This is a genomic window from Chryseobacterium sp. Marseille-Q3244 (assembly GCF_940807095.1).
In the GTDB taxonomy this organism is placed as follows: Bacteria; Bacteroidota; Bacteroidia; order Flavobacteriales; family Weeksellaceae; genus Chryseobacterium.
The window spans coordinates 57672-227235 of record NZ_CALNWX010000008.1 but is presented as its reverse complement, the minus strand read 5'-3'; the positions used below and the strand labels follow the sequence as shown (position 1 = coordinate 227235).

Genomic DNA, 169564 nt, shown 5'->3' with positions numbered 1-169564 from the left:
GAACAAATATTGATTCCAAATATAAACGTATGCAAGATACAATTAAAAACTTCAAATCAAAGCTTTTTTTTATCTCTTTCTCACATTCATTTGAATTTAGTTTATACATTTACCCAAAAACAATAATTAAATTACTGAATGTCAAATAATTAAACAAAAAATAGCATGAAAAGTTAAAGTTAGTTAACATAATAAAATTTTCTTTTAATCATTGTGAAAAGGAAATAATTACTCCGAATAACTGAAACTATCTGCAAGGTTAATAGCTTCTCAACAGATGATATTTTAGAATACTTAGAATAATAGTATATTTATAGATTACCTTTACCCTCCTATTTACAAAGTTATTAATTGGATTTTAAGATGAAACAACACACCACCAATTACCTCAATACTTTCATAGAAGTTGCTGAAGACTGCCCTGTTTCCCGGGCACAGATTCCACCTGAAAAAAAAGAAAAGACATTAGCTAATCTTCAATATGAGAAAATCAGTAAGAATCCTTACCAATATTCTTCCGATGATATTATTTTTGAATGCTATGCTTTTAAGAATGATATTCCAGACAATGAAAAACAGGCGGAAAGAGACAAATTCTTTTCCAAAGGTCAGGCGTGTCTCCGCTCTTCCCCTCTAGCCAAAAGATATGGATTCGGGTTTCATCATAATAAGAAAGGGAAAGTAGCCTTATATCCTATAGAAAGTGAAGAATATCACAACCTATTAAATGATCCCGACATCGTGAAAACAAAAGCAATGCGCTCCAAAAGAAAATGATTGAGAAAATGAATAATTCTCTTCAGATCAATAAATACGATTCTTTTGATAACCCCAGCTTTTAACACTAAATTTGTACTGCAAATTATTAAGAACATGAACTACCATACAAGAAAATGGGTAAAACCCGAAGATTTAAATCCTAACCACTCTCTTTTCGGAGGAAGACTTTTACAATGGATCGATGAAGAAGCAGCATTATATGCTATCATCCAGCTTGAAAATACGAAAGTAGTGACTAAATTTATATCCGAGATCAATTTTGTAAGCTCCGCAAAACAGGGAGACATTATAGAAATTGGTATTGAAGCCACTCATTTTGGCTCTTCTTCTATTACTTTAAGATGTGATGTCCGCAATAAAATGACCCATCAGACGATTATCACTGTTGATAAAATCGTAATGGTTAATCTGGACAGCAATGGAAATCCTGCACCTCATGGTAAGACCCAGATTGAGTTTGTAAAAGACAGGTTAAACAGTGGAATATGAAAATTTTCATCAAGAATATGGTTTGCAACAGATGCATTGCTGCAGTAGAAACCATTTTTAATAATGCAAATATAAAGACCAATTCTATTATTCTGGGAGAAGTGGAAACGGAATCAGATGTCTCCACAACCATCATGCAATCTATTGAAGAAAAATTGCTTGCAACCGGCTTTGAAAGAATCATGGACTCTTCATATCAGCTTATTGAGAAAATTAAAAATCTCATTATTGTAAAAGTTAGTGAACTTGACATTGATGAAGATTTTCTTCTTTCTGAATTTTTAAGCTCAAAGCTTCATAAGGATTACAGCACCCTTTCAAAAACCTTCTCACAAAATGAAAACATAACTCTTGAACAGTTTTTTATTCTTCAGAAAATAGAAAAAGTAAAGGAACTCCTTTTATATAATGAATTCAACCTTACAGAAATTGCAGGAAAACTAGGCTACAAAAGTGTTCAGCATCTTTCTAGCCAATTCCGTAATGTTACCGGATTCACCCCTACAGAGTTTAAGAAATTAAAAGATCATCACAGGAAGTCTCTTGACAGCCTTTAATTGAGTTTGAGAGGTGGAGAGTATTAGAGTTTGAGGGTTGGAGAGTCTGGGAGCGTTAGAGTCAGAGAGTTTAATGTTATAATAAACAATCACCCCATAACCTCCACTCTAATATCCTAACACTCTCAAACCCTAATACTCTCAAACCCAAATTCTATAACTATTATCCTTAAATTTATAACAGCCTTAGATTTTCATTTTGGAAATTTGCAGTATAAATTTAAGAATCATGGAACAACAGTATAAAATACTCGGAATGACCTGTTCCGGTTGCCAGAAAAAGATATCCAATCAACTGAACAGTATTGAAGGAGTTACAGCCGATGTAAATCTGGAAAACAATACTGCTACTATTGTCTCTGAGCACGCGGTTGCTCTTTCCGTTTTAAATGATTCCTTAGCAGAAATAGGAAAGTACAGACTTGAAGATCCTAATAATCCTGAAAAAGCTTTTATAAAACCTCAGGATCGAGTATCACCATCTTCTGTATACTATTGTCCTATGGAGTGCGAAGGTGACAAAGTATATTTCAAACAGGGCGAAAGATGTCCGGTTTGTAAAATGTATTTAGTTCCAATCGAAGAAAAACTGGCAAAAGATCCTAATCACAAACCGACTTATTCAGCAACGAATCTTCCGGAAAACTTTAAAGACAGTGTTGGAAAATACTATTGTCCAATGTTCTGTGAAGGAGATAAAGTATATGATGAAAAAGGAGACTGTCCTGTATGCCACATGCACCTGGAAGAGATCTCTGAAGATATGGCTAAAAATGCAGTTTCACACCATGCCCATTCTCACAATCACAATCACAACCATAATCATAATCATAATCATAATCACAGCCACCACCATGAAGCGCCAAAGGTTACAGATGAAATGGCAGGAAAGTATTACTGCCCGATGTATTGTGAAGGAGATAAAACCTATGATTCCAATGTAGGATGTCCGGTTTGTGGAATGGATCTGGTGAAATATCCGGAAAAGAAAACGGCAAAATACACTTGCCCTATGCACCCTGAAATCATTAGTGATGAACCGGGAAGCTGCCCGATCTGTGGAATGGATCTGGTAAGAATGCCTGACAGTGGAGACGATGAAGAAGATGAAACCTACAACATTCTGAAAAGAAAATTTCTGATCTCACTGGCATTTACCATTCCTGTTTTTATTCTATCCATGGGTGGAATGTTTATAGATTTTCCTTTCTCACATCAGATTCAAGGGTTCATTGAGCTGGCATTAACGCTTCCGGTTATGTTTTATTCCGGCTGGTTTCTGTTAAAAAGAGGCTGGGTTTCATTCAAAACATGGAATCTTAATATGTTCAGTTTAATTGCACTGGGAGTAGCTGCTGCATTTATTTTCAGTATTATCGCATTAGCTTTCCCGGATATTATTCCTCATGAAATCCGTGGACATAATCATGAAATCCCATTGTATTTTGAAGCGGTCTGTGTTATTCTGACCCTTGTTATTCTGGGCCAGCTGATGGAGGCTGCAGCTCATAAAAAAACGGGTAATGCTATTAAAGAACTCATGAACCTTTCACCGGATGAAGCCAATCTCATGGTCAATGGTGAAGAAAAACGGGTATTGCTTTCTCAGGTGAAAATCGGGGATCTTTTAAAGGTAAAACCAGGTGAAAAAATTCCGGTTGATGGAAAGATCATAGAAGGAAACTCTATCGTGGATGAAAGTATGATTACTGGTGAACCCGTGCCTGTTGAAAAAACAGTTGATGATAAAGTATCTTCAGGAACCATCAACGGAAACCAGGTATTCATCATGAAGGCTGAAAAAATAGGCGATGAAACCTTACTTTCACAAATTATTAAAATGGTGAATGAAGCCAGCCGAAGCCGTGCACCTATCCAAAAGCTGACGGATAAGGTATCAAAAGTATTTGTACCCGTTGTCATTCTTATTGCCGTTCTTACTTTTATTCTGTGGCAATTCTTTGGTCCGGAAGGGAAAAGAAGTTTATTTGCTTTTGTGAATGCTGTAGCCGTTTTAATTGTAGCATGTCCCTGTGCTTTAGGCCTTGCCACCCCAATGTCCTTAATGGTAGGAATTGGAAAAGGAGCTAAAAACGGAATTCTGATCAAAAATGCAGAAGCCCTTGAGCAAATGAATAAAGTAAATGTTCTGATTACTGATAAAACAGGTACCTTAACAGAAGGAAAGCCTTCTGTAGAGCATATTGAAACAGCAAACGATGAAGATAAAAGCCAGATTCTAAAACTGGCATTCTCACTGAATCAAAACTCTGAACACCCACTTTCCAATGCAGTTATTAAAAGGGCAAAGGATGAAAATATCTCTGCTGAAAAAGTAGAACAATTTGAAAACGTTTCAGGAAAAGGGGTGAAAGGAAATATCAACGGAAAAACAGCTTACCTTGGAAATGAGAGCCTGTTAACCGCCCATCAGATCCAGATTCCCAATGCATTAAAGCAGAAAGCAATAGAAGTACAATCTAAAGCCCATACCATTTCTTATATTGCACAGGGTCAGGATGTATTAGGGTTTATTAGCTTTACAGATAAAATTAAAGCAAGCTCTAAAAAAGCAGTAGACCAATTAATGAGTGAAGGAGTTGATATCATCATGATGACCGGAGACAACGAACACACCGCAAAAGCTGTTGCAGAAGAATTAGGCATCAAACATTTTAAAGCGAATTGTCTTCCTGAGGATAAGCTCAATGAGGTAAAAAAACTACAACAACAAGGTAAAATTGTTGCCATGACCGGAGACGGAATTAATGACTCTCCTGCCCTAGCCCAAGCCAATATAGGCATCGCTATGGGAACCGGTACCGATGTAGCTATTGAAAGCGCAGAGATCACCTTATTAAAAGGAGATATTTTAGGAGTAGCAAAAGCAAAATTACTAAGTGAAAAGCTTCTTAAAAACATTAAAGAAAACCTGTTTTTTGCCTTTATTTATAATGTTTTAGGAATTCCTGTTGCGGCAGGATTATTGTATCCATTCTTTGGAATTCTGTTATCACCGATGATTGCCGCCGCTGCAATGAGCGTGAGTTCATTATCTGTGATTCTGAATTCGTTGAGATTAAACTCAGTGAATCTGGATATAAAATAATAGTATGAAAAAAGAAAATCTTTACATCGGATGTTCGGGATTTTATAATAATGACTGGAAAGGGTCATTATATCCTAAAAATGCCCCAAGTAAAGATTTTCTTTCTTTATATGCAAAAGTGTTCAATGCAGTAGAAATCAATTCCACATTTTATAGAATTCCAACCGCTAAAACACTTTTGAAATGGTATGATGAAACTCCGGAAGCATTCAAATTTTTTATCAAAATTCCAAAAGCCATCACCCATCAAAAACGTTTGGCAGACGCAAAAGAAGAGGTTATAAAATTCTGCCAACATATCTCTAGTCACCTTCAACAAAAACTTTCCGGATTCTTGTATCAATTTCCACCATCTTTTAAAAATACTCCGGAAAATATAGATCTGATCATGAACAATATGGACAATCATTTTTTAAATGTCATTGAGTTCCGTCACGAATCCTGGTGGAAAAATGAAATTTTTGATCTTTTGAAAAGCAATAATATTGTTTTCTCAGGAGTCAGTTTCCCCGGAAACCTTTCTGAAAACGTCATCATCAATCATCCTGATATCATATACTACAGACTTCACGGAAAACCGATACTGTATAAATCCGAATACAGCGAAAACTTCCTTAATAACCTTGCAGAAAATCTTGCCAATACCCGGCAGACTGCATTTATATTCTTTAATAATACCTGGGGAACTGCTGCTATTATCAATGCAACCTACCTGAAAAGTCTTTTAAAATAAGCACAATATTACCCTAACTTACATTGACGACCTATACTGCATGGTAATCTGTTAAAATAGAATAATTCCCACGCAAAGGAAGAATATAGTTATCTCAATAAAAATAGAGAAAGACTATCGCTTTAACATTTATAAATGTTAAGATTTATGGAAAACCAAATCATAAATTAACAATCAGTATTTTAATCAAAAAACACCTTAAAATAAAGTTCTTAAAATAATCTTAAAAAGAGAAAATACAACGAAATATGGCATATAATTTGTTAACATTCAATTGTTATTTTTAACAATTTTTAACAACACAATTTCAATTACCTTTATGAGAAAAATTTTTGCGGGAAAGTCAACAAATAAGACTTTTCTCGGGATGTTTGCATTGATGAGTGCAACTTCAGTACTATTAAACAGCTGTAATTTTAAAAATGATGTGAACGAAATGCTCAGTTCACAGGAACATCCTACCGCAAAAACCGCCCCTAAAATGGACGATGAAAGTGTAGATCCAGATAAAAGAGTGATCTATCTTACTTTTGATGATGGTCCTAACCAGGGAACCGAAAATCTTTTAAAAATTCTAGACAAAAGAAATGTGTGTGCCACCGCTTTTTTGGTTGGAAGACATGCTTATGGAAGCACAAAACAAAAAAATGACTTCAAGCTTCTAAAAGAAAATCCTCTAATTGAACTGGCCAACCACAGCTTCACCCATGCTCACAACAAATACTCTGATTTTTACAAAACTGCAGATGCTGTTGTTCGCGATTTTGATATCGCTAAAGATAGTCTGAAGCTGCACGATAAAATAGCAAGAACTCCCGGAAGAAATATCTGGAGACTTAACAATATTAATGTAACGGATATCAAAAGCTCCACTGCCGCTGCAGATGGCCTTAAAAGAGCTGGATACAAAGTCATTGGCTGGGATCTGGAATGGCGACCTACTCACAAGATGACATTGAAAGGAAGCCATGAAGCCATGCTGAAAAAAGTAGACAGCATCTTCCTTAATGATCTTGAAAAAACTTCAAGACACCTTGTTTTCCTTACCCATGACCAATACCTGAGAGATACAGATTCTATTAACGAATTGGATTTATTTATTGAAAAACTACAAAAAAGCAACAAGTTTGTTTTCAGAAAGATTTCTCAGTATCCGAAAATCAATGAAATATTGAACTAGTTCAGAAATTTAAAGAATAGATTGAAACAGGTTCTTCACAAGAAAAACCTGTTTTCTATCATTTTAAGCTTTGAACCTTACGCTAAATTTCAGAAATTTGCATTTATGAGTATTAAGGAAAATTATAAAGCGATACAAGATCAGCTTACGTCAGATGTTCAACTGGTTGCCGTTTCAAAAACGCATCCGGTTTCTGCTATTCAGGAAGTCTATGATCTTGGACAAAGAGTCTTTGGAGAAAACAAAGTCCAGGAACTGATGGAAAAAGCTCCTCTCCTGTCTCAGGATATTCAATGGCACCTGATCGGACACCTGCAGACTAATAAAGTGAAGTATATCGCTCCGTTCATCGATACCATCCAAAGTGTGGATTCAGAAAAACTGTTGGCTGAAATCAACAAAGAGGCAGGTAAAAACAATAGATCTATTAAAACCTTGCTTCAGGTAAAAATTGCGGCGGAAGAAAGTAAGTTCGGGCTTGAAATTCCAGAAGCAAAAGCCCTTTTTCAACAATACATCGATGGGAATTTCCCTCACATTGAAATTACAGGATTGATGGGAATGGCCACTTTTACAGATAATGAAGCACAAATCAGAAAAGAATTTTTAACTTTAAAGACGCTTTTTGATGAATTAAATCAACTAAAACCTTTAAAAACCTTATCAATGGGAATGAGTGATGATTTCCCTGTAGCTATTGAATGTGGTGCCAACTCTGTGAGAGTGGGATCTGCAATTTTCGGAAGAAGAGACTATTCCCAATAGAATATTTAGGTACGGTTTTTGCTAATAATTGAAACAAAAAATTTAAATTTGCGACTATGCAAAAAATCCTTATAGTAGAAGACGAAAAAGCAATCTCAGGAGTACTTCACAGTATTCTTTCTGACGAACTCACAGATTATGAATTTGTTATCGCCGAAGACGGCCTTGAAGGTTACAAACAGGTAGAAAAAGAAGATTTCGCGTTGGTGATCTCTGATATCAAGATGCCTAAACTTTTAGGAACCGAGCTTTTAAAGCAGAGTATGGTATTAAAACCTGAAACTACATTTATTATGATTTCAGGTCATGCTGATATTGATTCTGCCGTTTCCTGCCTGAAAGAGGGTGCATACGACTTTATTTCCAAGCCTATTGACATCAACAGGCTTATTACCAGTGTAAAGAATGCTTTAGCAAAAGAATCTTTGAAGAAAGAAAACAAAAGCCTTCAGACGGAAAATAAAACGTTAAAGAGAAAAGTCAATAAAAAATACCAGATGATCGGGAACTCTCCTGCCCTGCAGAAGATCCAGGATATGATCGAAAAGGTAGCGGTTTCTGATGCCAGAGTTTTGATTACAGGACCCAACGGTGCCGGAAAGGAATTGGTAGCTCATGCCATTCACAATCAAAGTGAGCGTGCAAGAGGACCAATGGTAGAGGTAAACTGTGCTGCTATCCCGTCTGAGCTTATTGAATCTGAACTTTTCGGACACGTGAAAGGTTCTTTCACAGGTGCTATTAAAGACAAGCAGGGGAAATTTGAACAGGCTAACGGAGGAACGATTTTCCTTGATGAGATTGGAGATATGAGCCTTATTGCTCAGGCTAAAGTATTGAGAGCCCTTCAGGAAAGTAAAGTATCTCCTGTCGGAAGCGACAAAGAGATAAAAGTTGATGTGAGAGTCATTGCAGCAACAAATAAAAATATGCAGAAAGAGATTGAGGAGGGGAAATTCAGAGAAGACCTTTACCACAGACTTTCTGTGATTGAAATTTATGTTCCGCCATTGGATGACAGAAAAGACGATATCAAATTATTGGTTGAACATTTCTCCGGTATGATTGCTGATGAGCATGGTACTGCTATGAAAAAGTTTGATGATAAAGCTATTGATGCTTTAAAAGCTCTTTCGTGGACTGGAAATATCAGGGAGCTAAGGAATGTTGTGGAAAGATTGATTATTCTTGGTGGAAATACTGTTTCTGAAAGTGACGTTGCAAGTTTTGTAAGGAAATAATACAACTATTATTACAATATTATAAAAATTTGCAGTACCACTACTGCAAATTTTTTTTTGGACTATTTTGAATGATAAACGATATGAATCTTAAAATACTATGAAATTTTTAAACAAAAACTACACAAAAGAATGCCTGACTTTGGCTCTACCTGTAATGCTTACCCAGGTAGGGCAAGTTTCAGTGAATTTATTCGACAATATTATTGTCGGGAAACTTTTAGGCGCTGATGCTTTGGCGTCTGTTTCATTAGGTAATGCCGTGTTCTTCTCCATATTTGTATTGGCCCTTGGATTTTCATTTGCCATACCACCATTGGTTTCAGAAGCACATTCAAAGCATGATCATGATACGATTAACTCAGTGTTCAGTCATGGTTTTGTAATTAATATGACGGTGGGAATATTGCTTATGGTTATTCTTTTATTGGGAATGCCTCTGCTCTACCACTCAGGACAGCCAGCAAAGATTATTCCTGATACGGTAGACTTCTTAAGCATTATGGTCATCAGTATGATTCCATTTATGGCCTTTCAGACCCTTCGTGAGGTTTCTGAAGGTCTTTCGTACACTATTGGAGTAACTAAGGCGACCATTATTGCTAACATTATCAATATTGTCTTAAACTATGTATTCATCAAAGGACTTTGGGGATTTCCTCCAATGGGTGTAAAAGGATCTGCATTAGCAACCTTAATATCTAGAATTTTCATGGTTGTCTTCCTTTATTTTGTATTGCTGAAGGAAAAGAGAACAAGACGTTATATCAAGGATTTTTCGCTAAAAATTCAAAGCTTCTCAAAAGCAATGTTTAATAAAATGGTACGACTTGGATTACCTACCGCATTGCAGATGTTCTTTGAGGTAACTGCTTTTGCCGGTGCAGCATTCATCTGCGGATTAATTTCTGCACATGATATTGCCTCTCACCAGATTGCTTTGAGTATGGCTTCGTTCACCTTCAACCTTTGCGTTGGATTTAGTGTGGCTTCTACGGTAATGATTGGAAGAAAACTGGGTGAACAAAACTTTGTTGAGCTAAGAAAAGTCGGGATTAATAACCTAAAGATTGCTTTTATCTTTATGTGTATCTGTGGATTGGTTTTTATCCTGGGACGAAACATACTGCCCACATTCTTCACGAAAAAAGAAGAGGTTGAAGTAATCACCCTGGCTTCCAAATTGATGATTATTGCGGCTTTATTCCAGCTTTCAGATGGTATCCAGGTAACAGCTTTAGGAATGCTGAGAGGGTTACAGGATGTGAAGATCCCGTCAATCTATACTTTTATTGCCTATTGGGTGATTACGATTCCTTTAGGCTATTTCTTCTGTGTAACATTGGAAATGGGAGCTTTCGGGATGTGGATCGCTCTTGGATTAGGATTAACGGTTTCTGCCGTCTTCCTCGTTAAACGATTCCTGAATATGTCTGCTAAGCGAATTAAGCAGAATACATAATATTTAAGAGGCTGTTTCAGTAGAAACAGCCTTTTTTATTTTTCTCGCAGATCTCGGAGATTACGAAGATTATTTATTTTGAACGGGCTAAAGCCCATTTCTATTGAATTTTAATACAGTAATAAGAAAAAAGGTTATCTCAAGCGGATAACCTTTTATATTTTATTGAATTCTTTTTCCTAAAATCTTCAGACTTCGTTCAATACCATCCAAAATGGCTACATCCGGAAGAGTTCCCCAATCTTCAAATCCAAAGTATCGGAATAGCTTCAGACTTGGCTCATTATGAAGAAAAATAAGCGCTACCAGGTTATTCACTCCGAACTTTCCTGCATTGTCAATACAATACTGAAGAATCGTTTTACCATAGCCTTTTCCTCTACAGCTTACATCCAGATAAATACTTACTTCCACCGTTCCACTGTAAGCTGCTCTTTCATGAAATGAACTAAAACTTACCCAACCTACAATCTGGCTATCTGTATCTTCTACGATCCAAAGCGGTCTGGTCTCCTCATTATGCTCTTTGAACCATTGTACTTTACTCTCTACAGAAACTTCTTCCACGTCTGCAGTCACCATTCTTGAGGCAATGGTTGAGTTATAAATCGCTACAATTGTATTTAAATCGGCTAATTCGGCATTTCTGAACTTTAGTAATTCCATTGGTATTGCATTCAACTTTTATAATACAAAAATAATAATTTTTCCAAATGCCCCATTTATTTTAATCAATTAAATATTTTTAATTAAAAAAAACAAAATCACCCCTTATAAAAATGACATACAAAGATAAAACAATCATTTTTTTTACAATACGCAAAGAGTAATAAGATATGAAGATTGGATATTTTTTAGTTGCAAAGATTTTATTTACGATAAAATTGAAAGCGGCTTGTAATGCCACGAATGCACGAATAATCTATCAGCGTAAAAAACCTATGTGGCTATGGGTTAAAAAGAATAATTTTTACCACATAGATATATAGAATATTGTGAATAAAAGTTAGTTTAAAAGTGTTATTTTTCCTTGCTAAGGATCTTTGATTCTCTTGTGCCTTAACAACAGTTAGCACTATATTTCTTTGTGCATTTGCGTTTACCAACACAATTAATTCAAATCTTTCAAGATTCTGTTCAGGCTTCTCACTGTGATTCCTAAATACGCAGCCATATCTTCTTTGGAAATCAGGATATTTTGTTTAGACTGCATTTTAAGTAGCTGTGCCAAAGTATGCTCTACTGTATAAAGCTGTTGATAAGAAGCTCTGCTAGTGGTATTAATAATACGTTCCGCAAAAGAATTTAGTAACAAGTTATTCAGGATAAGATCTGTCTGCATCAATTTATTGAAATAAGGCAGCCTTATGGTGTACACCACAACTTCCGTTAATGCTTCAATCCCGCACAGACAAGGAATATTTTTGATCAGTTCCACTTCTCCTAAGATCTCGCCGCTTCCCAGAAATTCAACGATATATTCTTTTCCGTTCTCTTCTTCAAAGTAGCATTTTGTAATTCCTTCTTTAATTAACATGACCTTAGAAACGGAATGATCCTGAATCAATAATTTCTGCCCTTTGGAGAATGATTCCAGGATAATATTCCCCACCCTTTGTTTTTGGTAAAGTGCTTCAAGATGGCTTAAAAATGACTGATTCGTTCGTAACATATATTTTCGGGACAATTGTCCTTTGCCGGTTTAATTTTTATTCTGAATTTTGCGAACAGAAATTTACAAAACAAAAATGAATAATCATACTACAACAATAGCCTTTGACGCAGATGACACTCTTTGGATCAATGAACCTTACTTTCAGGAAGCAGAAAAGGAGTTTTGTATATTACTTGAAGATTATCTTCCTCAGCATTCTGTCTCTCAGGAACTCTTTGCAACAGAGATGAAAAACCTTCATCTATATGGATATGGAGTAAAAGGATTTATGCTTTGTATGGTTGAGACTATTGGAAGAGTATCAAATAATACAGCATCCTTACAATTGGTTAATAAAGCCATTGAATTAGGTCAGGAACTTCTCCAAAAACCGATTGAATTATTAGATGGAGTCACAGAAACGCTTGAAAGTCTGAAAGGAAAATACAGGCTCGTTGTGGCTACAAAAGGAGATTTACTAGATCAGGAACGTAAGTTGAAAAATTCAGGATTACAGAACTATTTCCATCATATTGAAATCATGAGTGATAAAAAGGAACATGATTATAAAAAACTGCTAAAGCATCTTGATTGTCAGCCGGAAAACTTCCTTATGCTTGGAAATTCTATCAAGTCGGATATCTTACCTGTACTGGAAATCGGCGGATCAGCAGCTCATATTCCTTATCATGTTACCTGGGACCATGAGCAGCATGACGTGAATCTTGATCATGAAAACTTTATGGAATTGAAAAGTATTAATGAGATCTTACAATTTATTTAAGCTTAGAGGTTGATTACGCTTTTAAGAATATTGAGTAAGGCTTCACCGTGCTCTAAATTTTCTTATTGTTCTAAGATATAAAAAAGGCTATTCATTCCTGAATAGCCTTTTTCTATTATTTTTTCAGACATTTTTCAAGGAACTGATCCTGTTCCCATAAAACGTGGAATATATTCTCTTTGGCCTGGTATCCGTGTGACTCTTTTGGAAGAAGAACCATTCTTACCGGTGCTCCAAGGTTTTTCAAAGCCTGGAAATATCTTTCCGTCTGCAAGGTAAAGGTTCCCGGGTTGTTATCTGCATCACCGTGAATCAGAAGCAAAGGGGTTTTCATTTTGTTTGCATTCATAAACGGAGACATGGTGTTGTAGATCTCCGGAACATCCCAGTAATTTCTTTGCTCACTCTGAAATCCAAATGGTGTTAACGTTCTGTTATAAGCACCACTTCGTGCAATACCACAAGCAAAAAGATTAGAATGTGTTAATAAGTTAGCTGTCATAAATGCTCCATAAGAGTGACCTCCAACAGCAACTTTCTTTTTATCAATATACCCCAATTGATCTACAGCATTAATTGCCGCATCAGCATCGGCTACCAGTTGTGTAATAAAGGTATCATTGGGTTCTGTTTTTCCTTCTCCGATAATCGGGAATGCAGCATTATCTAAAACAGCATATCCTTTAGTCACCCAATACACGAAAGAGCCGTAATATGGGAAAGTAAAGTCGTTATCATTCTGAGTACTCTGTCCCGCTGTATTCTTATCTTTAAATTCTCTTGGATAAGCCCAGATCAGTAAAGGTAATTTTTCTTTCTTTGCCTTTCTGTCATAGTTTGCCGGCAAATAAAGAGTTCCCGTCAATGTAACACCATCATTTCTTTTATAAGTAATAACTTCTTTATAGACATCTTTAATGCTTTCAAAAGGATTGGCAAAGTGAGTTACTGCTTCAGCTTTATTAGACTTAATATTCTTTTTATAGAAGTTCGGATATAGACTGGATGATTCTTGTGTTGTTAAGATCTCTCCTTTTGAAGGATTTAAAATATCCACAATCTTTTCTTTAGCCCCTTTAAGGTTAGAAGAATACAGTCTTTTTTTCTTCAATGACTTGATATCCATTTCATCAATAAACGGATGCTGCCCATCTTTTGTAAACCCATCCCCGATCAGATATGCTTTTCCGCCTTTCATATCGATAACGGATCTACCGTATTGGTTTTTCACAGTGTTGAAATTTCCCGGATCACTATATACATCCTGAGAGTTTCTATCATCTATAACCTTTGATTCTCCATTGTTAAGATCAACCAGGAAAGTTTTGGTATTTCTGGTATCATACCATTCTTCAGATACTAACGCATAGTGGTCATTCGTCCAATCTATATCCTCAAATCTCTGTTTGATTTTGAAGAATGATTTAGGAGCTGCTGCAAACGGTGCATCCCAGGTAAAGATTTCATCTCTGTATTCTGCAGTTTTATATTGATCTCCACCGTCAAGGGCTTCTGTAAAAACTAAAGTCGCCGGAGCATCACTTCTCCAAGTCATTTCTCTTTTTCCTGTTCTTACAGATGAAAATCCTTTAGGCATAATTTCATTCAAAGGAATTTCATTCACAACTTTTACAGTATTTCCTTTCGTATCATATACCGTTGTAGTCATAGGAAACCTGTTTAACGGGACGATATAAGAAAATGGCTTTTTAATGACTGAAGACAGCAGGTAATTTCCATCCGGGGAAAAACTTAATCCTGTGTACAAATCCTGGTTCATTACCTTTTTAAGAGTACCATTAAGATCTACGTTGAAGACTTCAGAGGTTACTAATGTTTCAAAGTTCTTTTCATCCTGAGGATTCTTTAAAAGATCCTGGTATGTTCTATTTTGGGAGACTTTTCCGTCTGCTGTAGAAACAATGGGTCCTGTAGGCAGGTCTTTTCCTGAGTCAATTAGAGCAGGTCTGTTTTGAGGTAGCGTTCTAATAAGAAGACTTTTGGAATCATTATACCAAAGATATGGGTTTCCTAAATTGGCATTCAGGATATCTCCTGTAATCTTTTTGGCTGTAGCAGTTTCCAGGTCTACAAGCCATAATTCTACTCCTTTGTTGGTGGTATTGGTAAAAGTCAGTTTCTTTTCGTCCGGTGAAAACTGAACATAAGCAATTTTAGCTCCTGCAGGCAGATTCTTTACCTGAACTTCATTTTTATCACTGAACTTTCTTATTTTAAGATTGTTAAAATAGGTTACCGTACTGGCAATATTCGTAACCGGATTGATTCTTAATCCACCCAGTTTCATTTCCTGTTGATTAAGATCATCCAACGTCTTATATGTTGAACGATAGGTAAAAACTACCCAGTCTTTTTTGTTATTCATTAAGACAGATGGCGGTCTTTCATAATCTGCAAGTTTCACGATTTCAGCAGAAGGTTTTTGATAAGTAATATTCTCCTGTGCATCATAAAAATTGAGAAATGCCAGCAGGCAAATTGTCAGTTTTATCTTCATATAGATTTATTTTCTACGAATGTAGTGATTTTTAAGATAAATTTACTATAAAAATCCATCTATAATCCCCAATAATAAAGACATTTATAAAAATAACTCCAATAAAAAAGAGCACCCGAGGATGCTCTTTTTATATATATAATAAGGTTTTTACCAATCTGAAGCTCTTTTTCTTCTTTCAATCATATGATCTACAGAAACTTTTCCGGCTCCGATAATCATCAGAAGAAGATATACAGAAAGATAGATAAGACTCATCTCTCTTTTTTCAAAAGGATCTGCTCCATGAACTACAAATCCGGCAATGACCATTGTAAAGATCAAGAAACCTAAGGCAACTCTCGTAAAAAGCCCTAATATCAGCAGAATTGAACAAACAAACTCAGCAAGTACTGTAAGGATCAGGGTAATTTGCGGTCCCATTCCCAGGAAGTCAAAAAATTCAATTTTTCCACCCGCCAACAGCATCTGAAGTTTTGGATATCCATGAGAAAGCATTGCAAAACCAACAAATACTCTTACTGCTAATAAAATAATATCTTTAGGTATTGAGCTCGAATTTGAATTATTGTAGTTCATTTACTAAAAAATTTAGACTAAGGTAATAAAAATCTTTTAATACAACGGGTTTTACAGCATTTTTAGTCTATCTGTAACCAAAATTCTTAAGATCTCTGTCATTCTTTCTCCAGTCTTTTTTCACCTTAACAAATAAATTTAAGTGAATTTTCTTAGAAAAGAACTTCTCCAGGTCTAATCTTGCTTCTGTACCTACTTTTTTGATAGCCTCTCCTTTATGTCCGATAATAATTCCCTTTTGGGTATCTCTTTCCACATAAATGATAGAATCAATGAAGATAATACCTTCTTTTTCTTTGAACTGCTCAGTTACTACTTCCACAGAATATGGAATTTCTTTATCATAATTCAAAAGAATTTTCTCACGAATGGCCTCGTTTACAAAGAATCTTTCTGGTTTATCTGTATACTGATCCTTATCATAATAAGGTGGGTTCTCAGGCAATAAAGATTTTAGCTTAGGTAAAATAACCTCAGTATTAAAGGCATTAAGAGCAGAAATAGGAAGAATTTCCGCTTTTGGAATCTTATTGTGCCAATCTTCTACTAATTTTTCAAGTCCTGCCTGATCAGTCTGATCTACTTTATTTAATAACAAAAGGACAGGAACAGGGATTTTATTTAATTTATCAATTAAGAACTCGGAAGGTTCAGCTTTGTCCGTTACATCAACAATAAACAGGAATACATCAGCATCCTGAAGGGAATCCTTTACAAAATCCATCATTTTTTCCTGCAATCCATATTTAGGATCCAATACTCCCGGAGTATCGGAAAATACGATCTGAAGGTCCTCTTCATTATAAATACCAAAAATTCTGTGACGGGTTGTCTGGGCTTTCTGCGTTACAATCGCCAATTTCTCTCCCATTAATTGGTTTAGAAGTGTTGATTTTCCCGCATTGGGCTTTCCAACTATGTTTACAAATCCAGCTTTGTGCATAAAAATAATATTACGAACTGCAAAGTTAGTAAAACAAAATTGGTCTTTACCGTTAATCTCAATATTTAAAAGAAAAAAGCGAGTTATTTGTCTTTGGAGTACATTTCAAAAAGATTTTTTTTAAAAATTATAACACTAGTTTTTTGAACCTATACATTTTACCACAAAGTCTCAAAAGTTCTTAAACACTTAAGCTTACTTTAGAAAATTTTAAATGATGCTGCAAGAAGAACACACAAGTTTTTTTGAAAATCTAAGATTTTCATGGATATGCAACAGAATATCAAAAATTTAATATTCTCCTCCTTTAATGGAGTTACAGATTGATAGGTACTTTCTTTCTACTTTTCTCACAAAAAACTACAAAATAATCTTGTATTGCATTACCTAAAACTGATATTTTTGAATATTAGAATTCATCTTTTATGAATATAGACCAGATTCTTGACCAGATTTATACACTCCCTGAAGACTCGAAAAATAGTTTAAAAACCTATATCTCTGAAGTTTCCCATCCCAAAGGATACTGTTTGATGGAAGCAGATAAGGTTATCCCTTACGTTTATTTTATCCGTAAAGGAATTGCCCGTGCCTACTCTTCTACTTCAGATAATGATATTACGTTCTGGTTCGGCAGTGAAGGTCAGTGCGTCCTTTCTATGAAAAGTTATGTGGAAGATAAACCAGGTTATGAAAGCATTGAACTACTGGAAGACTGTGATCTGTACAGACTTGAGACCGAAAATCTCAAAAAACTGTTTAATGAGGATATTCATATTGCCAATTGGGGTAGAAAGCTGGCGGAATTGGAAATGATAAAATCTGAAGAGCTGATTATCTCAAGACAATTTAAAACCTCACTGGAACGGTATAAAGATATTATCCAGTATCAACCGGAGTTACTCAAAAGAGTTCAGCTTGGATATATTGCCTCCTACCTCGGAATTACACAGGTGAGTCTAAGCAGAATCCGTGCGGAGATTAAGTAAAAATTATGTTTAAGGATAGAAGCGTTTTAAGTTTTGGCTAAAGCCAGAGGAACGCTAATTTATATTGAAAGCAGACTAAAGTCCGCTCCTATTGATATTATGGTGTATGTGATATCAATATTGATGATTATTTATTGAAATAAAAACAAGCAGCTAGCAGCTTTTATCTAAAAAGCCCTCATGAATTAAGCAACAGAACATCATCCATTCTAACTACTATAACACCCCTATTCCAGTTCCCAACCTCCGGCCTACTTCTTAACAAAAACTCATTTTTTAACAATTGTAAAATTTTTTCTCCATTCAATTTCTGAAATTTGTAACAGAAAAATTTAAAAAAATGAATTGGATAATATTAGTTATCGCAGGATTATTTGAGGTTGCCTTTGCCTCTTGTTTAGGAAAGGCAAAAGAGACATCAGGGACGGAAATGTATCTTTGGTACACCGGTTTTCTGATAACGATGACTATCAGTATGCTTCTTCTGATCAAAGCTACACAAACATTACCTATTGGTACTGCTTATGCGGTATGGACAGGAATTGGAGCGGTAGGAACAGCTTTAATGGGAATTATCTTCTTTAAAGACCCTGTAAGTTTCTGGAGAGTATTTTTTATTGTAACACTTATTGGATCAGTTGTAGGTTTAAAAGCTGTTTCTTCATCACATTAAGATAAAAATATAAACTTCTATCTATATTTAAAAATGAAACCGCCTTCGTTATGAAGACGGTTTTGTTTTGATTATATTTCAGAATGCTCTGCTTCTTACTTTATATTTCTTATTATTTTTTGAAGACTAAGGGTAAGATTTCATTGCTTCTTAACCCATATTTCTTTATTTCTTCTTCTGAAAATTTCTGCGAATAGAAATTGATATCTGTTTCAAATCCTGCATTTCTTAAACGGTCAAAATAATCCATTCCGTACCAGCGTACATGATCGTATTGACCAAAATGCTTCTGGCGTTCTTTCGGATCTTTGATGGTAAAATCTTCATAGGTTACTGCCAGTGAATTTTTCATCGGAACCTGAAGAATTCCCCATCCTCCGGGTTTCATTACCCTGTACAATTCGCTCATTGCTTTTGCATCGTCTTCAATGTGTTCCAGAACATGGTTACAGAAAACAATATCAAAGCTGTCGTTCTCGAAAGGTAAATCAAGAATATCAGCCTTCACATCTACAATAGGAGAATATAAGTCTGCCGAAATATAATTCAGATTACTCATTCTCTTGAATTTTCTCAAAAATTCCTGTTCGGGAGCAATATGCAGTACTTTATAATTTTTAATGAAAAAATCGGTTTCGTTCTGAAGATACAGCCACATCTGGCGATGTCTCTCCAGACTCAAGGTTCCCGGAGAAAGAGCATTCTCTCTTTGTTTCCCATAGCCATAAGGCAAAAACTTTCGATATGACCTTCCATCAATGGGATCATAAAACTCATCTCCTTTGAAAAACTGATAAATAAGCGGTCTTGCCCAAATGCTCATTTTAATAAGCATGGGACGTGGAATTTTATTCAGTAAAAGCTTAGTTATCTTCTTCATTAAAAATCCAGTTGGAAAGGCTTCTCTTCGTCACTTACGATCCCTAACGCTTCGTATACATAATCAAATGTAGAAAGCAATACCGGCTTACCATTGATTACCGCTACATCGTGCTCAAAATGTGCAGATGGCAGGTTATCTAAAGTAGTTACCGTCCAGCCATCATTATGGAATTTTACTTTTTCAGTTCCAAGGTTAATCATCGGTTCAATAGCAATGGCTAAACCGTCTTTAATCACCTTTCCACTTCCTTGTTTTCCATAGTTAGGAACCTGTGGATCTTCGTGCATCTGTCTTCCTAAACCATGTCCTACAAGCTCTCTTACGACACCATATCCTTCTTTTTCACAATGTGCCTGGATAGCATGAGAGATATCTCCGATTCTTTTTCCTCTGATACATTGCTCAATCCCTTTATAAAGAGATTCTTTCGCAACTTTCAACAACTTTTTAACTTCCGGCTTTACTTCCCCGATTTCAAAAGTATAGGCATGATCTCCCACAAATCCGTTAAGGATCACTCCACAGTCTACGGAAAGAACATCTCCTTCTTTTACCACTTCATTATTCGGAAAACCGTGAACTACCTGCTCATTAGGAGAAATACAAAGAGAGTTCGGGAAACCTCCGTATCCTAAAAATGCAGGTTGTGCACCATGATCTTTAATAAAATCGTGTGCTAACTTATCCAAATATAAAGTTGTAATTCCCGGTTTAATTTCTTTTGCCAACATTCCCAATGTTTTAGAAACCAATCGGGCGCTCTCCTTCATCAGACGCAGTTCGTCTATTGTTTTTAATTGAATCATTGTATTAATTTACCAATGTATTAATGTATCAGTGTATCCATATTGATCGATAAATTGGTACACTGTTAAATTGTTATATTTTTATTTTACCAGAAAAGTCCTTTTTTCTTTTCTTTTTTAAGTTTTGAATAAGCCAAGACTTCTCCTCCTTCTACACGGAATTCTATTCTTTCCTGAATAATATTGTAGATTTCACCCCATCCCGGGAACCCACCAATATTTCTGTCATCAATGAACCAGTCTGCATCTAATTTTCTCGATTGATTTGCGGAATCAAAAACCTCTCCTTCGAAGCTTGAATTCACTGCATAAAATTCCAATCCGTTCTTTTTGCAGAATTCTACTGCTTCATCTAACGTTTTTCCGTGTCTGTATGTCCAAAGAATAAGCCTAAACCCTTCTGCCTGTAATCTTTTCAAGGTCTCGAAAGCGAAGATCTTTGCCTTTCCAATTCCTGGGTATGCATCATCAACAATAGTTCCGTCAAAGTCAACAGCAATCTTTTTATTATTTAACATTTTGTTCTTTTTTTAGCTTTGCAAAGATAAGAAATAAAAAAGAGTGCCAAATAGAAAGGCACTCAATACTTTTATAATTTAAAATAATAATATGGGCTACTAGCTCTTAACCCAGTTAAACTGGAACTGAAGATCCGGAGTAGAAACTCTGTCTGTAATCTTCTGTAGTCTTGAAGGAAGCTTCATCAGGTATTCCTGAGCTTTTTCTGCTTTTTCTGTAAGACCTTTTACGTGCTCAATCTTCCATTCATCCAACAGATCTTTCATAATGTTGATATAATCCTGACCGGTATATACCATACATCTTTGTGCTGCATCTGAGAAGTGTCCCCAAAGTTCACCTGCCTTCTGTCCTGATTGTCTCATCAGGTGAGCAGGCATTACAATCTTCTTGCGCATCATATCTTCGAAGGCAAGAATCATTTCTGATGGATCTATTTCAAGGATTTTAGCTACGAAATGCTTGTAAGCTTTTGCGTGTCTCGCTTCGTCTGCTGCAATTACACCGCACATTTTAGCTAATTTTCCGTTTCCGGATTGTTTTGCTAATGTTCCTACTCTTCTGTGAGAGATATTGGTTGCTGTTTCCTGGAAACTTGTATAAATGAAATTTCTGTATGGGTCCATGCTTGTTCCCAAGTCGAATCCATCATTAATAAGATATTGAGTGGTAATTTCTACCTCCCTCATATTTACTCTACCACACAGGTAAAGGTATTTGTTTAATAAATCTCCGTGTCTGTTCTCTTCTGCAGTCCAAGCTCTTACCCAGTTTGCCCAGCCTACTTTTTCTTCCTGATTAATTCCGTCAACCCCCATTAACCAAGACTCATAAGAAGGAAGAGCTTCTTCTGTGATACAGTCTCCAATCAAGGTTACAAAAAGGTCGTAAGGCATTTCACGGGCAAAAGTCTGAATTTCTTCAAGATCATGTTTAAATTCATCGCTTGAAGGATCTGGTAAATAATCAGAAGGCTGCCAAATTTTTTCAATTGGCGTTAAAAATTTATCAAGAAAAGAACCTACTTCCTTTTCCAATAATCCCATTACTTCTTTCCTAACAAGCTTTTGATACATTTTTATATTCAGTTTTTAATTAGCAAAGATATGATTTATTTATTATTTAACGCATAATAAAGTATGCAACTCATACCTTATCTGACATAAATCATAAAAAAATGCCGATATACAAGTATAACGGCATTTTTTTAACAATATTATTGAATTTTAGCTAACTAAAATATCTCCTGTCATTGCATTTGGTATTTCAACCCCCATTACATTAAGGATTGTAGGGGCTACATCACCCAGTTTTCCTGGTTTTAAGTTCCATGTACGGTCTTTATCCATGACAATGAAAGGGACCAGATTAGTTGAGTGTTGAGTATTAGGAGTTCCATCAGGATTCAGCATAACATCTGAATTTCCGTGGTCAGCCAGAATAAATACGGCATATCCGTTTTCATAGGCTGCTGTAGCTACTTTTTCAATACATGCATCTACTGTTTCTGCAGCTTTTACAGCGGCTTCAAATACTCCTGTATGGCCTACCATATCTGTATTCGCAAAATTCAGACATACAAAATCTGCAGTTCCTTGCTCAAGTTCCGGAACAATCGCATTGGTGATGTCGTAAGCGGACATTTCAGGTTTTAAATCATATGTAGGAACGTCTTTTGGACTTGGACATAACAGTCTTTTTTCTCCATTGAATTCTTCTTCTCTTCCTCCTGAGAAGAAGAAAGTAACGTGAGGATATTTTTCTGTTTCAGCAATTCTGATCTGGGTTTTCCCGTTATTCTCCAAAACTTCCCCCATTGTTTCTGTTAATACATTTTCGTCAAATACCACCTGAACATTCTGGAATGTTTTATCATAGTTGGTCAACGTAATATAATTAAGGTTAAGTTTCTTCATTGAGTATTCAGGAAAGTCTTTCTGTGAAAGTACTTCTGTAATTTCTCTTCCTCTGTCTGTACGGAAGTTGAAGCAGATTACCACATCATTATCGATAATTTTTGCTACCGGAACAACGTTTCCTGTAGCGGTTGTATTGACTAAAATGATAGGTTTAAGGAATTCATCTGTCACATTATTGTCATATGAATCTTTGATCGCTGCTAATGCATCGGTTGTTTCGAATCCAATTCCTTCCACAAGTGCATCATAAGCCAATTTCACACGTTCCCATCTCTTATCTCTGTCCATTGCGTAGTATCTTCCTACAACAGTAGCCAGTTTTCCGGTAGTTGCTTCCATATGGTTCTGAAGTTCTTCAATGAAGGCTAATCCGGAATGCGGATCGCAGTCTCTTCCGTCTGTAAATGCATGTACAAAAACATTTTCATTCAACCCAAATTCTTTGGCTGCAGTCAATAATCCTTTCAGGTGATTGATATGTGAGTGTACTCCTCCATTGGAAACCAGTCCTATAAAGTGTACTTTTTTGTTTTCTTTTTTAGCATAATCAAAAGCATCCTGAATCACTTTTTCCTGTCCCAGGGTTCCGTTTTCAACAGCCATATTCAGTTTTACCAGATTTTGGTAAACGACTCTTCCGGCTCCAAGGTTCATATGGCCTACTTCAGAATTTCCCATCTGTCCTGCAGGAAGACCAACCGCTAAACCGCTTGCTTCAAGAGTAGTGTGTGGAAATTTTTGGTAGCAGCTATCTATAAATGGTGTGTTTGCTTTGTCTATGGCAGAAACTTCAGGGTTTGTTCCTAGTCCCCATCCGTCAAGGATTGCTAATATTGCTTTTTTTGACATTTTGTAAAACTTTAGTACACAAATTTATTGAATTTCCGATGAATAGACGAATTTGAAACCTCCAATTTTATACCACTCTCATAGTCAAGACCCTACCCTTGAAACAAGGCCGGGGTTTGTAATTTGGTAATATCTGGCAGATCTTACATATATCATTATCTTGATTTAATTTTCCAATACGATTATTCTTTAAAAAAGTCTTCGAATTTCATATTGTTTTTCTTAGTGTATTCTTTGATATAGGAATCCAGGAAACCACTTTCTTTTAAGAACTTTAAAGGATCTGTAATATGTAAAATATCCTGAACCGCTTTATGTTTATCTAGCTGTTTATTGAAATAGGCCTCACTAATCTTATATCCCATCCAATATCCTAGGTCATTGGGACGGTCGTCCTTTTTAGTAGTTCCGTAAAGCCAATCCATAGGACTGCTTGTTTTTAATACGGTTACGAATTCTCTGTATAATGCATCAGAATGAGCCTCACCATATTGATAAAATGGGCTGTTATTCGTCTCTCCTGAAACCAGTTCACTGATAAAATCTGCACTTCCTTCCATAAGGCAGTATTTCAGTAAATTATCTTTCCCTTTAATGTCTTGCTGAAAATGAACCAATTCATGAGAAATAAGACCAACAATTCCATCCAGGTTTCTAAGGTTTTCTGTTCCAATCATCACTCCGTCTTTAGTAAAAGTCCCACCAGTGTTGAATCTTCCGTATACAAAATAGATTGGTGGAAATTTAGCTTGAGGATACCAATATTTCATTCCACTGTAAATAGATCTGATTCTTTTTTCTTTTTGCTTTAATCCTGACAATACATTACGGCTTTCCAGATAATCTGCTTTTCTCTTTTTTACCATCGTATATAAGGAATCAGCATTGATGATTCGGTTTTCCGTAAAACCCTTCACTCCAGGAGAACCATTTTTCATATAGTCTATAAAAGGATTTTGTTTTGAGGTATCCATTTTATCAAATGCTTTCCAGAAGTTTTCGGTATCTTTTGTTTCAAAAACAGCACCCAAAGGATCTGTAGAAAAACCGGTTTGAGCGTTTGTCATCCCGAAGGTCAAAAGTAAGGCAGCAAGGATATGATGAGTCTTCATATTAGTTTTTAAAATTAACGATCAAAAATATGAAAAATTGTATTGAGCCTACATAAAAAAAACGATAATAATTGAGCTTCACAGCAAAACTACCTCATCACAAAAATCTTACATTTGTTGTAACAATGAATAAAACAAGAATATGAATGTACAGACAGACAACATATTAGAAACCATAGGCTATTCGGGGATATTCCTTTCCTGTTTTTCTGAACATGGTGTACATTGTGTACATTCTAAGCCGGAACATGTTCTGGTTTACCTTTACTCAGGTGAACAGATCATTGAAGACCGGAATAAGAAAATAAAACTACAAGCTGGTGATTGTGCTTTTATCCGACGGGATCATCGCTTGAAAATGTATAAGAACAGCAAAGGTACAGATCTGTATAAGGGTATTTCATTGGTATTTCAGCGCAGTGTATTGCGTGATTTTTACAGTAAGACCAACAAATCAAAAATTCCAGAGGGTATCAAAGTTTCTGATAAGAAAGTTTTTAAATTAGAACCTACTCCGGCTATTAAAAGTTTGTTCCAATCTCTTACTCCTTACTTTGACAGCAATGTACTGCCAACAGAAAGTGTGGTACATCTCAAATTGCTGGAAGGAATTTATGCCCTGCTCAACAACAACGAGCTACTCTATCCCATTCTTTTTGATTTTGCAGAACCATGGAAAATTGATCTTTTGGAGTTTCTTAATCATAATTATATGGATGATCTTAACATGGAGCAGATTGCAGCATTGACTGGACGAAGCCTTGCTACCTTTAAAAGAGATTTCAAGAAGATCAGCAATCTGCCACCACAGAAATGGTTGATACAAAAGCGTCTTGAAATGGCTTATATTAAGCTAAAAGAAGATAATAAAAAGGTTCAGGATGTCTATATAGAGGTTGGGTTTAAAAATTTCTCCCACTTCTCTACTGCTTTTAAGAAACAGTATGGTGTGCCACCAACAGAAATATAAGACTTATTCTAAGAATGAGCTTCAGAGAAAAACAATCTGAGCCTCACAGCAAAACAGCCATGAGGCTTTATCTTTAATTTTGCAGTGTTAATAAATCAATAACAATGCAAACACAAGATATTTTTGAAAGGTTACGAAACGGTGAAACTATTCCAGCCAATGATCCTGAAGGCTATAAAATGCTTGAAGAATCTTTTTTAACAAAAAAGCTGCTTATTCAGATGAACAATACTTCTGAGCCTGATGAAGTGAGAAGCTTCTTGGCTCAAATAACAGGTTCTGAGATTGATAAAAGCACCAATATATTTACACCTCTCCATATCAACTATGGAAAAAATACCAGAATTGGTAAAAATGTATTTATCAATTTTGACTGCACTTTTCTAGATCTAGGTGGTATTACGATTGAGGACAATGTACTGATTGCACCTAAGGTCAGCTTATTATCTGAAGGACATCCTGTTTCCCCGGAAGAAAGACATTCTTTACTGGTTGGAGCTATCCACATTAAGAAAAATGCGTGGATTGGAGCAAATGCTACCATTTTGCCGGGAGTAACCATTGGTGAAAACTCAATAGTAGCTGCTGGTGCAGTAGTTTCAAAGGATGTTCCTGATTATACTATTGTTGGAGGTATCCCTGCAAAAATGATTAAAAAGATCTAAGAAGGTATATCATGAAAAAAGTAATAAGCCTGTGCATTGTATTTCTCACTACAGGACACCTATTTACACAAAATAAGAAATTAGATTTTCAAAAAATGAACACAACAAAACATTATACTTTTATAATAAGTAATAAAGTAATACGCCAAAAAGTAAGTTTTAAAAACCGTTATGGAATAACTCTTACAGGTGACCTATACATTCCAAAGGATCATAGCTCTCAGGTATTATCTGCTATTGCCATCTGCGGACCATTTGGAGCTGTAAAGGAACAATCTTCGGGATTATACGCTAATCAGATGGCAGAACGTGGCTTTGTAACATTCGCATTTGACCCATCCTATACTGGTGAAAGCGATGGTAAGCCCCGTAACGTGGCATCCCCAGACATCAATACCGAAGATTTTAGCGCTGCAATAGATTTCCTGGGAATACAGAAAAATATTAACCGGAGCAGGATCGGAATCATAGGAATCTGTGGTTTTGGAGGTTTTGCTCTCAATGCCGCTGCTATAGATAAGCGTGTAAAAGCTGTTGCCGTCACCAGCATGTATGACATGTCCAGAGTAATGTCAAAGGGATATTATGATACTATGACACAAGAACAACGAAACAAAGCTTTGGAACAGTTGGGGGAACAGCGGTGGAAAGATGCCGAAACAGGAGTTTTTCATGCCGGCCCTATATTAAATGCTAAAAAATTGAAAGGTGATGAACAACAATTTGTAAAAGATTATCATGACTATTATAGGACTTCAAGAGGGTTTCACAGTCGTTCTTTAAACTCTACTGGGGCATGGAATGCTACAAACCCGTTATCTTTCATGAATATGCCGCTCCTAACTTATATTAAAGAAATAGCGCCAAGACCTCTTTTGATTATTGCCGGAGAAAAAGCTCATTCCCGTTATTTCAGTGAAGATGTATTTAAAATGGCTACTGAACCTAAAGAGCTAATGATTATTCCCAATGCTGTACATGTAGATCTGTATGATAAAATGAATGTTATTCCTTTTGATAAACTGGAAACTTTCTTCAGGGAAAATTTAAAATAGTTATGAAACCATAATTTTTAATGATATTGATTTGAAGATCAATAGTACTGTATAATAACACCATATCCTATATTTATTAAAAATGGCAATAATTCTAAAAATATATCTCCAATGACAGGTGATACTTCATATAACTATATAAAACTAAGCTCTGTAAATAATGCAGTCAATTTAGCTACAGCATTAGGTTCCAAAAATCTATCTATTACTTTTGGGGCAGAATAAAGTAAGCTAACCACAAGCTTACAATTTTCATAAGGATTGCATGGAATAATCCATAATTCTTTTTAATTTTGCGGTATGGACTTACGTGATCAATTGAAGAATCTTTTTCCTGAACATGAAGAGCAGGATTTTGAAATGCCTGAAGAAGAATTCAAGCAGAAAGAACCTTTAGTGTGTAAATTTGAGAAGAAGGGAAGAAATGGTAAGCCTGTAACCATTGTTGAAGGCTGGGAAGGGAGTGAGGAGGACCTTAAAAAAATCTCAAAGAAAATAAAAACCACCTTAGGAATAGGCGGTTCTGAAAAGGACGGAACGATTATCATCCAGGGAGATAACCGTGATAAAATAATGGCTATCCTTAAAGATATGGGTTATAAAACCAAACGTGTTGGCGGATAGGTTTAGAAATAAACCTGGGTTTCCGGCAGTAACGTTTTTAATTTTTCAATTTTAGATTTTTCTATAGGATTTCCTGTAAGAATCAAAGTTTTCAGGTTTTTAAGCTGGCTGATTTCTACAGGAATATCTTTCAGTTTATTGTTGGCCAGATTCATACTGACAATCTTCTTTAATCCTTTTATTCTGGATGAAATTTGTGTGATATTATTGTCACTTATGTTCAGAAATTCAAGTTCTTCAGCTTTAAACAAGTTCTCCGACAGTGTGACAATGGCATTCTGCTGCAATTCAAGATATTTAATTTTTTTGGGAAACGAGAGACTTCCTATGTCATTGATCTGGTTATTAGCCAGGTTTAAAAACTTTAGATTTTTAATCTGATACAACCGGTCAGCGATAAAACTAATCTGATTTCCCTGTAAATTTATTTCTTCTAAAGTGGAAATTTCCATCAATGCCTCAGGAAATGTATTAAGGTTATTGGCATCAAAATGAACAACTTTAAGATTTTGCAGCTTTGCAATATTGGGATTGATACTGGTTAGACTGTTCAGATTCATAGAAAATGTAGTCAACTTTTTAAGCTGGCTAATTTCATCCGGAATATACTTGATGCTGTTTTCATTTACATTCAAAAATTCCAGTTCTTTCAGTGTAAAAAGCTCCTTATCCATTCTTTCAAACTTATTTGCCATCATATTTAGAAAGAATAATGAATCCAGTTTTACAATCTGAGGAGGAAGATTAAACAATCCTTTTTCTCTGAAACTCATGCTGTAAACAGCTTTTTTACTATTCAGAGCATCTTCAATATTGGTAAAAGTAGGATATTTAACAGGATCAATCTGAGCGCTGACCTGAGAAAGTGATAAAATGGAAATGAGTAAAAAAAACTTTTTCATACGAAGACGTTTATAATTTTTTAAAAGCCATATTGAATTGCATCATCTTAATCTGTACTTGTCTTTGCAAATCACAGCGATTTCATCAACAGAAAATGCCTGCCAGTCACTTTCGTTACCAGCAGGCAGAATGATTAATAATTTTACTTCTTTAAAAGTTTTACCGTTTTCTGGAATCCTCCTTCTGCTTCAATATTCAGAATTAAAACACGAGATCCTTCCAATTGTGAGGTAAAGTCAAGGTCTAATGCCTTGTTCACTCCATTAAATTTCTTAGTATAAACAATTTTACCATCTATACTATAAGCGGTTACCGAAATATCTTTTAAGCCTTTTGGCGAATTGATCTTCACCATTCCTGAAGTAGGATTCGGAGCTACCGTTACTGTATTTTCAGCGGTTATATTTTCAATAGTTCCCAGTGTTCCTTGGGTTCCTAAGTTATCTTTAAGAGCAATGACAACCGTTGCTGATTTCCCTCTGTAATCAATAGTATTTCCTGTAGCATCAACATCTGTAGAAATGGTAGAATTCGGATGCTGAACAGAGAAGAAACCAAATTTATGATCCGGAGTGAACGTTAATCCTGTAGGTTCAGATCCTGCCGGCATAGAAGCAAATAGTTTTACTTTTGGATTGGCCTGTGTATGATCCGGAGCAATGACCCAGATATAGTTTTTACCCCCATCCTGAAGTACCCAAAGGTTTCCAAGTTCATCAAAAGTAAGGTTGTCATTTCCATCTCCCCACGATTCAGATTTTGTTCCCTGTGCGGTTTCAAAAGAGTATACAGAATTAGCACCTCCTACGAATGTTTCCACCTGAGAACCTGTAGTTCCGTCATCCTTTAAACGATATACCCTGTCTAATCCTTTTGCCGTAAAATAAATTTTACCATCCAATGGGCTTATATCTACATCTTCTACTCCATTAAATCTTGTTCCTCCTAATGATTGAGCAAGGTTTGCTGTGTTATTTTGGTCTGCTTTTGTTTTATTAGGCACTGGAATCCATGTTGCTGTAGTTCCCGCCGGATCTCCTGCTGCTGTTAATCCCTGATCTAATTTTAATACATAAAGATTCCCGGAAGAAAGGTTATTTGGAGTATCCATTACATATTTATACACCATGTGAGTTCCTCCATCTTCTCCATAATATGCAGTAGTTCCAGCACTATTAATCACCACATTTTCATGGTTCATGATTCCCATTTGCCAAAGTTTACCTTTAGAACCGTCAGCATTTTTAGAAATAACCTGTGCTGTTGCAGGATCAATTTCTACAAGCCATCCATAGTCTTTATATCCGTCTCCATTTGCATCATTAGAGGTTACAGATTCTTCTGCTGTTATGACAGTTCCCCAGGGAGTAATTCCTCCTGAACAGTTTCTGATCGTCTGCACCAAGCTAGGATCTGAGAAACTTACGGCTCTTGATCTTGTTAATTGCCAAAGTTTTGTACCAGCATTATAATTAACCTCAGCCATGGTAACACCACCAGGGTTTGTTTCGTGGTTTACTGAAAGATATCCATTTGTACTACTTCCTGATTTGGCTACGTAAGCTGTAAAGTCGTTCTGGCCTCCTACCAAACCGCCACCTTCAGTATAATTATCACCTTCCTTCAGGATAAGCTGGTATTTATGTTCTGCAGGAATGATAAGTTTACCAGTCTGTGCAGTAGGTACAATAGAAGTAAAACAGCTGATATGTGATCCGTTGCACACTACAGGTGTAGGTGTGCTGGTAGATGTTGTTTTCAGATAAGCATCAATTCTAAGATCTGAACTGGTTATACTTCTATTATGCAGTTCAACAGAAATTCTGTTAACTCCGTTTATGAATTTTGATTTTGGAATAGAAAAAATATTATATACATTCTCTGCAGCCCCATCAATGGTTGTACTGGACAAAGTATTGAATGTAATGACTCCGGCAGGCATATTATCTCTTACTACTTCCACCCCGTTAAGATACACTACAATACCGTCGTCTCTCATTACTCCAAGCTCCATATTATCGGAAAGTGTGGATAAGTTTACATTAAAATCTTTTGCAAAATACGCTGTAACCAATCCGGTAGCCCCTCCATGAATGGTAGTAGTAACAGGATCACCATATCCTAATGGTGCATTACCAACAGGCCATGAAGAGATGTCATAGTTTTGAGTTTTCCATGCATCCGGTTGTGCCTGATCCAGATCTTTGTAGCTCCAGGACGTTCCTTTATCAAAAATAATGGTCTGTGCCTGAATAGTTGACCCGGCAAGCAGAGCTAAAGCTCCAATTGTTAGTAGTTTTTTCTTCATTTTAATTTGATTTATTAGACCTTGCAAAACTATTTTTTAAAGATGATCTTCCTGTTAATAGGATTTTAAATATCGACAGAAGAATATTAACTAATTTAAAACCTAATGTTAAGGGGATTAAGTTTCTGTTAAATTGCGGAATGTCTTCTTTATGATGCATGAATTGTTATGGTGAATATTCTTATTCCGTACACAAGAAAACCTAACAGGTTTTAGAAACCTGTTAGGTTTAAATTAGATAGCCAAGAAAAAGCTATAGCTCAACTTCTGTATCCCGAAACTCTTCTACTTTGCTTTACTCACATCTGTAAGTGCATTCAGAAAGGCAATTATTTGGTTCATTTCCGTTTGGGTAAGATTTAATTTATCCGGAGCCAGTGTTTGGTTTTTCATCTTGAGCCCCAATCCTTCTCCTCCGCCTTCATTATAGAAATCAAGAACTTCTTCTAAAGTATTGAATGCTCCATTATGAAAATAAGGTTTTGTAAGGGCAATATTTCTTACAGTAACGGTTTTGAAAGAGTAATCATAAATCCATGATTTTTCTTTTTTCACAGGGCTGTTTCCTCTTCCCAAATCCTGATCCAGTTCTATAGGAAGTTTTTTAATAGGTTGAGTAGTCACACCCAGCACTTCAGATTCGTTTTCATTAAAAAATGGTGGTACCAACCCCGAAAAATGAGGTGCAAAATGGCAGGTTGCACAATTCGCTTTTCCCATAAACAGGTTGAATCCTTTTTTCACCTCTTCCGAAACTTCTTTTTCATTTCTCATGAAACGGTCAAAATCACTATCAAAAGAATATAAGGATGCAACGTAGGAGCTTACAGCTTTTGAAAAATTTTCTTTATTGATTTTCCCGTCTTTAAAAGCAGTACGGAATGCTTTTTTATATTCAGGTTTTGTTTTTAACTTTTGAATGATACTTTCGTAGCTTGTATTAAACTCATCTGCGTTATAAATCACATGTTCAGCCTGCTGTTCAAGATAAAAAGCACGCAGGTCATAAAAAAATCTTTTGGCAAAAACGGCATTGTATAAAGACGGTGAATTCCTCAATACTGTTTTACCCTCCACGTTACTTGCCGACTTAGCTTTAAGGTCTGTAAAAGCATTTTCCTGAAGATGGCATGTTGCACAGCTCATTTTCTCATTACCACTTAAATTCTGGTCATAGAAAATCGATTTTCCAAGATTACGGAGATCCTGATTATCTTCTGAAGATTTCAGTAATGTATAAAAATAAGGATCTAAAAAATCACTGCTAAAAAGGTTTTTATTATTGACATTCCAGCCTGAGAATTCTTTCAGATCATCAGGTCTGCCATCCCACCTTCCTAATTCTTCATACAAAGGCTGAATATATTTTTTATAAAACTCAATTCTATCAAAGGTTTCAAAATCTCTACTTTTTGAAAGATAACGGATAGCCTCTGTTAAGGTCTGATTTGCTTTTTGGGTATTATAATTTTTGAAATAAGCATCATCATTGATATATTTTTGCATTCCTGAAAGGGCATGACTGGCTTCTTCGGAAATATTCAATGAACCCGGAGTGTCAAAACCTGTTACTCCCAGAGAATAGATCCTGATCAATTCTATACGCAATGGCAACGTTTTGTTGTTTCCTTTACTCATTCCGTTTTTCATCGCACTCAGATAAAAGCCTGAATAACTGTTGTATAAAAAATCGGTAATTGTTTTAATCTTTTCTTTCTCATCTCCTGCTTCTTCAGAAAATATCAATTCATCTAAAACCTGTAGTCCTTCCGGCGGAAGTGTATAAGCTGATGTGCCCGCAGCTTCAATATGAAACAAAGGAGCTGCATTGAGGTGAGACTTGGTGAATTCGGGATAATGATAGGCAATATAAAATTCTATTTCCTTAAATGAATTTCTTGTATTCCTTAATGATTCCTGCAGCTCTTCAAGGGAAATACGATCTTCAGAGAAATTATGGACATCTGACTTCAGCTGTTCAAGCTTCCCTTTAAAATCAGATAATCCTTTATTAATAACTGTATTCTCACTTACTTTTCCTTTGTAAACAGGATTAAAAGACATTACTGCAAATCCTATCAAAAGGATGACAACAAGCAGTGGATAAGATCTCATGAATTTTTAGCGGCAAAACTATTAATCTGATATTATCTCAATTTTAATAGCAGATTAAATAATGTTTATATTTTTGATATAATATTTTTCACTAATTTTAAACCCCGAAAATCAGATTCATTATTCTTTAAGGAACGGTTTATTCTAAATACCGGTAAAATAATGGCGAGAGGTTATTGGGAGAGGATTTTTTTAATTAAATTCAACACATCAAAACTAAAATAGAAGTATGAAAACAAAACTATTGTTTGCTGTTGCAGCAAGTTTCCTTTCGCTTACTGCATTTTCACAAAAGAAAAAGCAGGCAGAAAAATCTGCAAAACAACAGGAAATGGCTATATACGCTGAGAAAAAAGGAAATGACTATTATCTGATCCGTCTGGAACAGGATAAAGCAGTACCCAATGTGTATGTATATTCTAACGGAATCACCAAACCTTATAAAAACTATGGAGAACTTAAAGACGTTGTTATGGAATTTCCAGGAATGATGTCTTCTAATAATTCAACCAAAGAAGAATTGGTTTCTGTTCTTAAAAAAGATAATCATTTTTATGAAATTACTTCGCAGAGAAAGGATCCGAAAAACTTTGAAAAGACTGTTGTTACAGTATATGAGATAATGGACGGTCAAAAAAGGATTGTTGAAGAATATGATTCTATTTACCAACTTATGGCTTCCCCTTATAAAGAAGCAATTTTCATTAATTAAAAACAAAAAAATATAAATTATGCTAAACAAACTTGCTGCTTCAGAACTTATTCTGAATGAAGACGGAAGTGTATACCACTTGAATCTTTTACCTGAAGATATTGCTGATAAAATTATTCTTGTAGGTGACCCGGACAGAGTAGCAAAGGTTTCAAAATACTTTGACACCGTAGAAATCAAAAAAAATAAAAGAGAATTTTACACGCATACAGGAACGCTTCGTGGGGAAAGAATCACAGTAATGTCTACGGGTATCGGAACAGAAAACATCGATATCGTAATGAACGAACTGGATGCCTTAGTAAACATCGATCTTAAAAATAAGGAATTCAAAACAGAGCACAAAGCCCTTGAATTATTCCGTATGGGTACCTGTGGAAGTGTAAATCCTGATGTACAGGTTGATAATATGCTGGTTACCCAAAACGTAGTAGGATTAGATGGGTTAATGCATTTCTATCAGGACTATAGCTTTGAAAACGAGTTTTCAAAAAGTTTCATGGAGAGATTTCCTTACGAAAAAATCAAACCTATGTTGTACTTCTCAGACTGGGCAGAAGAAATGGGTGAATATTACAAAGATGCTAAATACCACGGAAATACAGCTACATTCCCGGGATTCTATGCTCCACAGGGAAGACAGCTTCGTCTAAAGGCGGTAGATGACCAATTCCTTGAAACACTGAACGACCTTGGAGTTACAAACTTTGAAATGGAGACTTCCGCGATCTATGCATTTTCAAAACTATTAGGACACAAAGCTATTACTGTAAATAACGTAGTGGCTAACAGAAGACGTGGAGAGTTCTCTACAGACCACCACAATTCTGAGAAAAACCTTATTACCTGGGTTCTTGACAGAATTATTAAATAAATATTTATGGGACAGGACATCACTTGCTTGATTACCGATCAACCTCTTGAATTGGATAAAGACATTGTTCATTTTAAGATCAGAGATGTCCTGTTTGTTCCTTTCGACATTATGGGCTCTTCTATTTCCTGGTTGATTGAAGATGCTTACCAATATGAAACAGCGCAAGATCTATTTAGCTATTTCAAGCAATATCAACCTGATGATCTGATCTTATGGGATACAGATGAAAAACACACCGTTTTAGATATCATAAAACTCATTGAAGATCATGATATCAGGAATTTCATCATTGAACACACTGCAGATTTTGCCAGCATGCCAATGGATGATTATTTTCTGGCCATATTGGATGGTAAAATCATAAAAGATTCCATTGTTTTTGATGAAAATGATTTTTCTAAAAAGAACTACGCTAATATTGAAAAATACCGCGAAAAAATTGGACTTAATTTCAACTGGATAGGAATGGATAAATTTCATGCCTATAGTTTTGCGGAAAAGGAATATTTTAGATAAACAATGGAATAGTGTATGCTGATTCTATTAAATAAAATCCTCCGGAGATTATCCCGGAGGATTTTTTATACGTCAATATTTAAAAAAAACATTTGGCTAATCATATTTATCATACCTAATAATTAAAAAGAAAAGACCTCCAAAACCGGAGGTCTTTAACACCATATCAACTATAATAAAAATTTATTATCAAATTTAAAACTCATTAATCATCACATAAAAATGACTTGAGTAGAGACTGTTTGCACTTCCTGAAATATTGGTAAGATTAATTACAATACTTGAAGTTGAAGTCATTCTTGGATTAGAAATCGAAAACGTTGAATTCCCCGCAAAATCTCCGGCAGGTGAAACCACTACAACGGCTCTTGTTGAACCTGGCTGAAACCCTGATGGAACAGCAATTTCCAGTGTAGCAGATTTTCCCGGAGGCATATTATTAATGGAAACACCGGGCCATACTTCAAAACTGATCTGGTTTTTCTGTACACTCCCTTTTTCTCCAAGTTTATACTGTCCGTTCACATCTAATCTTGCAGAAGTATTCGGAGCCCCCGTGCCAATGCCTACATTTGCATTATTATTCCCCAACACTATAGCATTGGCCTGTGAGGTAGTTGCTCCATATCCTATCGCAGTTGAAAATTGTCCCAGAGCATTTGCTTCTGATCCTACTGCTGTAGAGTTTTCTTTATTGGTAACTGTGTTATATCCTAAAGCGGTTTCACTGTTTGTATTTGTTTTTGCATTATATCCCACTGCAATAGATTGGAAACCTCCTGCCGAGGCATTATTACCAATCGCTGTGGATTCATTTTTACTGGTTTGTGCATTGTACCCAATAGCTGTTGACTTAAAAGCTCCTGCTGTTGATTTATTTCCTATAGCCAAGGCATCATTCGCAGTAACTGCTGCTGCACTACCAATGGAAATTCCCTGAAATGCAGAGCTTGAACTTCCAATGGCAATTCCGTTCTGACCAGCGTTCGCTCCCAATCCGAAACTTACAGAGTTATCTACTCCTAATCTTCCCGCTGTGGCAGCATTGACTTTAAAGATCAGGTCATCCATAGTTTTTGTACCTAAAGATAAAGTAGTATTGGCTCCACTGTATGTTCCGGCATTCTCTCCTATTGTGTTCCATCCGGTGCCATCATTACCTTTATTAGTGCTGGCAGACGTTGAAAGTTTATTCCATTTGGAAGCAAACCAATAATAAAATCCAGCTTCTGTTAATCCAGCTTTACCGTTATTCCATACAATAAGGCCATCTGCGGGAGAAGGAACTGTAGCAACATCCGTATCTGAGGTCAAAGCAATACTTGGAAGAAGTACTCCTTTATCTTTAGCACTTACATGAAGCATAGCAGAGGTATCAGGACTTGGAGTACCAATACCAACCTGAGCATATATAAAAAGTGAAAAGAGTAAAAAGAGAAGACTAAATCTTAATTTATAATTTCCTTGCATCACCTATGTTTTTGGAGGTGCAAATATACAAACTTTTTAATAAAACAATACTTTTATTATAAATTTAATAATTTAAAACACTCTGATGTGACTAAAACAATTCATACTCACACAAAGATGAAAAATACTACCTTACAATACCTTACATATCTATTTATCCATTCATGTTTTGGCAATCAAAAGGATACCTCAATGAAAACCAGATATTACACTTTCAATAAAAAACATCACAAAAAATTGAATAAAATACAATTTATCACCTTCTAAGGAAACAAGTTTCTATATGGTCATTCACCATACCTGTTGCCTGCATATGGGCATAAATAACTGTTGAGCCAACGAATTTAAATCCTCTTTTCTTCAGATCTTTGGAAATTATATCCGAAACTTCTGTGGTTGCGGGGATATCCGCTAAAGTTTTTGGGGTATTATCAATGGGAATTCCCCCAATAAATCCCCAGATATATTTTGAAAAGCTTCCAAATTCTTTCTGAACCTCTATAAATTTTTGAGCATTGGTTATTGTAGCTAATATTTTAAGTCTGTTTCTAATAATTCCTGAATTATTCATCAACTCTTCTATTTTCTTTTCAGAATAATCAGCGATTTTATGATAATCAAAATGATCAAATGCTTTTCTGAAATTTTCTCTTTTAGAAAGGATGGTATACCAGCTCAAACCTGCCTGAAAACTTTCGAGAATAAGGAATTCAAAAATAGTTTCATCATCGTAAACGGGCTTTCCCCACTCTTCATCATGGTATTTCCTGTAAAGATCATCTTTTTCACACCACCCGCAACGCATTTTTTCCATAATTATCAAATTTTGTAGGATAAAGGTAAGGTTGATTTATAAAAATATAACAAAAGATTATGAAAAGTTTAACAAAGCCATCTGATTTTAGGAATGGTTATTGTTTATTCAATACTACCAAACCAAATTTATACTATTATGAACAATTCAGATTATAACAAAGCGGAAAATGCAGTAAACAATGTAGAAAATTCTTTACAGAATGCATCGGACAAAGCCAAATGGAAAATCAATGAATTGGCAGACAGAGCCAAAGACTATATTAATGAAAAAAGAAATAATGACGAAGAAGCCAAACAGGAAGACTGGTTGGACAGGGTAAAAGCTAATGTATCCGATGCATGGGAAGATATTAAGGATAAAGCGGATGAAGCGTGGGAAAAAACAAAAGATGCAGCAGAGGATGTGAAGGCAGAATGGAATAAGAAAACGAATTAAAATTTCAGTCATATAAATATTTTCAAGAAAATGGGGTCTTATAATTGATAAGGCTCCATTTTTATTATGTCATAACCACAATTATTGCTACATTTGTATTTCAATAAACATTAAAAAATTATGTCATACGGTTTACTTAAAGGCAAAAAGGGAATTATATTTGGAGCCCTTAATGAACAATCTATCGCATGGAAAGTTGCTGAGAGATGTCATGAGGAAGGTGCAGAATTCATCTTATCTAATGCTCCTATCGCTTTGAGAATGGGAGAACTTAATGGTTTAGCTGAAAAAACAGGTTCTGAAGTGATTGCTGCAGATGCTACTTCTATAGAAGATCTTGAGAAACTTTTTGATGCTGCTGTTGCAAAATTTGGTAAAATCGACTTTATCCTTCATTCCATCGGAATGTCTATCAACGTAAGAAAAGGAAAACATTATACGGAAATGAATTACGATTGGTTGGAAAAAGGCTGGGATATTTCAGCAGTTTCTTTCCATAAAGTAATGCGTGTGGCTTGGGAGAAAGACTGTATGAATGAATGGGGAAGCATCCTGGCACTTACTTATATTGCAGCTCAGAGAACATTCCCGGACTACAACGATATGTCTGATAACAAAGCTTATCTGGAAAGTATCGCAAGAACTTTCGGAAATTACTGGGGAGAAAGAAAAGTACGTGTTAACACGGTTTCTCAGTCTCCAACAATGACCACTGCAGGTAGCGGTGTGAAAGGTTTCGGAGGATTCCTTGGCTACGCTGAAGACATGTCTCCACTAGGAAATGCCACAGCTCTTGAATGTGCAGACTATTGTGTAACTTTATTCTCTGATCTTACCAAAAAAGTAACGATGCAGAATCTTTTCCATGATGGAGGATTCAGCAGTTCAGGGGTTACTCAGAAAGTGATTGGTAAATATGATGCTGAATAATAGCATTTACTATATGATAAAATAAAGATCGGCGGCCTCTACGAGGCCGCCGATCCTGCTTAAAATAATGTTAATATGATGTTATAAAATTACGGTCTGTATAGAGTGTGCCGGAGCATTTAGCTTAGCTGCCATCCCTTCAATCCAAAGATTTGTTTCGATATCATTATCGGAATCATTCATAATCACAGTAACCAGCTGACCGTTTTCATTCATAAAAGCAGAAGATGTCAATGCCGCTCTGTTGGAAGATGAGCCTATCCTTTGAGCATTAGGTTTGATGTATTTTGAAACGTGTCCGATGTAGTAATACTCATAAGTATAAAATACCTCTCCTGTTTTCGTATCGGCAATGATAGGAGCAAAACAAAAATTTCCTTTATGGTTGGGGCCTCCGGTTTCATCCAGAAGAATATTCCAGTCTGTCCATAAAGCATTTCCTTTATTAAAATCGTTCAGCATATTTTTGCTGTACAGTTCACCAAGACTTACATCGTAAATCCTGTCCATAGCAAACTGTTCTTTACAACCTTCCGTGAAAGCAAGGAACTTATCCGGAAAAGCTCTGTGGGTTTCTGCGAGGTTATCAAATAGCTGAGTTTTATTATTCCAGGTTTCATACCAGTGATAGCCGATTCCATGAGCATACTTTGAAGTTTCAGGATCACCAAGTGTGGTAGTTGCTCTTTGATAGATCAGGTCTCTGTTGTGATCCCAGATCATTACTTTTTTATCTTTATACCCGTTTTTCCAAAGGGTTGGACCGAGGTTGTTTTTCAAAAACTCCCCTTCTTCTTCAGCAGTATAAATACATGATTCCCAGGATTGGGTCGCCATAGGTTCATTCTGAACGGTTAACCCCCAAACATTAATTCCTCTTTTTTCGTATTCTTTAATGAATTTAATATAATAATCTGCCCAGGTCTGATAATATTGGTTTTCCAATCTCCCTCCTTTGTATAAACTTTTATTGGACTTCATCCAGGCCGGTGGGCTCCATGGGGAGAAATAAAATGTAAAATTGTTTCCGATTGCCTTCTGAGCTTCCTTAATCATTGGAATTTTATACTTTTCGTCATGAGCAAGGTTGAATGTTTTCAAAGAAGTATCATGATCTTCTACATAGGTATAGGAATCACTGGAGAAATCACAAGAGTTCATATTGGTACGCACCACAGTGTATCCCAATCCATTTTTCCCAAAATAAGCCTCCAGAATTTCTTTTTGTTTGTTTTTTGGCATTTTATAAAATGTCTCTGCGGATGCATCCGTAATAGCCCCTCCAATTCCGATCAGCTTTTGATATTTAAAACCAGGAGCTACAAAAATACAGGCTTCCGTTTCTTTGGGCTGTCCGAACTGCTCAAATTTTACGGGACCTTTATCTACCATTCTTTCATTCACTTTAGAGTTGGTAACAATGACCTTAGCTGTTTTTCCTTCATGCTTTTTCCAATAATTCTGGGCATTGACATTGATGGCAATCCCGATTACAAAACAACTTACAATTAGTTTTCTCATGATTTTTTTGTTTGTGGACCGTATGTCCTCTTTTTCATTATTTATTTTGATAGACTCTTACATAGTCTATATAATACTTTTGTGGAAAGATATTGTCATCTATTCCCTCTTTTCCGCCCCAGAAACCGCCTACTGCCAGATTTAAAATGATAAAATAAGGCTGGTCAAAAGGCCATGCTTCATAGGTTTTTTCTTTATTTTCATATGTGAAAAATTTCCGATCATCAATATAAACCTCTATCTTTTCCGGTGTCCAATCTGCTTTATACACATGGAATTTTTCGCTTACATCTTTTACCATCAAAGTATCTGTCTTCTGAGTTCCCAGAATATGATTGTATTTTTTAGTATGTACCGAAGCATGGATGTATCCTTGATTAAATCCTACATGTTCCATAATGTCAAGTTCACCATCATCCGGCCATTTTTTCATATTTTCACTCATCATCCAGATCGCCGGCCATGTTCCCCGGCCCTTCGGAAGCTTTGCACGCACTTCTATCGTTCCATATTGAAAAGAAAATTTTCCTTTGGTTAAAAGTCTGGCAGAAGTGTATGCATTCTTTTCCCAATTTTCTTTTTTAGCTTCAATAACAAGGTTTCCATTTTCCATACGGGCATTTTCCAGTCTGTTTTTGGTATAAAACTGAGCTTCATCATTTCCATAGCCATTACCACCCACATCGTAGTTCCATTTTAGTGAATCCGGAAGGCCTTTTCCGTTAAATTCATCACTCCAGATCAGTTTTCTCCCGGAATCTGCTTTATTGGAAGCACAATTCGACACAAATAAGGCTAATATTCCTGCTGCACAAAATTGAATGGTATTTCGAAATTTAATATTCATATTGTTAGTTTTTGCTAAAGCCTCTTTATTTCTTTAGTTTATTGTGACCAGGCCAAAGTCCGATCTTACTAAATATTTATTTCACCCAATTAATTCTTTTAGTTTGTACATTCTGAGAGTTGGTTCCCACCATAATATCAAACTCACCTGCTTCCCAGTCAAAATTCAGTTCGTCATCAAAAAATTTCAGATCTTCAGGAGTTAATGTAAATTCTACTTTTTTAGCTTCTCCTTTCTTAATGAATATTTTTTTAAATCCTTTTAATTCTTTTACAGGCCTTACTACTTTTCCAAAAAGATCTCTTATGTAAAGCTGCACCACTTCCTCACCATCATATTTTCCGGTATTGGAAACTGTAACATTTATGGTCAATCTCTGATTTCCTTTCAGGTTTTCAGAACTCAAAACTATATCGGAATAGGCAAAATTTGTATAGCTTAACCCAAATCCAAACGGAAATTTCGGATCGTTGTCAAGATCGATATACGCTGAAACATAATTTCTGTCCGTATTATTTTTTGCAGGTCTTCCCGTATTATAGTGATTATAATACACCGGAATCTGCCCTTCAGTTCTCGGGAAAGTCATAGGAAGCTTTCCACCAGGATTTACGGTTCCAAAAAGAATATCGGCAATAGAATTTCCCGCTTCTGTTCCCAGCCACCAGGTATAAACAATAGCCGGAATATGGTCTGCCGCCCAGTTGAAAATCAAAGGTCTTCCTGCATTAATCATGAGCACAATTGGTTTTCCTGTTTTGGCAATTTCTTTCAACAAATCTTCCTGTACTCCGGAAAAGCCAATAGTACTTCGGCTTTTTGCTTCACCACTCATCGCGTGCCCCTCTCCTAAAGTCATAATCACCACATCTGCTTTTCTGGCGGTCTCTACAGCTTCTGCGAACATCGTTTTGTCCTGATCATCTACATTACAGCCTTTTGCATATAATAAGGTAGAGTTTTTATCGAGCTGATTTCTAATTCCATCAAACTGTGAAACAATTCGTTGGGTATCATCTTTAAAAGCAATAGACCAAAACCCATGATTGGCTACGGTTTCCTTTCCAAACGGACCAATCAAAGCCACTGTTTTTACTGTTTTTGAAAGCGGAAGGATATTGTCCTTATTTTTAAGGAGAACGATACTTTTAGACCCGAATTCCCTTCCGAATTTTCTATTTTCCTGGTTATTAGTTTGTTCTTTTTGTCTTTTTTCATTGCTGAATCGGTAAGGATCGTCGAAAAGCCCCATCTCGAATTTTTTGGTTAAAATTCTTCCTGTGGCATCATCTACTAATTTAGGATCAACTTTTCCTTCTTTAACAAGTTTCGGTAGTTCTGCCATATATACCCTGCTTTCCATATCCATATCACTGCCTCCCTGAATTGCTTTTTCAGCGGCTTCAGCACCATCTTTTGCATATCCGTGAGGAATCATCTCCCCAATACTGCCCCAGTCCGAAACCACAAAACCTTTATAATTCCATTTTCCTTTTAGTAAATTTCTTTGGATATATTGATTGGCTGTAGCTGGAATTCCATTGATATCATTGAAAGAGTTCATAAACGTAGCCACTCCTGCTTCGGCAGCAGCTTTGAAGGGCGGAAGATAAGTTTCATTCAATTGCCTAAGGCTCATGTCAACAGAATTATAATCTCTGCCACCTACCGCTGCACCATAGGCTGCAAAATGTTTTGCACAAGCCATAACCGCATCAAGACTTCCTAATCCTTTCCCCTGAAATCCTTTAATTCTTGCCAATCCGATTTGAGTTCCCAGATAAGTATCTTCTCCTGAACCCTCCATCACTCTTCCCCACCTAGGATCTCTGGTAATATCTACCATCGGGGCAAAAGTCCAGTGAATACCATAAGCAGAGGCTTCTATAGCGGCAATTCTTTCTGATTTTTCTATCATTCCCAGATCCCAACTTGCAGCCTGCCCGATATTAACAGGAAAAGTAGTTCTGTATCCATGAATAACATCTTGTCCGAACAATAATGGAATCTTCAATCGTGATTGCATGGCCAGTTTCTGAAATGCTCTGGTTTCTTCTGCTCCGGCAACATTCAGCATAGAGCCCACTTTTCCCTTTTTTATTTCTTCTAACACTGCAGCTGAATTAGAATGCTGAGGCCCTGTGGCATATTCAAATCCACTATATTGCACCATCTGCCCTACTTTTTCTTCCAGTGTCATTTTAGACAAAAGCTCTGCGACTTTCTGATCTGTTGTTTTCTGTCCGTAGACATTCATTCCAAGTGCTGAGAATGCCAGTAAGAAATAAACTCTTTTCATACTTATTCGGTTAAAAAATATAAGTTGCGGCAGATTGCCCAGGAATGTTTACTGTAGCGATCTTTCCGGCAAATTTAATATTAAAATTTTCAATTTCTTTACTATCGTTCTGAACAATCAGCACCGTTTTTCCGGTTGGAGTTTTGAATGCTGCAGTCGATAAATATTTTGTCTGGGTTGAAGCAATACGTTGAGATCCTGCAGGTACAAACTTAGAGGCATGTGCTACAATATAATAGGCAACATTCCTGGTAAAATTCTCACTGTTTGCAATGGTTATTGCTCCTTTACATTCCGTACATCCACCGTCTGTATGGGGACCATATTTTGAATCATTAGCCAGGTTCCATTCCAGAGCTATTCTGCTCCAGTTTCTCATGGATCCGATAATTACATTCTTCATGTGCCAGTTCAGGTCTTCATTGAAAGTTCCTTTTGAACCTGTCCACTGCTCAGTAAAATAGAGATTCTTATCCGGGAAGGCATTATGTACTGTACTTAATGCTGAAATATCACCTTCATATAAATGAAAAGCGGAACCGTCAATATATTGATAGGCTTCAGGATCTTTTAAAATATCAAGAGCATACTCAGGTTTGTTACAATTATGATCGTATACAACAATCTTCGTTTTGACATTGTTTTCTTTAAAAACAGGTCCTAAATATCCCTTAATAAAATCTCTCTGTTTTTCTGATGGCATATACAAACTCGGATTATTTCCCGGATGTAAAGGTTCATTCTGAGGAGTGATGGCATCAATAGTAATTCCTTCATTATGCATTCCCTGAATATACTTTACAAAGTAGCGGGCATACGTTTCATAAAATTCAGGTTTTAAACTCCCTCCTTTTGTCTTTCCGTTATCTTTCATCCAAACCGGGGCTGACCACGGAGCTGCAATAATTTTAATCTTAGGATTGATAGCTAAAATTTCCTTCAACATAGCAATCAGAGCTTTATCTTTTGCTAAACTAAATTTGGAAAGAGAAACATCAGTCTGCCCTTCCGGAAGATCATCATAGGAAAAAACTTCCCCATCAAGATCTGAAGCTCCAATGCTTACTCTCAGATAGCTAATGGAAATAGAATTTTTATCGTTTCCAAAAAGTTCATTCAACAGATCCTTTCTTTTCGCTGGAGATAAACGGTTAATCACCTCAACACTCCCTCCTGTCAATGTATATCCGAAACCATCAACATATTGAAACTTTTGGGTATCATCAATTTCAATATTCTGAAGGCTATTAGATGTATTTACAAATCTGATGGGGGTCTGAAACTGTAACCTTACACTTTCATCTCCTTTAGTAAGCCAGTAATTCACTTCATTTCCTTTATTCTGAGTAACTGAGGTACACGATAAAGGAAAAAGTACCACACCGCAAAGCAGTGCAGTACCTTTAAAGAAACTATATAAGTTGTGAAACTCCATATTTAATATCCCGGATTTTGGTGCAACGCTGTATTCGGCAATTCATTAAACGGAATGGGTAAAATTTCATTTTTACCAGCTTTAAATCCTTTGAACGCAAGCTTTATAGGAGCATCACCCCATCTTACAAGATCAAACCATCGGTGTCCTTCACCGGCAAGTTCTCTCCTTCTTTCATCTTTTATTGCCTGCATAGAAACCGGAACCGAGCTTAATCCTACCCTTGCTCTTACCGCATCCAATAAAGCCTGAGCTCTCGCTCCTGATCCTCCCAAAGCCTCTGCCTCCATAAGATAGGTGTCAGCTAATCTTATGGCTACATAATTTTGTCTGAAGTTGAGCTCCGCTGCTCCGGGAAGTGAACTTTTCAAATCATTGGTAGGTAAATATTTATTTAAAAAATATCCGGTATCTGAAAATGCAGGGCTATAAGTAACCTTATCCTCTGCTAACAACGGTTTCATATTAAAAATAGTTGCATTCATTCGCGGGTCATCCTGCATAAAATTAAACAGGTCTTCAGTCACTGTATTAAATGCCCACCCCGGATATAAATCAGGAGCATCATTATCTTTAATCTTTTTGTTAATGGAATAAGAACGGGGTCCCAGCATTGCATTGATAGAGTTTCCTTCATCTTTTCCCTGTCCCCAGAAACCCCAGTCAGAATTCCCTTTGTTGGTATGCATAACTTCCAGAATAGATTCCGTTGAAAACTTATAAGGATCTACCGTTTCTGGCCCTACTTTAAATAAATCTCCATAATTTGCTACCAATTTGTATCCATATTGGCTGGTACCTCCCGGTGCACCGTTCACCTGTTCAAATTGTGCTGCGGCTTCCGGCATTTTCTTATCATAAAGATAGATCTTTCCTAATATTGCTCTGGCTGTTCCCTGTGTAATTCTTCCTCTATCATTACCTGTAGCTATTAACATAAGATCAGGAAGTGCAGCAATGATATCGTTTTCTATCTGCGTATAGACTTCGCCTGGTTTTGCCTGTGGAATGTTCCAATAATCATCATCAAATTTTACACTCTTAAGAACCAAAGGAATATTTCCAAACATCCTTACCAATTCAAAGTAATATAAAGACCTTAAAACCTTTGCTTCGGCACTGTATCGTTTTTTGAGACCTTCATCCATATTCGCTCCGGACACTCTCTCCATTAAAAGATTGGCACGTGCTATACCCTGATAATAATCTCTCCAATAGCTTGCAGGCATTGTATTAGGGTTTAGTGAATAATTATTGATTCCCTGAATACCTGCCCCGTCATTAGAATTTCCACCTCCAGAATAAAAATCATCAGATCCGGCATTAAAAAAGGTAACTGTATTCTCAAATCCCCCGGAATATTTTCTTAAAATATCATATACAGAAACCAGTGCACTAAATGACTGTCTCTCATTCTGAAAATAAGTCTCCGTTTTAAAAGCTCCTGAATTCTGTACCTCATCCAGATAAGAACCACTACAAGCAATATTGCTAAAGCTCAGACCTGCCAAAAAAGTTACAGCAAGCCCTTTATATATAAAACTTTTATTTTTCATGTTATTACGTATTAAAATTGAATGTTTGCCCCCAGTAAGAATGTTCTTGCCTGTGGATAGTAAGCTCTGTCAACTCCGATAATATCTTGTTCAGAATTATTTCTTCCTGCAATTTCCGGATCATATCCAGTATATTTTGTAAAAGTGAAAAGGTTTTCTCCGGTGATATATAATCTCACTTTACTCATTCCAAATCGGCTGGTAACGTCTTGAGGAAGTGTATACCCCAACTGAATAATTTTTATACGTACATAATCTCCTTTCTGAAGGTAATAGTTAGACATCCATGAATAATTATGGTTAGGATCATCCCTGGTCACTCTCGGACTTGTATTGGTAGAACCCTCTCCTGTCCATCGGTCTAAAATCTTTGTCTGATAATTCGCGTCAAGAATATCCAGTCTTCTTAATCCCTGGAAAATTTTGTTGCCAGCTTGCCCTTGAGCAAATATCATGAAATCAAAGTTTTTATAATTCATATTAACGGTAAGCCCAAAGGTATATTTTGGAATAGAACTTCCTAAATTCATTTTGTCTTCTTCATCAATTTTACCATCACCGTTATTATCCTGCCAGATAAAATCTCCTGGTTTAGCATTAGGCAACAGCTTACCACCACTAGCATTTACATAGGCATCAATTTGCGCCTGATTTTGAAACACACCACTGTAGGTCTGTCCGTAAAAAGATCCGTAAGGCTGCCCTACCGCGACTCTTGATACAGCTCCCATCGTCTGGAAAGAGGCAAGATTGAAATAATCAATATCATTCTCTAATCGCAAAACTTTGTTTTTGATTGTTGCAAAATTTCCGTTTACAGATATACTGAAGTCTTCCCAATTCTTTTTATATCCCAATTCGAGTTCCAATCCTGAGTTTTCCATATCCCCTACGTTTGACCAAGGTAAATTAGGAACCCCTACATAACCGGGAATGTTGATCTGTCTTAAAATATCAGTCGTTTTCTTCTTATACCAATCTGCGGTAAGAGTGAAATTATTGAATAGCTTAAAGTCTGCAGCAATATTCAGCTGGCTGGTTTGTTCCCATTTCAGATTTGGGTTTTCCAATGTGCTCGGAGCATATCCTATAATGATATTATTTCCTGAATTGGTATAGTTACTTCCTGAAACCATAAAACTTGCGAATCTGAAGTTCTCCATTTCATCATTTCCTAAAACACCATATCCTCCTCTTAGTTTCAAGCTATTAATCACCTTATTTTCTGGCCAGAAATCTTCTTTATGCGCATTCCATCCTAAAGACATAGACGGGAAAGTTCCCCAATGCTGGTTGGTGGCAAATTTTGAAGACCCATCTCTACGAATGGTTCCTGTAAATAAATATTTATCAGCATAATCATAAATAATTCTACCAAAATAAGAAGCTTTACGGGTTTGAATCCCATCCCACCCTTTGGCTGTAATATCATCCTGAGGAATATCAAAATTAAAAGAAGCATCCTGCCAGCTATCAATAGGTAAATTACTGTAAGTTAAGCTGGCCCCACCTGATACATTATATCGATATACTCCTTGTCCTATCAAAATGCTTAAGTTGTGATCCCCAAATTTATTCTGATAGGTCAATGTATTTTCCATGCTCCATTCAAACTTATTTTCATCCACTTTGTTCAGACTGTTGAAACCTGTATTTCTGTAGTTGGGGCTTAAATAATATTTAGGAGTAAAGGTGCGGCTTCCCCAATACGATTTTTTACCATTTAAACTTGACTTGAAGGTAAAATGGTCAAGAAACTTAAGCTCAGCAAAAACATTTCCTACAAAATCATCAGACCAGTTGTAATTTCCCTGCTGAATGGAACGAAAAGCTCTTGGGTTCGTCATTTCATTGTTTACATACCGCGAAATCCCGTACGGATTACCATTGGGATCACGAATGATATAAGGATCTGTGTAACCACTTGGATCTACCTTCGACCAATCTGTAACCACTTCCGGTGTAATTGGATCCAGGTTCACTGCAGAAGCTAAAGGCCCTCCATATTCTTCATTAGCACTTACTCCCTGAGATTTGGTATGAGTATAAGCAAACGTTTGTCCTAACGTTAAATAATCTGTAACCTTGTGAGTGGAATTGAATCTGGCATTGATTCTTTTATAGTAGGATATATCAGTCATTACAATACCCGTCTGATCAAAATATCCAAACGATGTATAATAGCTTGATTTATCATTACCTCCGGTAATACTTACTTCATGAGAGGATTTTTCTCCTGTTCCAAAAATAGTATCCTGCCAGTTTGTACCTTTTCCAAATGATTCAGGATTGTTGAAACGTGGAACCTGTCCATCATTTACAAAACCTTCATTAATAATTTTTGCATACTGAGTGGCATCCAGAAGGTCCAATTTTTTAGACGCATTTGAGAACCCATAAAATCCATTATAAGAAAGTACCAGTTTCCCTTTTTTCCCTTTTTTTGTGGTAACCAGAATTACCCCTTTTGCAGCAGAAACTCCATAGATTGCGGATGATGCCCCGTCTTTCAACACTTCAATACTTTCTATGTCAGACTGGTTAAGCCACCCGATATTATCTACTACAATACCATCTACTACCCATAACGGACTATTACTTCCGGCTCCAAAACTGGTAATACCACGGACTCGAACCGTTGCAGCAGCACCGGGCTGCCCGGAATTGGTAACGACAGAAACCCCTGCAGCCCTTCCCTGTAATACCTGTTCCGGCTTACCGGTTGGGATGTTTTCTATGTCACTCGCTTTAATACTTGCGATAGCTCCGGTTACATTAGACTTCTTCTGAGTTCCGTAACCAATGACTACAATCTCATCTATTTTATTCTCTTTAGAAAGCGTGTCCTTTTTTGTCTGGCCACTGAAGTTAGCCGTAAAATAGAGGACGGCGATCACTCCTAAATTTCTCGATATTCTTACATTCATATACAGCTATTTGTTTTAATTCTCAAATTGAGACAATAAAAATATATTTTTTTTCAATTAATTAACATTATATTAATAAATATTTTGAAATTTCGTTTATTATTGAGGGTTAAAAGCCATATCTTCGCATCAATTATTCACAAAAAGCTCTAAAAATTCAATAAAGTTAACTCCCGAAATGACCGCTAAGCTTTCTAAAATTTCTCTTCCGTTAAAACTGACCTTCCTTATTTTCTCTATGGTGTTAAACTGTATGGGACTTATTATTCTTCAGCTTGCAGATACCAATATCACCTATGGAGAGCTCGGATTTTTGGAATCTTTTAAAGACCTTCCTATTGCATTTATCTCTCTGTTTGCCGTAAGCTTTATCAATAAAACAGGATCAAAAAGAGCATTGATTGCTGCTTTGGCCATCGTAGGATTTTGTTCTTGCCTGCTTCCTTTTATAGAAGAATTTTGGTTTTATAAAGTATGGTTTGCTATTATCGGAGCTTGTTTTGCAATTGGGAAAATATGTGTATTCGGAATCATCAGAAATAATATTTCGGATGAAAAATCTTTAGCCAAAACGATGAACAGTGTGGAAGCGTCCTTTATGATAGGGATCTTTGCAGTAAATACAGGTTTTGGATGGCTCATCTCCAGCCAGTATTCTGAATTCTGGAGATTTGGATTTCTGTTGATTGCCGCCTTATCAGCTGTAACCATATTCCTACTTTCAAAAGCAGAAATAACAGAATCTAAGCCATCGGAAAGCAAAAGTATTTTCGTTGAATTATCCGGATTCACAACCCCTGTGGTTGCTTTATTTCTTGCCGTGATCTTCTTTATTGTTTTTGTAGAACAAGGATTCAATTCGTGGCTTCCCTCTTTTTATAAGAACCATCTGAAAGTGAATTCATTTTTTGCACTCCAGGCAACCTCCTTCCTATCCCTTTTCTCCTATGCAGGAAGAACCGTTACTGCTAATATTATCCGTAGATTTTCACTATCAAAATATTATATCACATGCATATCCCTTATTATTGCTTTATTGCTTGTAATTTTAGGAATTCAGTATTTTGATTCTGAAGATTCTAAAATGATTCTCTTTCTGTTTCCAGTGATAGGATTATTTCTGTCACCACTCTATCCGGTTGTCAATTCAAAAATGATTGCTTTAGTAGATAAGGAAAAGATCAATCTGTTTACCTCTCTTATTGTTATTTTCTCTTCTCTGGGAAGTTCCGTGAGCTCCATTATTATGGCTATACTCTTTGGAAAGCAGCTATTAAACTTTTATCCATTATATATTTTATGCTCTGTAATTCTTCTTTTTGTGATTAGTTTGATATATTTTAACGTCTCAAAAAGAAAATATAGAAAATAGTTTTATTTTTACAACCATGAAAATCAAAGACACAAAAAGTAAAGAAACACTTCAGGAACTGATCGACACCAAGGATTTCGTTGCTCATATTTCTGTAGACTGTACGATATTCGGATTTCACAATAACATTCTGAAAGTATTGTTATTGAAGTATCACGATCTGGATCTGTGGTCGCTCCCAGGTGGTTTTGTTTTCAATGATGAGGATCTTAGGGAAGCTGCAGAACGGGTTTTGTACGAGCGAACCCATCTTAAAGATTTGTTTTTAAAACAATTCCATACGTTTGGAAGGATTGACCGTACAGAAAATAATGTTCACCAAATCCTCCTTAGAAATAAAGGGATAGAAGTACCGGAAGATCACTGGATCTTTCAAAGATTTATTACGGTAGGCTATTGCAGCCTTATCGATTTTTCATTGACCAATACTTTTCCGGATGCTTTTAATGAAAGCTGTGAATGGTTTGAAGTGAACAATCTTCCCAAAATGGCTTTCGACCACGACAGGATCATAGAAACCGGACTGGAATACCTTAGAATGAATATCAATACCGAAGTAGCAGCCAGTAACCTTCTTCCTGAAAAATTTACCATGAAGGATCTTCAGGCTCTTTATGAAACTATTTTAGGGCAGAAATTCAGAAGAAATAATTTCCAACGAAAAATATTAAGCCTCAATATTCTTGACAGATTAGAAAAACTATACGACGGTTCTGCTAATAAAGCTCCGTACCTCTATAAATTTAAAACTGAGGTACACAATGCCACTAATCAGTACCCTATCTCCAATGATGAGGAAACTTAAAATGTTAATTTTATCCCTTAAACAGGAAAAAACAGCATTATCTCTTTGAAAACCAGTCTTTAGATAAGTTTTCAAAAAAATTTCTCAAACACCACGAAAAATGTTATTTTTAACAAAATCAAAAAATCATGTCATATTATCCTCTTACAAGCATCCCTGATTATTATGGAATTGATGCTTTACTTACTGAAGAACACAAACTGATCCGCCAATCTATCAGAGACTGGGTTGAAAGTTTTGTAATGCCGCAGATAGATCAGGCAGCTCAAAATCATACAGATCTTCCCGGTCTTATGAGAGAACTAGGAAAAATAGGAGCATTAGGTCCATATATTCCGGTTGAGTATGGTGGTTCCGGATTAGATCAGATATCTTATGGTCTTATTATGCAGGAGTTGGAAAGAGGAGATTCTGCAGTTCGTTCTGCAGCTTCTGTACAGAGTTCTTTGGTTATGTTTCCCATTAATGAGTTCGGTTCTGAAGAGCAAAAGAAAAAATACCTTCCAAAGCTTGCTGCAGGAGAAATGATTGGTTCTTTTGGATTAACCGAGCCTAACCATGGTTCTGATCCGAGTTCTATGGAGACTTATATCAAAGATATGGGCGATCATTATCTTTTGAATGGGGCTAAAATGTGGATCACGAATTCTCCTCTTTGCGACATTGCAGTGGTATGGGCAAAGAATGAGGAAGGAAAAATACAGGGAGTAATCGTTGAAAGAGGAATGGAAGGATTCACTACTCCGGAAACACACAATAAATGGAGTTTAAGAGCTTCAAAAACCGGAGAATTGGTATTCAATGACGTAAAAGTTCCTAAAGAAAACCTACTTCCGGGAGTAACGGGGCTAAAAGGTCCTTTATCTTGTCTGAACTCTGCCAGATACGGAATTTCATGGGGAGTAATCGGAGCAGCTATTGACTGCTACTGTACAGCTGTTCAGTATTCTAAAGAGAGAAAGCAGTTTGGTAAGCCTATCGGTTCTTACCAGCTTCAACAGAAAAAATTAGCTGAATTCTTAACTGAGATTACAAAAGCCCAGTTACTATGTCTTCAATTAGGAAACCTTAAAAATGAACATAAGGCAACTCCAGCACAAATTTCAATGGCTAAACGTAACAACGTAAAAATGGCGATTGACATTGCAAGAGAATCAAGACAGATTCTGGGAGGAATGGGTATCATGGGGGAATTCCCGATGATGAGACATGCTGCCAATCTGGAGTCTGTTATTACTTATGAAGGAACTCATGACGTTCATTTGTTAATCACCGGTTTAGATATTACAGGTATCAACGCTTTCTAAGAAAAGTAAAATATAAAACTGAGAGTCTGGTCTTTGGATTAGGCTCTTTTATTTTACTCACCTTCCAGAGAATTTAATATTCAATGAATAATTGTTATTGTCTGAATATTTTTGTGAATTTATTAAAGTTATTACCTTAACACTATTAAAAAATCACTATATGAAGAAAATAACAACTTTTTTAATAGGACTTACAGCTCCATTCTACTTTGCTCAACAGGCAGGAGACCTTGTAAGCGCCGAACAGAAACTGGATTTAACGCCGCAGGGAGTTATTAATTTTATTGCCAATAATCTTGGTGAACAAAATGCTCCGGACTTTGTAAATTATCTGAATGGTTTCAATGTGGGTTTAAAAGGATATAAAATAACCTATTATACCAAAAATGAAAACAATATTCTTGTAAAAGCAACAGGTCTCCTGATGTATCCTAATGTCAATATGAAACTTTCCACCGTAGTTTCTGACCACGGAACTACTGATAGCAGGCATAATGTTCCTTCCAATTTTAAAGGAACACTGACAGCTGGATTTGTTGTAGAACTTTCTTATGTTCTCAACGGCTACATTTTAATGGCTCCCGATTATGTAGGAATGGGTGACGGAGATGGTGTACATCCTTATGTAGATTATGCTACTGAAGCGGGTGCTACGATTGATTTTGTTACTGCAGCTAATAAAGCACTGACCCAATTGGGAGTAAAACGGTATGATGAATATTTCTTAGCAGGCTATTCACAAGGGGCTCATGCAGCAATGTCTACTCTAAAAAGGCTGAACGTTTCCAATCCCGGCAACCTGAAATTTAAGTATGCTTATATGGGAGACGGACCTTACGACATGTCGGAAACCACTTTAAAGAAAGGTGTTTTAGAAAAAGATATTTATCCGTTTAGTTCCTTCCTGGCCAATGTTCTTCACAGCTGTAACAATACAGGATATAAAACATATACTAATGATATTTCGGAAGTTATTTCCGCAGAATATCTTGACAAATACAATTATCATGTTGTTCAGGACAACGGAGGTCTGCTGTGGGGACCGTTTCTATGGAGAAAAATGTTCACAACCAATTTTGTGAATGATGTGACCAATAATCCCAATCATAAATTCAGACAATGTCTGAAACCTAAAGATGTATACGACTGGTATAATAAAACTCCTATGACGCTAGGCCATTCTACAGTAGATTTAGCCATTCCACCTGAAAATACTTCCAAAACTATTGATGTACAACGTGGTTATTATGCATGGTGGGATCTGAATAAATATAAACTGGACTCTTTCTACTGGGGACCTATCGGGCATGTAGGAGGTATTGTTCCATTTGTTCTGGCTTCTAATGCTAAATTCAACACCTTAAGAAGCGGCGGTCTTTTTAATCAATGGGCTGTAGTGGGATCTATTTTTGGAAAACAGTCAACAGCATCTTCATCAGAAACGCCTACTCTATTTTCCTCCCAGATAAAACCTGACCTCGGAAATATGCAGTTGATTGAAGTTACTGATTTCAATACAGAAAATGCTAGCAGCAGATCAGCAAATGATCGTAGCTTAACCACTTTAAAAGATGGTGTATATCTGTTAAAAGTATCGGAAAACCATAAGGATAAAATGCTTCCATACATCAAGAATACTCCTAAAGAAGTGGCTGAAAATGAAGTTGTACAATCGGAAAACAATTCAGTTTTAAAATTAAAGATTGATGAGAACGAGCTTTTAGCGGTTCATATTTTTGATGAAAATAAAAATCTGGTTCAAACCATTTCCAAAGATCAGTATCAGGAAAACAATGGCATCAACTTACAAGATCTGGATACACAGAAATATACATTCGAAATAGTGACCTCCTATTATAATCTGCAGTTCAATAAAAATATTGGAAGTAACAAACTGGAAAACAGTACAGATATCTTTGCTCAGAACAAACAGATCAGAGCCAGAGCTAATAATAATATTAAAAATATCAGCATATACAGTATCTCAGGAACTTTACTCCTTCAGCAGGAAGTGAATTCGCAGCAATTCGAATCAAAAAACATGGAACAGGGAGTTTATGTAGTACAAATGACTCTTTCCAATGGAAAAACAATCAATAAAAAAGTTAAACTATAGCATCAATCCTTTTTATATATCATTTTCAAGTTAATTTTGGCACTCCAGCAATGGAGTGCTTTTTTGATCAACCAACTATTTTATTTACAATAATTTATCTTCCACAGATTACACGAATTTCCAAGGCGTTTACGATAATTTAAGCCATTAAGCTTCTGTTTAAGGATTAAGAAAAGTGAAGATCATAGCTAAAAACTATTGGTTAAGCTACCTTCCCTGTCATCTTTGATGAAACTTAATTTTACTTAAAATCTTATTAAATCATAATGGTTTAAATTTATGCTATTCTTTAACAAAGCATCTCATTCTGTAAAGAATAATTCTAACAATAAAAATTAGAAATACAATTTCACAACTTTCATATAAAATAAAAATAAAACACTATTAAACAACAACATACACCAAAACAAACCTAATTTTTAAGGTCAAAAAATGATAAAATCAATAAAGCAAGTAAACTGATTTTTATCAATTATTTTAAATTATTCTAAATAAAATTAGTTATCTTATCTGTGGCCTCCTACCTTTGCCGGAAGAATAATGCCAGATGGTACCAAACGATCCTCGATTCCCTTTTAAAACACAAATTTTCACATTTTTATTTCTCACTGCATTTTCAACAGCTCAATCGCAAGACCGGTCTGCGACTGTTTCATTTGAAATAAAAAAGAATCATTCTGAACCGGCAGCCGATTCAGAAATTAAAATTCTATCCGCTAAAACTATATACTCCGCCTCTACCAACGATAAAGGTGTTGCAGTTATTTCTGTTATCCCCGGTCAGTATACTATTGAAATTCATAAAAATAATATCGTTCAATATTCTGGTAAGATTACCATCACAAAACCTGAAGTATTTACCTTTTCACTGGCAGACAAAATCAATTCTATTGAAGAAGTGATTATTACAGCCAAAGAAAGTAAGGGGCTAACTTCATCTTCTGTCATCAATCAGCGTGCTATGCAGCATTTGCAGCCTTCCAGTTTTACAGATCTTCTGGAACTTCTTCCGGGAGGACGATCCGGAGACCCAGTTCTGAATCAGGTGAATAAAATAACGCTTCGTGAAACAGGTAACCCTGGCAATGATTACAATACTTCTGCCATGGGAACTACATTTCTGGTAGATGGTGCTCCATTGAACTCCGGGGCTAACCTTCAATATACCTATGATTTTTTAGACAAGAGCAATAACGGACTGAAAAGACGGCTCAATCTAACAAGCGGTGTAGATATGCGAAGCATTTCAACAGACCAGATTGAAAAAGTGGAGATTCTGCGTGGGATTCCTTCAGTAATTTACGGAAATCTTACCTCCGGAATTGTTAAAATCACCAATAAATCAGGATATACCCCATGGAAATCCAGATTTAAAGCAGACGGTTACAGTAAATTATTTGCTATTAGCAAGGGATTTGAAGATAAGGAGCAAAACCTAAAAATCAATGCCGGAATTGATTATCTGAATGCTAAATCTGATCCAAGAGACCAGCTGGAAAACTATAAAAGAATTACAGCCAATTTTGCTTTAGCAAAAGAAAAACAACGCAATCATGGCATATTCAGATGGCAGACCCATTTGAGTTATACAGGTTCACTGGATGGTTCAAAGACCGATCCGGATGTAGACCTATCTCAATTAAATTCATATGAAGTCAACAATCATTTGGTAAGCCTTTCGAATGTATTTAATTACACAAAAACAGAACCTTCTTTTTACAGATCAACAGAGATTCAGGCAACAGTCAATCAAAGATTTGACAAAATAAAACAAACCAAATTTATCCAGTTGGAAAACGCCACTGCTTTCCCACTTTCAAGAACTGAGGGTGAATACGATGGTTATTATCCTGAAGCTCGATACATTTCAGACTATACGGTAGATGGTAAACCGCTTGATATTTTTGTGAAAATGGTTAATAATTTCCAATGGAATTTTAAAGCTATAAAAAATGAAATCAACACAGGATTCGACTGGCAATTAAGCAAAAACTGGGGTCAGGGACAATTATTTGATGTTTATAAGCCTATAGATCCTAAAGCAACCTTCAGACCACGCGCCTATCGTGATGTTCCGGCCTATTCTACTTCTGCCTTGTTTTTAGAAACGATCAGCACGGCAAATCTTGGTCAGCATCAGCTGGCATTAGCATTGGGATTAAGAGGAAACTCAATGCTGAATCTTCCTACTCAGTTTAAAATGAACGGAAAAGTATATCTGGACCCAAGAATCAACCTTCAATGGAATCTTCCGGAATTCAGCCTGATGCATAAAAAGGCTCAACTTGCATTAACATTAGGCTATGGTAAACAGAGTTTATTCCCGGACCTTAATCTGCTATACCCGGAATTGATTTATAAAGATATCCAGCAACTCAATTATTTCCATTCTAATCAGAATTATAGAAGAGTGAACTATAAAACGATGATCTATAATCCTCAGAACCCGGAAATAGAGCCTGCTGTCAATGAAAAGTTTGAGGCAAGGATCGATTTTAGCCTTGGGCTTCATCAATTATCCGTAACTGTTTTTAAGGAAAAGATGCACAACGCATTCCGGTCTATGAATGAATATGCTGGCTATCAATATAAAAAATACGATACCTCTGCTCTTAACCACGAAACCATAACTTCTCCACCAGATGTCAACACACTTCCCTATCAGCTTATAACAGAAAACTTCATGTATTCTGCCCAGCGAAATGGAAGTAAAATAGACAAGGAAGGGGTGGAATTTCAATATTCTTCCAACAGAATACCTGCCATTAATACAAGATTTACATTGAGTGGTGCCTGGTTTCGTACAAAATATGGGAACAGCCTGCCAGCCTACAAAAGACCTGATCTATTGATTAACGGGAGACCTTATCCTTATCTTGGTCTTTATAATGGAATGGAGCCTAATTCTGTAAACGAAATACTGAATACAAATCTGATGATGGATACCTACATTCCAAAGTTAGATCTGATCTTCTCTACCTCTTTCCAGTTTTCATGGTATTCGATGAGAAAACTAGATCCGATGAACGGAATTCCAAGCCATTATGTAGATCAAAACGGTAATATATTCCCATTCGACCCTGGTACAGCCAGAGAAACCATTCTTGAAAGATTGATTATTGCTCAGAATGGGGACCGGTATAACGCTACCAGAAGACCATTGGAAGCCAATCTTAATCTTAAGGTAACCAAAAGCTTCAGAAATAAGACTGTTATCGTTTCCATGTTTGCCAACAGACTTTTTAGTTATTACGCTCCTTATAGCGTTAATGGATTTACGATCAACAGAAAAGGGACTTATGATCCGTATTTCGGGATGGAGATCAATTTCAATTTATAACAATTTCAAACCAATAAGTTATGTTAAAACAATTATTTAGAACACTATTACTATTGTGTGCTGTATTAAGTCTTGCGGCATGTTCGTCAGATTCCGATGCCCCTGAAACTCAGGCACAAACTACGTTAAACCTTCAGCTGAAAGTAGTTCCGGAAAACATTCAGGTCAAAGAATATAAAACTCTTACGATAAGCTTTAAGGAATTGAATACCGGTTTTACAGCTACTGAGGTGCTTAAAAACACCAATTCTCTGAAAAAGGTTCTTCCAACGGGAACTTATAATATTACTGTGGAAGGAAGCATTATCTATACTGATAATTCGGTGGCCATAGAAGCAAAAGTAGGTGGAGTTCAGACCAGTGTTGTCATCAATGGCACTGAACAGACCAAAATTATTGACATTTCAATGAAAGCAGGAAGCAGCGACCTTATCCTTGAAGAAGTATTCTTTACGGGAACTAAAACTCCACAAGGAGCCATGTATTTTGGTGACCAATATTTTAAAATAACCAATAATACAGACAAAACATTATATGCTGACGGGATGTTGCTGATACAATCTGCATTTATGACGAATGAAAAGCAGGATTACAGTCCTAATATTATGGGAACCACATTTTCTGCCGGAGCCATCATCAGAATTCCAGGAAATGGAACAACGTATCCGGTATTACCTGGAGCCTCTATTATCATTGCAGAAGATGCCATTAATCATAAAGAATTCAATCCGTCATCCATCAATTTATCTCACGCTAATTTCCAGATCTTCAAGGAAGACTCTGATGATATTGATAATCCTGCAGTCCCTAAAATGGTAAATGTATTTGAAAAAATGGTGATCCACACGCAGGGATATTATGCTTACGCTTTAGCACGTATGCCACAGGGAATGACCAATGAGTCATTAATCAGTCAGAACTCATACACTTATACTTACAATCTTACTTTCGGAGGAGATGTTTATCCTATGGACGGAACAGCTGTTAAAATTCCGAACGAATGGATCACAGATGCAGTGAACTTAAGTGTACAGGATTCTTTCCTATGGTTGGTTACTTCTCCTTCTTTAGACATGGGATGGACCTCAGTAACATCTTTTGATGGTGATAAAAACCGTTTTGGAAAAGCAGTCCGCAGAAAAGTTATCGGAAAAAATGCAGAAGGTAAAGACATCTTAAAAGATACCAATAACTCCACCGCAGATTTTGAACATGGTGTAAAACCGTCATTATTCAACTAAAATGAAACATTTTCAATCCATACTGATCCTGCCTGCTCTTTTTCTTGGTTCTGAAATATATGGTCAGGACAATGATACAATCATGAAGAAGATTCGTGAGGAGTATAGCTATGAAAGGCTACTCAAAAACGACATCAACACCAATCCGGCCAATAGGTTGGGCTCAAGGAAGTATCAGATTACAGTTTTTAATATATTCACCCAAAACAATGATACTCCCAATGAAATCCAGCAAAAGGGCAAAGGAAAAAATCTCTGGGGTGCAGAAGCACGTACCCACCAGATATTGGATCCGAAAACTGTAGTTTGGGGGAATGCTTCTTATTCACAAGGAAAAAACAAGCAGGTAGTATGGAATGAAAATGCTGATTATGACATCATTTACCCTTACGTAGCAGCAGACAGTGTGGGGGGCGACATGAAGTTTGAAAATTATGCATTTTCAGGGGGATATTCTAAGAAAATCAATTCATATACCCTGGGGATTACGGGAAGTTACAGCGCTAGTTTGAGCTATCGTGATATTGATCCGAGGCCTAAAAATACTTCTGCTACCTTTTCATTGGCTCTGGGAGTTAATAAAATGATGTTTGAAAAGTTTAAAATCGGAGCTTATGTGGAAGCTGAAAAATATACCCAAAAGCATTATCTGAGTTTTGTAAGCAATCAGGGATTTCCAATGATCTACAATATGAACGGTCTGGGAAACTATAATGAACTGCTTTCAGGAAAACTTCGTCAGGCGTATTATGAGGGCTGGACTTATGGTGGTGGTTTACAAGTTTTTGAAGCAGAAAACAGATCATGGTATCTTACTGCGGGAATCAAGAAACTGAATCTTGATAAGCTTCTGACCGAATATGCAGATCTTAATGCCTCCAAAATTGATGAACAACAATTTAATTTTTCATTAGGAAAGTTTTTTGAAACAGACAGAATCTCCTGGGGACTTTCCGTCATCGGAAACCATACCAACAGAAAAGGAACTGAGAACTTATTTCTTAATGACAATTCAAGGAATTATATACAAATTGGTTCTGCAGAAAAATACACCCATCAGATAACCAATCTGGTATTAAAAGGGCTCTTAACAATGGAACATCAAGATGCAAAATCGTCTCTGATTCCTTTCTTCGGATGGATTCAGGAAAAAGAAAAGTATAACACTCCTCTTTCTATCATTGATTTAAATAAACTGGTCTACGGCGCAGATTTTCAATGGCTTAAAACACTCACAGACAAACTTGCACTTTCTATTTCTGCGGGAGTTTCTGTAACGGATGTCTATAAAAAAAATTCGGTCTTCAATATTTCCGGAAAACCTGCTATTCAGCAAATGCTACAGGAAAATTACAAATATCAGTCTTCTGACATCTGGCAGGCCAAACTTGATCTTAATTTTCATTTCAACGCTCCGGTTATTAAGAATGCTTATGTAGGGGGTAAAATGATGTACAGTAATTTCCAAAATGGTAACAATATGCTTTTTGCAGCAACCATAGGAGGTATTTTTTAAGTAAAAAATATGAAATTTTCAGATATTAAATTAATACTGCTGATAGGCGTAATTGCCCTATTTTGCATGCAACATACTTTACGAACCTACACTACAGATTATGGAGAAGTGGCAGCACAATACAAAAAACCTATACAGTATTGGCCTAAACCTTCCATAGATGGAGATGTCAACTGGAAAGAATTTGAAGCTATAGAATGGGATTCCAATTATTATGAAACCCAGGAGCTTCCTGAGGTAATGCTGGGAAAAAAACTGTTCTTTGACCCGAAATTATCCTCATCAAGTCAGGTTTCATGCAGCAGCTGCCATAATCCTGAATTAGGCTGGAGTGACGGGCAGGAAGTGGCATTAGGAAACGACCATCTGTTGGGAAAAAGAAATACACAGTCCCTTTATAATATTGCAGACAGAGCTTCTTATTTCTGGGATGGAAGAGCTAAAACGCTGGAAGAACAACTTGTTGGTCCCATCTCTGCTCACAACGAAATGAATATGAAACCGGAAAAACTGGCCGGGAAACTTTCAAAATATAAGGAATACAAACAACTTTTCAAGGATGTTTATCATACAGATAAGATTACGTTTAACCAAATTGCCAGTGCCCTGGCTACTTTCCAGCGTACTCTCAGAAGCCAGCCGAGTAAACTGGATAAATTCATTAAAGGAGATCACAAAGCCATGAGTGATAAGGAAATCTATGGGATGCACCTGTTTCGTACTAAGGCAAGATGTATGAATTGTCATTACGGTAAATATCTGACTGATGAATCATTTCACAACATAGGACTCACCTATTACCAACGTGAATATGAAGACCTTGGGCTTTATCATATTACCAACAATCCCAATGATGTAGGCAAGTTTAAAACTCCTTCTTTAAGAGATTTGAATTACACTGCTCCTTGGATGCACAACGGATTAATGGATGATCTGCATGGAGTTGTTAATTTATACAATAGCGGAATGCAAATGATTAACCCCAGTCCTGAAGAAAAGAAGGCTGATCCTAAATTTCCGGTCACTGATCAAAGGATGAAGGCATTACAGCTCAATAACGAGGAAATAGATGCCATTGTGGCTTTTCTGAAAAGCATGTCAGGAAGTTATTATAAAATGCCGAGACCTGAAATTCCAAGACAATAAATTGGGCTGGAAGAAGGAGGCTGGAAGTTATGATTGAAAAATGATTTCCGGCAGCCTTTTTTCATTAATTTAAAGGGGGTAAGCAGCATCTTCCCTAATCTTTTGGCTTCCTTACCTTAAAACAATCTCCAGCTTCTGGGTTCCTTACTCTCTTAAAACTTAAACCCGATACTGAAATAGATTCTGGAAAAATCAAGTTGGTTATTTCTGGAAATATTAAGATTAATAGGACCTATAAGGGATTCATAGCCAAGATTGACTCCATATCCGAACATTTCGAAACTGTCATTAAAAGGAGAAAACTCTTCACTCACTTTTCCATAACTGAATGAAGGGGTTATGTATAATCTCTTCATAATTCTATACTGAAGGGATATTCCTGTTTTAGCTACAGAGTTCATAGGAAGCTCTTTCTGGCGAAGTCCATTAAATTCAGGATTTAACAAATCATAATTGTACTCACTTCCTCCTAAATTGTATTTCTGGTTCAGAAAAAAGTAAGGTATTGTGTCTTCTCTGTATGAACCAAAGCTTGTTCCAAGGAACAGATTTACCTTTGCTGCCAATCTTCTTGTAATAGGATAGGCAAAGTTTTCATTCAGCGTAAATGATACCAGGTTCTTAGGGACAAAATAATCAGGGTTCTTAGGGTTTAAGATGGGATATAACTGAGGCTGTACTACTTGCAGATCATACAACTTATATTCATCTCCAAAATACAATCTTGTGCTTACCTGAAGATGATTCCCTTTGGTAGAAAAGTATCTCTTGTTCAGATTATTCTGCTCAAATTTAAGAAATGCGTTAAAATTACTGTGATTATAAAGCTTTTTGCTAAAAATATCTGCCCTTGCCTGATCTATTTTATCCAGCAAAGTATACATTCTTTCCGTGCTAAATTCTGTTCCTAAAGAAATAAAAGCGTTGGGGTTGATATTATAATTTAAAGCTACTTTTCCTGTGATATTTCTATAAATGTGGTTAGGAAATTTTGTGGTGTAATCTTCATCATCATATCCCAATGTTCTAAATGTTAAATCATTACTTTTAAGATGAACCATTTTAGCTTCAAGATCGATCCACCAATGGTCACCGCTTCCCAAAAAACGCTGGTAAGCCAGCCTTGCCTTAAAACGCTCTGAAATATCGATAGTAGCCAGGAACCTTGATCTGTTTGCCAGGATATTCCGGTATGTATAATTTACAATAATCCCCACCGACTGCTCTGTATCATAATGAAGAGCCAACTTAAAAGCTCCTTTCTTAGCTTTTTTAACGAAAATATTCATTGTAAGTCCATCGCCCTCATTGGTATAAGTGTAATAAACTTTTTCGTATTGACGCACTCCAAACACTCTGTCTATTGCTTCATTGACGGTTTTCACATCATAATACTTCCCTTCCGTCAGCCCAAGTTCCTTTTTAATCACAGCAATTTCTACTTCATCGCTAAGCGGAGTTCCGTTTTCCTCGTTAAAGGTAAATTTTGTGGTAGGAAGCTTTACTTCCTCAATTTTTTCATGTTCATACTTGATCCCTAATCTTTTCTGAGCTTCTGCCAATGCAACAAATTCAGGGAGATGCTTCCTGGCTTCTACTTCTCCTATTTTAATGATCCTTCTGAACCTTGCAAAGTCTTTTGTGGTGATATCCCCCAACGGGTCTACAAAGTCAACCAGAATGTTGGATAAAGCCTTCTGATGCTTAAAATCCTCTACAGAACGGATGGCATGCGTCTGGTAGATCATTTTCATAGGATTTTCAATCTCTTTTTTGGTAAAAAGCCTGAATCCGGTATAGCCACCGATAACGAAATCTGCTCCCATCTGACGAACTTCATTAGCCGGATAATTCCGGTCTAATCCGCCATCAACTAATAACTTTCCATCAATATACACCGGAGCAAAAGCTGCAGGAATAGCCAAAGTAGAACGAATAGCCAAGGGAAGAGATCCCTTCTTCTGCATAATCAGCCCTCCGTTTTCAATATCTGAAGAAGTAAGCTCTACAGGAATCCTCAATTTACTGAAATCATTGATATGTTTTGCGTTAAAGGTTAGCGTATTCAAGACCTCCCCCATATACTGCCCTTCAATATAGGAACTGGGAAGCGTTGGAACTCCTTTTACGACCGGAAATTCAAGAATATATTTATCATACTCATCCTTCTCACTGATATTCACTTTGCTGTAGGGGATTTTATTGCTCAGAATCCTGTTCCAGTCTACTTTGTAAATAGTTTTCTTCAGTTCGTCGGCATTATATCCCATTGCATACAAACCTCCCAAAATCCCCCCCATACTGGTTCCGGTAATATAATCTACCTTAATTCCTAAGGAATCTATCATTTTCAAAATTCCAATGTGAGCAAATCCTTTGGCACCCCCTCCACTCAGAGCCAAACCAAATTTGGTGTCCTTCGTTACATTTTGTAATCTGATATTCAGAGAGTCGTTAATCTGTTGGGATTTAAGAAAAAGAGAAAAAATGACAGTTCCCAAAAGCAGGAATTTTTTCATGAGACAGCCTGTTTTTATGTGTATAAAAAATTCACAGTAAATATACAATTATACCGTAAAAGCTGCTAAAAAACATTATCTATTTCCTTATTGAAGAAGAATGTAAAAAAAATATCGCCAAAAATACTTTTCATTAATATTATTTTTGGGAAAAATAGAAAGTTGTTTTTATAATAATTTAAGATACTTATTTACAATTTTACACCATTCATTGGTTACATCGAATCTTCGATTTCTAATACAGAATGACAAAGCAAATAACTTAATTTTAAAGCAAAAGTCTATTAAGCATATTCTTTTGGCAAGGTCGCTGGCTAAGATAAAAGATTGTATAAGCCTAATAAGACTTTATTGTCTCTACAAAATTGATATCAGGATTCAGGATTTCCAGAATAAGACTTTTAACAGATCTCATTGCATCATCAATATCTCCCTTATCAAACACCAAAGGAACCATTCCTTTTTTAGCTTCTGCAAAACTCCAGATACCGGTTTCAATCGGAAAGCCCCAGAATTCCGGAAGATGCTGTATCACATAATGATAAATACAAAGCTGTAGTGCCTGTTTTCTATCACTGTTATGGAAATACCCTTCTACATTATCCTCATCAATTTTTACGTGGAGGTTTTTAATTTTAGCCGTTTTATAATCAATGATCCTTAATGTCCCATTCAGTTTATCAATTCTGTCAATAAATCCTAAGAACGAAATTTTATCATTTCCATCAAGATAAAATTCTACATTTTCGAACTTTCTTTCGATGTCAATGATCTCTAATTTATTGCCTTGTTTAACCAGATCCAGATCATGATTCAGAACGTTTTCAATTACTTTTTTCGCAATCGCCTTGTGGATATAGTTCATCCCTTTTTCATAGAACTCCGGCTGGTGCTTCAGTTTCTCAATGGCAATATTAATATACTTATCTATTGCTTTAACTGACTTCTCTAAATCACTTTCTTTTAAAACCTTACCCTTCAATACTTCATAAACTTCTTGAAGTGTATAATGTACTAAATTTCCATAATTTTTCACCGACAGCTCCTCTTCAATTTCGTCTGACTCCGAAGTGTTTAAGATCTTGGATAAGTAAAAATCAATGGGATTGTAAAGGTAGCTTGTCAGGTGGGAAGCTGATACCTTCTCCTTCCATTTCTGAAGTTTTTGTCTTACAATTTCCGTCTTGGAAATCTCTATGGGTTTTGTAATAATGGGCTCTGAAGAATTCTCAATAATCAAGTGTTCAATCTCATGGGAACTTTCCATTTCGATCTGGGTAATAAAACGGCTCTTTTCCCCCGTATTCACTCCCGAACTTAATGCATTGTACAACAAATGAACATTTTTCGCATCCTGAATCAGCCTGTAAAAGTGATAGGCATAAATACTGTCATTTTCCAAAAACGTATGAAGATCAAAAAATCTTCTGATATCAAAAGGAATGTAAGTATTCTGTGAATTTCCCAATGGAAGTTTCCCTTCATTGACCGAAAGCAGAATCACATTTTCAAAATTCAGAAGACGTGTTTCCAACAATCCCATAATCTGCAACCCTCTTAATGGCTCACCCTGAAAATCGATACTTTCAGAATTGATATGCTGGTTGATGAGAATCTCCAGCGTTTCCATTTTAATCTCGATATTATACGGAGTCAATTGGTTTTTAATAATCCTGAAGGCATTCTCGAAATGAGATACATTTTCATATTGAATATCATCTATTTCCAACCACTTCACCTGATGACAAAACGATATCAGAATATCCAGATAAGCATTCGTGCTTGCAGCTTTTTGCAGAAGACCAAAGTAAGATAACTCTCCAAGAAGTTCATTCAAAAGCTTTTTAGAAATATAAACGATATTTCTTTCTTCTATCTTTGCTTTAAAATCATTGATGATTAGCTCATCTTTGGCTGATTTCGGAAGCTCTTCAAGAATAGGAAATACATCCCTGTAGTAATACGAAGTTTTATTCTTTTCCAGCTGTTTTTGCAGGTAGAAAAGTCGTTTTACAGCATTGGAAAAAGACAGGTTCTTCAATGGGAACCCCATCGTGATATTCAGGTTGTCTACCCCATGCATCACATCCAGACTCGCAGGAAGAAGGTTCTCATCCAGCAAAACTACCGCTGTATTTGAGTAAGTTTTATTATTGATTTCCTTAAAGATCTCCGGCAACACTTTAGTTTGCGTTACATTTCCGGAAACTTCATATACTTTGATCTTTTTAGGTTGGTTAAAGTCATCTTCTATCCATTGGAAAGCCCTGCTATCATCAAATTCTTTCCATGTCTTATGATTTCTGAGGAATTTTCCGGCCTCCTGTCTTTCATCGTTAAAGTAATAACGGTCTGCCTGAAAAAAGCACTGAGCTTTATTCCACCGCAAAAGACTTCTTACCAATTTTTCTTCAACCGGCGTAAAGGCGTTAAATCCGCAAAAAACAAAATGCTCCGAGGTATTCTTCGCAAAATCTGAGATACTCGCTTTAGCAGCCTCGTGAATCATTCCTGAGGTCGCCCAGTTCTTTTCCTGTAACCTGTTTTTTAATTCGGGAAGAAAAACATTCATGTTCTGCCAGAAATTAAGAAACTTCTTTCTGGGTACATCATCATCTTCACCCAGGTTCTGGGCCCATTCTTTAATCCTTTCCTCATCAAACATGTACTGTAAAACCGCCTGGTCACTATCTGAAAACTTCAGAATATCATCCCAATCCTTCTGCAGGGTTGGAAACCACTTCAAAAAGTCAGAGAAATTATCTCTGGGGATCAGGTTCAGGCTTCGGTACACATCGAATGAAAAAAGCCAAAGCGGAATTCCCTGGATAACCTGTTTGTCAGCAATAGAGTTAATCAGTTCCTCGATGGTAAAAAAGTTGGGAAGAAATCCGGAATAGTTGTTTTCCTCCAGAATCTGTCTGATAAATACAATCGGACGTTTTCCGGGCAGGATGATGTTAAACGCAGACAGATCTGTGTTTTGTGCCAACAGTTCGTGAATGATCTTATTGAGGAATTTCAAGGGGCTTGGTAGCTTTTAAGGTTTTCTAATTCTTGAGAGATGGCCAGATTATATTCTGTTTGTTTTTCTTCATTCATTCCATGACGGGTATCCCTGTCATAGGCCATCTGAAAGTTTTTGTACTCTTTGGATATCAAGTTATAAATAGATTTAAATAATCTATCGTAATCACCGGAATTCCTGATATTTTCAGCAACAGCCTTCCTGAATTTTCTTACAAAAAGCTCCGCAATATCAAAGTGTTTCTGCTCATGTAATAAAATATAATCATTGATCTTTTTGACGTCTTTCCAGGATTTATCTTCACTGAATATCGTCTTTATTTCAATGGTTACTGGAGACTTTGGATTGGAGGATTTCACTACAGAATATTCCCAACCACAATTGGTATAAGCTGCAACATCCGGATTGTTTTTTCTGTTGACAGGACTTTTAAAATTGTCCCATACCAGCTTTTGCCCTTCCTGCCAGATAATTTTCTGTCCAAACACTGCATTTGCCACCAATAGACAGAATACAAAAGTCAATTTCATTATTTCACTACAATCGTTTTTGTAATCCAGTTATTTCCTCCGTTCCAGAAAGTAAAAGTATATTTCCCTATCTTTTGTGGATTAAAATTTATCTGATTAACCGCTGAGTAACTTTTTTGAGCACAAGGACCATTACTAATGTACTTATAAGCAGTAACCGTTCTTTCAAAATCACCGTTATGAATATAATCATATCCATAAAACCCCTGGCACTGAGATGAATAGGTAGAATAAGTTTTTATTCGCTGTATCGCAAAGACATCCATGGTGTCATTGGTAATTTTTACACTGTCTATTTTGACCTTATCAATAGATTCTATGGTCTGATAATCATCATCATTACATGAAATCAATACAAAGCCAAACAATAATGCTGAAAATCCAATATTTAGAAACTTTTTCATAATCTTTAATTTTCTGATTACCAATACATATTTAGCAAAAATTATTCTTTATTCCAAGAAAATCAGGAATTAAAATTACCCTTTGATAGATAAACTACTTTTTTAGTGTCAAAAAACTCTTCCTCAAAATAGTTTTTCAGGCTGAAAATTTCACATTTAAGTCCGGCAAGTTCTTCAGCAAGATCTCCACCTTTCAAATATAAAATTCCATTATGTTTAGGGTTAAATTGTTCTTTTTCAAATTTTCCCTTCAGCCATCTTAAAAATTCAGGCATCTGAGTGACCGCTCTGCTGACTATAAAGTGAAATTTTTCTTTTAATTTCTCTGCTCTTCCGTGGATGGCTGTTACATTTTTCAACCCCACTCCTTCCGCTACAGCATTTACTACACTGATTTTCTTCCCTATGGAATCAATAAGAGTAAATTGTGTTTCAGGAAACAGAATTGCCAATGGAATTCCCGGAAAACCACCTCCGGTACCAATATCCAACACTTTCGTTCCAGGAGCAAATTCCATCACTTTAGCAACTCCTAACGAGTGAAGAATATGCTTTTCATACAACGATTCCATATCTTTTCTGGAAATTACGTTGATCTTTTCATTCCATTCATGGTACAGGGTTTCCAGTTTTGCAAACTGTTCTAGCTGTGTCTCGGTAAGATCCGGAAAATATTTTAATAGTAACGATGTAGACATGTGAATTATTATAATCTGCAAAAGTAAGTTTTTATTGGCTTTATTCAAATTTTCAGAAAGAGTATATCAAAAAATAACGCCATTTTATTTTGAATTTTCTTTTTCAATAGGATTGTTACTTTTCTTAAGCAACCTTGCCAATTCCGCATCTTCATTTCCCTTACCCGCTTTTTTAATTTGCCCCATATCCAATTGAGTAGCATACCCATCTTTCAATTGCACACCCATCTTTCCGGTTTGCCTGTCTATGTTGATACTTTCAATATCTTCAGGACTGAATGTCTCATTTTTCAGAAGTTTCCGGTATTCCTGATCAGACATCTTTTTATTGTTTTTAGGAACAAAACTAAATATAGAATTCACTTTTTTCACCTGAATCATATTAAAAACATGATGATTATCCATATCTTTAATCCTTATCACGAGCCCTGGAAGGCCATTGAATTTGTAAGGCCCATCGCTGATAGGATACTCTTTGGAGAACCATGCTTCCCACTCTCTTCCTTTGTATTGGGCAATCGCTTTCTGACAATCTATTCCATTGATCTTTAAAAACTCTTTCTGTACAGACCATTTTGGAACTTCGCGATCCGCAATAACAAGATTTGCAGTTTTATATTTATCATATAAATTAGCTTCTCTTTTTGAATAGTCTTTTTCAACGATATACCCTAAGTTTCTATCATAATTTTTACTCTTAAATAACATCTTAAGATCTTTGTCTGCCTGATAAATAGAATCTCTTTCATATTTCACTGCATTATAAAAATAAGATTTCTTTCCGTCTGAATCCAGATTCATATAATCTGTAATATAAGAATCTTCATTATCAATATCTGATTTCATTTTGTATTCATACACAAAACGATAATTCTGGGCAGACACACTGCAGACTAATGCCAGAAATAAAAGAGTATAGATTTTTTTCATGGAGTTAAGTTTTTGATTAAACAGTACTTTCAAGACAAATTGCATAAAAAAAGAACATTAACTCCAAATATAATAAATCCTTTTAAACCTGATAAAAATCTTTAAACCTGCCCTCTTTTTATTACTTCTGCAAGGCCTTTTTATTATATATTTGTTAAAATTCAAAAAATACATGGACAAACTTTCAGATAGAGTAAAAAGACTAGGATACTCACAGACTTTTGTAATGTCTAATAAAGCAAGGGAAATGAAAGCGAACGGAATTGATGTTATCAGCTTGACCCTTGGTGAACCGGATTTTGATGTTCCGGATAATATCAAACAGGCAGCATTCGATGCCATCAATCAGAACTACAGTCACTACTCTCCTGTTCCGGGATTTCTGGAACTGCGTGAAGCGATTGCCTATAAGTTAAAAAGAGACAACAATCTGGAATACAAACCAACACAGATTTGTGTTTCAAATGGTGCAAAACAGGCTATTTTAAATGTTTTAGCAGCGATTATCAATGATGATGATGAGGTTTTACTTCCAGCTCCTTATTGGGTAAGCTACGATGAAATGGTTAAAATGATGGGGGGAACTTCTGTAATGCTTCCCACTTCTTATGTTACAGATTTCAAAGTAACTGCTGAACAACTTGAAGAAGCGATTACTGATAAAACAAAAGCCATCCTTTTCAGTTCACCATGTAACCCATCAGGAGGATATTACACGTATGATGAATTGAAATCTATTGCTAAAGTAGTTGCTAAATATCCTCACGTAACCATTATTTCAGATGAAATCTATGAGTTCATCAATTATGAAACAAAAACAACTTCCATTGCCCAGTTCCCTGAGGTTTATGAGCAAACTGCCGTAATCAACGGGATGTCAAAAGCTTTTGCAATGACCGGCTGGAGAATCGGATACTCTGCATGCCCGGAATGGCTGGCTAAAGCCTGTGAGAAAGTACAGGGACAAATGACAAGCGGAGCTAATACTGTAGCTCAAAGAGCTTCCATCGTTGCTTTAAAAACCGATCCATCAGAATACAGATACATGATTGATGCTTTCAAAAAAAGAAGAGATCTTGTATATGAGCTTATCAAGGAAATTCCAGGGTTCAAAGTACTACTTCCAAAGGCTGCTTTCTATTTCTTCCCGGACATTTCACATTACATCGGTAAAACACTGAATGGAACAGAAATCAAAAACTCTGATGATTTCGCCATGTTTTTATTGGAGAACGCTCACGTAGGATGTGTTGGAGGATTCTCTTTTGGAAGTCCGGAATGTATCAGATTCTCTTATGCAGCATCTGAAGAAGAATTAAGAGAAGCAATGAAGCGAATCAAAGATTTGTTAGAGCAATTCAACTAAAAATCAAAAAACTAAAATAAAACACAGCCATACCAATGAATTTGTTTAAAAAATTAACAATCGTTACCAGTATTGCAGCAGCAAGTTTTGCAGGCCATGCTTTTGGACAGGACTATCAATGGAAGGAAGCAACTTCCAATGGATACAAATATAAGTTTGTCACCAATGACCCTACCGCCGCAAGATATTATACTTTAAAGAACGGATTAACGGTTATCTTAAGTCCAACCAACAAAGAACCGAGAATCCAAACGTATATTGCTACCAAAGCAGGAAGTAAAACCGATCCCGCAGATCACACAGGTCTTGCTCATTACCTGGAACATATGCTTTTCAAAGGAACGAATCAGTTCGGATCTAAAGACTGGGCGAAGGAAAAACCTCTTTTAGACCAGATTGATGCTCTTTATGAGAAATACAACCAGACCAAAGACGAAGCTAAGAGAAAAGAGATCTACAAAGAAATCGACAGGGTTTCCGGAGAAGCTGCCAAATACGCGATTGCCAATGAATATGACAAAATGATGGCTGGTATGGGTGCTGACGGATCAAACGCTTTCACCTCTTTTGAACAAACAGTATACACGGAAGACATCCCTTCTAATGTTATGGATAAATTTCTGGCTTTGCAGTCAGAGAGATTTAGAGAGCCCATTCTCAGATTATTCCATACAGAACTAGAAGCCGTATATGAGGAGAAAAACAGAACGCTTGATGATGATGGAGACAAAGTGTATGATATGATGTTTGCTAATCTTTTCCCTAATAACAATTATGGAAAGCAGACTACCATTGGAACCATTGAGCATTTGAAAAACCCTTCTCTGCACGCGATCAGAGATTATTATAACAATTATTATGTTCCCAACAACATGGGAATCATCATGTCGGGAGATTTCAATCCGGATGAAGCTATTGCCAAGATTGACAAAGCTTTCTCTTATATGAAATCTAAACCGGTTCCGGAATACAAAGTAGGACAGGAAAAAGCGATTACCTCTCCAGTCATAAAAGAAGTGGTAGGACCTGACTCTGAAAGTGTAATGCTTGGTTTCAGATTTCCCGGTGCTTCAACAAAAGATGCAAGACTATTAAATTTTGTAGGCAGCATGCTGACCAACGGGCAAGCTGGATTAATTGATCTTGATCTGGTGAAAAAGCAAAAATTACTCGGAGCTTTTGCTTATCCTTATACCCTGAAAGATTATTCGGTATTACTTCTGCAAGGAAAACCAACTGAAGGACAGTCTTTGGATGAAGTAAAAAATCTTCTTCTTCAGGAAATCGATAAACTAAGAAAAGGAGAATTCTCTGATGACCTTATTCAGTCTATCGTAAACAACGAAAAAAAGAATACGATTCAAAAGGATGAGAAATATTCTTCAAGAGCAAGCATCTTAATGGATGAATTCACTTCTGAAGTAGATCATAAAGCCAACCTGGAGTATATTGAAGAAATCTCTAAGCTTACCAAGAAAGACATTATGGACTTCGTTTCCAAATATCTTCAAAACAACAATTATGTAGCGGTTTATAAGAAAAAAGGAGAAGATAAGAACATTGTCAAGGTTGACAAACCAACTATCACCCCTGTTTCTGTAAACAGAGAAGACCAATCCTCTTTCCTTAAGAAGATTGATGAGATGCCTGAAAAAGCAATCGCTCCGGTATGGTTAAACTATGACAAGGATATTGCTAAGAATAAATTAGGCGACGTAGAGGTTCTTTCTGTAAAAAATACAGACAATGCTCTCTTCAGAATGTATTATCACTTTGATTCCGGAAAATGGAACAACAAAATGCTTCCATTAGCTGCAGAGTACCTTCAATACCTGGGAACCAATGATAAGTCATCGGAAACTATTAGCAGAGAATTCTATAAACTTGCATCAAGCTTTAAAGTAAGTGCAGGGAACGAGGAAACTTATGTTTCTCTGGAAGGTTTGAATGAAAACTTCGATAAAACGATTGCTTTATTTGAAGATCTGATTAAAAACTGTAAAGCAGACCAGGCAGCATTAGATGCGTACAAAGCAAGACTTAAGAAAGCCAGAGCCAACGCAAAGCAGAATAAAGCCACCATCATGGCCGGATTAAGAAGCTACGCTCAATATGGAGCACAGAATCCGTTCAACAATGTTTTAAGTGATGCTGAACTTGATGCTTTGAAAGCTGAAGACCTTGTGAATATCCTTCATGATCTATTCAATTTCAAACATAGAGTTTTGTATTATGGACCTAAAACCGGAGCTGAGACGGTAGCTTCTTTAAAACCTATTCATAAACTTCCTTCAGCGCTTAAGGAACTTCCAAAGACAAAAACCTTTGAACAGATCCCGACAGATAAGAACAAAGTTCTATTTGCTCATTACGACATGGTACAGGCTGAAATTTTCTGGGCAAGAAACTCTGAACAGTACAACGCCGGTATTACCCCTACAGTAAGTTTATTCAATAACTATTTCGGAGGCGGAATGGGATCTATTGTTTTCCAGACGATCAGAGAGTCTAAAGCACTAGCCTATTCTACTTATTCCTATTTTGCTCTTCCAAGTAAGAAAGCAGATAAAAACTCTATTATGGCGTATGTGGGGACTCAGGCTGATAAATTCAACGAAGCTTCTTCTGCCATGAATGAACTTCTGACTACCCTTCCAAAGTCTGAGCAATTGTTTGAAACAGCCAAAAGCGGATTGAAAAAAACGATCGCATCTGAAAGAATTTCTCAGGATGGTATCATTTTCTCTTATCTGAAAGCCCAAAGACTTGGAAATAACGCTGATATAAGAAAGAATGTCTACGAACAGGCACCTAAACTGTCATTTGCAGACATCAACACTTTCCATGATAACGAGATGAAAAACAAAAACTACACCTATTGTATCGTGGCATCACAAGACAAAGTAAATGAAGCCGATATGCAAAAATTAGGAGAGATTAAAAAACTCAATTTAACTGAAATATTTGGTTATTAAAATAACAAAAAGCCCTGGTTTCAGGGCTTTTTATTTAACAACACATCAAAAACAATTATAGATTTTATTTATCAAAAACTATTTGTTCGATAGATAAAACTTCTCTATATTTGCATCAGAAATTTAAATATAAAAACAGAAAATTATGTCTTTAGTAGGAAAAAAATTCCCGAATTTAACAATCGACGCAATGTCTGAAATGGGTGACGATTTAAGAATCAACATCCTTGAAGAAGCTACTAACAACCAACAAAAAGTTCTTTTGTTCTGGTACCCTAAAGATTTCACTTTCGTATGCCCTACTGAGCTTCACGCTTTTCAGGAAGCTTTAGGTGAATTCGAAAAAAGAAACACTAAAGTAATTGGTGCTTCTTGTGATACAAACGAAGTACACTTCGCTTGGTTAAACACACCAAAAGATAACGGAGGTATTGAAGGAGTAACTTACCCACTTTTAGCTGATACTCACAGACAATTAGCAAACACTTTAGGAATTGTAGATCAGGATTTCGAATACAATGAAGAAGGAGAAGAAGTATTCACAGGTTCTAACGTAACTTACAGAGCAACTTACCTTATCGACGAAACTGGAAAAATCTTCCACGAAGCGGTAAATGACATGCCTCTAGGTAGAAACGTAAAAGAATTCTTAAGATTAATTGACGCTTACACTCACGTTCAAAAACACGGTGAAGTATGTCCTGCAAACTGGGAAGAAGGTAAAGATGCTATGAAAGCAGACAGAACTTCTACAGCAGAATACTTAGCTAAGAACTAATATAATGTGTTAATTTGAAAATGAGATAATTTGAAAATTAATCTCAGAATGGTTAAAAATTATCTCATTTTCTTCTTTACAAAGCATTAGCATATTTTCAAATTAACAAATTTTCAAATTACAATCATGTACACAGAATTAACCGAAGATACATTACAGAATATCGTAAACGACAACGAAAAAGTAGTTGTTCAATATGGCGCAACATGGTGCGGAAACTGCAGAATTATGAAGCCAAAATTCAAAAAATTAGCATCTGAGAACGAATCTATTCCTTTCTTATATGTAGATGCTGAGAAACTTCCTGAAAGCAGAAAATTAGCAAAAGTAGACAACTTACCTACATTCGCTATCTTTAAAAATGGTGAATTGGTAAACCAGGTTCAATCTAACCAGGCTGAAAGTTTAATTAACCTTTTTAACGAATTAGCATAATGAAATTACCAGTAATCAGACAATTCTACCAGAATCAGACTCCTGAGAACCTAGAAAAAACATTAGAAGTTCTTGAAAGCTTCTGCGAATTCAGAGGAACAAGTGACGAGGATTTAAATGTTGCAGGAGAACTTATTACCAACATTTGCGGAGCTTTGGAGGTTCACGCTAACGTACAAAGCGGAATGAGCGAAAAGGATGCTTTAAACTCTTTTGCACAAAAGGTTTTAGGATCTATTGATAAGTAGTTTTTATCATTTAATATTCTATAAAAACACAAAAGATCTGAGGTTTTCCTCAACACTATACTTCCCTATTCTTTACCTCTTACTCTACTTTCTTATCTGAAGCAAGACTCCGGCAGCTTACCCAAGCCTACCGAAGTGATATTCAGTATTGAATAGTTAAAGAATATCCAATAAAATCCCGATGAAATGTCATCAGGATTTTTTGGGTTCACGGCTTATTACAATTATCTTCATTCCGACGAAAGAGAACCTTCAAACATCGCTTCGATTCTTCATTTTACTCCGGTACTTTCAGAATGACACACCACAATAAATTGAGATAAGTACATCCATTTAAATGCTAATTTCCTAGTGTTCTTTCGCACCAATTTACGATGGTTTTGATGTTGAATTTTGACCTATCCTTGACAAGGATCGTAAAGTCTAATCCACGAATATTGAATCATAGGTTCAATACAGTCAAAAAAAATTAAGAATACTTTTCAAATCTGCTCTATCTGCAAAATCTGCGAGAGTAATAAAAACCTTCCCAACATCAGATTTCGGAATAAAAAATCCTGATGAAAAAAATCACCAGGACTATTATTTAATACTAATTAGATATTCGAATTAGCTTCTTCTACTCATCAGAATATTCAGGATATACCAGAATAAAAGCATAATAGAAGCAAAAAGCTGTAATGCTGCCCCCACATACTGATTCGTAGCATAAGAGTCTTTCAGCTTACTGGTTTGATATAAAATCGCTGCAGAAGCAAGAATGACCATTCCTACAGAGAACCACAATCCAAGATTAAATCCAAAAGCCATTCCTCCAACAATTAATCCGATTGAAATAAATCCTCCGATAATGATAATATTTCTTAAAAAAGAAAAATCTCTCTTGGAAGTAAAAGCAACCGCAGAAATACCTGCAAACATTGCTACCGTTAAAGTAGCTGCCTGGAAGATGATATTAGCACCGCCGGCAATATTAGTAGCTATAAAAAGCAATGGTAAAAAAATCACCGCCTCTAGTACAATATAAAACCCTAACCCAAGATACTGAGTGGACTGACTTTGCGAAAGTGACCATTTAGAGGCTAAAATAGAAGCCAGCCAGAAAACACCGATAATCAACAGCCAGGTGAATCTTCCACTGAACATCATTGCGATAATCTCTACAGGTACAGTCTTCAACAAAATAGTCTCAACTCCAATAAATGCAAGAATTGATAATGCAACATGCAAGTAGGTCTTCTTGTAAAAATTCGCTTTCTCCACTTCCGAAGAATGAGCGACTAAAACATCTGTCATCATAGTTAATATTTTTTTATTAATCGAAATTTATTTATCCTTTTTAACAGGCAATACGCCCAGAATCTTCCCATCATCTTCAAATACAACACTTATCACTTCTTTTGACGAAGAATCTCCGGCATATTTGTATTTAATATTAGGATGACTGACACCATCCATCGTTACATAATAGCCTACTTTTAAAATCTCAAGTTTTTTATTGGGATCAATACCATCCCTTACTTTTTTAAGAACATCTTCTGTGACAATTTCCTTTACCTTATCAGCAAGCGTTTCGTTCACCGTTTTATAATCCGAAGATTGCAAAGCGGTAATAAACTTCTGAAAATTATCATTATAAATATTGACTTTATCCTTACTTATGGTAGCCGGCTGTTCTTTCTTCTGATTGTTCTCAACCTTCAGCCCTGTGACTTTCTGAGCAAACATTACCTGTGTGCAAACAATCGCCAGACCTAAAAATATTTTTTTCATAGTACTCGTTTTGTAATTGGGTGAAATAGTGCTGGAAGATACGAAAATCAGACCAGTTCTAAAAACTTCATCGTATCCACATTGTCTGCATAAGTATCCAGACCCGGATTTTGCGCTTCACCAAAAGAAATTGAGTTTAATCCTAACTCTTCTTTAGCTACTACACACTGAATATTTCCATCGTTTTCAGCGATAAAATTTTTAACATCATCCAATGATTCGTATCGGCTGAAATTAATCACAGAAAGCGGACTGAACAACTTATCATCTTCTTTCAGCATCACGAAGTTGTTATCCCAGAATTTCTCCAGATTCAAAAGATAAACAGCTCTGTTATAATCATAATTATTAGCATATTTATTATGATTGATAATATCCTTGAACCCTAAAAAATTTTCAAACAATCTGTCGATCACAAAATCCTGAGGAATGAAAATCCTCGTTACATTTCTGCATCCCAATCCAAAATATTGGAAAATATCTTTTGCTAAAAGCTGGAGTTCTTCATCAGTTTCATCTCCTTTCAAAACAGCAACAGAAGTTCTGTTTTTACGGATAATACTCAAATGATTTTTAAAATAATACTCAAGATATCTTGCGGTATTATTACTTCCGGTAGCAATAACGGCATCAAAATTCTCTAATTTCTCTACAAATTCAAACTGAACCTCGCCTCCGGAAAATTCCTTCCATTTTTTTAATAAGAACGGAATCAAATATTGATCCTTAGATGACAGCTTAATTAAAGGGATATGATTACTGAACACAACAGAAATCACGTCATGAAACCCTACCAAAGGAATATTTCCGGCTAAAATCAATCCTACTCTCTTGGAAATTTTAGAGATTGAATAATTTTTAAGCCAGTTTTTAATATTTTCTTCCGTAAGAAGATCAGACCATTGTTGCAAAGCAAATTTCTGATTATCAACCGTAAACCACGGATTTCCTATTTCAGATTTCTTTAATAATAATTCAATATTTACATCATCTTCATTGTGATCTTCCGTTTTCCTCGATAAAAACGACTTTATATAATCACTTAATTTAATAAGTCCTAAAACTTGATTTTCGGTATTCATAATTACTTTAAAATTGGGGAATATTTTGTAATTTTGTGCAAATTTAAAAAAAATTAGCGATGGCTATTAAAATAACTGATGAATGCATTAATTGTGGGGCTTGTGAACCGGAATGTCCAAACAATGCAATATATGAAGGAGCTGTAGATTGGAAAGCTTCTGATGGAACGTCTCTTCAAGGGACGATTACAATGCCGTCAGGACTTACTGTAGATGCAGATGCAGCACAGGAGCCAGTAAGTGATGATGTTTATTTTATCGTAACTGACAAATGTACTGAATGTAAAGGTTTCCATGAAGAGCCACAGTGTGCAGCAGTATGTCCGGTAGACTGCTGTGTTCCGGATGAAGACCATGTAGAATCTGAAGAAGCACTGCTTAATAAAAAAGCATTCTTACACGGCGAATAAAAATAATTCCGTCTCATCATCTGTGAGGCGGCTTTTTTTGATCAAAACCCAACCTAACCAAAAAAATAAAGCGACAGGAATTTAAATTTCTAAAGCAACCAAAAAATAAAAATATGAACAAAAAGCACAACTTCAGCGCAGGGCCATGTATCTTACCACAAGAGGTATTTGAAAAATCAGCACAGGCAATCTTGGACTTTAACGGTATCGGATTATCTCTTCTTGAAATTTCGCACAGAAGTAAAGATTTCGTTGCAGTAATGGACGAAGCACGTGCAATTGTAAAAAGATTGATGAACCTGGGTGATGATTATGAGGTACTTTATTTAGGAAGCGGAGCAAGTATGCAGTTTGCGATGGTGCCTTACAATCTAATGAAAGTAGGCGGAAAAGCAGCTTATCTTGATACAGGAACATGGGCAGCCGGAGCCATCAAAGAAGCAAAAAAACTAGGAACTGTAGATGTAGTGGGCTCTTCAAAAGAAGAAAACTATTCTTTCATTCCTAAAAATTATACGGTAGGTTCGGAATACGATTATTTCCACTGTACCTCCAACAATACAATTTATGGAACTCAGATGAAATCATTTCCTGAAGTGGACACCCTGATGGTATGTGACATGAGTTCTGATATTTTCTCAAGACAGCTTGATTTTTCAAAATTTGACTTAATCTATGCCGGAGCTCAGAAAAATATGGGACCTGCAGGAGTTACTTTAGTCGTTATCAAAAAAGAAATCCTTGGAAAAACAGGAAGAGAAAATATGCTGTCTATGCTTGATTATTCTCAGCATATTTCCAAAGAGTCAATGTACAATACTCCACCGGTATTTCCTATCTATGCATCTCTGTTAACACTACAATACCTTGAAAACAATGGTGGAATTGCAGCAGCAGAACAGAGAAATGAAGCCAAAGCTAAGCTTTTATATGATGAAATTGACAGCAATCCATTATTTGAAACGTTCTGCGTGAAAGAAGACCGTTCATTAATGAATGTTTCTTTCAAAATTACAGATGAAAGTAAAAAAGAGGAGTTTGATAATGCATGGAAAGCTGCAGGAATCAGTGGACTTAACGGTCACAGAAGCCTTGGTGGCTACAGAGCCAGTTTATATAATGCCTTACCTATTGAAAGCGTACAGGTATTGGTGGATGTAATGAAATCTATCAAATAATTTAAGCATTTAAAAATTCAAAGATTGAAAGATTTAAAAGCAGTTAATTTAAATTTATTAATTTGCACCCCAGTTTTAAAATTTTGAAATATTTAAATCTTTCAATCTTTAAATCCAATAACACATGAAAGTTTTAGCAAACGATGGAATCTCAAAAGCAGGAGAACAGGCTTTGAAAAACGCCGGAATTGAAATTCTGGACAATAGAGTAGCCCAAGATCACGTTATTAATTTTATCAACGATAATAATGTAGATGTTCTTCTTGTAAGAAGCGCCACAAAAGTAAGGCAAGACCTGATTGATGCCTGTCCGGGACTTAAGATCATAGGTCGTGGCGGTATTGGAATGGATAATATTGATGTTGAATATGCAAAAAGTAAGGGGATTAAAATAATCAATACCCCAACAGCATCTTCAAAATCTGTTGCTGAATTGGTTTTTGGACACTTCATCGCATTAGCCAGATTCCTTCACGAATCAAACAGACTGATGCCTTTGGAAGGAGAAACTCATTTCAATGCCATGAAAAAGTCATTCAGCAATGCTTATGAACTTTCAGGAAAAACATTAGGAGTAATCGGCTTTGGAAGTATTGGCCAGGAAGTCGTAAAAATAGGAATCGCATTAGGGATGAAAATACAGGTTCTGACAAGAAGCCCAAAAACAGAAGTTCTTACTTTGAATTTCTTTGACGGCCAGTCGGTAAACTTTGAAATCACTTCCACCAATGATATGGACGCTTTCCTTAAAGAATCAGATTTCATCAGCATCAATACCCCAAAAACGAATGAGTACATTATAGACACCCCACAATTTGAAAAAATGAAAGATGGAGTTTATATTGTAAATACTGCAAGAGGCGGTGTGATAAATGAAGTGACACTAATTGATTTTATCGAGTCAGGAAAAGTAGCAGGAGCTGCATTGGACGTTTTTGAAAGCGAGCCCAATCCTGAACTTCCTTTACTGATGAATCCCGCACTCTCACTCTCTCCTCATGTAGGCGGGAATACGGTAGACGCGCAAGAGAAAATCGGTATCGAACTTGCAGAACAAATTATTAAGCTACAAAAAGAAACTATAAGATAAATATGCCTGTTTTTAAACCTTTCCGTGGAATAAGACCTCACAGAGATTTTGAGGATACTTTCCCTACCCATCCACTGGATAATTTTACCCAGGAAGAAATAGCAGAAAAAGCTCAAGTTGAAAATACTTACATCAACATGATAAAGCCTTATGTTGTAAGTAAATCTAAGGATGTAGACCGAAATCTGAGAAAGATCCGTTCCACATTTGAAGAACTTCTGGACGAAAAGAAACTCGTTCAGGATAATTCTGCATATTATCTTTATGAACAAATATATCCTAACAAGCAAATTTTCAGAGGACTTTTAGGTCTTGCCAGTATTGAAGATTTCTGGAATGGAAAAATCAAAAGGCACGAAAGTACCATTCCTCAGAAAAAAGAAAAGCTGGCTCATTACCTTGAAAAAGTAAACCTTCAGGCTGAACCGGTATTGCTAACCTACCCTGCCAACTCGAAAATTGAGTTGTTGATGAACCATGAAGAAAAGAATGTTCCAATTTTCAATCATATAGATACAATTGGAATCAGACATAAAATCTGGAGAATAGACAACCGTTTGAAACTTCAACAGTTTAAAGAAGTCATCGATCAGATTGATTCATTCTACATTGCTGACGGACACCATAGAATTGGTTCCACAGCATTGAATGCAAAAAAACATAAGGATAAAAACAAAAGACACAACGGTACAGAGCTTTATAATTTTGTGTACAGCTTTATCGTTTCAAACCAATCGATCAAGATTCACGACTACAACAGAATCTTACACGATCTGAATGGCCTTTCCACTGAACAATTCCTGAAAGAACTTGAACAGTATTTCCTAATTCACGAAAAAGGAGAAACATCATACTTCCCTTCCCAGAAATTCCATATTTCAATGTATCTGGATGGTAAGTTCTACTCTCTTCACGTAAAGCACGACCTTCGCTCTAAAGAAATGTCTTTAGATAACCTGGATCACCATTTATTGGATAAATATATTTTTAAAGGTATTTTAAAAATAGAAGATCCGGATAGCTCTGATTTGATTTCTTACGTAAAAGGGACTTCTAATATCAGCGGAATTAATATTTTAAAAGAAAAGGTAGACAGCGGAGAAGGAAAAGCCGGCTTCGGAATTTATCCTGTAAGTTTTAATGATATGATTAAAATTTCAGACTTAAAATTAAGCATGCCTCCAAAATGTACATTCATTGAGCCAAAATTGATTACAGCACTGTTAATGTACGATATGAAACCTTAATAAATTCCTATTTTTTTCCTACTTTTATCATTGGAAAAAGAAAGGTAAATAAAAAATGAAAAAAATATTCATTATACTTCCACTCTTTTTGAGTGGATTTTTATTTTCTCAAAAAAAAATCCCCAAAAAGCCTGCTGGCAGAACAGCAATTCCTGTAAAATTAAATTATCACGATGAATTTAAAAAGATCTCAGACGAGGTTATGACCAACGGTAGGGCTTATGAAAATCTTGGAGAACTCACAAAGGGTATCGGGCCACGTTTCAGTGCCACTCCCGGTTATACAAAAGCAGTAGAATGGGCTGAAAAAAAATTCAAGGAAATTGGCATTAATATGATCTGGAGGCAGGAAGCCAAAGCTCCGGTCTGGATCAGAGGAAAAGAATCCTTACAGATAAAAGTAGAAAATGGAGATTGGAAGAACATCAGAATGCTTTCTTTCGGAAACTCTGAAGGAACAGGTGGAAAAGATCTGACAGGCGAAATTGTTTTAATTAACTCTACCTCAGAACTTAATGCAATGTCTATAGGTCAGTTAAAAGACAAAATAGTTTTCGTGAATGTTCCTATGGATCCGAAAATCATTAACACCAGTGACTCCTATTTACAGACCGCAAAATCAAAATTAATTTCTGCTTCTGTCATAGCTAAAACAGGTGCAAAAGCTTTAATTATAAGATCATTAACAACGGCTAATGATGATACTCCACATGCCAAAATGATTTACTACGAATCAGATGATAAAGTTAAAATTCCTGCTTTATCAATAGGAGTAAGATCGGCAGATGAACTGGAAAAGACATTAAAAAAGCAAAAAGTAACGGCTAAAATTAATATGACTGCCGAATCAAAAGGCAATACAACCAATCCCAATATTATTGCTGAGATTCAGGGTAAAAAAGATGCTAAAGTGATTGTTTTAGGGGCTCAACTTGACTCATGGGATGTAGGCGAAGGCGCCATTGATGATGGAACCGGGGTTGTTCAGTGTATCGAGGTTTTAAGAACTCTGAAAGCGCTTGGTTATGAAAACAATCATACCATCCGCGTGGTTCTGTATGCCAACAGTGAAAACGGAGGACAAGGTCGTGAAATGTATGCTGCTTACGTGAAAAAGAGAGACGAAAAACATATATTCGCCTTAGGAACAGATGCCGGAGGCTATTCTCCAAGAGGGTTTTCATTGGATATGTCTCCTCAAAGAAGAAGACTCGTTTCTCCCTGGAAAGAATATTTTCTTCCTTATGGCGTTTATGATTTTGACCAAACAGATGCCATTCAGGATATTTCACCTTTGAAAAAGCTGGATATTCCTTTAGCAGAACTTGTGGTAGACACACAAAGATATTTCGACTACCATCATTCTGAACAGGACACTTTTGATAAAGTAAATAAAAGAGAACTTTTACTGGGAGCGGTTGCCATCACACAGATGATTTTTATGGTTGATAAAAACTGGTAATATGAAAAAGATCGTAAATTTATCATTATTAACTTTAGGAATAACCTTTATATCAGGCCAAACTAAAGAAGACTCTATACAATTCAGCAAGATCTCCACCGAGATTTTAAATAACGGAAAAGGATATGATGAACTTCGTGAACTTACAAAAAATATAGGCCATCGCTTAAGTGGTTCCGAAGCCTATGAAAAATCTGTACAATGGGCTGCACAGAAACTTCGTGATGCCGGTGCAGACAAAGTATGGCTTCAGGAAGTGATGATCCCGGTTTGGGTAAGAGGAAAAGAATCCTTACACATCAAGACTTCAAATGGAAGCTGGAAAAGTCTTAAAATGCTTTCTTTAGGTAATTCTGAAGGAACAGGCGGAAAAGATGTTTCCGGAGAGATCATTATGGTTAAATCCCTTGAAGAATATGACAAACTCCCTCCTGAAAAGGTAAAAGATAAGATTGTTTTCTTTAATTATCCTTTTAATCAGGGAAATGTACAAACTTTTATTTCCTATAGAGAATCGGGCGCTTACAGAAGAACTGCCGCATCTCTAACCGCAAAGAAAGGTGGAAAATTTGCAATTATCAGATCTCTTTCTTCAGCATTTGATGATGTTCCACATACAGGAAATATGCGATACGAAGAGAATATTGCTAAAATTCCAGCCGTTACGATTGGAAATACAACTGCAGATGAACTGGAAGCTTTATTAAAAAATCAGAAAGTCACAGCCAAACTCAATTCCAGTTGTGGAATGAAAGGGGAGAAACTCTCCCACTCCGTAATAGGTGAAATTACAGGCAAAAAAGACCAGAATGTAATCGTAGTGGGTGGACATCTGGATTCCTGGGATGTAGGTGAAGGCGCTCATGACGACGGATCCGGAATTGTTCAAAGTATTGAAGTGTTAAGAACATTCAAAAAATTAGGACTCCGGAATAACCATACCATTAGAGCAGTCTGTTTTGCCAATGAAGAAAATGGGACCAAAGGCGGAAAGCAATACGGAAAAACAGCAAAAGATAATAATGAAAAACATCTTTTTGCCATAGAATCCGATGCCGGAGGATTTTCTCCCCGTGGAATTTCCCTGGAAATGGATGATTCCAAAAGAAACCAGATTAAAAGCTGGGGAAACTTATTTCTGCCTTATGGGGTTTACAACTTTGAAGGAAAGTATTCGGGTTCAGACATTGCTCCTCTTCATGAAATGGGTGTTCCTACCGCAGAACTTGTTCCGGAGCCACAGCGTTATTTTGACATTCACCATACTGCAGAAGATACTTTTGAAAAAGTCAACCGTAGAGAACTCCTTCTGGGCTCAACGGTGATGACACAACTTATTTATATGATTGATAAAAATTGGTAACCATGAAAAAGATACTAGGAACCTCATTATTACTTTTTGGAATGGCAGCTTTTGGCCAGGCTAAAGAAGATTCAATACAATTCAGCAAGATCTCCCTTGAAGTTTTAAATAACGGAAAAGGATATAACGATCTTCGTGAACTTACTAAAAATATCGGTCACCGTTTAAGCGGTTCCGAAGCCTATGAGAAATCTGTACAATGGGCAGCACAGAAACTTCGTGATGCCGGTGCAGACAAAGTATGGCTTCAGGATGTAATGATCCCTGTTTGGGTAAGGGGAAAAGAATCCTTACACATCAAAACCTCCAACGGAAGTTGGAAAAGTCTTAAAATGCTTTCCCTGGGAAATTCTGAAGGAACAGGCGGAAAAGATATCTCAGGGGAAATCATTATGGTAAAATCTATGGATGAATACAATAAGCTCTCCCCGGAACAGGTAAAGGACAAAATACTGTTCTTCAATTATACTTTCAAACAATCCTTCATAGAAACGTTTAAAGGATATGGAGATGCATCCAAATACAGAACAACCGCAGCATCTTTAACGGCTAAAAAAGGTGGAAAGTTTGCCATTATCAGGTCACTTTCTTCAGCATTTGATGATGTACCTCATACCGGAGCCATGCGTTATGAAGAAAACGTTTCCAAAATACCGGCTGTAGCTATCGGAAGTACTACTGCAGATGAATTGGAAACCTTATTAAAGAATCAAAAAATTACGGCAAAGCTGAACTCCAACTGTGGAATGAAAGGTGAGAAACTCTCCCACTCCGTCATTGGTGAAATTACCGGTAAAAAAGACCAGAATGTAATTGTTGTAGGTGGTCACCTTGATTCGTGGGATGTAGGTGAAGGGGCTCATGATGATGGTGCCGGAATTGTTCAGAGTATTGAAGTTCTGAGAACATTTAAAAAATTAGGAATACAAAACAACCACACGATCAGAGTCGTTTGTTTCGCCAATGAAGAAAATGGTGTGAAAGGCGGTATTCAATATGGAAAAATGGTAAAAGAAAAGAATGAAAAACATCTTTTTGCCATAGAATCCGATGCCGGAGGTTTTGCACCGAGAGGAATCGCTCTGGACATGGATGATACCAAAAGAAAACAAATTCAAAGCTGGTCAAAACTATTCCTACCGTATGGAGTGTACAACTTTGAAGAAAGCTTTTCCGGAACAGATCTTTATCCACTTCATGATATGGGAGTTCCCGCGGCTGAATTGATGCCAGATTCTCAACGTTATTTTGATATTCACCATACTGAAGAAGACACCTTTGAGAAAGTTAACAGAAGAGAGCTTTTATTGGGAGCCGTAGCCATGACCCATATTATTTATATGATTGATAAAAACTGGTAGTGAAATGCCCGTTTGATATAAATGAACCCATTAAGTCTTGATAAGATTTGATGGGTTTTCTTTGTTTTAAAAACACAGATCCAAAATATGATACCACAAAATTGCATCAAGATTTCCATTTAGATCAGGTTTGAAATTGAGCTTCTGTTTTAGCAAAGTCTCTGTCCTTCCGTAGGAATCTAAATAAAGTTATTGAATATAGTTGTTAAGATTCTTACAGAATGACAAACCAAGTTTTATCCAAGAATTAAACATTTAATATAAAAGTATTTATCCTGTACTTAATTTGACCAATAAAATGATTAAAGAAATGCCTTAATCCACCTGATTCCCAATTGACATCAAATTTATTATCACTCCTGACATAATAGGGTTTTGAGATTTTAGAATGAAACATAGGTGGATTATCTTTCACCATAGCAAAATAGTTAGTTTTAAAATTTGATTTCCTGTAATACTGAATTTCAATTACAGTTTCTTTTTGACCCGCTTTAAAAATATATAATGTAACATCATAAAGATCATGATACTCCTTGTTTAAAATGTCTATGGCTATATCTAGAGCGAGTGTTGTTTTAGATTTATTTATTTTATTTCTTACCTTCCTTTGTGTAAAAAAATCTGGTCTTTCAAATTCATTGAAATCAGACACAATAAAAACACAATTAGGAGATATCTTATTCCAACAATTCATCGTTGCCAATCGTTGAAGATTCACAATACAAGTCTCAATCTTTTCTTTTAAATTTTCCTTGTTCACTTTTCCAAAATTATTCTTTTTACAATTATTCTAATGCCGTAGTTTAAAATTTTACGTCCTAACAGCTCAATAGAAATGTACAATTCTGAACATAATCGAAGCATAGCCCATTCAAATCATACAATAAATTCCATTGGTTTAAGCCAAAACCTATATCTAAGAATTCTGTAATCAAGATCTATTTTTCTTTTTTAAAAATCAGCCCATCAATATCAGGAATTTCCAATCCATTATCCGAACCAAACAAACAGTCTGAAACTTTAGAATGATAGCCAAAAGCAATCGTATTATTCTCAAGTTTTTTAAGGTCAATGACAGCATCTTTGATGGTACAATCTTGATCCATTTCAAAAGCAGCTTTAATAACTTTTAGTTGATATTCTGATGGTGCAGAGGAAGAAATTTTGCTTTCATTCACTATAAATTTTTCTCCGTTTATATTAATTAATACAATTTGAAAATGTTCTTTCTCTCCCTTCTCCAGGCTTATGATTAAAGATAGTGAACTTCCTTCTACCTCAGTTTTCCAGATTCCTACCAATTCAGTCATTTTTCTTTCTGTTTCCGAAAGCTGCTGTCCATATCCTAGGCTGCTGAAAAATAAAATTAACCCAATATATATTCTATTCATTTCAAACAATTATAATCTAAAAATAAAGCTTTTTTCTTTGTTTAAGGAAATAAGTTAAAAAACCTCCTAAAAAACAACAGCATACACCCTTTTAAAATAATGTGTTAATCGTGAAATAATCACTTTGGCATGATATTGGCATGTAAATTATTGAGAAAAAATTAAAAAAAGCACTAAGGATGAGAAAAAAGGTTTTCTGTGGATTTTCAGTTTTCCACTGATTCAAAGTTCATATCTCGTATATGAATCCTTTTTTTTCTACGATGCCGTAAAAGATACGGGTACGTGATTGATTGGCCCTCCGGTTGATTTTTCACTGCAGATTTATGCCCCGTATCTAACAGGTATCATCAATAAGAAACCGTGAATCATGTATTGATTCAAAAACGATTATTAATTCCGGACTTCAAAGCCCGGTATCATAATATTGAATAAACGGCAAAGTTATCATGAACCTTAGCCCAGTAAAGAAGTATGCTTTCTTTATACCATGATAATTGTACCTGATTTATTCTCAATTAATTAATGTATAACCCTTAAAATGTTAGTAATGATGAGAGCCTTTTTTGAAATGATTTTTAAGAGAAATGAAGACGCTGCAAAAATGCATATCTGGAGCTTGCTTTTGGTATTAAGTTTTGCTGCTTTTTCTGTACTGGTATACAGTTCAAAACCAAGTTTTAATAGCTTAATAGTATATCTTACCGCCTTTGCCGCTTATATCGGCTTTGGTCTTGTATTCATCAGTTCCCTTGCTGGAACAGGGATGAAGAAAAGATAAGGTAGAAACATATAACTTTTATTTCACTCTTTTACTGAAAAACCGCCCTTTTATTGAAGGGCGGTTTTTTTATACATTGTTTATCTACAATTTCACAGATTATTCTTTGAAGATATCTTTCATCATCTTTTCAAGGAATTGTGTCGTCTCCTCCTCGACCATTTTTTCAGATTTTGCTACTAATTCCGCATGAAAAGGTTGGCAACAAGCTTTTATCCCAAAGCCGTCATCAGTTTTTACAAACTCCGGATGTAAGTTGTGTTCTTTACAAACTTCAGCCTCTATTGTCTGCTTTATTAAATCGTAATTCAAATCAAACATATTTTATATTTTTATTTCGTTGGTGTGGGATAAAGATAGGGATAATTTATTTTCACAAGAAACCGTATTTCCACGGTATTTTACATCTTTAATCATTACCCTTTTAAATAGACTTTCTTTTTAAGGTTCACATTCATTTCAGCTCCGCCTCTTTTTATTTTCAAGTCAATAACAACTCTATCTTTTTCTATTCTGTTCAGGAAATAATGACAGACACCTTCTTTGTCAAGATTATCAAGGTTTATATTATTAATACTAATGATAGAATCTCCCACCTTCAAAGGAAAATTCTCTTCCTGAAATACATAGGCTACAATAGGCTTAGAGTCTATAAAACGATACCCAAAACCAAAAGACTCCAGCTTATGAATAGTTTCCTTAATTTGCTTCATATAAATCTTACGAGATTCCCAATCCAGAACAAATACAAAGTTTTTCAAAAAATCATTTCCTACTAAGCCTGAATTGCCTGTTGTTATTACTTCATTGCTAAAACTTTTATTTCCCAAAGTAACATTAGAAGCTTTAAAAATATATCCCAGCACAGGATTTCCGGTCCCAAAAGCCCCTACAGAGCTATTTCCGTAAACATCTACTTTCTCAGTTACTTTTTTAGAATTGTAATTATTGGTCGTTATCTTTATATTTCCTGAAGACCCTGTATCAAATATAAGGTTTATTTTCTTATCAAAAACATTGGCTTCTATAATGGGGGTTTTCTGATCTTTTACATCAAAAGGAATCACAATATCATAACCTGTAAGATCAAACTTAGAAAGATCCTGAGTTGCTTCCAATGAATTCTCATTATAATTCACTCTCCAAAAAAGTTTAGCCATCTGATTAGAACCAATAATTCCATCTATTTTAAAGCATTCAAATTCAGTTGCCGTAAGATCCATCACCATAACTCCAATATCTTTAAAAGCTAGCTGATCTATAATCATTTCAGGCAATACCGTAAATATCTGGTCCTGTTTATTTTTCTGTGAGTCCTTTACACTGCTTTTATGTTTCTTTTCAAGACCCAAATCTGTATAAATTGCCGTAGAAATAACGGTTGGAGCTCCAGTATCTAAAAGAAAATTATATATTTTCCCGTTGATACTTACTTTTACAAAAGGTAAGTCTGTAGAATATTTTAAATTAATTTTTTCAACGGCTGACTTTAGCTGAACGTCTCCGTTTTCAAAGAACTTCTTCCCTTGAGCAATAAGACTAAGATGGGAGAATATAAAAAGAGTGTAGAAGATTTTTTTCATGAAGTAGTTTTTACTAAAGTAGTCATTTTTAGAGTGTAGACAAAACCTTCACTCATAGATTAACAAAAAAGCCGCCCTTTTCAGGACGGCTTTCATATCTTAATGATTCAACTATTTTACTTTTACAAGCTCAACATCAAAAACTAACCAAGAGTTTGGTGGGATAACTCCTCCTGCACCTCTTTCTCCGTAACCCATTGCTGGTGGGATCAATAATGTAGCAGTTTCTCCTTCTTTTAATAGTAGGATTCCTTCATCCCATCCTTTGATTACTCTTCCCATTCCGATTGGAATATCGATAGGCTCGTTTCTCTTGAATGAAGAATCAAATTCAGTTCCATCTACTAATTTACCTGCATAATGTACAGATACGTTATCACCTGCTTTTGGAGCTTTACCGTCAGCAGTTTTAGTGATTTTATAGTAAAGACCTGATTCAGTTTTTTGCATTCCAGCTTTTAAGCTTTCAACTAATTTTTCCTGGTTTGCTTTGAATTCTTCTTCTTTTTTCTTTTTTTCTGCTTCTTCTTTAGCAATAAAAGCTTTATTATTTTCTGCGATTTTAGCTTTTCCTTCGTTGAAAGTTTTTGCTGCATCGTAGTTTTTGTACTCATCACCTTTACCGAAGATAGAAACTTTTTCTAAAACGATATCTGTTTTAGGTTTATCCTGAGCTCCTTTTTCAACATTAGCAATAGTATCAATCACATCATTACCTTTTACTACTTTTCCGAAGATTGTGTGTCTTCCGTCTAACCAAGGGGTAGCTACTTCAGTAATGAAGAACTGGGAACCGTTTGTATTTGGTCCGGAGTTCGCCATAGAAAGAATACCTTTCCCTGTGTGTTTAAGATCGTTTCTTTCGTCCTCGAATTTATATCCAGGATCTCCCATTCCTGTTCCCTGAGGATCACCTCCCTGGATCATGAAATCTTTGATTACTCTGTGGAAAATAGTTCCGTCATAGTAAGGAACTCCCTTAGCCTTAGCTTTGTTATCGATTTTCCCTTCTGCAAGACCGATAAAGTTGGCTACAGTTACTGGTGCTTTCTTGTCCTCAAACTTAACAATCATGTTACCTTTTGTAGTTTGAAGATTGGCATAAAGTCCGTCATTAAGACCTTCGTAAGTTTCTTTGTCTACGTTCATTTTTTTATAAATTGGGGTACAACTCATCAGCGAAACACTTGCCGCTGCCAGAATTATATTCTTGTTAAACAATTTCATGTATTATAAAGCTTTTAATTTTATGATTAAAGGTATATCGTTGTCTATTTTCTTTTCGTCTCCAAAAGTTCCATAAGCCAAAGAAGACGGTACCAAAAGCGTCAATTCCTCTCCATCATGTATAAAACGTAAAGCATTTTCCACCGCTTTCAGTTCATCAAAATGTCCAAATTTGGCATCTCTTCTTTCAAATGGCTGATCATAGATCCTGGTCTGGTCAAAATCATACAATTCATAAGAATAGGAAATCAGAGTATTATCTGCTCTTCTTTCTCTACGATCAAAACTGTCAACCGTCACCCAATAATTAAGCTGTGTAGGATAAAACTTTACGTTTTGCCCATTGATCCAATCCTGAATCTGCCCTCTTTCGATGGTATTCAGGCTTTTCATCCTGTTTTTAGAAACATCCAGATCTTTCTGGCTCAAAACACCCCCTACCGGAGGGTGCGCAGTCTGCGTATTTCTATTACAGCTCAGCAAGCTTATGGCTGATATGAAGAGTAATTTTTTCATAAACTTTTGCGAAAATACACATTTTGCGAATCAATTACAAAAGCTTTTAAACCATAAATGTAAATTATATAAAAACCTCTGTTATCATCTATGGGTAAAATCTAATCACAAAAGATACAAAAGTTTTGAAAACTTAAGTTTTATAAGTTAAAAGTATAGTGTTGGTAAGAAAACTTAAGTTTAAAAATCAAAGATTTTTTTGATGCACTAATCTTCACAACCTTTGAACAAAATTACAAGCAAACATCTGTGTAAATCTACGCAATCTATGGGTAAAATATAATATACGTCCCTATTTCTTAATTTGTGTAAAATTTAATCTAAAAAGTATAATAATAAAAAAACCGGGAGAATTCCCGGCTTCCTATAATGTATTTAGATACTCTTAAACTGTTTCAAGTACATGATCTACAGCCACTCTCCATCCGAATGGATCTTCAGAAAGGTTGTTTTGAAGATCTACTAAATCTTTTTTAAGAATCGCTGCATAGCTTTCTTCGTCTGATAATCTTGGAAGTGATAATTTCTCCCCTTCATACCCTAAAGCCTGGAATTGAGTGGTTACCACTGCTGTACCTACTCCCCATACTTCTTTAAGAGAACCGTTTTTCAAAGCCTCGATTACTGTTTTTACCGGAATTGGCTCAACTTTTACTTCGATACCTCTTTTCTTAGCCAATTGAAGGAAGCTGTCTCTTGTTACTCCGTCAAGAATTTTTTCAGAGGTTGGTGGTGTATAGATGGTATCGTTGATTCTTACAAATACGTTCATTGTACCACTCTCTTCAAAATATTCGTGAGTTGTATCATCAGTCCAGATGATTTGCTCATATCCTTCTTCAATAGCCAATTGAGTTGGATAGAAAGAAGCTGCATAGTTACCAGCTGCTTTAGCAGAACCTACTCCCCCGTTTGCTGCTCTTGAATAATGGTCAGAGATTTTTACAGAAACAGGCTCTGAATAATAGCTCTTCGCCGGTGTTGCTACGATAGCAAACATATATTTTTCAGAAACTCTTGCTTTCAAAGCTTCCTCTGTAGCAAAAATCAATGGTCTGATATATAAAGACATTCCTTCTCCCTGAGGAATCCAGTCTCTGTCGATATCTACTAATGCTTTTAATCCGTCTAAAAACATTTCCTCAGTCACCTCAGGCATAGCAAGACGCTTCGCTGACTTGTTGATACGTTCAAAATTCTTTTCAGGCCTGAAAAGGAAAACCTGCCCATCTTTGTCTTTATAGGCTTTCATACCTTCAAAACAAGCTTGCCCATAGTTTACTCCCATCATAGCAGGGGTAAATGGTATCGGACCATAAGGAACTAATTTTACATCACCCCATTTTCCGTTTTCGTACTCACATATAATCATATGATCTATGAAAGTTCCACCAAACGAAAAATTGTTAGGGTCAAATGTAGAAATTCTGGAGTTTTCAGTTTTTTGAATTATCATTTTTTAAAATTTTTACGATGTTCTACAAATTTAATATAATTTTCTAAATATAAAAATTTTAGAGTAAATTTGACAAAAATTTAGTTTGAAAAGAGAAATTAAGACTACAAACGACGGGAGTAAAACATTGTTTATCAATGATTTAAATGAAAATTATCATTCTCATCACGGGGCTCTTCAGGAAGCAGAACATGTGTTTATCAAAAATGGACTAAACCTAATCAATGATTGCGAAATTAATATTTTAGAACTAGGTTTTGGAACAGGTTTGAATGTTTTAGTAACAATTAATGAATATTTAAAAACTGACAAAAATCATGTCATCAATTATTTTTCGCTCGAAAAATACCCCATAAATGAATCCGAAGTTAACGATTTAGCTTATTTTGAACTTTTTGATAACCCAGAGTTTAAAAATATTTATCAGAAAATTCATCTGGCAGATTGGGAAAACTCAGTAGAAATCATTAGTGGTTTCAACCTTAAAAAGATAGAATGTGACTTTTTTGACCTGAAGAATATAGATCTACCTAAAATCAACCTTGTTTATTTCGACTGTTTCGGAGCAAGAGTACAGCCGGATTTATGGGAAAAGCCATTATTTGAACTGGTATCTGACAAAATGGCAATTAACGGATTATTAACAACCTACTCCTCTAAAGGAAGTGTAAGAAGAATTCTTCAGGAGTTGAACTTTCAGGTTGAGAAAAAGCAGGGGCCTCCAGGAAAAAGAGAAATGATTAATGCAATAAAGCTATAAATGATAAGACATATGGAACAATTTACTTTTTCCGTATTTTTATCCTTTTCATCACTATACTCCTCACAAAATTTATTACCTTAGCTATACAAAATATTATACATTATATATATGATAGACAAGATCAACATTAGAGTGTATGGCTGTGTGGTAAAAGATAAAAAAGTACTCACTTTATTTGAAGAATATGCCGGCGAACCTTTAGTGAAATTTCCAGGTGGTGGATTGGAATATGGTGAAGGAACATTGGAATGTCTACACCGTGAATTCGATGAAGAACTGAATGTAAAAGTAGATATTATAGAACATTTCTATACCCAGGAAGACTTTCTTGTTTCCCGCTTCAGAGAAAATGAACAGCTTCTTACCATCTACTACATCGTAAATATTATAGATGAAAAGGAATTCCTTATTTTGGATCCCTGTATTGAAAAAACGGAATGGATGGATATTGACAGACCGGATAACCCTTTCCCACTTCCTATAGATAAAATCGTATTTGATAAACTAAAAGAAAAATTCCTGTAAGTGAGCTTACAGGAATTTTTTTATTATCTTTTTACTTTAAAATCACTTGCTCCGGGATAAGGTTTCAAATACCCTGAATTCCAGTTAGACTGTAGTAATGACTCTACAAATTCGTCTGTTCTGTTTTTATGGGGATCATATCGATCTTTCAAATCAATATCTGCCATTTTCCCTTTAAGATTCCACAAAAAGGCACTAACCCCGCCTCTCATCTCTTTAATAATCTCATATACATTTTTACCGGTCGCCCTGTTCATAAGTTTTGCAAAAACTTGTCCTTCGGTAGTGGTAAGATCTCTCAATTGCTTTTCATATTGATCGGCAAGCATATTTTGCCTTTCTCTTATGAACTTTCTCTTGGCTTTATTATCCATATCATTCATATCTTCCTGAATGTCTCTGTATTGCTGTAAAGCAGTTACAAATAACGGATATACTCTGTATAACTTCTTATTTAAGAAATAATAGTAATTTTTATCCAACTGATTATTAAACCTCGGTTTATTAACTAAAACCAACTCATCCATTACAACTACAGGCTCCCCATTTACTTCATAAATCTTAACCTTCTGCTGTTCGTCGTAATAATACTTATTGCCAAATTCATCTACTTTCAAAGATTCAGCGGGGTATTGATTCAATGGTTTTGCCACCACAGTATCATTCTGCCCAAAAACACTGACTCCAAAAAAGAACATAAAAAGACAGATAATCTTACTAAAATTCATTATTTTTACACTTATAAGAACAAAAATTAAACGCAAAAATCATTCCTTTTTATGAAATTTGAAAAGAAATCTTTAAAATTTTTAGAGAAATATTTAAACACTTCATCTCCAACAGGATACGAACACAAGGGACAGGAGGTTTGGATGGACTACATCAGACCTTATGTAGACAAGATTGAAGTGGATCATTACGGAACATGCTATGGTATCATCAATCCTGAAGCAGAATTTAAAGTAGTGATCGAAGCCCATGCTGATGAAATCTCGTGGTATGTAAACTATATTACGGATGACGGATTGATTTATGTAATCAGAAACGGAGGTTCAGACCAGACTATTGCCCCATCAAAAGTGGTGCACATTCATGGAGAAAATGGAATTGTAAAAGGAGTATTCGGATGGCCGGCTATTCATACAAGAACAAATCAGAATGAACCTACCCCAAAAATCGAAAACATCTTCATTGATTGTGGAGCAACTTCCAAAAAGGAAGTAGAAGATATGGGAATTTTTGTAGGATGTATGATTACCTACCCTGACGAGTTCTTCGAAATGAATGACAGATATTTTGTATGCAGAGCCCTTGACAACAGAATCGGAGGTTTCATGATTGCTGAAGTGGCAAGACTTTTAAAGGAAAATAAAAAATCGATTCCATTCGGTCTTTATATTACCAATTCCGTACAGGAAGAAGTAGGTTTGTATGGCGCAGATATGATTGCCGATACCATTAAACCTAATATTGCCATTGTAACTGATGTAACACACGATACTACCACTCCAATGATTGAGAAGAAAAAAGAAGGAGACCAAAAGTGTGGTGCAGGGCCGGTAGTATTTTTTGCTCCAAGTGTTCACCATACAATCAGAGAATTGATTATCGACACAGCAAAAACAAAAAAAATACCTTACCAAAGAGCTGCGGCAAGCAGATCTACAGGGACTGACACTGATGCTTTTGCTCACTCTAACGGAGGTGTACCAAGTGCTCTAATTTCCTTACCTTTGCGTTATATGCATACAACGGTGGAAATGGTATCTAAAGAAGACGTAGCCAATGTTATCAAATTGATCTACGAAACGGTTCTGAAGATTAAACCGGAAATGAAACTGAAATATCATTAAAAATGAACGCAATTTCTGACTTAATCAAGAAGCCGACTTTCATCTCTATCATATTCATCATACTGACAGGGTTTGGTGTCCCTTTAATTGTTTATCAATTATTTACTTTTCACAGCAGTGAAAATTTAGGAATCACAATAGAAATCATTGGCCTTCTCATTTTGTTCGGACTTTTGGTTACCGACAGATTTTTACTCAGAAGTATCAGTAATAAAAAACTGTCAATTATTGAAGTGATTTTAGTAACAGGCTATTTGATCTATTACTATTTCACCCATGACCATTCATTTTCAATAGGATAATATAAAGTAAAAGTATAAAAAGTAAAAATGAAAACGAAGCTTATTGCTCCATCCCTTTTATCTGCAGACTTTGGGAATCTGCAAAGAGATATTGAAATGCTAAACAGATCTCAGGCAGATTGGTTCCATATTGATGTAATGGACGGTAGATTTGTCCCTAACATTTCATTTGGTTTTCCTGTGATGAAAACAGTTCAGCAGCATGCTAAAAAATTCGTGGATGTTCACCTGATGATCGTGGAACCTGAAAAATATGTTGATGAATTCATCAACCATGGTGCGGACCTTGTATCTGTACATTATGAAGCATGCACTCATCTTCACAGAACCATCCACCATATCCAAAGTAAAGGGGCAAAGGCAGGGGTTGTTTTAAACCCATCTACTCCTGTTCTCATGCTTGAAGATATTATTGCAGATGTAGATCTTGTTTTATTAATGAGTGTAAATCCCGGATTTGGAGGACAGAAGTTCATTGAGAATACTTACAAAAAGATTGCTGAAACAAAAGATCTTATCTTAAGCAACAACTCTACAGCACTTATTGAAGTAGATGGCGGTGTTAATCTTGACAATGCTTCTAAACTTTTCGAAGCCGGAGCTGATGTTCTGGTTGCAGGAAATGCAGTATTCTCTGCTGAAAGCCCGGAAAGAACTATTGAACTTTTGAAAATCTAAAAAGGACATAAGTGTAAACACACAAAAGGCAGCTTCATTAGAGCTGCCTTTTCAATTTGAATCTGAGTCGTCCTGGTTATTAATTTTTTTTCAAAATTTTTCTATGTCTTAGATTTCTTCTTACTAACAACACAAAGTTCTGTATAAAATACATTCCAGTCAATCCGTAGAAATACGGAATTTAAGTTCGAGTATTTTTACCTAATATAAAAATTACATCTATAATTCTTTATGCCAGATACAAGCACAAACCAGTAATATTATACTGACTACCGAAAAACCAGTTCTTATATTATTCAGAAAATTCCATCTGCTTTCAAAATTTTCACGCATTTGCTTAATCGCTTCAACGGCAGAACCGGAAATATCAAATTGATCCAGTTGGTCATTCATAGGAACATTCCCTACCACTGTAACCCCAAAAACTCCTATCAGATAAGCCAATGTAGCCAATAAAAGAAAAATAAAAACCGGTTGTTCTCCCCGAAAAAAGAAAGTAGACACAGGGAGAAGAATTGCAGTGCCCATAAAGCTCATAAAAAATACAGGATTCAGTATTTCGCGGTTGATATTTTGCATTGCCTTCAGATATTCCGCATCAGGCAATTTTCCTAATCCTAAGACTACAGAACATGAATATGCATAGAAAAGCCCAGCAATAAGTGCCATCAATACAGCTGTTATGATTAATAATAGAGTTGTCATTTTCATATAATTTGGTTTGTGGTTATTAGAGAATCATTCTTCAATAGGGATTCCATTTTTTAATGATATTCTGAGCGGTAAGAATCATCTCCGGATCCCAGTCTTTTGTTTTAAAATAATGGAATTCATGATTTTTAATAGAGGCAACTCCGGCATTGTCAAATAAAAGTTTTGTTAACAATGTTTGCTCTTCATTCAGAATCATATCTTCTAAAGGAGTTTTTTGAAATTGCACTTTTTTTTTATTCCAGAGGTCTTTATTCACTCCCTCCCAGTCAGATGAATCTATCAGTGTTCTGACCTGTGCAAAATCATCCAGGAAACTTTTCTTTTTTTCTTCTGTATTAATAGTGTGCCCCAGCCTTTCAATGATAATATATTCCAGGTTCTTGCACTGGAACACAACCGAAGAAAGTATAGACAAAATTTCTTTAGGAATCGCATCATCATGAGTATCTCTCCTTACCGGTGTCTTACTGTATACACTTTCCTGCCAGCTGCCTCCTGAGAGATGAATTTCCCTGACTTTATTCAAGGGATACAGTTTGATGATATCCCGCATATCAACATTGAAATTACAAGATTGACAATAGATATTATGAAGATCAAGAATCAGGAATCCATCAATATCTTCCGTTAATTTATCAAGAAATACGCCCTGCTCAGTTACGTCATCCAATGAAAATGCAAAAGCAAGATTTTCTATTCCTACAGGAACCTCTACAGCATCTTGCAACCTGTACAGTCTGTCTTTTCCAATTTCTAATGTTTTAGAATGCAGACATACCGGCAGTGGTACTCCCTGATGAAAATTTTCGGTATTCATGAAACCGAAATGTTCCGTAATATGTTTGTATTTTCTTTTATGAAACTCTTCTTTTAATTTTTCCAGCCAAAGCTCTTGTCTTTCAGTCCATAGAGCATCAAATAATGAATAATAGACTCCATGCCCGATCAAACGATTGTTTTCGGAATAAAAATTAAGCAACTCACTCAACCAAACAGGTTCTTCCGTATTATAGAACGTATCGAACGACCATTCAAGCACTTCAATAGAATTGCTTTGTAATAAAGGCAAAACAGCTGAAATAAACTCAGATTCTGCCATCATGGATAATCCTAACAGTGGCCTTCCCATACTCTACCCCATTCCACAGGCTGGACAAGAAAAATGACTAAGCTTAACTGTATCTTTTTTAACAATAGCTTTAGGGGTGGTTGGTTTAGGTTTTTCCGGGCTTTCAGGAGCCGGAGCCACTTTTTTAACTTTCTTTATAGGCTTTTTAGTTTTTGCAGCAGGTTTTGTAGTTTGTGCAGAAACTCCTACCGCTAATAAACTTGCCATTAATAATGCTGGAATTTTCATAATGCTTTTTTTAAAAGAATTTTACAATAAATGTTCCATTTATAAAAATACAATAATAAAAAACCTTTTGATAACAATTATCAGCAAATATTAGAAACTATTTTATATTGTAATGTTTTCTTTATTTATATTTAATGGTAAATAAATCTATATATGAAAATCAGTCTGATTAAAGCTGTTTTCCTTGGATTGATATTATGCGCACATAGCATCGACACAAAGGCTCAAACAGTTGACAACAGCAAAAAAATGGAATGGTTTAAAAATGCAAAGCTGGGTATTTTTATTCACTGGGGAATCTATTCTGTCAACGGAATTTCCGAATCCTGGTCATTTTTCAATAATTATACTAATCACGAAAATTATATAAAACAGCTGAATGGTTTTTCAGCTTCAAAATATCAGCCAGAGCAATGGGTCAATCTTATTAAGGAATCCGGAGCAAAATATACTGTCATTACAACCAAACATCATGACGGAGTCTCATTGTGGAACACCAAGGCAGAAAAAGCGACAAGCATTCCTCAAAACTCTCTGGCAAAAAAGAATGTTCTAAGCCCTTTTATTTCTGCTCTGAAAAAGTCAGGGTTAAAAACAGGACTTTATTTCTCATTACCGGATTGGAGCCATCCGTATTATGATATCAACACCCGCATAAAAAAGCGTTACGAAATAAAAAATGAATCATTACGCTGGCAAAATTTCATCAACTATTATCAAAGTCAGCTTAATGAACTTTCCGCCCAATACTCCCCGGATCTTCTTTGGTTTGATGGAGACTGGGAACATACTTCTGAGGAATGGAAAGCTACTCAAACCTTGGATTTACTCAAAAAATACAATCCTAATATTATCATCAACTCAAGGCTCAACAATCATGGGGATTATGACACACCGGAACAGGGTATTCCGGTAGTTCCGCCACAAAATCCATATTGGGAACTTTGTTATACCATGAATGATTCCTGGGGATATCAGCCATATGACAAAAAGTACAAGACTTCCAATATGATTGTCAGAACACTGGCAGATGTGATCAGTATGGGAGGAAATCTTTTGCTTGATATTGGTCCGAAATCAGACGGTACCATTCCGGAGGAACAGATTGAAATTCTTAAAAACCTTGGACGCTGGACAGCCAAAAATCAGCATGCCATCTACGAAACGACCCGCGGAATTCCTTTTGACAACTACAAAGGGAAATCATCTCTGTCAACTTCTAAAAAATCTTTATTTCTTTATCTTGACGAAAGCAAAACCTTCACAAAGATCTATGGATTGGCAACAAAACCTCTTTCAGTAAAAATCATTGGAGATCCATCCGCTGTTGTTAAAATAGATTATAATACTGAAAAAACTCTGACTTTGAACTTCTCCAACGTAAAATTTGACAAAGATGTTACTGTGGCAGAAGTTATTTTCGACAATCCTCCTGTATTTCTGAAAGATTTTAAGAAGGAAGAACATTCTCTTGCTGAAATATTGGAAATGAAAAATACTCAGGAAGCCGTTTATGATATAGCCAATGCCCTGAACGATAATCATAATCTATTAACCCAGGATGGACTGACCCAGGACGGACTTGACATGAAAATAAAAAAAACGCCTAAAACAAACCCAGACACCCAGCAATGGATCAGCAAACATGCAGAGGCTTTGTTTGAGACAGGAAAAGGACTACCTGAGGGTCATTTCTCAGGAATAAGTGCCATATCGAAAGACAAACAAACGCTTTATCTTTTTGTGGAGGGAACTCCTACCGGCCCAATTGCTTTAAAAGGAATAAAAAATGACATAGCCAGAATAAGAATCGTAGGCGATGGCAGTATGCTTACCCATACGATTTACAATAAACTTTACTGGAGTGACCGACCGGGAATTATTTACATTGATATCCCAAAAGAAAGGCTGGATCAACAGATGACTGTCATAGCCGTTTTGCTTAATAAGCCTGTTGAATTGTACAGAGAAAATGTAGGAGCTCTTGAAAACAACCTGTAATACACTCTGAAATAAGAATTCATATAAAACAAAATCCGGAGAATAGTTTCTCCGGATCTTTTATGGTGTAAGAAATTCTCTTAGAAAATCTCTCTTCCTGAAAAATGGAACTGAGCTTCGATTAATGCATTCTCGTTAGAATCTGAACCGTGAACAGCATTTTCTCCGATGCTTCTAGCAAACATTTTTCTGATTGTACCTTCTGCTGCTTCTGCAGGATTAGTAGAACCGATTAATGTTCTGAAATCTTCAACTGCATTGTCTTTTTCTAAAACTGCAGCTACGATTGGACCAGAACTCATGAACTCAACTAATTCACCATAAAATGGTCTTTCAGCGTGTACTTCATAGAATTTTTTTGCATCAGCAACTGTAAGCTGAGTCAATTTTAAAGCTTTGATTTTAAAACCTCCTTCAGCAATCTTACCCAATATTGCACCGATATGTCCGTCAGCAACTGCATCGGGCTTAATCATAGTGAATGTAATGTTAGACATAAATGTATATTTTTTTAATGGTGCAAAATTACAAAAAATATCTTTGATTTTTATTTTATTTTTTTTTAACATAAAAATAACTTTTATTAAGAAATCATGAACCGCCGTTTGGCACAGTAATTGTTAATTCTATTACGATTCTCATGTTTAATTTGAGTTTTCATGGTTATTAGTTTTTACCCAGCTTCGGCTGGGTTTTTTATTTGCAAAAAATCAATGTTTTTTTTGATAATTTGATAAATTTGAAAACCATATAAAAGTATATTAATATAGTATTGCTTCCATTTCAATCAATGAAATAATTGATATTTTTATTTTTTTATTTCAATAGATTTTGATATAAAAAAGTGGAGTTATTACACAAATAATCCATGCCAAAAGTAGAGTTATTACAACAACTCATTTATTTTTTACTCTTAAAAAATGAAAAACAGGTTCCTGAAATTATCTTTTATATCTTTTTCAGAAAAAATTATGAAGATTAAAACCTGACATAATTTTATAGATATAGAATCAGTACAATAATAAAAAAACCTTCATATTATTAATATGAAGGTTTTTTATTTGATAAAGGTATTTACAATTATTTTTGAGCCGCTTCTTCTGCTTCGTCCATCAGCTTTATATAGGTTGCATAACGGGAGTGCTCAATTTCTCCGGTTTCAAGAGCATCTATTACGGCACATTTCGGTTCATTGATGTGTAAACAATTATGAAACTTGCATTCTTCTCTTTTTTTGAATATTTCGGGGAAATAATGCTGTACTTCTTCTTTTTCAATATCAATCATCGCGAATTCACGAACCCCTGGAGTATCAATAACATTTCCACCAAAATGCCAGAAATGCATTTGTGCAAAAGTAGTGGTGTGTTTTCCTTTTAGATGAGTATCTGAAATTTCTGAAGTCTTTAAGTTTAATCCAGGTTGTAAAGCATTAACCAAAGTAGATTTCCCACATCCTGAATGTCCGAAAAATACAGAAGTTTTATCTTTCAGCATTTCCTGAAGCTTATCCAGGTTCAGTTTTGAATAGGATGAAATTTCCAAAGTATCATACCCTATTTTCTGATAATCAAATTCAACCTCTTTTACAATTTCAATTTCTTCTTCATGTAAAACATCAATCTTATTGAAAAGAATTAGTGGGGTTATATTGTATGCTTCACAGCATGCCAGAAACCTATCCAGAAAACCTAATGAGGTTTCCGGGTGCTTCAAGGTAAAAATAAAGCAGGCTAGATCAATATTGGAAGCAATAATATGAGCTTCTTTTGAAAGGTTAACAGATTTTCTGATCAGATAATTCCTGCGTGGTTCAATCTTCGTAATCCATGCAATATCATCCTGTTCCAGCTGAAATTCCACAAAATCTCCTACAGCAAGTGGATTGGTAAGTCTTGTTTTAATCAATTTGAATTTCCCCCTGATTCTGGCCTCGAAAATTTTATTTGTTTCCAATTCCAAAACCTGGTACCAACTGCCTGTAGATTTAATGATTTTTCCTTTCATAGATAATATGGTGCAAATATAAGAAATTAGGGCTTAGGGTTGAGAATATAGGAGAAAACAAATGTTCCGATTTCCTAAATTCTTTTTCCCTAAGCCCTATTCCTATTATCAGCAATTATGATTTAGTTCTTATCAATCATGATACTGTTCTGTACTTCAATAGATTCTTCGTGAATCGCTTTGAATACTTTCTCAATAAAATCCTGAGACATTCCTGTTTCTTTTGCTTTTTGAGTCGCGTATTCTGTAATTACTTTCCAACGTTCAGGCTGGAAGATCGCGATATCATTTTCCTTTTTAAGTTTTCCGATCTTTTCTGAGATTTTCATTCTTTGAGAAAGAAGCTCAATTAATTGGAAGTCAAGATCAGAGATCAGCGTTCTGTGTCTTCCCATTTCACCTTCGAAACCGGCAAGGTTGGTACTTCTAACTTTTAGGTTCCCGATCAGCTCTGCCAATACTTCAGGAGTAATCTGCTGTGCCGCATCACTCCATGCTTCATCAGGATTAGAATGCGTTTCGATAATAGCCCCCTGGTAACCCACGTTAAGTGCTTCCTGGGTAATATCCGCCAATCCTGTTCTGTTTCCACAAATGTGAGAAGGGTCAATCAGCATTGGAATATTTGGAAACTGGCTTTTGAAATCAAGAGCGATCTGCCAGTTAGGGTTATTTCTGTATTTTGTTTTTTGGTATGTTGAGAATCCTCTGTGAATCACTCCCAGGTTTTTAATATCCTGACCTAAAAGTCTTTCCAATGCTCCCGCCCATAAGGCAAGATCCGGATTTACAGGATTTTTAACAAACACAGGTTTATCTGTTCCTCTTAAGGCCATTGCTATTTCCTGTACTGTGAAAGGATTTACCGTAGAACGAGCACCAATCCAAAGAACATCCACATCAGCTTCTAAAGCAGCAAATACGTGGTGCGCATTGGCAACTTCAGTTGCTGTTTTGAAACCGTACTCTTCCTTTACTTTTTTTAGCCAGTTCAAACCGATCACTCCTACTCCTTCAAAACCATTAGGTTTCGTCCTAGGCTTCCATATTCCTGCACGGAATACTGATACCTGAGCATTGGATTCTTTAATTCTTCTCGCTGTTTCAAGCATCTGAGCTTCACTTTCTGCGCTACATGGTCCTGCAATCATTAATGGCTGTGTAAGCCCATCAATCCACTCGTTTTTTAAATCTATTAAATTCATATTCTAAATTTTATTGTTTTTATATTTTTTGTTAAGTTCACAGCAATAGCCCTTTGATTATAAAATTTAATTTATAATTCTTTTCAAAAAATGCCGTTCAAAATTGTTTAAAGGAATCAGGAAAATAAAAGGGCTCTACTTCTCCTGTATTTTTTGGAAAGAAATTTTATTAACAGTACCAATAAAATCGGTAATACGTTCTAAAATTTCTAAAATAAGAAGCAGAAAAACTAAAATAACCGCTAAAATAATTAGCGGGTGCAAAGAAAGACAGATATGTATTAGATAATTTTTCCATTTTGTTCTGGAAATGTCTTTGTTTTAGCGTTTCTTACTATAATTTGTTTTTGTTGAAAAGTTATTTTCAGCAGAAAACTTTGGCAAATATATAAAAATTATGTCAAATCAAACTTCATTAAATCATCAAGATCTTTCAAAAGTGGATTTTTCTCTATAAATTTTTCGTAAATTTTTCTTTTGGTAACTACCTCAATCTTCAGATTTTCAACGTCTCGCACGTATTCTACCACAATTGAATAATTCTGAACTTTTCTTCTGAAATGATTAAAAAATTCTCCACTTATTTTATCAAATTCCACTTTTGCAGAGTCAGAAGGGAACAAAACCCTGATCTTATTCTCCTCTTTTTTCTCAAGCTTAAATGTTTTTACTGCATTAAAAACAAAATTGTTTTTAATCTGTAGCTGCTTAAGCATAATCTTCCATTCTGCCAGAAGATCTGTATCTGTAAAATGATTTTTAGGAAGATGATCGGTCTTCACAGCAACATCTTCTGCCACTTCAGTTTTCTCTTCTTTATTTAAAAAGGAATTGATACTAAAACCTGAAGAGACTCCTGGTCTGGATAAAGGTTTTGTGGTTTTGCTAATAACAGCAGCCTGAACATTTTCTGCTTGTACAGTTTGTTCTGTTTTAACGGGCTCTTTTTTCTCCTGAACTTTTTCAGGAATTTTTACTTCCTGCTTCTCACTGAGAAACGGAGCCAGGATCAGGAATTTTTTTTTTTAGCAACGTCTGAATTAGCAGTCAGCGAAGCCAATTGCATTAATGCAATCTCAACAGTAAGTCTTGGGTTCTTGGAATTTTTATAATTAATATCCGCGTGGTTGCAAATCTCAATACCATCAATCAGTTGCTGGGCGGCCCATTTTTGTCCCTGCTCCACAAACTTAGATTTCGTCTTCTCTCCTACTTCAATAAGATCTATGGTTGAAGCATTTTGAGCCATCATTAAATCTCTGAAATGATTTCCAAGACCGGCAACAAAAATATGAGGATCAAAACCTTTTTTAACAATATCATTAAAAGCGGAAAGAACTTCTGGTATTTTGTTTTCCTTGGCAAGATCTACAATATTCAGATATTGATCGTAGTCTAAAATATTCAGGACTTCTGCAGCTTTTGCCAGCGTGATATTTCTCTGAGAGAATGTAGAAAGTCTGTCGAAGATAGAAAGTGCATCTCTTAATGCACCATCAGCCTTTTGAGCAATCAGATACAAGGCGTCATCTTCGTATTGGATATTTTCTTTTTGAGCAATATTTCTCAAATGTCCCTGAATATCTTCAATCATGATTCTTTTAAAATCATAAATCTGACAACGGGATAAAATGGTTGGAATAATTTTGTGCTTTTCCGTAGTTGCCAAAATGAAAATGGCATGAGCTGGCGGTTCTTCCAAAGTCTTAAGAAAAGCATTGAAAGCGGCAGAAGACAGCATATGAACCTCATCAATGATATATACTTTGTATTTACCAATCTGAGGTGCAAAGCGTACCTGGTCTATCAGTTCCCTGATATCATCTACAGAGTTATTGGATGCAGCATCCAATTCATAGATATTATAAGCAAAGCCATCTTCTGAAACAGAGCCGTCTTTCTCATTGATTTTTCTTGCTAAAATTCTGGCACAGGTCGTTTTACCCACACCACGAGGACCGCAGAAAAGCAATGCCTGAGCAAGCTGGCTCTCTTCAATTGCATGTTCTAAAGTATCTGTAATATGAGATTGTCCTACAACTGTGTCAAACTCTTGAGGACGATATTTTCTTGCAGATACTATAAAATTTTCCATTGGTCAAAAATAAGAAATATAGTTTTAATTTGAAAATTAAAAGTTTTCAAATTATCCACAAAAACTTATTTTTGGTCCAATCAGAAAACTTTTAATTATCATTTTTTTGTATTGTAGTAATGATCTATAATCTCTACGATAACTTTTTTCACTTCATCTCTTCCTTCGTCAGTTCTCATATCAATACCACAGAACTCTGTCCCGTTGTATGCAGGGAATAGATTCAGATAGTAAACTCCTGCTGCGATTAAAGCTAACATGGCTCTAACGTTGGTAGCATTTTCCCCAAAATAAGGATCAGTCACATTTTCAAATAAATTAGCAGCTACATCTTCTCTTTGTTTGAGGATATTTTTAAGGATTGGTTTACTTTCAGAAAGTTGCCAAAGAATAATTTTCTGGAGTTCTTTATTCTTTTTAAGATTCTCAAACTGCATAAGAATTCCTTGAGTTAAAGCATCTTTCCCTTTACCTACATGTATTTCTTCTTCAATATCCGGGCTGAATTTACTCCAATAATCCTGAGATTTGATATATTCATCAATCAGCTTATCTGTACTTCCAAAGTATTCATAGATAAGCTTTTTATCAAAACCGGCTACTGCTGCAATCTTACTTACTTTCAGACCAGCATACCCTTTTACTCTCAAAATTTTACCCACTGCTGCGAGCAGTTTTTGTTTGGTTTTTTCTTTGTCCCTAATTGGGCCCTGCACTACTTTTCTAGGCATAATTTATTATTTTTTTGCAATATGCATTTTTTTATTAATATCATCAAAGACATTAAGTGTTTTGTCGAGATGTTCTTTCTCGTGTCTTGCCGTTACACTCATTCTGATACGTGCATCTTTTCTGGCGACGGCCGGGTACATAATAGGATTTGTATACACTCCATTTTCAAGTAATATTCGTCCTACATCCCACATTTTATTCTGATCTCCAATTTTCACAGGAATAATTGCAGAACAGGTAATACCGGTATCTAGACCTAAATCATTAAGTCCCTTTTTAAAGTAATTAATATTATCCCATAGTTTCTGTTGCCAGAATGGTTCTTCATCAATCAAATCAATTGCTTTTAAAATTCCGAAGGAAGATGGTGGAGGGGTCACTGAGAAAATATGCTGACGAGACTGGAACTTAAGAAATGATGCAATTTTTTTATTTGCAATCACATATCCTCCCAGGTTACCGAAAGTCTTGCTGAATGTTCCTGTCATAAAATCTACTTTATCAAATAAGGCATCATCTTCTAAGGCTCCCCTTCCGGTTTCTCCTAAAACCCCTACTCCATGTGCATCATCTACCATCAGATAAGCGTTGTATTTTTTAACAAGATCACAAATTTCCTTAGCGCGCGAAGTATCCCCTTCTTGAGAGTACACTCCATCCACGATAACAAGCTTTGTACGGTACGTATTTTCAGATACCTTCAAAATGTGTTCCAAAGCTTCCAAATTATTATGAGGAAATGTTTTTTTATTTGTAAAAGCACATCCTTCATGCACACTTGCATGTACCCCCATATCTAAAATTGCAATATCTTCCTTCTGCATTAAAATCTGTAAAGTGGCGCTATTAGCTGCATATCCGGAAGTAAAAAGAACTACTTCATCATCATTTCTTCCGAAAAAGTTTGCAATTTTTTTCTCTATTGCATTATGATAATCAAAATACCCACCAATAAGAGGTGATGCTCCTGTACCTGTTCCATATTTTTCGATTCCTTCAATAGCAGCCAATTTTACTTTCGGGTGTTGTGTCAGCCCTAAGTAATCGCTGGTTACAAAGCTTACATACTGTTTATTCTGGTTAGCAATATCAATATTTAATATTGCATCGGTACCCGATGTATTTTTCAGTCTGTAATTCATGTGGCCTCTAGATTTCATCTCATCTAGAAATTCATAAAAATAATCTGCCCTTTGAGCAATATCGTAATCTGGGATATTCTCAAAATCTTTAAATGTTGCGGTTGCAAAATCAATATTCATCCTAAGTTATTTAGTGGTGTTTCTATCTAGCAAATATATAATTATTAAAAGGGCATCAGGAGAATAATATGATTAAAAAAATAATTAAAGACTATCATTTTCCGCCCCAATTTATCTACATATCAGCTAATTTTTCAATTTTTGATTTAATTAATTTTCTAGATTTAAATTTAACAAAAAAAATAAATCCATAAAGTAATATAAATAAAGAAATCGTAAAAAAACCTCACACTTAATACAACCATCTCATTTATAAAAGATTATTTTCTCAATAATTTATAAATTGAATAATATTATACCAGGCAACTATGTTAATAACTACACTTTTTATATTTAATCACAAAATAAAGAAATAAATTATATAAAACCATACTATATCTTAGGTTTTTTTAAGAATCAAACTCTTCCTCTGGATAATTTTCTAAAATCACCTGGTGTTTCTCCTGTCATTTTTTTGAAAAATTTTGAAAAATTGGAAGGATCATAAGTAAAGATACGAGCAATTTCTGCAACAGAGCAGTCTGAGTCACTAAGCATTTTCTTGGCTTGTCGAATAATTTCCTGATCATAAAAGTGACAGGGATGCTGACCTGTCCCTTTTTTAATGGTATCGGTAAGATGCTTGTGGGAAACTGCGAGGTGCCCTGCAATTTCATTTACTTCCATAAACTCCGATACCTCTCCCGAAATCACCTGTTGAATATGATTTTCTAAAAAATCAAAATACTGATGAGTAATCTCTTCACTTCTTTTCATCTTGCTTTTTTCTTATAATTAGTTAAAATTATAAAATTAAAAATATGAATTAAAATTGATATGGTGAACTTTTCGGGGAAGTATATCAAGCAAGAATTCTACATTTTTTTACCCTCTAAAAACTGGATTGATTTTTAATCTTTTTTACACTTATTACATTTTGATTTTGTGAAAAAAAAACAAAAGACCCCTTCAAGAGATCTTTGTTTTTTTGAGATAAAATCGTTTGTATTTTTAGAATCCTATTGCAGAAAATAGCTATTTTTCATCATTGCAGGAACTGTTTGCAAAAGTATACAACCTGTTATCCCCAGTCAAAAAAAAAGCTGTAGAATAAACACAATATTATTGTAAAACTTTTACTACAAACTCCTAATAAATAAAGACTATGTGTAACAAGTTCTATAGAATAGAAATCAATAATCCATCCTAAAACTTATCTTATTGTATTTCAATTATTTTAATTCATCATACGGAAACGATCAGTTCCAAAAAGTTCTTATCTATTATTAATAAAAGATCCGAATTCTGCAATAAATCCCTTTTTTTTAAACAAATATGAAAATCAAAAAGCCTCTGAGAACCGATTTCGTAAACAAATTATCACAATATGTAGAATTATTACTACAAAAAAGCAGACTAATATCAGTGTCATTATCAATAAATAAAGACAAAACTCATAATAAAACAAATCAAAACATGCTAATTTATCTGTATAATTTCATTATTTTTACACCATCAAACAAAACATTTTAACGCTAAAAACACAGAAGCAAAAAAAACTAATGACAAAAATTTATTTCCAATCGTTCCTACCTATTAAAAAAACTTCGACTTGTACAAAAACTATTATTAACCGTTTTTTGCTTTAAGGCAAGAAGCACAGATCAGTTTTGCATGAGAGTTTGGGCATTGTTTTTTACTTGCTTATATTTCAACATATACGGACAACGCTATACATCTACGTGGTATAATATTGACAATGGACTTCCACAAAGCAGTGCAAAGGCTATTGTTAAGGATAAATATGGCTTTATATGGATCTCTACAGAAAACGGTCTTGTACGGTATGATGGGAGTTCTTTTATTACTTTCAATAATTTTAAAATAAACAATCTTCACTTTGGTGAATTCATTGGTGATCCTTCGCAGGACAGCATTACAGTCCTTAATGATTTTCAGGAGAACAAAGTCATTATTAAAAATAGATTCCCTAAGCTGACAAAACTTCATCGCAGTGACAAGATAACCTACACAACAGGAAATGAATTCGTGCACCGGGTTGCCAATAACATCCTGGCCTGTAATTTTTACAGCGATATTCAATATTTTGTAAAGCTTAAAAATTCGACTTACAGTTTTACTGAAAATAACCTCATCACTTACAAGGATGATAAAGGGAATGAAACAAAAATATCTATTCCTTTTTCCAATAAGGATCTGAATAATATGTTTGTATTCAATGAAGTTCTTTTCATTAATGACGTAAGGCACCGAAAAACCTATTCTATAGAGAATGGGAACATTTCCATCCATGATGAACCTAACCTTCTTAATGATCCGAATACAAGAATTTATTGGCAACAGATTACCAATCAAACCTTTGTCATCAATGATAATGATATTTACATTGTAGTAGGTAATCAAAAGAAGCCTTCACTTAAGTTCCTGGTAAAATATAATGAAATAGGTAGTCATTCCTATTGTTCTATGTTTTATGGATGGAAGTTCAACAAACTTTACCTCGGAACTCTAAACAATGGTTTGAATGTCCTGAAGCTCTCTGACTTTTATGTGGCAAAGAAAAAAGAGGACTTCGCCAACAACGTTTATTATGCTTCCCTACCCTTTAGCAAGAATACAATTATTGCAGAAGACGGAACGGAGTTCGGGAGAGACGGAATTGTGAAAAAATATCCTTTTGGGAATAATGACAATTATCTTATGATGTATGACAAAGCCGGAAATATATTGATCCGGAAAAGAAGCAGCGTCATTAAGTTCTACAAAAATTCTGGTTATAAAAAGAAAGATTCTGCTTTTATTAAGCAGGGATTTCAGGCTTTCTTACAGAGTGGAAACCTTTATGGAGCTTCATTTTCAGATTCTTCAAAAAGCCAGCTTCAAATCTTTAAAGAAGATACATTCTCAAAACCTGACTATACTTATGAATTTGATAGCTTTGTCAATACTTTCTTCCAATATAGCCAAAATGAAATCTTAATCGGTAACAGTGATGGCTTATATTCTGTAGTATTGGGAAGCAAAACCATTACTCCTATTCACAAAAACATCCATATTAAAAGCATTATCAAAACTAAAGATAATCTGATTTGGGTGATGACCAATAAAAATGGGTTTTATCTTTTCAGAGACCGAAAGCTTATTAAAATGCCGACTGATAGAAATAACTATCTGATGTCTGCCCATTATATTTTGGAGGATAAAAAAGGGTTCTATTGGATCTCTTCCAATAACGGGCTTTTCAAGGTTCCCAAAAAACAACTGCTGCAACATGCACAGGATGGGAAAAGTCCTGTCTATTATTATCGCTTTACCAAAAGAGATGGTTTCCTGACTAATGAGTTCAATGGAAGTTCGCAACCTAATGCTTACGCGCTTGAAAATGGGGATTTTGTATTTCCTTCGATGGACGGATTTGTATTTTTCAATCCGGACAATGTCAGAACCTTCTATCCTGACAAAAATAAAATTTATATTGAAAGGGTAAGGATCGGAAATACTGAACCTCAATACTTTCATCCTATTCTTGATCTTCAAAGCCATTACAAAACAGCAGAAGTCTTTATTGATATTCCTTATTATTCTAATCTGGAAAACCTTTATTTAGAAGCAAAAATATCAGGAAAGGAAAATTCTGAATGGGAACCTGTCATTACTGGAAAGGAGCTGAAATATACCATTAGCAATCTTGCTCCAGGAGATTATACATTGAGTGTAAGAATGTTGGTTTCTCCAGATGGGCAATTTGAACAGAAGTCTATCAAGTTCAAAATTCAGCCATTTTTTTATCAGACTTTGCTGTTCCGTGTTTCTGCATCTATCATTATTCTGGTTATCATCATTGTGATTGTTCAACTGATGACTAACTTTTTAAGAATAAAAAATAGAGTATTGAAGCAGATTGTACACAATAAGAATTCAGAATTAAAAGAGACTTCACTCACTCTTGAAGGAGTAAAAAGTGATTTAAGAAAGGAAACCGAATATCAGAAGAAGCTGGTGGAAACTATCAGCCATGATATTACCACTCCTATCAGATTTATAGCGATGCTTTCTCAGAAACTTCATGAATCTGATGATCTGGAACTTCAGAAAAAGTATTTTGACAGTATTTATAAGTCTTCTGAACAGCTTTACCAATTCACCCTGAATTTAAAGGAATATACTGAACTTTACAAGGCTGAGAATATTTTTGAAGAAGAAGAATACCCCATCAACAGGATTTTGGAGATCAAGAAAAAACTCTTCTGTGAAATAGCAAAAGAGAGAGGAACCCAAATCATTAGTACAGCTGAAAACAATGTATATTCCAATGTTAATGAAAGTATTTTAACTGCGATTATCCATAATATTCTTGATAACGCCGTAAAAAACACTTTTGATGGCAAAATATACCTTAATGCAATAGAAATTAATCAAAAAATCACCATAACGATCTCTGACACTGGAACAGGAATGCCGGATGAACAGATTAACATGTACATGAATTTATTTAAAAACCCTAAATTAGAGACTCCAAGTTTTAAAGGAAAAGGTCTTGGGCTGCACATGGTTATTCATTTGGTAAAAAAAATAGATGCTGAAATCTGTTTCAGACATAACCAGCCCCAGGGAACCATTGTGGAATTAATGCTCAATAAAACTAATTTACCATGAACGAAAGAATCTTAATTGCTGATGATCACTATGTAGTCAGGGCAGGTACCGCATTGGTCCTTGAAACCGGATTTCCGGAACTGAAGATAGATTTTGCAGAAAACTATGCACAAGTAAAGAAAATGCTGGAATCTTATGATTACAGTCTTATTATTTTAGATATTGACATGCCAGGAACCCAATATAAAAAGATGATTTCTGAACTTAAAGCCATACAGAATACTATAAAAATTCTCGTTTTTTCAGGATATGACCAAGATGTAGCCATACAATACATCCGGGAAGGTGCTGAGGGTTACCTGAACAAGCAAAGCAGTGAGGAAGAAATTAAAAATGCAGTACGCACCGTTATTGAAAAAGGGTATTTTTATCCTACAGAGCTGATTGGACTTATCATTCAGAATAAAAAAAGCAACCCTGCTGAAAAACTGTCATCCAGAGAATATGAAATTTTTAAGCTTTTAGCTGACGGAAACGGAAACCTTGAAATTGCCAACAGGCTCAATATTCAGATGTCAACAGTAAGTACTTACAAAAAAAGGATCTTCCAGAAGCTTGATGTGGCCAATATTGCAGAGCTCATTAAAGTGTATGAAATGATGCATTAATCGTCAGTGTATCAATAAGCTGAAAGAAGGAAGTTATTGAGTTTTCAAAAGCTTATATAATCTCATTTTATTAATTGGGAAAAGCGCTTGATCTAATTGGTCGTGAATGTTCAATATTAATATCCTGCTTCCCTCTTCCAGTATCCCTACCCTATACTATAATATGTTCCTATCACAATGATTGAAATAATGATTTTTATAATTAAAAAATAATCGGGAAATTTACAGCACCTTATTTTCTATGATATCACTGCATTTTAATTGAAAAAAATCATAAATCCATTGGAAAAAGCAGATCAGGGAAGCCGACGTTTCCGATATATAAAACTTTGTATTTTTTTTTCCGGCCTTTCGGTATTTGCGCAGCTTTACCTCTTTCAGCCGATGCTGCCTATGGCTGCGGAACATTTCAATGTATCTGTTGGAGATACCTCTCTACTGGTTTCATCATCTACTATTGGAATGGCACTCGGATTATTGTTTTTTGCTTTTAAAGCAGACAGCTATTCCAGGAAGGGTCTGATGACCTTTTCATTGATTTCATCTGCTTTACTCACCATTATTTCAACATGGATCCCTAGTCTCAGTCTTCTGATTGCTATCGGGATTTGTAAAGGATTTGTAGTTTCGGGAGTTTCAGCAGTTGCTTTGGCTTATCTCACAGAAGAAGTAAGTGTTGCTGTTATAGGTGCTGCTATTAGCATGTATCTTAGCGGAAATACTATTGGAGGAATGAGTGGAAGAATACTGGCTACCATTTTAGCCGGAGAGTTTGGTTGGCGTAATGCCGTTTTAGTGATTGGAATAGAAAGCTTTATCCTGGGAGCAATATTCTGGAAGCTTTTTCCTGAGTCCAATTTTTTTAACCCTCAGAAAACAGATTACCATCTTAAGGTAAAACAAATGAAGTTTTTCCTTACCAATCCTTATATGCTCAGGTTATACCTTATAGCGGCTCTTCTCATGGGAGTTTTTGTGAGCGTCTACAATTATCTGACCTTCCGGCTAGAGGCTCAACCGTTTTCGTTAAGCCATTTTATCATTGCTTTCATATTCCTGATGTATATTTTCGGAGTTTTTGGGACAATGGCTGTGGGCCGGCTTTCTAAAAGGTTTCCTGCAAACACGATTCTGAAATGTGCCATCCTTTGTATGGTAGCCGGTGCTTTATTATTACTGTCAAAGAATCTTTATCTCCTCATTTTTGGTCTTGGATTATTTACTTTTTCATTTTTTGCCGCACACACTATGGCAAGCCAGATGGCCGCACTTTATGCCAAACGGGGGAAATCTTCTGCAACGTCCATTTATTGGCTGTTCTATTATTTTGGTTCAAGTATTTTGGGAAGCGGTACCGGATATCTTCTTCATTCTTATTCCTGGAACAGTTTTATTGCTTTTCTTGTTGTTGCTGTACTCATTGCACTTCTGCTAGCGACCGCCAATACTTCTCCAAAAGCAAAAAAAATTTGATACCACACACGTACCACATTTTATTTTAGAGTAAAAATCACGTTAAACACTTATTCCTTTCTATTTTAACATATTCTTAATTTTTTATATTAAAAATTTAACCTAATCTTCACGAAAACATGGTCTTACATTACAATGCGAGGCATACTATTTGATACTTATAAATTTCCATATCATCACTAAAAATTCAAAATATTATGAACGCAGCAGATCTTAAAATCAAAAACTTAGTCGAGTACAAAAATCAGATTTATACGATCACTGAAATTTTTCAGAGTATAGAGCAGGCATATTTTGTTAAAATTGAAAATGATATTCACAGTATTTCAGTTCCGACTGATTCCATAAAGCCTATTAAAATAACGGAAGAATGGCTTGAGAAACTGGGATTTTCAAAAACGTACAGTTCCGATCAAAGTATCAGATATGAAAGACCGGAAGCTTTTATAAAATATGACATCGACCTGAGTTCCAGAAAAATACTGGAAGGGTTGAAAATTTATGGGAATGCCATAAAATGTAAATATATCCACGAGTTTCAAAATATTTTGTCGTGTTTATTCGGGAAAGAACCTGCATTACATTTTGGTTACCTGAAAACAGAGTCATAGTTAAATAGTTCTTAGTTATCAAAAACCACAGTTTAGTTACATAAGCTGTGGTTTTTTTTAGAATAAGAAATGAGAAATGATTGATAATCTCAGGCTAAGAAAATAAGAGCTGTTATTTTTTTAATAATATTTGGAAACTTTAGCATCATGACTGAATTTTAAAATTCCGAAAAACTCACCATACATACTTCATTCGTTTCGTGCATATTTGTATTCATTTATTATTTAAATTAATATAAAAAACACTCGATATGATTTTTAAAATTATAAATTCTTTCCTTATGCTTACCGCTGTTTTTATGGGGTTTAAACAGGGAATTGCTATGTTTTCCGGTAAACCTGAAATGACGACCATGTTCGGAAAATGGGGGTTTGACAAAACCGGACTGATGATTAATGGTGCCATTACTATCCTTGCCTCCTTACTGATTCTATTTCCTAAAACCTTTATCTGGGGAAACTTTTTAATGGCTGCAGGCATTTTGTTAATTATCTGTTTTCATCTTATGGATAAGGATTTTAAAGGAGTCTTGATAGAACTCCCCTTTCTTTTCCTCAATCTGGTGATTATTTATCTTCAACATCCTCTTAAAAATTAATATTGGTATGAAATACTTTAATCTTATCATACTATTGGCTATAGGATCTTCCAATACAGCCTGTGGCCAGAATACAGCCAAAAAAAAACAAACCTCAACATTAACTTCAAAAAAACAACAGACCATGGATTTATCAAAAATAACAGATTCTCAAGTAAAACAAGCTATAGAAGCTCTTCAGATGGGAGATAAAAACTGGTATAGTTTCTTTATTAAAAATCCCGCCATGACTGATGATGGCAATAAAGTAGATTTTAAAGCCTTTTTTGCCAATGCCCTTGGCAAAGAAATGTTTCTCAGCATAGACCGTGTTGAAAATGACAGTAAGAACATTCACGGAAATTTTAAAGCCGGACAATGGGGAACTTTTCCTGTATTTTTCAGGTTTCATAAGAATACTGAAGGAAAATTTGACCGACTAGACATTGGGCAGGATAAATAAAGAGATTTTTTCACAACAGAAAAGGCTATCTCATTTGAGATAGCCTTCACGTAGTTATATCTAAAAATCAATCGTGCTTGATACTAATGATTTTTTTAGCTTTTAAACACTACTTTTTTAGCGAGTCTTAATGTATAAGCATTTTTGTTTTTTGTAAGAGTATACTGGCCTTTTTTATAGATCACTCCTTTTTTAGAAGCAATTTTATCCAGCACTAAGCTTCCATCAGATGCAGGTAGGAATATTTCTGCTTTTTTACTGTCCTCGCTAAGAATTACTACTGCATTAGAAGTATAAGATTTTTTAGAATCTACTTCTTTCAACTGTATCTTTTCATCAAAAATTCTTACACAGTCGTTTTTTATTACTGAGAATGTGTATCCTGCAGATCCTTTACATCCGTGCTTATCTTTATCTGAACCGGCACCTTTGGGACTAAGTTGAGCAGAAACTCCTGAAGCGAACATTACAACAGTCATTGCTGTAATAAATTGTTTTACATTTTTCATATATGTTTAATTTAATAGATGAATTTACTTATTTTTTCTAACATTTATTTCAGTTAGCCATTAAATTTATCTTATCATTTTTCAGTCTCCTTTTTACTTCAATTTCGTGATCATAAAGAGGGGTCATTATTGTGTTTTTAGAATCTTCATTGTTTTTTAAGGTTTCTATTTCTGCATCTTTTTTTCTTTTGCAAATTTTAAAAACTTATTTAAAAAACAACAATTTTATCATACTACATTTATACCACATTTGCTGTTTTTGCCATAAATAAAGCATTTATCGAAAAATATCTATAAAAAATCAGCAAAAAAAAGATTTTTGAAACCCTGCCGTTTCACTATGAGAATTTGTATTTATAAAGAATCAAAGAAAATAAACAGTTCCTGTTCAGTAGGAACATTAAGTTTCTTTCTTAATCTGTGTTTTTTCTGTTGTACAGATTTATGTTGAATAAAGGTATATTCGGCAATTTCTTTTGAGGTGAAATTAAGCTTTATCATAGCACAAAATGTCAGTTCTGAAGCCCCAAGTTTTGGATTGATTTCCAGAAGTCTCGGACAAAAATCAGGATAAATTTCCTGGAATCTTACTAAGAATGTAGAATCATTCTTTTTGGCCAAACCTACCAACTCATCGAAAGAATCATTGATCCTGCTTTTCAACAAAAGTGCTTCGCTTTTGAATTCATCTTTCGTTTGTCTTAATGCTTTGTTATGTCGATAGAATAAAATAACAATAACTAGAGATAAAATAACAATAAAGACGATATAAAGATAAATTTTGTTCTGAGCTCCATTAGATTCTTCTTCTTTATCGCTCAGCATATGATCTATTGAAATATTGATCGCTTCATTCTGAATATCTTCCAGAGCAGTTTTTTCTTCTGTATATTTTTGCATCGCCTCTTCTTCTTTCTGAGGTTCATTGAGCATTTTATACGTTTTTGCTATAGATTCATAGATTCCGGGAATATTATAGAGTCTGTTGGTTTTACTGTAGCAATCCAATGCTTTATTATAGTACTCCAATGCTGTTTTATAGTCTTCCTGGGTAAAATAATAGTCTCCATAAGTGAGATAGACAAATCCACTCTGAACATTCGCTTTACCTGTATTGACAATCTTTTCTGAAGCTTTCTGAAGATAAATCAGGGCAGAATCTTTTCTTTTGGTGTACATCAAATGATGTTTGGCTAAAAGGGTATTCAATAAAACTCCCTGCCCGTCAATTCTTTTTCCTTTCTGTAAATAAATATAGGAAGAATCTGCCTTATTTACTTTATATAAAAAGTCTGCCCTGTTGGCATAAAGCCTATACAGATAAAATTTTCTTTTCTCTGTATCTGGAATATTTTTTAGATAATATAAACCTTTCGCATTCAAATCCAAAGCACTTTTATAAAGGCCTATTACACCATTTAGCTGACTTTGCTCCTGATAGAGTCTTGCTTTTAAAACAGAACTCTTGACTTTCTTAAGTTCTTTTTCAGCCAAGGAAAGATAAGACAATCCTCTTTTATAATTTCCGATGGTTGCTGAAATATTGGAAATATTGATATAACAAAGGATAATTCCTTCCTTATAATCTTTTTCTTCCGCAATCTTCAGATAGTTTTTATTAAGCCGGACAAGATTTTCATAATCTCCCTGGATTCGGAGTGATTCTGTTTTCTTAAGCAAAATACTATCAAATTTTTGATATGAAAAGGATCTCTGACCATACGCCGATCCGGTACAACACAGCAGAAATAAAAAAAAGAAAATATATGAATAAAATATTGTGTTTAATTGAGAAGAGAACATTTTTTTAATTACTTTAGAATAACCATTGTTAAATTTTCAAATCATTTGTCAGCTCAACATAAACATTTGATTGCTAACAAATTCTATCATTTTAAGTTTTGGTATTGCATTACAAATAGTATTCCAATTCTAAAGTAAATCCTTCCTCTCTGAATTTTTATAAGGAAGAAGAAACTGCTTCAAAAGTTATATAAATTGGCTTTTGCCATTGACTACATTGAGTTTTCAATTTCTGACGAAGGAATAATCTTATTAGTAATCAATTATTTGAGATTCTTTACTATGATTTGTGGATAGTTTCTTCAGATATTGAATAAGGATTTTCAAGATCTATAGATTTTTTTGGTTTAGAGGATACAATCTGTCATCCCGATTTAAAGTACCCTTGGCTATCAAATCACTGCCTTCCAACACAACGGTAAACTAAATATTACCCATCCAGTTCTTCAATTTGAATAAACCATTCTTCATAGACATCCTGTGCCGTTTTGATCTGATGCCCAGTAAACGTTTTATCATAACTAAAGTCACTATTGAATTTATCGGTTTTAGGATGATATGATAACTTAAATATTCTTGGAGCTTCTCTCCCGTCATTTTGAAATAGCTCTTCTATATTTTTCAAAATCTGATTGCCTTTATTTAACATACCAAAAGCTTTTTCATTGCTGATGTCATACTGTGTGTCCGATACTTCATTCACTTTATGAGATTTCACCAGATACCCATTAATCTCAAAAAAAACTTTATAAAAATAACCTGATTCTATTAATCCGATAATATAAACAGCATCTACTTCTTCAGAATTATTACGAACAAATTCAAAACCTGTTTCAACCAATTCTGCAAGATATTTTTGAAATTCATTATCAAAATAGCTCATATTTAGAGGATTTACAATTGCTTCAGTTAAGATAGTAAAATTTGGTCATCCGGGCTTCAGCATATCTGAAGACCTAATCTCAATACAAATCATTCTTGATGTTTGCCATAATATTTACGTAAATTTGGGCATTATCTGCCTGCCAGTAAGCAAAACAGGTGATATTACAACTTCATTATGGATACAGATATTATTATTTCTCAACTGACAGAACATTTTCAGGAAATAGTCCCTTTAAAGGAAAAAGAAATTGATCTTGTGACTCAAAAACTGGAATGTATTCAGCTCAAAAAGAAAGAGTATCTGCTTCGGGAAGGACAAGTTTCAAGACATATGCGTTTCATTGCCCAGGGAAGTCTGTACGCTTACCACATCGATGAAAAAGGCAAAGAAAATATCACCCAACTTGGTATTGAAAACTGGTGGATCAATGATCTGTACAGTTATCTGAGTGAACTTCCTTCAAGAATGTTTATTCAAGCTAATGAAGATGCTGTGATCGTTCAGATCAGTAAAAGTAATTTAGAGTTACTGTATAAAGAAATTCCTGCTATCTCAGAATTCTGGCGTCTGAAAATGCAATCAGCTTATGTTACCTTACAGGAAAGAACTTTTGAACACTCAAGAGTAGATGCCTACACTAAATATAGAAATTTTGTAACGGGTTACCGTAATATCGAACAGCGTTTTCCTCAGTATATGATTGCTTCCTACCTCGGAATCACTGTAGAATACCTGAGCTATTTAAGAAAAAAACACCTGTCTGACATTTCTTAAGATATCTTAAGTTTATTCCGTTCGTGCCTGAATAATTTTGCTCTCAGAAATTTAATGAGTGCAATATGAAGGCAAAAATTATCGCCATAACAGCTCTTGCATCAGTCTCTTTAAGTCTGAATGCACAGAAACTAAACTTTACCCCGGATCTTGTTTTAGGGCACCGTTCCTATACCTATATGCACAATGTCAATTATTATTTTAATGATCGGCTAAAGCTCAACAATCTCACTTTATTTGATACAGAATATACCAAAGACAAAGAAAATATATTCTTTATTAGAAATACACTTGCTTATAATCTGACCAAAAGATTCAGCGTAAATACAGCATTAGGAATGAAAAATCCGGGGGCGTTTTTCAGTTTTTATGTACAGTACCGCATTGCAAAACCCAGTTATTCCCTTTCCTACTCTATTGGAACAACCTATCAGAAAGGGTTTTCTCTTGAACAGTCGGTATCATTTGAATATACTCCTTATCTGAAGGAAAACTTACAGGGATATTTCAGTGTGCTAGCCATTGGTAATCTGGATGACAGCGGTTATCCGAGAGGCCTTCAGTTTATCCGCATGGGAGTAAAACAGGACAAAATAATGTATGGAGTGGCTTCCAACTTCGACCAGTTCAACAATGCTAAAAAGACCCTTGAAAATGTTGGGGCATTTGTAAAATATAACTTTTAAATAATAATAAAATGAAAAAAGACATTGATTTAGGACTATTAATCAGCAGAATCGCTATTGGATTCCCCATGTCAGTTTATGGAGTTAACAAGTTGATCCACGGGGTTGGATTTATTGAAGATATGATGATGATGCATGGTTTACCTTCATTCTTCGCCTACGGAGTATTTGCGGGTGAAATTATTGCTCCAATTATGCTGATTGTAGGTTTCAGGGCCCGTCTGGCAGGTTTAATCTTTGCTGCCAACTGTTTTACAGCCACTGTTCTTGCTCAAACGGCTAATATTTTCAAACTTAACGATTTTGGTGGATGGGCGCTTGAATTATTAGTGATCTATATGTTGGTGGGTATAAGTTTCTTCTTTACCGGAGCCGGAAAATATTCAGTTTCTACAGTCAATAAATGGGACTAAATATTATTTGTACTGGAAAGCGTAAAGATGTTATTTTTCTTTTCAATACGTTTTAAGGTCCAGGGATTTTATCTGTGATACAATTTTGACCGCTTATTTTTATTTTAAGCCACGAATGCACGAATGATTTTATTCGTGCATCTGTGGTTAAATATTATGTAAATCGTTTCATTTATACTTATCTTTATCCTGATTTTAATAAGGTATGATGAAGGAAGTAGTCGTGTATCAAATTGATTCTTTTACAAAGGAAAAATTCAAAGGAAACCCTGCAGGGGTTGTATTAGGTGCTGAAAACCTGACCCCTGAGGAAATGCAGCTTATTGCAAGGGAGCTCAATAATTCTGAAACAGCATTTGTACTCAAACCTGATCAGAATGACTATTTTGATTATCATGTACGTTACTTCACTCCCACCACTGAGGTTCCTATCTGTGGACATGCTACCATTGGTGCTCTGTATGCAAAAGCGATAGAAGATAAATTAGATTCCTGTACCATCAAAATCAACACTCAGGTTGGTATTTTACCTATTGATATTTTAAAAGAAAATAATGACTATCTGATTACGATGACTCAGGGAAGTTTTAGTCTGGAACCAGCTTTTGACCCTTCAATCACTCAGAAAATCATTGAGGCTTTAGGATTAAAAATGGATGATCTTAACAAAGATTGTCCAATACAGATTGCTTCAACAGGTCACTCTAAAGTTATGATTGGTATTAACAACAGAGCTCTGCTCAATAATCTTACTCCTGATTTTACTGCTTTAGCCCATCTTAGTAAAGAAATCAGCTGTAATGGCTACTTTGTATTTACTTTTGATTCTGATGATAAGGATATTTTAACGTATGGAAGAATGTTTGCTCCTGCTATCGGTATCCAGGAAGATCCTGTTACAGGCAATGCGAATGGACCATTAGGAGGTTATCTTATTCAGAATAAAATTGTAAAAGTCTCTGATGAAACGTTTGAATTCACTGGAAGACAGGGAGAAGCTATCAACAGAATCGGACAGATGAAAGTTGAGGTCACCATAAAAAATCATATTCCTGAATTGATCAGAATTACAGGGAATGCTGTAAGTGCATTCCGTACAGTGATGCAGGTCTGATATTTATTCTGAACCCAGTTTGGTTTCCTCCAATCTCTTCCTGTAATTTTTCGGAGTAGATCCGGTTTTCACTCTGAATAAATACGAAAAATGAGAAAAGTTTTGAAATCCAAGTTCAAACGCTATTTCTTTGATTGATTTATCTGAGCTGTGAAGTAAATTTTTGGCTTCAAGAATAATTCTTTCTTTAATAAACTCAAGAGGGGAAATATTATACTGTTTTCTGCAAATAACACCCAGATAATTAGGGGTTATGCAGAGTTTGTCGGCATAAAAAGACACATTTTTCTGTGCTTTATAGTATTTGTCCACCAGCATGTGAAAACGAAAGGCAAGATTATCCGGCGTGCTTAATGCTTTATTCCCAAAAGCATGCTCTACCCATAAGTTGATAATAAGTGCCAAAAGACGCACCCGTGCATTAATAAGTTCCGGAAATACAACATCAGCTGCAATTTCTTTCCTGATGGCATTAAATTCGAGACTGAATCTGTGATAGGTTTCATCATCAGGCGCTATCATTTCATATTTACTATAAGAAGAAAAAGTGAATTTAAGGGTCGGAGAAAATGTCTTCAAAATAGCATCATTAATAATCAGTCGTCTTCCGATAGTATGAGGAGCCAGCTCCCATTTGTATTCTCTTTTGGGAAGATGGATGAATAATTGCTGGGCTTTTAAACCATATTGATTCAGACCGGTTGTACATTTTCCACCCTCACATTGATCCAATAAGATAATGGTAAAACAGTTCTCAGGAAAAAAGTTGAGTGAATCACCACTGATCTCATCCTGAAAAACAACGTCAATTCCTTTATTAAACACTTCTTCTACTGAATTTTTATTAATCAACTCTTTATCTATTATCATCCCATTCTTTTCAATACTAATTTATGAAAATACCTCATATATTGTTTTGTGTTACCATTGCAATATATTTTATTTCCTATTATTTTTAGCAGGGTGCAAAGATACACTCTTCTTCTCCGTCCGGAAATATCATAAACTGTGATAAGAATATCATATTTTCATATCGTTTATTATCAATAAGGGCATTAAAAAACAATCAACCCTAACTCTATCATTCTATATATCTTGCTTTTAAAGCCAACATCTCTACTCTATCATACTTCATTTTCAATATTTATATTTCTAGTTTATCGTTAAAACAATAAGTATATTTGTGTAAGGTTCTTTTTCCTATACTCATATGTTAACAGACAAATTCGGAAGACATATCAATTATCTAAGGCTGGCCGTTGTAGACAGATGCAACCTCCGATGTACGTATTGTATGCCGGAAAACGGGCTTGCATGGATCAAGCAAAATGACCTGATGACTGATGAAGAAATGCTTAGAATATGTTCCGTCTTTACCCATCTTGGTGTAGACAAAATCAGAATAACCGGAGGTGAACCTTTTGTCAGAAAAAACTGCATTAGCCTTATTGAAAAAATATCGCAGCTTCATGGAATTACGGATATAAGTTTAACGACAAACGGGCTTCTTACCGAGCAATATATTCCGCAACTGAAAGCATTTGGAATAAAATCGGTTAACCTTAGCCTTGATACATTGGATGAAGACCGTTTCTTCAAAATAACCCGCCGCAAAAGCTTTGATAAAGTGATGAAAACATTGAATGGTTTATTGAAACATCACATCAAAGTAAAGATTAACACAGTAGTAATGGACAATCAAAACACTGAGGATATTATTCCTTTGGTTGAACTTACAAAAGAGCTTCCGGTGGATGTCCGTTTTATTGAAGAAATGCCATTCAATGGAAATGATAATGCGGATATAGTTCCAAAATGGAATTATCCACAAATTTATACTTACATCAGCAATCATTTTCCTGAGATAGAAAAAATAGAAGATCCTAAAAGTTCCACATCTTACAATTACAAAATACCTGGTTTTACAGGAAATATCGGCATTATTGCCGCTTATACACGTTCTTTCTGTGGAGATTGTAACAGAATACGGATAACTCCTTCCGGTATATTGAGAACCTGTCTTTACGAAGGGGGTGGAATTAATTTAAAAGATATCATTCGTTCAGGAGCAACCGATAACGAATTGAAAAATATAATTATCAACAGCATACATCATAAACCCAAAGACGGATGGGAAGCAGAACGACAAAGTCTGAACGCTTTATCCATTCATCAGTCGATGGCAACAATAGGAGGATAACTATGGAAATGATTACCGTACAACAGGCAGAAGAGATTATACTTTCCCAAACGAATAACTTTGGAAGAGAATATATTTCTTATGACCACGCATTAGGAAGAATTTTGGACGAGGACCTCAAAGCCGATCGGGATTTACCTCCTTTTGACCGTCCTACTGTAGATGGAATTGCCATCCAATATAGTGCTTATGAAAAAGGAATCCGCTCCTTCCCTATTAAAGCTATACAGTCTGCAGGAGAACCTTCTGTAGCTATTGATTCAGAAACCGAATGTATAGAAATCATGACTGGGGCTGCTTTAGACCGTTCAGTAGATACTGTCATCCGATATGAAGATCTATCCATCAATAACGGGGTCGCAAGTATTATTATTGATATTAAAAAAGGACAGAATATCCATCTGAGAGGCAGGGATAAAAAAGAAGGCGAAGTTCTGGTAAAAGCTAATCAGACAATTACTCCAGCGATCATTGGAATAGCCTCATCTATTGGAAAAATTACTATAGCTGTTAAAAAATTGCCTAAGATCATTATCATTTCTACGGGAGATGAAATGGTAAACCCGGAATTAACCCCATCTCCTTATCAGTTAAGGCGTTCCAATGGAATCACCGTACAATCTGTTTTAAAAAAATACCATATTGAAGCTGATACTCTTCATCTCAACGATGACTATGAAGAGATCAAAAAAGAAATTTCCCGCTGCATTCAAGAATATGATGTTCTTCTGATGAGTGGCGGAGTATCTATGGGGAAATTTGACTATTTGCCTCAGGTTTGTGAAGAGCTTGAGATAGAAAAGCTATTTCACAAAATAAAACAAAGACCAGGAAAGCCCTTTTGGTTCGGTAAAAATAATGCTCAGAAACTTGTTTTTGCATTTCCGGGAAATCCGGTTTCGGTATTTATGTGCCTGCATCGGTATTTTATTCCATGGTTGGAAAAGTCTCTGGAAATAACTGGAAGCTCACCACAGTTTGCTGTTTTACAGAATGATATTGAAGTTCCTTTCTCACTCCAATATTTTGTACAGGTGGAACTGGGAACGAACCAACTGGGACAGCTCACGGCTGAATCAGTTAATACCAATGGATCAGGAGATTTTTCTCATCTTGCAGATACCAATGCTTTTATGGAACTTCCTTTAGAACAGAATAGCTTTAAAAAGGGGGAAGTATACCGGGTATGGAAGTATAATAATTAAAATAACGTATAAAATATCACAAATAAAATTAATGAGTTCCTAAAAAGTTATGAGCCTATGGACTATAATGCAAAAGACATTAAAAAAATTCGTGCATTCATAGCTAATAGAATTTATATCTGTGGTTTAAAAAAGAATATATGTCAGAATTTAGCCATCTTAATAAAAACGGAGAGCCTGCCATTGTAGATGTTGGTGGAAAAAGTGTAACCAAGAGAAAAGCCGTTGCACAAGCCATTATTTCTTTACCAAACAATGTATTAGAGGCTTTACAACAAGACGATTTCAAAACCAAAAAAGGTTCTGTCTTCCAGATTGCTATGATTGCAGGAATTATGGGTGCTAAAAAGACGAGTGACCTCATTCCTCTTTGCCACCCAATTGGACTTGATAATTGTAATTTACACATAGAACTGAACGACCACAACGAAATTGTCATTGAATGCACTGCAAGTATAGAAGCTAAAACCGGTGTGGAAATGGAAGCATTAACCGGGGCATCTGTTGCAGCATTAACCATTTATGATATGTGCAAGGCACTGAGTCATGATATTGTCATCAAAGAAATTAAATTAATAGAAAAATCAGGTGGAAAAAATGATTTCAGACGAGCTTAATACAATTCCCAGAATCAACGGCCTTGTTCTCGCCGGTGGAAAAAGCGTAAGAATGGGAAAACCTAAAGATCTTCTTCAATGGCATGGAAAAGAACAGCGTTATTTTGCGGCAGATCTTTTAGCTCCGTTTTGTGATGAGGTTTTTATTTCCTGCAGACAGGATCAACTGGATAATTTTGACCCTGATTATAACGCGCTTACCGATACTTTCCTGAATATGGGTCCTTTTGGTGGAATACTTTCCGCATTACGGGCTCAAAGAGATAAGGCATGGCTGGTGGTAGCCTGTGATCTCCCGTTATTGGATCCAAAATCTTTGGAGTTCTTAGTACAGTCCCGGAATCCTGAAAAGATAGCCACAACTTATGAAAGTCCTTTTGATGGATTACCTGAACCATTGATTACTATTTGGGAACCTAAAAGCTTTCCTTTGCTGCTGAATTTTCTGGGGATTGGGAACACTTGTCCACGAAAAGTTTTAATTAATAGTGATACACTTATTTTAAAACCGGATAATCCAGATGCTTTAATGAATGTGAATACACCTGAAGATGCTGAAAAAGCACAACGAATTCTAAAAAATTAATTTTGTTGGAAACGCGAAAGCAAAAATTGCTTATCTGTATGTTTTAAGGCACAAGGATTTTTTCTCTCGTTGATTACGACAATTAGGCAGATGATTGTGGAAAATATTGAGAGCCACGAATACACGAATAAGATTCTAAAATGTAGTGATTGGAATTGATAATAAAGATTAGGCTTTTTATAGATAAATTAAAAGGAATAAACTGAATCATGAATATTAAAAAATTCGTGCATTCGTGCTAAAAGAAAAGTGAAAAAAAAGAAACAAATTATGAGTACATCATTTAAACGTTATCAGTGTCAGATTGCTTTACCCGGATTTGGCATTGAGTCCCAGGAACTGCTTAAAAATGCTAAAGTTCTTATTGTAGGCATGGGAGGTCTTGGATGTCCTTCTGCTCAATACCTTGTCTCTTCCGGTGTAGGTACTATTGGTATTGCAGATGATGATATTGTTTCTTTAAGCAACCTCCATCGTCAGATTTTATATACACCTGATGATGTAGGAGCCTACAAAGTAAATATTGCAGCCAAAAGATTACAGCAGCAAAACCCTTCTGTTTCCATTATCCCCTATCGATTACGAATTACTTCTTCTAATGTGATGGAACTGATTTCGGAATTTGATATCATCATTGAAGGAACCGATAATTTTGAAACGAAATGCCTGTTGAATGACGCCTGTGTTTTAGTGGGAAAACCTTTGGTATATGGAGCAATTTACCAACATGAGGGCCAGGCAAGCATCTGGAATGTTTTACAAAAAGACGGCACCTATTCTCCCAACTACCGTGATGTTTTTCCTAACGCAGAAGAATCTCAGGTTCCTAATTGCAGAGAAGGCGGTGTCATTCCTACTTTAGCAGGGATGGTAGGTTGTATGCAAGCTAACGAGGCTATAAAATATCTCATCCGATCTGAAGAAACTTTAGCAGGAAAACTATGGATGATGAATGTGATGACAGGGAGAGTACAAATCATTAAGTTAAGGAAAACTTCCGTTCAGATTACAGGCTTGTCTCAGACGATCCAGCTTATAAATTTTGAAGAATTTATGAAGGATCAGAAAAATTTTGAAACCATAGATGTCCGTACGAAAGAAGAGCATCAAGATTTTAATATTGGAGGAAAAAACATTCCATTGGATGAATTGGATGATCACTACTCGTTTATTTCTTCGATTTCAAATCCCATCGTTATTTATTGTCAATCGGGTCAACGAAGTATGGAAGCGGCAAGAAAAATCACAAAAAAATTTCCTGGAAAAAAAGTGTTTTCTCTGAAAAATGGCGTTGCTGGAATGCACTGATAGTTTATTTAATCACAAAAGTTTTTATTTTGAATACTTGAGTTCACACCAGAAGTTGATAATAAAACGGCAAACAATTTCATATTAAGATGAAAATCAAAAATTTTCAAAAAAAGATAAGGTGTGTAAAAGTTTATCAATCAAATAAACTTGCATCTGAATAAAATACTTTTCCGTCGCTGATTCTTGCAGCGGCAGTGTAAGGATGTTCTTCTGCTTTTCCAATATTCATAATATGCTCTACATTCCACCCTTTTGCTTTGAGATAATCTGAGATCATAGACCTGTGGCAGCTCCACCATACCGCTTCTGAGCACATAAACGCAGTTGTTTTTGTTCTTGCAATGCCTTCAAGCTTTTCAACAGCTTTGGTAAACTCTTCAGTTTGCATATAATCAGCATACCCACGGAAAGATTCATTTCTCCAGCGGCTATTAACTGAATCAGACTGAACTTTTCTCCTTCCTCCTAATGCTTCAAAATGGATATACTCAATCGTATGTTCAGGCAATACCTTCTCCAGATTTTCTTTACTAAACCAAGGATATCTCTTCGATCCGGCAAACCTCCGAACATCAGCAAGAACTTCAATATTGAATGATTTCAACATTTCAATAAATTCTTCTAAAGAACGAGTGGAATGTCCAATCGTGTAAATAACCAATTTTTCTGAAGATTTCATACGTTGACAATATGCTATATAATCAGTCTATGATTGTTTGTTGCTCTTTCTTAGATACAGTAATCTCCTGTCCTGCCATTTCATGAATCGTCTCTTCAATCATCACACTCATACTATTCAGAGCCAAATCATTGGCTTCTGTCCCAAATGGTTCTTCAATTTCATCTGCTATCGCTTCAAACGCCACAAATGTATAGGCGACAAACACTACAATAAGCGGAGTAAACCATCTCAATGAATCAACCAATCCAAACGGTAAAAGAAAACAGTAAATATATACGGTACGGTGCAGTAAAACACGGTAACTGTAAGGAAGCGGAGTAGAAACAATTCTTTCACACCCTCCCACAATATCAGAGAGTTTATCAAAATTTTCGTCAAACCGGGACTGCTGGATCGTATCTATACTTCCTTCCTCTTTTGCACTCTGAACCCATTCTGCCAATAGCCTCATAATGACCGCTGGTTTATACTTTGCTGCAGAAATTATTTTTAACTGATCTTCATTCAGTCTTTCCTTTAAATCTTCATGAGCATTTGTTCCTCTGAGCTGATGTTTCAATGCAAAAATAAAAGCACCTAATAAATTGATAAATTCAGGAACAGAAACACTGCTCTCCTTTATCTTTTTCAAAGTTAAAGCCTGTCTGGTCAATGAACGAGCTGTATTCAACAATGCTCCCCATAATTTACGTCCTTCCCAAAATCTGTCGTAGCTGGCATTATTTTTAAATCCTAAAAATAAGGCGAGAACAAAACCAAATAACGTTAATGGAGCCGGATTAAGCGGAATTTTAAAGGAAAAAATAACCCCGCGCAGATAGACTACGCCCAACGATAAAATAAAAAGCAAAAAAAGGCGTGGCAACAGTCCGGGTAATACTGAACCATGCCATACAAAAAGCATTTTAAACCAATGTTCCTTCTTCCTTATAATCATACTGTTTTTTGTAAAGCTTTTATTTTAAAATTTATTTCTTAATCTGGCCTATTACCAAAGATTCCAGCTGATAAGAGCTGCGGGCAGGTTTTTTCTCCCCTTCTGCCACAAGACGAAGCGGTCCCTTTGACTCGGACAATGGTTTTCCATCCATGGTATCTGCCACAATAACATTTTTATCTGCAATGGAAGCATCCAACTCTGCTAATGAAAATAAAACCTGATACCCGTCTGTGCACTTTGCCAATACATATTTTGATATATTTTCTCCATGAAGCTCTTTTCCGGAAGGAGCTCCGGCTTTTGCAAGAATATCCTGAACGGCAACTCCTGTATACCTGTGAACACTTCCATCCTTGTCTTTCAGGGATGCTTCTTTTCTAGGCATCTTTGATAAATCTGTGAGACTCAACTCTAAAGGTGTGGAAACTTCCCCACTCACTTTCAATTTGAATCCGGATTGACAAAATGCCCAGCCGGAAAGCAATAACAGCGTTATAGGCAGTATTTTTTTCATAGAACAATATAATAATAATTATGGTTTTTGAATCGCTCCCTGGTACAGCATTTCGTCTACTTTTTTATAGACTTCAGGATCGTGTTTTTTAATCTTGATTTTCACATACTTGGAAGCCGGCATATTACTTTCTTTTACTACATTATTTACCGAGACCAAAACATTGGTTTCCGGGAAATAAGTAACGGTATTCTTTTCAGGAATCTGATAGGAGACAATAATAAACAGAGGAGCCACTCTTTCTATCCCATCATCATAGTTGAAAAGATCCACTTTATCCCCCGCTTTAAATCCGGCTTTATCAATATCTTTTTGGTTCATGAATATAACACGGCGTTCATTTTTAATTCCACGGTAACGATCATCCAAACCATAAATCGTCGTATTGAATTGGTCATGCGTTCGGGTGGTAGCCATCATATATTCATCGGAAGCCAATGTATTGTCTGGAATTTCTGTTAATGTAAATGGTGCACGGCCGCCAAGCTCCTTTGAAAAGCTTTGTTCATCTCTTGCTGCATTGGGAAGATAGAAGCCTCCTTTTTGTCTGACACGAACGTTATAATCTGTAAAACCTGGAATACATTGTTCAATATCATCTCTTACCGCATCATAACTATCATGGAAACGCTGCCAATTCACTACAGCACGGTCTCCTAGCGTGGCCATAGCCATGCGGCATACGATCTGCGTTTCATTGATGAGGTTATCTGAAATGGCATCCAGCATCCCTTTTGAACTCTGAACAACCCCCATTGAGTTCTCTGTTGTAATAATTTGCACTTCTCCATTGACGATATCTTTATCGCTTCTTCCATAAGTGGGAAGAATGAGAGCTTCTTTACCATGTACAAGATGTCCTCTGTTCAGTTTAGTGGAAACACATACCAGTAAATTAAGTTTTCTCAAGGCATTGGCAGTAAATGTAGTATCTGGTGTGGCAGAAAGGAAATTCCCACCCATACAAAACATTACTTTTATTTTTTCTTCGTGAATTGCCTTTATGGCTCGTACCACATCATATCCATGTTTGCGGGGAACTTTAAAGCCGTAGAAATTTTCAAGGCGATCGAGCTGTTCATCCGTAGGTTTTTCATCAATCATCATCGTTCTGTTTCCCTGAACATTGCTGTGACCACGAACAGGACATACTCCGGCTCCCGGTTTACCAATACTTCCTTTCAGCAAAAGGATATTCAATATTTCGCGAATCATATCAACTCCATTAGGCTGCTGGGTAAGCCCCATTCCCCAACTGACGATAATCTTTTTTTTGAATGCCATCATTTCAGCGGCCTGATGAAGTGCTTCCTTGGATACTCCTGAAAGTTCAGCCAACTCCTCCAGTTTATACTGGTCAAATTGCTTCATGAAATCCTCATACCCTACTGTTTTATTTTTAATGAAATCTTCATCAAAAACCTTACCCGGATTTTGTTTTTCAAACTCGATTAAAAGGAGTTCCAACGCTTTCAATAAAGCCATATCTCCATTGATTTTCACTGGTAAATAAAGGTCTGCCAGCTGTACCCCTCCGGTAAGAATTTCTCTCACACTCTGAGGGTTGATAAACCCCATCAGCCCAGCTTCAGGTAATGGATTGATGGCAATAATTTTGGCTCCATTTTTCTTTCCTTTTGCCAAAGCACTCATCATTCTTGGGGCATTGGTTCCCGGGTTTTGCCCGATAATCACAATTACTTCAGCATCATAAAAGTCTTCCAGGGTTACAGTTCCTTTACCGATTCCAATGGTTGGACGTAGTGCAGAACCTGAAGTTTCGTGGCACATATTAGAACAGTCGGGCATATTATTCGTTCCGAATTCTTTTGCAAACAATTGGTAAACGAATGAAGCTTCATTACTTGTTCTACCCGATGTATAGAAAGCTGCTTCATCAGGAGATTCCAATGCATTGAAATGTGCTGCTATCTTTTTAAAGGCATTATCCCAACTTATGGGTTCATAATGAGTGGCTCCGGGGGCCAGATACATGGGGTCGGTAAGTCGGCCCATTTTTCCAATCTGGTAATCATCTAATTTGGCAAGATCATATACAGAATTCTGTTTAAAAAACTCAGGCGTCACTTTTTTCGTTGTAGCCTCTTCTGCAAGGGCTTTTGCTCCGTTTTCACAATATTCTCCAAGAACTGAGCGTTCATCATCAGGATCAGGCCAGGCACAACTTGGACAGTCGAAACCATTCATCTGATTCATTTTGAACAGGGCTCTCATTCCCCGGATAGGTGCTTTTTCTTCAAATAAATCACTAAAAGCTGCCAGTACCGCAGGCATTCCTGCCGCCGATTTTTCGACATGAGTCAACTTAAGGTCAAGTAAAGTGAATGGATTCTCAGCATTAGGTTCTCTGCTGATTTCTTCTTCTATTTTCTTTTTATTATTTTCTTCCATAACCTTTTATTTTGTAAAGTGATTAACATTTAAGATTGGGATTCGGGTAATTATCGCTTTGATCTTCCACAGTATTATCTATACACACGAAATCTTTTTCCACCAAAAGTTTTACTGCTCCTGTCTGCCCGTCAAATCCAACAATATCTGTAGAAACCAATTCTTCTACCATGGCTTCGGGCATTTTCAATACGATTCTATTTTCAATGAATGCTGCAGACAATGTGGTGTCTTCTGTTTTTTCTATGGTATAGATAAACGGCCGGTCTACAAATTCTGTAAAGCTTGAAATAATTCCGGTTTTCCCTAATTCTGATACTTCGGATTGGGTTAAACGAAATCTGATGGAGTTGTCTTTTATTCTTATTTTCATTTGTTTCTTTTTAATGATTAATTCTTCTTATCTATGTACCTGTGTGGTAAAATTTATTTTTTAAAACCACATAGATACATAGGCTTTTATCAATGGTTTATTCTTATTCGTCCATTGATAGGGATTGCTTTTCAACGATGTTATGAAAACTACTTTCGTTATAAATATTAAACCGGTTGTCTCGAAGAAATCCTAATAACGTCATATCAAACTCTTTTGCTAAATCTACGGCCAAACTGGATGGTGCTCCTATTGCCGCAACTGCTGAAATTCCTGCCATAGCGGCCTTTTGAATAAGTTCGAAACTTGCTCTTCCACTCAGCACCAAAATTTGATCCTTTAGTGGAAGTTGCCCGGTAAATAATGCATGTCCAATCAGTTTATCCAATGCATTATGCCTTCCTACATCTTCTCTTAGAGCCAGCAGTTGTCCTTCAAAGTCAAAAATCCCGGAAGCATGAATCCCTCCTGTAGCACTGAAATTATTCTGAAAGGACTGCAGATTTCCCGATAACTGGTATAAAACCTCAAATAATAAGGTATGCTGCTCCCTTTCGATATGCTGAAAAGTGCTTACTGTTTTTATAGATTCTATAGAGCCTTTTCCACATACTCCACAGCTGGATGTGGTATAAAAGTTTCTGTCTGCATGATTTAATTGAGGACTAAAATCTTCAGCCAATTCCACTTCAATAATATTTTCCCGGTTTCTGGAGCATTCTGCCTGTAGATGATCTATCGTTTGGATTTGATGATATTCTGAAATAATTCCTTCTGTAAATAGAAAACCGGCAGCCAATTCCGCATCATTGCCGGGAGTTCTCATCGTTACCGATATATTTTTACTGACCCTCTGACCTTTTGAGCCATAGGAAATCCGGATTTCCAGCGGTTCTTCTACAGAAATATCATCAGTATAGAGAAAACTTTTGTCTTCTTTTACTTTAACAATATCTATTTTCTGTACAGATTTATTTTCTAATGTATTGGTTTTCATATCTGAATAATCTGTTATAGTAAATATACGAATTTCCGGTCTTTAATTATGGATGAGCAGAAACCCATTCTTCACCATCTTCAAAAATCTCTTTTTTCCATATAGGAACGGTTTTCTTTATGGTATCAATAATGTAACGGCATGCATCAAAAACAGCATCCCGATGCCCATCACTTACCACAATGATTACGGCGGCATCACCGGGAAACAAATTTCCTATACGATGATGAACAACAATATTGCGGACAGAAAACAATGTAATAGCTTGATCTGCCACCTTCTTTATTTCTTTTATCGCCATAGACTGATAACATTCATATTCCAAACGGATGACAGGTTTGTTTTGGGTAACGTTCCGGACAGTTCCTATAAATGTCGCGATCCCTCCACTACTAAGATCCTGTGCCAGAGTAAGGCATTCGGTGATATCTAATGTATCTTCTGTTATTCTGATATCCATCATTTCTTTTCGTTTTTGATTTTGATGCTATAAAGTATATTTTTGGGGTGAAACAATGCCACGAATACACAAGTTATGTTTGAGTATTCACAGGTTTTACCCACCACTCACCGGAGGAATAACCGCTATTTCATCTGTCTCTGTAATGATCTGATGCTCTTCTGCATATTCTTCATTCACTGCAATGAAATAGGATTTCAATTTTACGAGCTGGGGAAAATCATTTTCAAGGATCATTTTCAGTTCTTTAACATTGAGATTATCCTGTACCTCAAATTCTTTTTTTGATACTCCGAAAATATCTTTTATGATTCCAAAAGCCAATATTTTAAGTTTCATTTTATTTTTAAACTAAGGTTTTACCAATATTTCATGAGAACATTTATGCCTGCCACCAATACAAGGATTGCAGTCATTCTTTTTATAATCAAAGGATTCCATTTCAGGGACATTCTTGATCCAATTTGTCCGCCTATAAAAACGGCAAGACATAAACTTAAAATCCTGAAATAATCCATATCTACGGATAATTTTGAAAGTTGACCAAAAATTCCAGATATAGAATTTACTAATATAAAAACACTGGAAGTGGCTGCAATTTTCCTTGGGGTATCCCATTTCATAAGATTCAGCAGGGGAGAAAGGAAAATTCCGCCTCCTATTCCTACCAATCCTGATAAAAAGCCAATCCCGCCTCCTAAAAAGCTATTTCCCAACACTGCAGATTTCGATTCCAACAGCAGTTTCTCTTCGTCTTTAGTTTCTGTTTTAATCCATAATAAAATTGAAGCGATGATAAGGGTAACCCCTAAAATCAGGAAGAATGTTTCCTGACTTATTTTCAGTATTGCTCCTAAATAGGCCATGGGAACACTTACTAAAGTAATAGGAATCACTTTTTTCCAATCAATCTGTTTATTCTTAATATAAATATATACGCCCCCAACTACAACAATTACGTTACAGATCAAGGCTGTTAAGCGAATTTCCTGATAAGGGAGACTATACATTGCTAATACCGCCAGATAGCTGGATCCACCACCGAATCCTACCGATGAGTATACAAAAGCAATTATCAAAAAGAACAGAAAAATCTCCCAATGCTCCATATTATTTTGTTGAAGGTTAATGTTATTACAATAATACTCATTTTGAAGCTTGTTTAATGATAGAAAACAGAAAAGTCTTTACAATGATTTGTGAAAAAAATGTCATACATTGTTTATCGCAAGAATAAAATATTGGGGTACCATTATCATTTATTAAATTTGATTCATTAGAAAAAGTAAAAATGCCAGCAAACGAAACACAAAAAAACATGAATTCTCAAAATGTCACCGATTATCCTAACAACAACACCTATTTTCTGGTTTGGAATTTCAAACAGGATGCAGATCTTTCTAAAATTAAATCTGTATTCCAGAGAATCTGTGCTTTAGTCACCAATCTGAACAATTCAGCTCTTGACCGTTTTCCGAATTCTAAAGCGAGCTGTGTGTTAGGGATTGGGTATGAGGCATGGTTACAGCTTGAGCTGCCTACTCCACTGCCTAAAGAATTTAAGAAATTTGAAGAAATACAAGGCAGTAAACATACTGCAGTAAGTACAAGAGGAGATCTTCATTTTCATATCCGTTCTGATGAAAAAAGTCTGGCGTATGACATGGCCTCTACCATTTCGGATTTCATGACTGAAATTGCAGACTGTATTGTAGAAGTTCAGGGATTCCGGTATTGGGACAGCAGATCTATCTTAGGTTTTGTAGATGGTACGGAAAATCCACATGGAAAAGATCGTGATTTTTTTGCCATTATCGGAGATACAGATCCTGAATACGAAGGAGGAAGCTATCTTTTTGTACAGAAATATATCCATAATATGAATGCCTGGAAATCTCTTTCTGTGGAGGATCAGGAAAAGGTGATCGGAAGATCAAAGGAACAGGATATTGAAATGGATGATGATGTAAAACCTAAAAATTCTCATATTGCCTTGGCCAATGTAGGTGATGATTTTAAGGTGGTAAGAGACAATATGCCTTTTGGAAATGTTTCCACGAATGACATGGGAACTTATTTTATCTGTTATGCAAGTACATTCAGTACAGTGCAAAAAATGCTTACCAATATGTTCATTGGCGATCCTGTAGGAAACTACGACCGAATTCTGGATTTCAGTACTGCCCAAACAGGAACTTTATTTTTTGTTCCTTCAGCAGATATGCTGGATGAATTTTCTTCTTAAATTAAGTTGTATACAAAAAGCTATTTTGAATAATAAAATAAATGAACCATTTCTTGTGAAATGGTTCATCTTTTATAAAAGTCAAACTTATTTTAAAATAACTTCAGCGTGTGCTTCTTCACTAAATAAAATATTCTTCAGTGTATCCTTACGAATCTTGACAACATCTCCGTGCTGAACTTTATGTTTCTTTTGTAAAGATCTTTCATGAACAAAAACAGCATCTGCTTCCATTAATTGATTCAGTTTACTTGATGAAAGGTTTAAACAGGTTCTGATCACGGTTGATAATCTGAGATTAAACTCAAAAGGGCATTTGATTCTAAAACTCAATACTTCACTATCAGAAGCCATCATTTGCTCTATAGAGACTTCATCAAACTGAATTTCATAGGCGACACTCTCCAAATCTGCCTCTGCATTATTTTTCTTTCTTGTTTCCCGGGAAAATGCATATTCCCAGGCCAGATCCGTATCATTCTCCGAAAGACGATTAAAGATTTCCTTACTGATGGATTCTGTTCTGATTCTGGAAAACAGGGTCATATTGTATCGGTGGCTGCATTTTACACATCTGTAAATTAACCAGATATCGATGTTCTTTTTTTGGGCATTCAGCCTGAATTTATCACTGCAATGAAACCTTTCGCTGTCACAATGGCTGCATTTCTTTTTCAAAAGGGGGGTGTTTTGGGCTTTTACTACCCAGGTATACTCTATACTCATTATAATGGGTGCTTACTATTCTTAGAATTTTTTTCACCTATTATTCAACATTATAAAGTCATAACAGAAATAGCTTCTCCTATTCCTTATCTGATCGGTATAGCCGTCAAAATCGGGAATAACAGAAACTGCCTATATCAGCAATGCAATTAAATAATAGGGTTAAATGGAAACCTATTCGGGTAGATTTACCCAAACAAAAGAATAATTAGCCTGTGGTTGGAAGGCTAATAGTAAGCTATAATAGGTTTAAGAGTTGTTCTCAAAACAAATTGTTTACTTGGTTGGGATAAAATTAGTTAATTCTTTACAAAAAACAAATTTTTTATTCCATTTCAGAAAATAAATACCAATCCTTACTCACAAACAGCTTCTGTTAGATACAAAAAAATGTACGTGGAGTCGTCAACGAATGATGAGGAAAATAATAAGTTTTTGAATTCATTTTAAATCCACAGATCAAGGAAAGTTTTAATATTATTTTGTAGCTTAGATTTCAGTATTACAGTGTGTTATTATTTTAACGAATTTATTTAAAACTAGACCATATGTGGTGGGTATATGCAATTCTTTCCGCATTTTTTGCTTCACTGACTGCCATCTTTGCCAAGATTGGTGTTACAGGCGTGAACTCAAATCTTGCTACTGCTATCAGAAGTGTGATTATCTTGCTGGTAGCCTGGGGAATTGTTCTGGCACGAAGTGAATATAAAGGTATCCCAACCCTTTCCCGACATAATCTTATCTATCTTGTGGTTTCCGGATTAACAACAGGACTTTCCTGGATCTTTTATTTTAAAGCTTTACAAGCCGGTAAAGTGACTCAGGTAGCTCCTGTAGATAAATTAAGTATCGCTTTAACAATTATTCTTTCCGTGGTATTCCTTGGGGAATCTCTTACTGTAAAAACAGCGATTGGTGCCTTATTGATTATTATAGGAACCATAGTTCTCATCTTTGAACAGTGATTGGCTTTTAAATGCGAGATTCGCAAGAAGAGAATTCAAAACATTTATTTTTCATCATATCGTATCAATCCATCTATACAGATCAACATCAGCAGAAATTCCAAACGATTTTCTGAGTCTGCTTTTTCTGGTCTGAATGGTTCGGACTGCCAGGTGATTATACTCTGCAATGTCTTTTGTTGTGAAACCTAACTTAATTAAAGCACAAAGCTTAAATTCATCACCACTCATATCAGGGTTAAGTTCCATCAGATTATCATACAAGCCGGGAAACATCTGCTTTACTTTAGGAATAAAGGCAATATCATCATTCATGGCCAGTTTTACAATACCTTCCAGGTCTATCTGATCTTTGCTATTGAGCTTTGTTCTCATGTCTGCAATAATCTTTTCACTTCTTATAGCCTGTTGGTATAATTTCACAATTTTGAATTGTTTGGAGACTATAAAATACCCTAGGATACTAACGCCTAAAAATACTTGCAAAAAAGTAATCAGTCTTTGATTTTCTGAAAACAGAACATTATCTGCTCCTTTAATGGTAAATATTCTGAAATCATAGTAATGACTGATACTAAAAAGAATAAGTACCGTAAGATAAACAAGAAGATTATACCAGACTGTCTTTTTGGAGTTAAAAATAAACAGTGAAGCCAGCATAATGACAAAATAATATAATGACAGTCCATTTTCAAAACCTGTGGTAGATGAAAAAAAGAAGATGATAAATAACAAAAGTTCCAAACTAAACAGCGTCACAAAATGGTTATAACGTAGTTTTGTAAAGAAGAAAAGGAAGAGATAAAAGATCCCCAATGCCGTTAAAGCGAAAAAATTGACCTTCAAGCCAAATAACAAATCTCTGCATCCGTTAAAGATCAAAACAGCTCCAAGGGAAAATGCAAATAAGTTCATTCTCTGCGCCTCAATAAACTCAAGCGGATCTGTATTGGGAGCAATATGTCTGTTCGCTATATAATCCCAGATTTTACGAAACATAATTTATAAATATTGAGCAAAAAACATGAAATTCAATACAAAAATAAATAAAATGCTTTTATATTTCATTCAAATAGTCAATTTTGGTTAAAAAATACATTTACAGAATTTCTTTATTATATTTAAAAACGTCTGGCTGCTATAAAACTGCAGGCATACATTTCACCGGCCTCATTTTCTGTACAGTGAAGAAAATTACAGATATAGGACAGCTCTATATTGCTTCAGAAGCAGCATTCTCAATCAGATTTCCTATATGAATGTTTTTATAATTCGTATTTCTTTTTTCTTTTAAAACAGTATTTATAATTAGTTTATGTTTTGTTTTAATAGATCAATTAAGTCTGTCAATCAAAAGAATATTTTGATTTTTCTTATTCTTATCAGACAGAGTATTTAAAGGTTCCGGCGGGGCGGAGCCCCGCCGGAACTAAACATTAAGAAGACATTCTTTGTGCTGTAATATGAATACGCCTGATGTTATTGGCAGGAATGGTATCATTTAAGTTATCTACATACACAAAAATGGTTAACCGGTACCAAACGCCGTCAATCGCCAGATCTATGGTTTCTATTTCCTGTGAATCATCAGAACTGCTTGTAGAATTTATAGGCGTGGAACTGCTATTCATATTATCTCCCCAGTTAAGGTAGATCCCGTTATCCGTTTCCACATATCCTCCCGGAGCTACTAAAATATTAGCACGGCGAAAACGGTCTACACTGGATAATGCAGCATACCACATTTTAACATTACTGGAAGATACATTTACCAATCTAGGGTTGTAAGTTACTCCACCTGATCCTGTATTGGAACTGGACCAAAAACTAAGATCCAGCCTAACTTTTCCTCCTAAAATAGGAGGATTCGAAATCATCGTACTCAGCAAACCTGTTGTAGTAGCTGGAACTTCATACGTGAAAAACTGGTACTCTCCCGGACTGAGCTTTTTCCCTCCCCCAACTTCTGCGTTACACGTCTGGCCGCCTATAGAAATAGGAAACACTGTTGTATTAGGACTGGATACTGTCGGGGTTCCGGAAATAGTATAAATTAAAGTGCCTGAACCTTGTGCAAAATTTCCCTGGGTAATGGTTGCGGTAAGTCCGTTTACAGGTCCTAATGTCTGGGTAGAATATATTCCACCGTTTCCTCCTGTATAAGGAATAGTCATTGTTCCTTGAAAAGGAGTTCCAGCTGTATAGGTCAGCGGATCCAGATTAGCATCAGTACATCGTAAAGCGCCTATGACCCCCTGTTGCAATAAACGCCCATCCAAAGGTCTCCATTGGCTGCCATCCCAATATACATATCCTGCATAGGTAAATGTAGATTGTGTTCCCTGATTAAAAACCAATAGTCCAGTAGCAGGGCTAGGAATTGTAGAAGAATCATTGTAGGCTGTTAAAGCTACTCTTGGCCCCAGAAAACCTTTCTGCTTTCCTGATGCCAATTGACTCACATTAAGTTCTACTATTGCAGACAGATCAGGGGATGTAGTTCCTACCCCTACACTTCCATCAGCCATAACTACAAAATCATTGGCTTGTTGTCCTGCAGTAGGACTTCCAGTTGCATTATTGTCTTTTTTTCCATCAATATTGAAGATTCCCTGTGGATTGGGAGTATTGATGCCAACCTGTGAATAGTTGAGCGAGTAAACCATTATAAATAATGGAAGAAGATACTTTTTCATTCTGTGTTTATTGTATTTAAATTGAGTATCACAATGGTTTTAGCTAAAGAAGTTTTTTGTTACATAGAGCATACTGAGTACTTTTTCCATAGCTCTAAACTGCTTTTTCTAAATCGATATTGTTGTTTAAAATTTCAATGCAAGATTAGAGTTATTCGCTTCTCAACCCAAGAAAACCAATACGCTATAGATACACTACAAGCCCATTATTACATACGTCACAGATACGTCTAGCGTCAAACAATAAACATCAATATATTGAAAATGAAATAATTAAAATAAAAAAAATTAGTTTTACAAAAATTCAGATTATTTACATTAGGGATTTAAAAATAAACGTTCTATGAAGTATGTTTCATAGAGCGTTTTATTCCATATATTTTAAAAAAAGTAAAATTTCCAAAGGAAAACTTCATTCAGAACCAGGGGAAATGTTGTAATATTTGAAATTAAAACAAAATTTTAGTTTTAATATCCTATGCTTTCAAAGTAACCAAGATAAGTCTTAATCATTAAGATATCATTTTTTACTATTTCCATTCCCAATTCAGTTCTTCATGATAGGGAATTTTCTGGTCGCTACAGATTTCATGGAAATAGTTTTTTAGCTCAATAAGGTTATGAACCTGTTTCTTAGGAAATATCAGATAATTTCCTGCATTCATGTTAATAAAAAAATTTTCCCCGGTCTCTGAAATCCATTCAAAATGAGCTATTGCGTGTTTAACCTCAAGCTGAGCATTCTTAATCAAAATATACTCTTTATTGAATTCTACATCAAAAGTATTGGCTTCACTACTTTTATACTGTTCTCCCAAAGCAATGGTTGTATAATAACGTTTATAGTAACGGCTGGCAAATTTTGGATAAATCAGATAAAAAAGGCCGCCCACAATAAGGATTGCTACACCTAATATTGGTTCGAAAAGCATCATGAACAGTCCGATTACAGCAATCATTCCTGCGAAAACATAGCCACTTACCCTTTTCGACTGTTTCACTTCATCAGATTTTGAGGCTTCATACAGTAAGCTGTCCAACATTGTTTTTTCATTAAAGCTCAGAGTCATTCTATTCATGATGTGTTATTAGTTTTAATAATTTTGATTTAAATTTAAAGAGGTTAGTCCTATTAAAAAATAAGGCAGTTTCTTATTTCTCCTAAAAATACTCTATTTTTAAGAAATTCTATTTTGCCTTCTTGAATTTTATACAAAAGACAGAAGGAGTAACCAGTATCTTCATCAATATTGTAAACCTGAGAAACGATGCCATCTAAGTTAGTATCATTTAATCGGATAAGTTCGTGAAAAACCAAAACAACAGTCTCTTCTTCCAAGTTTTCAATTTCATCTACAGCTGCATCAATAGCTTCATCCAATGTATCAGCGATGATTTTCTTAAGATGAGTATTTCCAAAAGAAATAAACAGAGAATACTTTATATTGCTATGGATATAGCCAATAGCAATCTCTTCTGCTTTTTCTATTTCAGCCTGTAAAACAGGATTCAATTCTTCAAATTTCATATAAAACAGTATTTATTTTTTCTCTGAACAACAGCCACCTGATTGAGAATAAGGCTAAAATACAAAAAACTTAAGCTCCGAAAAGTCAAATGAGAACTGAATGCTCACCACTTTGTCTCTTTTAATTCGATACATTTGTATCCTATTGATATGAAAAAGATACCAGCATTACAAACCTTACAGCTTATTACACTAGAGCGCCAGGGATTAGTACAAGCTACGCCATTTGGAACCGGAAAAAAAGCCGTGCTTACTGCTATGGAACGTCTCGGATATATACAGATTGATACATTATCTGTAGTAGAGAGGGCTCATCATCATACTCTATGGACAAGAATTCCTGATTTCCAGACTAATTACCTGGAAGAACTGGTAGAGGAACGTAAAGTATTTGAATACTGGTTTCATGCCGCGTCCTATCTTCCAATGCAGGATTTTCGCTATGCATTGCCCCAAATGCTTCATGTAAAGCAAAATGATTCTCATTATTATAATGCAGATAAAAAGGTCATGGAATATGTAGTAGATACGATCCGCACAGAAGGCCCCAAAATGGCAAGAGATTTTGAGAGTAAAAAGAATAAAGCAGGAAGCTGGTGGAACTGGAAACCTGCAAAATTGGCTCTGGAAAGACTTTTCATGCAGGGAGACCTGATGATAAGCGGGCGCAGTGGTATGCAGAAAACCTATGATCTTACAGAAAAGGTATTGCCTTCATCCATCAATACAACAGTACCTACTCCATTTGAATTTGCTGAATATTTGGTCAAAACTTCTCTCCGCGCGTATGGTTTTGCAACGTTAAAACAGATCACCCATCTCAGGAAAGGTGATACATTGAAAAAAAATGTGAATTTGGTTTTACAATCCTTACTTGAAAAGGGCGAAATACAAAAAATTTCTATTGAAGGTCTTTCTTATGTTTTCATCCAGAATGATTTACTTGAAAAATCTGATGAGATAACCGGATCAGGTGTCAGATTGCTGTCTCCATTTGACAATTCCATTATTCATCGTGACCGTGTTAAACAAGTTTTTGATTTTGACTTCCGTCTTGAGTGCTATGTTCCCAAAGAAAAGAGGCAATATGGCTATTTCTGTCTGCCCATCTTATTTGGCAACACCTTTATTGGAAGAGTAGACTGTAAAGCCCATAGGAAGGATAAGAAATTTGAGCTGATCCACCTGCATATTGAGAATACAGATATTATTCCGGAACTTTGGATACCTTCTTTTACCGATGCTGTAAAGCGCTTTGCTGTTTTTAATGGCTGTGAATCACTGCTGCTGACCCAAGTGAGCCCACCAAAGCTGAAAAGTCTGATCAATAAAGCTTTGTCTCATTAATTTATAAAACATATCTATAGTGAAAATCTACAATCCCAAGAGTTACAGATTTCTTTTCCTTTCTATTTTAACAACTTTTTCCGTCTTTTCCATTTTATAGCTGTTTTTAGTTTTTAAGCAGTTGCTCCCTATATTCTATTCCCCATTTGGCCATCGTATCAATAATATCATGCAGGCTTTTTCCAAATTCTGTAAGCTCATAATCTACCGTCACAGGCATGGTATTGTTTTGGGTTCTGCTCACCAAATTATTCATCTCAAGATCCTTAAGTTCCTTTGAAAGAGTTTTGGCTGCAATGCCTTCCAGCTGTCTCTTCAAATCCATAAAACGCATCTTACCTCCAAAATACAGGTGACTGATGATAATCGTTTTCCATTTCCCTTCGAGTAAATAGACCGTGTCCTTTACGCCACGGATATGGTTTTTACATTCCGGTCCCAGTTCCATTCTCTCCTTTTTCATACTTAATTATTAGGATACAAAGTTAGATAATTATCAGCCATTCATGGAACTTAGTTACTTCCAGGTAACTGATTACCTATAGGTAACAGGTATATAACAGCAACCACTTAAGATGTAACTTTGCATCACAATCAGTAAGTAAATCATACAACTATGTCACTACAAGAAACACTAAACTGGAGATCTGCGACAAAAGGCTATAACGGAAAAATCATTGAGGATGAAAAGCTGGAGCAGATATTGGAGGCCATTCGTCTTGCCCCTTCAAGTTCAGGATTACAGCCATTTAAAGTTTTAATTATTAAAAATAAAGAACTGAGAGAAAAATTACAGCCGATTTCCTGCAATCAGGATCAAATTGTACAAGCCTCACATATTCTTGCCTTTGCTGCCTGGGACGAATATACCCCCGAGAGAGTTGATTCATTTTTTGCCTTCAGCAATCAGGTAAGAAACCTACCCCATAATGCCACTGATGATTATCGTTTGAATCTATTGGGAATGCTGGAAAAGCAAACCAAAGGCCAGCATTTTAATAATGCTTCCAAACAAACCTACATTGCTTTAGGTTTCGGACTTTTGGCAGCAGCAGACCTTAGAGTAGATGCAACTCCCATAGAAGGATTCGACAATGAAGCTGTGGATGAACTATTGAATTTACCGGAACAAGGCTTAAAAAGTACCGTTTTAATGGCTCTTGGTTATAAAGATGAAGAAACAGACTGGTGGGGAAAGCTGGACAGAGTAAGAAGATCGAAGGAAGAATTATTTGTGGAGATCAACTAAATTAAGCATAAAATTAATAATAAAATTCAGGAGATCTTTTAAAGGTCTCCCTTTTTTTGTCTTACATTAAGGGTCCCATAAATCATTACAATGGAACTAAAATTAAGCATCCTAGACCAAACACCTATTATAAAAGATGGTAATGCTTCTACTGCCCTCAACAACAGTTTGGCATTAGCAAAAATAGCTGATACACTAGGCTATCACAGTATTCTGTATTCGGAGCACCATGGCGTGGAAGCCTATGGAAGTTCCAGTCCGGAAATTCTGGCAACAACAGTTCTTGCCAATACAAAAAACATTAAAGTAGGCACCGGAGGAATTATGCTCCGTAATTATTCTGCATTTAAAATTGCTGAATGGGCAAAAATGCTCGCCACATTTTATCCCGATCGTTTTATATTGGGCCTGGGAAAAGCACCCGGAGGACTGAAAGATGCTATTTTAGCATTGAATGGACATAAACTTCCCATCCTTAATAACATCAATGATAAACTGGAAGAAATTATCACCTATCTAAAAGAGCAAAACTATAAAGATACAGAACTGTTTGCTCAGCCTACTCATGTTTTGACATTACCGGAAATTACCTGGTTGGGTTCCGGAGAAAACTCGGCAAAAGAAGCAGCTAAATATGGTATTTCCTACTCTATGGCTGATTTCATAGTGGATGGATCCAATGCAGAGATCCAGAAAATGTATCAGGAGGCATTTAATGATAAAGGATATGGAAGCCAACCATCCTTTCAGGTAGCAATTTCTGTTTCCGTGGCCCAAAATGCAGAGCAGGCACGCCGTAATGCATTTGGAATGGTCTATCAGTTTGTAGAATCCAGAAAAATTCTGGCTCCCGGAGCATTGAAATCGTCTGAAGAAGTTGAAACTCTTATTGCTAAAAGTGAAGATAAAGAGTTGTTTAATTCCTTATTGGATAAAGTTGTAGTGGCCACTCCAGATACCATCCATTCAAAATTGGAAGAAAAAGCATTGCAGTATGGAACCAATGACCTTGTGATATTATCCAATACGTTCAGGGAAGAAGACAGGATCTTCACCTATGAAAGTCTTATTTAGCAAAAGTCTGCCCTGTTTTCAACAATAGGCAGACCTGTTTTCATATGCTAATCCTTATTTCAAATTCCTTGTTTCCAGTTCTTTTTGTAATGCCTGATTACGTTTGTTCCATTGAATTGCCAGGAGTCCTGCAAAAAACAAGGGGAAAAAGGTGAAAAACCCAATTCCTTTGGTTACACAGCTATATACTGCAACACCCACAAAAAATCCTATGAGAACAGCATTGGTTATTTTGTCGGATTTAGACTTATTCTTTTTTTCTAATAACTCCTGATCGGTTAACTCATTTAATTCTTTTTCTGCCATGATTATTGGTTTTAGTTTTTTTGATTTGAAATCCTTGCTAACTTACAAAAGTTTTACCTTTATAAATGAAAAAAAGTGTACAGCATTTGATTAATTAGCTGCAGGATCAACAAGTTCTGTTGTTATTCTTATGGATTTTAATAGATTTTTATCGTCGAAAAACAATGTGGTAAAATGCTTTCCATTCTTAAAAATAAGTTTTGCTCCGCCGGGAAATTCACTATCAGGTCCAAGCTTTTGAATTTTTGCGTTATTTTTTTTGAATTGAACTTTAGCTTTCTCCAAAGTAGTTTTATTCATCACAAGACCGTATGGTAACCCACTTATGACCAAGTCTTTATTATCGGATACGTCAAAAAACATTTCGTTAATAACATTATTCTTTCCGAGACTACTATAAAGCTCTAATCCTGATTTCGTAAGCCATTTAGCATATTTCTCTTCATTAGCATCTTCATAGAAAACAGTTTCCACATGCAAGGCTTTCGAAATTTTATCTGGTGTCTGTGGAAAAACAAATCCTGAGTTTTTATCCAATAAGGAATTCAAATCTGCTGTTTTTTGTGAAAATGCAGTAACGCTTAAGAATTGAAAAAGGACGGCCAGTGCCAGAGTAAATGGTTTTATTTTCATATTGACTATTTTAATGATTTTCGGACTTAAAGATATTAAATTTAGCGATTTCAGTTTTAGGCTTTTTAGTTCAAGAATGATCGGTTATTGATAAGCGAAACCGGAAAAAAATAATGTAAATTTGTCCTATCTTACCGCAAAGGTTAAGTTTTTAGTTTTTAATATAATGAAAAAAACAGCATTTTCTTTACTGGCGCTTTTGTTACATCTGGCCTGCCAGGCACAAAATTTTGACGTTATTCCATTAGGTATTTATGGAGGAGAACAGGAAGATAACTTATCTGCTTATTTAGTTGGAGGTACCAAAGACAATACATTCCTTTGCCTGGATGCTGGAACGGTAAATACCGGAATCCGAAAAGCAATTCAACAAAAAAGCCTTACCGGCTCAGAGGAAACAGTTTTGAAAGACCAGATCAAGGGATATTTTATTTCCCACGGCCATTTGGATCATTTAGCCGGTCTTATTATCAATTCTCCGGCTGATGCCAAAAAAGATATTTTTGCCATACCATCGGTAATTCAGATTCTGCAGAATCATTATTTTATTACAGATACCTGGATCAATTTCGCAGATCAGGGACAGAAACCTATCCTTGGAAAATATCATTATAATGAACTTCAGGAGGGAGTAGAAACTCCAACACAGAAGACTTCTTTTTTCTTAACAGGATTTGAATTAAGCCATGTCAATCCATATAAAAGCAGTGCTGCATTGGTCAGAAATAATGACCATTACCTTCTTTATCTTGGAGATACTGGTGCCGACAGAATTGAGAAGTCTGACCGCATGGACAATCTTTGGAAAAATGTAGCCCCATTGATCCAAAAAAAACAATTAAACACCCTATTGATTGAAGTTTCTTTCCCAAACAGCCAGCCTGAAAATCTTCTGTTTGGTCACCTTACCCCTAATCTTTTAGTAGAAGAACTGGAAAAACTGAAGGAAAAAACCGGAAAAAAAGATCTGGAAGACCTTACTATTGTGGTTACCCACAGAAAACCCACAGGTAACAATCCTGAGATCATCAAACAAGAATTATTGAAAAACAATCCTTTAAAGGTAAAATATGTTTTCCCTGAACAAGGTAAAAGAATTAACTTACCTTAATAGTAAAAGCGATGAAACATAACCTTCATCGCTTTTTTATCCTACATTCTTCAAATCTTCCACTGATTAATTAATTATTTCTCCTTTATTGTTTTCCAATTTGCCACGAAATTTCTGAAGTTCTTCAGGGTCCGGCTTATTCCAACCGGTTGCTTCCCCAATAATTTTCAATGGAGATTCAGAGCGATAGGAACGGGTCAGATTACCCGGAAATTTTTTATCAGTCAAATTCGGATCATTTTCAAAACTTCCCACTGGTTCTACCACATATACCCTTTCTGGTCCATCCCCTTTTGCTAATGCAGCAGCAAGTCCAGCTCCATTGACTAAGGATGTAAAGTAAATATGATTCATGATAAATTCAGACTTATAATTAGAATGGCCCCCTGCCGTTAACCAATCTCCTATTTTCAGATCAGCTTTGGTTCCATGATAAAAAGGACCTTTATCAAAGATTTTATCTTTTACCGATATTGCCAGCGCATTATATTCTTTTACTTTTTCCGGATCTGAAAGCTCATGATAACATTCGGCAATCTTTAAATAAAGAGTATGAAAAGCACTTTTAGGCGTATCATCATTTGCTTTTAAAGCATGTTGTAGAGCTATTTCAAACCATTGTAGCCGGTTGGAAACTTTTTTTTGAAGTCGGGCCACGTAATACGCTGCAAGAAATTTTTCGAAATCGTCTGTTGCTTCATTCCAGCCTTGCATAAATAATTTTTCAGCTTCTTCAGATTTGTTTTGTTCTTCCATACCCATTCCCTGGATACAGAGTTTAACCACATGGTTAAATGGTGAAAATTCCATAGTATACATATTTTGTTTCAGATTTTTTTAAATTCCGATGCTAACACTTTCGGTAAATTTACACAAATACGTCAATCGTATTGATTCAATTGCTTGGATTCATAAAAACATTTAAGATCTCACATGAATTTGATACAAAAGATCCTACATTTTCCATGATTGAAAAAATAATATTATATTTAAAGGAGCAGCATGTTGGGGTAAAATTTTTCTGTTACTGAAAAATACCATGAAGGCCTAAAGAAATCAAAAATAAGAAATATGGACAAGGAACTAATCAAGAAAATACAAGACAAAAAACATTATTACGAAAATATTGAGGCTTTGGAAAAACATTTAGATCAGCATTTCAAAAGTGAGGAAATGACTGTTTTTCATGAGATGCTGTCTCTCGATTTTCATCTTGACGTTTATTTTATCCAACCTGAAGATGAAGACTTTAATCTGCTAATAACTTCTGGTATGAGTCTACTGGAAATGCAGGTTCCCGATGCCATCGAAAACAAAGAAGACTACACTTTTGCAGAGCTTTTGATGATACTTCCTAAAGATCTAAAATTTGAAAAAATATATCCAAGTGAGGGAGAAAATGATTGGATCATAGGCATGATAAAAGATATGGCAAGGTTTCCTCATCATCAGGATACGTTCTTAACCGAAGGACACTCTCTGCAGGCGTGGAGTGATGTTTCGGAACCTTATGATGAAAATACTCAGTTTACAAGCTGTATTTTATTGCCTTCCGCTACTTTTGATGACGATTTTATGCAAATTGCCAGTGATGACAGAATCATTACCCTGTACACCCTTTTCCCACTCTACCAAAATGAATTGGAGTATAAAATAGAAAACGGATATGGTAAGTTTTTCGACTTATTGATTGCGGGTAATATTCCTGATATTTTTGATAATAACCGTAAAAATTTATTAGGATAAATTTTTGCGATAAACATAATTTTAAAGTCTGATAGTCAAGTTTCCAATTTTGGTTATCAGGCTTTTTCAAATTCAAAAAAATATTGACCTTTATTTTTTCCTGATAATGATATCTCCTTCTGATAATCTAATTTCCTTATTGTTGATCCTTATTTCAATCCATTGAGCTGGATCATCCGATTCACAATCATTCATGATGCGGTAATCAGAATATCCGGTATTAGAATCCGGCAGTTCCAACATGGTATCAATGGTCTTTTTACTGATCTGATACCGATCAGAGATATCCAGTAAATACATAAGCTCTGATAATTCTTTTTTTAACTGAGTATTGGATTCTTTATCTATTCCATTGCTGATTAAACCATTCAGTTTTTCAATTTCCTTACTAATAAATTCCCTTGCTCCTATCATTATCTTTGTGAATGCTTTTGAGCAAAAATAGTTATTTTCAAAAAGAATAAAAGACGGAACTTCTATCAGTCTTACTTACTTTGAAATCGTAGATATTCCCGTTGATGAATTTTATGAGAAGGAGAAATTAGCCTTCTCTCATTTTTTGTTGTGAACATATCAAAAGACAATTTTTATTCCGTTGAATATAGATATTTATTGACGCTTTAATGGACTTTATATACAATTTATAACATTCTATTAAATATCAAGTCTTTATTTTTGCAATAAATGTGCATTTATTCAGATATTTGAATATGACTCTATTCCTAACTCCTGACAATGTCTATAAGCTGTACCATATTGATTCTTCAAAAAAGATGGAAGGTATTGTTATTCTGCATCAACAAAACCATCCCGAAAAGGAATATACAAAGAACACCCGTATATTTGATGGGTTATTGCTAGGATTTATGATAAAGGGATCTATGAAAGCTCAGATCCACTTTCAGGAATATGAACTCAATGAAGGTGATATTGCTGTATTGCAACCCCAACTGATGATTGACACAAAATCCCTAAGCGAAGATGCAGAAATAATAACGATTGGGCTTTCTTTAGATTTCATTACAGAGTTCCCAGTCCTACGTGAATTTGTTATGAACAACGAGGTCCGATGGCAGCCTGTTATCAGGCTTCAATCTGAAGAAATAGGCTTACAAAAAGAATTGGTAACCCTGATACAAAATTTTTACCATAAAAGTCCCACTCCCAAAAAGGCTGAAATGCTACGTCATCTTGTAATTGCTCTAATGTGTCTGATTTCTGAAGCCTATTCTGGACTAATAAATCAAAACAGCTTTACCAAAAACCGTACTCATGAAATCATTGATGATTTTTATGTCCTGATTTCAAAATATGCAAATCAACAACGAAGTGTTACATTTTATGCAGAAAAACTTCATTTAACACCACAATACCTTTCAACTTTTTTGAAACAAAAAACAGGCAAATCAGTATTACAATGGATTGATCATGTAATGATTCTACATGCTAAAACATTACTCAAATCAACCAATTTATCTGTTAAACAGATTAGCCATGAATTAAATTTTGAAGATTCGAGTGTCTTCTGTAGATTTTTCAAAAGAATTACCGGGATTTCACCAGGAAGTTTCAGGAATAGATAATGAACAATATCTAGTTCTAAATTATATGTTGTACAATCTTACAAAAAGACCATTTTTAGGATATTTTCTTCCGTAAAAATAAAAATGACACATTATAAATTGTATACAAATACCATCAAAGTGTAAAAGAAATAGAGCTTGCCTAATCCTACTTTTACACCATGAAAAATTCAACAAAAAAAGCGGCAATCGGGTTTATATTTGTAACCTTACTGATTGACATTACAGGCTGGGGAATTATTCTCCCGGTAGTCCCTAAGCTAATCAAAGAACTTATTCATGGTGATATCAGTGAAGCGGCTCAATATGGTGGCTGGCTTGGTTTTGCTTATGCTTTTACACAGTTTATATTTTCACCTGTGATAGGAAATCTCAGTGACCGGTATGGAAGGCGTCCTATTATTTTAATTTCTCTTTTTGGATTTGCTGTAGACTATATTTTTCTGGCGCTTGCTCCCTCTATCGGATGGTTATTTTTAGGAAGAATCATTGCAGGATTTACTGGAGCCAGCATATCAACTGCAAGTGCCTATATCGCTGATATTTCAACAGATAAAGACAGGGCTAAAAACTTTGGTATGATTGGGGCTGCTCTGGGGCTGGGGTTCATTATCGGACCTGTTATTGGAGGGCTATTGGGGCATTATGGAGCAAGAGTTCCGTTCTATGCCGCTGCCGGTCTGTGTATTTTAAATTTTCTTTATGGATACTTTATTCTTCCTGAAAGTTTAGATAAAGAGAAAAGAAGAAAATTTGACTGGAAACGTGCTAATCCGATCGGATCACTTCAATTTTTAGGAAAGCACCATGAAATATCGGGTTTGGTTATTGTCTTAATTCTAATCTATATTGGAATTCATGCTGTACAGAGCAACTGGCATTTTTTTACCATGTATAAATTTGGCTGGACTGAACGAATGGTCGGAATTTCTCTTGGGGTACTTGGATTATTATTAGGATTGGTTCAAGGTATTCTAATAAGATGGACAACTCCTACATTGGGAGAACATAAGAGCATTTATTATGGGCTTATTTGCTATGCAGTAGGATTGTCTTTATTTGCCTTTGCCACACAGGAATGGATGATGCTTATCTTCCTTATCCCCTATAGTTTAGGTGGAATTTGCGGTCCTGCATTGCAATCAGTTATCACCAAAAATGTCCCATCCAATGAACAAGGTGAACTTCAGGGGGCATTAACAAGTTTAGTAAGTGCTACCTCCATCCTAGGGCCTCCAATAATGACTAATTTATTTTATTATTTCACACATGATGAAGCGCCTTTCAAACTTCCGGGAGCTCCTTTTCTCTTTGCTTCTATTTTGATGCTAGTTAGTGTAATAATTCTTCATTCTGTATTCCATCAAAAAAAGGGAAATAAATTCAAGAATTAGAAAGTTCCTCAATGCTTTTCATGAAAAATCAAAATGAATCTATTTCAAATAACAACACCAGTTCAAAAATGAACTGGTGTTATTTCTAAAAATATTCTGATATCCTATCTGCTAAGTTTATCTTTTATCACTGCTGCAGCCTGTAAAATTGATGTTTGTATAGCTGGTATGTTAGCTAAAGGGTTTAATAAGCCATAATCATGAATAAGTCCACTATATCTTGTTAGGGTTACTTCTACCCCGGCCTCATTTAATTTTCTTGCATAGGCTTCTCCTTCATCACGAAGTACGTCATTTTCTGCCGTCTGAACCAAAGCAGGAGGTAATCCTTTTAATTGTTCTAAGGAAGCTTGTAGAGGAGATGCGTAGATTTCTTTACGTTTTTCTGTGTCTGGAAGATAGTTGTCCCAGAACCATTTCATCATATTTTTGGTAAGGAATCTACCTTCCGAAAATTCATTGTAGGAAACGGTTTCAAAATCCGCATCAGCAACAGGCCATAGCAGTACCTGTAGTTTAATATGTGGACCATTGTTATTTTTTGCCATCAATGCCATAACAGCAGTCATATTTCCTCCCACACTATTCCCGACAACGGCAAGGTTTTTTCCATCAACGCCAATTTCTTCTCCATGTTCAGCAACCCATTGCATTGCTGCATAAATCTGATTGATTGCCAACGGATATTTTGCTTCCGGTGAAGGGGTATAATCTGGAAATACAGCTACTGCGCCACTTTCCACAACCAAATCTCTTACCAGTCTGCGGTGAGTAGGATAATCTCCCAACACCCATCCTCCCCCATGAGTGAAGATAAATACCGGTGCATTGGGCTGACTTCCTTTAGGTTTGGTAATGTGAATATTAACTTCATATCCGTTCTGATTGATTACCTGTTCTGTTTCTTCAATTCCTGAATAATCAACTTCAACGGATTTCTGAGCACCTACCAGGATCTGACGGGCTTCTTCCGGGCTTAATAACTCCATGGGTGTACCCTCTCCCGAGTTTAATGCCTGTAAAAACGTGCGTACTTCAGTAAAAATCTGAGGATCATTTTCTCCTTTGTAAGGTCTTTGTTGTGCCATGATATTTGTATTTAATGTTAATAAAAAGAACCTAAAGCTTTTAAAATATACCACTTTATCTGTCATGAATCGTAATACTCAATTGATATTGCAAATCTACTCCCAACCAGGCAATTTAATAAGACACAAACGGCTTTATTAATTGTACTTTTTTCCCTCGTCATACTTTTTTCTAAAATTTGAGGGTGTGTTCCCAACTTTTAACGAGAATAATCTGTTAAAATACGCCGGATCTTCATATCCGAGGTGATAAGCAATTTCCTTGGCACTCATCGCGGTATGAATCAATAATCTTTTGGCCTCAAGAATAATACGGTCCTTGATGACTTCATTGGGCTGAGTCATATTCATTTTTTTTAACCGGTGGGACAGTGTTTTGGGAGCAATCCCTATTATATCTGCATAGTCTGCAACGGCATGCTTTTCTTTGTAGTGGTTTTCCACCAACAGGCTAAACTGGCGGTAGAAAGCTGTATCGTGGTCAATTCCGTCATTTACTTTGTCCAGATGCTGAACACTCCATAGTCTTGTAGAAAGGATGATGATCTGCTTCAGGTATACTCTCAGCATTTCTTCCTGCTGAGCCTGTTTCACTCTGAATTCATTCTGTATAGCTTTCAGAATATAGGTAATAACAATTGTATCGGTAGCGTTTAAAGTAATCATTGGCATATTGCTTAGATTATTGAATAAAAGGCCATCACAGGCTACCTCCGAATCGTGTATCTGAATACAATAAAAATCCCGGTTATAATAAATCATAAGACCAGGCTCTTCTCCTATATTTTCAATATGAAAATGCTGATTGCTGTTGATAAAGAAAACCGCTGGTTCTCCCGTTGTATACTGCTTAAAATCGACAGTAAGCGTATAGCCTTCCGGTAAATATAGAATCTTAATATAGGATTTATATTTTTCAGAATTAACTTCCTCTAGGTCAGTCTGACTAACCCTGTGCAGTCCCATTTTTTTATAAAATGATTCAAGGAGACATTGTTGAAATTCAATCATACATTCAATTTGAATAATAGGAATACAATACAGATTTACAAATCAATACTAAAAAACAATCCCTATAATTACTCCTGATAAAATTACATTTTTTTTCTTGTGAATGATTAATTTTCAACCACATTACGGTTTAAATTTTATTCTACGCCTTCTGTTACATTCATGATTGCTTTTTACTTTTTTATGTCAACAGGAAATTTTTATCAGACAGAGTACTCTATTGGCTCATTTCTTTTTCCACTTATTCATTACATGCAAAACAATGATAATCAAACTCTTTAAAGGCCGTAAATATTTTAAAATAGAGCCCTATAAAAGGTCTTTGTTTGTTTAGATTTAAAAAACATCAAATTTTATTAAAAAATATTTTGCCAATATTTAAAAACTTCCTATATTTGCACCACTAAAAACAACGATATAATCGGAGTTGAAGGAGAGTTGGCAGAGTGGTCGATTGCGGCAGTCTTGAAAACTGTTGACTGTAACAGGTCCGGGGGTTCGAATCCCTCACTCTCCGCAAAAAAGGTACAAATCAAATGATTTGTACCTTTTTTTTATTATAAAAACTGGACAATAACCAATCCTGATGAAACGCATACTCTATGCATTAACTGTTTTGTTTATTCTCAATGATTCAAAGGGTCAAAAAATCATGAATACAGACATCAGTAATTTATGGAAAGCTTATCATCGTATTCAGAAAAATAAAAAAGTAAAATCCTCCGACAACCTTTTTCTTAACAAGAATAATTTTTGCAGCATTTTCATGATAACCCCACCTTTCAGCTTATAAGTTTTACTCACTATAAAGCCTTAAACTGGAAAAATGAAGCAGAAAAGGACCAAAATGAAGGTTGAAAACTCCAATTTGGTACATCAATAAAAATAATACTTCCTGATAGCCCGATATATAGGATTTTGTTTGTTTTTTTATTAGTAGACTTATTATAATTTTTTATATATTTGCACCACTGAAAACAACGATATAATCGGGGTTTAGGGAGAGTTGGCAGAGTGGTCGATTGCGGCAGTCTTGAAAACTGTTGACTGTAACAGGTCCGGGGGTTCGAATCCCTCACTCTCCGCAAGATGCAACCTGCAAAATCAATGATTTTGCAGGTTTTTTGTTTATAGCAGCTGCTATAATTTTCAAAAATACTCCAATTGTTTGTGGCAGATTCGTGGCAATATTTAAAACATATAAAAACCATCACAAACATTAACATCCTAATTTAATACCCTACTCCATTAATCTATCCTGAACTGAATAAGCAAAAAAAATCATTCCTAAAATGATCATGAGTCTCCCATTATTTGTCATTTTATGAGATGCTAAAATCTTCTCATGTATAATAATATATCAACTATCATAAAAGGAATTATTTATGAACTTCAATAAAAAAATACATTGACGGCACCTTTTTTGCCACAATCTGTATAGTTTATATCTGCAAATGGGAGATGGTGATGTAATTATAAACCCAAACCACACTTATCAAAAAACTTTGTATGAAAAAACTTTTCGTCCTGCTATTATCATTTGGATATTTCAGCGTGTTTTCGCAATCAAAGATTATCGTCAGAAGTTCAGGAGATCATTCCCCTGTTTCTGATGCAACTGTTTCCTGCAACAATAAGCTGCTGGGCAAAACAGATGCAACAGGGACCTTAAACTTCAAAACAAAATGTAAAAAAGTAGAAATTTCAGCCAACGGCTTTCAGGAGGAGGATGCAGTGGTAGACAAAGTGATGGAAGTTTTTCTTTCCAAGGCTGATCCCAATGTCAAAAATATTCAGGCCATCGTTCTGGAAGACAAAAGTGATCCCAGAGCATTGGAAATTCTCAGGAAAGTCAACGAAAACTACAAGCAGAATTCTCCTCAGAGCTTGGATTCCTATTCATATAAATCTTATGAAAAAATTTCCCTGGATCTGGATGAAGACAGCATCAATGCGTATAATGCCTATATTGCCAACCGTATCGATTCGCTAAAAAAACTTCCACAACGCCCTATGAAAGCTGCAGAGAAAAAAGATTCCCTACAATCTGTGAATCTGATGAAGCTTTTGGGAGAGAGTAAAATTTTTCTGTGGGAAAGAGCTTCCCAGACCCTGTACTCAAAAAAATACGGCGAAAAAATCAATATCCTGGACAATAAGATGGCGGGTATCAAAGATCCTATCTATGAGCTGATGACTTTCCGGTCCAACAGAAACCAGATCCCCAAAGAGATTCGTGAAGAAAACAGGAACCTTTACCGTTTCTTTTTAACAGATTCTATAGAAATTGAGGGAAGGCAGAATTACGTCATCCGTTTCCGTCAGGTAGATTACAAACAAACTATAAAGCAGAGGAAGTTCAACGGATATCTGTATGTAGACAAAGAAACCTATGCCCTGAAAAAGATTGAAAGCAACAGTAAAGTCAAAAGTGAAGGTAGTATTACCAGCATCTGGAAGCCCATGGATAACAAATGGTTTCTTGTAAAGGAAAACTATAAGCTGAAAATGACATCCACCATCTTTGATAATGATGATAAAGAAGAAAAAAATAAAAGCAAAGAAGAGAAAGAGGCGGATAAAAAGAATACCACAAGGTTTGGAAGTTATGCTTTTGTAACTGCTGATTATTTTGATTTCAAAACCCCGATCGAAGAAAAGTCGGAAGATTTCAGGGGCTACACTATCGGCGTAAAAAACTCTGACGGAACCAGCATAGATCAGTACCGTACAGAGAAACTTACCGCCCGAGAAGCAGCCACCTATACAACAATTGACAGCTTAAGCAGCAAGTATAAGCTGAACCAAAAAGCGAAAGCATTAACCGGTTTGCTGAAAGGTAAAATAAAGCTGGGAATGGTAGATTTTGACCTTTCTAAAGTAGTCGCCTACAACAAATACGAGCATTTCCGGCTTGGAGCCGGAGCCAAGTTGAATGAAAAGTTCAGCAGGTATATTTCCCCGGATGCCTATTTTGCCTATGGTATCTATGATAAAGACTGGAAGTTCGGAGCCGGAGTGGATATCAGTACCACTCTGGAAAAAAATTCGTTTTTCAGGGTGGAGTATTTCAATGATGTCATGGCAGCAGGTCGTTTCTCTGAAAACTTATGGAACTTCAGGATGAAAATAATGAATTCCGGGGTGGCTTTGAATAATGGCGTTTTCTATGGTTACGAAGGTTTTAGAGTGAGCTATGAAAATGATATCACCAATGCACTGACCATTAATGTTTCGGCAAAAAAAACTCAGGAAGAATCAAAATTTGATTACAATTTTAAAGGCCTTGGAAGTCGGTTTGATATTGCATCGTCTACCATCACCATAAAATATTCTCCGAATTCAAAGAATATCATGACCCCTACCGGTAAATATACGTATGAGCAGAATCTTCCGGAACTTTATCTGAACTATGAGCAGGGATATAAAGCCCTGGGCGGCGATTTTAACTTCAGTAGATTTGATGCCCTGTTTGTTCACAACTTCAAAACAAAGCTTGGGGTAACAGGTGTGAGGCTTTACGGAGGTCTGATTACCGGTGATGCTCCTGTATGGAAAAACTTTACCCTAAATGGATTGGGTAACGGAAGAGAAGGACTGAATTTCAACCTTACCTCCTATCTTGGTTTTGCCACCATGGAAGGCGGAAGGTACTATAATGATAAATTTGTGGGAGCTTACCTTACCCATAGACTGCCATGGTATTTTAAAAGCTTTGGAAAAAATACTTCAAGCTTCGACCTTATCTACAGAGGAACCATTGGTGATATGAAAAATCCGGAATTTCACCAGTTCGATTTCAAGAAGCTGGACCATTTGTATAATGAAGTGGGTCTTGAATGGAATAACTTCTTATCATCCCAATTTAATTTAGGATTTTTCTACCGGGTAGGCTATTACAATACTCCAAAGTTCAAAGATAATTTTGCAATCCAGTTTAAGTTTAAATTGTTAGGATTCTAAACACAGGACTGACAACCTTATTTTTCTATTCATCTTTATCAAAAAAACAAACATGAAAAAAAACTCAGGCCAGTCAACATTTCAGAAAAGAAAAAAAACCGCACTGATTGTACTGGGAATAGTGGTCGTTATAGCCCTTATTTTCCCATTTTTGCTGAACCTTTATCTTAAACACAAATTACCTGACCTCATCAATGAGAAAACCCCATATCAGATAACCCTTAAGGACTTTGATATGAATCTCTTCAAGGGCGATATTTCGGCCCATACCATAACTATAAAAACCAAACCGACCCATGATTCTACCGTGGCCAGGATATCTGGAAATATTAAAAGTCTTCAGGTTGAAAACTTCGGGATATGGAAAGCTATTTTCAATAAATCCTACAAAGTAAATACCGTTAAACTTATTGACCCGAACATTCAGATGGTTCTCGGCAAGTCTAAAAATAAAAAAGATTCAGCACAGAAGAAGGTAGACTTCGGTATTGAAAATATCCTCATAAACAATGGTAATATTTCCGTAAAACAAAGTGATAAGAAAGATCTTTTTACCGGTAAAAACATCAATATCAAGCTTACGGATATCCGCCAGAGCCAGGATGTTTCCAAAATACCTGTAGTCTTTAAAGATTTTAAGATCGATGCCCATGATGTGCTAATCACTGTCAATGATTTTTATACCATTTCTGCAGGTAAAATCGATGCGAAAAACAAGCAGCTGAATATTTCGGCGTTTCACCTGAAGCCTGTGGAAAGTCCTGCCTTGTATAATGCTAAAAATGTATTCGATCTGAAAGTAAGCCAGCTTTCCGCTGAGAACTTCATTATTGACCAGGACTCCCTCATCATTGATAAAACCAGGTTTGTCCAACCTCAGCTGACCGTCACCTCTACCGATAAAAAGACAGTAAAAGAAAACCCGAAAGAAGTCAATCTGAAAATCGGAATCAAAGACCTGGATCTACAGAAGGGTTCTGTGCTGATACAGCAGCAGGATAAAACAAAAACAGCTTCCATAGAGAACTTCCACGTGAACCTCAAAGATATTGTCTTTGACAAAAATACGGTGAAAGAGAAAATACCTTTTGCATTTTCTACCCACAATGTTGAGCTTGAGGATATTTATTTCAAGGTAGACCCTTTACAGGCGGTAAGCGTTAAAAGCATCCGTTCTGACAATGCTGATATTTTCATTAATAATGCACAGTTCCAGGCAATTGGAATCAGCAGTACAAAAGATGTTTTCAACATTAAAACAGAGAAAATTGAGATCCTTAACAATACTTCAAAATTTGCAGGGCAGCAACTGCAGCTTAAGCTGGATGCAATCAATGTATATGCTCCCGATATCCAGATCATTGCCGCCGTTCAAAAGAAGAAAACAGCTTTTAAAAAACAAGGTCCTACCCCTAACCTGACCTTACATCTCGGAGCACTGAATGTAATTAACGGAACGTTCAGTCAAAAACAGCAGGGCATTCAGAAAATGAAGGTTGGAAATTTTAATATCAACCTGAATACTATTACCACGAACAAAAACATCCTGAAAGAGACGATTCCTTTTCATAGTGAAAATCACCTGATCACTGCCAAAGCCATTGATATGGATGCCGGAAAATATTACCGGCTGAAAGCAGATCATATAAAAAACTCAGGCAAGAAAACCAATATCGGTAATTTTGCTTTTCTTCCCAAATACTCAAGAAAGCAGTTCAACAGGATGATTGCTGTAGAGGAAGATCTTTATACAATCAAAGCGAAGTCAATCAGCATAACGGATAAAAACTCGGTAATAGGCGGAAAAACAAGTATAGACCTGGATCATATTGTTCTGGACGGGATAGACTGTAATATTTATCACGATCTTGCGCCACCCGATGATAACAGTGCCCGTTATATGTTCAGCAAAAAACTCCGTGACGTCAAATTCCCGCTGTATATAAGACAGGTAGATATTAAAAATTCAAAGCTGGCCTATGAAGAAATTGCGGAGAAGGCACAGATTCCCGGGAAAATCACGTTTGAGCAATTTAACGCAAAAATCTCCAACGTAAACAGCGCCAAAATGAAAGGAAAGCCTACCGTGGTGAAAGTAGACACTGACTTTAAATTCTTTGGAGATGCTCCTACAGACGTCCACTGGCAGTTTGATGTGGCCAATAGAAATGATGATTATGCCATCAACGGAACCATCAAAGATCTTTCGGTAGATAACGCCAATCTCTTTGTAAGGCCTTATCTGAATGTAACACTTGACGGTAAAATTCATTACCTGAAATTTGATTATAAAGGAAACAGCAATAAAATAGGAGGAAATTTTTATTTTAAATATACTGATATGCATGTTAACTTCATGAATAAGAATACAGGAAAAGAGAGAAAGCTGCTGACCGCCATCGCCAATATCTTTGTGAAAAACGATTCCAAAGGGGAGCCGGATCATGTGGAAGTAGAAAAAGAGCGTGACCCGAACAGAAGTTTTTTCAACACCTTATGGCAGGGTATTATGGAAGGGCTTAAGAAATATCTGATTTAATGTAATTAGGAGTTTATTTTAGAAGTATATCATTTCCTAATTTATCACATCAGAATTGTTCATTCTTATTTCACTCAACAATACAATATTGATAATTTCATAAACAATTAAAAATGTGTTTATTAAAAATAAAATCAATATATTAGATTATTGATTTTAATAAAGATCAAATAACAAAAAACTTAATAACACCTAAATTCTAAAAACCATGAGAAAACTTTTAAAACTTTCGGTAGCCCTAACCTTATTTTTTTCTATTAATGCCTGTCAAGAGGATCAGGAGTCAAAGATTTCTAAAAACGAAATCCCAGCCGTTGCAGTAACCAATAAATTTGGTGTTTCTGCTGATTTTGCGCTAAACCCTTATGATAATGCAGGTAAAGTTCATAATGAGATCCTTCAAAAAGTAGTAGAAAAATGGGATGAAAATTTGACAACGGATGATTATATTAACATTTCCAGAGAGGAATTTTTCAAGTTGTATCCTGGGGAGAATCCAGAAATATTCTTCCCCAACATAAAAATTAAAAGCATTTTGGAGGATTCGGACAATAATTATGCTACTGTTCTTAATAATCCAAACCTTAGCCCAGTGGTAAGAAATCATATGTCCAGTTTTATAAAATTACTAATAGATTTTGAAGCAACCAACAATAATGATTATGCCGCTTTAAAAGAAACAATAATCTCTTTTGAAACCTCAATTATCAATAACAGTGCGATTAATGATAAAGATAAAGCAAGTATTTTATCTGTAACTTCTATTGGCAGACACTCTGCCTATTTTTGGAATACTATCTATTTGGATGCTTTAGCTAATGGCTATTCACCATCAAGTATCATCGCAAAAAAACCTTGGTGGAAATGGGTAGCAGTAGGTTTGGCTGATGTTGCAGGTGGAATATCAGGCGGTGCAGCAGCAGGAGCTGTATCGGGCGGTGTAGTTCTTATAGGAGGTGCAATAGCCGGTGCAGTTGGAGCAAGTGCTGGTGCATCATCATTAGTAGATTGGATCAGTCCACCTAAAGAAGCATCCCGTCAATACACTATGACGATCACCCATTAATGAACATTCCGGCTTTTCCTTAAAAGCTAAAACATTCTTTGAATCTTTGATTACGATTTTTAAGAATAAATATCAATGGATTTGTGGCTGATTCGTGACTATTTTGAAATTAAGCTTAATAAGCAGGTTTTCTTTCGGATGCTTATATTAAAAGGTTCGAATCCCTCATTCTCCGCAGAAATAAATAAAGCCACTGTATCCCAGCGGCTTTATTTGTTTTTTTATTATTATTTAATTTCCAAGATCAAAGCTTGATATAGTATGAAAGGCATCTATTTCTGTATTTTTTTCACCTTGAAAAGTATCATAATTAACGACTAATAATTTTCCTTTATAGATAATAGTTTCACAAGGATTATCCAGTTTTCCATCAGAACCGTCAGCATTGTCGTTTTTCCAAAGCAAAGAAATAGTATTGGTATCTAAGTTCAGTTGATATACGCTGTTATCATCATAATTGGCAATAAAAATTGAATTCCTTTTTTCATCATAAAAAAATCCATCACAGCATCTTAACTGATCTGAGTCAAAAACTATTTTATTCGATACTACTTTTCCGTTCTTGTCAAATTCCAGTTTATTAATAACCCCATCTCCAAAATTTCCTGCGTACAGATTTCCTTTTTTATCAAAAGCAATCCCGTCAATTCCTATCGTTTTTTTAGTAACTTCTGGTTTTAAAGTAAAAGTTGCAATAATGTAATTTTTCTTGTTAGCTGAATCTAAAATGATATTTTTAGCATTTAATTGCTTCAATGAGAAACTGTAAATTCCGCTTTCTCTTCTGTTTTCAAATAAAGCATCTGTAATATAGACCCTGTCCTTATACCACCTTACGGCTTCTCCAAAATTAAATCCTTCAACCAAAACTTCAGCCTTTAAAGGTTTTCCGTCTTTTACAATAACTCTAATCAATCTTGAAAAATTTTCTTTTCCAGTAAAAAACTGATTATCCATTAGATATAAATTTCCATCGGGACCAAATTCCATTCCCATTGGATGTACTTTTTTAGTAATAGGATGCAATGGGAGCCGGTCAAACCAAGTTACGGGTTTATCATTTTCATCAAAAGTTAGAATCTTGCTGCCATATTTATCAAATGAAATGGGGTTTGTGATCGATAAAAATAAATTTCCTTTTTTATCTAAAGCCATTCCGTCGGGCGTTTGGCAGGTTTCTCCCAGATCAGCAAACAGAGTTGGCTGTATGAGTTTAGAAGTTTCGCTGTATATTATTTCTTGTTTGCTCACTTGTGAAAACAAGTTTAAACTATTCATTAGAATTAGAATCAGAATACTAAGTACTTTTTTCATTTCTTTTTAAATTGGGTTTTCATTTACGGATATTAGGTTGATTATATCGTTACTTTAAGCAAATATAGCAGCGTCATTATGGTCCCATTTTATGCGCAGATGAAGAACCCGTTTACGCATTCAAATAAGAGATCTTTACATTTTACCGAATTCATATGCTGAAATACAGTTTTTAGAAGCTAAAATGTACTATTCATATTAATTAATGAACTTTATTCCTATATTTTGTTACTTTGTTGCCAATTAAAATAGAATATGAGCTTTATCAACAGAATTGGCTTAAAAAGAATAGCCCTCCATTGTCTATACTGGATTTTATTTTTGCTGTTTTTCTTTTCAAACAAATCTGACCATGAAGATTCTTATGAATTCATTTTTATTTATTCCTGTAAAATTTTAGCACAAGCCGCCGCCGCTTATGGCTTAATCTATTGGATTATCCCGGAAACATTAAACAAAAAAAAATATTTACTTTTTATAATTTTTGCCTTAGGCTGGATTTATATTGTATTTGCTTTTTTAATGATTTTAAAGTTTTATTATCTCGAACCCCAATTTCCAACTTTCTTCCATGATTGGCCCGGACATACAATGACGGTTATTGAACGTCTTACCTCAGGCAGTCTGATGATAAGGGAGGTTTCTTTTATCACCTATCCTGTTATTATTTTGGGGTTTATTAGCTTTAATCGCAAACAACAGAGGCTTTTAAAATTGGAAGAAGAAAAAAAATCAATCGAATTAAAGGTGTTGAAAAATCAGCTGAATCCTCATTTCCTGTTCAATACTTTAAATAATCTATATGCTTTAACCCTAAAAAAAGATGATAGAGCGCCTGAAATAATCGCTAAGCTATCTGAGATCCTAGACTTTGTTTTATACCGCTGCAATGAAGATTATGTTTCTATTGAAAAAGAAATAGCATTGATTGAAAATTATATTGCTTTAGAAAAACTACGGTATAGTGAAAACAGATTGGATATTTTATTTACAAAAGATATCCAGGAAAGCAATACAATTTCACCTTTGATTCTATTGACATTTATCGAAAATGCTTTTAAACATGGCGTCATTAATGAAACTGAAAAAGCAACCATCAGATTGAATTTAGAAAGCAAAAAAGAACACATTATTTTTAGTATTGAGAACACAAAGCCTCAAAATGAATTGGCTCAAATGACAAACAAATCTAAAATAGGCTTAGAAAACGTCCAGAAACAATTGGATTTATTATATCCCAAAAGACATCAGCTAGAAATTGAAGAAACCCAGCTATTTTATAAAGTCAACCTTTGTTTGAAAAATCAAAACAGGAAAGAACTTTGACAAGGCAGCCAACAGACCGTTCAAAACCATTAAATTAGCTTTTAAATTCCAAAATATTTATCTCAAATGAAACACAGGTGTATTATTGTTGACGACGAACCTTTTGCAAGAGAATTAATTGCTTCTCATTTGGCCAACTTCGAAAATTTTGAGGTAATAGATTCTTTTGAAAATGCATTAAAAGCCTATTCTTTTTTAGAGCATCATTCCGTTGACCTCATCTTTTTGGATATTGAAATGCCTCTAATGAAAGGAAATGATTTTTTGAAAAAACTAAAAAATCCACCTAAAGTAATTCTTACAACTGCTTACAGAGAATATGCGGTTGAAGGCTATGAACTTAATGTGATCGATTATCTTTTGAAGCCCATTACTTTTGACCGTTTTTTTGTTTCAATAGAAAAATTTAAGCAGTTTCAAACTCCCAGGAAAGAAAGTTTTCCCGTATCTGAAAATCATATTTTCATAACAAGTGGCAGCAAAAATATTAAAATTATCTTTGATGAAATTTTGTATATCGAAAGCCTGAAAGATTACATCACTATTCATTTGGAAAATGGAAAATCACATCATGTAAAACAGAATATTTCGGTGTTTGAAAAATTACTGAACTCTGAATTTATTCGAGTTCATCGTTCTTTTATTATTCAGACAAAAAAAATAACCGCTTATACTAAAAACGAAATTGAAATAAACTCCGTCGAAATTCCCATTGGAATTAGCTACAAGGAAAACTGGCTGAATTATTTGGAAACATTTCTTCTAAAATAGTAAAATCCGAATCTTATTATTATTTAAAACCCGGTTTTTTGTGATTAAGTATTCGCCTCAGGTCCCTCCCAGCCTACAGAAACGAGCAAAAACCTACTGAGTATCAATAGGTTTTGTTTTTCTTGTAAGATGATCTATTTTGGTTGCTGTTGGGTTACGCAATGTACCATTCCGCCATTAGCAAAAAGGTTACGACAGTCAATTCCAATCACTTGTTTATCAGGATATAATTGTTGTATAATCTGGTTAGCAACGATATCATTAGGATCATTATAATTAGGAACCAATACACGGTTATTAGCAATATAATAATTAATATAAGATGCCTTTCCTACATTTTTCCCATAGGTGGTTGTCACGTCATATTTCGTTAAAGGAACTTTCACAAACGTATAGGCAGCCCCATTTTTTTGTGTCGCATTGTAAAGTTTACTCATATCACTGGTTGGAACTTGCCAGTAAGCCAGGTCATCAGTATTCATGGTGATAATAGTAGTAGAATTCGCAAATCTGGCAAACCCATCAATATGCATATCCGTGATATCAAGGTTGGCTTTTCCATCCAACCAGATAAATTTTGTAATTCCTAAATTCTTAGTGAAAATAGCTTCGGCCTGCTGCTGGGTCATTCCAGGGTTTCTGTTCTCGTTAAGAATAGAACTTTTGCAAGCCATTAGCACTCCATTCCCATCAATTTCAACACTTCCTCCTTCATTAATCATTACTGAATTAAGATCTACTTTTGGAATTCCATTATCGGCAGCAATTTTAGCAGGAATTGTATTACAGTTGCTATATTGAGCTTTATTCCCCCAACCGTTAAATCCCCAGTCCTGAATAAATAACTTACCATTTTTATCTTTTACATAGATTGGGCCATTATCTCTCACCCAAAAATCATCAGTTGGATACAGTTTAAAGTCGATATTGTTGAGTGATATTCCTGCATGTGTCAACAGTCCCACAATGCGATCCTTTTCTGTACTGTCATAAGCAATGATATGCACTTTTTCACTTTGTACAAGCTCCTTAGTCATTGCTACCCAGGTAGGGTCCAATCGGTTCTGGTAAGTAATACCGTATTGATACTTGTGGGGCCATTGAAGCCAGGTTCCTTCGTGTGGAGCTGATTCCTCAGGCATTTTGTAAACAATGGAAGTTGGGTCAGGTGTACCTGAAGTGGGAGGAACTGGTGTCTCTTCCTGGGAACAGGAAAACATGATAACAGGTAACAATAAGAACATGATTTTCTTTTTTTGCATAGGTGATCTATTTTTTTGATAGGGCAAAATTAGATCGATAAATAGTGTCAAAG

The 169564-nt window shown here is 35.6% G+C and carries 154 protein-coding genes and 2 tRNA genes; 79 read left to right on the top strand and 77 right to left on the bottom strand.

Annotation, left to right across the window (positions count from 1 at the left end; translation table 11 throughout):
- The first annotated feature begins 363 nt into the window (after positions 1 to 363).
- From NBX25_RS16075 to NBX25_RS16035, 9 genes are all read left to right on the top strand, one after another.
- On the top strand, positions 364 to 777 hold the full coding sequence (locus tag NBX25_RS16075; RefSeq protein ID WP_250254365.1) for a DUF6157 family protein: 414 nt from the start codon (positions 364 to 366) through the stop codon (positions 775 to 777).
- 96 nt (positions 778 to 873) lie between these two features.
- Positions 874 to 1269 carry an acyl-CoA thioesterase gene (locus NBX25_RS16070; protein WP_123855640.1) on the top strand — a complete coding sequence of 132 codons (396 nt, stop codon included), beginning with the start codon at positions 874 to 876 and terminating at the stop codon, positions 1267 to 1269.
- Entirely contained in the window at positions 1266 to 1826 is a 561-nt protein-coding gene (locus NBX25_RS16065; protein ID WP_123907861.1) for a helix-turn-helix domain-containing protein, read from the top strand. Before NBX25_RS16070 ends, NBX25_RS16065 begins: the two co-directional genes overlap by 4 nt.
- A 229-nt stretch (positions 1827 to 2055) precedes the next feature.
- The gene (locus tag NBX25_RS16060) at positions 2056 to 4935 is read left to right on the top strand and encodes a heavy metal translocating P-type ATPase (RefSeq protein WP_250254364.1); all 2880 of its coding nucleotides are present in this window, start codon (positions 2056 to 2058) and stop codon (positions 4933 to 4935) included.
- A 4-nt stretch (positions 4936 to 4939) separates the two neighbouring features.
- Positions 4940 to 5668, top strand: a complete 729-nt coding sequence (locus tag NBX25_RS16055; protein WP_250254363.1) for a DUF72 domain-containing protein — start codon at positions 4940 to 4942, stop codon at positions 5666 to 5668.
- 319 nt (positions 5669 to 5987) lie between these two features.
- Positions 5988 to 6848, top strand: coding sequence for a polysaccharide deacetylase family protein (locus NBX25_RS16050; RefSeq protein WP_123907864.1), 861 nt, complete (start codon positions 5988 to 5990; stop codon positions 6846 to 6848).
- Positions 6849 to 6953: 105 nt separating this feature from the next.
- Complete coding sequence (locus NBX25_RS16045; protein WP_123907865.1) at positions 6954 to 7613, top strand: YggS family pyridoxal phosphate-dependent enzyme; 660 nt, start codon at positions 6954 to 6956, stop codon at positions 7611 to 7613.
- 56 nt (positions 7614 to 7669) lie between these two features.
- The gene (locus tag NBX25_RS16040) at positions 7670 to 8854 is read left to right on the top strand and encodes a sigma-54-dependent transcriptional regulator (RefSeq protein ID WP_250254362.1); all 1185 of its coding nucleotides are present in this window, start codon (positions 7670 to 7672) and stop codon (positions 8852 to 8854) included.
- 100 nt (positions 8855 to 8954) lie between these two features.
- A complete protein-coding gene (locus NBX25_RS16035) occupies positions 8955 to 10316 on the top strand; it encodes an MATE family efflux transporter (RefSeq protein WP_123907867.1) in 1362 nt (453 codons plus the stop codon).
- A gap of 162 nt (positions 10317 to 10478) precedes the next feature.
- Here the strand turns inward: NBX25_RS16035 and NBX25_RS16030 are convergent, their stop codons facing one another.
- Together NBX25_RS16030 and NBX25_RS16025 are read right to left on the bottom strand one after the other, a co-directional pair.
- Complete coding sequence (locus NBX25_RS16030; RefSeq protein ID WP_250254361.1) at positions 10479 to 10982, bottom strand: GNAT family N-acetyltransferase; 504 nt, start codon at positions 10980 to 10982, stop codon at positions 10479 to 10481.
- 445 nt (positions 10983 to 11427) lie between these two features.
- The gene (locus NBX25_RS16025; RefSeq protein ID WP_250254360.1) at positions 11428 to 11988 is read right to left on the bottom strand and encodes a Crp/Fnr family transcriptional regulator; all 561 of its coding nucleotides are present in this window, start codon (positions 11986 to 11988) and stop codon (positions 11428 to 11430) included.
- 76 nt (positions 11989 to 12064) lie between these two features.
- On the opposite strand from NBX25_RS16025, the gene NBX25_RS16020 reads away from it, so the two are divergent.
- Entirely contained in the window at positions 12065 to 12754 is a 690-nt protein-coding gene (locus NBX25_RS16020; RefSeq protein ID WP_123907871.1) for an HAD family hydrolase, read from the top strand.
- Positions 12755 to 12869: 115 nt separating this feature from the next.
- Here the strand turns inward: NBX25_RS16020 and NBX25_RS16015 are convergent, their stop codons facing one another.
- From NBX25_RS16015 to era, 3 genes are all read right to left on the bottom strand, one after another.
- Positions 12870 to 15272 carry an alpha/beta hydrolase family protein gene (locus tag NBX25_RS16015; RefSeq protein WP_250254359.1) on the bottom strand — a complete coding sequence of 801 codons (2403 nt, stop codon included), beginning with the start codon at positions 15270 to 15272 and terminating at the stop codon, positions 12870 to 12872.
- A 150-nt stretch (positions 15273 to 15422) separates the two neighbouring features.
- Positions 15423 to 15851 carry a DoxX family protein gene (locus tag NBX25_RS16010; RefSeq protein WP_123855628.1) on the bottom strand — a complete coding sequence of 143 codons (429 nt, stop codon included), beginning with the start codon at positions 15849 to 15851 and terminating at the stop codon, positions 15423 to 15425.
- 67 nt (positions 15852 to 15918) lie between these two features.
- Positions 15919 to 16794, bottom strand: a complete 876-nt coding sequence (gene era / locus NBX25_RS16005; RefSeq protein ID WP_123855627.1) for a GTPase Era — start codon at positions 16792 to 16794, stop codon at positions 15919 to 15921.
- 425 nt (positions 16795 to 17219) lie between these two features.
- On the opposite strand from era, the gene NBX25_RS16000 reads away from it, so the two are divergent.
- Positions 17220 to 17783, top strand: a complete 564-nt coding sequence (locus NBX25_RS16000; protein ID WP_123855626.1) for a Crp/Fnr family transcriptional regulator — start codon at positions 17220 to 17222, stop codon at positions 17781 to 17783.
- A 340-nt stretch (positions 17784 to 18123) separates the two neighbouring features.
- The gene (locus NBX25_RS15995) at positions 18124 to 18456 is read left to right on the top strand and encodes a DMT family transporter (protein ID WP_045496196.1); all 333 of its coding nucleotides are present in this window, start codon (positions 18124 to 18126) and stop codon (positions 18454 to 18456) included.
- A 112-nt stretch (positions 18457 to 18568) separates the two neighbouring features.
- Here NBX25_RS15995 and NBX25_RS15990 read toward each other — a convergent pair whose 3' ends face one another.
- The 6 genes from NBX25_RS15990 to NBX25_RS15965 all read right to left on the bottom strand — a co-directional run bounded on the left by NBX25_RS15990 (position 18569) and on the right by NBX25_RS15965 (position 24544).
- Positions 18569 to 19336, bottom strand: coding sequence for a class I SAM-dependent methyltransferase (locus NBX25_RS15990; RefSeq protein ID WP_250254358.1), 768 nt, complete (start codon positions 19334 to 19336; stop codon positions 18569 to 18571).
- Positions 19336 to 20145: a type I methionyl aminopeptidase gene (gene map / locus NBX25_RS15985; RefSeq protein ID WP_123907872.1), complete on the bottom strand. Its 810-nt coding sequence runs from the start codon at positions 20143 to 20145 to the stop codon at positions 19336 to 19338. The genes NBX25_RS15990 and map overlap by 1 nt, the downstream gene beginning before the upstream one ends.
- Before the next feature lie 86 nt (positions 20146 to 20231).
- On the bottom strand, positions 20232 to 20663 hold the full coding sequence (locus NBX25_RS15980; RefSeq protein ID WP_123855622.1) for a BT0820 family HAD-type phosphatase: 432 nt from the start codon (positions 20661 to 20663) through the stop codon (positions 20232 to 20234).
- 99 nt (positions 20664 to 20762) lie between these two features.
- Positions 20763 to 21740: an acyl-ACP desaturase gene (locus NBX25_RS15975; RefSeq protein ID WP_123907873.1), complete on the bottom strand. Its 978-nt coding sequence runs from the start codon at positions 21738 to 21740 to the stop codon at positions 20763 to 20765.
- 150 nt (positions 21741 to 21890) lie between these two features.
- Positions 21891 to 23432: a 2,3-bisphosphoglycerate-independent phosphoglycerate mutase gene (gene gpmI / locus NBX25_RS15970; RefSeq protein ID WP_250254357.1), complete on the bottom strand. Its 1542-nt coding sequence runs from the start codon at positions 23430 to 23432 to the stop codon at positions 21891 to 21893.
- A 182-nt stretch (positions 23433 to 23614) separates the two neighbouring features.
- Entirely contained in the window at positions 23615 to 24544 is a 930-nt protein-coding gene (locus NBX25_RS15965) for a DUF2268 domain-containing putative Zn-dependent protease (protein WP_250254356.1), read from the bottom strand.
- Between the two features lie 142 nt (positions 24545 to 24686).
- On the opposite strand from NBX25_RS15965, the gene NBX25_RS15960 reads away from it, so the two are divergent.
- The 4 genes from NBX25_RS15960 to NBX25_RS15945 all read left to right on the top strand — a co-directional run bounded on the left by NBX25_RS15960 (position 24687) and on the right by NBX25_RS15945 (position 27858).
- Positions 24687 to 25514, top strand: coding sequence for a helix-turn-helix domain-containing protein (locus tag NBX25_RS15960; RefSeq protein WP_250254355.1), 828 nt, complete (start codon positions 24687 to 24689; stop codon positions 25512 to 25514).
- Between the two features lie 98 nt (positions 25515 to 25612).
- Positions 25613 to 26179, top strand: coding sequence for a sugar O-acetyltransferase (locus NBX25_RS15955; RefSeq protein ID WP_502799771.1), 567 nt, complete (start codon positions 25613 to 25615; stop codon positions 26177 to 26179).
- Positions 26180 to 26274: 95 nt separating this feature from the next.
- The gene (locus NBX25_RS15950; RefSeq protein ID WP_250254353.1) at positions 26275 to 27234 is read left to right on the top strand and encodes an alpha/beta hydrolase; all 960 of its coding nucleotides are present in this window, start codon (positions 26275 to 26277) and stop codon (positions 27232 to 27234) included.
- Between the two features lie 300 nt (positions 27235 to 27534).
- Positions 27535 to 27858 (top strand): translation initiation factor, encoded by a 324-nt coding sequence (locus tag NBX25_RS15945; protein ID WP_068943063.1) that lies wholly within the window; start codon positions 27535 to 27537, stop codon positions 27856 to 27858.
- A gap of 2 nt (positions 27859 to 27860) precedes the next feature.
- On the opposite strand, the gene NBX25_RS15940 is transcribed toward NBX25_RS15945, so the two are convergent.
- From NBX25_RS15940 to NBX25_RS15930, 3 genes are all read right to left on the bottom strand, one after another.
- The gene (locus NBX25_RS15940) at positions 27861 to 28760 is read right to left on the bottom strand and encodes a leucine-rich repeat domain-containing protein (RefSeq protein ID WP_123907876.1); all 900 of its coding nucleotides are present in this window, start codon (positions 28758 to 28760) and stop codon (positions 27861 to 27863) included.
- A gap of 143 nt (positions 28761 to 28903) precedes the next feature.
- Positions 28904 to 31069, bottom strand: coding sequence for an alkaline phosphatase PhoX (locus tag NBX25_RS15935; protein ID WP_250254352.1), 2166 nt, complete (start codon positions 31067 to 31069; stop codon positions 28904 to 28906).
- A gap of 285 nt (positions 31070 to 31354) precedes the next feature.
- A complete protein-coding gene (locus NBX25_RS15930; protein WP_250254351.1) occupies positions 31355 to 33184 on the bottom strand; it encodes a cytochrome-c peroxidase in 1830 nt (609 codons plus the stop codon).
- A gap of 229 nt (positions 33185 to 33413) precedes the next feature.
- On the opposite strand from NBX25_RS15930, the gene NBX25_RS15925 reads away from it, so the two are divergent.
- The 3 genes from NBX25_RS15925 to NBX25_RS15915 are packed head-to-tail and all read left to right on the top strand — an operon-like array spanning position 33414 to position 35289.
- Positions 33414 to 33896, top strand: a complete 483-nt coding sequence (locus NBX25_RS15925; protein ID WP_123907879.1) for a hypothetical protein — start codon at positions 33414 to 33416, stop codon at positions 33894 to 33896.
- A gap of 19 nt (positions 33897 to 33915) precedes the next feature.
- Positions 33916 to 34770, top strand: a complete 855-nt coding sequence (locus NBX25_RS15920) for a nucleoside phosphorylase (protein ID WP_123855614.1) — start codon at positions 33916 to 33918, stop codon at positions 34768 to 34770.
- A gap of 6 nt (positions 34771 to 34776) precedes the next feature.
- Positions 34777 to 35289, top strand: coding sequence for a hypothetical protein (locus NBX25_RS15915; RefSeq protein ID WP_250254350.1), 513 nt, complete (start codon positions 34777 to 34779; stop codon positions 35287 to 35289).
- Between the two features lie 195 nt (positions 35290 to 35484).
- Here the strand turns inward: NBX25_RS15915 and NBX25_RS15910 are convergent, their stop codons facing one another.
- Both NBX25_RS15910 and NBX25_RS15905 read right to left on the bottom strand, forming a co-directional pair.
- A complete protein-coding gene (locus NBX25_RS15910; RefSeq protein WP_250254349.1) occupies positions 35485 to 36759 on the bottom strand; it encodes a phage tail-like protein in 1275 nt (424 codons plus the stop codon).
- 256 nt (positions 36760 to 37015) lie between these two features.
- Positions 37016 to 37573 (bottom strand): DNA-3-methyladenine glycosylase I, encoded by a 558-nt coding sequence (locus tag NBX25_RS15905; protein ID WP_123907882.1) that lies wholly within the window; start codon positions 37571 to 37573, stop codon positions 37016 to 37018.
- 138 nt (positions 37574 to 37711) lie between these two features.
- Here NBX25_RS15905 and NBX25_RS15900 point away from each other — a divergent pair, with 138 nt between their 5' ends.
- A complete protein-coding gene (locus NBX25_RS15900; protein WP_123855610.1) occupies positions 37712 to 38011 on the top strand; it encodes a DUF883 domain-containing protein in 300 nt (99 codons plus the stop codon).
- 120 nt (positions 38012 to 38131) lie between these two features.
- The gene (locus NBX25_RS15895; RefSeq protein ID WP_045496151.1) at positions 38132 to 38941 is read left to right on the top strand and encodes an enoyl-ACP reductase FabI; all 810 of its coding nucleotides are present in this window, start codon (positions 38132 to 38134) and stop codon (positions 38939 to 38941) included.
- An 81-nt stretch (positions 38942 to 39022) separates the two neighbouring features.
- Here NBX25_RS15895 and NBX25_RS15890 read toward each other — a convergent pair whose 3' ends face one another.
- The 6 genes from NBX25_RS15890 to NBX25_RS15865 all read right to left on the bottom strand — a co-directional run bounded on the left by NBX25_RS15890 (position 39023) and on the right by NBX25_RS15865 (position 49526).
- Entirely contained in the window at positions 39023 to 40462 is a 1440-nt protein-coding gene (locus NBX25_RS15890; RefSeq protein WP_250254348.1) for a glycoside hydrolase family 30 protein, read from the bottom strand.
- Between the two features lie 37 nt (positions 40463 to 40499).
- Positions 40500 to 41309, bottom strand: coding sequence for a glycoside hydrolase family 16 protein (locus tag NBX25_RS15885; protein WP_250254347.1), 810 nt, complete (start codon positions 41307 to 41309; stop codon positions 40500 to 40502).
- Positions 41310 to 41385: 76 nt separating this feature from the next.
- The gene (gene bglX / locus NBX25_RS15880; protein WP_250254346.1) at positions 41386 to 43608 is read right to left on the bottom strand and encodes a beta-glucosidase BglX; all 2223 of its coding nucleotides are present in this window, start codon (positions 43606 to 43608) and stop codon (positions 41386 to 41388) included.
- Between the two features lie 10 nt (positions 43609 to 43618).
- The gene (locus NBX25_RS15875) at positions 43619 to 45043 is read right to left on the bottom strand and encodes a glycoside hydrolase family 30 protein (RefSeq protein WP_250254345.1); all 1425 of its coding nucleotides are present in this window, start codon (positions 45041 to 45043) and stop codon (positions 43619 to 43621) included.
- A gap of 2 nt (positions 45044 to 45045) precedes the next feature.
- Positions 45046 to 46599: a RagB/SusD family nutrient uptake outer membrane protein gene (locus NBX25_RS15870; RefSeq protein WP_250254344.1), complete on the bottom strand. Its 1554-nt coding sequence runs from the start codon at positions 46597 to 46599 to the stop codon at positions 45046 to 45048.
- A gap of 11 nt (positions 46600 to 46610) precedes the next feature.
- Positions 46611 to 49526 carry a SusC/RagA family TonB-linked outer membrane protein gene (locus NBX25_RS15865; RefSeq protein WP_250254343.1) on the bottom strand — a complete coding sequence of 972 codons (2916 nt, stop codon included), beginning with the start codon at positions 49524 to 49526 and terminating at the stop codon, positions 46611 to 46613.
- A 178-nt stretch (positions 49527 to 49704) separates the two neighbouring features.
- Here NBX25_RS15865 and NBX25_RS15860 point away from each other — a divergent pair, with 178 nt between their 5' ends.
- The 8 genes from NBX25_RS15860 (at position 49705) to NBX25_RS15825 (ending at position 62369) form a co-directional block, all read left to right on the top strand.
- Positions 49705 to 50898, top strand: a complete 1194-nt coding sequence (locus NBX25_RS15860; RefSeq protein ID WP_123907889.1) for an MFS transporter — start codon at positions 49705 to 49707, stop codon at positions 50896 to 50898.
- A 16-nt stretch (positions 50899 to 50914) separates the two neighbouring features.
- Positions 50915 to 51703: an NUDIX hydrolase gene (locus NBX25_RS15855; RefSeq protein ID WP_250254342.1), complete on the top strand. Its 789-nt coding sequence runs from the start codon at positions 50915 to 50917 to the stop codon at positions 51701 to 51703.
- 128 nt (positions 51704 to 51831) lie between these two features.
- Positions 51832 to 53010: an acyl-CoA dehydrogenase family protein gene (locus NBX25_RS15850; protein WP_250254341.1), complete on the top strand. Its 1179-nt coding sequence runs from the start codon at positions 51832 to 51834 to the stop codon at positions 53008 to 53010.
- A 160-nt stretch (positions 53011 to 53170) separates the two neighbouring features.
- On the top strand, positions 53171 to 55126 hold the full coding sequence (locus NBX25_RS15845; RefSeq protein ID WP_250254340.1) for a T9SS type A sorting domain-containing protein: 1956 nt from the start codon (positions 53171 to 53173) through the stop codon (positions 55124 to 55126).
- Between the two features lie 547 nt (positions 55127 to 55673).
- The gene (locus NBX25_RS15840) at positions 55674 to 58466 is read left to right on the top strand and encodes a TonB-dependent receptor plug domain-containing protein (RefSeq protein ID WP_250254339.1); all 2793 of its coding nucleotides are present in this window, start codon (positions 55674 to 55676) and stop codon (positions 58464 to 58466) included.
- A gap of 20 nt (positions 58467 to 58486) precedes the next feature.
- A complete protein-coding gene (locus tag NBX25_RS15835) occupies positions 58487 to 59707 on the top strand; it encodes a DUF4876 domain-containing protein (protein WP_250254338.1) in 1221 nt (406 codons plus the stop codon).
- 1 nt (position 59708) lies between these two features.
- The gene (locus NBX25_RS15830; protein ID WP_250254337.1) at positions 59709 to 61223 is read left to right on the top strand and encodes a DUF6850 family outer membrane beta-barrel protein; all 1515 of its coding nucleotides are present in this window, start codon (positions 59709 to 59711) and stop codon (positions 61221 to 61223) included.
- A gap of 9 nt (positions 61224 to 61232) precedes the next feature.
- Complete coding sequence (locus NBX25_RS15825; protein ID WP_123907896.1) at positions 61233 to 62369, top strand: cytochrome-c peroxidase; 1137 nt, start codon at positions 61233 to 61235, stop codon at positions 62367 to 62369.
- A 152-nt stretch (positions 62370 to 62521) separates the two neighbouring features.
- Here the strand turns inward: NBX25_RS15825 and NBX25_RS15820 are convergent, their stop codons facing one another.
- The 6 genes from NBX25_RS15820 to NBX25_RS15795 all read right to left on the bottom strand — a co-directional run bounded on the left by NBX25_RS15820 (position 62522) and on the right by NBX25_RS15795 (position 70478).
- Positions 62522 to 64888 (bottom strand): patatin-like phospholipase family protein, encoded by a 2367-nt coding sequence (locus tag NBX25_RS15820; protein ID WP_123907897.1) that lies wholly within the window; start codon positions 64886 to 64888, stop codon positions 62522 to 62524.
- A 337-nt stretch (positions 64889 to 65225) separates the two neighbouring features.
- The gene (locus NBX25_RS15815; protein WP_250254336.1) at positions 65226 to 67913 is read right to left on the bottom strand and encodes a PD-(D/E)XK nuclease family protein; all 2688 of its coding nucleotides are present in this window, start codon (positions 67911 to 67913) and stop codon (positions 65226 to 65228) included.
- The gene (locus tag NBX25_RS15810; RefSeq protein ID WP_250254335.1) at positions 67910 to 68446 is read right to left on the bottom strand and encodes a DUF922 domain-containing protein; all 537 of its coding nucleotides are present in this window, start codon (positions 68444 to 68446) and stop codon (positions 67910 to 67912) included. Before NBX25_RS15810 ends, NBX25_RS15815 begins: the two co-directional genes overlap by 4 nt.
- Positions 68446 to 68850 (bottom strand): hypothetical protein, encoded by a 405-nt coding sequence (locus NBX25_RS15805; protein WP_123907900.1) that lies wholly within the window; start codon positions 68848 to 68850, stop codon positions 68446 to 68448. The genes NBX25_RS15810 and NBX25_RS15805 overlap by 1 nt, the downstream gene beginning before the upstream one ends.
- A gap of 62 nt (positions 68851 to 68912) precedes the next feature.
- Complete coding sequence (rsmG, locus tag NBX25_RS15800) at positions 68913 to 69548, bottom strand: 16S rRNA (guanine(527)-N(7))-methyltransferase RsmG (protein WP_123907901.1); 636 nt, start codon at positions 69546 to 69548, stop codon at positions 68913 to 68915.
- An 84-nt stretch (positions 69549 to 69632) separates the two neighbouring features.
- Positions 69633 to 70478 (bottom strand): GLPGLI family protein, encoded by an 846-nt coding sequence (locus tag NBX25_RS15795; protein WP_250254334.1) that lies wholly within the window; start codon positions 70476 to 70478, stop codon positions 69633 to 69635.
- A 172-nt stretch (positions 70479 to 70650) separates the two neighbouring features.
- On the opposite strand from NBX25_RS15795, the gene NBX25_RS15790 reads away from it, so the two are divergent.
- From NBX25_RS15790 to NBX25_RS15770, 5 genes are all read left to right on the top strand, one after another.
- On the top strand, positions 70651 to 71844 hold the full coding sequence (locus NBX25_RS15790) for a pyridoxal phosphate-dependent aminotransferase (RefSeq protein ID WP_250254333.1): 1194 nt from the start codon (positions 70651 to 70653) through the stop codon (positions 71842 to 71844).
- Positions 71845 to 71879: 35 nt separating this feature from the next.
- Entirely contained in the window at positions 71880 to 74819 is a 2940-nt protein-coding gene (locus NBX25_RS15785) for a M16 family metallopeptidase (RefSeq protein ID WP_250254332.1), read from the top strand.
- Between the two features lie 145 nt (positions 74820 to 74964).
- The gene (locus tag NBX25_RS15780; protein ID WP_089733937.1) at positions 74965 to 75597 is read left to right on the top strand and encodes a peroxiredoxin; all 633 of its coding nucleotides are present in this window, start codon (positions 74965 to 74967) and stop codon (positions 75595 to 75597) included.
- 126 nt (positions 75598 to 75723) lie between these two features.
- Entirely contained in the window at positions 75724 to 76032 is a 309-nt protein-coding gene (locus NBX25_RS15775; RefSeq protein ID WP_123274739.1) for a thioredoxin family protein, read from the top strand.
- Positions 76032 to 76280, top strand: coding sequence for a DUF6952 family protein (locus NBX25_RS15770; protein WP_250254331.1), 249 nt, complete (start codon positions 76032 to 76034; stop codon positions 76278 to 76280). The genes NBX25_RS15775 and NBX25_RS15770 overlap by 1 nt, the downstream gene beginning before the upstream one ends.
- 609 nt (positions 76281 to 76889) lie before the next feature.
- On the opposite strand, the gene NBX25_RS15765 is transcribed toward NBX25_RS15770, so the two are convergent.
- From NBX25_RS15765 to NBX25_RS15755, 3 genes are read right to left on the bottom strand one after another with little or no spacing between them, the layout of a single operon-like run.
- Positions 76890 to 77579, bottom strand: coding sequence for a Bax inhibitor-1/YccA family protein (locus tag NBX25_RS15765; RefSeq protein WP_250254330.1), 690 nt, complete (start codon positions 77577 to 77579; stop codon positions 76890 to 76892).
- Positions 77580 to 77606: 27 nt separating this feature from the next.
- Complete coding sequence (locus NBX25_RS15760) at positions 77607 to 78053, bottom strand: peptidylprolyl isomerase (protein ID WP_250254329.1); 447 nt, start codon at positions 78051 to 78053, stop codon at positions 77607 to 77609.
- Between the two features lie 47 nt (positions 78054 to 78100).
- Positions 78101 to 79135 carry an acyl-CoA reductase gene (locus NBX25_RS15755; RefSeq protein WP_250254328.1) on the bottom strand — a complete coding sequence of 345 codons (1035 nt, stop codon included), beginning with the start codon at positions 79133 to 79135 and terminating at the stop codon, positions 78101 to 78103.
- A gap of 59 nt (positions 79136 to 79194) precedes the next feature.
- Between NBX25_RS15755 and NBX25_RS15750 the strand changes: the two genes are divergently transcribed.
- From NBX25_RS15750 to NBX25_RS15720, 7 genes are all read left to right on the top strand, one after another.
- The gene (locus NBX25_RS15750) at positions 79195 to 79545 is read left to right on the top strand and encodes a 4Fe-4S binding protein (RefSeq protein ID WP_123860506.1); all 351 of its coding nucleotides are present in this window, start codon (positions 79195 to 79197) and stop codon (positions 79543 to 79545) included.
- A 113-nt stretch (positions 79546 to 79658) separates the two neighbouring features.
- A complete protein-coding gene (gene serC / locus NBX25_RS15745; RefSeq protein WP_123907908.1) occupies positions 79659 to 80723 on the top strand; it encodes a 3-phosphoserine/phosphohydroxythreonine transaminase in 1065 nt (354 codons plus the stop codon).
- Positions 80724 to 80847: 124 nt separating this feature from the next.
- On the top strand, positions 80848 to 81813 hold the full coding sequence (locus NBX25_RS15740; RefSeq protein WP_123907909.1) for a D-2-hydroxyacid dehydrogenase: 966 nt from the start codon (positions 80848 to 80850) through the stop codon (positions 81811 to 81813).
- Between the two features lie 2 nt (positions 81814 to 81815).
- Positions 81816 to 83060 (top strand): DUF1015 domain-containing protein, encoded by a 1245-nt coding sequence (locus NBX25_RS15735; RefSeq protein ID WP_123907910.1) that lies wholly within the window; start codon positions 81816 to 81818, stop codon positions 83058 to 83060.
- Positions 83061 to 83115: 55 nt separating this feature from the next.
- Positions 83116 to 84522 (top strand): M28 family peptidase, encoded by a 1407-nt coding sequence (locus tag NBX25_RS15730; RefSeq protein ID WP_250254327.1) that lies wholly within the window; start codon positions 83116 to 83118, stop codon positions 84520 to 84522.
- Between the two features lies 1 nt (position 84523).
- Entirely contained in the window at positions 84524 to 85885 is a 1362-nt protein-coding gene (locus NBX25_RS15725; RefSeq protein WP_123907912.1) for a M28 family peptidase, read from the top strand.
- A 2-nt stretch (positions 85886 to 85887) separates the two neighbouring features.
- A complete protein-coding gene (locus NBX25_RS15720) occupies positions 85888 to 87246 on the top strand; it encodes a M20/M25/M40 family metallo-hydrolase (RefSeq protein ID WP_250254326.1) in 1359 nt (452 codons plus the stop codon).
- 247 nt (positions 87247 to 87493) lie between these two features.
- On the opposite strand, the gene NBX25_RS15715 is transcribed toward NBX25_RS15720, so the two are convergent.
- Entirely contained in the window at positions 87494 to 88006 is a 513-nt protein-coding gene (locus NBX25_RS15715; RefSeq protein WP_250254325.1) for a hypothetical protein, read from the bottom strand.
- 178 nt (positions 88007 to 88184) lie between these two features.
- Positions 88185 to 88637, bottom strand: a complete 453-nt coding sequence (locus NBX25_RS15710; RefSeq protein ID WP_250254324.1) for a hypothetical protein — start codon at positions 88635 to 88637, stop codon at positions 88185 to 88187.
- A gap of 550 nt (positions 88638 to 89187) precedes the next feature.
- Here NBX25_RS15710 and NBX25_RS15705 point away from each other — a divergent pair.
- Positions 89188 to 89418 (top strand): hypothetical protein, encoded by a 231-nt coding sequence (locus NBX25_RS15705; RefSeq protein ID WP_123907915.1) that lies wholly within the window; start codon positions 89188 to 89190, stop codon positions 89416 to 89418.
- A 99-nt stretch (positions 89419 to 89517) separates the two neighbouring features.
- Here the strand turns inward: NBX25_RS15705 and NBX25_RS15700 are convergent, their stop codons facing one another.
- From NBX25_RS15700 to NBX25_RS15680, 5 genes are all read right to left on the bottom strand, one after another.
- A complete protein-coding gene (locus NBX25_RS15700; RefSeq protein ID WP_250254323.1) occupies positions 89518 to 89730 on the bottom strand; it encodes a hypothetical protein in 213 nt (70 codons plus the stop codon).
- 104 nt (positions 89731 to 89834) lie between these two features.
- On the bottom strand, positions 89835 to 91001 hold the full coding sequence (locus NBX25_RS15695; RefSeq protein WP_250254322.1) for a retropepsin-like aspartic protease: 1167 nt from the start codon (positions 90999 to 91001) through the stop codon (positions 89835 to 89837).
- Positions 91002 to 91112: 111 nt separating this feature from the next.
- Positions 91113 to 92150: a peptidylprolyl isomerase gene (locus NBX25_RS15690; protein WP_228412938.1), complete on the bottom strand. Its 1038-nt coding sequence runs from the start codon at positions 92148 to 92150 to the stop codon at positions 91113 to 91115.
- An 81-nt stretch (positions 92151 to 92231) separates the two neighbouring features.
- On the bottom strand, positions 92232 to 92744 hold the full coding sequence (locus tag NBX25_RS15685) for an FKBP-type peptidyl-prolyl cis-trans isomerase (protein ID WP_123907917.1): 513 nt from the start codon (positions 92742 to 92744) through the stop codon (positions 92232 to 92234).
- 385 nt (positions 92745 to 93129) lie between these two features.
- Complete coding sequence (locus tag NBX25_RS15680; RefSeq protein WP_250254321.1) at positions 93130 to 94200, bottom strand: branched-chain amino acid aminotransferase; 1071 nt, start codon at positions 94198 to 94200, stop codon at positions 93130 to 93132.
- Positions 94201 to 94285: 85 nt separating this feature from the next.
- Here NBX25_RS15680 and mnmC2 point away from each other — a divergent pair, with 85 nt between their 5' ends.
- Together mnmC2 and NBX25_RS15670 are read left to right on the top strand one after the other, a co-directional pair.
- On the top strand, positions 94286 to 94960 hold the full coding sequence (gene mnmC2, locus NBX25_RS15675; RefSeq protein WP_250254320.1) for a tRNA (5-methylaminomethyl-2-thiouridine)(34)-methyltransferase MnmC2: 675 nt from the start codon (positions 94286 to 94288) through the stop codon (positions 94958 to 94960).
- Between the two features lie 111 nt (positions 94961 to 95071).
- On the top strand, positions 95072 to 95488 hold the full coding sequence (locus NBX25_RS15670; protein WP_123907920.1) for an NUDIX domain-containing protein: 417 nt from the start codon (positions 95072 to 95074) through the stop codon (positions 95486 to 95488).
- Positions 95489 to 95511: 23 nt separating this feature from the next.
- On the opposite strand, the gene NBX25_RS15665 is transcribed toward NBX25_RS15670, so the two are convergent.
- The gene (locus tag NBX25_RS15665) at positions 95512 to 96216 is read right to left on the bottom strand and encodes a DUF4294 domain-containing protein (protein WP_250254319.1); all 705 of its coding nucleotides are present in this window, start codon (positions 96214 to 96216) and stop codon (positions 95512 to 95514) included.
- Positions 96217 to 96267: 51 nt separating this feature from the next.
- Here NBX25_RS15665 and chrP point away from each other — a divergent pair, with 51 nt between their 5' ends.
- The 3 genes from chrP to rpe are packed head-to-tail and all read left to right on the top strand — an operon-like array spanning position 96268 to position 98321.
- Entirely contained in the window at positions 96268 to 97341 is a 1074-nt protein-coding gene (chrP, locus tag NBX25_RS15660) for a chryseobasin maturation metalloprotease ChrP (protein ID WP_123907922.1), read from the top strand.
- A 2-nt stretch (positions 97342 to 97343) separates the two neighbouring features.
- A complete protein-coding gene (locus tag NBX25_RS15655) occupies positions 97344 to 97643 on the top strand; it encodes a hypothetical protein (protein ID WP_123907923.1) in 300 nt (99 codons plus the stop codon).
- Positions 97644 to 97670: 27 nt separating this feature from the next.
- A complete protein-coding gene (rpe, locus tag NBX25_RS15650) occupies positions 97671 to 98321 on the top strand; it encodes a ribulose-phosphate 3-epimerase (RefSeq protein ID WP_065397539.1) in 651 nt (216 codons plus the stop codon).
- Between the two features lie 219 nt (positions 98322 to 98540).
- Here rpe and chrI read toward each other — a convergent pair whose 3' ends face one another.
- Genes chrI through chrA form a run of 3 tightly spaced genes read right to left on the bottom strand, consistent with a single transcriptional unit; the run spans position 98541 to position 100392 of the window.
- Positions 98541 to 99026 carry a chryseobasin maturation helper ChrI gene (gene chrI, locus NBX25_RS15645; RefSeq protein WP_250254318.1) on the bottom strand — a complete coding sequence of 162 codons (486 nt, stop codon included), beginning with the start codon at positions 99024 to 99026 and terminating at the stop codon, positions 98541 to 98543.
- 40 nt (positions 99027 to 99066) lie between these two features.
- Complete coding sequence (chrH, locus tag NBX25_RS15640; RefSeq protein WP_250254317.1) at positions 99067 to 100164, bottom strand: MNIO family chryseobactin maturase; 1098 nt, start codon at positions 100162 to 100164, stop codon at positions 99067 to 99069.
- Positions 100165 to 100167: 3 nt separating this feature from the next.
- Positions 100168 to 100392 (bottom strand): MNIO class RiPP chryseobasin precursor ChrA, encoded by a 225-nt coding sequence (chrA, locus tag NBX25_RS15635; protein WP_123860486.1) that lies wholly within the window; start codon positions 100390 to 100392, stop codon positions 100168 to 100170.
- 153 nt (positions 100393 to 100545) lie between these two features.
- Between chrA and NBX25_RS15630 the strand changes: the two genes are divergently transcribed.
- Positions 100546 to 102393, top strand: a complete 1848-nt coding sequence (locus NBX25_RS15630; RefSeq protein ID WP_250254316.1) for an alpha-L-fucosidase — start codon at positions 100546 to 100548, stop codon at positions 102391 to 102393.
- An 80-nt stretch (positions 102394 to 102473) separates the two neighbouring features.
- Here NBX25_RS15630 and NBX25_RS15625 read toward each other — a convergent pair whose 3' ends face one another.
- The 8 genes from NBX25_RS15625 to NBX25_RS15590 form a co-directional block, all read right to left on the bottom strand.
- A complete protein-coding gene (locus NBX25_RS15625) occupies positions 102474 to 102890 on the bottom strand; it encodes a nucleoside-diphosphate kinase (RefSeq protein ID WP_048507564.1) in 417 nt (138 codons plus the stop codon).
- Between the two features lie 583 nt (positions 102891 to 103473).
- The gene (rsgA, locus tag NBX25_RS15620) at positions 103474 to 104400 is read right to left on the bottom strand and encodes a ribosome small subunit-dependent GTPase A (protein WP_250254315.1); all 927 of its coding nucleotides are present in this window, start codon (positions 104398 to 104400) and stop codon (positions 103474 to 103476) included.
- A gap of 122 nt (positions 104401 to 104522) precedes the next feature.
- Positions 104523 to 105605: a chorismate mutase gene (locus NBX25_RS15615; protein WP_123907928.1), complete on the bottom strand. Its 1083-nt coding sequence runs from the start codon at positions 105603 to 105605 to the stop codon at positions 104523 to 104525.
- Between the two features lie 395 nt (positions 105606 to 106000).
- On the bottom strand, positions 106001 to 106405 hold the full coding sequence (locus NBX25_RS15610; protein WP_228412825.1) for a DUF8439 domain-containing protein: 405 nt from the start codon (positions 106403 to 106405) through the stop codon (positions 106001 to 106003).
- Positions 106406 to 106614: 209 nt separating this feature from the next.
- Positions 106615 to 107700, bottom strand: a complete 1086-nt coding sequence (gene dnaX, locus NBX25_RS15605; RefSeq protein WP_123907929.1) for a DNA polymerase III subunit gamma/tau — start codon at positions 107698 to 107700, stop codon at positions 106615 to 106617.
- Between the two features lie 98 nt (positions 107701 to 107798).
- A complete protein-coding gene (locus NBX25_RS15600) occupies positions 107799 to 108431 on the bottom strand; it encodes a TetR/AcrR family transcriptional regulator (protein WP_250254314.1) in 633 nt (210 codons plus the stop codon).
- A gap of 6 nt (positions 108432 to 108437) precedes the next feature.
- A complete protein-coding gene (locus tag NBX25_RS15595; RefSeq protein ID WP_123907931.1) occupies positions 108438 to 109694 on the bottom strand; it encodes an aminotransferase class I/II-fold pyridoxal phosphate-dependent enzyme in 1257 nt (418 codons plus the stop codon).
- A 396-nt stretch (positions 109695 to 110090) separates the two neighbouring features.
- Positions 110091 to 110450 carry a helix-turn-helix domain-containing protein gene (locus NBX25_RS15590; protein ID WP_250254313.1) on the bottom strand — a complete coding sequence of 120 codons (360 nt, stop codon included), beginning with the start codon at positions 110448 to 110450 and terminating at the stop codon, positions 110091 to 110093.
- An 897-nt stretch (positions 110451 to 111347) separates the two neighbouring features.
- On the opposite strand from NBX25_RS15590, the gene NBX25_RS15585 reads away from it, so the two are divergent.
- The 6 genes from NBX25_RS15585 (at position 111348) to NBX25_RS15560 (ending at position 118083) form a co-directional block, all read left to right on the top strand.
- The gene (locus tag NBX25_RS15585; RefSeq protein ID WP_250254312.1) at positions 111348 to 114350 is read left to right on the top strand and encodes a sensor histidine kinase; all 3003 of its coding nucleotides are present in this window, start codon (positions 111348 to 111350) and stop codon (positions 114348 to 114350) included.
- Positions 114347 to 114958, top strand: coding sequence for a response regulator transcription factor (locus tag NBX25_RS15580; protein ID WP_250254311.1), 612 nt, complete (start codon positions 114347 to 114349; stop codon positions 114956 to 114958). Before NBX25_RS15585 ends, NBX25_RS15580 begins: the two co-directional genes overlap by 4 nt.
- Before the next feature lie 261 nt (positions 114959 to 115219).
- Positions 115220 to 116431, top strand: coding sequence for an MFS transporter (locus NBX25_RS15575; RefSeq protein ID WP_250254310.1), 1212 nt, complete (start codon positions 115220 to 115222; stop codon positions 116429 to 116431).
- 197 nt (positions 116432 to 116628) lie between these two features.
- On the top strand, positions 116629 to 117042 hold the full coding sequence (locus NBX25_RS15570; protein ID WP_123907935.1) for a hypothetical protein: 414 nt from the start codon (positions 116629 to 116631) through the stop codon (positions 117040 to 117042).
- A 251-nt stretch (positions 117043 to 117293) separates the two neighbouring features.
- The gene (locus NBX25_RS15565) at positions 117294 to 117641 is read left to right on the top strand and encodes a DoxX family protein (RefSeq protein ID WP_250254309.1); all 348 of its coding nucleotides are present in this window, start codon (positions 117294 to 117296) and stop codon (positions 117639 to 117641) included.
- A gap of 7 nt (positions 117642 to 117648) precedes the next feature.
- Complete coding sequence (locus tag NBX25_RS15560) at positions 117649 to 118083, top strand: hypothetical protein (RefSeq protein ID WP_250254308.1); 435 nt, start codon at positions 117649 to 117651, stop codon at positions 118081 to 118083.
- Between the two features lie 95 nt (positions 118084 to 118178).
- Here NBX25_RS15560 and NBX25_RS15555 read toward each other — a convergent pair whose 3' ends face one another.
- The 3 genes from NBX25_RS15555 to NBX25_RS15545 all read right to left on the bottom strand — a co-directional run bounded on the left by NBX25_RS15555 (position 118179) and on the right by NBX25_RS15545 (position 121278).
- The gene (locus tag NBX25_RS15555) at positions 118179 to 118592 is read right to left on the bottom strand and encodes a hypothetical protein (RefSeq protein WP_250254307.1); all 414 of its coding nucleotides are present in this window, start codon (positions 118590 to 118592) and stop codon (positions 118179 to 118181) included.
- A gap of 354 nt (positions 118593 to 118946) precedes the next feature.
- Positions 118947 to 120272, bottom strand: coding sequence for a tetratricopeptide repeat protein (locus NBX25_RS15550; protein WP_250254306.1), 1326 nt, complete (start codon positions 120270 to 120272; stop codon positions 118947 to 118949).
- A gap of 553 nt (positions 120273 to 120825) precedes the next feature.
- A complete protein-coding gene (locus tag NBX25_RS15545; protein ID WP_250254305.1) occupies positions 120826 to 121278 on the bottom strand; it encodes a hypothetical protein in 453 nt (150 codons plus the stop codon).
- Between the two features lie 177 nt (positions 121279 to 121455).
- Between NBX25_RS15545 and NBX25_RS15540 the strand changes: the two genes are divergently transcribed.
- The 4 genes from NBX25_RS15540 to NBX25_RS15525 all read left to right on the top strand — a co-directional run bounded on the left by NBX25_RS15540 (position 121456) and on the right by NBX25_RS15525 (position 124268).
- Positions 121456 to 122055 (top strand): Crp/Fnr family transcriptional regulator, encoded by a 600-nt coding sequence (locus NBX25_RS15540; RefSeq protein ID WP_250254304.1) that lies wholly within the window; start codon positions 121456 to 121458, stop codon positions 122053 to 122055.
- A 65-nt stretch (positions 122056 to 122120) separates the two neighbouring features.
- Positions 122121 to 122741, top strand: coding sequence for a hypothetical protein (locus NBX25_RS15535; RefSeq protein WP_250254303.1), 621 nt, complete (start codon positions 122121 to 122123; stop codon positions 122739 to 122741).
- Positions 122742 to 122752: 11 nt separating this feature from the next.
- Positions 122753 to 123154, top strand: coding sequence for a DoxX family protein (locus NBX25_RS15530; protein WP_123860467.1), 402 nt, complete (start codon positions 122753 to 122755; stop codon positions 123152 to 123154).
- 205 nt (positions 123155 to 123359) lie between these two features.
- Complete coding sequence (locus NBX25_RS15525; protein WP_250254302.1) at positions 123360 to 124268, top strand: PhzF family isomerase; 909 nt, start codon at positions 123360 to 123362, stop codon at positions 124266 to 124268.
- A gap of 3 nt (positions 124269 to 124271) precedes the next feature.
- Here the strand turns inward: NBX25_RS15525 and NBX25_RS15520 are convergent, their stop codons facing one another.
- The gene (locus NBX25_RS15520) at positions 124272 to 125138 is read right to left on the bottom strand and encodes a helix-turn-helix domain-containing protein (protein WP_250254301.1); all 867 of its coding nucleotides are present in this window, start codon (positions 125136 to 125138) and stop codon (positions 124272 to 124274) included.
- Positions 125139 to 125478: 340 nt separating this feature from the next.
- On the opposite strand from NBX25_RS15520, the gene moaA reads away from it, so the two are divergent.
- The 5 genes from moaA (at position 125479) to NBX25_RS15495 (ending at position 130184) form a co-directional block, all read left to right on the top strand.
- Positions 125479 to 126468: a GTP 3',8-cyclase MoaA gene (gene moaA, locus NBX25_RS15515; protein ID WP_250254300.1), complete on the top strand. Its 990-nt coding sequence runs from the start codon at positions 125479 to 125481 to the stop codon at positions 126466 to 126468.
- A gap of 2 nt (positions 126469 to 126470) precedes the next feature.
- Entirely contained in the window at positions 126471 to 127673 is a 1203-nt protein-coding gene (locus NBX25_RS15510; protein WP_250254299.1) for a molybdopterin molybdotransferase MoeA, read from the top strand.
- Between the two features lie 140 nt (positions 127674 to 127813).
- Positions 127814 to 128290 carry a cyclic pyranopterin monophosphate synthase MoaC gene (moaC, locus tag NBX25_RS15505; protein WP_123860463.1) on the top strand — a complete coding sequence of 159 codons (477 nt, stop codon included), beginning with the start codon at positions 127814 to 127816 and terminating at the stop codon, positions 128288 to 128290.
- Entirely contained in the window at positions 128271 to 128876 is a 606-nt protein-coding gene (locus tag NBX25_RS15500) for an NTP transferase domain-containing protein (RefSeq protein ID WP_250254298.1), read from the top strand. The genes moaC and NBX25_RS15500 overlap by 20 nt, the downstream gene beginning before the upstream one ends.
- Positions 128877 to 129146: 270 nt before the next feature.
- Complete coding sequence (locus NBX25_RS15495; protein ID WP_250254297.1) at positions 129147 to 130184, top strand: HesA/MoeB/ThiF family protein; 1038 nt, start codon at positions 129147 to 129149, stop codon at positions 130182 to 130184.
- Between the two features lie 136 nt (positions 130185 to 130320).
- Here the strand turns inward: NBX25_RS15495 and NBX25_RS15490 are convergent, their stop codons facing one another.
- The 9 genes from NBX25_RS15490 to NBX25_RS15450 form a co-directional block, all read right to left on the bottom strand.
- Positions 130321 to 130866, bottom strand: a complete 546-nt coding sequence (locus NBX25_RS15490) for a DUF488 domain-containing protein (protein ID WP_250254296.1) — start codon at positions 130864 to 130866, stop codon at positions 130321 to 130323.
- 22 nt (positions 130867 to 130888) lie between these two features.
- On the bottom strand, positions 130889 to 131806 hold the full coding sequence (locus NBX25_RS15485) for a bestrophin family protein (RefSeq protein ID WP_250254295.1): 918 nt from the start codon (positions 131804 to 131806) through the stop codon (positions 130889 to 130891).
- A 31-nt stretch (positions 131807 to 131837) separates the two neighbouring features.
- Positions 131838 to 132323: a molybdopterin-dependent oxidoreductase gene (locus NBX25_RS15480; protein WP_250254294.1), complete on the bottom strand. Its 486-nt coding sequence runs from the start codon at positions 132321 to 132323 to the stop codon at positions 131838 to 131840.
- An 18-nt stretch (positions 132324 to 132341) separates the two neighbouring features.
- Positions 132342 to 134735 carry an FdhF/YdeP family oxidoreductase gene (locus NBX25_RS15475; RefSeq protein ID WP_250254293.1) on the bottom strand — a complete coding sequence of 798 codons (2394 nt, stop codon included), beginning with the start codon at positions 134733 to 134735 and terminating at the stop codon, positions 132342 to 132344.
- Positions 134736 to 134757: 22 nt separating this feature from the next.
- Entirely contained in the window at positions 134758 to 135108 is a 351-nt protein-coding gene (locus NBX25_RS15470) for a DUF7009 family protein (protein ID WP_123907951.1), read from the bottom strand.
- A 103-nt stretch (positions 135109 to 135211) separates the two neighbouring features.
- Entirely contained in the window at positions 135212 to 136105 is an 894-nt protein-coding gene (gene fdhD / locus NBX25_RS15465; RefSeq protein WP_250254292.1) for a formate dehydrogenase accessory sulfurtransferase FdhD, read from the bottom strand.
- 46 nt (positions 136106 to 136151) lie between these two features.
- Positions 136152 to 136568: a molybdenum cofactor biosynthesis protein MoaE gene (locus NBX25_RS15460; protein ID WP_123907953.1), complete on the bottom strand. Its 417-nt coding sequence runs from the start codon at positions 136566 to 136568 to the stop codon at positions 136152 to 136154.
- A gap of 93 nt (positions 136569 to 136661) precedes the next feature.
- Positions 136662 to 136904, bottom strand: a complete 243-nt coding sequence (gene moaD, locus NBX25_RS15455; protein ID WP_250254291.1) for a molybdopterin converting factor subunit 1 — start codon at positions 136902 to 136904, stop codon at positions 136662 to 136664.
- 20 nt (positions 136905 to 136924) lie between these two features.
- Positions 136925 to 137674: a sulfite exporter TauE/SafE family protein gene (locus NBX25_RS15450; RefSeq protein ID WP_250254290.1), complete on the bottom strand. Its 750-nt coding sequence runs from the start codon at positions 137672 to 137674 to the stop codon at positions 136925 to 136927.
- A 209-nt stretch (positions 137675 to 137883) separates the two neighbouring features.
- On the opposite strand from NBX25_RS15450, the gene NBX25_RS15445 reads away from it, so the two are divergent.
- Complete coding sequence (locus NBX25_RS15445) at positions 137884 to 138810, top strand: Dyp-type peroxidase (protein WP_123907956.1); 927 nt, start codon at positions 137884 to 137886, stop codon at positions 138808 to 138810.
- Between the two features lie 87 nt (positions 138811 to 138897).
- Here the strand turns inward: NBX25_RS15445 and NBX25_RS15440 are convergent, their stop codons facing one another.
- Positions 138898 to 139536 carry a DUF1062 domain-containing protein gene (locus NBX25_RS15440; protein WP_250254289.1) on the bottom strand — a complete coding sequence of 213 codons (639 nt, stop codon included), beginning with the start codon at positions 139534 to 139536 and terminating at the stop codon, positions 138898 to 138900.
- 548 nt (positions 139537 to 140084) lie between these two features.
- Between NBX25_RS15440 and NBX25_RS15435 the strand changes: the two genes are divergently transcribed.
- Positions 140085 to 140504: an EamA family transporter gene (locus NBX25_RS15435; RefSeq protein WP_250254288.1), complete on the top strand. Its 420-nt coding sequence runs from the start codon at positions 140085 to 140087 to the stop codon at positions 140502 to 140504.
- Between the two features lie 54 nt (positions 140505 to 140558).
- On the opposite strand, the gene NBX25_RS15430 is transcribed toward NBX25_RS15435, so the two are convergent.
- The 4 genes from NBX25_RS15430 to NBX25_RS15415 form a co-directional block, all read right to left on the bottom strand.
- Positions 140559 to 141503 (bottom strand): helix-turn-helix domain-containing protein, encoded by a 945-nt coding sequence (locus NBX25_RS15430; protein ID WP_228412831.1) that lies wholly within the window; start codon positions 141501 to 141503, stop codon positions 140559 to 140561.
- 437 nt (positions 141504 to 141940) lie between these two features.
- Entirely contained in the window at positions 141941 to 143200 is a 1260-nt protein-coding gene (locus tag NBX25_RS15425; protein WP_250254287.1) for a phage tail-like protein, read from the bottom strand.
- 530 nt (positions 143201 to 143730) lie between these two features.
- Complete coding sequence (locus NBX25_RS15420) at positions 143731 to 144279, bottom strand: hypothetical protein (protein WP_250254286.1); 549 nt, start codon at positions 144277 to 144279, stop codon at positions 143731 to 143733.
- Positions 144280 to 144332: 53 nt separating this feature from the next.
- Positions 144333 to 144728, bottom strand: a complete 396-nt coding sequence (locus NBX25_RS15415; protein WP_250254285.1) for a hypothetical protein — start codon at positions 144726 to 144728, stop codon at positions 144333 to 144335.
- A 150-nt stretch (positions 144729 to 144878) separates the two neighbouring features.
- Between NBX25_RS15415 and NBX25_RS15410 the strand changes: the two genes are divergently transcribed.
- Positions 144879 to 146075: a winged helix-turn-helix domain-containing protein gene (locus tag NBX25_RS15410; protein ID WP_250254284.1), complete on the top strand. Its 1197-nt coding sequence runs from the start codon at positions 144879 to 144881 to the stop codon at positions 146073 to 146075.
- Positions 146076 to 146181: 106 nt separating this feature from the next.
- Here NBX25_RS15410 and NBX25_RS15405 read toward each other — a convergent pair whose 3' ends face one another.
- Positions 146182 to 146538 carry a winged helix-turn-helix transcriptional regulator gene (locus NBX25_RS15405; RefSeq protein ID WP_123907962.1) on the bottom strand — a complete coding sequence of 119 codons (357 nt, stop codon included), beginning with the start codon at positions 146536 to 146538 and terminating at the stop codon, positions 146182 to 146184.
- Positions 146539 to 146691: 153 nt separating this feature from the next.
- Here NBX25_RS15405 and NBX25_RS15400 point away from each other — a divergent pair, with 153 nt between their 5' ends.
- Together NBX25_RS15400 and NBX25_RS15395 are read left to right on the top strand one after the other, a co-directional pair.
- Positions 146692 to 147324, top strand: a complete 633-nt coding sequence (locus tag NBX25_RS15400; protein WP_250254282.1) for an NAD(P)H-dependent oxidoreductase — start codon at positions 146692 to 146694, stop codon at positions 147322 to 147324.
- A gap of 90 nt (positions 147325 to 147414) precedes the next feature.
- A complete protein-coding gene (locus NBX25_RS15395) occupies positions 147415 to 148398 on the top strand; it encodes an MsnO8 family LLM class oxidoreductase (protein WP_250254281.1) in 984 nt (327 codons plus the stop codon).
- Between the two features lie 54 nt (positions 148399 to 148452).
- Here NBX25_RS15395 and NBX25_RS15390 read toward each other — a convergent pair whose 3' ends face one another.
- Both NBX25_RS15390 and NBX25_RS15385 read right to left on the bottom strand, forming a co-directional pair.
- A complete protein-coding gene (locus tag NBX25_RS15390) occupies positions 148453 to 148704 on the bottom strand; it encodes a hypothetical protein (RefSeq protein ID WP_123907965.1) in 252 nt (83 codons plus the stop codon).
- A 90-nt stretch (positions 148705 to 148794) separates the two neighbouring features.
- Positions 148795 to 149337, bottom strand: coding sequence for a hypothetical protein (locus NBX25_RS15385; protein WP_250254280.1), 543 nt, complete (start codon positions 149335 to 149337; stop codon positions 148795 to 148797).
- 166 nt (positions 149338 to 149503) lie between these two features.
- On the opposite strand from NBX25_RS15385, the gene NBX25_RS15380 reads away from it, so the two are divergent.
- On the top strand, positions 149504 to 150448 hold the full coding sequence (locus NBX25_RS15380) for an MBL fold metallo-hydrolase (protein WP_250254279.1): 945 nt from the start codon (positions 149504 to 149506) through the stop codon (positions 150446 to 150448).
- 66 nt (positions 150449 to 150514) lie between these two features.
- Here NBX25_RS15380 and arr read toward each other — a convergent pair whose 3' ends face one another.
- Entirely contained in the window at positions 150515 to 151258 is a 744-nt protein-coding gene (arr, locus tag NBX25_RS15375; RefSeq protein WP_250254278.1) for an NAD(+)--rifampin ADP-ribosyltransferase, read from the bottom strand.
- 261 nt (positions 151259 to 151519) lie between these two features.
- Here arr and NBX25_RS15370 point away from each other — a divergent pair, with 261 nt between their 5' ends.
- Positions 151520 to 152194, top strand: a complete 675-nt coding sequence (locus tag NBX25_RS15370; RefSeq protein ID WP_250254277.1) for a suppressor of fused domain protein — start codon at positions 151520 to 151522, stop codon at positions 152192 to 152194.
- 90 nt (positions 152195 to 152284) lie between these two features.
- Here the strand turns inward: NBX25_RS15370 and NBX25_RS15365 are convergent, their stop codons facing one another.
- On the bottom strand, positions 152285 to 152608 hold the full coding sequence (locus NBX25_RS15365; RefSeq protein ID WP_250254276.1) for a hypothetical protein: 324 nt from the start codon (positions 152606 to 152608) through the stop codon (positions 152285 to 152287).
- Positions 152609 to 152904: 296 nt separating this feature from the next.
- On the opposite strand from NBX25_RS15365, the gene NBX25_RS15360 reads away from it, so the two are divergent.
- Together NBX25_RS15360 and NBX25_RS15355 are read left to right on the top strand one after the other, a co-directional pair.
- A complete protein-coding gene (locus NBX25_RS15360) occupies positions 152905 to 153777 on the top strand; it encodes a helix-turn-helix domain-containing protein (protein WP_250254275.1) in 873 nt (290 codons plus the stop codon).
- 161 nt (positions 153778 to 153938) lie between these two features.
- Positions 153939 to 155171: a TCR/Tet family MFS transporter gene (locus tag NBX25_RS15355; protein WP_250254274.1), complete on the top strand. Its 1233-nt coding sequence runs from the start codon at positions 153939 to 153941 to the stop codon at positions 155169 to 155171.
- Positions 155172 to 155275: 104 nt separating this feature from the next.
- Here the strand turns inward: NBX25_RS15355 and NBX25_RS15350 are convergent, their stop codons facing one another.
- Both NBX25_RS15350 and NBX25_RS15345 read right to left on the bottom strand, forming a co-directional pair.
- The gene (locus tag NBX25_RS15350; protein ID WP_284346238.1) at positions 155276 to 156325 is read right to left on the bottom strand and encodes an alpha/beta hydrolase; all 1050 of its coding nucleotides are present in this window, start codon (positions 156323 to 156325) and stop codon (positions 155276 to 155278) included.
- A gap of 72 nt (positions 156326 to 156397) precedes the next feature.
- The gene (locus NBX25_RS15345) at positions 156398 to 157270 is read right to left on the bottom strand and encodes a helix-turn-helix domain-containing protein (RefSeq protein WP_250254272.1); all 873 of its coding nucleotides are present in this window, start codon (positions 157268 to 157270) and stop codon (positions 156398 to 156400) included.
- 432 nt (positions 157271 to 157702) lie between these two features.
- On the opposite strand from NBX25_RS15345, the gene NBX25_RS15340 reads away from it, so the two are divergent.
- From NBX25_RS15340 to NBX25_RS15320, 5 genes are all read left to right on the top strand, one after another.
- A tRNA-Ser gene (locus tag NBX25_RS15340) sits at positions 157703 to 157787 on the top strand.
- Positions 157788 to 158270: 483 nt separating this feature from the next.
- Positions 158271 to 158355 (top strand) — tRNA-Ser (locus NBX25_RS15335).
- 424 nt (positions 158356 to 158779) lie between these two features.
- On the top strand, positions 158780 to 161233 hold the full coding sequence (locus NBX25_RS15330; protein ID WP_250254271.1) for a hypothetical protein: 2454 nt from the start codon (positions 158780 to 158782) through the stop codon (positions 161231 to 161233).
- A 52-nt stretch (positions 161234 to 161285) separates the two neighbouring features.
- Positions 161286 to 163772 carry a DUF748 domain-containing protein gene (locus NBX25_RS15325; protein ID WP_250254270.1) on the top strand — a complete coding sequence of 829 codons (2487 nt, stop codon included), beginning with the start codon at positions 161286 to 161288 and terminating at the stop codon, positions 163770 to 163772.
- 208 nt (positions 163773 to 163980) lie between these two features.
- Positions 163981 to 164838, top strand: a complete 858-nt coding sequence (locus NBX25_RS15320) for a hypothetical protein (RefSeq protein ID WP_250254269.1) — start codon at positions 163981 to 163983, stop codon at positions 164836 to 164838.
- A gap of 231 nt (positions 164839 to 165069) precedes the next feature.
- Here NBX25_RS15320 and NBX25_RS15315 read toward each other — a convergent pair whose 3' ends face one another.
- The gene (locus NBX25_RS15315) at positions 165070 to 166152 is read right to left on the bottom strand and encodes an NHL repeat-containing protein (protein ID WP_123908016.1); all 1083 of its coding nucleotides are present in this window, start codon (positions 166150 to 166152) and stop codon (positions 165070 to 165072) included.
- A gap of 591 nt (positions 166153 to 166743) precedes the next feature.
- Between NBX25_RS15315 and NBX25_RS15310 the strand changes: the two genes are divergently transcribed.
- Both NBX25_RS15310 and NBX25_RS15305 read left to right on the top strand, forming a co-directional pair.
- Positions 166744 to 167478 (top strand): sensor histidine kinase, encoded by a 735-nt coding sequence (locus NBX25_RS15310; RefSeq protein ID WP_250254268.1) that lies wholly within the window; start codon positions 166744 to 166746, stop codon positions 167476 to 167478.
- A 66-nt stretch (positions 167479 to 167544) separates the two neighbouring features.
- Positions 167545 to 168249, top strand: coding sequence for a LytR/AlgR family response regulator transcription factor (locus NBX25_RS15305; RefSeq protein WP_250254267.1), 705 nt, complete (start codon positions 167545 to 167547; stop codon positions 168247 to 168249).
- Positions 168250 to 168383: 134 nt separating this feature from the next.
- Here NBX25_RS15305 and NBX25_RS15300 read toward each other — a convergent pair whose 3' ends face one another.
- The gene (locus NBX25_RS15300) at positions 168384 to 169511 is read right to left on the bottom strand and encodes an agmatine deiminase family protein (RefSeq protein WP_250254266.1); all 1128 of its coding nucleotides are present in this window, start codon (positions 169509 to 169511) and stop codon (positions 168384 to 168386) included.
- Between the last annotated feature and the right edge of the window lie 53 nt (positions 169512 to 169564).

Bases quoted from the DNA above. Each gene is read 5' to 3' on its own strand.
- NBX25_RS15720 (WP_250254326.1), top strand. From the start codon at position 85,888: ATGAAAAAGATACTAGGAACCTCATTATTACTTTTTGGAATGGCAGCT.
- NBX25_RS15835 (WP_250254338.1), top strand. From the start codon at position 58,487: ATGTTAAAACAATTATTTAGAACACTATTACTATTGTGTGCTGTATTA.
- NBX25_RS15770 (WP_250254331.1), top strand. From the start codon at position 76,032: ATGAAATTACCAGTAATCAGACAATTCTACCAGAATCAGACTCCTGAG.
- NBX25_RS15780 (WP_089733937.1), top strand. From the start codon at position 74,965: ATGTCTTTAGTAGGAAAAAAATTCCCGAATTTAACAATCGACGCAATG.
- chrI (WP_250254318.1), bottom strand. From the start codon at position 99,026: ATGACAACTCTATTATTAATCATAACAGCTGTATTGATGGCACTTATT.
- NBX25_RS15500 (WP_250254298.1), top strand. From the start codon at position 128,271: ATGATTTCAGACGAGCTTAATACAATTCCCAGAATCAACGGCCTTGTT.
- bglX (WP_250254346.1), bottom strand. From the start codon at position 43,608: ATGAAAAGAGTTTATTTCTTACTGGCATTCTCAGCACTTGGAATGAAT.
- NBX25_RS15895 (WP_045496151.1), top strand. From the start codon at position 38,132: ATGTCATACGGTTTACTTAAAGGCAAAAAGGGAATTATATTTGGAGCC.
- NBX25_RS15785 (WP_250254332.1), top strand. From the start codon at position 71,880: ATGAATTTGTTTAAAAAATTAACAATCGTTACCAGTATTGCAGCAGCA.
- NBX25_RS15310 (WP_250254268.1), top strand. From the start codon at position 166,744: ATGACGGTTATTGAACGTCTTACCTCAGGCAGTCTGATGATAAGGGAG.
- NBX25_RS15510 (WP_250254299.1), top strand. From the start codon at position 126,471: ATGGAAATGATTACCGTACAACAGGCAGAAGAGATTATACTTTCCCAA.
- NBX25_RS15470 (WP_123907951.1), bottom strand. From the start codon at position 135,108: ATGAAAATAAGAATAAAAGACAACTCCATCAGATTTCGTTTAACCCAA.
- NBX25_RS15665 (WP_250254319.1), bottom strand. From the start codon at position 96,216: ATGAATTTTAGTAAGATTATCTGTCTTTTTATGTTCTTTTTTGGAGTC.
- NBX25_RS15585 (WP_250254312.1), top strand. From the start codon at position 111,348: ATGAGAGTTTGGGCATTGTTTTTTACTTGCTTATATTTCAACATATAC.
- NBX25_RS15440 (WP_250254289.1), bottom strand. From the start codon at position 139,536: ATGAGTATAGAGTATACCTGGGTAGTAAAAGCCCAAAACACCCCCCTT.
- map (WP_123907872.1), bottom strand. From the start codon at position 20,145: ATGATTCAATTAAAAACAATAGACGAACTGCGTCTGATGAAGGAGAGC.
- NBX25_RS16055 (WP_250254363.1), top strand. From the start codon at position 4,940: ATGAAAAAAGAAAATCTTTACATCGGATGTTCGGGATTTTATAATAAT.
- NBX25_RS15975 (WP_123907873.1), bottom strand. From the start codon at position 21,740: ATGTATCAAAAGCTTGTTAGGAAAGAAGTAATGGGATTATTGGAAAAG.
- NBX25_RS15710 (WP_250254324.1), bottom strand. From the start codon at position 88,637: ATGAATAGAATATATATTGGGTTAATTTTATTTTTCAGCAGCCTAGGA.
- NBX25_RS15915 (WP_250254350.1), top strand. From the start codon at position 34,777: ATGGGACAGGACATCACTTGCTTGATTACCGATCAACCTCTTGAATTG.
- NBX25_RS15325 (WP_250254270.1), top strand. From the start codon at position 161,286: ATGAAAAAAAACTCAGGCCAGTCAACATTTCAGAAAAGAAAAAAAACC.
- gpmI (WP_250254357.1), bottom strand. From the start codon at position 23,432: ATGTCAAAAAAAGCAATATTAGCAATCCTTGACGGATGGGGACTAGGA.
- NBX25_RS15910 (WP_250254349.1), bottom strand. From the start codon at position 36,759: ATGCAAGGAAATTATAAATTAAGATTTAGTCTTCTCTTTTTACTCTTT.
- NBX25_RS15435 (WP_250254288.1), top strand. From the start codon at position 140,085: ATGTGGTGGGTATATGCAATTCTTTCCGCATTTTTTGCTTCACTGACT.
- NBX25_RS15755 (WP_250254328.1), bottom strand. From the start codon at position 79,135: ATGAATACCGAAAATCAAGTTTTAGGACTTATTAAATTAAGTGATTAT.
- NBX25_RS15655 (WP_123907923.1), top strand. From the start codon at position 97,344: ATGAACGCAATTTCTGACTTAATCAAGAAGCCGACTTTCATCTCTATC.
- NBX25_RS15945 (WP_068943063.1), top strand. From the start codon at position 27,535: ATGGACTTACGTGATCAATTGAAGAATCTTTTTCCTGAACATGAAGAG.
- NBX25_RS15875 (WP_250254345.1), bottom strand. From the start codon at position 45,043: ATGGAGTTTCACAACTTATATAGTTTCTTTAAAGGTACTGCACTGCTT.
- NBX25_RS15390 (WP_123907965.1), bottom strand. From the start codon at position 148,704: ATGGCAGAAAAAGAATTAAATGAGTTAACCGATCAGGAGTTATTAGAA.
- NBX25_RS15855 (WP_250254342.1), top strand. From the start codon at position 50,915: ATGAAAATCAAAGACACAAAAAGTAAAGAAACACTTCAGGAACTGATC.
- NBX25_RS15560 (WP_250254308.1), top strand. From the start codon at position 117,649: ATGAAATACTTTAATCTTATCATACTATTGGCTATAGGATCTTCCAAT.
- NBX25_RS16010 (WP_123855628.1), bottom strand. From the start codon at position 15,851: ATGAACTACAATAATTCAAATTCGAGCTCAATACCTAAAGATATTATT.
- NBX25_RS15495 (WP_250254297.1), top strand. From the start codon at position 129,147: ATGAGTACATCATTTAAACGTTATCAGTGTCAGATTGCTTTACCCGGA.
- NBX25_RS15520 (WP_250254301.1), bottom strand. From the start codon at position 125,138: ATGATAATAGATAAAGAGTTGATTAATAAAAATTCAGTAGAAGAAGTG.
- NBX25_RS15805 (WP_123907900.1), bottom strand. From the start codon at position 68,850: ATGAAAAAGTTTCTAAATATTGGATTTTCAGCATTATTGTTTGGCTTT.
- NBX25_RS16065 (WP_123907861.1), top strand. From the start codon at position 1,266: ATGAAAATTTTCATCAAGAATATGGTTTGCAACAGATGCATTGCTGCA.
- NBX25_RS15850 (WP_250254341.1), top strand. From the start codon at position 51,832: ATGTCATATTATCCTCTTACAAGCATCCCTGATTATTATGGAATTGAT.
- rpe (WP_065397539.1), top strand. From the start codon at position 97,671: ATGAAAACGAAGCTTATTGCTCCATCCCTTTTATCTGCAGACTTTGGG.
- NBX25_RS15885 (WP_250254347.1), bottom strand. From the start codon at position 41,309: ATGAATATTAAATTTCGAAATACCATTCAATTTTGTGCAGCAGGAATA.
- NBX25_RS15775 (WP_123274739.1), top strand. From the start codon at position 75,724: ATGTACACAGAATTAACCGAAGATACATTACAGAATATCGTAAACGAC.
- NBX25_RS15840 (WP_250254339.1), top strand. From the start codon at position 55,674: ATGGTACCAAACGATCCTCGATTCCCTTTTAAAACACAAATTTTCACA.
- NBX25_RS15370 (WP_250254277.1), top strand. From the start codon at position 151,520: ATGGACAAGGAACTAATCAAGAAAATACAAGACAAAAAACATTATTAC.
- NBX25_RS15890 (WP_250254348.1), bottom strand. From the start codon at position 40,462: ATGAGAAAACTAATTGTAAGTTGTTTTGTAATCGGGATTGCCATCAAT.
- NBX25_RS16040 (WP_250254362.1), top strand. From the start codon at position 7,670: ATGCAAAAAATCCTTATAGTAGAAGACGAAAAAGCAATCTCAGGAGTA.
- NBX25_RS15920 (WP_123855614.1), top strand. From the start codon at position 33,916: ATGCTAAACAAACTTGCTGCTTCAGAACTTATTCTGAATGAAGACGGA.
- NBX25_RS15735 (WP_123907910.1), top strand. From the start codon at position 81,816: ATGCCTGTTTTTAAACCTTTCCGTGGAATAAGACCTCACAGAGATTTT.
- NBX25_RS15415 (WP_250254285.1), bottom strand. From the start codon at position 144,728: ATGAAATTTGAAGAATTGAATCCTGTTTTACAGGCTGAAATAGAAAAA.
- NBX25_RS15545 (WP_250254305.1), bottom strand. From the start codon at position 121,278: ATGAGCTATTTTGATAATGAATTTCAAAAATATCTTGCAGAATTGGTT.
- chrA (WP_123860486.1), bottom strand. From the start codon at position 100,392: ATGAAAATTCCAGCATTATTAATGGCAAGTTTATTAGCGGTAGGAGTT.
- NBX25_RS15555 (WP_250254307.1), bottom strand. From the start codon at position 118,592: ATGAAAAATGTAAAACAATTTATTACAGCAATGACTGTTGTAATGTTC.
- NBX25_RS15410 (WP_250254284.1), top strand. From the start codon at position 144,879: ATGAAAAAGATACCAGCATTACAAACCTTACAGCTTATTACACTAGAG.
- NBX25_RS15960 (WP_250254355.1), top strand. From the start codon at position 24,687: ATGAATGTACAGACAGACAACATATTAGAAACCATAGGCTATTCGGGG.
- NBX25_RS15480 (WP_250254294.1), bottom strand. From the start codon at position 132,323: ATGAAAAAAATACTGCCTATAACGCTGTTATTGCTTTCCGGCTGGGCA.
- NBX25_RS15405 (WP_123907962.1), bottom strand. From the start codon at position 146,538: ATGAAAAAGGAGAGAATGGAACTGGGACCGGAATGTAAAAACCATATC.
- dnaX (WP_123907929.1), bottom strand. From the start codon at position 107,700: ATGGAAAATTTTATAGTATCTGCAAGAAAATATCGTCCTCAAGAGTTT.
- serC (WP_123907908.1), top strand. From the start codon at position 79,659: ATGAACAAAAAGCACAACTTCAGCGCAGGGCCATGTATCTTACCACAA.
- NBX25_RS15845 (WP_250254340.1), top strand. From the start codon at position 53,171: ATGAAGAAAATAACAACTTTTTTAATAGGACTTACAGCTCCATTCTAC.
- NBX25_RS16015 (WP_250254359.1), bottom strand. From the start codon at position 15,272: ATGAAGATAAAACTGACAATTTGCCTGCTGGCATTTCTCAATTTTTAT.
- NBX25_RS15905 (WP_123907882.1), bottom strand. From the start codon at position 37,573: ATGGAAAAAATGCGTTGCGGGTGGTGTGAAAAAGATGATCTTTACAGG.
- NBX25_RS15790 (WP_250254333.1), top strand. From the start codon at position 70,651: ATGGACAAACTTTCAGATAGAGTAAAAAGACTAGGATACTCACAGACT.
- NBX25_RS15825 (WP_123907896.1), top strand. From the start codon at position 61,233: ATGAAATTTTCAGATATTAAATTAATACTGCTGATAGGCGTAATTGCC.
- NBX25_RS15355 (WP_250254274.1), top strand. From the start codon at position 153,939: ATGAAAAATTCAACAAAAAAAGCGGCAATCGGGTTTATATTTGTAACC.
- NBX25_RS15600 (WP_250254314.1), bottom strand. From the start codon at position 108,431: ATGCCTAGAAAAGTAGTGCAGGGCCCAATTAGGGACAAAGAAAAAACC.
- NBX25_RS15365 (WP_250254276.1), bottom strand. From the start codon at position 152,608: ATGATAGGAGCAAGGGAATTTATTAGTAAGGAAATTGAAAAACTGAAT.
- NBX25_RS15590 (WP_250254313.1), bottom strand. From the start codon at position 110,450: ATGAAAAGAAGTGAAGAGATTACTCATCAGTATTTTGATTTTTTAGAA.
- NBX25_RS15300 (WP_250254266.1), bottom strand. From the start codon at position 169,511: ATGCAAAAAAAGAAAATCATGTTCTTATTGTTACCTGTTATCATGTTT.
- NBX25_RS15395 (WP_250254281.1), top strand. From the start codon at position 147,415: ATGGAACTAAAATTAAGCATCCTAGACCAAACACCTATTATAAAAGAT.
- NBX25_RS15690 (WP_228412938.1), bottom strand. From the start codon at position 92,150: ATGAACGTAGACAAAGAAACTTACGAAGGTCTTAATGACGGACTTTAT.
- chrH (WP_250254317.1), bottom strand. From the start codon at position 100,164: ATGGGAAGGCCACTGTTAGGATTATCCATGATGGCAGAATCTGAGTTT.
- NBX25_RS15740 (WP_123907909.1), top strand. From the start codon at position 80,848: ATGAAAGTTTTAGCAAACGATGGAATCTCAAAAGCAGGAGAACAGGCT.
- NBX25_RS15765 (WP_250254330.1), bottom strand. From the start codon at position 77,579: ATGATGACAGATGTTTTAGTCGCTCATTCTTCGGAAGTGGAGAAAGCG.
- NBX25_RS15475 (WP_250254293.1), bottom strand. From the start codon at position 134,735: ATGGAAGAAAATAATAAAAAGAAAATAGAAGAAGAAATCAGCAGAGAA.
- NBX25_RS16075 (WP_250254365.1), top strand. From the start codon at position 364: ATGAAACAACACACCACCAATTACCTCAATACTTTCATAGAAGTTGCT.
- era (WP_123855627.1), bottom strand. From the start codon at position 16,794: ATGCACAAAGCTGGATTTGTAAACATAGTTGGAAAGCCCAATGCGGGA.
- NBX25_RS15430 (WP_228412831.1), bottom strand. From the start codon at position 141,503: ATGTTTCGTAAAATCTGGGATTATATAGCGAACAGACATATTGCTCCC.
- moaC (WP_123860463.1), top strand. From the start codon at position 127,814: ATGTCAGAATTTAGCCATCTTAATAAAAACGGAGAGCCTGCCATTGTA.
- NBX25_RS15870 (WP_250254344.1), bottom strand. From the start codon at position 46,599: ATGAAAAATAAAAGTTTTATATATAAAGGGCTTGCTGTAACTTTTTTG.
- NBX25_RS15595 (WP_123907931.1), bottom strand. From the start codon at position 109,694: ATGAATATTGATTTTGCAACCGCAACATTTAAAGATTTTGAGAATATC.
- NBX25_RS16045 (WP_123907865.1), top strand. From the start codon at position 6,954: ATGAGTATTAAGGAAAATTATAAAGCGATACAAGATCAGCTTACGTCA.
- fdhD (WP_250254292.1), bottom strand. From the start codon at position 136,105: ATGAAAACCAATACATTAGAAAATAAATCTGTACAGAAAATAGATATT.
- NBX25_RS15540 (WP_250254304.1), top strand. From the start codon at position 121,456: ATGGATACAGATATTATTATTTCTCAACTGACAGAACATTTTCAGGAA.
- NBX25_RS15865 (WP_250254343.1), bottom strand. From the start codon at position 49,526: ATGAATGTAAGAATATCGAGAAATTTAGGAGTGATCGCCGTCCTCTAT.
- NBX25_RS15980 (WP_123855622.1), bottom strand. From the start codon at position 20,663: ATGTTAAATAATAAAAAGATTGCTGTTGACTTTGACGGAACTATTGTT.
- NBX25_RS15670 (WP_123907920.1), top strand. From the start codon at position 95,072: ATGATAGACAAGATCAACATTAGAGTGTATGGCTGTGTGGTAAAAGAT.
- NBX25_RS15315 (WP_123908016.1), bottom strand. From the start codon at position 166,152: ATGAAAAAAGTACTTAGTATTCTGATTCTAATTCTAATGAATAGTTTA.
- NBX25_RS15830 (WP_250254337.1), top strand. From the start codon at position 59,709: ATGAAACATTTTCAATCCATACTGATCCTGCCTGCTCTTTTTCTTGGT.
- NBX25_RS15625 (WP_048507564.1), bottom strand. From the start codon at position 102,890: ATGTCTAACATTACATTCACTATGATTAAGCCCGATGCAGTTGCTGAC.
- NBX25_RS15795 (WP_250254334.1), bottom strand. From the start codon at position 70,478: ATGAAAAAAATCTATACTCTTTTATTTCTGGCATTAGTCTGCAGTGTG.
- NBX25_RS15685 (WP_123907917.1), bottom strand. From the start codon at position 92,744: ATGAAAAAATTACTCTTCATATCAGCCATAAGCTTGCTGAGCTGTAAT.
- NBX25_RS15950 (WP_250254353.1), top strand. From the start codon at position 26,275: ATGAACACAACAAAACATTATACTTTTATAATAAGTAATAAAGTAATA.
- NBX25_RS15935 (WP_250254352.1), bottom strand. From the start codon at position 31,069: ATGAAGAAAAAACTACTAACAATTGGAGCTTTAGCTCTGCTTGCCGGG.
- NBX25_RS15320 (WP_250254269.1), top strand. From the start codon at position 163,981: ATGAGAAAACTTTTAAAACTTTCGGTAGCCCTAACCTTATTTTTTTCT.
- NBX25_RS15535 (WP_250254303.1), top strand. From the start codon at position 122,121: ATGAAGGCAAAAATTATCGCCATAACAGCTCTTGCATCAGTCTCTTTA.
- NBX25_RS15530 (WP_123860467.1), top strand. From the start codon at position 122,753: ATGAAAAAAGACATTGATTTAGGACTATTAATCAGCAGAATCGCTATT.
- NBX25_RS15695 (WP_250254322.1), bottom strand. From the start codon at position 91,001: ATGAAAAAAATCTTCTACACTCTTTTTATATTCTCCCATCTTAGTCTT.
- NBX25_RS16060 (WP_250254364.1), top strand. From the start codon at position 2,056: ATGGAACAACAGTATAAAATACTCGGAATGACCTGTTCCGGTTGCCAG.
- NBX25_RS15820 (WP_123907897.1), bottom strand. From the start codon at position 64,888: ATGAAAAAATTCCTGCTTTTGGGAACTGTCATTTTTTCTCTTTTTCTT.
- NBX25_RS16025 (WP_250254360.1), bottom strand. From the start codon at position 11,988: ATGTTACGAACGAATCAGTCATTTTTAAGCCATCTTGAAGCACTTTAC.
- NBX25_RS16030 (WP_250254361.1), bottom strand. From the start codon at position 10,982: ATGGAATTACTAAAGTTCAGAAATGCCGAATTAGCCGATTTAAATACA.
- rsgA (WP_250254315.1), bottom strand. From the start codon at position 104,400: ATGAAAGGAAAAATCATTAAATCTACAGGCAGTTGGTACCAGGTTTTG.
- NBX25_RS15570 (WP_123907935.1), top strand. From the start codon at position 116,629: ATGAACGCAGCAGATCTTAAAATCAAAAACTTAGTCGAGTACAAAAAT.
- NBX25_RS15900 (WP_123855610.1), top strand. From the start codon at position 37,712: ATGAACAATTCAGATTATAACAAAGCGGAAAATGCAGTAAACAATGTA.
- NBX25_RS15420 (WP_250254286.1), bottom strand. From the start codon at position 144,279: ATGAATAGAATGACTCTGAGCTTTAATGAAAAAACAATGTTGGACAGC.
- NBX25_RS15965 (WP_250254356.1), bottom strand. From the start codon at position 24,544: ATGAAGACTCATCATATCCTTGCTGCCTTACTTTTGACCTTCGGGATG.
- NBX25_RS16050 (WP_123907864.1), top strand. From the start codon at position 5,988: ATGAGAAAAATTTTTGCGGGAAAGTCAACAAATAAGACTTTTCTCGGG.
- NBX25_RS15350 (WP_284346238.1), bottom strand. From the start codon at position 156,325: ATGACAGATAAAGTGGTATATTTTAAAAGCTTTAGGTTCTTTTTATTA.
- NBX25_RS16000 (WP_123855626.1), top strand. From the start codon at position 17,220: ATGAATATAGACCAGATTCTTGACCAGATTTATACACTCCCTGAAGAC.
- NBX25_RS15860 (WP_123907889.1), top strand. From the start codon at position 49,705: ATGACCGCTAAGCTTTCTAAAATTTCTCTTCCGTTAAAACTGACCTTC.
- NBX25_RS15615 (WP_123907928.1), bottom strand. From the start codon at position 105,605: ATGAATTTAATAGATTTAAAAAACGAGTGGATTGATGGGCTTACACAG.
- NBX25_RS15525 (WP_250254302.1), top strand. From the start codon at position 123,360: ATGATGAAGGAAGTAGTCGTGTATCAAATTGATTCTTTTACAAAGGAA.
- NBX25_RS15940 (WP_123907876.1), bottom strand. From the start codon at position 28,760: ATGAAAAAGTTTTTTTTACTCATTTCCATTTTATCACTTTCTCAGGTC.
- NBX25_RS15450 (WP_250254290.1), bottom strand. From the start codon at position 137,674: ATGGAGCATTGGGAGATTTTTCTGTTCTTTTTGATAATTGCTTTTGTA.
- NBX25_RS15730 (WP_250254327.1), top strand. From the start codon at position 83,116: ATGAAAAAAATATTCATTATACTTCCACTCTTTTTGAGTGGATTTTTA.
- NBX25_RS15330 (WP_250254271.1), top strand. From the start codon at position 158,780: ATGAAAAAACTTTTCGTCCTGCTATTATCATTTGGATATTTCAGCGTG.
- NBX25_RS15925 (WP_123907879.1), top strand. From the start codon at position 33,414: ATGAAAACAAAACTATTGTTTGCTGTTGCAGCAAGTTTCCTTTCGCTT.
- NBX25_RS15385 (WP_250254280.1), bottom strand. From the start codon at position 149,337: ATGAAAATAAAACCATTTACTCTGGCACTGGCCGTCCTTTTTCAATTC.
- NBX25_RS15380 (WP_250254279.1), top strand. From the start codon at position 149,504: ATGAAAAAAACAGCATTTTCTTTACTGGCGCTTTTGTTACATCTGGCC.
- NBX25_RS15995 (WP_045496196.1), top strand. From the start codon at position 18,124: ATGAATTGGATAATATTAGTTATCGCAGGATTATTTGAGGTTGCCTTT.
- moaD (WP_250254291.1), bottom strand. From the start codon at position 136,904: ATGAAACTTAAAATATTGGCTTTTGGAATCATAAAAGATATTTTCGGA.
- NBX25_RS15485 (WP_250254295.1), bottom strand. From the start codon at position 131,806: ATGATTATAAGGAAGAAGGAACATTGGTTTAAAATGCTTTTTGTATGG.
- NBX25_RS15565 (WP_250254309.1), top strand. From the start codon at position 117,294: ATGATTTTTAAAATTATAAATTCTTTCCTTATGCTTACCGCTGTTTTT.
- NBX25_RS15680 (WP_250254321.1), bottom strand. From the start codon at position 94,200: ATGATAATTCAAAAAACTGAAAACTCCAGAATTTCTACATTTGACCCT.
- chrP (WP_123907922.1), top strand. From the start codon at position 96,268: ATGAAATTTGAAAAGAAATCTTTAAAATTTTTAGAGAAATATTTAAAC.
- NBX25_RS15725 (WP_123907912.1), top strand. From the start codon at position 84,524: ATGAAAAAGATCGTAAATTTATCATTATTAACTTTAGGAATAACCTTT.
- NBX25_RS15400 (WP_250254282.1), top strand. From the start codon at position 146,692: ATGTCACTACAAGAAACACTAAACTGGAGATCTGCGACAAAAGGCTAT.
- NBX25_RS15490 (WP_250254296.1), bottom strand. From the start codon at position 130,866: ATGAAATCTTCAGAAAAATTGGTTATTTACACGATTGGACATTCCACT.
- rsmG (WP_123907901.1), bottom strand. From the start codon at position 69,548: ATGTCTACATCGTTACTATTAAAATATTTTCCGGATCTTACCGAGACA.
- NBX25_RS16020 (WP_123907871.1), top strand. From the start codon at position 12,065: ATGAATAATCATACTACAACAATAGCCTTTGACGCAGATGACACTCTT.
- NBX25_RS16070 (WP_123855640.1), top strand. From the start codon at position 874: ATGAACTACCATACAAGAAAATGGGTAAAACCCGAAGATTTAAATCCT.
- NBX25_RS15705 (WP_123907915.1), top strand. From the start codon at position 89,188: ATGATGAGAGCCTTTTTTGAAATGATTTTTAAGAGAAATGAAGACGCT.
- NBX25_RS15990 (WP_250254358.1), bottom strand. From the start codon at position 19,336: ATGAAGAAGATAACTAAGCTTTTACTGAATAAAATTCCACGTCCCATG.
- NBX25_RS15460 (WP_123907953.1), bottom strand. From the start codon at position 136,568: ATGATGGATATCAGAATAACAGAAGATACATTAGATATCACCGAATGC.
- NBX25_RS15305 (WP_250254267.1), top strand. From the start codon at position 167,545: ATGAAACACAGGTGTATTATTGTTGACGACGAACCTTTTGCAAGAGAA.
- NBX25_RS15580 (WP_250254311.1), top strand. From the start codon at position 114,347: ATGAACGAAAGAATCTTAATTGCTGATGATCACTATGTAGTCAGGGCA.
- NBX25_RS16035 (WP_123907867.1), top strand. From the start codon at position 8,955: ATGAAATTTTTAAACAAAAACTACACAAAAGAATGCCTGACTTTGGCT.
- NBX25_RS15345 (WP_250254272.1), bottom strand. From the start codon at position 157,270: ATGATTGAATTTCAACAATGTCTCCTTGAATCATTTTATAAAAAAATG.
- NBX25_RS15425 (WP_250254287.1), bottom strand. From the start codon at position 143,200: ATGAAAAAGTATCTTCTTCCATTATTTATAATGGTTTACTCGCTCAAC.
- arr (WP_250254278.1), bottom strand. From the start codon at position 151,258: ATGGAATTTTCACCATTTAACCATGTGGTTAAACTCTGTATCCAGGGA.
- NBX25_RS15930 (WP_250254351.1), bottom strand. From the start codon at position 33,184: ATGAGATCTTATCCACTGCTTGTTGTCATCCTTTTGATAGGATTTGCA.
- NBX25_RS15360 (WP_250254275.1), top strand. From the start codon at position 152,905: ATGACTCTATTCCTAACTCCTGACAATGTCTATAAGCTGTACCATATT.
- NBX25_RS15760 (WP_250254329.1), bottom strand. From the start codon at position 78,053: ATGAAAAAAATATTTTTAGGTCTGGCGATTGTTTGCACACAGGTAATG.
- NBX25_RS15750 (WP_123860506.1), top strand. From the start codon at position 79,195: ATGGCTATTAAAATAACTGATGAATGCATTAATTGTGGGGCTTGTGAA.
- moaA (WP_250254300.1), top strand. From the start codon at position 125,479: ATGTTAACAGACAAATTCGGAAGACATATCAATTATCTAAGGCTGGCC.
- NBX25_RS15445 (WP_123907956.1), top strand. From the start codon at position 137,884: ATGAATTCTCAAAATGTCACCGATTATCCTAACAACAACACCTATTTT.
- NBX25_RS15630 (WP_250254316.1), top strand. From the start codon at position 100,546: ATGAAAATCAGTCTGATTAAAGCTGTTTTCCTTGGATTGATATTATGC.
- NBX25_RS15810 (WP_250254335.1), bottom strand. From the start codon at position 68,446: ATGAAATTGACTTTTGTATTCTGTCTATTGGTGGCAAATGCAGTGTTT.